Source organism: Pseudoxanthomonas sp. JC1303, assembly GCF_058448525.1.
Genome location: NZ_CP185958.1, coordinates 676,328 through 903,403, shown reverse-complemented (window position 1 = coordinate 903,403; position 227,076 = coordinate 676,328). Strand labels below are relative to the sequence as shown.

The window sequence follows — 227,076 nt, the reverse complement described above, 5'->3', positions numbered from 1 at the left end:
AGGGCTTCCAGCAGGGTGCTCTTGCCGCAACCGCTGGGGCCGGCCAGGGCCAGGCGCTGTCCGCACTGCAGGTCGAAGGACAGGTCCCGCAGCACCGCTGCGCTGGCCCCGGCGTACTGAAGGCTCAGGCCCGAGGCCCGGACCTGGACGCGCGCCGGCAGCGCGGCGCCGTCCTGTTGCGCGATGCGGGGCGAGGCGTCGGATTCCAGCGCCGCGTCGATCTGGGCGACGGCGGCCAGGGCGCCCGCGCGGTCGTGGTAGTGCGCGGCCAGGCGTCGCAAGGGCGCGTACACCTCCGGCGCCAGCAGCAGACAGAACAGCCCGGTGGCCAGGCTCAGCGGCGTGCCGCGCAGGTCGAGCATGCCCAGGTAGCTCAGCCCCAGGTACAGCGCGACCATCGCCACGCCCATCGAGGCGAAGAACTCCAGCACGGCCGAGGACAGGAAGGCGATGCGCAGCACCTTGAGGCTGCCTTCGCGCACGCCGTCGGCGGCCTCGCGCACGCCTTCCAGTTCCTGCGCGGCGCGGCCGTACAGGCGGATCAGGCCAAGCCCGCGCAGGCGGTCGCCGAAGCGCGCGCCCATCCGTGCCAGCGCCCCGAGCTGGCGATCACTGGCGGCCTGTGCGCCCCAGCCCACCAGCGCCATGAACACCGGAATCAGCGGCAGGGTGACCAACAACAGCGTGCCCACGATGCGATCGGCCCAGAAGGTGGCGGCGACCAACGCCAGCGGCACCCAGGTGATCTCGGTGCGTGCCAGGAGAAACCCGCCGACGTAGCCATCCAGGGCATCGACATGCGTGCCGGGCAGCTCGGCCAGTGCACCGGCGCGTTGGTGGCGCAGCCACAACGGCCCCTGCGCCTGCATGCGGCGGACCACGTCCATGCGCAAGGTGTGGCGCAGGGTCTCGACGGCTTCGTCGGCCTGGTGCCGGGCGAACCAGCCCAGCAAGGCCCGTGCACCGGCAACGCCGAGCAGTCCGGCCAGCAGCGGCAGCACCGTCTGCAGAGGGCGCTGGTCGACCAGCACGCGCTGCGCGGCGAGCCCGATCAGGGCCGCCTGCGCCGCCAACGCGATTCCCGAGATCACGGTGGCCGCGCCCGCCAGGCGCAGGCGACCGCGCACCGGCTTGGCCAGGGCCTGCAGTCGCTGGCCAGCATGCTTGGCAGGATCGGGCGGGGCGGCAGAATGACTCACGGCAGGTCGCGTCGTGCCCGGCACCGGGCGATGGCGAAAGTGTGCCGGAAAACGGCGGCCGGCCACCTTGATCCAGATCAAGGTCATTCCTCCGGGGCGGGGGCATCCTGGCGCCAATCCCACCAAGTCGATGCCGCCATGCCGGACATGATCGTCGCCGAACTCAGCAGACTGCAGTTCGCGCTCACCGCGCTCTACCACTTCCTGTTCGTCCCGCTGACGCTGGGACTGTCCTTCCTCATCGCCATCATGGAAAGCGTCTACGTGATGACCGGCCGCGATGTCTGGCGACGGATGACCCTGTTCTGGGGCACGTTGTTCGGCATCAACTTCGCCATGGGCGTGGCGACCGGCATCGTCATGGAGTTCCAGTTCGGCACCAACTGGTCCTACTACAGCCAGTACGTCGGCGACATCTTCGGTGCGCCGCTGGCCATCGAGGGGCTGATGGCCTTCTTCCTGGAGGCGACCTTCATCGGCCTGTTCTTCTTCGGCTGGGACAAGCTGAGCAAGGTGCAGCACCTGGTGGTGACCTGGCTGGTTGCGCTGGGCTCGAACCTGTCTGCGCTGTGGATCCTGATCGCCAACGGCTGGATGCAGTACCCGGTCGGGGCGAAGTTCAATCCGGACACCATGCGCATGGAAGTCACCGACTTCGCCGCGGTGTTGTTCAACCCGGTGGCGCAGGCCAAGTTCGTGCATACCGTCAGCGCGGGCTATGTCTGTGGCGCGGTGTTCGTGATGGCCATCAGCGCCTTCTACCTGCTGCGCGGGCGGCACCTGGAGTTCGCCAAGCGCTCAATGGCCGTGGCCGCCAGCTTCGGCCTGGCCGCCAGCTTGAGCGTGGTGGTGCTGGGTGACGAGAGCGGATATGTGGCCGGCGAGAACCAGAAGATGAAGCTGGCCGCCATCGAGGCCATGTGGGAGACCGAACCCGCACCGGCCGGCTTCAACGCCTTCGCCATTCCCAACCAGGACACGCGCACCAACGACTACGCCGTGCACATCCCCTGGGTGATGGGCCTGATCGGCACACGCTCGTTCAATACCGAGATGCCGGGCATCCTGCCGCTGGTGGACCGGGCGCGCGAGCGCATCCGCAGCGGCCAGCAGGCCTACGCGGCCCTGCAGACCCTGCGCGCGGATCGCAGCGACATGGACGCGCGCAAGACCTTCGACGCGCACTGGGACGATCTGGGCCATGCGCTGCTGCTCAAGCGCTATCGCGACGACATCCTCAATGCCAGCAACGAGGAGATCGACAAAGCCGCCTTCGACACCGTCCCGCGCGTGGCGCCGCTGTTCTGGCTGTTCCGTGCCATGGCCGGGCTGGGCTTCTACTTCATCGCCTTCTTCGCCGTGGCCTTCTGGCTGGCCAGCAAGCACACGCTGCACGAGAAGCGCTGGTTCCTGAAGCTGGCGTTCTGGAGCCTGGCCCTGCCGTGGGTGGCGATCGAGGCCGGCTGGATCGTGGCCGAGTATGGCCGCCAGCCCTGGATCATCGACGGGGTGCTGCCGACCTTCTTTGCCGCCTCCGGCCTGAAGCTGCACCAGATCCTGATCAGCCTGGGCGTGTTTGTCGGTCTCTATACGACCCTGGCGGTGATCGAGGTCTACCTGCTGCGCAAGACCATCCTCAAGGGCCCCACCGAGGTCTCCGGTGGACGCCAGCCTGATACCACCGGCGCCCCGCTCGCCGCCGTCAACGCCTGAAGGTCACCCCATGGATACGATTCCGCTTAACTACGAAACCCTGCGCTTCATCTGGTGGCTGCTGCTGGGCATCCTGCTGATCGGCTTTGCGATCATGGATGGCTTCGATCTGGGCGTGGCGACCTTGCTGCCCGGCGTGGCGCGCACCGACAACGAGCGCCGCCAGGTCATCAACGTGGTCGGCCCGGTGTGGGAAGGCAACCAGGTGTGGTTGATCCTCGGCGGCGGCGCGATCTTCGCCGCGTTCCCGGCGCTGTACGCGGTCAGCTTCTCCGGCTTCTACCTGGCGATGATCCTGATCCTGTTCGCGCTGATCCTGCGGCCGGTCGGCTTCAAGTTCCGCAGCAAGCTGGAAAATCCGACCTGGCGCGCGACGTGGGACTGGCTGCTGTTCGTCGCCGGGCTGGTGCCGGCGCTGGTGTTCGGCGTGGCCATGGGCAACGTGCTGGTCGGTGCGCCGTTCCGCTTCGACGACTCGCTGCGCACGATCTACGAAGGCGACCTGTTCGGCCTGCTGATGCCCTTCCCGGTGCTGTGCGGCCTGGTGAGCGTGGCGATGCTGGCCGCGCACGGGGCCGGCATGCTGGTGATCAAGACCAGCGGCGAGATCCAGGCCCGCGCGCGTCGCCTGGGCAGCGTGGCCGCACTGGCCGCGGCGGTGCTGTTCGCGCTTGCCGGCGTGTGGCTGGCGCTGGGCATCAAGGGCTACCAGTTGACCGGCGCACTCGACCATGCCGGGCCCTCCAATCCGCTGGCCAAGCAGGTGGAAGTGGTCGCCGGTGCCTGGATGAGCAACTACCACGCCCTGCCGTGGACCTGGGTCTTCCCGGTGGTGGGCGTGGTGGCCTTCCTGGCCTGCGCGGCGCTGCTGCGGGCCGGGCGCGAAATGCCTTCGTTCCTGGCGTCGGCCGTGGGTATCGCCGCGATCATCCTGACCGAGGGCGTGGCAGTGTTTCCCTTCATGCTGCCGTCCTCGCTGGATCCGCGTTCCAGCCTGACCCTGTGGGACGCCTCGTCCAGCCACATGACCCTGTTCATCATGCTGGTGGCGACGGCCGTGTTCCTGCCGATCATCCTGGCCTACACCACCTGGGTTTACCGCGTGCTGCGCGGCAAGGTCGGCGACGATGCCGTGGCCCGCAACCCCAACGCCTACTGACGGCGCCCAACCTTAGGAGCAACGACGATGTGGTACTTCTCATGGATCCTGGGCGTAAGCCTGGCCTGCTTCTTCGCCATCCTCAATGGCATGTGGTTCGAAATGCGCGAGGACGCGCGCAAGCGCTGACCCTCGGCGCCAGATGAAGCGAGGCCCGCCGTGAGGCGGGCTTTCTTTTTGGCCTCTCCTGATCGAAGCGTGGTAGCGCTTGGGTCTGCAGCTTCGGACGGGAATCGGTCCGGCGGGCGTGGGGCAGAGTGGACTGGATGTCGTGACGACGCGCGGGTGTGCGCGGGGTCATTGCGGACCGACGCAAATCCCGTGGGAGCTGCCATGGCGGCGATGGGGCTTTCCCGGTAGAGCCGCATCGCCGCCATTGGCCGAAAAGGCCGCAAGGGCGGCTGCCACCGAAACGCGAGCCTCGGTCAATTCCACGCATCGGCCGTGGAGGCTAGCCGAGGATCAGCGCCCGGCCGGGTCGAGGCTGGTGGGCGAAGTCCGCTCGCCGATCCGCGGCTCATGCCGTCAACTGATTCGCGTCCCGCACGCATGCCAAGCATCTGTTCTCTTGTCGGCCGCCGGCCGGACGTATGCGGCGCCGGACGCGTTCACTCGTGCGTGGACGGATCGGCCAGGAACACCGTGCTCCACAGCTGCGCGGCGTTGGACTCGTCCTCGTGTGCGCCCTGCGCGCCGAAGGGCTCGATCCGGTAGCGCCCCTGTTCCCAGCGCCAGGACCACAGTTCCGAGGTGCGCACCGCGCCGGCCGCCTTGATCAACTCTAGCAGCCGTGCCTGTGCCTGCTGCAGCTGCATGCGCACGGGCGCGGGCAGGTCATCGCGCGCCAGCTGGCGACGCAGCCCGGCCAGCATCACCGCCTGCTGCCAGGCCCACACCACAGTACCGTGGTAGGCCTGCGGCCCCAGGCGCGCCCAGGCGGCCTGGCCTGCGAAGACCGGGTTGGCGACCACCATGCCCACATCGGTGATCAGCCCAGCCGGGAAGGGGCGCATCACCGCGGCCACCTCGCGTGCCAGCGTGTCCGGATCGGGCCGGCCAAACAGCAGCCCAAAGCCAACATCCGAATGCAGCACTGGCACCGGTCGCCCGTCCGCGTCCAGCGACAGGGCCGGGAACGTCAGTCCATCGTCGCCAAGCGATGCCACGGCCGGCTCGACCGGTACGCCGAGTTGCCGCGCATAGACGCGCAGCGCGGCGTCGGCCTGCGTGGCATCCAGGCGCACGTCGAACAACGCGCGCGCCTGACGTTCCCATGCGTCCGCGCGTGCGGCCGCCGCGCGCAGGGCCTGCCGTTGCGCATCGTCGGCGACGCCATCCAGCAGGCCGCTGTCGACGAAGGCGCCGATCGCGCGCAGCGCCGCCGGCATCCAGACCACGTTGACGTCGAAGGGATAGCGTCCGCGGCCCAGGCCTTCCTCGCTGTCACGCCACTGGCCGGTCATGCGTCCGGGCTTGAGTGCCAGCAGGTGGTCGAAGGTCGGCGCGGCGGCGAAGGCCTCGCTGTTGCGCGCGACATGCAGCAGGTTGCGCAGCAGCGCCTGGCCATTGCTGCTGTGTTGCAGCTCGTTGCGGGCGGCGAGAAAGGCACGGGCGCGCGCCTGGCCGCGCGGATCCTCGACCAGCCAGGCCGCCATCACCGGCGCCAGCATGTAGTCGCCGTCGATCATGCCGTAGTCGTAGATCGGCGCATCCGAACGCGTACCGTCGCTGGCCAGATGACGCAGGATGGCGAACTCGCCGATGTCCTCCTCGTGCGCCACTTCGCCCTGCGGCGACAGGCGCGCGAGCACCGCGCCCAGCCCGGCCTCGACCGCCGCGGGCTGCAGCACGGGCATCAGCAGGCGCGTGGACATCAGCGTGTCGCGGCCGAAATAGGTATCGAAGCGCCACGAGCCGGCGAGGAACTTCTCGCGATAGCTCAGAAACTGCAGCGCATCGCGCATGCGCGGATCGGGCGCGGCCTTGGCGTTGAGCAACTCCCCACCGGCCAGCGGGGTCAACGGCGTCTCGCCGGTCGAGGCGAACAGGCGCAGGTGCACGGTGCCGTTGGGACGCTCCGGTTCCAGCGTGATCGTGCCCGCCTGGGACACGACCCGGCCCTGGGTGATCTCCAGGGCGACGCGGTAGCCGGGGGCGCCGTCGAGCCGGCGCCGTGCCCAGCTGATGCGTTGCGCCGCGACCTGTGCCTCGGTCTTCACCTGCGCGGGGATGGGCTGGCCCAGCTGCACATCGCGCAGCACGCGGATGCTGCCCAACGCCGCCTTGTCCAGGGTCAGCGGGCCACCGCGCAGTGCGAGTTCGGCCACGACGCCGTGCATCGCCGGATCGTCGCCCGGCGGCTGCGCCCGCACCGACTGCAGCGTCCACTGCACCGGTGCGGTGGTCGGTGCGAACCACACCGCCACGCCGCTGTTGCCGGCCGGAAACGCGACCAGCAGGCGCGGGCGCGTGCCGCTGGTGGCCAGCACGTGCGCGGCCACCGGCCCATCCCGGTAGAAGGCGTTGGTGGTGGCGCCCTCGTCGATGCGGAACTGCAGTGCTTGAGCGCCGGCCGTGGCGGGCGCGAGCGTGGTCAGCAGCGCGGCGAGGGCAAGCCGTCGCAGAGAGCGGCCGAGCGACGCCGGCAGGCGCGCACCGGTGGGAGTCAGGGTCTGGGTCATCCGATCGTTCCTTGTCCTGGTTCATCAACGACGACGCCCGGGACCTGCCCGGGCGTCGTCGTGCGTATTGCCTGTTGCCTGTTGCCTGTCGCGTCACGCGGCACTGCACCTGCGGTTCACCACAGGTACTTGGCCTGGAAGTTGACCTCGCGGCCTTCCAGCGGACGGGCCAGCAGCACGCCGCCGGCACTGGCCGCGTTGCCGAAGATGCGCGAATTCGACTCGGTCAGCCCCAGCTCGTTGGTCATGTTGGTGCCGCGCAGGTTCAACTGCCAGTGATCGCCGATGTTGCTGGTCACGCCGAAGTCCAGCGTGTGGTACGAGCCCAGTTGCTGCAGGCCCGACTGGTCCTGGGTGTGGTCGCCCACGTAGGTATAGGTGACGTACGGCAGGATGTCACCCCAGGCCATCACGAAACGGTAGCTGGGCGTGAACATGCCACGGAACTTCGGTTGGCGCTGCAGCTGCTTGCCTTCGATCGAAGCACAGGCCGTCTGGCCGTTGATGTCTGTGTACTGGAAGCAGGCGTCGTAGTCGGTGTATTCGCCGTCCAGGTAGTTGGCCACCACCTGCAGGCGCAGGTTCTCCACCGGGGTCAGCGCGCCGAGCAGGTTCACGCCGTTGGACTTGGAACCGTAGATCGAGCGGTCGCCCACCGGCGTGCCCAGGCCATTGGTCGGCTGGTACTGCAGACCGGTGAAGACCCGGTGGTAGGCGCTGAGATCCACATACAGCAGCGAGGACTGGTACTTGAAGCCGATCTCATAGTTGCGGATCTTCTGCAGCGGCGGGAAGTCGTCATTGGTGGTGCCGCGGATGCCGTTGTCGAAGTCCAGGAAATGCCCGCCGGTGTTGACCCGTCCGTAGGCCGAGGTGTGCTCGTTGAAGGTGTAGTTGGCGCCGGCCGTCCACGAGGGATGGGTCTTGTCGTAGTCGTTGTGCGCGTAGGTGCCGTTGCACACCGGCACGGCGTTGTCGTACAGCGTGCGCGGATTGCCGTCCAGGTCCTGGTTGGTCAGGTTGCACACGTCGCTCTCGGCGTCCTGGTTCTCAAGACGTCCGGACAGGTCCAGCAGCCAGTTGCCCACCCGCCACGAATCGGACAGATAGATCGCCTTGTTGGTGGCGCTGCCGCGCTGGACGATGTGGAAGCCACCAAAATCGGCGAAGCCCTGGTTATCGGTGCGGTAGGAGGTCTGCCCACCATCGAGGTAGGTGACCACGATCGGCGTGGCGTTGGGCGTGTTGGTCATCAGCATCTGGTTACCCAGCGACCACTTGTCGTCCATCGTGTAGTGCGCGTAGTACAGGCCGACGGTGAGCGTGTTGCCCTCGAACAGTTCGCGGCTCAGGCGGAAGTCGTTGTTGAAGCTCTTCAGGTGCTTGTGGATATGCCACCAGCCCTGCTGGATCACGCTCTGGTCCAGCGGCACCGCCCCGCCGGTGGTGTAGGTGGCGGTGGCCGATCCGGCCGGCAGTGCGAAGCCGCCCGGTGTGTCGGGGTTGTAGAGCATGTCCGCCAGGCTGGCCGGGTTGTTGCCCGAGAACAGCGCATTGGTGTCCATGTCGCCTTCATCGAACAGGAAGCGGTCGCTGATCGACCAGCCGTTGTCCAACTGATAGTCGAAGTTGCCGCCCAGGAAGAACATCTTGGCACCACGTCCATCGGCCAGGTCGGCGTTGGTGCCGCCGTTGGGATAGCTGGGCAGATACACGTGCTGCATGGCCTTGCTGTAGTACGTGTCCTTGAGCGGGTCGAAGCCTGGATAGGCGCTGAAGCTGTCGGTGCCGCGCTGGATCAGCGGGATCGGGGTGATGAACTGGTTCTTGTCGTTGAGGTAGCGGGTGTACAGGGTGAACTTGCCCGCGTCGGTCTCGTGCGACAGCGTGGCGGTCAGCTGGCCGCCCTTGTCGGCCTTGAACTGCGGATCGCGCACGCCGTCTGATTCGCGCCAGAAGCCGCCCACGCTGCCGTACCAGTTGTCGGCCAGCTTGAAGCCGGAGAATCCGTCCAGCCGCCACAATCCTTCGTCGCCGTAGGTCAGTCCGACGCTGCCGGTCGGCACGTCGGTGCCGGTCTTGAGGAAGAAGTTGGCCGACGCGCCCATCTGTCCATCGGCGAACACCACAGACGGGCCGCCCTGCAGGATCTCCACCGCTTCGACCGTGTCGTCCAGGCGGAACATCGAGGTGGTCTCGAAGAACGACAGCGTGGGCATGCCGTACAGCGGCGAACCCATCAGCAGCGTGGAGAAGTAGGGCGCATCGCCGCCGCCGGGGAAGCCGGCGATCTCGATGTTGGCGCCGGTCTGGCCGCCGCTGGTTTCTGGCCACATGCCCGGGGAGATCTTCAGCAGGTCGGCCGTGCTCTTGGGATTGGCCTGTTTGATCTGCTCGGCATTGGCCGTGACGATGTTGAAGCTGGCTTCCAGCTTCTTCACACCGCCGGCCTGCGCGGTGCCGGAGACCACGACGGTATCCAGCGTCGTGGCGTTGTCCTGGGACGCCGGTGCGCTGGGCGTTGGATCCTGTGGTGGAGCAGTCGCGGCTTCCTGCGCGAAGGCGGTGGCGTTCAAGCTGGCGGCGATCGCCGCCGACAGCGCATAGCGCGTCAACCAGGTGCGTTGCATGGTTCCCCTCCCGGACGATGTGGTTCCACGGCATTCAAAAGCAGCACGGACACGCATGTGGACGATGGTCCCATCCGCTGCCGGCACGCCCCCCGTAACCAGCAATCGCCATCGCGCATGCGATGCGCGGCACGGTAGGGAGGCGCTGACAAAGGTGTCAACTTGTCCGCAAGTGTCGCATCCGTACTGCGGTCATGTCCCGTGCGGTCGGGGGCAGGGAAGCATGAAATTCCCTTGTTTCTGACTGATATTGCTTTCGCTGCTATCGAAAGCGTCAACGACATCACGATGCGTGAGCGTTGCGACGCAGCACAGCGTGGCGCGGTCGGGACATGCGATGACGCCAAACCTGTCTGGCCGTGTCCGATGCATCCCCGCGACCAGGAACAGCGTGATGCGTTGCTTACGAGAAGCGTTGATCTGTGCACTCGCCGAGGCTGCCGCGTAGCGGCAGCCTGTCCTGTGGCACGAGCCGCATGCGCCGATGACTTGCGCGCCGCATCGTCGCCGCAAGCTGCCCGCCATCGATGACCCGCCCAAGAATGTCCTTGTAACCGCGAGCGGCATCGTCGGCACGACCACCTGGGCAAAGGCGCAACTGGGAGCCTGCGCCAGCACGAGGGCTGTGTGCGTGGCCCGTGGATGGGGCTGTTGGGCGATGCCGGGCGCTCGCCTGAAACCAGATTGTCGTCCTTGCCGATGGTGCAGCGGCATGCGTGAAGCGTGGGGCCGACTAGCCGTGCAAGCCATGACTGGGTAGACTGATGATCTTGATAATCATTCGCATTAAATACGTATGCCCCCTCACCGCATCACGCCCCTCATCCTGACCACCGCATTGTCTGTGGCGATGTTCCAAGCGCGGGCTCAGGCAGTAGATCCCGCTCCCGCATCTTCTGACAGTGAGGTCACCGAGCTGGATTCGGTCCAGGTCCGGGGCCGGGCGTTGACGCTTTACAAGACCGAGGACGCCGCGGTGGGCACGCGCACCGACACGCCGCTGGCGCTGGTGACGCAGTCGGTGCAGGTCATGCCGCGCGAGCTGATCGACGATCAGGCCGCGCGCCAGGTCACCGACCTGTACCGAAGCATCAGCGGCATCAGCTTCTTCAGCTATGCCGGTGTCACCCTGCGGGGCTTCCGTCAGGAGAACGTCTTGTACGACGGACTGCGCGGCGATCCATACGCGGGCTTCTCGGTGCCGCAACTGTTCAACATCGAGCGCGTGGAGGTCCTCAAGGGGCCGGCCGGAGCCCTGTATGGCGGTGGCGATGCCGGTGGCGTGATCAACTACGTCACGCGTAAACCGCAGGCCAAGGCGCAGCGCCGGGTTGAAGTCCAGGTCGGCAACGAGGACTTCGCGGCGGCTTCCGTGGAGGCCACAGGGCCGCTCACCTCGTCGGGCGACGTTCGCTACCGCCTTGGCGCCTATGCCGACGGCGAGGAAGGCGTGCGCTGGAATGCGGACAGCCAGAGCATGATCGGCGACGCCTCGGTCGCCTTCGACGTGGGCGAGACGGGCGAACTGACCCTGCAGTACACCGACATCACCCAGGACCTGGGCGGCAACCGGCTGCGTGGCGTGCCGGTGAATGACGATGGCCACTTCCTCACCAGTCGCCGCTGGAACCACAACGAGGCCAGCGACTTCCTCGACATGCGGGCCAAGGTGGTGTTGGCCCAGTACCGCTTCTCGCCGGCGCCGGCATGGGACGTGGATTTCGCCGCGCGCTGGTTCGAGAACAGCGAGCACCAGATCTATCACGAGCCGATGGGCCTGATCGACCGCGATGGCGACGGCACGGCCGAATGGATGACGCGCCAGCTGCGCAACCAGTACCGCGACAATGACGCCTTGGCCACCAATGCCAATGCCGTCTGGCGCTTCGCCACCGCAGGTATCGACCACAAGCTGCTGTTCGGCGCCGACTACTATCGCGGCGACTCGGATTTCCGGGCGCAGACCGCCAACAGCGCGGACTTGCCCCGCAACGCCGGTCCGGTGCCCGGCATCGACCTGTTCAATCCCGTCTACGGCGTGACCTCCTACCACGACTACAACCTGGCCGCGCTGCCCTGGCGCCAAACCCGCACGCGCGGGCTTCGCTACGGTGGCTATGTGCAGGACGAGCTGACCTTGACGCCTCGCTGGTACGTGCTGGCTGGCCTGCGCTGGGACGGATTCGAGGACGAGGACCGGTTGGCCGGCAATCGCGTGGTCGGCCATGACCTCAGCTGGCGCCTGGGCAGTACCTTCGTGCTGCGCCAGGGCATCAACGCATACGCCAGCGTCGCCAGCGGCTTCGTGCCCCAGGCGACCAGTGACCAGGACCCCGCAGCGGGCGGCCCCTTCGACGCCGAGCAGAGCAAGCAGTGGGAACTCGGGTTGAAGACCCTGCTCGGCAACGGCCGGGTGACGCTCAACACCGCGCTCTATCGCATCGAGCGCAGCAACATCGTGCAGGCGACCGGCGAGGCCGTCGATGGCGTCAACCAGCTGGCGGCCCTGGGGCTGGTCCGCAGCGAAGGCCTTGAGCTCGACGTGCTGGCGGATGTAACTGACCGTTGGGTGGTCAGCGTCGCCTACGCCTACAACGATGCTCGGGTGGTCGATGCAGGCAGTGACGGCATCACCAACGCCTCGGGCGATCGGTTCGCCAACGCGCCGCGCAACACGCTGGGTGTGTGGACCCGCTATGACCTTCCCGCCATCGCATCGGCCATTGGCTTCGGTGCCGACTACATGGATGAGCGCATCAGCCTGGACGGGCAGCGGGTCAAGCCCTATACGGTCTTCGACATGAGCTGGCAGACGCAATGGCAGGACTGGAAGTTCCAGGCCAACATCAAGAACCTGTTCGACAAGGTCTACGCGGCCAGCGGCTTCATCGAGCGCGATGGCCATTTCCCCGGTGAGCCGCGACGGCTCTATCTGCAGGCGGCGTACACGTTCTGAAGGGTTTCATGCGCCAGCCATTGCCAGCGACCGGAACTTCGTCCCCACTAACGCCGCCCGCCAAAGCGCGGGGGCGGCGACGTTGGTTCGATCTGCACAGCTGGCTCGGACTGAAGCTCTGTCTGTTCATGGGTTTCGTCTTCCTGACCGGCACGCTGGCGGTGTTCGCGCAGGAAATCGACTGGCTCGTGCATGCGGAAATGCGCGTGGAGCCCGGCGAGCAACGCGCCAGTTGGGGGCAACTGGTCGGTGCCGTGCAGCACGCCCATCCCACCTGGGTGCTGCAGGGACTAAGCGCCCCCCATGCGTCTCGTTTTGCCGCCCAGGCCCAGATGCGGACGGAAGAAGGAAGGCTGCGCTTTGTCTGGGTCGATCCCTACACCGCGCGCGTGACCGGCGATACGCACTGGTTCAACGTCCACCGGTTCCTGCGCAACACGCATCGCCACCTCATGCTGCCGGTCAAGTACGGCGTGCCGCTGGTGGCCGCGCTGTCGATCCCGTTGCTGCTTTCGCTGATCAGCAGTTTGTTCATCTACAAGCGCTGGTGGCGGGGCTTCTTCAAGTGGCCCAGAGGGGACCGGCCACGCCGCCTGTGGGGCGACATCCACCGGCTGTGCGGGGTCTGGAGTCTTTTGTTCGTCGCCCTCATCGCCGCGACTGGCGGGTGGTATCTCATCGAATCGCTGGGCGGCAAGGCGACGCCTCCCCCTAAGATTGCCTTGCCTGGCGATGGCAAGGATGAGCGGCCCGCGCCGGCCGATCCGGCCGCCATCGATCGTGCCGTGGAACAGCTGGAAAAGCGCTGGCCGGAACTGCGTGTCGCGGGCCTCCAGCCCAGCACCGCAGGTCAGGGCATTCTCATTGATGGACAGGCGCAGGCATGGCTGGTGCGTGATCGCGCCAACGTGGCGGGCTTCGATCTGCGCGATGGCCATCTGCAGGGGCTCCGGGACGGCCGCGACATGAGCCTTCACCAGCGTGTCGCGGAAATGGCCGACCCGCTCCATTTCGGCGCCTTCGGCGGGTGGCCGGTGCGGCTGTTGTGGTTCCTGTTTGGTGCCGCGCTCACCACGCTCAGTTTTACCGGCGTCTACCTGTACGGACTGCGGATCGCCGACACCCTGCGCCAGGCACGTCGACGGAGAGCGTCATGAGCCCTGGTCCCTGGCGACTGGCCTGGCGCGCCATGGGGCGCTGGCGCTGGGTATGGCTGTTGCTGGCGCTTATTTGGCTTGCGCTGATTCCGTTTGAAGTCATGAAGTAGCTCGCTCACCCGAGCGCAGAGGCGGGGCGGGTTTAAGCTCCCGAAGCCGACCTCAGCAACCCCGCACGGCCTTCCCGCAGCCAACAAAAAACCCGCCATCCGGCGGGTCTTCGTCAACGCGCTGATTTCCAAAGGAAACCTGGTGGCTATGGGTGGACTCGAACCACCGACCCCAGCATTATGAGTGCTGTGCTCTAACCGGCTGAGCTACATAGCCGCGCGTGAACCGGCAATTCTGAGCAGGTCCTGGCGTTCTGTCAACGGGTGATTGGTGCAGTTGAGTGGTCGGGCGGGGCGTGGCACATTCGGACCCAGTAGATTTTCAGGAGTCCGCGTCGTGATCGATCCGGACGGCTACCGACCCAACGTCGGCATCGTGTTGATGCATCCCGATGGGAAGGTCTTCTGGGCGCGCAGAGTGCGCCGGGACGGCTGGCAGTTCCCGCAGGGCGGCATGAACACCGACGAGACGCCGGTCGAGGCCATGTACCGCGAGCTGCGCGAGGAGACCGGCCTGCTGCCCGAGCACGTTGAAGTGCTGGGCGCCACGCCGGGCTGGCTACGCTATCGGCTTCCGCATCGTGCGATCCGGCGCAATGAGCGCCACGTCTGCATCGGCCAGAAGCAGGTCTGGTTCCTGCTGCGGCTGGTCGGGGAAGAGCGCCACGTGCGCCTGGACCTGACTGAAACACCGGAGTTCGACCACTGGCGTTGGGTGGATTTCTGGTATCCGATGGAGCACGTGGTGGTCTTCAAGCGCGGGGTCTATGCCCGCGCCCTTGGGCATCTGGCGCCGATGGCCCGGGTCGTGGCGGGGCTGGCGGCCGTGCCGCCGCCGCGCCTGGAGCGGCGGGGCCCGGACGTGCTGGTGCGCACCTCGCAGCGTCCGCGCAATCGCTCGGGCCGCCGGCGGGGGAACTCGGATCCGGCCTCCTCGGGAAATTGACAATCATTCGCATTCACGGTTGAATGCCATCGGGCCATTCGGGCCTGCAGCAGTCCCAAGCCATCGCCGTGTACGTCTGCATCTGCAATGGGGTCACTGACCACCAGATCCGTGAGGCCGCCGCCAACGGTTGCCGGACCACCTCCGAATTGACCATGCGCACCGGCGCAGGCAGCACGTGTGGCAGTTGCCTGGAGCTGGCTGCAGGCTTGCTCGCCGAGCATCACGGGTCGAGCTTTCCGCTGCCTGTCTTGAGAGCCGATCTGGCCAACGCGGCCTGAGCGAGCCCCGCGCGTGCGCACGGCACGTGATTGATCACGATTCGCGTTCCATCACGCCGCCTCGCGGCCCGGTATGCTGCCGCGCATCTTTCCTGCACGGGCCATGACGATGAAGGGCGACGCCAAGGTCATCGAATTCCTCAACAAGGTGCTCTACAACGAGCTGACCGCGATCAACCAGTACTTCCTGCACGCCAAGATGCTGAAGAACTGGGGCCTGAAAGAACTGGCCGAGCACGAGTACAAGGAATCCATCGACGAAATGAAGCATGCGGACAAGCTGGCCGACCGCATCCTGTTTCTCGAGGGGCTTCCCAATTTCCAGGCGCTGGGCAAGCTGCGCATCGGTGAAAATCCGCGCGAGATGCTCGAGTGCGACCTGGCGCTGGAGATGGATGCGCTGCCGGTGTTGCGCGAGGGCGTGGCCTACTGCGAGACCATCGGCGACTACGTCAGCCGCCAGCTGCTGGTGGACATCCTCGATTCGGAAGAGGAACACGTGGACTGGCTGGAGACCCAGTTGGACCTGATCGGCCGCATCGGCGAGCCGAACTATTTGTTGACCAAGCTCGACGACTGATCGGTGCCCGCGCCTTGCAGGCGCGCCAGGTAGGCCTGTAGCGCCACGCGCGCCCGGGCGAACTCCGCGATCACCAGCGCCACCGCCACCGCCGGGCGGTCCAGGCGCTGCTCGCGTGCACCCAGTTCGATGCGCTTGGCCGCGGCCGACAGGGCCAGGGCGCCCATGTTGGCGCTGGAGGACTTGAGGGAGTGCGCGGCCGCGCGCATGGCCTGCAGGTCGGGCACGGCCGAAGCGGCTTCCAGTTCGGAGATCAGGCGCGGGGCATCCTCCAGGAACACCTGGATGATGCGCGCGGTATCGGGGCCGGTGATCTCACTCAACTCGTCCAGCAGGCTGGTGTCCAGCGCGGCGATGGCGCTGGCAGCAGCAGAGCTCGCGGGTGGAGGCATCTCTTCGGGGGGCGTCGGGTGCGCCGGTGCTGCCGGTTCCGGTGAGGCCGTGGTCTGCGAAGCCACCTCGGATCGCGCGGGGTCGCCATGCTCATCGTCGGCCTGCGGCAACCAGCGCTTGAGGCAGGCGTCCAGCAGGTGGCGGGCCACCGGTTTGGCCAGGTAGTCGTCCATGCCGGCATCCAGACAGCGTTGTCGGTCGCCGGCCATCGCGTTGGCGGTCATCGCCACGATGGGCAAGCGCGCCTGGCCACGCTCGGCCTCCCGCTCGCGCCAGCGTCGGGTCGCGGTATAGCCGTCGAGCAGCGGCATCTGACAGTCCATCAGCACCAGCGGATAGCGGGTGCGCTCCATCTTCTCCAGCGCCACGACGCCGTTGACCGCGTGGTCGGCGGCAAACCCCAGCGATTCGAGCATCTTCTCGGCGACCGCCAGGTTGACCGGGTTGTCCTCGACCAACAGCAACCTGCGTCCATCCGTCTCCACCGGCGCAACCGTCGGCATGGCCGGCGTGGGCAGCGTCATCCCGGTGTAGGTCTCCGGCTCCGGTAGCGGCAGCTGCTGGATGGTCGGTGTGTGCTCGGTGCTCGTCGGTGCCGCCGGGATGAGGCTCAGCAGGGCCCGCAGATCCGACTCGTGCGCCTGGCGGGGGAGCAGGGTGGCACCGGGGCGCAGCTCCTCGGGCACCGGCTCGTCGCCGTAGAGCCAGACCAACTGCATTCCGTTCTGAGTGGTGGCCCGGCCGACCACGCGATGCAGCGCGCGTGCGCTGGTCCGCACGCTGGCCAGGTCGGCGACCAAGGTGGTGAAGCCATTGGAGGTCGCGCGCAGGCGTTCCAGGGCCTCCTGGGTCGTATCCACGCACTGCAGCGACAGGCCCCATTGCGTCATCAGGCTCGATAGCCGCGAGCGCAGGCGCCCGTCCGGGCTGACCAGCAGCACCCGGGCCTGGCCCGGCGCGGTGTCGGTGGGTGGCAGGTCGCCGATGGCCTTGAGCAGCGGGATCTCGAACCAGAACGTCGAGCCTCGCCCCCGCTCGGACACCACCGCGATCCGCCCGCCCATCAGATCGACGATGCGCTTGCAGATCGCCAGGCCCAGCCCGGTGCCGCCGAACAGGCGTGTGGTGGAGGCGTCGGCCTGGCTGAAGGAGTTGAACAGGCGCGTTTGGGCCTCGGGGTCGATGCCGATGCCGGTGTCGCGCACTTCGAAGCGCAACAGGTGCTGGGCGCCGGTCTCGCCCAGGCGGCGGGCCACCAGGGTGACCGAGCCGCGTTCGGTGAACTTGATCGCGTTGCCGATCAGGTTGGTCAATATCTGGCGCAGGCGCAGGGGATCGCCGCGCACCGGCAGGCGCACCGAGGGGTCGAGCTGCAAGCCGAGGCGCAGGCCACGTGTCTCGGCGGGGCGCTGCATCAGTTGCATGACCTGCTCGAGGACTTCGCGCAGGTTGAAGGGGGTGCTTTCCAGTTCGAGCTTGTTGGCCTCGAGCTTGGAGTAGTCGAGGATGTCGTCGACGATGCGCAGCAGTGCCTGCGACGAGCTGGTCGCGGTCTGCACCAGCTGATGCTGCTCCTGGGCCAGGGCCGAACGCGACAGCAGCTCCAGCATCGGCACGATGCCGTTGAGCGGCGTGCGGATCTCGTGACTCATCGTGGCCAGGAACTCGCCCTTGGCCAGGACCGCGGATTCAGCCGCCTGCTTGGCCTTGATCAGTTCGCCTTCCATGCGGCCCAGGCGCTCGACTTCGCGCTGGGTCATCTGACGCTCGGATTCGGCGATCGCCGCACGCGCATCGGCGGCCTCGGCGTGGCGTGCCACGCCATGCAGCATCACCAGCGTCGCCACGGTGGCCAGCAGGGCGGCAACGCCGGCCGAGAAGGCGACCAGCAGCCATGGGCCGGGAATCATCGACAGGTCGAGCCACAGCGCGACCAGCAGCAGGGCCGCCGCCGCGGCGGCAAGCCAGGACATCAGGGCCGCACGTCCCGGTGCGGACACGACTACAGGACCGCGTTATGGAAATCGAAGCCCAGGTCCTGGCCGACGCCCTGCACCAGGTTGCCCTGGATGAAGTCCACGCCCCCCATCCACATGGCGGCGGCGGCCTGCGGATCCTCGATCTGCTGGCCGATCACCAGCAAGTTCTGCCGGTGGGCCAAGTCGATGGTGGCGCGCAGCTGGCCTCGCAGGTTGGCGTCCTTGTGCGCGCCAGCAAAGCGGCTGGACACGCGCAGGTAGCTCAGCGGCAGCAGCGAGAGCATCGCTTCGGCCTCGGTGCCCGGTTCGAACTGGCTCAGGCAGAACTGCACGCCCGCCTGCATCGGGGCGTGGCAGAAGTCACGCAGGGACATGGTGTGGATCAGCGCGTCGGACAGGCGGATGTCGATCACTAGCGAGCTGGGTTCGATCCCGCGGCGCGAGATCTCCCCGAGCAGCCAGGTCGCGGCATCGTCGCGGGCCAGGGTCTGCGGGGACTGCGAAATGAATAGCCGCAGGCTGTTGCCTTCGACCTGGCGACGCGCGATCAGATCCAGCGCGCGGCCGACGATCTGGCGATCAAGGTCGACGATATCGCCGGACAGTTCCGCCGCCGGCACGACCTGGGCGGCCGGCAGCAGGCTGCCGTCGGCCTGACGCAGGCGCATGAGGACCTGGAACTGGGCCTGGTCCCCGCCGGCCACCGAGACGATCGGCTGGAACAGCAGCTCCAGCGTGGTGTCGGCCAACGCGGCGCGGGCCTTTTCGGTCGCGGTCGGCGCGGGCACATGGGCAGCCACATGACCGGGCAGGCCACGCGCCTCGACGGCGGCCTGCTCGGCCGCCTCGATCGCCGTGCCCTGGTTGGGAAATCCCAGGCCCAAGGCGGTATAGCCAATGATCGCGCGCAGTTGGATGGTCTCGGTGCCGCGTACCGGCAGGGACACCTTGGCCAACTGGTCGTGCAGCGAGCGAGCGAAGCCCTCCTGTGCTTCCTTGGGCAGGCCGCGGGCGATGGTCAGGAAGCTGTTGTCGTTCAGCCGGGCCAGCGGCTGCGGCGCGGCGAAGGCCGACAGCTGTTGGGCGGCCCGCATCATCAACTGTTCGTACTGGGCGTACCCGTAACGCTCGCGCAGGCCAAGTGCGCCGGCGATCTCGACGAAGAACAGCCCGCCCTCGGCGTGCTCTTCCAGCGCCGACTCCAGTTGCTGCAGGACATAGGACCGGGTGTGCAGGCCGGTATCGGGATTGAGATCCTGGGATTGGGTGACGGCCACGGCCGCCGGCGCCGCGGTGATCAGCTGGGCCGGGACGCGCTGGCGCATGCGCCGGATGCGGTTGGAGACCGCCGCGATCAGATGGCGTGGGCGGATCGGCTTGGTCAGGAAATCGTCGGCGCCGCTGTCCAGGGCGTCGTACTGGCGCTCCGGATCCGGGTCGCCGGTCAGGAACACGATGGGCAGGTCCAGGTACTCCTGACGCTCACGGATGGCTACGGTCAGGGCCATGCCGTCGCGCCCGGGCATGTGCAGATCCATCAGCAACAGATCCGGCACGAAGCGCTGGATGCTGTCGATGACCTTTTCCGCATCCATTTCCACCTCGGCCAGCATGCCCGCGCCATGCAATACGCTTTGCGCGAACAGGGCCTGCGGTCGATCGTCCTCCACGATCAGCACGCGGTACGGAGATTCCACCTGGCCGGTGGAAGCCGAGCTGGCTGGCGCGGGCGGCGCGCCGGGAGCGCCGGCATCGGGCGCGGCTGGCGCATCGTCGGCCGGCTCCGAGGATGCCTGCATGGTCGGTACATCGTCGGTCCAACGTCGCCAATAGTGCGGCGGCGGAATCTCCGCGCGCACCAACGAGGGGGCAGCAGCAGCGGGGAACGATGGGGCGGGCGATGGCGTTGCGGACATCGTGCTTCCTGGAAGACTGAGGCTGCATTATGCGACGGACCGCACCTGACGCTGTCAAGAACGCATTCAGGGGGGCGAGGCTGCCATGCGGGGACCGGGGCGCAGACGGCGCCAGACCGCGCGGGCGATCCACACCAGCAGACAGCCCACCGACACGCTCAGGATCACGACGACGGCCAGGGCCAGCCAGGGATGCAGCAGGGCCAAGGCCAGGCCGCCGGTGACCATGGCGTCTTCGGTCAGCGAGGCGGTCCAGTTGCTGACCGGTTCGGGCGAGGTGTTGAGCAGGGCGCGCGTGCCGGATTTCAGGACGTGGCTGGTGAGCGCCACGCCTGCGCCGGCCGCCAGCGCGCCAGTCCCCAACTGCCCATCCGGTGACAGCGTGGCCGCGGCCAAAAAAGCGCCGGCCGGGACGCGGGCCAGGGTCTGCAGCAGATCCCAGATCGAATCCACGCCGGGGATCTTGTCGGCGAAGAACTCCGTCAGCGCCAGGGCCCCTGACGTCCCCAGCACCCACCACGACTCGGTGGGCTGCAGGGCAGGGGGCAGATCCACCCAGCCCAGCAACCCCGCCAGGCCGATGCCAAACACGGTGAGATACACGCGGATGCCCGCCATCCAGGCCAGCAGGATCCCGATCACGAACAGGTGGGCTTCGGTCATGGCGCCAGATCCCCTAGACTTGGGTCGTGACGGGGGCGTGAATGCACAGGGGCCCGTCAGCTCGTCCCAAGTATAGGCCCCGCCGGGGTCGCGCCCGCGCGTGGGGTCCGGCCCGACCGGGCGCCCGATTCGTCCGTTTCACCTGCCTGCCGCCCATGAATTCCACCTTCCCGCAGTACCGCATCGTTACCGCGCAACCCCGACGCTCGAACTGGCGTCGCAGCGCCCTGGTGCTGGCCTGGCTGCTATCGCTGCTGGTCACCGGCGCGGCGGTGTGGTGGTGGGCCGATGCGGGGTCCACCGCCACCGCCTCCGCGGCAGCACCGGCGCCCGCCGTGGGCGCGCCTTCCCGCCAGGTGCAGGCCGAACTGGAACGGCTGCGTCGCCAGGTCGCGCTGCTGGAGCAGTCCGATCGGATCAGCCGGGCCGCCAATCTGGACCTGCAGGACACCCTGGCTCAGCGCGAGACCCAGATCGCCGATCTGCGCAGTGACGTGGCCTTCTACGCGCGCCTGGTCGGACCGACCGCCGAGCGCAAGGGGCTGGGGGCGTTTTCCACGCGCTTTTCCGATCACGGCGATGGCGCCTTCGGCTATCGCGTGGTGCTGACCCAGACCCTCAACCGGGGTGCGATCAGCAGCGGCAAGATGCAGTTCAGCGTGGAAGGCACCCGCGAGGGCAAGCGCGAGGTGCTGGACTGGGCGCAGTTGCACCCCGGCCACGCAGCGAGCCCGCAGGCGTTTTCGTTCCGCTACTTCCAGGAGCTGAGCGGCAACGTGGTATTGCCGGCCGGTTTCACCCCGCACCGGGTGCGGGTGTCCTTGTTGGTGCCCGAGCAGGCGCCCCTGCAGCGCGAATTCGACTGGACGACCGCTGACGCCTGAGCCGCAGGCGCGACCCACCCCGATCCCCGCTTGGAGATGTCATGTTGAAGAACAAAAAGAGCAGCTTTCACGATGGTCAGGCCGTGGACACCCTGATCGGCGCCCAGGTCGTGTTGCAAGGCGACCTGCAGTTCAGCGGCGGGCTGGTGGTGGAAGGCCGCATCCACGGGCGTGTCTTTGCTGCCCCGGGCCAGCCGGCCATGCTGACCCTGGCCGAGCAGGGCGTGATCGAAGGCCAGATCGATGTGCCGGTCGTGATCCTCAATGGGCGGGTCGAGGGCGACGTGCGCGCCGCCGAGCGGGTGGAGCTTGCGCCCAAGGCGCGGGTCAACGGCAACGTGCACTACAAGATCGTGGAAATGCGGGCGGGTGCCGTGCTCAGCGGCAACCTGGTCCACCTGCAGGACCAGGAGCAGGCGGCGCCCGGGGAGGAACGTCCCAATGCGTCGCCTTCGCTGGCGCTGGCCGCCAACGGCTGAACGCGTCCCGGCCCCTGCGCCGGGCATTCAGAACGCTCTCAAGCGGGGCTGGCTATGCTGCGGCCATGTCCCCGTCCGAACCCGTCGCGTCGTCGCCTAGCCCGGATGGGCCGCACCTGTTGCCGGTCAGCCGCGGCGCGCGTGTGCTGGTGATCGGTCTAGGCATTGCGGTGCTGGTCGCACTGACCTTCGGCGCATGGGGCGCGTGGATGGTGTTTTCGCCGGCGGCCAGTGCCCTGCCCACGCCGGCCGAGTGGCGCGCCGCGCAGGCGCACGCCCGCGATTTGGAGCAGCAGGTCGCCACGCTGTCGCGCTCGGACCAGATCAGCCGCGAGGCCAACCGGGACCTGCAGGACACCCTGGGGGAGCGCGATGAGCAGATCGCCGGCCTACGTGCGGACGTGGCCTTCTACGAGCGCTTCGTCGGTTCGACCGCCCAGCGCCGCGGGCTGGCGGTCCATCAGCTGACCCTGGTGCCGCAGACCGACCAGGCCTGGCATTTCACAGCGACACTGACCCAGAACCTCAACCGCGGTGCCGTCAACCGTGGGCGCCTGCAGCTGGTGGTCGAAGGGACCCACGACGGCAAGCTGGAAACGTTGGATTGGCCACGCCTGCGCCAGCAGCCAGGTGCCGATGGCATGGCGTACTCGTTCAAGTACTTCCAGCAGCTCGAGGGCGAAGTGGTGCTGCCGCCTGCGTTCAAGCCGCTGCGCGTGACCGCACGGTTGCAGCCCGATGACGGTGCCCGGGTGGACCAGTCCTTCACCTGGACCGAGGCCACCGAGCCCGGACCGGCCGATGTGCCCGAGCCGACGGCCGTGGCGGGTTGAACTGGCCCTGCGCTGGCCCCATCCTGCACCCATGAGCACGCTTGTCTCCCTGCCGACCACTGCGCCGACGCCGGACTACCAGTCCCTGGACCGGCCGTTGAACTTCACCCATGCCGCCGCCGCCAAGGTGCGCGAGCTGATCGCCGAGGAAGGCAATGCCGACCTCGCCTTGCGCGTCTATATCGAAGGGGGCGGGTGTTCGGGCTTCCAGTACGGCTTCGAGTTCGACGAGAACCGGGCCGAGGACGACCTGGCGCTGCAGACCGATGAGGTGACCTTGTTGGTGGATCCGCTGAGCCTGCAGTATCTGATGGGCGCGGAGGTGGACTACACCGAAAGCCTGCACGGGGCGCAGTTCGTGATCCGCAATCCCAACGCCAAGACCACCTGCGGTTGCGGCAGCAGCTTCAGCGTCTGATGCCGGCGCAGACAGGCCGCCCGCCCCGTCCTTTCCCGATCGAGACCGGACCGTTGTCCGGTTTTTCGTTCGTGGCCGAGCCGCTGGACCGCGCCGACGCGCTGCGTGACGACAGCAAGGCCCTGGCCGCGCTGTGGCCGCAGGCCCGGGTGCTGGTGATCGACGCCGATGGCCAGTGCTTCGCCGACGGGCATGGCAACCTGTTGGCGCCGACCGGTGAAGAAATCGGGGGCGGCCCGGGTCAGGCGATCTTCCTGGGCCTGCGCGGCAAGGTCGGTTGGTTCGCGATCTCCGCCGACCTGATCGCGTTGGACGTCACCGGGCGCATGGAGCTGCGCCAGGCCGCGGCCGAGTGGGCCCACGCCGATTCCACCGCGTTCGCCCAGGCCCGCGCGCTGCTGCACTGGCAGCGCCGAAATCGCTATTGCAGCGTCTGCGGTGGCCGGGTCGAGGTCCGCCGCGCCGGCTATACCGCGCGCTGCACCCAATGCCGGACCGAGCACTATCCGCGCGTCGATCCGGCGGTGATCGTGGCGGTCAGCGACGGGCAGCGCCTGCTGCTCGGGCGCCAGGCCGCCTGGCCCGCTGGCCGCTACTCGGTGGTGGCCGGCTTCGTCGAGCCCGGCGAAAGCCTGGAGCAGACCGTTGCGCGCGAGGTCCTGGAGGAAACCCAGGTGCGGGTGCGCGCGGCACGCTACCTGGGCGCGCAGCCGTGGCCGTTTCCGGGGGCGCTGATGCTGGGCTTCGAGGCCGATGCCGAGCCCGACCCGCCGGTGGTGAACGATGAACTCGAAGATGCGCGCTGGTGCACGGTCGAGCAGATCGGCGCGGCGATGCGAGGCGAGGGCGAACTGCTGCTGTCCCCGCCGTTGTCCATCGCCCGCGCGCTGATCGAGCACTGGTATCGGAAGATGACCGCATGAGGGCGCCGTGCCGCGCCGTCGCGGGCCTGTCCTAAACTCGCCCGCGGAGGAATCGATCATGTCCAATACCCTGGTGGCCGTCGTGGTGGCGGTGCTGTTGGGCCAGTTCGCCCCGCATGCCGTGTCGGCGTGGCGGCGTCACGACCTCTATGCGCGCTGGCTGATGTGGCTCGATGTCCACCTGCGCGCGCAGCCGCGCTGGGGCGGGGCCGCCGGGCTGGTGCTGGCCATGCTGCCCTGGCTGGCGATCGTCGGGCTGCTGCAGTGGTGGCTGCATGCGCCGCTGCTTGGCGTGCTGGGGTTTGTGTTCGGCATCGTGGTCCTGGTCTGGGCCTGGGGACCACGTGACCTGGATGCGGACGTCCGCGCCGTGCTGGATGCCGAGGACAGCGTCGAACAGCGCGTGGCGATCTCGCAGCTGTGGCCGGAACCCGGCGCTGCGCCGAGCGATCCAGGCCTGCTGGTCGAGGCGGTGTTCCGCAGCGCGCTGGCGCGCTGGTTTTCGGTGGTGTTCTGGTTTCTGGTCCTTGGCCCGTTCGGCGCGGTGCTGTACCGCCTGTGCGCGATCTCGGCCACCGGGGTGACGGCGCAATCGCTTCCCCCCGGGCATCGGGCCGCGGCCCAGCGCCTGTTGCTGATGATGGAGTGGCCGGTTGCCCAGCTGATGACGCTGTCGATGGCGCTGATGAGCCATTTCGATGCCGTCTACGCGGCCTGGCGCGCGGCCGACGGGGCCCGACTGCAGCTGCAGACCGGCTTTCTTGGCGCGGCGGCGCGGGCCAGCGTCCGCGCCGAACTGGCGGACGAAGCGCGCGACTACCTGGACGATGGTATTCCGCAACCGCCCCTGCGCGAGATGCCGGAGCTGCGCGATGCGATGAGCCTGGTGTGGCGCATCCTGCTGCTGTGGCTGGCGCTGATGGCGCTGTTCGTCATCGCCGGCTGGGTGAGCTGACCCGCGGAACGGCCGCGCGCGTCAGCGAACGCCCGGTGCCCGTAGAGCGGAGCTTGCTCCGCTGCGCGGTCCGGTCCGTATGCGGGGAAAGCTCCAGCGGACCAAGGTCCGCTCTACGGTGTAGCGCGGGTCGCCGTTGCGCGCGCAAGTCTCAGGGGTCTGTAGAGCGGAGCTTGCTCCGCTGCGCAGTCCGGTCCACATGCGGGGAAGCTCCAGCGGACCGAGGTCCGCTCTACGGTCCAGCGCGGGTCGCTGTTGTGCGCGCAGGTCTCAGGGGTCCGTAGAGCGGAGCTTGCTCCGCTGCGCGGTTCGGTCGACGTGCGGAGAAAGCCCCAGCGGACCGAGGTCCGCTCTACCGCAGGGCGGTGCGTCCTCAGGTGGGCGGCGCCATCCAGGTAAACGGGGGCCAGGGCAGATTGCGCAGCAACCAGTAGGCCGGGATCAGCACCAGCCATAGGCGTGGGTCCATCGCCCAGCGCATGAACGGACGCAGCCAGCGCGGCTGCCAGCCCCAGGACCACAGCAGCATCGCCGGCAGCACGGCGAGCATCACCACGCCCAGCGGATTCATGTGCAGGGCCTGGCCTGCATCACCATGGACCAGTGCATGGAGCGCGCGGGTCATGCCGCAGCCCGGGCACCACAAGCCGGTGAGCTCATGGAACAGGCATTTGGGAAGCAAATTGCCCGGCTGGTTCGGGTCGACATGCTGGAGCACCCAAGCGCCCGCGGCGGCCACCGGAGCGGTGGCCGCCAGCAGGGCAACGCGTGGGCGCGTCCAGGCGATCACCGGCCGGACTGCGCCTTGATCTGTTCCATCATCATCTGGTACTCGGCCATGCCGTGGCCCAGGGTCAGGCTGTAGACCGTCCACAGCAGGCCGATCGCGGCCAGGACGGTGGTGACGATGGCCCAGGTCTTGGCGTTCTTGGACGCGCGCAGCGCACCGTCGAAGTCGCCCGCGGCCAGCAGGCCATTGACCTTGGCGGCGAACACGATGGCCACGATGCCGGTGATCAGGCCCGGGATGCCACAGCACAGGCACAGGCTGAAGACCGTGGCGATGATCGCCCACACCAGGTGATTGGGAATCGGCCCCGGTGCGGCCGCCTGGGGCGGCGGGGTGTACGGCGGCGGCTGCTGCGGCGGCGGCTGCTGCGGCGGCGGCTGCTGCGGCGGTGGGCTGACCGGCGGCGGATCGTTCGGCGGCATCGGCGGGCCGGGTGGCGGCGGAATCGTGCTCATCCTCTTAACTCCCCAGTAAGTGAAGGTCCGAGTCTAGAGCAGCAGCCCGGGTTCGCCCACCCATTCAGCTTGACTCAGGCGCGATCCCCGCGCAGATCGCGCACCGCCGCTTCCAGTGATGCGGCATCGCTCTGGGCCGGCATCGGTGGCGCGGCGGCCACCTCGATGTGGGCGCGGAAGCGGCGCGGCACGCGCATGCGGCGCAGACGCGAGTCGCGCCGCGACCACATGCTGGTCCACATGCCGCGCAGGGCCATCGGCACCACCGGCACCGGCCGACGCTGCAGGATCTTCTCCACGCCGGACTTGAACGCGGCGATGTCGCCATCGCGGGTCAGGGCGCCCTCGGGGAAGATGCCGACCAGCTCGCCTTCGGCCAGCGCCGCGTCGATCTTCTCGAACGCCGCCCGCATCAGCTCGGGATCTTCATGCGCCCCAGCGATGGGGATGGCCTTGGCGTGGCGGAAGATCCAGTGCATGCCCGGGATGTTGAAGATCTTGTAGTACATGACGAAGTGGACAGGACGCGGAATCGCCGCCGAGAGGATCAGTGCGTCCATGTAGCTGACGTGGTTGCACACGATCACCGCCGGGCCTTCGTCCGGGACCTGGTCTTCGATGCCATGCAGCTCCAGGCGGTAGAGCGCGCGGACCATGACCCAGCTGAGGAACCGCATCAGGAACTCGGGCACGATCGAGAAGATCCATACCGCGACCACTGCGTTGGCGATGGCCAGGGCCAGGAACACCTGCGGGATCGACCAGCCCAGGAACCGCTGCAACGCAATGCCCAGCCCGGCGGCGATCACGATAAACAGCGAGTTCTGGATGTTGACCCCGGCGATCACGCGGGAGAGTTCCTCGCGCGGGGTGCGGCTCTGGATCAGCGCGAACAGCGGCACCACGAAGAACCCGGTGAACAGGCCGATGCCGACCAGGTCGATGCAGATGCGCCAGCTGCCCGGTGCCTGCAGGAAGTGCATCACCGTCAGCCCGCTCTGCGTGGCCGCGCCGGGACGAGCGAAGTACAGGTCCAGCAGGAACGCGCTGATGCCGAACGCGCCCAGCGGCACCAGGCCGATCTCCACGGTGCGCCCGGAGAGCTTCTCGCACAGCAGCGAGCCGGTGCCGGTGCCGATGGAGAACAGCGCCAGGGCGAAGATATACAGCGACGGCTGCCCGCCCAGATTCACTTCCGCATAGGTCGGCAGCTGCGCGGTCAGCACCGTGCCGATAAACCAGAACCACGACACGCCCAGGATCGCGTTGCGCACCGCCAGCTGCTTGCGCGCCAGGCGCATGATCGCCAGCGATTCGGACAGCAGGTTCCAGTTGGGCTTGAGCCCCGGCGCGCCGGCATCCACGTGCGGAATCTGGCGCGCGACCAGGTTGCCGGTCACCGCCAGGGCGATCACCGCGGTGGCCGCCGCGATCGGACCATGCGCGCCGGCCAGCTGGAAGATCAGCCCGCCGAAGATCATCCCGACCAGGATCGAGATGGAGGTGCCCATCTCCACCAGCCCGTTGCCACCGGTGAGTTCCTCGGGCTTGAGCACCGAGGGCAGGATCGAATACTTCACCGGACCGAACAGCGTGGACTGCAGTCCGGTGCAGAACAGCGCGATGAGCAGCACGACCATGTTCTGGCTCAAGAAGCCGACCGCGGCCAGCGACATGATCGCGATCTCCATCGTGGTGGTGATCACGATCAGGCGCTGCTTCTCCAGCTTCTCGGCGAACTGGCCGGCGATGGAGGAGAACAGGAAGTACGGCAGGATGAACAACGCCGGCGCCAGGTTGGTGTAAAGCGTGCGCTGGGCCGGGTCGATGCCCAGCCAGAACAGCAGGCCGATGATCGCCTGCCGATACACGTTGTCGTTGAGGGCGCCGAAGCACTGGACGGCGAAGAACGGCAGGAAGCGGCGCTGCCGGAGCAGCTGGAACTGGTTGTGGCCCGACGACATGCGCGATTCCGTGCGAAAGCTGGGCGCAGCCTAGGCCATCGCGGCGGCTTCGGCAAAGCCGCCGTGCGGCATCGGGCATCAGACGATATCGTCGACCACCCCGCCATCCACGCGCAGCGCCGCGCCGGAGGTGGCCGAGGCCTGCGGGGAACAGACGTAGACCACCATGTTGGCGACTTCCTCGACCGTCGCGGGGCGCTGGATGACCGAGGAGGGCCGGTGGGTCATGACGAACGCCTTGCCCACTTCCTCCAGCGACTTGCCGGTGCGCGCGACCTCGTCCTGCATCATCGCGGCAAAGCCATCGGACAGCGTCGGCCCGGGCAGCACCGCATTGACCGTCACCCCGCTGCCGGCCACGCGCTTGGCCAGGCCGCGCGAAAGCGAGAGCTGGGCGGTCTTGGACACCCCGTAATGGATCATGTCGGCCGGGATGTTGCGTCCCGACTCGGACGAGATGAACACCACCCGGCCCCAGCCGCGCTCGACCATGCCCGGCAGCAGTGCACGTGACAGGCGCACGCCGCTCATCACGTTGGTCTGCCAGTAGCGCTCCCACTCGGCGTCATCGGTGGCGAAGTAATCCATCTGCCCGAAGACCCCGGCGTTGTTGACCAGGATGTCCACCTGGGGCAACGCCTGGATCAAGGTCTCGGTCTGCGCGGCATCGGACAAATCGGCGGGCAGGCCGGTGAAACGCGCGGTGGGCAGCGCCTTGGCGAGCTTGTCCAGCGCGGCGTCCACGCTGGCCTGGCTGCGGCCGTTGACGATCACGTGGGCGCCCGACTCGGACAGGCCGTAGGCGATGGCATGGCCGATGCCTCCGGTGGAGGCGGTGACCAGCGCGGTCTTTCCGGAAAGATCGATGTTCATGGGGACTCCTTTGAGAGCGTGGGAAAGCAGGCGATGGCGCCGCCACCATCGACCAGGACGGCCCAGCCTGTCGCATCCGCGGTGGAGGCCAGGTACAGATCACGCGGGCGATGAGCTGAGGCCGGGCGGCTGTTCGTCGATCAGCTGGCGGTACAGCAGCACAACGCGCGGTGCTGGGATCGCAAGAACATTGCAGTTCTCGCCGAACACTCGAGCCCGCCTCGCCCAAAGCCGCAGGCGCAGCGGCGCGACCTCAGACCGTCCGATGATGCGCCGCGGCCGCCGACGCTTCAGGCCGTCGCGGCCCGTGGCGGGGTTTCAGGCTCGACGGCCGGGCCGGCAATCACCTCATCGGCGGCCGCGCGCAGCTTGGGCAGCAGGCGCAGCACCAGGGCCAACTGGGTGCGCAGCAGGCGCTGCTTGCCGTCGATGTCCTCGGGCATCTGTTCCAGCGTATCGGCCAGCTCGGACGTGCCTGCCTCCAGGTCCTGCGGCAGCGGGCGCCGCGCGGACAAGGCCTCGTGCAGGGTGACCAGGGCCAGGTGCAGGCGCTGGCCGGCCTGGTCGACCAGGGCATCGTCGGGATGCGGCGCCAGCGCGGCGCGATGTGCGCCCAGTGCCGACAGATAGCCCAGCAAGGTGTTGGACAGGGCCAGGAAGCGGAAGCCCGCCTCCAGGTTGCCGCGCAGGAAGCCTGGCTCCCGCACCATGTTGGCCAGCGCCGCGGACAGGGCGGCATCGGCGTTGTGCATGTCGCGCCGGGCGATGCGATAGCCCAGGTCGTCGCCGCCACGCCCGCGGTACTGGGCCAGCACTTCGTCCAGGTAGCGCTGACAGGCCTGGACCACGCTGCCCATCACCAGGTGCAGGCGCCGGCCCTGCCAGTCCGGCAGGATCAGCAGCGAGGCGGCCGCGGCGATGGCGCAACCGATCAGCGTGTCCAGCAGGCGCGGCCATAGCAGCAGGAAGCCGTTGCCCAGCAGGTTGAAGCACAACAGCGCCATGACGGTGATGGCGGCGGTGGCCACCATGTAGCGGTCGGTGCGGGTGACGAAGAACAGCAGCGCCGAGGCCAGGGCGATCAGCAGCTGCAGTTCGGTGTCCGGGAACAGCTGCATCATCGCCCAGGTGATCCCCAGGCCGACCAGCGTGCCGGCCACCCGCTGGACCAGGCGCAGACGCGTGGCTCCGTAGCTGGGCCGGCACACGAACGCGGTGGTCAGCAGGATCCAGTAGCCGTGTTCGGGATGCACCGCGCGCAGCACGCCATAGCCCACGGCCAGCGCGATGGCCATGCGCAAGCCATGGCGGAACAGCAGCGACTTGCGCGTGAACTGTGCCGCAAGGCGCGTGGCCATTTCGCGCAGCGTGTGCGGCGAGGAATCGCGCAGGCGGGTGTCGATGCCCTCGCTGGTGGTGTCGGCCAGCGCGGTCTCGGCCAGGCGCCGCTCGATGCTCTGCAGGTTGGTGCCCAGCAGTTCCAGCGAGCCGATCAGGCGGTTCCACTGCGGGTTGTGCTGGGCGCGCAGGAAGGCCAGCGACTCGCCCAGGTCGGCGGTGGCGATGCGCGTGCGCTCGCCGTATTCAAACGGGATGCGCATGCGGATGGCGGTGGCCAGCGCCGCGCAGGCCTTGCCCTGCAGCGCCAGCAGGCGTTGGCAGCGATACAGCACGTCGCTGTGGAAGAACGCCTCGGTCAGCGCCTCGTAGGGGTAATGCGAGGAGCTGGCGCGCTCGTGGAAGTCCTGGGCCATGTAATACAGGCGGAAATACAGTCCGGACTGCACACCCGGGCGGCCCGAGCGCCCGAAGCGGCTGAGGATCGCGGTCTTGGCCGCATTGAGCGCCTCGACCACCCTGGCGTTCTGCTGGGCCAGGGCCAGGCGACGCGCCTGCTGGTCGGCCTGGCGCACCGGCTCGAACAGGTCCGCCTTGAGCCGCAGGAACAGGCCCAGCTCGCGGAACAGCCGGGCCAGGCGCTCGCGCACCGGGCGGTTGGCGAACAGCGCGGCCCAGGCGATCGACAGCACGCCGTACCAGGCCGCGCCGATCATCAGCAGGACCGGGTTGCGCCACGAGGCCAGCGCACTTTCGCCCACCGGCGCGCCGTGGTCCATCACGATCATCGTGTAGATCGACAGGCTGACCGTGCCCACCGCGACCGAGGCATAGCGCTCGCCCAGCGCGCCCAGCAGGGTCAGCAGGAAGGTCGCCACCGCCATGCTGGACACGAAGGCCAGCGGGTAGGGCATGAGCAGCTTGACCGCGCTGGTGGCCAGGGCGAAGCACAACAGCGACAGCAGCACCGACTTGGTTCGCCCCCACCAGTTGTCGTCGGTCTCGGCCAGGGCGCTGGCGATGATGCCCAGGAACAGCGAGGGGATCGCCAGCAGCGTGCCGCGGCTCCAGCACACGGCCATGACCACGCCCAGGGCGATGAACACACGCAGGCCATAACTGGCCTTCTCGTGTGCCCACAGCTGGCTCAGGCGCGATTCGGTACGGGACATGCGGGCGGAAGCGACAAGGGAGTCGGCATTATCCCGGCACCGCGGCGCCCGCGTGAAGGCGCGTTCTGCCATCGGCGCTGCGCGCACCCGTGACCGCGCCGTAACCGGGCCGCAACTGACGCCGTGACCGGCGCTGTCGACACTGGCCATCCCCCACGCCAAGCCTGGACGGCCCATGTCCCTGGACGTCTCCCATCTGACCAAGCGTTATGCGGGCCGCGCGGTCGTCCACGACGTGAGCTTTCGCGTGGACGATGGTGAACTGGTCGCCCTGCTCGGGCCTTCGGGGAGCGGCAAGAGCACCATCTTGCGGGTGATCGCCGGGCTGGCTGGCGCCGAGAGCGGCACGGTGCGCGTGGACGGGCAGGATGTGACCACGCTGCCGCCGCGCGAGCGTGACCTGGGCTTCGTGTTCCAGCACTACGCCTTGTTCGAGCACCTCACCGTGGCCGACAACGTCGAGTTCGCCCTGCGCGTGCGCAAGGTCGACCGTCTCACCCGTCAGCGTCGCCGCGACGAACTGCTGGAGCTCGTGGGTCTGGGCGGCAGCGCGCGCAAGTATCCCGGCCAGCTCTCCGGCGGCCAGCGCCAGCGCACCGCACTGGCCAGGGCGCTGGCGCACCAGCCGCGCCTGCTGCTGCTGGACGAGCCCTTCGGCGCACTCGACGCACGCATCCGCCAGGACCTGCGCCAGGGCCTGCGCGAGGTGCTCAAGCGCATCGGCACCACGGCGGTGTTTGTCACCCATGACCAGGAAGAAGCGTTCTCGGTGGCCGACCGGATCATGGTCCTGCACCGCGGTCGCCTGTTGGAGCAGGGACTGCCGCAGCAGCTCTATCGCGCGCCACGCACCGAGTTCGTGGCCGGCTTCGTCGGGCGCGCCAACCTGTTGCCCGGCGAGCTGACCCCTGGCGGGGTGCGGGTGCGCCTGGAAGGCGACCGGCCGGCCGACGATGCGATCCCGCAGCGGGTCAAGGTGCTGTTGCGCCCGGAGGAACTGTGGCTGGACGAGCCGGACCGCGAGCCGGCTTCGGCGCCGGGGCGGTTCGTGCGCGAGGCGCTGGTCAAGCGCGCCGAGTACCTGGGCGCCAGCGAGCGGGTCTACCTGGAGCTGGATGCCATCGACCCGGTCCAGCCCGAGGCGGGCGGGCGCCGCTATCGCATCGAGGCCCTGCGCTCGATGGAGGAAGCGCGCCTGATGCCGGTGCAGCCGGGCGACCGGGTGTCGGTCTGCGCGCGCGCCCTGCACGCGGTGTCACAGCCGGATCTGCGCGTGCTGGTCCTGGCCGACGCGACCCGCGAGGGACGCGCGTTGGCCACCGCGTTGCTGCATTGGGGCGAGCGCCAGCACGCGCTGCTCACCGTGTTGGGCGGCGCGGTGAGCGATGCGCAGCTGCGGCAGCCGCTGGAACAGTTCCGCCAGTCCTTCGCCGGCGATCTGAAGCTGGTGGACACCGGCCCGACGGGGCTGGACCTGTGGCAGGCCGCGCGCGCCCACCTGGACGGCGAGCGCTATGACCTGGTGGTGCTGCCGGCCAGCCTGGCCCATGGCCCGCGCTTGTTGGATCTGCTGGCCGAACGCGACCTGCGCCATGTCCTGCTGGCCGGCGATGCGCCGGCGGCCTGGCCGGAAGGCGGGCACTGGTCGATGTTGCTGCGGGCGTTTTCCAGCGCCCAGCCGGAGCTGGAGCTGCCGGCCGAGATCGCCGAGCGCCTGGGCGCGCGGGTGGAGGTGCGCGACCTGGACGGGCACCTGCCGCCCCCGGCGGCGACTGCGCCGCCGCAGCGCTGGCGCGATGCCCTGACCCTGCGCCGGATTCCCTTCACCACCCTGGGCACCACGGCCACGGCCAAGGTCGATGCCGGCCCCGGCGCTGCCCTGGATCCGGCCGCTGCCTTGACCGTGCTGGACCTGGGACCGCGTGCCGGCCTGGGGCTGCGTCAGCAGACCTGGATCCAGGCGCTGGCCGGGCGCTGGACCTGGCTGATCGTGCAGCCCGACGAAGCCGACCTGGGGTTGGCCCCCACCAGCAGCGCGCTGCACGGGCGCACCGCTGTTCCTCTTGCCGCGCAGGCGGCGCTTGTCGACAGGAATACCCCATGACCTTCCCCCTGATCCGTCGCCTCTCCCTGGCCGCGCTTGGCGCCGGTCTGAGCCTCGTGCTGTCCGCCTGCGGCGGGGATGCGCCGGCCCCTGGCGAAGCGGCCAAGCCCGCCACCAAGGCGGCGGCCGACGTCACCCTGCTCAACGTCAGCTATGACCCCACCCGCGAGTTCTACGCGGCCTTCAACAAGGCCTTCATCCAGCATTACCAGGCTGAGCATGGCAGCGCGCCGACGCTGCGCATGTCCCACGGCGGCTCGGGCAAGCAGGCGCGTTCGGTGATCGACGGCCTGGAGGCCGACGTGGTCACCCTGGCGCTGGCCTCGGACGTGGATGCCCTGGTCGACCACGGCCTGGTCGATGCCAACTGGCAGTCCAGGCTGCCCGACAACAGTGCGCCGTACACCTCGACCGTGGTGTTTGTGGTGCGCCGGGGCAATCCCAAGCACATCCGTGACTGGACCGACCTGGGTCGCGACGGCGTCGCCGTGGTTACCCCCAATCCCAAGACCTCCGGTGGCGCGCGCTGGAACTACCTGGCCGCGTGGGGCTCGGTGCTCAAGCGCGGCGGCAGCCAGGCCGACGCGCAGGCTTACATGACCCGGCTGTTCAAGTCGGTGCCGGTGCTCGACACCGGCGCGCGCGGGGCGACGACGACGTTCGTCCAGCGCGGCATCGGCGATGTGCTGCTGGCCTGGGAGAACGAGGCGCTGCTGGTGCTGCAGGAATTCGGCAGCGACCAGTACGAGATCGTGCGGCCCAGCACCAGCATCCTGGCCGAGCCGAGCGTGGCGGTGGTGGACAAGGTCGCGCGCCAGCACGGCACCGAGGCGCTGGCGCGCGAGTACCTGCAATACCTCTACTCGCCGCAAGGGCAGGAGCTGGCCGCCGAGCACCACTTCCGTCCGCGCCAGGCCGACGTCCTGGCCCGGCACGCGGCCGAATTCCCGCAGATGGATCTGTTCACCGTCGATGAGATGTTTGGTGGCTGGAAGCGGGCCCAGGCCGAGCACTTCGCCGATGGCGGGCAGTTCGATCGCATCTTCGCCGCGCGCGCGCCCTAGGCGCGTGCTCTGCAGGTCGCCGCGCTCGCCATGAACATCACTGCCGTTTCCTCCGTCGTTCCTGGCGCCTCGCGCGCCGGTGGGCGAGGCGTGCACCGCGTGCATCCCGGCTTTGGCCTGACCCTGGGCCTGACCCTGGCCTGGCTGGGGCTGATCGTGGTGCTGCCCATCGCCGCGGCCCTGATCAAGGTGGCCGGGATTCCCTGGGCCGAGGTGTGGCGCATCGCCACCAGTGAGCGCGCGCTGGCCGCCTACAGGCTCAGCTTCGGCCTGGCGCTGGGCGCGGCGCTGGTCAACCTGGTGTTCGGCACGCTCACCGCCTGGGTGCTGGTGCGCTATCGCTTTCCCGGGCGCCGCCTGCTCGATGCGATGATCGACCTGCCGTTTGCCTTGCCCACCGCGGTGGCCGGCATCGCGCTGGCCACCCTGTATGCGCCTTCGGGCTGGCTGGGCGCGCCACTGGCCGCGATTGGGCTCGACGTGGCGTTCAAGCCGGCGGGCATCGCGCTGGCGCTGGTGTTCGTCGGCCTTCCGTTCGTGGTGCGCACCGTGCAGCCGGCATTGCAGGACCTGGACCCGGCGCTGGAAGAGGCCGCCGCCACGTTGGGCGCCAGTCGGGCCCAAGTGCTGCGCTGGGTGTTGATCCGTCAGCTGCTGCCGGCGGCCCTGACCGGCTTCACCCTGGCCTTCTCGCGCGCGATTGGCGAATACGGCTCGGTGATCTTCATCGCCGGCAACATTCCCATGGTCTCGGAGATCGCGCCGCTGCTGATCGTGGTGCACCTGGAGCAGTACGACTACGCCAGCGCCACCGTGCTGGCGGTGGCCATGCTGGTGATCTCGTTCCTGATGCTGCTGCTGATCAACCTGGCCCAGCGCTGGAGCGGGCGTCGGCGCAAGGGAGAGGGCTGACATGGCCGAGCTGGACCATGCCCCGGCCCGCAGCGACCCACCGTGGCTGCGCCGCAGCCTGATCTGCGTGGTGATGCTGTTCCTGGTGGTGTTCCTGGGCCTGCCGCTGGTGCTGGTGTTTCGCCAGGCGCTGGCCGGCGGCTGGGACACCTTCGTCGCCGCCCTGACCAATCCCGATGCGCGTGCGGCGATCCGGCTCACGCTTACCGTGGCCGCCATCGCGGTGCCGCTCAACGTGGTGTTCGGGGTGGTCGCCGGCTGGGCGCTGTCGCGCTTTGCCTTCCGCGGCAAGTCGCTGCTGGTGACGCTGATCGACCTGCCGTTCTCGGTCTCGCCGGTGGTGGCCGGCCTGCTGCTGGTGCTGTTGTTCGGCAGTCAGGGCTGGTTTACGCCGCTGCTGGCGGCCACGGGCTGGAAGGTGGTGTTCGCGGTGCCCGGCATCGTGCTGGCGACCTTGTTTGTGACCTTCCCGTTCGTGGCGCGCGAACTGGTCGCCTTCATGCAGGAGCAGGACACCGCCCCGGAGCTGGCCGCCTTCACCCTGGGCGCTGGAGGTTGGGCTACTTTCCGCCACGTGACCTTGCCTTCGATCCGCTGGAGCCTGCTGTACGGCGTACTGCTGTGCAATGCGCGGGCGATGGGCGAGTTCGGCGCGGTGTCGGTGGTATCCGGGCATATCCGTGGCCTGACCAATACCATTCCGCTGCACGTGGAGGTTCTGTACAACGAGTACGACTTCACCGCCGCCTTCGCCGTGGCCTCGCTACTGGCGATGCTGGGCCTGGTGACGCTGTTGGCCAAGACCTGGATCGAGCATCTGCAGGACCGTCGTCGTCCGCGCAACTGAGGAGCACGCGCGCATGCCCCGCCCCCGAAATCTCTCCCGCCTGCTCGTGCTCAGCCATGTCGGCCTGGCGCTGCTGCTGTGCGCGCTGCTGCTGGCCACCGGCGCGGGCACGCTGCGTGCGGTGCTGCGCGAGCGTGCCCAGGCGCAGGTCGCGCAGGCCAGCGCCGATGCGCTGGCGCGACTGGAGGACGCGCGCCGGGACCTGGCCGTGGTCGCGGTGCTGCTGTCCGAGCGCCCGACCTTGCACGCGGAAATGCAGAAGGGCCGGATGCAGGCGGTAGCGGATTTCCTGGAGGCCTTTCGCCAGACCGGGCGCGTGGATTACCTGCTGGCCATGCGTGGCGACGGCCTGCTCGCCCAGGTCGGGCAGGCGCCGCCGGACGGCATGGCCAGTGGACTGGTGGCCGACGGTGGCGGGCACCACTGGTTGGTACAGCGCCAGGCCATGGCACAGCTGGACCACGGCCAGGTCGTGGCGGCCCGGCGCCTGGACGCATCCGAACTGGCCGGGCATGGCGGCCAGCGCGAACGGGTGATGCTGCTGGACAAGGATAGCGACGCCAAGGCGGTGGCCCCGGCGGACCAGACCAACCTGCAGGCCTCGTGGCGGCACGTGCGCAATACCGGCATCGGCGAGACCCTGGCAGCGGACAGCCAGGGCGACGTCTCCCGGCTGGAGCCGGTGCGCGGCCCCAATGGCGACATTGAGTCGCTGCTGCTGGTGACCCTGCCGCGCGAGGTGGTGGCACGCGATGGCGTACGTTGGCTGACCGCCTTCGCCGTGGGCAGTCTGCTGCTGGCCTTGATTGCCGCCAGCATCGCGGTGTGGCTGGCGCGGCGCATCGCCTCGCCGTTCGGCCAGGTGGCGCGCGCGGCCGAGCGGTTGGGCGTGGGCGATCTGGAAACCCCGGTGGTGGTGCCGCCCACCGACCTGGCCGAGCCGGTGGCCCTGGCCCGCAGCCTGGATTCGATGCGCCTGCAGCTGCGGGCCTCCACCGAGCGCGAGCGCCGCCAGCGACAGGAGCTGGACGCCATCCTGGACGGGGTGGAGGACGGCATCATCGCGGTGGGTGTCGATCGCCGCATCCAGTACGCCAATCGCCGCTTCCTGGCCCTGGTCGGGCGCGAGGAGGACGAGGTCGTGGGCCAGCCCTACGAAGCGGTGCTGACCCCGGAGGCGGCCAGCGAGGCGGGTCCGACCCACGCGGCCGACCCGATGCACGACGCGCGCCGGCACGGCCTGGCCCAGGCCTCGGGTCGTTATCTGTTGCGTGGCCGCGTGCGCAACCTGGTGATCCGCTCCAGTGCGCCGCCGGACGGGCGCCAGGTGGCGATCGTGCGCGAGGAGACCAGCGCCGAGGCCGCGCGGGCCATGCGCGATGCCATCCTGGCCAACCTGTCCCATGAGTTCCAGACCCCGCTGGCCGCGCAAATCGCTTCGGTGGAGATGCTGCGCGAGCATGTCCACGCCGGTGGCGACACCACCGCGATCCGGCTGGTCGATGCGCAGTACCGTGGCGCGCTGCGGCTGTCGCAACTGGTGGACAACCTGCTGGACAGCGTGCGCCTGGAGAGCGGGCAGATGCGCCTGCGTCGGGAGGTCGTCGACCTGCCGGCGCTGGTGCGCGATGCGGTGGAACTGATGCGGCCCTTGACCGATCAGCGCGACCAGCATGTGATGGCGTCCCTGCCGCACAGCACGCGTCGCCTGATGGGCGATGCGCAGCGGTTGTCCCAAGTGGCCATCAACCTGCTCGCCAACGCCAACAAATTCGCGCCGGACCAGAGCACCATCTGGATCGAACTGGTCTGGGGCGAGGAGACGGTCTCACTGTGGGTGGAGGACGAAGGCCAGGGCCTGCCGCCGCTGCGCCACCGCGCCGACCTGTTCGCGCCGTTCCGGCGCGCGCCGGACCAGGAGCCCTCCCAGCGCGGGACCGGCCTGGGGCTGGCCATCGTGCGCGCCCTGGTCGAGCAGCATGGCGGCGAGGTGGTGCTGGCCGAGCCCCGTCATCGGCAGGGCGCGCGCTTTGGCGTGGTGCTGCCGCTGGAGCCTGCCTGATGCGCATCCTGGTGGTCGACGACGATGTCGAACTGGTCGGTCTGCTGCAGTTCGCGCTCAGCAGTGCCGGCTATGAGGTGGTGAGTGCGTTCGACGGCGAACACGCGCTGAGCCAGTTCGAGAAGCACGCCCCGGAGCTGGTGGTGCTGGACGTCAATCTGCCGCGCCGCGATGGGTTCTCGGTGCTGGAGGCCTTGCGTCGGCACAGCGAGGTGCCGGTGATGATGCTGACCGTGCGCGCCTCGGAGGAGGACGAAGTGCGCGGGCTGGACCTGGGCGCGGACGATTACCTGCGCAAGCCCTTCAGTCCGCGCGCGCTGCTGGCGCGCGTGCGTGCGCTGCTGCGCAGGGGCAGCGAAGGCGAGGGGGAAGTGCCCCTGCTCAGCAGTGGCGCGTTGACCCTGGATCCGGAGCGCAGCGAGATGCGCATCGAGCACGGCGAGGTGGCGCGGCTATCCACCCTGGAACTGCGCCTGCTGCGGCTGTTGATGAACCACCGTGGGCGCCCGGTCGACCCGGATCGGATCATCGGGTTTGTCTGGTCCGATCGCGACAGCGCCGACCGCGATGCACTCAAGCAGCTGGTGCACCGCCTGCGCCACAAGCTGATCCGCATTGGCGGCAGCGGGGACTGGATCGAGCACGTCCCCAATGCCGGTTACGCGCTGGCCAACGCGCGCGCGGACTGAGCGCGCGCCAGGCCACGACGCTCAGCGGCCCATCACCACGCCCCACGGCATCTGCCCCACGGGGATCTGCGCGATGGCCTTCATCGTGGCGGTGTCGATCACGCTGACGCTGTCCGAGCGCCCGTTGGCGACATAGAGCTTGGCGCCGTCGGGCGTGAGGGCGGGGTTCCACGGCCGCTGCCCGACCGGGATCTCCACCAGCAGTTTTCCGGTATCGCCATCGGTGACGGTCACGCTGCCAGCGCCGCCGTTGGAGGCGTAGATCCGGCTTCCGTCGGAGGCGACCACCACGCCGGCCGTGCGCAGGCCGGCCGGCAAGCTGCGGAGCTTCTTGCGCGCCGCCAGGTCGACCTCGTCCACCACGTTGGCCGACTCCTGCGCCACGTAGGCGCGCTTGCCATCGGCGGCGAAGGCGATGTCGCGCGGGTGGCCGCTGACCGCGATGCTGGCCACCGACTTGCCGGCGGCGACATCGATCACGTCCAGGTTGTCGGAGGCCTCGTTGCTGGTGATGACTTGGACGCCGTCGGGGGTCCATGCGCAGTGCTCGGGCGCCTTGCCCTGGGTGTCCACCCGCCCGGTGACCTTGAAGCTGGCGGTGTCGACGAACATCACCTGGTTCTGCTGCTCCACGCACACCGCGATCTGCCGGCCATCCGGCGACAGGTCCACGCCCTCGGCCCCTTCGCCGATGTCCAGCGTGCGCTGGACTGCGTCGCTGGCGATGTCCAGCTGCAGCAGGCGATGGTGCTCGGCATCGACCACGTACAGGGCCTTGCCATCGGGCCCCAGTGCGATCTGCTGCAGGCGGTTGCCCAGTGTGCCGCCCGCCGAAAGCGTGCGCGCCACGGTATCGCTGCCGGTGTCGATCACCGAAATCGTCCCGCTCTTCTGGTTGGGCACGTAGGCGTGCACGGCGCTTGCCGGCGGCGGGGCGGTGTCCGCGGTCGATGCAGGCGTGGATGCGACCGGGGCAGGTGCCGATGTCTCCGCCGCCGGCCGCTGGCAGCCGGCGAACAGGGCAAGCCCGGCCGCGGCCAGCAGGCCGGCCGGGCGTCGCAGGTCGACCCTCACGAGCCGCTGCCGGCAGCGGCCGGCGCCGCGGCCTCGCCCGCCGCTGTCGGCGTTTGGCCCTTGCCGGCGTCGGGGTTGATGGAGTGGATGAAGGCCATGATCTTGTTGATCTCCTCATCGCTCAGGATCGGCCCGAACGCGGGCATGATGCCGACCACGTTCTCGTGGCCCACGCGCTTGAGCCCGTGGGTGGTCTGCATGGCCTGGGAACCTTCCTTGATCAGCGCGTGCAGAGTGCTGTCGTCGCTGCCGTAGACCCAGACCTTGTTGGTCAGCGGCGGGCACATGCCGCCCCCGCCGGTGCCGCCGTGGCAGGCGTTGCAGCCTGCGGTGAAGAACAGCTTCTTGCCCTCGGCCACCAGCGTTGGATTGACCTGGATGTTGTCGATGTGCGGCACCGGCACGGGCGCGGCCGCTGGTGCGGCGGTCGCGGTGGCGTTGACCTCGGGCGCGGCCGGCGCCGAGGCCGCGGGTGCGGTCGTTGCAGGTGCGGCGGACGTCGAGGCCGCCGGCGTGGCGGCGGCCGGCTGGGCCTTTTCACCGCAGGCGGCCAGCGCCAGGACCATCGCCGGCACGACCAGCAGCGGTTTGAACGCATTGCGTGTTGCGTCGAACATGGAGATTCCTTTTCTGTTGCTGTTCGCTTGCGCAGGACGTGGGACAGGGATCAGTGGGGGATTTGCGCGGAGACCAGGGCCAGCAAGTCGGCATCGCCCGATTGGCGGGCCAGGCTGAGCGCGCTGTCGCCCTTTTCATCGCGGTGGTTGGGGTCGGCACCGGCGTCGATCAGCGTGCGCGCCAGGTCCTGGCGATGGGCGGCCACGGCCAGCATCAGGGCGGTGATGCCGGCCTGGTTGGCGTGGTCGACTGGCACCTTGGCCTCCAGCAGCCGCTGCACGGTGCCAGGCTGGTTTTCCACCGCGGCGAACATCAGCGGGGTGAAGCCCGCGGGATTGACCTGCGCCGGCGGCGCCCCGGCATCCAGCAGCTTGGCCACCAGGGCTTCATCGCCGTTGTGGATGGCCACCGACAGCGGGGTCCAGCCATCGGTGGACACCACATCGAGCCTGGGCCGCTTGCGCAGCAGCCAGTCGACGGTGTCGGCATCGCCGGTCCACAGTGCGGTCATCAAAGGCGTCCAGCCATCTCCGTCGCGTGCCTCCAGCTTGGCACCGCCGTCGAGCAGGGCATCGCCGACGGCCAGCTCGCGCAGGCGGATGGCGTGCTGCAGCGGCAGCCGGCCCTGATCGTCCAGGGCGTCGCCGTTGGCGCCATGGGCCAGCAGCCAGCGCACCCGGTCCGGATCGTTGGCGGCCACCGCCGCGCCCAACTCGGCCTCGGGCGAGGCGCCGGCACGGATGCGCGCCTGCATCTGCGCCAGGACCTGCGGATCGGAGACCGGCTGGTCCTGGAACGGCGGGGGCGGCGCGTAGGGCCCATGCGTGGGCACGTCGCCGGAAATCACGCAGTCGGCGCAGGCCACCAGCGGGACGTCGTACTCGGTGAGGATGGCGCGGATCGCATCGCGATTCTCGACCAGCGCCTGGTCCAGCCTGTCGCGCAGTGCCTTGTTGTCCTTGCTCACGGCCAGCGACATGGAATATTCGAGCACCGTATCGCTCATGCGATTGAGCGGCACCATGGTCAGCTGGTTGCGCTTGACGTAGTAGCCGGCCACCGGGCCCCAGGATTCGACGGCGTCCAGCTTGCCCTTGGCGACCTGTTCGACCAGGCGTGCGGGGTGTTCTTCCGGATTGCGGGCCGAGTCGTAGAACAGATACTGCACCTCGCCCTTGATGCCGTGGTCGTACAGCGCACCACGCGCGGGCGAACTCTGGAAGACGCCGATCCTGGCCTGCTTGAGGGCTGGATCATCCAGCGAGGTGGGCTTGAGCGGAGCGTCCCCGCTGCTGACCAGCACGTAGGTCGAGCGGAAGTAGGGCTTGGTGGTCAGGCCCATCTCGTAATCGGCCGGCATGTCCATCAGCACGTCGCACTTGCCGCTGTTGACGGTGCCGCGGGCCAGGCCGCGTTCGTAGTAGGTGCGCCAGTAGTACTTCACCGGCAGGCCCATGGACTTGCCCAGGACCTGGGCGATCTTGTTCTGGTAACCCTCGCCGGCCTGGTTGGACAGCGGCATGTTGCCGGGGTCGGCGCAGATGCGCAGGGCCGGGCCGCTGGTGTCGGCCTGGGCCAGGGCAGGCGAGGCGGCCGCTGCGGGGGCTTGCTTGGCGCCTGTCGAGGCGGCGTCGGAGGAAGAGGAGGAAGAGGAGGATGGCGAACAGGCGCCGAGCGCGAGCGCGCCGGCGGCCAGGATCAGATGGGGAGTACGCATGGTGCGAGCCTGGAACAATGGGGGGTGAAGCGGCGGCGCTTGGCCGCCGCTTCCGAACGATCCGTCGGTGCGGATCAGGAGGCGGGCGTGGCGCCCTTCGCGGCTTGGGTCGAGGCGGTGGCCTTGGACGCTGCACCGTCCGGCACGCCATCGGTGCCCAGGTGGAATACGTGGACCATGCCGCCGAGCGGGATCTTGTCGAACCCATTCTTGAAGGCCAGGCCCGCCGCGCCCAGGGCGCCATACGGGTCGCTGGGATCCAGACCGCCGGCGATGGGCAGGCCGATCCAGCCGCCGATGCCCGAGTAGACCGCCACGTACTGCTCGTTGCCGACTTTGTAGGCGATCGGGTTGCCGATGACGCCGCTGGGCAACTTGGTCTCCCACAGCTTCTTGCCGGTTTCCTCATCCACCGCGCGGAACCAGCCATCGAGCGTGCCGTAGAACACCAGCCCGCCATCGGTCACCAGGGTGCCGCTCCAGGTCGGGAACTTCTCCTCGATGCTCCACTTCTCCTTGCCGGTCAGCACGTCGAAGGCCTTGACGATGCCCAGCGCGCCGGGCTTGTGCGGCTTCATCGCCACGTTGGCGAACACGTACGGCATGCCCTGCATGGTGCGGCCGCGCTCCTGCGGGGTCAGCTCCATGTACCAGTTGTTGGTGCCGCAGAAGAAGATGTTCGGCTGCTTGGGATCGACCGAGCACGGCTGCTGGTCCTTGGTGCCCATCGCCGAGGGCGAGGCCGAGACCATCTTGCCCACCTCCAGCGGCGAATGCGCGGCGACCTTGACCGGGCGACCGGTCTTCATGTCGATGCGCTCGGCCCAGTCCACCGGGCCATAGGTATGGGCGCGCAGCAAGGTGCCGTCACGCCGGTCCAGGACGTAGGCGTGACCATTGCGGTTGAAGGTCACCAGCGAGGGCACCTGCTTGCCGTCGATGTCCATGTCCACCAGAATCGGCTCGTTGATGCCGTCGTAGTCCCACTGGTCGAACGGGGTCATCTGGTAGCCCCACACCGCCTCGCCGGTATCGACGTTGCGGGCGAAGATGGTCATCGACCACTTGTTGTCCCAGTCGCCGTTGTTGCAGGCCTCCTGGGTGACCGGCTTGGCGCCGCAGCGATAGCTCGGGCTCCACAGCCCGGGGTTGCCGGTGCCGATGTAGACCAGCTTCAGCTTGGGATCGTAGCTGTACCAGCCCCATGCCGCGCCGCCGCCGCGCTGCCATTCGTCGTCCGGATAGGTCTTGACCCCCAGATCGCCCAGCTGGCCGTATTCGGGGTGGGCCTTGTTGAAGTCCGGGCCCAGGCAGATGTCCTTGTCGGTGCCGGTGGCATGGCAGGTCCACACCGGCTTGCCGTCGGCCAGGTTGAGCGCCTCCACGCGGCCACGCACGCCGAACTCGTTGCCCGAGATGCCGGCGATCACCTTGCCGTCGGCGATGATCGGCGCCATGGTCATGGTCTCGCCCTTGCCCGGGTCGGCGCCCTTGTATTTCCAGGCCACCTTGCCGGTCTTGGCGTCCAGGGCGATGACCTCGCCGGACAGGCTGTTGAAGACGAACTTGCCATCGGCGTAGGAGCCGCCACGGTTGACCGTGTCGCAACAGGCGACGGCGACCGAGCGCTCGTCCTGGTCCGGGGTATAGCTCCACAGCTCCTTGTGCTCGCCCGGCTGGGAGACGTCGATGGCATGCACGATGTTGGGATAGGCACTGACGGTGTACATCACCCCGTCGATCACCAGCGGCTGGCCCTCGTGGCCGCGGGTCGCGCCGCTCTTCATCTCCCAGGACATCTTGAGGTTCTTGACGTTGTCGGTGTTGATGTCCGACAGCGGGCTATGGCGGGTCAATGCGAAGTCCCGCCCGATCCCGCCCCAGTTCTCGGGTTTGGCCGCATTGGCCTGGAACTCGGCATCGGTATCGACCACGGCGGCCGGCGGCGGACTGCTGGCCGGCGGCGCTGCCGTGGGGGTCTGTGCGGTGGATTGCTCGTCGTGTTTGCCGCAGGCGGCGAGGGAGAGTGCGGCGGCCGTCAGGATGAGCGGCGCGGCGATTCGAGACGCGTTGGAAAGCATGGACATACACCCCTCCGGTGATATGTGGACCAGCTAGTCGCCATGCATGGCGCGATGGCGTGGGGGCGAGCCTAGTCCCGTCAAACCGGTGTTGCCAACATAGTCGGGGGGAGTATCCGATCACATGGGGGAAGTAATTGAAAAAACCCTTTATTTCAGCGTTTTAGGGAAATTCGTGATGCACTGCGGCGTTGTGCATTTGCTGCACTGCAAAGCATCCGGCGCGCAAAAAACGGAATCGATCCTGCCGGACGGTCGGACCGAAGGGCATCTGATCCACCGCCCGGAAACGACGACGCGCCCGAAGGCGCGTCGTTCCACAAGCCAGCGGCGGGGGCGTGGCGCTCAGTGCGCCCGTTCGCGTGAGACCGCGCGCCAGCCAATGTCGGTGCGATGGAAGGCATGGGGCCAGGCAATGGCTGCGACACCGGCATACGCCGCGCGCTGCGCGTCGGACACGCTGTCGCCCAGCGCGGCCACGCACAGCACCCGGCCGCCGGCACTGATCACTTCGCCGTCCGCGTTCAAGGCGGTCCCGGCGTGGAAGACCTTGGCCGTGGCCGGCACGGTGTCCAGGCCGGTGATGATCTCGCCGGTCACCGGCGTTTCGGGGTAGGGCGCAGCGGCGATCACGACGCCCAGCGACGGACGCGGATCCCACTGCGCCTCGGTCACCTCCAGCTTGCCGTCGATGGCCGCGTCCACCAGGTCCACTAGGTCCGACTGCAGGCGCAGCATCACCGGCTGGGTTTCCGGGTCGCCGAAGCGCACGTTGAACTCGATGACTTTCGGCGCGCCGCTGGCATCGATCATCAGCCCGGCATAGAGGAAGCCGGTGAACGGCACGCCATCGGCGGCCATGCCGGCCACGGTCGGGTTGACCACCTCGCGCATGACGCGCGCGTGGACCTCGGGGGTGACCACCGGCGCGGGTGAGTACGCGCCCATGCCGCCGGTGTTGGGGCCGGTATCGCCATCGCCGACGCGCTTGTGGTCCTGGCTGGTTGCCATCGGCAGTGCGGTCACGCCATCGACCATGGAGATGAAGCTGGCTTCCTCGCCATCGAGGAATTCCTCGATCACCACCCGCGCGCCGGCATCGCCGAACGCATTGCCCGAGAGCATGTCGCGCACGGCGGCTTCGGCTTCCTCCAGGGTCATGGCCACCACCACCCCCTTGCCCGCGGCCAGGCCATCGGCCTTGATCACGATCGGCGCGCCCTTGTCGCGCACATAGGCCAGGGCCGCATCGACCTCGGTATGCACTTGGTAGAACGCGGTGGGGATGCCGTGGCGGGCGAGGAAGTCCTTGGCGAAGGCCTTGCTGCCTTCCAGCTGTGCGGCGGCGGCGGTCGGCCCGAAGATGCGCAAGCCCGCATCGCGGAAGGCGTCGACCACCCCGGCCACCAGCGGCACTTCCGGACCAACCACGGTCAGCCCCACGTTTTCGTCCTGGGCGAGCTTCAGCAAGCCAGCGATGTCGGTCACCTTGACCGGCACATTGCGGCAGCGATCTTCCGTAGCGGTGCCGGCGTTGCCAGGCGCGACCAGCACCTCACTGACACGAGGAGACTGGGCCAGCTTCCAGGCCAGGGCGTGTTCGCGGCCGCCGGAGCCGATGACGAGAACTTTCAAGGGGCGCTCGCTTGGGAACGAAGGGAGCGCGCGATTTTACGCGAGCCGACCGGCGCTCGCCCCGTCAGTCCTCGGCGCAGCCCTGGGCGCTCTGATCCTCCTTCGAGGGGGGCGCCCAGGCGTGGCCATCGAAGGGCAGGGTGAAGCGATGGTCGATCGCACGTTCGCCGCGCTTGCCCTTGGCGTGCAGGACCAGGGCAGGTGCCTGGCCAGCTTTCGCGAGGTCGGCAACTCGCAGCGTGCAGGTCATGTCCAGCGTCGGGCCTGCCTCGTAAGACGCCGTGTTGTCGAGCCGGGTGGCGATGTCCAACGCAGGTTCAAGCGTTCTGGACGTCGCGACCGGCAGGTAGAGCGTGGTCCGTTGGCGGAACCAGCCGCTCATTGCGTACGGCGAGTCAAGTTGGAATGCCAGCCTGCCGGGCGCGAGATGCAGTAGCCGCACGGGACCTGGGATGCCGAAACTGCCGCTACCCAGCCCACGCCGCTGTGCGGTCACAGTCCATCCGGCTCGCCCGTCGATGACGACGAACAGATCCACTTGCCCAGCTTCGACATGACTTACGTCGTGGATCCGGGAACACACCGCGATGAAATGGATGCCCTCGCTGTCCTGGGCGGCGCAGACGCTGCGTGTGGAAGTCTGCGGGTTGCCGTCGGATCCGCGCTGGGTGTCGCGCCAGGGCGTGGTGGCGCTGGCCGCGCCGCCATAGGTCTTTTGCAACCAGGACGACAGCGGACCGGGTGCAGTGGGGGTGTTCGCGCTGGAGGCGGCGGACAGCGCGCCAAGCAGCAATGTCAGGGGCGCGGCGAACATGGATGGATTCCGATGACGAGGACTTTCATCGCAATGTCTCCGAAAGTGGAGCCCCCTGAGTGAGGGGGCGATTCGCGCCTATGGCGCGAATGGGGGTGTGGAAACGCAAGGCCGGAGCCCGAAGTTTGCGCAGCGAACTTTGGGATTGATGCCGGCGCAGCCGGAATCAATGCCGGAAATGGCGCACGCCGGTGAACACCATCGCGATGCCATGCTCGTCGGCCGCGGCGATGACCTCGTTGTCGCGCATCGAACCACCGGGCTGGATCACCGCCTTGATGCCGGCTTCGGCGGCGGCGTCGATGCCGTCGCGGAACGGGAAGAACGCATCGGAAGCCATCACCGAGCCGGGCACGCCCAGCTTGGCGTCGGCGGCCTTGATCCCGGCGATGCGCGCCGAGTACACGCGGCTCATCTGCCCGGCACCCACGCCGATGGTGCGGTGGTCCTTGGCATAGACAATCGCGTTGGACTTGACGAACTTGGCCACCTTCCACGCGAACAGCAGGTCGGTGAACTGCGCCTCGGTCGGTGCCAGCCGGGTCACCAACTTGAGTTCGTCGCGGGTCACCACGCGGTCGTCGGCGGTCTGCATCAGCAGGCCCGAGCCGACGCGCTTGGTGTCGATGAAGTGCTGTGACGCCGGCGCCATCGGGATGCGCAGCACGCGCACGTTGGCCTTCTTCTTGGCGTATTCGAGCGCGCCTTCTTCATAGTCCGGCGCGATCAGGACTTCGACGAACTGGCGGTCCAGGATGACCTTGGCGGTAGCCGCATCCAGCTTGGTGTTGAAGGCGATGATGCCGCCGAAGGCGCTGGTCGGATCGGTGGCGTAGGCCAGCTCGTAGGCATCGCCGCAGGCCACGCCCACGGCCACGCCGCAGGGATTGGCGTGCTTGACGATGACGCAGGCCGGCGCGTCGAACTGTCGCACGCATTCCCAGGCCGCATCGCTGTCGGCGATGTTGTTGTAGCTCAGCTCCTTGCCCTGCAGCTGGGTGAAGGTCGCCAGCGAGCCCGGCGCCGGGTAGAGGTCGCGGTAGAACGCGGCCTGCTGGTGCGGGTTCTCGCCGTAGCGCAGGTCCATCACCTTTACGAAGCTGCCGTTGGCCTGCGCGGAGAACGCGCTGCGCGCCGGCACGTCTTGTGTCGTGTCGATCACGGTGGACAGATAGTTGCTGATCGCCGCGTCGTACTGGGCCACGCGGTTGAAGGCGGCCACCGACAGCGCGAAGCGCTTGGCGGCCGAGAGCTGCCCGTCATGGGCTTCGAGTTCGGCGAGCAGGTCGGCGTACTGGTCGGGCGAGGTCGCGACCGCGACCCGGGCGAAGTTCTTGGCCGCGCTGCGCAGCATCGCCGGGCCGCCGATGTCGATGTTTTCCACGGCGTCTTCGAGTCTGCAGTCGGCCTTGGCGGTGACCGCTTCGAACGGATACAGGTTGAGCACCAGCAGGTCGATGGCGCCGATGCCATGCTCGGCCATCACCGCGTCGTCGGTGCCGGCGCGACCGAGCAGGCCGCCATGCACCAGCGGGTGCAGGGTCTTGACCCGGCCATCCATCATTTCCGGAAAGCCGGTGACCTCCGAGACATCCTTGACCGGCAGGCCGGCCTCGCGGATCGCCTTGGCGGTGCCGCCAGTGGAGAGCAATTCGATGTTGCGGGCGGCCAGGGCCTTGGCCAACGCGACCAGACCGGTCTTGTCGGAGACGGACAACAGAGCCCGGCGCACGGGCAGGAAATCGGAAGACATGGGAGCGGAGGGTGACGGAGCGGCCGCATAGTGTAAGGCCCGTGCGAGCCGGGCCCGGCGAGGTGGCGCAGGCCCCGCCATGGCGGGAATGAGACGCAGGGCACGCGACGCGCACCGCGCCATGGCTTTTTGCGTGCGAAGCGCTAGGCTCGCGCGGAGTGGCGGCCGACCGGCCCGCTGCCAGGGGGAATGCGATGCCAGGACTCAACAAGCACAGCGCCGACCGGATCCAGGGGGCATCGTCTCAGGGTGCGCCATCGCCCCGGCCGGCGAGTCAATCGCTTGCCGTGCTGGCGTCCGCGCCGGCGCCTGCCGCCTCTCCCCAGGTCATGCTGGCCTGGCTGCGCTTGTCCGCACCGTTGCGCTCGCTGTCGGCGTTGCTGCTGGCCCTGGCCGCCGCGGCGCTGTTGTTGCCGTCGCTGGCCGGCGTGGCCACCTTGTCGGGGGCGGTGGGCTGGGCACTGGTGTTCAGCGCCGCGCTTGGGCTGATGCAGTTCGGCTGCGCGCTGGGGGTGCAGTTCGGGACCGACGTGGCCGGTGCCTTGTTTCGCGAAGCCATCCAGGCGCATGACGCGGTGGATGACGTGGCGCTGTCGGTGGACCTGATGCTGGCCGAGGTCGGCGGGACGCCTGAGCCCTTGCCGTTGCTGGTGGCGCCCTGGCCGCGTCTCAAGCGCTGGCTGTCCTGGCAGATGGCCTGTACCGGCCTGCAGGCGTTGTGCCTGGTGATGGCGTTGGTGCTGGTGGCAGGCGGCGCATAGCGGCCGATGCGCGATGCCCAAGGGCATTGCGACAGGGCTTCACGCCAGGCCGTAGTCCTTGAGCTTCTTGCGCAGAGTGGCGCGGTGGATGCCCAGCAGCGCGGCGGCGCGGCTCTGGTTGCCTTCGCAGTGATTGAGCACTTCGACGAACAGCGGGATTTCCATCTCGCGCAGGACGATCTCGTAGACATCGTCTGCATCGCAGCCGTTGAGGTCGCGCAGGTAACGACGCACCGACTGTGCAACGTGTTCGCGCAACGGCGACTTGGGCGTGCCACGACTGGAGTCCTGGCGGGTCGAAGCGGCGTTCAAGGCGTCCCCGGGATCTGGATGCAGCGGAGTGGAGGCCCGGCCAGCGATCGACGCTTGTGGCGGAACGCGGCGGGGGAGGGAGTCTAGCGCGTGGTCGCCCCACGCGCATCACCCAACTTCCAAATCTGTCGCATTCATTGAAAGTCGAACGCGAACGCGACGACGCCTCCGCGTGGTTCGTGCACCTGGACGGCGAGTTGGCCGCTCTGTCCTGGCGCAAGCGTTGTGCTTTGCTGATCCTTGTCCAGGTAATCATCGGGCACCAGGATCCGCGCGCCGGCCACGCGTCCATCGGCATCGGACAGGGACAGGCCGACCGATGGCCATTGCTGTGGCCATGCCGCGTCGTTGCGGAAGGTCGCACGGACCTGCAGGACGCCGGCACGCCCGGGCACGGGACGCACATCGCGCGCGAGCATCGTGTACGCCTGCGGGTCGTGCCAGGTGGGAAGCGTGCAGCGCAGCAGGCCACACATCGACGCCAACGCCGGTCGCCAACGTGCGTCCTGAGCCAGGCGCGAGGCGTTGGCGATCAACAGCTGCAGCCCCAGCAACAAGGTGAGCACGACCAGCGCGCCCCACTGCCACGCCGGCACGCGGCGCGGCGGCGGTCTGGTGCGTGCCCGGGTGAAGCTGGGCACGGTGGGCGCCGGTTCCGCCGTTGGCGGGGAAAGCGCCATCTCGTCGGTGCCTGCTTCAGGCGATGCCGTCGTGTGCGTCGCTGGCGCAGCTGGGTCCAGGGCAGGTGCGTTTTCGGTCGTGTCTTCGAAAGAAGCAGTTGGCACGGTCCCCCCGTGGTCGATGATGTTGGCCTGCGGCTCGGGGGAGGCCGCGGGTGGCGCCTGCACGCGCGGCGCAGGCACAGGTGAGGTGGCGTCGGTGTCTGGGCGCAGCAGGCTGGCCAGACTGGGACCACGGGCCGACTCGTGTGGAAGGGCATGCCCGCAGTGGGGGCAATGCGTTGGCGCCATGCCCGCTGTGGCAGCGAGCGGGTGCTGGCAGTGCGGGCAGAGGTCCGGCATCGGCGTATTCAACCATGGCCGCGCGCGTGGGCGACAGCCGGCTGACTCACGCGTCGCGACGCACGCCGTCGATCCGCATCCAGTCGTCCTGCCGGGTTGCACGCAAGTCGTCGAACCAGGCGGCGTAGCGCGTGAGCAGGGCGTCTTCCTGTCCGTGCAGGATGCCGCTCAAGGCGATGCGTCCGCCAGGCGCGACGCGCGCGGCCAGCGTCTCGGCCAGCGCATCCAGTGCCGAGGCCAGGATGTTGGCGACCACGACCGGATAGCGCTGCACCGGTTCGTCCTGCGGCAGGAACACCTGCAACCGGTCCTGGACGCCGTTGCGCTCGGCGTTGTCGTGCGTGGCCAGCAGTGCCTGCGGATCGTTGTCCACGCCGATGGCCTGGGCGGCGCCGAGTTTCAGCGCGGCCAGCGCCAGGATCCCCGAGCCGCAGCCGAAGTCGAGTACCGGCTGCCGCTCGAGCCGGCCCGCGGCGGCCAGCTCGTCCAGCCATGTCAGGCACAGCGCCGTGGTCGGGTGGGTGCCCGAGCCGAAGGCCAGACCGGGATCGAGCCGGACCACGGCGGCCGCCTGGTCCTGCGCCTCGTCCGGCAGTGCGTGGTTCCACGGCACGATGAAGGTCCGCGCGCCGAAGCGCATCGGCTGGAACTGGTCCAGCCAGGCGCGCTCCCAGTCCTGGTCTTCGACGGCGCGAAACGAGGCACCGGTCCAGTCCAGCCCGGGGTCGAAGGACTCCAGGGCCGCCAGCAGGACCAGGGCATCGGCCTCGGCGGGAAACAGCGCGGTGAGCACCAGCGCATTCCACAGCGGGGTCTCGCCCACGCCCGGCTCGAGGATCGCGCGCTCATTGCTGGTCTCGGCGTCGGCGTCGACCAGGGTCACCGACAGGGCGCCGACGTCCTCGAGTGCGTGCTCGTAACGGGGCTGCTGGGCCTCGGTGCAGGGGACGGAGAGTTCGAGGAAGGGCATGGCGCGGGTCGGTCGGCTTCGAGGAGCGGGCATCCTAGACGACTCGGCCATGGCGTGCCGGGTGTCGTGCAGCGCATCCCGGTCCAGCGCGAGCGCATCGACATGCGCGGCCGCGGGTGGCAGGCCCTGCGATAGAATGCCGCCTTCGCCATGGCGCGCCCTCGGGCCGGGCCGTGGCCACTTGGATCCCTCCGACCGCATGCCGCTCGCCCGCTCTCGTCTGCTGTGGTGGTTGTCGCTCCCGGCGCTCGCGCTGGCGGCGTTCGCGTGGCATGGGGGCGAGGGCCTGGGGGGGCGGGTCACGACACGCACTGCGCACCGCGATCCCCAGGTCGCAGACATCCCGGCAATGCGGGTGGGCGATGGATTCCTGACCGAGCGCAGCAATGCCTTGGCCGTGTCGACCAGTGCCTCGGGGTTCGACATCCAGCGCGATTTCTACCAGTACGCGCGCACCCTGGCCGGTGCCGCTGAACAGGGCGATGCACAGGCGGCCTGGACCCTCAGTCGCGTCTACGACTACTGCGCGGCCTATGCGCAGGATCCTTCGGGCTATGCGGCGGACAGCATGCGCCTGGAGGCCAGTACCGATGCCGGCGTGGCCGCCATGGTCCGCGCCCGGGCACGGGTAGCGCGACGCTGCGCCGGCTTCTCGCCCGCCGATGGACTGGGGGCGCAGGCGGTGCTGGACGAGCGCGTGCAGGCCGCGCGCGCGGGAAGTCTGGCCAGCGAGGCATCGCTGCTGGCGCTGGGCCGTCCGCTGCAGGACTCGGCCGACTATCGGCGTGGGCTGGTGCAGCGGGTACTGGCGTCGCGCGATCCGCAGGCTTTTGCCGCCATCGCGCCGGCGATGGGCGCGGCAGCCAACGGGGATGCGGCCTATCGCGGTTTCGTCGCTGGCGACCAGTTTGCGTTGTTGGCCTGGCAGCTTGCGGCATGCCGGCTTGGATTGGACTGTGGCGCGGACAGCGCGCTGATGACCGGCTACTGCGCCAATGCCGGGATCTGCTCGCGCGATGCCACGCAGAATTTTTCGAATTTCGTGTTCGATGCCGCCGTACCGGGGCAGGGAGCTGACAAGATGGATGAACTGGTGAACACCTTGATCCAGACCGAGGGGGAGACCTCATGAAGATCCGCCAGAGGTTGCACAAGGCGCGCCACTGGCTGTGGCCGGCATTGTTCGTGGCGTATTCGGCCACGGCGATCGGCGTGGTGGTCATCGATGCCTCGGACCTGCGCTATCAGCAGCTGTCGCAGGTGAAGCTGACCTCGGTGAAGCAGGAGCCGCAGGCGCGCCGCAATGGCGCCAGCCAGGTCGCCGCGGTGTACCGCGCGCAGAGCGGCATGCCGTTCTCCACGCTGCCGGCGGGCGCGACCTTCCAGATCGTGTGGCCCGATGGGTCGACCGAGACGATGATGATCGTCGACCCGACGTCCGTGGCCGGCACCGTGCCGGTGCCCGGGACCCAGCAGCCGGCGCCCGATCCGGCGCGGTAAGGGAATCCAACCGAGCAGGGCCGCGTCCGGGGAGGACGCGGCCCTGTCGTAAACCACCAGCGCCGAGGCGCCGATCAGGTCAGCGAGATCGACTTGGTCTTGCGTTCGGCCAGGCGCTTTTCCAGGTAGTGGATGTTCTGCCCACCGGCCTGGAAGCCCTTGTCGCGCATGATGCGCTGCTGCAGCGGGACGTTGGTCTTGATGCCTTCGACCACCGTCTCGTTGAGTGCCACCTGCATGCGTGCGATCGCGGTTGCGCGGTCCGGGCCGTGCACGATCAGCTTGCCGATCATCGAGTCGTAGTTCGGCGGCACGCGGTACCCCTCGTAGATATGGGTATCCACGCGCACGCCCGGGCCACCGGGCGGATGGAAGTGCTGGATCAGGCCCGGATGCGGCATGAAGGTTTCCGGATCTTCCGCATTGATGCGGCACTCGATGGCGTGACCGGTCAGCACCACGTCGCTCTGCTTGATCGACAGCTTCTGGCCGGCGGCGATCTTGAGCTGCTCGCATACCAGATCGATCCCGGTCACCAGCTCGGTCACCGGATGCTCGACCTGGATGCGGGTGTTCATCTCGATGAAGTAGAAGCGCCCGTCCTCGAACAGGAACTCGAAGGTGCCCGCGCCGCGGTAGCCGATGCGGATGCAGGCTTCCACGCACACCTTGCCGATCTGCTCGCGCAGTTCCGGCGTGATGCCCGGCGCGGGGGCTTCCTCGACCACCTTCTGGTGGCGGCGCTGCATCGAGCAATCGCGTTCGCCCAGGTGGATGGCGTTGCCCTGGCCGTCGGCCAGCACCTGGATCTCCACGTGGCGCGGATTCTCCAGGTACTTCTCCATGTAGACCTCGCCATTGCCGAAGGCCGCCTTGGCCTCGGCCTTGGTGGTCTCGATCGAGGACTTCAGCGCGGCTTCGGCATGGACCACGCGCATGCCGCGGCCGCCGCCGCCGCCGGAGGCCTTGATGATCACCGGGTAGCCGATCTCGCGGGCGATCTTGGTGTTGGCCACGATGTCATCGCCCAGCGGGCCGCCCGAGCCGGGCACGCACGGCACGCCGGCAGCCTTCATCGCGCGGATGGCTTCGACCTTGTCGCCCATCAGGCGGATGGTGTCGGCCTTGGGACCGATGAACACGAAGCCGGACTCCTCCACACGCTCGGCGAAGTCAGCGTTTTCCGACAGGAAGCCGTAGCCGGGGTGGATGGCCTGCGCGTCGGTGACCTCGGCCGCGGCGATCAGGGCCGGGACATTGAGGTAACTCTCGGTGGAGGGCGCCGGGCCGATGCAGACCGACTCGTCGGCCATGGCCACGTGCTTGAGGTTGCGGTCGACGGTGGAATGCACCGCGACCGTGCGGATGCCCAGGGTGTGACAGGCGCGCAGGATGCGCAGCGCGATCTCGCCCCGGTTGGCGATGACGACTTTATCCAGCATGGCCAGCGCCTTAGCCGATCACGAACAGCGGCTGGTCGAATTCGACCGGCTGGCCGCTCTCGCCCAGGATGGCGACCACGGTGCCCGACTGGTCGGCCTCGATCGGATTGAACATCTTCATCGCCTCGATGATGGCCAGGGTCTCGCCGGCCTTGACCTGCTGGCCGACGGTCACGAAGGCCGGCTTGTCCGGCGACGGGGAGGCATAGAAGGTGCCGACCATCGGCGAGCGCACTACATGGCCATCGGGCAGCCCGCTGGCGGCCTTGGCCGTGCCACCGGTGGAGGCCTCGGTGGGCGAGCTCATCGGCATCGGCTTGCCTTCGGCCTGCGCGGCGGCGGGGACGGCATAGGTCATCGGGGCCGCGGCCGGCGCAGCGAAGCTGCCCTGCGGGACGCGGGCCAGGCGGACGGATTCTTCGCCTTCCTTGATCTCGATTTCGGCGAGATTGGATTCTTCCAGCAGGTCGATGAGTTTCTTGATCTTGCGCAGGTCCATGAAAGGCCTCTGTGGTTATGCGTTGGTGCGAAAAATTGGAGCGACGGCGCGATGACCGGCGTGTGGAAACGGGCGTGTCCGGTCGGGTGCGGTGATGTCGGGGCGGCCGACGGTGCGGCGCGTGGGCAAGCGATGTGCTGCCGGAGGCATCGACCGGGACGGCGGGTGGATCATCAAGCGCTCCGCGAAGAAGGCGGCAGTCTGGAGGAAGCCGGCAATGCTGTCCAGTTCGCCGAACTTTTCAGTGATTTAATCGCGCGTTTGAATTTGCCCGGGCGATGTCGCCGTAGCGCCGACCCAGCTGGAAAGCGCACCGTCGGCGAACGGACCGACCTGCTGGTTGAGGATCCGGCCGTCGCGCCCGACCAGCACGCTGTAGGGCAGGACGCCGGCCCGGTTGCCCAGCCACACGCTTGCGTCGGCGGGGCCCGGCGTGTCTAGCACGATGGGGTAGCGCACCGCGACGCGCTCCAGGAACGCGCGCACCGCCTCGGGCCGGTCCAGGGCCAGGCCGACCACCTGAACACCGTGGGCGTCCTGGCTGCGGGCAAAACGGTCCAGTTCGGGCATTTCCTTGATGCACGGCGCGCACCAGCTGGCCCACACGTTGATCAGCAGCGGGCGGCCCGGTGCCAGCTCGCGCAGGTTGACGGGCCGGCCCTCCAGATCGGGCAGGCGCAGGGAAGGCATCGGGTCGCCGCGCCGCGCGGGCGTCACGCCCGGCGGTGGCGCCGGAGCGCTGGCGTCCAGTGCCGCCTGCAGGGCACGCTGACCGGTGTCGGTGCGATGCCAGCCGGCCTGTGTCCACACGCCAGCCGCGATGCCGGCCACGCCAGCGACCACCGCCACCATCAGCAAGCGGGCGCCGGGGCGGGCCATCAAGGGGCCGAAGCGCGCTTCAGGGCGTCCTGGACCAGGGCCGGGGTCAGCACGGTCGGCAGCACTTCGCCCTCGCCCCCGCCGCGCGGGAACACCACGTAGAGCGGGACGCCCACGGCGTGATGGGCCTGCAGGAAGGCGGTGATCTGCGGGTCGACATTGGTCCAGTCGCCACGCATCAACACGGCGTCGGCCTGCTGCATGGCCTGGCGGAAGGCGTCCCGATCGAGCACGGCTTTCTCATTGGCCTTGCAGGTCACGCACCAGTCGGCGGTCATGTCCACGAACACGACCTTGCCCTGCGTGCGCAGTTCGGCCAGCCGGTCCGGCGAGAAGGTCTCCACGCCATCGGCTGCGCCGGCGGTCTCCCGGGCCGGCGGCGCGACGCGGTGCAGCAGCGCCAGCGGCACGATCGAGGCCAGCACGATCGCCACCGCCAGCGTGCGGCGCAGCGGCGCGGTCTGGAAGCGCACGCGCTCAAACGCCCACAGGCCCAGCGCCAGCACCACCAGCCCGGCCAGCGCCAGTGCGACCGCATCCACGCCGCGCTGCTGGCCCAGGACCCACAGCATCCACACCGCGGTCAGGTACATGGGGAAGGCCAGGACCTGCTTGAGCGTTTCCATCCAGGCCCCTGGACGCGGCAGGCGTGCCGCGAGCGCCGGCACCAGGCCGATCAGCAGGAAGGGCAGCGCCATTCCCAGGCCCAGTGCGGCGAACACCGCCAGCGCCAGCGGCAGGGGCGCGGCGAAGGCAAAGGCCAGCGCTGTGCCCATGAACGGCGCCGTGCACGGGCTGGCCACGACCACGGCCAGCACGCCGGTGAAGAAATCCCCGCCCAGGCCGCCACGCTCGGTCAATCCGCGGCCGGTGCCGGCCAGGCCATAGCCCACCGCGAACACGCCCGACAGGCTCAGGCCCACGGCGAACATCACATAGACCAGCGCGCCAATCACCAGCGGCTGCTGCAGCTGGAAGCCCCAACCCAGGGCCTGTCCGGTGGCGCGCAGCCCCAGTGCAATACCGCCGATCAGCAGGAAGCTCAACATGACGCCAGCGGCGTAGCTCAGCGCGCTGGCCCGGGCGTGGGCGTGGCCGCGGCCGCCTTCGGCCAGCGACAGCGCCTTGAGCGACAGGACGGGCAGGACGCAAGGCATCACATTGAGGATCAGTCCGCCCAGCAACGCGGCCAGCAAGGCCAGCAGCCAGGTCGAGGCGCCGCCGCTTTGTTGGGCGCGCGCCAGCACGTCCGGTGGCGGCGTCGAGCGGGGGACTTCAGCCGGCGTCGCTGGGCCGGCATCGCCCTCGAGGGGGATGGGCGCGGCCTGCTGCAGGGCGGCGCGCTCGGCGGCAGGGGTGACCGCGCCGGCCGGGATCGACAGGTCCACCGAGCGGGTCATCGGTGGATAGCAGATGCCATTGGTCTGGCACCCCTGGAAGATGACGTGGAGCGTGGCCTTGGCAGCCTCGGGGCGCGTGCGCAGGACCGGCACGGGAACCTCGACCTGATCGAAGTACACCGTGACATCGCCAAAGTGCTCGTCGTGATGTGCCTGGCCGGCCGGCCAGGTCGGCCGGCCGAGCTCCAGCGCGTCGCTACCGGTCAGCGACAGCGAGGTGCGGTCGCGATACAGGTAATACCCCTTGGCCGGGGTGAAGCGCAGCAGCAGCTGATTGCCATCGTAGGCGATGGCTTCGAATCCGAAAGCCTGCGCCTCGGGCAGCGGCGCGGCATCGGTAGCGCCGGCGACGCCAGGCGTGGTGCCGAGCAGGGAGCTCGTGCGCTTTGCGCCCAGACCCAGGCCGCTGCCGGCATTGCCGGCGGCGGCATGCACCGGGACCTGCAGCGTGCGCGATTGCGGGGGGTAGCACACCCCGGCGTCGGCGCAGCCCTGGTAGCGCACCGTCAGCGCCACCGTGCCGTCGCTGGAGGCCTGACCGGGGAGCAGGGCGTCCAGTTGCGTGCGATAGGTCTCCACCGGGCCGAAGAACTCGTCGGTGTGCTTGTCACCGTCCGGCAGCTGCAGCGCGCCGGCCTGGAAGCCCGCGCCCTCGGCGGACACCGAGGTGCGGTGACGGTAGAGGTAGTAGCCCTTGGCGATCTTCCAATGGACGGCGATGCCCTGGTCGGTGGCATCGGCGCGGAGCACGAAGGCCTGATCGACGGGGAGCAGGCTGGCCGGATCGGCGGCTGTGGCGGACAGGGTCGGAAGCAGCAGGGCCAGCACGCCGGCCAGACGAAGGATCAGTGACATGGCGCGCAGCTTAGCGGAGCGGCGGCTCCGCGAGCGCCACCAGACGGGCAATGCGCTGTTGCATCCAGGCGCCTGTCGCCGCGCGCGAGGTCAGCTGCGCGATTCGCTCGTGCGGCCAGCGCCGCGCGGCCGCACCCGACCGGTGCGCTGCGAGGCCAGGGTTTCCATGACTTCCAGCAATGACAGGCGTGCTTTGAGCGGCGCTTCGCGGAAGGCGCGCACCAGGCGGAACTCCAATGGATCTTCCACCAGGATCGCCTCGGCGGTGGCGATCGAATCCAGTTCCACCTCGCGCGAAAGCGTCATGCCGCCGCGTCCGGTCGCCAGCCATTCGAACTGCGTGCCGGTCGCCAGGGCGACCTCGCGCAAGTGGGACACGCTGGGGCTCTTTCCCTTCGGTGACTCCCAGTGGCTGACTGCGCTTCGCTGCACCCCCACCGCTTCTGCCAACTGACTTTGCGAAAGTCCCGCAAGGCGACGTGCCATGCGGATTCGCTCGGGTGCATCCATCAAACCTCTCCGTGGCGATCGCCATCCAGAAACTTTTGTGACCATAGCCAAACGTTGAAAGGAGCGGAATGGAAATTGACAACAATACTAACGTGGTGACCAAAAATAGGCATACGTTGTCCGCTATTGGTCACCCTTTGCCTGCCAGTTCCAATCAGCACGGCGTGTGTAGGGATTCATGACCCCGCAGGTCACTAGTCAAGCCGGGTTTTGCGTGAGTTCAGGCTTTGCGCCGCGTGTCAGGGGTTGGTATCTCTATGTCCGTCGGCACGGAAGCCGGCACAGACAGGACGTCGGCGGGGGGAGTTGGCGCAAGTCAGGACTCGACGGATAGGAATCCCTTACCATTCCCTTGAAGAGCACGCATGCCGCACATGCGTGCTCTTCTTTTATGTGCGCCGTACGCGCAAGCCTCGCGTTTCTGCCTTGCTCGATTGAAAAAATCTGCGGCGCCGGCCTTGAAAGGGCGTCGCGACCGCCCAATCTGCCCAGTCAGCCCCTCGCATCCTTGCCGATGCCGGGTTTTTGTCGCCAGCGCTGCTGGCACTCGCTACGGCAGAGTGCTAACATCGCCGGCCATTTCCTAGTCCAATCAATCACTTAAGAGGATTGACATGAGCAACATCAAGCCGCTGTTCGACCGTGTGGTCATCAAGCGTATGGAAGAAGAAAAGCTGTCCGCGGGCGGCATCGTGATTCCGGACTCGGCCACCGAGAAGCCGATCAAGGGCGAAGTCGTCGCCGTCGGCGCCGGCAAGACCCTGGACAACGGCAGCGTGCGCGCGCCGCAGGTCAAGGTGGGCGACAAGGTCCTGTTCGGCAAGTACAGCGGCACGGAAGTGAAGCTGGACGGCACCGACTACCTGGTGGTGAAGGAAGACGACATCTTCGCGACCCTGGGCTGAGTCCGGCGCGTCATTCCCGTTTCCCAATCATTCGCATTAGACATCCGAGGTAATAGCAATGGCTGCCAAAGACATTCGTTTCGGTGAAGACGCTCGCTCGCGCATGGTGCGCGGCGTGAACGTGCTCGCCAATGCCGTCAAGGCCACCCTGGGCCCGAAGGGCCGCAACGTCGTGCTCGAGAAGAGCTACGGCGCCCCGACGATCACCAAGGACGGCGTGTCCGTCGCCAAGGAGATCGAACTGGCCGACAAGTTCGAGAACATGGGCGCGCAGATGGTCAAGGAAGTCGCTTCCAAGACCTCCGACAACGCCGGTGACGGCACCACCACCGCCACCGTGCTGGCCCAGGCTTTCATTCGCGAAGGCATGAAGGCCGTCGCCGCCGGCATGAACCCGATGGACCTCAAGCGCGGCATCGACAAGGCCGTGACCGCCGCCGTCGCCGAGCTGAAGAACATCTCCAAGCCCACCGCCGACGACAAGGCCATCGCCCAGGTCGGCACGATCTCGGCCAACTCGGACGAGTCGATCGGCAACATCATTGCCGAAGCCATGAAGAAGGTCGGCAAGGAAGGCGTGATCACCGTCGAGGAAGGCTCGGGCCTGGAGAACGAGCTGGACGTGGTCGAGGGCATGCAGTTCGATCGCGGCTACCTGTCGCCGTACTTCATCAACAACCAGCAGAGCCAGTCGGCCGACCTGGACGACCCGTTCATCCTGCTGCACGACAAGAAGATCTCCAACGTCCGTGACCTGCTGCCCGTGCTGGAAGGCGTGGCCAAGGCCGGCAAGCCGCTGCTGATCGTCGCCGAGGAAGTCGAAGGCGAGGCGCTGGCGACCCTGGTGGTCAACACCATCCGCGGCATCGTCAAGGTCGTGGCCGTCAAGGCCCCGGGCTTCGGCGACCGTCGCAAGGCGATGCTGGAAGACATGGCCGTGCTGACCGGCGGCACCGTGATCTCCGAGGAAGTGGGCCTGTCGCTGGAGAAGGCCACGATCAAGGATCTGGGCCGCGCCAAGAAGGTGCAGGTCACCAAGGAAAACAGCACCATCATCGACGGCGCTGGCGACACCTCGGCCATCGAGTCGCGCATCAAGCAGATCAAGGCGCAGATCGAGGAGACCTCCTCGGACTACGACCGCGAGAAGCTGCAGGAGCGCGTGGCCAAGCTGGCCGGCGGTGTGGCCGTGATCAAGGTCGGTGCCTCGACCGAGATCGAGATGAAGGAAAAGAAGGCGCGCGTCGAAGACGCCCTGCACGCCACGCGCGCTGCGGTGGAAGAAGGCGTGGTCCCGGGCGGTGGCGTCGCGCTGATCCGCGCCAAGGCCAACCTGGGCGAGATCAAGGGCATCAACGAAGACCAGAACCACGGCATCGAGATCGCCCTGCGCGCCATGGAAGCCCCACTGCGCGAGATCGTCACCAACGCCGGTGAAGAGCCCTCCGTGATCGTTAACAAGGTCAAGGAAGGTTCGGGCAACTTCGGCTACAACGCCGCCAACGGCGAGTTCGGCGACATGGTCGAGTTCGGCATCCTGGATCCGACCAAGGTGACCCGCACCGCGCTGCAGAACGCCGCTTCGATCGCCGGTCTGATGATCACCACCGAAGCGATGGTGGCCGATAGCCCGAAGAAGGAAGAGCCGGCGATGCCGCCGGGCGGTGGCATGGGCGACATGGGCGGCATGGGCTTCTAAGCCCGCCGCGCAGCCTGGCTGCTGCTGCATGAAAGAAGCCCCGCCTCGGCGGGGCTTCTTTTTTTGCGCAGGACCCGGTGAGTTGCCGATGAAACATTCGCACACGCTCAAAAGTCGTGTTATCAATGCTGCCCATGAACGCACACCGCGCCCGCTATTACTTTTGGTTTCCGACGCCCACGGCGGAGGAAGGAGCGCGTTCACCCTGAAGAGACCCTTCAGACGCATCCCGAAAGCCGCCAGCGACACTGGCGGCTTTTTTGTTGCCAGTCCGCTCCACCGCAATCCACGCCGTACCCGACACGAGATACCAAGATGGCCCCGCTCACTTCCGACCTGCGCATCCGCAAAATCGAGCCGTTGCATACGCCCGCCGAGCTGATCGCCGAATTCCCCTGCGACGACGTCGCCTCCGATACCGTGGCCGCCGCCCGCACCGCACTGCACGAGATCCTGCATGGGCGTGACGATCGCCTGGCGGTGGTGATCGGGCCATGCTCGATCCATGATCCGGCCGCTGCCCTGGAATATGCGCGTCGCCTGCGCCCGCTGCGCGATGCGCTGGGCGGCGAACTGGAAATCATCATGCGTGTGTATTTCGAGAAGCCGCGCACCACGGTGGGCTGGAAGGGTCTGATCAACGATCCGCGCCTGGATGGCAGCTTCCGCATCAACGAAGGCCTGGCCACCGCGCGCAATCTGCTGCGTCAGATCAACCTGTTGGGGTTGCCGGCCGGTTGCGAATACCTGGACGTGATTTCCCCGCAGTACATTTCCGACCTGGTGGCCTGGGGCGCGATCGGTGCGCGCACCACCGAAAGCCAGATCCACCGCGAGATGGCCAGCGGCCTGTCCTGCCCGGTGGGCTTCAAGAACGGCACCAGCGGCGATGTGAAGATCGCCGTGGACGCGGTGGGCGCGGCCTCGCATCCGCATCATTTCCTGGCCGTCACCAAGGACGGGCAGTCGGCGATCGCCTCGACCACCGGCAACCCGGATTGCCACGTCATTCTGCGCGGCGGCAAGGTGCCCAACTATGACGCGGCCAGCGTGCAGGCGGCCAGCGAGGTGCTGGAGAAGAACGGCCTGGCACCGCGGCTGATGGTCGATGCCAGCCACGCCAACAGCAGCAAGAAGCCGGAGAACCAGCCCAGGGTGATCGACGATATCGCCGGCCAGCTTGAGGCCGGTGAGCGCCGCATCGTCGGGGTGATGGTCGAAAGCCACCTGGTGGCCGGGCGTCAGGACCTGGTCGACGGACAGTCGCTGACCTACGGCCAGAGCATCACCGACGGCTGTATCGGCTGGGACGATTCGGTCGCCGTCCTCGAGCGCCTGGCCGTGGCGGTGAAGGCACGTCGCGCGCGCAAGGTCTCGCAGGCCGCCTGAGCGTTTGGCCGGGGCGCTGCGGGCGAGGACACGCAGTGCACAGGGGCATCGGGCATCCTGCACCCGATGGATCGTCCGATACAGGCGGCTTCGCACCGTCCCGTCCCGCGCTGGTTGCGCCGCATCGCCCTGGCGTTGCTGGCGCTGTACGTGCTCTACCTGCTCGCCGGCAACCTGTTCCTCAATACCGCCCTGGGCCCCTGGAGCGTCAACCGCAAGCCGGACAAATTCGCCATGCACTGGGGTCCGGCGCTGACCTGGTGGCCCGGTGAGGTGGTGCTGTGGAAGGTCTCCATGCGCGGCCACGTCGGCCGCACGGTGTGGTCGATCCAGGCCGCGCGTGCCAGCGGGCATGTGTCGCTGCTCAATCTGCTGCACAAGGAGGTCTATGTGCCGCGGGTGCGCGCCGATGAGGTGACCGGCCGGGTCGAACATGTCGCGCAGGAAATGCCGCCACCACCGGTGCGCCCGGGCGGCTGGCTGCTGAATTTCCCGGCGATCACCAGCGACAGCATCCGCGGCGGACAGGTGGGCGCGCTGGACGTTCAGGGGCAGGGCAGGGCAAAGGTCGGGTTCACCAAGCGCCTGCGCGGCGGTCCGGCCGAACTCCTCGCTTCCACCGCCCATTTCGAGCAACTGCGGCTGGCGCGTGACCAAGTGGCCTTGCTGCAGGACGCCTCCCTGAAGGCGGACTTCGGGATGACACCGGTCGCCCGCTCGCAGGCAAAAGGCGCGCAGAAGCTGCGCTACACGCGGATCGCGGTGACCGTGGAGGGCGCGACCCCGGCCCTATCCGCGCGCCAGACCGACACCGGGCGCCTGGCGCTCACCCTGCAGCCGGGACAGGGGCATGTGCAGGGCAGCCTTGCGCTGGAGCAAGCGGCGCTGGCTTCCGGTGGTGTCCTGTCCTGGCGCATGCCGGTGACCCTCATCGACCTCCAGGGAAAGTCGCATCGCAGCACCCTGGCCGCGCAGCTTTCGGTCGATCGCGACCTGCATCTGAAGGCGACGCTGCCGCCCCAGCCCGACGGTGTGCTGGCCATCGACGCGGACCTGCGCGCCGATGGGACCCAGATTCCCCTGGACAACTTCCGGACCTTGTTGCCGCGCACCTCGGGGCGGGTCACCGGCCAGTGGCAGTTCAGTTCGCTGAAGTGGATCACCGCCCTGTTTATCGACGTGCCGTGGCTGTCGCTGCAGGGCGCCGGGCGGGTGCAGGGCGATGTCACCCTGGATCACGGGGTGCTGGCCCCGGGCAGTCGGCTGGAGATTCCCCACATCGACGCGCGCACGGACGTGCTGGGGCAGCGGATCACCGGCACGGCCAGCGCCAAGGCGGCGCTGACCGAGGAGGCCGACGGGCGCAAGCGCTCGCGCGTGGATGTGCGCATGACCGAGTTCAGCGTGGCCGCCCTGGATGCCTTGTCGCGGCCCTACATCCGCGGCGACGACCTGCGCCTGCGGACCGAAAGCGACCCGGACCTGGCCAAGGCCCGGCAATCGCTCAAGGCGCGGCTGGACTTTACCGATGCGCGGGTGCCGGACCTGCGCGCGTACAACCGCTTTTTGCCCAACGATCACATGCGGTTCGATGACGGCGCCGGCACGCTGAGCGGGACCCTGGCGCTGGATGCTTCGGGCAACGCCGCAAGTGGCCGGGTGCGCGTGGCGGGCCGGCATGCTCAGGTCACGGCCGCCGGGCTGGCGCTGCGCGCCGACGTGGACGTCGACCTGCGCCTCAAGCGCGCCGACCTGGCGCGCCAGCGCTTCGAGGTCGATGGCAGCCAGGTGGCCCTGCGCAACGTCAGCTTCACCCAGCGCAGCAATGCCCGCGCCGGCTGGTGGGCACAGGTGGACCTGCCGCGCGCGCGGTTGGATGTCGATGATGGGCGGCTGTCGGTTGCAGGCCAGGTGCAGACCCGGATGAAGGACGTGGGCTTTCTGCTGGACCTGTTCTCGCAGGACCACGATTACCCCAAGTGGATGGTCAAGCTGGTCGATGCCGGCACGGTGCAGGCCAAGGCAAAAGTGCGGTGGCGGCGCGATGCGCTGGTCCTGGACCAGATCGATGCCAGCAACGATCGATTCGATCTGGTCGGCCGCTTCCGCCTGCGCGACCAGCGCCAGGCCGAAGGGGATCTCTACGCGCGCTGGGGCGTGCTGGGTACCGCCGTCGAACTGCGCGATGGGCAACACGAATTCCATGTGCTTGGCGCCAAGCGCTGGTACGAGGCCCAACCGGCCTACCTGCCATAGCGGGCGTTCAGTTTCAGCCGCAATTTGTTTTGCAGTGCAGCGTGCATTGTCCGAAAAGCGGGCGCAGGATTGACCCGCATCCCGACGTGGGGGAGGGAGCAGGCCCGCAACTGGTGAAAGCCATTGCGGGCTTTTTATTGCCCGTCGTTCGCCCGTTGCGGCCACGGCGGCCTGCCGCCGCGGTTCAAGCCCGCACCTCTGGCATCGCTGCGTTCCGCTCGACGGGACGCCGGCGGGCCCATCGCCAGAGGGCAGGCGATAGAATGACCGGATGGATACCACCACTCCCCGCCAGATCCCGCTGCAGGTCGTGACGGCCGCGCCGACCGCTCCGCTGGAAGCCGGCTCCAAGCAGCTCGGTGGCGACAAGATCGGCAGGTCGCCGGTCCAGTTCGCCGACGCGCCGGCGCTGCGCAAGCCCTCCTGGATCCGCGTCCGGATTCCCTCCGGCAACGCGGTCGCCAACCTCAAGGCCAAGCTGCGCGAGAACCGCCTGGTGACCGTCTGCGAGGAAGCCAGCTGCCCGAACATCCACGAGTGCTTCGGCCACGGCACGGCAACCTTCATGATCCTAGGCGAGGTCTGCACCCGGCGCTGCTCGTTCTGCGACGTGGCCCACGGCCGGCCCAAGCCGCCCGATGCCAATGAGCCGGCCAGCCTGGGCAATACCGTGGCCGACATGGGCCTGAAGTACGTCGTGGTCACCAGCGTGGACCGCGACGACCTGCGCGATGGCGGTGCCCAGCATTTCGTCGACTGCATCACCGCGATCCGCGAGCGCTCGCCGGGCACGCGCATCGAGGTCCTGACCCCGGATTTCCGCGGCAAGGGCCGGATGGAGCGCGCGCTGGAGATCCTGGCGCAGAACCCGCCGGACGTGTTCAACCACAACATCGAGACCGTCCCGGACCTGTATCGCAACGTGCGTCCCGGTGCCGACTACCAGTGGTCGCTGACGCTGTTGAAGAATTTCAAGGCGCAGCATCCGGACATCCCTACCAAGTCCGGCATCATGCTGGGCCTGGGCGAAACGTTCGAACAGATCCAGGCCACGATGCGCGATCTGCGCGCGCACGATGTGGACATGATCACCATCGGTCAGTATCTGCAGCCCACCGCGCACCACCATCCGGTCCTGCACTACTGGACGCCTGAGGACTACAAGGCGCTGGAGCGCTACGGCTACGAGCTGGGCTTCAGCCACGTCGCCTCCGGTCCGATGGTGCGCTCGTCCTACCACGCCGACCAGCAGGCCATGGGTGCGGGTGTCGCCGGCTGAGCGTGCCGATGTGCTCCCGCTGCGTGATCTTGACGCCGCCGGCCCCGAGGTCCGGCGGCGTTTTGGTTCGAGGCCCTTGCGCAGGTCTCGTTCACGTTTCGCTACCAATGCCCCGCTAGGCTGGAATCGCAGGTGACAGTGCGCGCAACTTTCGGCACTGTGACGTTGTCGATACGTCCAGCCACTCCCCATACACGTCACAGTCGGCGTCCGCGCCGCGAGTCCACTGAATGAAAGCCAAGCTCTCCTACACCCTGTTGGCCCTCGCCCTGACGGTTCCCGCCGTGCTCATCGCGCAGGCCGACACCGCCAAACCGGCAGCCCCCACCGACACCAGCGTGGTGCCGATGGGCCCCACGGCCGACCAGCAGACCACCTCCAAGCTGGTGTATGGACTGCTTTCGGACAGCCGCTACGCCTACCGGCCGCGGCAGCTGGACGATGCGCTCTCGGCGGACATCTACAAGCGCTATCTGGACGCGCTGGATGGCAGCAAGCAGTTCTTCACCGCGCAGGACATCCAGGGCTTCATGCCCTACGAGACCAAGCTGGACGACGCCATCAAGAGCGGCCAGCTGGCGCCGGCGTACGACATCTTCGCTGTGTACCGCAAGCGCGTCGCCGAGCGCGTCGCCTACGCGCGCAATCTGGTCAAGCACCAGAACTTTGATTTCAACACCGACGCGCGTTGGTACTACGACCGCGAGAAGGCGCCGTGGGCGGCCAACGGCAAGGAGCTGGATGACATCTGGTACAAGTCGGTGATGAACGACTGGCTTCGCCTGAAGCTGGCCGGCAAGAAGCCCGATGCCATCGCCCAGACCCTGGACAAGCGCTACGCCAACATCCAGCGCAGCGTGGACGAGCTGGATAGCGAGGACGTCTTCCAGTCTTTCATGAACGCCTATACCTCGGCGATCGACCCGCATACCGATTACTTCACGCCCAAGACCGCCGAGAACTTCAACCAGCAGATGTCGCTGTCCCTGGAGGGCATCGGCGCGGTGCTACAGCGCCAGGACGACACCGTGGTGATCCGCGAAATCGTCCCCGGCGGCCCGGCCGACCTGTCCAAGAAGCTGCAGCCTGGCTCGCGCATCGTCGGCGTGGGGCAGGGCAGCGATGGTGCGATCACCGACGTGATCGGCTGGCGCACCGACGACGTGGTCGACCTGATCCGCGGCAAGAAGGGCACTCGCGTGCGCCTGGAGTTCATCCCGCCCGAGGGCGGCCTGGACGGCGCACACAGCATGGTCACCATCGTGCGCGACAAGGTGAAGCTGGCCGAGCAGGCCGCCAAGAGCGAGATCATGACCCTGCCGGCCAGCGGCGATGAGCCCGAGCGCCGCATCGGCGTGGTCAAGCTGCCGGCGTTCTATCAGGACTTCGAGGGGCGTCGTCGCGATCCGAATAACTACACCTCGGCCACGCGCGACGTGCGCAAGCTGCTGGATGGCTTCAAGAAGCAGCACCTCGACGGCGTGGTGATGGACCTGCGCAACAACGGCGGCGGTTCGCTGGACGAGGCGGTCGACCTGACCGGCCTGTTCATCGACCAGGGCCCGGTGGTCCAGGTGCGTGAATCCGGCGGCCGGGTCTCGGTCAGCGGCGATACCACCCCGGGCGTGTCCTGGGATGGTCCGCTGGCGGTGCTGATCAACCGTGGGTCGGCCTCGGCCTCGGAAATCTTCGCCGGCGCCATCCAGGACTACGGTCGTGGCCTGGTGATTGGCGAGACCAGCTTCGGCAAGGGCACCGTGCAGAACCTGATCGACCTGGACCGGTGGCCGGCCAATGAAGGCGGGCAGCGCTTCGGCCAGCTGAAGTTGACCATCGCCCAGTTCTTCCGGGTGGCCGGTGGCAGCACCCAGCACAAGGGCGTGGTGCCGGACATCGCCTTCCCGGTGACGGTGGATGCGACCGAATACGGCGAGGACACCTACGACAACGCTTTGCCGTGGACCAAGATCGCCCCGGTCCAGCACACCCAGTACGGCAATTTCGCGCCGATCCTGCCCAAGCTGGAAGCCATGCACGACACCCGGGTCAAGACCGACAAGGAGTACCAGTGGTGGTCCGAGGACGTGGCGACCTTCCGCGCCGAGGCAGCCAAGAAGTACGTTTCGCTCAACGAGGCCGATCGCCGTGGCGAGCGCGACAAGCAGCAGACCCAGCGCAAGGAGCGCCAGGAAGAGCGCAAGAAGCTTGGCCTGCCGCTGGACCCGCTGGCCGGCGACCTGGCCGATGACGGCTTGGGTGCCAGCGAGCGCGACATCGTCAAGGATGCCCAGCGCGAGAAGCTGGCCGATGAGCGTCCGGACCCGCTGCTGCATGAGTCGGCTGCGATCCTGGGAGACGCCATCCAGGTCCTGGATCAGGACCAGAAGCTGTCGGCCGTGGTCCTGCCCGAGTCCACTGCGCCGGGCAGCTGGGCCGACTGAGCCTCGCATACCGCAAGCACGTCACGACGGGCGCCTGAGGGCGCCCGTCGTGCGTTGGGGTTCCCGAAGTGGTGGTGCAGTCGTGCAACGCCACTTTCCAGCTGTCCTGGCCTTGCGCGCCGGTCAAGGGGCCTGCGGCTCCCCTAGACTGTGCGGCCCCCACGCCGGCCGCCCCCATGTCGCCCCCCGCTTCCAGCACCGCCCCGTCCCCTCGAGCCGGTCTTGCCGTGCTGACGGCGTTGTTGCTGGTGTACGTGGTCTGGGGGTCGACCTACCTGGGGATCCGGGTGGCGCTGGAGCACCACATGCCGCCGCTGCTGGTGACCTCGGGGCTGCGCTTCGTGGTCGCCGGCAGCCTGATGTTCGCGGTCCTGCGCTGGCGTGGCGTGGCTGGGCCGACCCGGGCGCAGTGGCGCAACGTGGCGATCATGGGCGCGCTGCTGCTGGGCATGGGCAACGGCCTGGTGGTGCTGGCCGAAACCACGGTCTCTTCCGGGCTGGCGGCCGTGGCGGTGGCCTCGATGCCGGTGTGGATGGGACTGTTCGGCATGCTGCGCGGGCAGCGCGCGACGCGGGCCGAATGGATTGGCATCGTGCTCGGCTTTGCCGGCGTGGTCTGGCTCAACGCAGGGGGCACGCTCACCGGCAGTCCGATGGGGCTGCTGTGCCTGTTGGTCGCGCCGGCGGCCTGGGCGTTCGGCTCGGTGTGGTCGCGCGGGCGCGACCTGCCGACGCCGGTGATGACCGCCGCCGCGCAGATGCTCTGTGGCGGGCTCCTGCTGATGCTGGTCGGCGCGTTGCGCGGCGAGGGGTTCCAGCATTGGCCGCCGCCGCTGCAGGGCGTGCTGGCCGTGGGCTATCTGGCCGTGTTCGGTTCGATCGTGGCCTTCACCGCTTATGTATGGCTGCTGCACCACGTGCGTCCGGCATTGGCCGGCAGCTACGCCTACGTCAATCCGGTGATCGCGGTGGCGTTGGGGGCCTGGCTGCTGGGCGAGCGCTTCACCGCGCATGACCTGGGGGCGATGGTGGTGATCCTGGCCGGCGTGGTGGTGATCAGCCTGGCCAAGGTGCGCAGGAAGTGACGGTGGTCGCGGCCGTGGACCGGCGCGGCGTCGCGGCGACGGTCGCTGCGTTCGTCGCTTGGGGCCTGTTTCCGCTGTACTGGCACCTGCTGCGCGAGGTGCCGGCACTGCAGATCATCGCCCACCGGGTGGTGTGGAGCGCCGTGCTGGTGGTCGGATGGCTGATGCTGCGCCAAGGGGGTGGGTGGCTGCGGCGGATCGCCGCCCAGCCGCGTGCGCTGCCCACGCTGGCGGCCAGCAGCGTGTTGATCAGCTTCAACTGGGGGCTGTACATCTGGGCGGTGAACAACGGTCATGTGGTGGAAAGCAGCCTGGGTTACTTCATCAATCCGCTGGTGAGCGTGCTGCTGGGGGTGCTGGTGCTGGGCGAGCGGCTGACCCGGCTGCAATGGGTGTCGGTGGTGCTGGCCGGGCTGGGCGTGGCATGGCTGACCTGGCAGACCGGACGGGCACCGTGGATCGCGATCGGCCTGGCGACCTCCTTTGGTGCCTACGGCCTGCTGCGCAAGCTGGTGCAGGTGGACGCGGTGCCGGGCCTGGGCCTGGAAAGCCTGTACCTGCTGCTGCCGGCGCTCGGGCTGGTGGCCTGGGGCGAGGCCGGGCACGGGGGTGGTTTCCATGCCGGCTGGGGCCTGGGCACGGACCTGCTGCTGGTCCTGGGGGGCGTGATCACGGCCGGGCCGCTGGTCGGCTTCGCCTACGGTGTGCGACGCATTCCGTTGTCATTGGTGGGGCTGTTGCAGTACATCGCGCCGACGTTGCAACTGCTGCTTGGGGTGGTGGTGTTCGGGGAGCCCTTCGGCGCGGCGCGGGCCATCGGCTTCGTCCTGATCTGGATCGGGCTGGTGGCGTTCATCGGCGATACCCTGCTGCGGGCCCGTCGTGTGCGGACCTGAGACTGGCAGCGTCACAGCGCCCTGAGGTTCGGGCGGGCACCATGCGGACCATGAAGGATGACGTGATTCCCATCGCCCCCCCGGTGGCCGACGTACATCGCACCGTGATGGAAGCGGCCGCGTCGGCCGACGATGCCCACGCGGCGCTGGCCTTGGTGGTGGACACCGAGGGCTCGACCTATGTGCGGGCCGGGGCGATGGCACTGTTCGACGGGCAGGGCGGTCAGGTGGGCTGGCTGAGCGGCGGCTGCCTGGAACCGGAGATCGAGACCAGAGCACTGGCCGCTGCACAGGCCGGTCAAGTGGACTGGATGGAACTGGACACCCGCGCGGATGAGGATCTGCTCTCCGGCTCGGCGGTGGGGTGTCGTGGGCGGTTGCTGCTGGCGCTGCTGCCGCTGGCCTGGCTACCGGGCTGGACGCGCGCGGTGGCGGCGTGGCGCGACGGGACGGACCTGGAGCTGACCCTGCGCGGCGTCGGCGAGCAGCGCATCGCGCTGGGGCTGGGCCAGACCGACTGGCGTCTCCCAAGTACACCGGTGCCGGACCAGGTTCAGGCCGGCGTGCGTCTGTTGCTCAAGGCGCCCCCGCGCATGGTGCTGTTCGGCGCCGGGCCGGAGACCCCCTGGCTGTTGCCGTTGCTGCGCGACGCCGGCTGGGTCGTCACCCTGGTCGAGCGTCGTCCGCGTTGGTCCCCGGACACCGGCGTCACCCCGATGCCCGATCACTGGGAAGCCAGGACACCTGCGGCCGGCGTGATGCAGCCATCGGTCGCCGGCGCCGATGCGGCGCTGGTGATGCACCACAATTTCGAACTGGATCGCGAGGCGCTGGAGGCGCTGGCGGCGTCCGATATTCCCTTCATCGGCCTGCTCGGTCCGCGCCGTCGCCGGGACGACCTGTTCCGGCTGCTGCCAGCCGCGGCGGTGTCGGCCCTGGGCAAGCGCCTGCGCTCGCCGGTCGGCATGGACCTGGGGGGGCGTGGGGCACAGGCCATCGCCCTGAGCATCGCCGCGCAGCTGCAGGCCTGGCACCACGGGCGCGTGGCGTGAGCGGTCATGTCGCCATCGTGCTCGCAGCCGGTGGCAGCCGCCGCCTGGGACGTCCCAAGCAGTTGATCCGACGTGACGGCGAAACGCTGGTGAACCGCGCGCTGCGCCTGGCGCGGGCCACCTCACCCCGGCGCCTGCTGCTGGTGGTCGGCGCACGCGCCGCCGAGATCGTCGGCCTGGTCCGGGCCGACGATGTGCAGGTGGTGGTCAACCCGCGCTGGCGCGATGGCCTGTCCAGCAGCGTCCTGGCCGCGCGTGCCGCCCTGGCCGAAGAACAGGACCCGGCCACCGGCTGCCTGCTGCTGGCCTGCGATCAGCCCGCACTGGAGGTCGACCATTTGACCGCGCTCCTGCATGCCGCCGCGCAGGCGCCGGCGGGCTGTGCCGGCATCGTCCACGGCGCGCGGATCGGCATCCCCGCCGTGGTGTCCCTGGCGCAGCTGCGCCAGGCCGATCCCCAGGGCGATGCCGGACTGCGCGAACTCCTCAACGCCATGCCGCCCGCGTGCGCCGGCATGGTCGTGGCGCCGCAGCTGTGCATGGACCTGGATACGCCCCCCGATCTGGACCTGGCCGCGCAACGGGGCTTGATCGACCGCGCCAGCGTCTAGCCACCGCGCCGCGCTCGCGACACGGCCTGGACGGTGGTCAGTGCGCGGCGCGCGCCACCAGGCCGGAGGCAGGCGAGGGCAGCGTGGTGCCTGCGCGCGGGCATTGCGACGGCGCATCGGCGGTCTGCGCGAACCACGCATCCACCGTGGGCGCCAGGCGATCCAGGCGCATCGGCAGACTCAGATGGGTTTCACCCGGGACCTCGATGTAACGGTCACGCGGCGCGGCCTCGGCAAGCGTGCGGCCATGCGCGACCGGGATGTGGTGGTCGTTGCGCCCGTGGATGAGCAACACGCAGGCCGGGGTGGCGCGCAGGGCCGTGGCCACGTCCACGCTGTCCAGATCCAGGTTGAGTTGTGCATCGGCCGCGGCGATCACTGCGTCCAGATCCTGGCGGCCGTAGGTGGCCTGCGCGACCAGGGTCGCGGCGGCCGTCTTCCAGGTGTCCGGGCGCGCGCTGAGCATGTGCGGGACCATGTCGCGGATACCGCGTCCGGCGTTGGCGAAGGATTCCATCGCCACCACGCCCGCCACCTGATGGCCCAGGTCGTGCGCGGCGAAGATCGCCGTGGCCGCACCGTAAGACACACCGAACAGATACAGCGGCCCGCTGATCTCGCCGCGCGCGCGCAGCTCGCCGACCACCTTGGCCACGTCCTCGCCCTCGCGCGTGCCGTAGCCGGTCGGCCCGCGGCCGGAGCGACCGTGGTTGCGCAGATCCAGAGTGATGGTGCGATACCCGGCCTGGGCCAGCTGCAGCGCCCAGGGCATCAGCGAGTCGCCATCCATCATCCAGCCGTGCAGCAGGACCACGGTGCCGCGCGGCGGCGGGTGGCTGCCAGGGGTCTTGAAGCCGATGCCGAAGGCCACCTGCTGCAGCGCCGTGCCATCGGGATTGCCCGTGTAGCGGTAGTCCAGCGCGTAGTCGCCCGGATCCAGCGCCCGCCAGAAGATCGGGACATCGCCCGCGCCGGCCAGCCGGCCGCTGCGGGTGGGCAGCCGCGCCATCAGGCTTTCCACGCGTGCGCCATCCAGCAGTGGCGACACGCCGCCGGGGGCGACGAGGCGTTCACTCAGTGAGGTGGATGTGGGCGGGATGCAGGCGGCCAGCACGATGCAGCAGACGCAGACCAGCAGGAACAGGCGGGACATCGGCGTGGAGACGACAGGATGGCCCGGCAGGCTAGCGGTGTGCCGGTGATGGCGCTATCGCACCGGCATGACAATGTCATGACACCTGCAACCTGCGCCGACCGGTGGCGCCTGCCAGCGCGTGTGCCTGGCAGGCGCGCGGCGAGGGTGGCTCAGACCTCGCGCAGGGCCACGGTGATCGGCTGACGCGCGGCGCGCAGGGCGGGGAACAGACCGCCGACGAAGCCGATCGCCAGCGCCCACTTGATGCCGGTCCACAGCACCGCTGGAGACACGTCGAAGGCGAAGGTCAGCTGGCCTACGCCGCCGGCCAGAGTGGAGGCGGTGAAGCCGTTGAAGATCACCCAGGCCAGCACGCCGCCGAGCACGCCGCCGAGCAGGGCCAGCAGCATGGTCTCCAGCATCACCGCCACCACCACCGGCAGGCCGCGGAAGCCGATGGCGCGCAGGGTGGCGATTTCGCGGGCGCGCGCGGCGACGGTGGCGAACATGGTGTTGAGCGCGCCGAACACCGCGCCGACGCCCATGATCGCGCCCACCACCATGCCGATGATGCGGATGATGGTGGTCATCTGCTGGGACTGCTTGCTGTAGTAGTCCAGCGTGGTGTCGGCCTCCACGTCCAGCTGCGGGTTGGCGGCCAGTGCCGCCTTGAACCCGGCGAAGGCCTGCGGGCTGGTCAGCTTGGCGGTGACCGAGGCCCGGGTGCTGCCGCGGCGGTAAGTGGTGGCCACCACTTCGGCATCGGCCCACAGTTCCGAGTCGCTGGCATCGCCGGCGCGGAAGATGCCGGTCACCGTCCACAGCTGGCTGCCCAGGCGGATCTGCTTGCCCGGTTCCAGCCCCTTGAACTGGCGCTGGGCACCGACGCCGGCCATCAGCTCGCGCCGCCCGGGCGTGAACTTGCCGCCCTCCACGACCTTGACGTTGGGGCGCACGGTCCAGGCGGCCGGGCCGACGCCGCGCAACTGCACGCTGCCGGTTTCGTCCGGCCCTCCCTTGCGCAGTGGCAGGTTGGCCGCGACCACCAGTTCGGGCGAGACCAGCGGCTGGTTGTCGGCACTGCGCGCCACGCCCGGTGCCTGCGCAATCTGGTTGACCGCATCATGCGAGAGCGTGGACATCACCTCGGCCGAGGACGCGCCGCGCAGCACGATCGCCGTGTCCTCGCTGCCGCTGGCGCGCAGCGTGGCGCGATAGCCCTCGGCCATGGCCAGCAGCGCCACCAGCACCGCGACCACGCCGGCGATGCCGACCACGATCACCGCCGAGGAGCCGATGCGCTCGCGCAGCGTGCTCAGCCCGACTTGGGTGACCGAGCCGGCCTGGCGGCCGCGTCGGGTCAGCAGCATCCACGCGGCGAACACCACCGCCAGCGCCAGCAGCACGAACCACGGCAGGCCCAGCCAGGCCGCCAGGCCGACAAGAACGACGACGAACAGCCCCACGCCGCGAGCAAAGGATTTCAGGAAGCGCATGTCAGGTCTCCTCAGCGCCCGGCCAGGGCATCGACGATGTTCAAACGCCCGGCGCGCAGCGCGGGCAGCAGGCCGACCAGCAGGCCGATGCCCACCATCAGCGACAGGCCCAGCGCCCAGCTGTGCAGGCCGACTGGCGGCAGGTTGAGCATCCCGCCGCTGCCGGCAGTCAGGATCGGGCCCAGCACGGCGGCGATGCCCAGTCCGATCACCCCGCCCAGCACCACCTGCAGCACCGACTCGGCCAGCACCAGGGCCAGCACCGCACCATCGCGGAAACCGAGCACCTTGAGCACGGCCAACTCGGCGGTGCGCTCGCGCACGGCCAGGGCCATGGTGTTGCCGGTCAGCAGGAGCAGGGTGAAGAACACCGCGCCCATGATCGAGCCGACGATCAGGCCGATGTCGGCGGTCTGCTTCATCCACGAGGCCATCGCCGCCGACTCGGTCTGGGTCTTGGTCTCGTGGTCGGAGTTGACCGACAGCGCGTCGATGGCCTTGGCCACGCGATCGGCCTGGTTGGGATCGGCCACGCCGGCCACGTACCAGCCCACGTCGCCGTCGACGTAGGGCGAGGACTCCTCGAAGTACTTGTAGTGCATCAGGATCATCTGGTCGTCCCAGCCCGAGGTGCTGCTCTCGGCGCCGCGCATGACGCCGACAATGTCGAACGCCCAGTTCTTGCTGCCGTCACTGTTGGGGAAGATGGTCGAGATCAGCGGGATCTTCTGCCCGACCTTCCAGTTGAAGCGCTTCATCAACGCCTGCCCGACCAGGATGCCGGTGCGGGTGTTGGCGAAAGCCTCGCGCTGGGCCGGATCGACCTCGATCTCCGGATACAGGTCCAGGTAGTTGGGGGCCACCGCAAAGCTGAAGATCTGGTTGCGCGCGTCCTGGTAGGCGCCGCCGAACCAGTTGGCGTAGGTCACCTTGGTCACCCCGTCGACCCGCGCGATGCGGTCGTTGAGCGACAGCGGCAAGGTATCGATGAAGGACAGGCGCGAACCGGTCTGCAGGCGCTTGGCGCCCAGCGCGCTCTGGCCGGCCTGGGCGAAGCTCTCGCGCACGCCGTTGAGCAGGCCGAACAGCAGGAACGCCGCCAGGATCGAGACCAGCGTGAGGATCGTGCGGGTCTTGCGCCGCAGCAGCGCGGCCCAGACCAGGTGCAGGTATTTCATGGCCGGCTCCTTACGCGTGGGTGGGCTGTTCGACCAGCACGCCCTTGTCCAGGTGCAGGGTGTGGCTGGCGTACTCGGCCGCCTTGGGGTCGTGGGTGACCATCACGATGGTTTTGCCGTGCTCGCGGTTGAGCATCTGCAGCAGGCCCAGGATCTCCTCGGCGCTGTTGCGGTCCAGGTCGCCGGTGGGCTCGTCGCAGATCAGCAGAGTGGGGTCGGAGACGATGGCGCGGGCGATGGCCACGCGCTGCTGCTGGCCGCCGGACAATTCGTTGGGCTTGTGCGACTTGCGGTCGGCCAGGCCCACCAGGGTGAGCGCGATTTCGGCGTTGCGCTTGCGCTGGGCGCCGGACAGATGGGTGAGCAGCAGCGGCAGCTCGACGTTCTTCTGCGCGGTCAGCATCGGCATCAGGTTGTAGAACTGGAACACGAAGCCGACGTGGTCGCTGCGCCACTGCGCCAGTTGCCCGGCGGACATGGATTCCAGATGCTGGCCGTCGATCTCGATCTGGCCATCGCTGGCCGTGTCCAGCCCGCCGATCAGGTTGAGCAGGGTGGTCTTGCCCGAGCCGGAAGGCCCCATCAGCGCGACGAAGTCGCCGGCGGCGATGTCCAGATCCAGCCCATGCAGCACGTGCACCTTTTCCGGGCCACGCTGGTAGGTCTTGGTGAGGTTGCGGATGGAAACCAGGGACGTCATGGCGTTGCCTCGTGCGGTCTGCTCGGGTGGACGGGCCCGATCGGAAGGACGGCATGCGCACGGAAGGTCCGACTCCGGCGCGACTGCTGCGTTACGAACGACGGTCGAACATGCGGCGCCTCGACATCCTGGCGCCGCGCAATGGCGCGATGGTTACGTGTCGGCGCCGGCGGTGGTGTCCACCGCGTCGCCGTCCTTGAGTGTCGGCGGTGGGTCCAGGACCACGGTTTCGCCCGCCTGCAGGCCGCCGAGGATCTGGCGGTCGTTGGCGAGCGTGGCGCCCGCCTTGAGCGTGCGCTGCTCCACCTTGTCTGCGTTCACCACGAATGCGGCCGGCGCGCCATCGCGCTCGGTGACCGCGGCGGCCGGCACGCGCACGCCCTGCGGGACGGCGTCCTGCTGCTTTGGCGCGGCTTCCAGGAAGCTCACGTTCACGCCCATCTCCGGGACGATGCGCGGGTCCTTCACCTTCAGGGCGATGCGCACCTTGACCGTGGCCTTGCCGCGGTCGGCGGTGGGGATCACCGCGATGACCTCGGCCGGGATCTTCCAGTCCGGGTAAGCGTTGAGCGTGGCTTCCACCGGCATCTTGGGCTGCACGCGGCCGATGTAGGCCTCGCCGACGTCCACTTCGACCTCCAGCGAGTCCATGTCCACGATGGTGCCGATGCCGGTGCGGGTGAAGCCGCCGCCGGCCGACAGCGGCGAGACGATCTCGCCAGGTTGGGCGGCCTTGGCGGTGATCACCCCGGAGAACGGCGCGCGCACCACGGTGTAGTCCTTGCCGATGTCGGAGATCTTCAGCTGGTCACGCGCGACCTGCACGTTGCGGCGCGCGGTTTCCAGCTGGGCGCGTAGCGCATCGCGCGTGGCGACCTGCTGGTCGTACTGCGAGCGCGAGACCAACTGCTGCTTGACCAGCGACTGCAGGCGTCCGGCCTCGGCCTGGGCCTGGGTGAGCTGGGCCTGCACGTTCTGCACCTGGCTCTGCGCCGAGGCCATCTGCGAACGCGCCAGGCGCTGCTCGGCGTCCGCGTTGATAGGGTCCAGGCGGGCCAGGACCTGGCCTTCCTCCACGTGCTGGCCTTCCTCGATCATCACCTCTTCCACGCGGCCGGTGATCTGCGCCGAGACCGTGGCGATGCGCCGCGCCACCACATAGCCGGTGGCATCGAGCACCGAGGCGGACTGCGACCCGCCGCTGCCCATGGCCACCACCGTTGCGGTGCGCACCGGGACCGGCTTGGCCCGGCCCAGCATCCACCAGGCGATGGCCGCCAGCAGCGCCAGCACCACCAGGACCACGAGCGTGATCCACAGCCCCTTGCGCGAGGGCGGGGGCGGCGCCTTGCCGCGGTCGATGCGTAGCTCTTTCAACAGTTCGGCGGAAGCGTTCATAGGTCCATGGATGACGTCGTCGAAGCAGGAATGTGACCGACCGGATGGTTCGCACCAAGTTGCCGGAAGTCACAACATGTCGGGCATCAGGATGCGCAGCGGCCCGTGCGCGGGCCAGTGACAGCTGTCATCTCGATTGGATGATGGCCTGCACTGATGTCACCCCTTCCCCGGGGCGCAGGCTACCCGCATCGTCCGGTAACCGCAGATACGTCCATGTCCCCGATCGAGATGACCGCTTCACCGGCCCGCCTGTCCGCGGTGCACAAGCGCTACGGCGCGCAGCTGGCGCTCGACGGGCTGGACCTGGCGTTGGAACCCGGGCGCGTGCTCGCGCTGTTGGGCCCCAACGGCGCGGGCAAGAGCACGGCGGTGTCCCTGCTGTTGGGCCTGCAACAGCCAGATGCCGGGCAGGCGTGCCTGTGCGGCCGGCCCCCCGATCAACTGGCCGCGCGTCGGGCGGTCGGGGTGATGCTGCAGCAGGCCGCGCTGCCCGACACCCTGTGCGTGGGCGAACTGCTCGCCCAGGTGCGCGGCTACTACGCCGCCCCGCTGAGCGTGGCCGACTGCGTGGGCATGGCCGGGCTCGATGGCCTGCTGCGGCGTCGCTACGGCCAACTCTCCGGAGGGCAGCAGCGGCGGGTGCAGTTCGCCCTGGCCATCTGTGGCCGGCCGCAGGTGCTGTTTCTCGACGAGCCCACGACGGGCCTGGACATCGAGGCGCGGCAGCAGCTGTGGGCCGCCATCCGCACCCTGGCCACTGCGGGTTGCGCGGTGCTGCTGACCACCCACTACCTGGAGGAAGCCGAGGCCCTGGCCGACGAAGTGGTCGTCCTGCAAGCCGGGCGCATCGTGGCCCAGGGCAGCGTGGCCCAGATCCGTGCCCGGGTGCTGCAGCGCTGCATCCGCGCGCAGACGGACATCAACCCCGAAGCGGTGTTGCACTGGCCCGGCGTGCGCGCCGCGCGCCGCGACGGCGCGGTGCTGGAGATCCACGCCGAACCGGCCGAAGCGGTGGTCGCCCGCCTGCTGCACGACGATCCACAGCTGTGCGACCTGGAAATCCAACGCGCCGGCCTGGCCGACGCATTTCTCGCCATCACCCGGGAGGCCGCATGAACGCCATCGTCCCCAACGTATCCTCCACGCTGCGCCTATACCTGCACGAGGCGCGCTACGAATGCCTGCGCCTGCTGCGCACGCCCTCGTTCGCGCTGCCGACGCTGATCTTTCCGCTGATGTTCTACCTGCTGTTCGGCGTGCTGCTCAATCGCGCCAACCCCGACGCCAGCCGCTACCTGATGGCCAGCTACAGCGTGTTCGGGGTGATGGGGCCGGGGCTGTTCGGCTTCGGCGTCAGCCTGGCGCTGGATCGCGAACGCGGCCTGCTGAGCCTCAAGCGCGCATTGCCGGTCCCGGCCGGTGCGCCGCTGGCCGCCAAGATGGTCATGGCGATGTTGTTTGCCACCTGCATCGGCGTGTTGCTGATGCTGGCCGGGCGCATGTTGGGCGGCGTGCAGTTGTCGCTGGCGCAGATGGCCACGTTGCTGGCGATCGACGTGCTGGGCGTGCTGCCGTTCTGCGCGATGGGTCTGCTGATCGGCACGCTGGTCAGCGGCAGTGGCGCACCGGCGGTGGTCAATCTGGTCTACCTGCCGCTGGCGCTGCTGTCGGGCCTGTGGCTGCCGCTGTCGGTGTTGCCGCCCTTCTTCGGCCAGATCGCACCGCTCTGGCCGGCCTGGCATCTGGGCCAGCTGGCGTTGAAAGTGGTGGGCCAGGACGGGGGGCACCCGGCCTGGCTACATGTGCTGGTGCTGATCGTGGTGACCGCTGCCTGCTTAGGCCTGGCCCGGCGCCGGCTGCAGCGCGCATGAGCGCCGCGCGCGCGTGGCCTGCATCTGGGTGGCAAGATCGGCGCATGCCCGTGCGTCCTTCGCCATGATTCCTCGCCCGCTGCTCGCCTGGTTCACCCCGGACGCCGACTCCGATGCCGCCGAGCGCATGCGCCAGGGCAAGTCGCCCTGGACCGAGGCGGTGCACCTGCTGTGGTCGGCCTGGGTGTTCGTGGTGCCGCTGTTCGGAAATGGCGGCTATAACCTGTCCTGGGCAGGGTGGACGTTGCTGTCCTATCCCACGTTCCTGTTCCTGTATGCGATGACCCTGCTGCGTTCGCGGCGCACCAGCAATCGCTATGCGCTGGCGATGATCGTGATGAGCGTCGCCCTGCTGCCGGTGTATCCCTCGGGCATCAGCTACTTCGTGTTCGGCTGCCTGAGCTTGTCCATCGACGGGCCGCATTCGCTGCGCCGCTACCTCGGCCTGCTGATCCTGCTCAACCTGGCATTCCTGGCCTGTGCCTTGTGGCTGGGGTATCCGTGGCAGATGCTGGTGTGGTTGCCGATTTCGGTCCTGGGGACTGGTGCGGTGATCGGCGTGCAACAGCTCAACCGGCACAAGGACGCCGCCCTGCGCCTGAGCCACGAGGAGGTGCGGCGCCTGGCCGCGGTGGCCGAGCGCGAGCGCATCGGCCGCGACCTGCACGATCTGCTCGGCCACACGCTCTCGCTGGTGGCGTTGAAGTCCGACCTGGCCGTGCGCCTGGTCGAGCGCGATCCGGACGCCGCACGGCGCGAGATGCTTGAGGTCAGCGGTGTTTCGCGCGAGGCACTGGCCCAGGTGCGGCGCGCGGTCAGCGGCATCCGGTCGGCCGAGCTGGCGGCCGAGCTGGCTTCAGCCCGGCTGCTGCTGGAATCCTGTGGCGTGGTGTTGCGCTACCACGTCGACGACGTGCCGCTACCGCCCGCGGTGGAAACCGCCTTCGCCCTGGTCCTGCGCGAGGCGGTGACCAACGTGCAGCGACACGCACAGGCGCGTGCGGTGCAGATCGCCGTGGCGGGCGACGACGCGGCCCTGTCGCTGCGCATCCACGACGACGGCCGCGGAGGTGACATGGTGCCGGGCAACGGCCTGGACGGCATGCGCGCCCGCGTGCAGGCGCTGGGCGGCACGCTGCAGGTCGAAGGTGCGCGCGGCAGCGGCACCACGGTCCTCGCGCGGGTGCCACGGCCGGCACCGGTTGCCGCAAACCATGCCGTGGGCGCCGCCATGGCGGCGATGAAGCTACCCGGCTAAAGCTCATCGTCGCCATGGCGACTCCCACAGAAGCCTCAAGCCGCGCATTCGCGCTCTAGAATCCTGACCATGCCGCCGACCCAAAACACCCCGTGATCCGCGTCCTGCTGGCCGAGGACCAAGCCATGGTCCGCGGCGCACTGGCTGCACTGTTGGGCCTGGAAGCAGACATCGACGTGCTGGGGGCGGCGGCCGATGGCGAGGCGGCCTGGCGTGAGCTGCAGCGTCTGCGGCCAGACGTGCTGGTCACCGACATCGAGATGCCGGGGCTGTCCGGCCTGGAGCTGGCCCAGCGGGTGCAGCGCCATGCACTGCCCACCCGCGTGGTGATCGTCACCACCTTCGCCCGGCCCGGCTTCCTGCGCCGCGCGCTGGATGCCGGCGTGGCCGGCTACCTGCTCAAGGACGCGCCGCCCGAGCACCTGGCCGATGCGCTGCGCAGCGTGCATCGCGGCGGCCGTGCCATCGCCCCGGAACTCGCGCTGGAAGCCTGGTCGGAAACCGATCCCTTGAGCGAACGCGAGCGCCAGGCCCTGCGCCTGGCCGGCGAGGGCCTGACCGCCGCGGAGATCGCCATCCGCCTGCACCTCTCGCACGGCACCGTGCGCAACTACCTGTCCGAAGCGATCAGCAAGCTGGGGGTCGGCAATCGCATCGAGGCCTATCGCCTGGCCCGGCAGAAGGGCTGGCTCTGAAAGCGTTTTTCTGCGGAAACAGTGATGCAGCGCCGGTTTGTTCCGAGCCCAGCGCGCCGGCGCCGCCCTAAAATTGGCACACGCTTTGCAAAGACGTTTTCATGATCTCTCTTCGTCGTATCACCAATCAGGTTGGCCCGCTGCTGGCCACGGCCATCTTCGTGGTCGTCGGTCTGGGCATCCTGCGTGGCACCGAGCGCTTCGCCGAGGATGCCCGGTGGGTGTCGCACACCAACGAAGTGATTGCACGGATCGACGAAATCGAAGCGCGACTGCGCGATGCCGAGTCGGCCCAGCGTGGCTTCCTGCTGACCGGGCAGGTGGACTACTTGGCGAGCTATCGGCTGGGGAAAAGCCAGCTGCCGGATCAGTTCGCCGAACTTGAACGGCTGATCCGGGACAATCCCGAGCAACTTGGGCGGGTCCGCGATCTGCGCGCCCTGATCGATCAGCGCCTGCGCCAGACCGACCAGGTGCTGGACGTCTATCAGACCCAGGGACAGACCGCCGCACAGCAGGCCATCGGGGCCAACGCCCAGGCCACCTCCGACGCCATCCGTGTCCAGATGCGAACGGCCCGCCAGGCCGAGCGCGAGCTGTTGCGGGGACGTGCGGCTTCCAGTGACCGTAGCGCGATGCTGCTCAGGGCCTTGGCCCTGGCGGGGATTCCTGCCGGCATCGCGGTGATCGCGATGGTGTATGTCCTGATGCTGCGCGAGATCCGCGGCCGCGACCAGGCCGAACGCGAAACCATCGCCAGCAACGCGCGCCTGATCAGCACGGTGGAGGAGCTGGAGCACACCGGCGCCGACCTGCGTGAACTGAGTCATTTCGCCAGCATGCTGCAAAGCTGCGTGCGGCCCGAAGAAGCCCTGGACCTGACCATCCAGCTGATGACGCGGCTGCTGCCCGGCACCGGCGGCACGATCTACCGCATCCGCGCCTCGCAGGATTACGCCGAAGCCATGGCGCAATGGGGCGAGCATGTGGTGCCCAGCGCGCAGATGCTGCCACACGAGCACTGCTGGGCCTTGCGTCGCGGCCAGTCGCAGTTGGCTCACGGTCCAGCCGATACGGTGCGCTGCAAGCACATCGAATCCACCGAAGGAGCCACCGCCTGCATCCCGCTCAATGCACAGGGCAATCAGTTGGGCTTCCTGTATGTATCGGCAAACGACAGCGAGTTTCTGGGCCGCGTCCAGCTGATCGAAACCGTCGCCGAACAGCTGGCCATGGCGCTATCCAACCTGCAGTTGCAGGACCGCCTGCGCATCCAGTCCATCCGTGAACCGCTGACCGGCTTGTTCAATCGTCGCTATCTGGAGGAATCGTTGTCGCGTGAGCTGGCCCGCTGCGAGCGCCGCAACTTGCCGCTGGCGGTGATGATGCTGGATGTGGACCACTTCAAGCGCTTCAACGACACCCATGGCCATCCGGGCGGCGACGCGCTGCTGGCCGGTTTCGGTCAACTCCTGCAGACGCTCTCGCGCCAGGAAGACATCGCCTGCCGTTACGGTGGCGAAGAGTTCACCCTGATCTTGCCCGAAGCCTCACCGCAGGCGGCCCTGGAGCGGGCAGAGCAGATTCGCGAGGCCGTGCATGCCTTGCGCGTCCAGCACCTGGGCAAGGATCTGCCGGCGGTGACGGTGTCCATCGGCTTGGCCTGTTTCCCGGCTGATGGTGGCGACCCGGAGAGCTTGGTCAGCCACGCCGACCGGGCCTTGTACCGAGCCAAGGCGCGTGGCCGTAACCGGGTTGAGAGCGGTCATTCGGTCCACACCCTGGTGACTCCTTCCAGTAGCACGGGCGCCAGCTGAGTCCGATCGCGCCGTTCCCGAATGCCCTGCCGGGGGCGGCTGAGCTTTCCAAAAATCCTTGCGCATCGCCGTGGACGATCAGCCCGCGTAACGGGCGCGCAGCATCTCGAAGGCCGCACGCAGGGCCATGGCCTCGCCGCCGGCCGGGCGGCCCGGGCGATCGCCGTCGTTCCATGCATACACGTCCAGATGCGCCCACGGCGTCCCGGCCGGGACGAAGCGCTCCAGGTACAGCGCCGCGGTCACCGCGCCGGCCATGCGCGAGCCGGCATTGGCCAGGTCGGCCACATGGCTGGTGAGGTAGCGCAGGTAAGGACGCCATAGCGGCAGGCGCCACAGCGGATCGCGGGTCTGCTCGCCCGCCGCCAGCCAGGCGTTGGCCAGCGCATCGTCGTTGGAGAACAACACCGGCAGCTCCGGCCCCAGCGCGATGCGCGCCGCGCCGGTGAGCGTGGCGAAGTCCAGCAGCAGCTCGGGCTGGTCCTCGCCGGCATAGGCCAGCGCATCGCACAGGATCACCCGGCCTTCGGCGTCGGTATTGTCGATCTCCACGCTGATGCCGGCGCGGGTGGCGATCACCTCGCCGGGACGGAAGGCGTCCGGGCCGATGGCGTTCTCCACCGCCGGCACCAGCAGGGTCAGCCGCACCGGCAACTGCTGGTCCATGACCAGCTCGGCCAGCGCGATCGCATGCGCCGCGCCGCCCATGTCCTTCTTCATGTTGCGCATGCCGTCGGCCGGCTTGATGTCCAGCCCGCCGGTGTCGAAGCACACGCCCTTGCCGACCAGGGTGACCTTGGGCGCGTCTTCGGTGCCCCAGCGCAGCGCGATCAGGCGCGGCGCGCGATGCGAGGCGCGGCCGACCGCGTGGATGGCGGGGAAGTTGCGCGCCAGCAGATCGGCGCCTTCGATCACCTCCACCTGCGCGGCGTGGTCGGCGCCGATCTGGCGGACCACCGCTTCCAGGTCGGCCGGGCCCATATCTTCGGTGGGCGTGTTGACCAGGTCGCGCACCCGCAGGCACGCGGCCAGCAGCGCCCGGGTGCGGCTTGCGCCAGCGGCGACCTGCAGCAGCGCCGGTGCGCGCAGCGGGGTCTTGTAGCGATCGAAGCGATACGCGCCCAGGCCCCAGCCCAGTTCAAGCGCCGCGCGCGCTTCGTCGGAGAGCACGCTCCCCTCGACCCGCCAGCAGCTGCCCGGCGGCAGCCCCATCGGCGCATGGCCATAGGACAGCGGATCGGCGGCATCGCCGATGGCCAGCACCGCGCCGGCCAGGCCATCCGCGCCGGGCAGCAGGGCCAGCGTGCCCGGGGCCGCGTTGAAGCCCTGCGCCTGCAGCCAGGCCACGGTCGCGCCGGGCTGGGTCGCGCACCAGTCCTGGAACTGCTCGCGCTGCAGCACGTGCAGCGGCAGGCAGGCGGTGGCGGTGTCCTCGATGAAGGCGGTCTGGCTCATGCGGCAGCGGTGTCCTTGGTATCCAGGTGGGCGTCGAGCCAGTCGGCCAGCGCGGTGAGGGTGGTGAACTCCAGGTCCGGCTGCACGTCATCGATGCTCCACTGTGCGCCGATGCGGTTGAGCCAGCACGCGCGCAGGCCCGCGCGCGCCGCGCCGGCCACGTCCATCAGCATGTGGTCGCCCACGTGCAGCACCTGCTCTGGTGGCAATGCCAGCTGCGTGCAGGCCGCATGGAAGATGCTGGCCTCCGGCTTGGCCGCGCCATGCTCGCGTGCGCCCAGCTGGAACACGAAGTGTTGGTCCAGCCCGCAGCGCGCCAGGTCGGCATTGCCGTTGGTCAGCGCCGCCACCGGCAGCCGCGCGGCGATGCGTTCCAGGGCGTGTACCGCATCGGGGTAGCACTCCACACGATTGCGTTCGGCATAGAACACCTCGTAGGCGGGGTCCAGCAGGGCCAGGTCGGCACCGCTCTCGCGCAGCGCGTGTTCCAGGGTGAGCCGGCGCATGGCCGACAGGTCGTGCAGCAGGTGCGGATTGTCGGCAAACACCCGTTCGCGGACCTCGCGCATCACCTCGATGGGAAACTGCGCGGCGGTGGCCGGGCTATGGGTTTCGAGCCAGGCATGCAGGGCCTGCTCGATGCGCGCCCCGATCGGCGCGAACGGCCACAGGGTGTCGTCCAGGTCCAGGGTGACGGCGCGGATATCGAAATTCATCCCGCTATTTTAGCCTGCCGGGCGCAGGCGGGTTTTGCGGCTGCTTTTTGCGTTTGCTTGCGCTGTTGCTGTTGCTGTTGCTGTTGCATTGCCCTTGCTTTTGCTTCACCTGACCGAGCCGTAAAGCGCGCCGAGCACCGCAGCCAAGCAGGGCCGAAGAGGCGCCCTTGTTTGAGCGAAGCGAGTTTGGGCGCCGTGCCCTGCTTGGCGAGGAGCGCAGGGGACCGATGCGCAGCATCGGCGCGCGTCCGGCGAGAAGCGGTTTTGCCTTCTTTTGCCGCGACAAAAGAAGGTCGCGCCCGAAGGGCGTGAAAGCTCTTGATCCTGCTTCCACCTTCAGCTTGGGCAGCGAGATGCGCTTGATCTAGCGAAAGGGTCGAGACGAAAGGCATCGCGCCAACGGCGCGACAAGTGCAAGGCTTTCGCGCTTGCAGCGCGAGTAACTTTTGTCGCGGCAAAAGTCACCAAAACCGCTACTCGCCGGACACTCGCCACCGCTGCGCGGCGGTCCCCTGCGCTTCTCGGAACACGCGGCACGTCGCCCAAACTCGCTGCGCTCAGACAGGGCGACTCTTCGGCCGCGCGTTCCTGCGATGCTCGGCTCGCTTTACGGCTCAGACAAAGATCAAATGCCGACGGCAACAGCAACAGCAACAGCAACAGCAACGGTAACGGCAACAGCAACAGCAACAGCAACAGCAACAGCAACAGCAACAGCAACAGCAACAGCAACAGCAACAGCAACGGTAACGGCAACAGCAGCAGCAGCAGCAGCAGCAAAAGATCGAGCGCCAACACGGCGCGGTCTCTGCCCCAGTGGCAGCGCGTCACTCCATCAACCGCGCCCAACCCTCCAACCCCTGCACCTGCGCCAGCACCAACTTGATGCACACCAACATCGGCACCGCCAGCAGCAGACCGATGATCCCCCACAGCGAGCCAAATACCATCAGCGCCAAGATCAGGATCAAGGGAGACAGACGCATCTGCCGGCCCAGGATGATCGGGGTGACCAACTGGCCTTCCAGCGTGTGCAGGCCCAGGTAGATTGCCGCTGGCAGCAGCGAGGTCCAAGCATCGTCGAAGGTGGTCAGGCCCACCACCAGCATCATCACCATGCCGGCCAGCGGACCCACGTAGGGGGCGAAGTTGAGGATGGCCACCAGCGTGCCCCACAACAGCGCGTCGGCGATGGGGAATTCCAGCAGGTACAGCGCCCCGGCGAACAGCAGTCCGACCACCGCGTTGATGATGGTGATGGTCAGGACGTAGCGCGAGACCGAACGCTCGATCGATTGCAGGATGCCCACGGTGAGCTTCTGCTGCTGGCGCTTGGGGAGCAGTGCGATGGCGTGCCGCTGCAGGTTCTCGCCGTAGACCATGAAAAAGAACGTCAGCAGCACCACCGCCAGCACCGAGGCCAGCATGCGCGGGGTGGTGGTCAGCTTGCGAAAGGGATCTTCGGCCGTGCGCATCACCTGCGGGCGGCGCCCGGTGTCGCCGGCGGCGGCGCGGGCGAAGTTCTCGGCGGCCTCGTTGGCGTCGTAGACCGGCTTGGTCAGCGCACGCAGCTTGGGCGCCAGTTGGCGCAGTTCACGTGGCGCGGCCTTGGCCCAGGCGGCGGCGGGCGGCACCAGCTGGTAGGCCAGCGCGCCGGCCGCCGCCAGGCCGAGCACCAATACCAGGACCGCCCCGACGAAGCGGGGCAGATACAGCCGCTGCAGGCCGCGGATCATCGGATTGCCCACCAGCGCCAGGAAGCACGCCAGCAGCACCGGCAGGATCACCGCCTGCGCCACCCACAGGGTGAAGCCGCAGGCCAGGAACGCCAGGATCACCAGTGACAAAGGACCGCGCGGGCGGGGCGGGGGCGGCGCGGGCGCCGGGTCGGCCTCGGGGGCCGCCAGATCTGCGTCCAGGGCGTTCACCGCTCGGAGAGGTGGGTGGCGGCTTCCGCCGGCTGCGGCGGATGGGCGGTCCAGCGTTCGGTTTCCCCGTGCTCGTCCACAGGCGGGGCATAGCCCGGCCCTTGCGCGGCGCGGTGTGGGACGTCGCGTGCCGGGCCCGCGCCAGTGCTGGCGGCGTGGCGGGCGGCCTGCGCGGCGGCGACACCGGCAGCGGCTTGGGTGTTCTGGGTCGCCTGCGCGGCGTCCTGGGCGCTGTCGGCGGCCTCGTCGGCCTTGTCCGCGGCCTGGTCGGCCTGCCAGGCGGCCATCGACGCCTGCAGCGTGGTGAACATGCCAGACACCATGCTCACCACGCGCAGCCATTTGGTCGCGCCCATGACCCGCGAAGGGTGCGAGCTGCCGGTCAAATAGCCGACGCCCAGACCCACCAGGACGATGCGCCAGGGCGTCCAACTGCGCTTCCAGTGGCTCAACAGCGCGCCGGCATTGTCGATGGTCTGCTGGCGCCGGCCCTCGACCAGGGTTTCGGCGCGGACCACGCGATGCTTCAGCTTGGCGAACTTCATGGGCGGCCTCCCTCGGCCACGCCGGCCGGCGCGGGTGCGGCCGCCTGCGGGACTGGCGTGCCGCTCACACCAGGGGTGTCTTCGTCTTCATCCTCGTCATCATCGCCAATCCCCATCGCCTTGAGCTGGCGGCGGGTGGCTTCCATGCGAGTGAACTCGAAGTAGCGCAAGGTCTGCACCACGCCGAGGATCGTCATAAACAGGCTCAACCCTGCGGCGATGGACACCGAGGCCAGCCATGAAAACCCGTTGTGCTGGAGCAGGGCGATCAACACGCCCATCAGCAGCAACCAGCTGCACACACCGAAGACCGCGGCCACCGACATCCACACCATCGCGCGGGCCAGGGCCACGCGCGCCAGTGCGAAGTCGGCCAGGGCCAGCTTGCGCAGCGCACGGGCAGTGTCCAGCGCCGAAGTCAGCCCCGCCTTTCCGGAGCGGCCGACTTGGCGCAGGCTGTCTTCCAGCGATGGCGTCGCCCCACCCGGGGCTTGTTCTTGATGCTCGGTGTCGCTCACGCGTTCCCCTCGCGTCGGCGTCGGATCAGTCGCCGCGACGACCCAGCTTGGCGATCACCCAACCGGTGGCCAGGGCCACGCCGAAGGCAGTCAGCGGACGCTCGCGAATCACTTCGGCGGCGCTGTCGATCAGGTCGCGGCCCTTGTCCATCAGCGCGTCCATCTGCTCGCGCGCGGCTTCGCCGCCAAATTCCGCGGCGCTGATGCCGGCCAGGGCACTGTCGGACAGCTCGGATTTCAGCTGCGCCTTGCCCAGCTTGAGTTCGTCACCGGCCACGCCGGCGGCGCCGCGCAGGGCTTCGCTGGCTGCCGTGGCCGCGGACTTCAGGTGCGAACCCGCCTCGCCCAGGTTGGTCTTCATCTGATCGGCGGCGGTGGAGGCGGCGGCGCTGTGGGCAGCGGTGCCGAGGGTGGGGTTGGGATCGCTCATGGTGGTCTTCTCCGTGTCTGTGGATGCAACGGTACGTTTTGAATCTACCGCACGACCGCATGAACGCCCTGTTAGTTCGGCCGCGCCTACAAGGGCGCGGCCGCAGCTTCAGCGCATCAGCAACTGGCCGTCTTCGCCATTACGCAGCACTCGCAACACCAGCTGGCGCGGCGTGTCGCGCAAGCTCGCGCGGAAGCCCGCCAGGTCGCTGAAGTTGCCGCCACTGCCGGCGAACACGATGTCGCCCTGGCGCAGTCCGTTGTTCCACGCGCGGCTGCGCGGCTGCACCTGGCTGACCTGCACCCCGCCGTTGGCGCCCATGCCGCGCAACTGCTGGCGGGTGGCTTCGTCCAGTTCGTCGAAGGTCGCCCCGGCCAGACGCGCATCCAGGTCCGCGCCATTGGCTTCGCGCAGCTGTTCCTTGAGCGTGGCGGTCAGGGTGAGCGGCTTGCCGTCGCGACGCAGGCTCAGGGTCACCTTGCTGCCCACGCCCTGCAGGCCCTCGAAGTTGTGCAGGGCCCCACCGTTGTCGATGCGCTGGCCGTTGGCCTGCAGCACCACATCGCCGGGCTGCACGCCCGCGGCGGCGGCGGCCGAATCGGGATAGATGCCGGTCACCAGTGCGCCACGCGGCGCATCCATGCCCAGCGCGTCGGCCAGCTTCTGGGTCACGTCCTGGGTGGTCACGCCCAGCGTGCCGCGCTTGACCACGCCCTTGTTGGTGTAGAGCTGCTCGGCAATGTTGCGGGCCAGGTCGATCGGGATGGCGAACCCCAGGCCGATGTTGCCGGCCATCGAGCCTGAAGGATTGAAGCTGGCGGTATTGATGCCCACCAGCTGGCCTTTCAGGTTGACCAGCGCGCCGCCGGAATTGCCCGGGTTGATCGACGCGTCGGTCTGGATGAAGTTTTGGAAGCCGGCCACCGGGATGCCGCTGCGGCCCACCGCCGAGACGATGCCCGAGGTCACCGTCTGCCCCAGCCCGTACGGGTTGCCCACCGCCACCACGAAATCGCCGACCTGCAGCTGGTCGCTGTCGCCCAGCGGGATCTGGGTCAGGTCCTTGGGCGGGATGCGGATCAGGGCCACGTCGGTGTCCGGGTCCGAGCCCAGGAACTCGGCCTCCACCGTGCGCCCGTCGTTGAGGGTGACCGACACGCCGTCGGCGTTTTCCACCACGTGGTGGTTGGTGAGGATCAGGCCGCGCTTGGCATCGATGATCACGCCCGAACCCAACGCGCGCTGCACCCGCTCGCGCGGGATGTCCGGAATCCCGAACAACTGGCCGAACGGCCCCAGCGGACTGGCCACGCGCACGGTCTGGCGGCTGTACACGCTGACCACCGCCGGGGTGACCCGCTTGAGCATCGGCGCCAGCGAGGGCATCGGCTCGCCATCCACGGCCGATGGCAGGGCGGCCCCGGCCGCGGCCGGCAGTACCGAGCTGGTCGGCGGGGCGTCTTCGCGGGCCTGGGCGGGTTGTTCGACGGTCTGGTACAGGCCGAGGGCGACAAAGCCGCCAAAGGCGGCGGCAGCGGTCAGGGCGAGCAGGGTCGGAAAGGGACGCATGGCGTGGCTTGGAAGTGGATGGAGTCGAAGGCGCCGCATCGTGGCCCGCCCATGGCGCGCCGCCGCATGGGCGAACCTGAACGAGTGTGATGTCCAGCCCTTAAATCCTCAATGAAAACGCCCGATCCCACCCCTTTCGGGGGTCATGGAACCGGGTTTTGACGGTTCCACGCAGAACCGCTTTTTCGCGGTTGACACGCCCCCGTGGCAGGGCTAACTTCCTCGGCCTGCGGCCCCAAGATGTAGCGAAGGGGTCGCGTGACGGCCCCAAGCGGTAGGGTTTTGCTTGGGAACCCCAGCGCCACAGGGGAGACGGCGCATGCAGCAGGTGGTGGTCGCGGGGTTCCAGCCCGCCAACACAATCGACATCACCTGCACATGCCCGCCCCTGAGGCACGGCACGCCGCCCTGCAGCCGCGGTCCACGCCCCGGCACCACCATCAACACGCCTCCCGTGCGTCCCACGCGCGGCGGCATCATTTTCACTAGGGAGAGCTCCAACCCATGAGCACGGTGCGCCTTGAGGCGGTCAAGAAAGAACACGCGGCCCGCGTTATCCCGATGCAGCCCGCGTCCCAGGACATCTGGGACAAGAAGTACCGCCTGAAGAGCAAGGCCGGCGTGGCCATCGATGCCGACATCGACGGCACCTACCAGCGCGTGGCCCGCGCCCTGGCCGATGCCGAGCCCACGGTCGAAAAGCGCACCTACTGGTACGAGCGCTTCCTGTGGGCGCTGCGCCGCGGCGCCATCCCCGCCGGCCGCATCACCTCCAACGCCGGCGCGCTGGAACACAAGCCGGCCACCAGCACCATCAACTGCACCGTGTCGGGCACCATCACCGACTCGATGGACGGCATCCTGGAGAAGGTCCACGAGGCCGGCCTCACCCTGAAGGCCGGCTGCGGCATCGGCTACGAGTTTTCCACCCTGCGGCCCAAGGGCGCCTTCGTCGCCGGCGCCGGCGCCTACACCTCCGGGCCGATGTCCTTCATGGATATCTTCGACAAGATGTGCTTCACCGTGTCCAGCGCCGGTGGCCGTCGCGGCGCGCAGATGGGCACCTTCGATGTGTCCCACCCGGACGTGAAGGACTTCATCCGCGCCAAGCGCGAGGACGGGCGCCTGCGCCAGTTCAACCTCTCGCTGCTGATCACCGATGGCTTCATGCAGGCCGTCGAGCAGGACACCGACTGGCCGCTGGTGTTCCCGGTCAACAAGAAGGAAGAGGCCGACATCGACCTGACCAACGCCGAGCAGGTGGTCTGGCGCGAGTGGCCCAACGCCGAGACCTACGTCACCCGCGACGACGGTCTGGTGGCCTGCAAGGTGTACGGGCAGATCCGCGCCCGCCATCTGTGGGACATGATCATGGTCTCCACCTACGACTACGCCGAGCCGGGCTTCATCCTGATCGACAAGGTCAACGAGATGAACAACAACTGGTGGTGCGAGAACATCCGCGCCACCAACCCTTGCGGCGAGCAGCCGCTGCCGCCGTACGGCGCCTGCCTGCTGGGCTCGATCAACCTCACCGGCTTCGTGCGCGACCCGTTCACCGACCAGGCGCGTTTCGACTGGGAGGAATACAAGGAAGTCGTGCGCGTGTTCACCCGCATGCTCGACAACGTGGTGGAGGTCAACGGCCTGCCGCTGGAGCAGCAGCGCCAGGAGATCATGCGCAAGCGCCGCCACGGCATGGGTTTCCTCGGCCTGGGCTCCACCCTGACCATGCTGCGCATGAAGTACGGCAGCGCCGAGTCCTGCGAGTTCACTGAAGCAATCGCCCGCGACATGGCCGTGGCCGGCTGGGAAACCGGCCTGTCCCTGGCCAAGGAAAAGGGCGCCGCCCCGATCATGGAAGAGCGCTTCCAGGTCACCGCCGCCATGCTGCGCCAGCGCCCGGAAATGGCCCAGGACGGCTGGAAGGTCGGCCAGGAGATCGAAGGCAAGGTGCTGCACGCCAAGTACAGCCGCTACATGCAGCGCATCGCCAGCGTGGCCCCGGAACTGGTGGACGAGCTGGCCGATGTCGGCGCGCGCTTCACCCACCACAGCTCCATCGCCCCGACCGGCACCATCTCCCTGAGCCTGGCCAACAACGCCTCCAACGGCATCGAGCCCTCCTTCGCCCATCACTACAGCCGCAACGTGATCCGCGAGGGCAAGAAGTCCAAGGAGAAGGTGGACGTGTTCTCCTTCGAGCTGCTGGCCTACCGCGAGCTGATCAACGCCAAGGCCATGCCGTTCTCCGAGGAGGCCGAGGCCAAGCTGCCCGACTACTTCATCGCCGCCGACGACATCCATCCCAAGGAACACGTGGACGTCCAGGCCGCCGCGCAGAAGTGGGTGGACAGCTCCATCTCCAAGACCGCCAACGTCCCCACCGACTACCCCTACGAGTCGTTCAAGGACATCTACCGCTACGCCTACCAGCAGGGCCTGAAGGGCTGCACCACCTTCCGCTTCAACCCGGCCGCCTTCCAGGGCGTGCTGGTCAAGGAAGCCGACCTGGAAAACACCACCTACCGCTTCGAGCTGGAAGACGGCTCCATCGTGGAGGTCAAGGGCAACGAGCAGATCGAGTACGACGGCGAGATGCACACCGCCGCCAACCTGTTCGACGCGCTGAAAGAAGGGTATTACGGCAAGTTTTAACAAGGGTCACGGCAAGTTCTGAGGTCCCTCGTGTCCCGCCCCTCGCGCAGCGCTGGGGCCGGGGCGGGCACCGCCCGCGCTTCACTGTCGCTGCACTAGCATCGTGGTCGTCATCAACTTCCAGCCCTTTGGAGGGCACATGAGCAAGGGAACGGATATCACCGCCACGCTGTCCGACGCCGCCGGCAGCGTAAAGGGCAAGACCACCGAACTGGCCACCACCGTGGCCGACTCGGCCAGCGCGACCGCCGACAAGCTCGCCAAGCGCGCGGCCAAGGCCAGCAAGACCGTCAGCCACAAGCTCGCCCTGGCCAAGAAGGCCGTCAACAAGCGCACCGCCAAGGCCTCCAAGGCGGTCAAGAAGACCGTGGCCACCACCAAGGAAAAGCTGACCGTCGCCAGCGCATCGGCCAAGGCCGAGGCCGCCGCCCTTAAGGCCAAGGGCGTGGGCGCCAAGCGCGTGCCCGCCAAGAAGACCCCCGCCAAGGTCGCCAAGGCCCCGGTCAAGAAGGCCGCTGCGACCCAGGCCGTGGCCAAGCCGGCCGTCAAGAAGGCCCCGGCCAAGCCAGCACCGGCCAAGAAGGCCCCGGCCAAGCCGGCCCCCGCCAAGAAGACGGCCAAGAAAACCGTCTGATCCACCCCAAGGTCCGCCGCGCGCGGCGGGCCCTTCCACGCCGCATCGGGTGCGCCCGGCGCGGTGCGGTGTCCCTCCCGCATCCCACATTCGCAATTCAGGACCGAAGGCCATGGCCGTCAAGATCGACAAGAAAATCAAGGGCTACAGCGTGCTCACCCCGGAAGACAAGGCGCGCGACGCCGCTCCGGCCGGGCCCGCCGCATCCGTCAGCCGCGCCAGCGCCGAGGCCGAACTGCCGGTGGCCGAAGTCATCCAGATGCACGAGCGCATCGAGCGCCCGGACGTGCTGATCGGCAGCACCTACAAGATCAAGTCGCCCATGGTGGAGCACGCCTTCTACGTGACCATCAACGACATCGTGCTCAACGCCGGCACCGAGCACGAGCACCGCCGCCCGTTCGAGATCTTCATCAACTCCAAGTCGATGGAGCACTTCCAGTGGATCGTCGCGCTGACCCGCATCATGTCGGCCGTGTTCCGCAAGGGCGGTGACGTGACCTTCGTGGTCGACGAGATGAAGGCCGTGTTCGACCCGCGCGGTGGCTACTTCAAGGCCGGTGGCGTCTACATGCCGTCCCTGGTGGCCGAGCTGGGCGCCATCGTGGAAGAACACATGAAGTCCATCGGCCTGCTGCACGACCCGGAAATGTCCGAGCACCAGAAGGCCCTGCTGGCCGAAAAGCGCAAGCAGTACGAGGACCGCTCAAAAAAAAACACTGACGTCGTAGCCGCCCCGGCCGCCGCCGCGCCGATCCCCACCAGCACCGCCGACCACGTCGAGGACGTGGAGGTCACCGGCGACGGCGCCAGCTTCCCGCCCAGCGCCAGCATGTGCCACAAGTGCAGCACCAAGGCGATGGTGATTATGGATGGGTGTCAGACGTGTTTGAATTGTGGGTATAGCAAGTGCGGCTGATGCCGTAAGAAATTAGAACGGGTCAGGCATCTCACCTGGCCCTTTTTATTGCATGGAAGAAGACCAGATGCGAGTTGACTCCATTCGAGTACGCAAGTTCAAGGCGATCGACGATCTGACGCTTCCGCTGAAGCGAATCAACGTCATTGCTGGCGGCAATAACGCTGGCAAGAGCTGCGCACTCCAAGCCATACACGTTGCGGTCGCACTTGCCCAAACTGCTAAAGCGGAAGCTGCGGCAAACTTCTCTCCGGAGAAGTTGCGGTACGCGCCGACGGATTTGTTTTTGGACCTCAAGCACAAGGAGACGCTTTCCGAAGGAGGCGCTCCCGTGTCCATCGAATTCAATGCCACGAATGGCGCTGAAGAGCAGTCTTTCGCCGTTACACTCCGGCGCGGACGGAACAGCACTATCAGTACGGTCAATCCGCGTGATCTGGCTTATGGCCTAGGGGCTTCACTTGCGAGTTCAGAGCGGCCGTTCAGTGTCTATGTCCCCGGCCTAGCCGGCATCCCAAGTCGTGAAACATATCAGGGCCGATTGGTTGTTGATCGTGGCGCAGTAAGAGGTGATGCAAATCTCTATCTGAGAAATGTGCTTTATCGCCTATTCAAGGATCCAGTAAAGAAAGCGAAGTTTGAGGAACGCATCGAGCGTCTCTTCCCCGGTCTGAAGCTATTCGCTGATGGATTTGACGAGAACAAGCACGAATATATAGTTGTTGAGTACATGCGAAGCGGCGTCAGACGCCCTCTGGATATGGTCGGAACGGGGACTCTTCAAGCTATTCAAATTCTTGGATACGCTAGCTTTTATCAGCCGGTCTTGCTGCTGCTTGACGAGCCGGATGCCCATCTCCATCCCGACAATCAAATCAAGTTGATCGAGGCATTGGACTTGCTTTCTAAAGAGGAGAATCTTCAAATCCTTCTCGCAACGCATTCACGTCATCTTCTCCAAGCAGTTAGTTCGCTAAGTGACGTTGCAAGTTTCCATCTGAAGACCGGGGCACTCGTCGGGACCGACCCGGATTTGTCCGCACTCTTGGTGGACTTGGGTGCGGTTGACAAGTACGAAGCGCTCGGTCTTAGCGGAAAAGATTGGCTCGTGCTAGGTGAAGATAAGCTTGCCGAAACTGATGCCAACCATCCCTTAAAAATACTGCTTCGGAAACATGGGATTACAGACGATTCATCGCTTGTTATGAGCTTCCGGGGTTGTACGGAAATGCGTTCTATAGCGCTTCTGGCGAGCTTTTGTTCGGCGCATCATCCTGCTGTCCGAATACTTGTGCATCGCGATCGAGATTTCTTGACTGACGCCGAAATAAATGAATTGATAGTCAAACCGCTTTCAGTTTTAAGCAACGTTTCGGTGTATGTGACAGACGGCTGTGATCTTGAGTCTTCATTTCTCGAGCCTGCTCACATTGCCGAGATTTGTGGGGCTGATTCGGCAGCTATGGCTTCGATTGTTGAGGCGGTCGCCACGGAAGCCCATAATGCAATCGTGAGTCGGTTCAATGACAAGCGTCAAGCACTTCATAAGCAGTTTCGATCTCCCCATTTGGCCTCTACAGAGAGCCTTCGGTCTTCTGCTATTCCGCTTCCAGCTGATCAACGTGTCGGGAAAGATCTGCTGCCGCTAGTGGAGGAGGCGTTGAGGAGCGCAGGCCATCTGTCTGAAGGTTCCACATTGGTGAAGCCATCAAGTTCACTAACCTCTGATCGACTGGCCGCGGCTGTCGTCTAGAAGTATCGAAATCGGAAGTTACGGAATCAGGTTTGCTTCTCAGCCCTAGAAGCGTAAGCAAAGGCTTTCGCACGCGATGCGCGCGAGCTACTTTTGTCTTGGCAAAAGTAGCCAAAACCGCAAGCGCCTGACGCGCGCCGATGCTGCGCATCGGTCCCCTCCGCTCCTCGGCTGGCGGGGCACGGCGCCCAAACTCGCTACGCTCAAACAAGGGCGCCTCTCTGGCCCCGCCATCCTCCGGTGCTCGGCGCGCTTTAAGGCGCTGAAGATCAAGATCAACATCTGAACAACAGCAACAGCAAGAATGAAGCCAGGTCTATTCCATGGCTGGCGAGTGGCTAGGTGGACATCACGAACATGCGCAGATGGATCGTCTTGAGGTGGGTAATCATGCTGGTGTCAGCGGCTGGCGCGCTGTTCACGCCCCTTCGCCCGCAGGCGTCGCCCCCAATCGAATGGGGCGCGTTGCTGGTGATATTCGTATTCTGCACCGTGGGCATGGCGGCGATGTTCATGGTTCATCTTGTTGCTCTGGGTTCTGCAAAGAAATCGGCGCGCCCCTCATGGCGACTCAATCCTTTCGATTTTCGCCAGCCGCTTCAATTTTTCCACCTGGGTGCCTACGTATGCTTGGCCTCGGGCTCGGTGGTGTTGTCGCGTCTCGCCGTCTTGCAGGTCCCGTTCTATGTCGAGGCGCTCGTGCCTTTCGCGATGGCTTTCGGGGTGCTTCTCGCTATCCAACTCGCCACATCGCTATTTCGTTCGAAGATTCTGCACAGTGCCTAGCAGCTAAGGAGGGAGGGGGTATTAAGTTCGTACTCGGTCGAGATCTAATGGCAAGCGAAACGGTGGTCGGTGTGCGCTTTTATGGTTGGCTCATTAGCAATTGAGGTTGGGATTATTTCCTGTAACCTATAAAGCGTGCAATATAAAAAGCGAGGGTGTCCATGGTGCGAATATTCGTCCCGCCAGAAAATATATATAACGCCGTAGATGCAGTGGTAGCCGACGGCTACGCGGCTGTCGAAGGTACAAAGTCTATTGCAGTCCCTTACTGCGGAAGGATCATTGACGCACTGGAGCCATACGAAGACGTCACGGCCGTCATGTCCTACCAGAACGTGCCAAACAGTGGGTATCTGTATCTTGTCGTGGACACCCAGAGGTACTCGCCAAGGGGGCCCCAGTTGCTCGATCTGATCGAAAAGCTTGATCGCAATGATCAGGGATCGAGCTGAAGGAGATGGGGGTGATTGATTTCGTCAATGTCGCTTTTACAGGCAAGAGCTTTCGCACGCGATGCGTGAGTAACGGGGTCGGGCTGAATTCTGGGCTTTCTGAACGAAGCAAGAGCTTTCGCACGCGGTGCGCACGAGCTACTTTTGTCTTGGCAAAAGGAGCCAAAACCGCAAGCGCCTGACGCGCGCCGATGCTGCGCATCGATGCCCTCCGCTCCTCGGCTGGCGGGGCACGGCGCCCAAACTCGCTGCGCTCAAACAGGGGCGCCTCTCCAGCCCCGCCATCCTCCGGTGCTCGGCGCGCTTTAAGGCGCATTAGATCAAGATTTGAGCAACAGCAACAGCAACAGCAACAGCAACAGCAACCGCAACCGCAACCGCAACCGCAACCGCAACCGCAACCGCAACCGCAACAGCAACAGCAACAGCAACAGCAACAGCAACAGCAACAGCAACCGCAACCGCAACCGCAACCGCAACCGCAACCGCAACCGGGAGGGTGGGGTCAGATAGATTTATTTCTAAATTATAATTCAGATAATTCAGCCCCGCGAAGAGCTTATGACTTCTCTGCACAAAAAACGGTTTGATGAATTGCAAGCCCAGGCTGCTGAAATTAAAGCTACGCAGCAGCGCAAATACAGCGAATACAGTGGTTCCTACGAAGAGGTCGATCCCGAACGATTGCTCGGATGGACTGTCAAAGTAAAAAATCTTTTGGGGAAGGCGTGCGGCCCGGATTCGGAACACTATCGCGCCTTTGTCGACGCTGATGAGCCACACCCCTACGAGCACAATGTTGCGAGATTCTCAAGAATCCACTCGATTTTCCTGGCGGCAAAAGAAGACTTCGAGGGTGGCTATCTTTCCTCCGTGCGCACCTTAGTACAAGCGGAGGTGTTCAGCACCGAACTGGACCAAGCTCGAGAGCTTTTGCTAGCTGGCTATGCTTCTGCGGCAGCAGTAATCAGCGGGGTCGTTCTCGAGACTAGTCTTCGCGAGCTCTGCGCACGCTACGATGTTGCGGTCGGAAAGATCGAACGAATGAATGCTGATTTGGTCAAAGCCGGGGCATACAACGTGCTCGTTCAGAAGAAGATCACTGCGCTTGCCGCAATCCGAAATAGTGCGGCGCATGGAAATTTTGCGGATTTTAAGGCTGCTGATGTAGAGGGTATGGTGGCGGATATCGAGCGCCTTCTTGAGGGTTGGTTGCAGTAACCGGAACGGGTCAAAGGGAGATTGAGATCAGAGTGCACCTTTCTGTTTTATGTCAGCTTTAAAGACCAAAAGCTTACGCATGCGAGCGGGAGTGCCTTTTTTCCCCTGGCAGAAGTAGCCAAAACCGTAAGCGCCGACGCTGCGCATCGGTTCCCTCCGATCCTCGGCTGGCGGGGCATTTATCCCTCTTCGGGACGGCGCCCAAACTCGCTGCGCTCAAACGAGGGCGCCTCTTCGGCCCCGCCATCCTACGGTGCTCGGCGCGCTCTAAGGCGCTGAAGATCAAGATCTGAGCAAAAGCAAAAGCAAAAGCAAAAAGCAAAAGCAAGAAGAAGAGCGGCTCCGGGATTGGGTCGGCGTAAATTCTAGCTTCTTTCCAAAATATTTAGGACCGAAAAATGAACCAGGACGTGCTTCAGAAGGTTGCGATTGCGATTTTTTCTGCTGTTTTTGGCTGGGTAATTGCGCAGCTTACGACCACTGTTCGAGCTTTACTCTATCGACGCAAGATCATAAGGCTGTTGCACGAAGAGCTTAATGACTTGGATAGAGAAGCGGCACGCTTGCTCTATTATCACGCAAGAAACTTGCAATTGTATGGAGCGCAAGGCATTGGCGAAGCTGGCATGATAGGCCTGTCAAACCCAATCTACGTTAACTATTACAAGGATGCGCTGTTGTCCCTTAATCAAAGCCAGAGAATATCTTTGCAATTGATACATGGCTTGGTTTCTGCTCAAAATGCAATTCTAACTGAGATCGAAGAAGTTAATAATTCAGTGCGAAGGGACCATAGGGAGAACGGTCTCAATGACCTCACTGTGAAAGGCGGTGAGAATCTGGCTGAGCTTACGAAGCGTGGCTACAGCAATTGCGCCATAATAAGGTGGCATATTGATTTTCATCTCAAGCGAAAGTCTGATCCTGATCTTTCCCCTAACACCGAGGATCACGAGATGTACTTGAGGTACCTAGACTCGGTTGTCAAGGATATACAAAAGACGATCGATTCAGGGAAAAAAATTCCAAAGGAAAAATTTGAAGAAATTTACTCTGAGAGCCAGTTCAAGCCTCGGCCTTAAGAGCTAAAATGGGGGGTAATTAAGTTAATATTAAATCGATCTATAAAAGCACGAGCTTTGCGCGCGCGCCGATGCTGTGCATCGCTCCCCTTTGCTCCTCGGCTGGCGGGGCGCGGCGCCCAAACTCGCTACGCTAAGGCGAGGGCGCCTCTTGCCCCGCCATCTTCCGGTGCTCGGCGCGCTTTAAGGCGCATAAGATCAAGATCTGAGCAACAGCAACAGCAACAGCAACAGCAACAGCAACAGCAACAGCAACAGCAACAGCAACAGCAACAGCAACAGCAACAGCAACAGCAACAGCAACAGCAACAGCATGTGTAAGCGAGCTACTATCGCTTCTTCACAGCTGGGATCAAGGATGAAAGATGCCTGCAATATTCGGAGCGCTGCTGTCGCTGATAGGTGGGTTGATCGGTGCCGCAGTCGGTCATTCGCTAGCCGAACGTAAAAGTCGGAACGATGAGTGGGCGCGAATGCGTTTAGATGCTTATAGCGACTTTCTCAGGGCAACCTCGCATCTGGTCGCTGCCCGCCGGATCGGAAGAACGATAGATGAGTTAACTGAGCTTGGGGTCCTAAACGACGCCAAAGCGAGGATCTGTGTGTGTGGCGATGCCGAGGTGTTGGAGGCCTTGGAGCGCTTTTGGCTGCAGGGCGGCACGTTAGAGAAGGAACAGGAAGTCCTTGCTTACGCAAACCTCTGTCGAGCCATGCGCTCTAGCCTGCGGAAGGATCGCATCCCGTTCGAAACCCGGCTTTCGGACATTTTGTTTAAGGTGGAACCGTCGAGTTATTCATTTCGCGCTTCGAGAAGAAACGAGTAGCGCCATCCGTGTGTAAGGACGTGAAACATCGGTGGCAAGCGCGCGTAGGCATGGGGGACGCGTTTGGCGCTCATTTCTGGAGACAAGCACCATGCCTTGGAGTATTGAGAGCCGAGGCCAGAGTACACTTTCCCTTCGCGCGTCGATCGTCACTTCTCTCCTGGACTTGCGCTGACATGGCAATGACGGCAGTCAGATCTAGCAAGCGGCGGCCGATTAGCGGGGTCGGGTTTACTTCCTGGCTCCCGAAGCCGAAGCAAGAGCTTTCGCACGCGATGCGCGCGAGCTACTTTTTGTCTTGGCAAAAGCAGCCAAAACCGCAAGCGCCTGACGCGCGCCGATGCTGCGTATCGGTCCCCTCCGCTCCTCGGCTGGCGGGGCATTTATCCCTCTTCGGGACGGCGCCCAAACTCGCTACGCTCAAACAAGGGCGCCTCTCCGGCCCTGCCATCCTCCGGTGCTCGGCGCGCTTTAGGGCGCTGAGGATCAAGATCTAAGCAACAGCAACAGCAACAGCAACAGCAACAGCAACAGCAACGATGATGCGGAAGGCGGGCTTAAGGGAGTAGACGATGCCGTTTTCGATTGCGTCACATGAGGAAGTGGTCCTGGCCTTCTGCTTGGTTGCACTAGCCTGGCTGGGGACCTGTGCGCATTTTGCTTATCTCTCCCGCCGCGACCTCTCCGCGTACGTACGCTATGGGGTGACTCTGTTCGGCGCGATCCTGCTCGTGGGGGTCGCGTGGCTTTCGCCGCGCCAGCTCTTCATGGCCGCGACGAGCGCCACGCTGGCGCTCTGGATCGTGCGGGCCGTGCGTCTGCCCGCTGCAGCGAATCCACTCTGGCGACTTGCCGCCATCCTGATCGGTGCGCTCTGGTGCCTGCCGATTTGGGTGGCGTGGGTGCTGGTCTCGATGCCGAGGTAGCACGGCACGAAGGCGGCCAGATTGGGAGCCATTCGATGGTGGGACACACGAACACGCCGCATGCAGGATGTGTCTAGCCGTTAGTCGGTCGCGTCGCGCATGCATGCCGTGAGTGGTTGACACCGGCGTCGAGGGCTAGCAATCTCCATTGCACGGAGCCTAGAAACTCCTCGAGTAGCGGTACCCACCTCCGACAAACCGGTGGGTTTTTTGTGCCTGCGAGCTTGCAGGGACAACCGACGCGATGCCTGCGTCGGGAGGGCGGCTAATACAACACCCGCAAGGGGAATACGCCCGCCGTCTACTCGCGGTTTCTAGCCTCCCGACTTCCCGTCCGCCGTTCATGGCGGGCGGTCACTTCGTGGTGAAAGGAGAAGCGGCGATGACGGAACAGACGTTTGATGATCAGGACACCGGCTACTTCCTGCCGGAGGACAGCCAGCTGTTGCTGACGCAGGTCAGGAATCACATCCACTTTCTGGCGCGACTGGCGCAGCCGCGCGTTGCGGACGAGGCGAAGGAGTGGGCGCCGGCCGTGGGCATGGCGGAGTTGATGTTCTGCCTGGATCAGCTGGCCGAACAGTTGGATTTGGTGTTGAAGGAGGTGACGTGGCCGGCACACCAGGGCGCGTCGGACACGAAGCCCGAGGCGGCCGACACCGCGCAGCAGGCTCCGGCCAAAATGCGCCTGGAAGATCCGGCACCGCTCGGCGATGCGCCGGACGCGGAACAGCTGGAAGAGGAAGAGGAAGAGGAAGAGGAAGAGGAAGAGGAAGAGGAAGAGGAAGAGCCGGAAGTCCACCAAGCCGGGCAGTCCCGGCCCGACGCGGGCCGCTACGTCTTCGGTGTGACCACCGAGCAGATCGATGAACTCAATCTGCTGGTCGACCGCATCATGGCCTATGGCGATGCGGTGTCCGCCGACGACATGGCGGACTTCGCGCCCGGCACCCTGGCGACGCTGGGGCACACGATCTTCGACCGCGCCAACGAGCTGGACGAACTGGTCACGGCCATCAACGCACAGACGCTGGACCCACGCCCCGGCACCGGTTTCTCGGTGGAAGAGCCGCGACCTGCCTATGGCGTCCCGGCGACATCCGAGGCGGATCACGGACCACACGCGGCGCCGGCGCTGTCCTCGCCATTGCAGGCTTACGCGCCAAGCCGAGGCGGGCTGCGCTTGCATTGAGGAGTCCCGTAGCGATGGAATAACGGGTCAGGAATACTTTCTGGCTCTGAAGCGGAAGCAAGAGCTTTCGCACGCGATGTGCGCGAGCCACTGTTGTCTCGGAGAAGCAGCCAGGACCGCAGACACCATTCCGAGGGAGAACTTGCCAGCACCGGTCCAGCCGGTGCTCCCGCTTCAGGTGTCCGATCACCGGTTCCACTGCCAGATTCCCGCCAGTCTGCGGCGCTAACGCCGCCCCAAACCGGTCCCGCTCAACGCGTGGGTCGGGTCTTTGGCCGAGCACTTGCGCAACTTGGAGTGATACTCTAGTGTCACTCCATGCGCACCGAACTCGTCACAACGCTCAAGCGACAGGCCACCGAACTCCTCGCTGACATTGAGCGGGACAAGGAGCCCATCCTCATCACCCAGCATGGACTTCCAAGCGCATATCTCCTGGACGTTGAGACTTATCAGCTCATGCAACAGCGGATGGCGATCCTTGAAGGCATCGCGCGTGGAGAGCAGGCCCTCGCTGAGGGGCGTGCGACGACACACGCGCAAGCCAGGAAACGCCTTGCCAGATGGCTGAAATAGTCTGGTCCGAGCCGGCATTGTCGGATTTGGACGCCATTGCCGACTACATCGCACTGGAAAGCCCGGTCGCCGCCTCGGAACTGGTCAAACGCATTTTCGGTCATGTCGAGCAGCTTGCAGACCATCCCGAAAGTGGCAGTCGGCCGCCAGAACTTGGGAAGTCGCGTTATCGCCAGATAGTGGAGCCGCCATGCCGGGTCTTCTATCGTGATGACGGCCACAAGGTCTTTGTCCTGCATGTCATGCGTTTCGAGCGCCTGCTCCGCAAGGAGCCGCTTGCTGCTCGCTCAAAGCAGGCAGGGATCTGACGATCCGTTCAAGCAGCCGGATGTCTACGAGCGAGATCATCGGGTCGCCCCATTGCGCTGACGCGACGTCACGAGGGGTTCTTTTGTCTCGCCCGTGTCCGGCTCGCAGCAGCGTAGGGGACGCAGTGGACTTGCCTGTCTTCAGCCGCTCAATACGCCGGTTTCATGGGCTCGTGGGAGCACGCTCGCGCTGTTGGAGAGGCTAAGATCTGAACTCGTACAGAGTTGGATGCACGAATGATCGATCGTCGTACCTTTCTTGCCGCAGGGGCTGTGGCCGTCGCCGCAGGTTTTAGCGCATCGGCCGCTCAGGTCGTGGCTGCGCCGCGCCCCAAGGGGCCTTCGCCTTGGGGTGCCGTGCCGAGCGCGCGACAGCTGCGATGGCATCGGCGGGAGCAATACGCCTTCGTGCATTTTGCGATGAACACCTTCACCGACAAGGAATGGGGCTACGGCGACGAAGATCCGCGCAAATTCGATCCCAGCGATTTCTCCGCGGATCAAATTGTCGCCGCTGCCAAGGCCGGCAATCTGAAAGGGATTATTTTCACGGCCAAGCACCACGATGGGTTCTGTCTTTGGCCCACGCGCCTGACCGAGCATTGCATCCGCAATTCGCCCTACAAGAACGGCAAGGGCGACATCGTCGGCGAAATGGCCGCGGCATGTCGTCGCGCTGGCCTGGCTTTCGGCATCTACCTGTCCCCTTGGGATCGCAACCACGCCGAGTACGGTCGCCCGGGCTATCTCGACTATTTCCGCAAGCAGATCGTCGAGCTGTGCACCGGCTATGGCGACCTGTTCGAGTTCTGGTTCGACGGCGCCAATGGCGGCGATGGCTACTACGGCGGCGCGCGCGAAACGCGCAAGATCGATGCGCCCGCCTACTACAACTGGCCGCGGATGATCGCGCTGGTCCACCAGCACCAGCCGATGGCCTGCACCTTCGATCCGCTCGGCGCCGACATCCGTTGGGTGGGCAACGAGGACGGCATCGCGGGCGATCCATGCTGGCCGACCATGCCCAATGCCCCTTACACCCAGGAAAACGGCAATGCCGGCGTGCGTGGGGCGGCCCTGTGGTGGCCGGCCGAGACCAACACCTCGATCCGCCCGGGCTGGTTCTACCATGCCGATGAAGACGGCAAGGTGCGCAGCCCGGAGAATCTGGTGCGCTATTTCGACACCTCGGTCGCGCGCGGCACCAACATGAACCTCAATCTGCCGCCCGACCGACGCGGCCGCATCGCCGACCACGACGTGGCGGTGCTGCAGAGTTTTGGCGATGCGATCCGCGCCAGCTTCGCCCTCGATCTGGCCAAGGGCGCCAAGGCCAGTGCCAGCGCGTCGCGTGGTCCTGGATTCGATCCGGCGCGCGTGCTCGATGGCCAGCGAGACAGCTACTGGTCCACCCCGGACGATGTCACCACGCCGACGCTGACGCTGGAACTGTCGGCGGCGCGCAGCTTCGACCTGATCCGGCTGCGGGAATACCTGCCGCTGGGCGTGCGCGTCACCCGCTTTGCGATTGAAGCCGAGGTCGATGGGCAATGGCAGCGCTTGGCCGAAGCCGAATGCATCGGTGCGCAGCGGATCGTGCGGCTCGACCGCCCGCTCACCGCGCGACGTGTGCGGCTGGTCGTGCTTGAGGCGCCGGTCTGCCCGGCGATCAGCGAATTTGCGCTGTTCCGCGCTGTTGCGCCGGTTGCGGTTGCGCGGCCGACGGAGAACGCGCCGGACGTGTTGTCCGCCGCGGGGTGGCGCATTGTCGAGGCCAGCGCACCGGGCGCGGAAAAGCTGCTTGACGATGACGCCAGCACGATCTGGATCGTGCCCGCGCCCACGCCAGGCCATCCCGCGCGGGTGACCATCGACCTGGGCGCGCTGCGTCAGGTCGCCGGCTTCAGTCTCACGCCCTCGCGTGCGGTGTTGAATGGCGCGGCGCCACCGAAGGGCTATCGCGCCGAAAGCAGCGAGGATGGCCAGCACTGGCAACCGGCCGGTGCCGGCGAGCTGTCCAACATCGCCTATGCGCTCTCGACCCAGCGTCTGAATTTCCCCGAGGTCCGCCAGATCCGCTACCTGCGCCTGTCGTTCGCCGAAACGGCGGTGCCCGCCGAGCGGCTGGCGATCGCCGGGATTGGTGCGTTCTCGCGCTTGCGCTGACGGCTCGGGGCAAAGGCTGCAGGTTCACTGCGTGAGCGTTGGGGCCAGAAGCAAGCAGTGCCTGCGAGCCAGGTTTGCCTTGGCAAAAAAGTAGCCACTGCACGGCAGGCGCCGTGCAGAACGGCGAGGCACAGGGAGGTGCCAAGTCACGCCGCTGGCGCCGGTCCACAAGATGGGATTGAAGAACACGCGCCGGTGGCGCGCTTCGGTTGACCGAGGCCGCCCAGCGGATTGGAGCGCGCGGACGGGCTTTCGCCGCGCGCTCCGGCCCTCGCAGGTAAACAACATGGTTGAGCACGCTTGGCAGGGAAGCCAAGGGGCGGTGCGCGGTTTCAATGAAAGGCCGCGCACCCGTCACTGCGCGCTGGCACTGCTTGGCGAGTAAACCCGACCGCGCGCTTGCCGCCCTATACTCGCAGGCTCGCAGACCACGTCCTGAAGGGTGGATCATGACCGATCGCACGCGCCGTGACCTCATCGTTGCCGCGACCGCCTTGGCTGCCAGCGTGGCCGCCCCTGGCTCCCGCGCGGCCATGCCTGCCGACAAGGCAGCGTTCCCGCCGATCGTGCACCACGTGTTCTTCTGGCTGAAGCATCCGGATTCCGAGGAGGACCTCGCCAAGCTGCTCACCGGTTTGCGAACGTTGGCCGGTATCGACAGCGTGCGAGGCATCCACATCGGCGTGCCGGCGGAGACCGAGCAACGCGGCGTCGTCGATGCCAGCTACAGCGCCTCGGAACTCCTGTTTTTCGATGATGTCGCCGGACAGAACGCCTATCAGGTCCACCCCATCCACAAGCAGTTCGTCGCCGATTGCGAGCACTTGTGGCAACGCGTCGTCGTGTATGACGTCAAGGCCGCCGCACCGTAGCTTGTTTGCGCCGGGTCAGGCCTGCTGCATCACCTGTGGCATAGATCTAGCAGGGAGTCCCGCCCACATGGAGACCGCCCAATCCGGGCCCAAAAGCCTGGGCAGCTTTACTTCCTGGTCCTCAAGGCCGAAGCAAAATCTTTCGCACGCGCTGTGTGCGAGCTACTTTTGTCTGGGCGAAGGCCAAAGCCACAAGCGCCGTCCCAAGGAAGAGATGGAAAACGCAAACTTCTTTGAGAGCACAAATCGCTCTGAATGGAGGAACGTAGAGCGGAGCTTGCTCCGCTGGGCTTTGCCAACAGGCTGATCGAAGTGCAGCGGAGCAAGCTCCGCTCTACCGGGACCATCCTCTTATCGTCAGTCAGGTCCTTGAGCTATTTGGAAAGTCGAGGCCGGGCGCGGACGGCGAGTGGACGTGAGTTTTCACTTCGGTGAGAGGTGAGGGCCGCCTGATCTTGATGTTCATTCCCGGTCAACAAGGGCCAACGGCAATGCTCTTGCCTTGGACAGCCCTGGCCCCGTTCTTCACGCATATTTGGCCACACCAATTGCGAGTGATTCGCAATTCGTGAGCTGCGTCACATTGTGACACCGCGCGGCGAATGCGTGTCTGTTCATCTGCCGTGCCGCGCTGTCGTCGCGGTCTTCACCAGATCTTCATGTCGTCAATTTGCCGCCGGCGAAAGCTGGCACGAATAGTGCTTAGGCCATCCCCGTTGCACCTTTCGCCCGTTTGGGCACTTACCTGGGGATCTCGCTTTGAATCGCATTTTTCGCATCGTGTGGAACCACGCGCTCTCGCAGCCGGTGGTGACCTCTGAACTGGCGCATGGAACGCACGGGGGCTCGGGATCCTCGCGCTCGCCGCTGCGCGCGCTCGCCCTGTCCGCGCTGAGCGCGGCGATGTTCGCAGCCTTGCCTGCGCTGGCCGCGGACCTGCCCTCGGGCGCGATCCTCGACATGAACAACGGCTCGGCCGGCAACAGTGCTTCCAACGTGGCCGGGCAGTTCCAGACCTACACGGTGGATTTCACCGCCACCTCTGCCGGCAACAACTACGTCCTGTTCGCCTTCCGCCAGGATCCGGCGTACTGGACGTTCGGCAACGTGTATCTCTACGCCGCCGGCGATACCACCACCAACCTGTTCACCAACCCGTTGTTCCTGCAGGGTGGTGAGGTGCAGGGCGCCGGCGTCCAGGCGCCCGCCAACTGGGGCGTGGTCTATCAGACCGGGACTGTGCCGCGTGCCGCGGGCACGTGGTACAGCGGCCCGAATGCCGACCTGGGCGGCGGTGGATCGTGGTACGACGGCGCGGTCGGCAGCTTCGACGGCATCTACCAGGGCGTGTCCCTGCTGGCCGGGACGACCTATACGATCGGCTTTACCGCGATGTCCGACGATGCGACCAACAGCAGCAGCATCCGCATGGGCGTGTTCGCTGGCGAGTGTGTCTCGCTGACCGGCCCGGTGGCCGAGTGCACGCCGAACAATCCCGACTTCACCGTGCTCGCCACGCCCGATGAAGCGGCCGATGCCGGTGGTCCGACCACGGTGGTCATCGACACCACCAAGACCAGCACCGATGTCGGGACCGCGGACGGCGCCTTCGAAGGCGGCACGCTGCTCGTTGATCAGCCGACGGTGACGCTGGAAGGCGACTTCACCGTGGATGATCAGGGCGGCACCATCGATCAGGCCGGTCACGAGGCGACCTTCACCGGCACGATCAGCGACGCTGACGGTGCGTCCGGCGACCTGCATGTCGCCAACGGCGGCTCCGGTGGCGGCGTCACCCTCACCGGCACCAACACCTACACCGGCCAGACCACCATTGATGCCGGCGCGAAGCTGGCGCTGGGCCAGGGCGGTTCCATCGCCACCTCCAGCGGTGTGGTGACCAACGGCACGTTCGATGTGAGCGACGCGGGCGGCGATACGACCGTCGGCTCGCTCGGCGGCGCGGGCGCGGTCCAGCTCGGCACCCATGACCTCATCATCGCCGACGGCCACGACACGTTCTCCGGCACGATCGCCGGCACCGGCGGCGTTGCGCTTAACGGTGGCCACGAGCGCTTCACCGGCTCCAACACCTATACCGGCGGGACCTCGGTCACCGGCGGTTCCACCCTGTCGATCAGCCGTGGGGACGCACTGGGCACCGGCACGTTGAATCTCAACGCGTCCACGCTCGAGATCACCAACAATGCGACGCTGAGCAACAGCATCGGCCTGACGGGTGCATCGACGATCGACACCGATGCCAACTTCGCGAGCACCGGCACCGTCAGCGGCTCGGGCAAGCTCATCAAGGATGGTGCGGGCACTGCCGACTTCCAGGGGGTCTTGAGCCACACCGGCGGCACCGAGGTCCGCGAGGGCACGCTGGTGCTCGAAGGCAACAACACCTACACCGGTGGCACCGTGATCAACGGAGGTGAGTTGCAGGTAAGCAGCGATGCCAACCTTGGCCATGCTGGCGACAGCCTGGTGCTCAACGGTGGCGTGCTGCACACCACCGGCCAGGTCGACACCGGGCGCACGCTCACGCTCAACGGCGGCAGCATCGCGGTCGATGCGAACACCGCCCTCACCAGCAGCGCAGGCACCAACGGCACCGGCGGCTTGGTCAAGAACGGCGAAGGCACGCTGTTCGTCGCCGGCAGTGCGACCCACGCGGGCGGCACGACCGTCAATCAGGGCGTGCTGGTGCTCGGTGGCAACAACACCTACACCGGCGGCACCGTAATCAACGGCGGCGAGCTCCAGGTGGGCAGCGATGCCAACCTGGGTGACCGGTCCAACGGCCTGGTGCTCAACGGCGGCACCCTGCACACCACCACCGACCTGCAGACGGCCCGCAACATCACCGTCGGACAGGGTGCGTTGGCGGTGGACGCCGGCACGACGCTGCGTAGCACCGGTGCGGTGACTGGCAACGGCACCTTGATCAAGAACGGCGCAGGCGTCGCGGCTTTCACGGGCAATCTTTCGCACGTCGGCGGCACCGTGGTGAACGAAGGCAACCTGATCCTGTCCGGTGCCAACACCTACACCGGCGGCAACGTGCTCAATGGCGGCACGCTGACCGTGTCCAAGGACAACAACCTGGGCGCCGCCGCCAATACGCTGACCTTCAACGGCGGTACGTTGGCGACGACGACGAGCTTCAGCACGCAGCGCACGATGGTGCTCAACGCCGGCGGAGGCGCCATCGACACCGCCCAGGGCACCACGCTGTCCCAGCAGGGCAGCATCGTCGGCACGGGCGGCCTGGTAAAGCGCGGCGGCGGCACCCTGGTGGTGAGCGGCGCGAACTCGTTTACCGGCGGTACGCTCATCGACGGCGGCACGGTGCGCATCGACTCCGGCTCGTCGCTGGGCACGGGCGCCATCGTCCTGCGCGGCGGCATGCTCGAAAGCTATGCCAGCCTGGGGACCGGTCAGCAAGTCCTGGTCAGCGGCGACTCCGGCATCGATGTGCTGGCGGGCACGAGCACCGTGCTGTCCGGCGACATCGTCGCCGCTTCGGACTCCGGCTGCTTCGTCAAGACCGGCGCTGGCAGCCTGAGCCTGACCGGGCATGCCAGCCTTGGAAAGGGCACGTGCGTGCAGGACGGCACGCTGCGCGCCAACGGCATGCTCGACAGCAGCTTCGTGTCGGTCGACCGCATCGGCACCCTGCGCGGCATCGGCGCGATCAGTGGCCCGGTGACGGTGCAGGGTCGCCTGGCCCCGGGCAATTCCCCGGGCACCCTGGCCGTCAACGGTACGGTGACGATGCTGGACGGCAGCACGTTCGAAGCAGACATCGACGGGCTCGGCACCGGCACTGGCCGAGGCAGCTACTCGCGGCTGCTGATTGTGGGCGCAGGCCATCAGTTCGTGGCCGACGGTTCGCTTGAGCCGCTGCTGCGCGATATCACGGGCGATGCGAGCAACACGTACGTGCCCGCGCTGGGCGACAACTACCGCATCGTGTCGGCCGAGGGTGGCATCGTCGGTCGCTTCGACACTGTCGTGCAGCCCCTGGGGCTGGCCGCCAACACCCGCTTCGTGGCGTTCTACGATCTGGGCGGCAGCCAGAGCATCGATCTGCGCGTGGTCCCGACCGCGTACAGCGCCTTCCTGCCGTCCGACGCCAGCCGCAACACGCAGGCGCTCGCCGGTGCGCTGGATGGCGCGATCAACGCTCAGGTGGCCGGTACGGCCGACGCCTACGCCGCGTCGCTGGGCGCCATCGCCGCGATCAACACCGACGCGCTGCCCGGCACGCTCAAGGCCCTGGCCGGTGAAGTCCATGCCGACCAGGCCGCTTCCGCGCGCGGAATGGGGTTGGCGGTGTCGCGTGACGCCATCGATCACCTCGGCACCGATACGGCCAACCCGGCCAACCATGCCTGGGCGAACCTGACCCAGGATGGTCAGCGTGCGGACGCGGACAAGCAAGGCAGCGGCTTCGACACCAGCAACAACCATTTCACCGCGGGCGTGGATGTGTGGGCCACGGACAGCACGGTGATCGGCGTCGGTGCTTCGCATGGCGACAGCGACGTCAACGCCAGCGGCGGCCATGGCACCATCCGTAGCAATGCGGGCCTGGTCTACGCGCAGCAGAAGGTGGGCAGCGTGCTCGTCGATGGCGTGGTCGCCCATGGTTCGGACGACTGGTCGACCCGTCGCAGCGATCCGTTCGGCATGGGCATGCTCGAGTCCCACGCCGACGGCAGCTCCACGACGGCCAGCGTCACCGCGCGTCTGCCGATGGCAATGGAAAGCGCGCGTATCGAACCCTATGTCGGCGTGGTGTGGCAGCAGGTCAAGCGCGATGCCGTGCAGGAAACCGGCGCTTCGCCGGCGGCGCTCTCGCTCGAGCGCCTCTCGGTCACGGGAACGCGTGGCTTGGTAGGTGTGAACGCAGGCTCCAAGGCGAGCGATCCGCTGGCGGCCGAGCAGACCTGGCGCCTCGGCGCGGCGGTGGGCGTGGACAGCCGTGGGCTGCTCGATCCGACCGTCCGTGCCGAGCTGGCCGGACAGACGTTCGAAACGCAGGCACCCGATGCCGGCCGTGGCTTTGTCCAGGTCAACGCCAGCGGCACCGTACGTCTGAGTCAGAGCACCTACCTCTACGGCAGCCTCAATGCCGAGCAGGGGTCGGGTCGGTCGGCGTATGGCTTGACCGCCGGCCTGCGCGTCGCGTTCTGATCGCAGTGTCGACACATCAGGGGCACCTTCGGCTGCCCCTGATGCTTTCCGGCGCGGGCGGACGGGATTCCCATTGGTCCACGCGAAGACAGTGCTGCATGGAATTTGGAACTAAAGGGAACGGAGTGGATCGCCCCGCTGTTCACTCACAGGGCCTGACGACCCTGTCTGTGAAAAGGGGGGCAATCCACTCCGTCCCTGTCTCGATAGCCGAAAGTACAGGGGCGTACGCTCTTTGAGCGGACCGGCGAGCTGGACGAGCTGGTCACGGTCATCAACGAAAAGACGTTGGCCCCGCGCACCGAAGCCGGCTTCTCGGTGGAGGAGGTGTCGCCTGTTTACTACGTCAACATGCCCCCAAGGCGAGTCGGATGCCGACCACCACGGCCGTGTTGGTGAATTCGCAGACGGCTTACAGCCCGTGTCCGTGCGGGCTGCGCCTGCACTGAGCCCGGGGAATGAGGGCCAGAGATCTTCTGCACTTGCAACAGAGCCTGACGGCACCGTTGTGGCATGGAATCGACTCTTTCCCCGTTTTGTCTGCTTCCCAAGGAAAGGTGGGATCAATTTCCTCCGGCGCGCCTGATGAGAAAGCGACGGCCGGAGGAGGATTGCCGTGCTGGTGCCGTCGGTCGGTGCCTTACGCCGACTTAGACGAGCCCTGAAGTAGAGGCTTGACGGCCTGTCTAGTCATGTTCGACTTGGGTGAGAACAGAACCTCTTGCTTGACGGCGGAAGCGCAGTCGACCGTATTGCAGTGGTTCTCGATCCGCACGCATTCTGGATCGTTAGGCCCGTGCGCCACGACGCACTGCAAAAGCGCCATCTGGCATGAGTTACAAGGCGGATTGGGGGATGCGGCTGACGCTGTGCCGACCAGTCCAGTGAAGAGCAATCCGATTAAAGCAGTCCTAAGAATCATTCTTGTTTCTCCATTTGACCTCAACAGCGAAGCCGAAGCCTTTATAGCAGCGGCGAAAGCGAGTTGCGGGATGGCTGTTCCATTTCAACCAAGCAGTGAGCTGCACCTGATGTTCTTCCGCCCCAGTACCCCTCGACGGACAAAGCATCTGCACTGCCGTAGTACTGACGGACATCTATTGTTCGCCGGCGGCCTTAGAAGCTCCTTTGGCTCCTGCTGGGGCTGCTCTCGCCGCTTCGTCTGCCGTATCTCGAGCTTGGGGTGGGCGTTCCTCGCACGCTTTGCGGTACGCCTCATTAGCAGACTTTGATGATCCATGCGGTAGCAGGCTGCCTCTAGCCGGTTCTGCTTTCAAATCTCGCCGCATCTTCCTTCATGTTTGGACGGAAGGGGAGTTCTTCGCTGTCACCCGACGACGCGAGTTGCGATTCTTTAGGGGTAAACCGTGTGGACGCGGGCGCCGGCTTGCTCACTGCGCTGCCAATGTTCGACATGCTGGAGCGACACCGGGCGCGGCGAGACAACGAGCAGGGCTTGGTGCCGATCAATCGAGAGAGGCCGTCCCTGGGCGATTACCGGGCGAGGTCTTCAATTGACTAGACTGATAAGGCGTTCGAAAATCGCGTTGCCGCCAAGACGGCGGCTTCTGGGGATTCTCGCAATGGAGATTGCAAAGAAATGGATCGCCGTTCTTTTGGTGGGAGTGAGTTTGCTGTCGAGCGCTTCCGCTGCAGAAATTGGAGGCTGGGAGGCGGCTTCTGCGATCCAACAAGAACGATTGCTGGCTTCCATGGGCGCGCAGCTTCGCGTGATGTTGGGTAATAAGCCACTACATGGTCAAGTCTTTCCAGCAGCGATCCGGGTGGCCGTCTCTGGCACCGATGTAAGCGTTGAGTTGGGGATGGGATTTATCCCGATCGGTTCGAAGGACTTTACACCTGAACTTCAGAGGCAGCTGCAGGAGCTAAATGAGGGGGTGATGTATCAGGCCGAAAGCATTGGTCTGCACATGACATCTATCCGCTACACGTTCGATGGCAAGAAGATCTCTGAAATATTCCCGGATGATTTTGCGGGGCTGAGGTCTGGGCCAACGCGGTAAAGAGATTTGCCATTGGAGGGGCAGACGTGGCGGCAGGACGGGGCTGAAGGCTGGGTCTAGGGCACGCGGTCTATGGCGGTCTGACATCGCGCCCTGTCCCTGGCTCGCCCTGGAGTCACGCGCCGAAGGCGCCATCGATGGTGTGCATCGCACCGGTGACGAAGCTGGCATCGGGGCCGGCCAGCCAGGCCACCATGGACGCGACTTCCTCCGGTCGGCCGTGGCGCTTGATGGCCATGAAGCTGTGCATCAGGTCCTTCATCGGACCGTCGGCAGGATTGGCATCGGTGTCGATCGGACCGGGCTGCACGACGTTGATGGTGATTCCACGCGGTCCGAAATCGCGGGCCAGGCCGCGCGCCAGTCCCTGCAGCGCCGATTTGCTCAACGCGTAGGACGCCATGCCGGGGAGGGGCATGCGGTCGCCGTTGACCGAGCCGATGATGATGATGCGCCCGCCCTGCGGCATCTGCCGCGCCGCTTCCACTGCGGCGTGATAGGGCGCATGGACGTTGATCCGGAACAGGCGATCGATGGCATCGGGATCCTGCTCCAGCGCGTCGCCGAAGATCGCGATGCCGGCGTTGACCACCAGGATGTCCAGGGGGCCGCTGTCGCGCACGCGGGCGATCACCGCATCCCGGTCCGCGCTGTCGGTCTGTACCGTCGTGGTTTGGGTCTGCGCCGCCAGCTGCTCGGCGGCCTGCGGGGAGCCGGAATAAGTGAAGGTGACCTTGGCCCCATCGGCCGCAAAGCGCTTGACGATGGCCGCGCCGATGCCGCGGCTGCCACCCAGGACGAGGACGGACTTGTCTTGAAAAGTGGGCATCTCAGTTCCTGGTTGATTAATATAGGAGTCATTACATAAGTGGCCCTGGCGCTTGTCAAGGAATTTATAGCGATGACTACAAAAACAGCGCGCCAGCGCGGGCGGCCGCGCCAGTTCGATCCGGAGGAGGCGGTGGCCAAGGCGCAGGCGCTGTTCCATGCGCGCGGATACGACGCGGTAACGGTGGCGGACGTCACCAATGTCCTGGGCATCACCCCGCCCAGCTTCTACGCGGCGTTTGGCAGCAAGGCCGGTCTTTACGCGCGGGTCCTGGACCGGTGGGCGCACACCGGGGCGATCCCGCTTGCCGATCTGTTGCGGCCCGACCGGGACGTGGCGCAGGCGCTGACCAACGTTCTCGAAGACGCCGCGCGGCGCTATGCGGCGCAGGTGACGGGAAGGGGCTGCCTCGTGCTGGAAGGGACGCGCTGCCAGGACCGCGACGCGCGCGAGGCCGCGTGTGGATTCAGCCGCGCCGCCGAGGGCGTGATCCACGACTACATCGCGGCGCGCCACCCGGCGATGGCCCGCCAGGTCACCGACTTCATGGTCGTGATGATGTCCGGTCTGTCGGCCGCCTCGCGTAGTGGGCATGGCGTGGAGCAACTGCTGGCATCGGCCCGGCTGGCCGGTTCCGCACTGGCCCTGGCCATCCCTGCTGAGCAGGGAGACCGCTAGCGGGAAAGACCGCGAATCCTGACGGAGTAAGGTAAGCAGGTTAATCCGTGGTGAGACCCGTGGCTTGTCAGGAGCAGTTCGATGCGCACGCACGGCACGCTGACGAAATGGAACGATGACCGGGGCTACGGCTTCATTGCCCCTGCCCAGGGCGAGCAGGAGATCTTCGTCCACATCTCCGCGTTTCCGAGGGACGGTGAGCGCCCTCGGATCAACGAACTGATTTCTTTTGAAGTCGAGGCCGGGCCGAATGGCAAGCTGCGCGCGGTCCGGATCATGCGTCCTGGACAGCGCCCCGCATCGGCCCGGCCGCCAGCGAAGCGCAAGCCAGATTCACCGTCCCTTGGCGTTGGCGCGGTGGTCGCGCTGCTGGCGTTTGTCGGCTTGGGCGTTTACGGATACTCGCGCTTTGCGCCCACGCCGCCCGAACCGGCTTCGGCGCAGGCCCCGCGTATCTCGGCTGCGCCGCCGACCTTCGCCTGCGACGGCCGCACGATGTGTTCCCAGATGAGCTCCTGCGCAGAGGCGCGATACTTCCTCCAGCATTGCCCCGGCACCAAGATGGATGGCGACCACGATGGCGTGCCGTGTGAGCAGCAATGGTGCAATTGAGCGGTGAAGGATTCCTGGAGCCATGGCGGGACGCTTCGGAGCGCACGCGCCTTGTGACAAATCGCCGTTGTCGTGAGGCGCAGTCCGGGCGATCAGTGCACCCAAAGCAAAATCGTGGCCAGCAGCGGCAGGACGATTGCGCCTGGCTTGATCCAGTGCGGGCGGTACGGCAGCAGGCCGAAGGTGATCGCGCTTCCGGCGATGGTCATCGCCGCCAACCATCGCACCACGCCCACGCCCCAGCCGCCTGCGCTAACCGCGCAGGCGAGGGCTGCGGCGATCAGTGCCCATCCCAGCCAGCGCAGGCCGCGCAGCCCTGGCCCATCGTTGCGTGCGGAGGGCAGGACCGCCTGATACCGCTCCATCGACATGCACAGCGCGACGAAGCCGCTGAAACACAGGGCGAGGATCAGCAGATTCATGCGGCGCCGCTCTCGAACTGGGACCGGGGTGGTGCCTGGCGACGCCGCTTTTCCGCCGCGGACACCGGCGGTTGCCAGCGCTGCATTCGCCAGCCGCAGTACCCCAGCACCAGACCGATGCCACACGTGACCAAGTCGACCCCGGCCAAGGCCCAGTCGCCCTGGGGCAGGGTGACACCCAGGTGCACATGCGTGGTCAAGGCATTGAGCAGCGGGATCAGCGTGAACAGCCCGGCGGCCATGTACAGCAGCCAGGCCCAGGTCTGGCGGCGCGGTCGTATGAAGCCCGCCACGATGGCGAAGGCCCAGGCGAGGAAGAACACACGGGCCTCCATGTCCGGCCGGGCCTCGATATGCAGCGGCACCAGCCGGTTGGCCCAGAAATAGCTGGCGAAGGCGAGCGGCAGGCCGCCGACCGCGCCGATGTTCAACGCATCGACCAGGCGTAGCCCAACGCCGATCCTGCCGGACTTGAGGTGCTTGGCGCGTTCCTTGATTCCCCACAGGACCGCGCCGCTGGCCACCATCAGGCAGCCGAGCAGGCCGGAGGCGAACAGCAGCAGGCGCAGGACCGGGTCGGCAAAGCGCGCGATGTGCAGGCCATACAGCACGCCGCGTGTCTCCGACGCCGCGCCTGCGCGACCGCTGTGCGCGATGATCTGGCCGGTCGCAGCGTTCAGGCGCACGCCCGGCGTTTCGTAGGACAGCCGGCGCCCGTCGCGCTGGTACACGCTGACCGTCTCAGCGGCGTCGCCGGGATGGTCGATGCGGAAGCTTTCCACCGCCTTGCCCTCCCAGGCCAGGCGCGCACTGGCCAGTAGTTCGGCGATCGGCTTGGGCGTGCCTGGACTGCCTGCGGCGTCGCCGGCCGGTGGCAGATCGCTGAAGGATTCATCGTAGAAGGCCTGCGGGCCTTCCGGATAGGCGGCTTTGATGCCAAGCGGCAGGTACATCACCATCAGTGTGACGATGCCGGTGTAGGTGATGACCAGGTGGTAGGGCAGGGCCATGACCGCGCTGACGTTGTGGAAGTCCAGCCAGGAGCGTTGCCCCTTGCGCGGCCGAAACGTGAAGAAGTCCTTGAAGATCTTCTTGTGGGTGATGACGCCGGTGATGATGGCGACCAGCATGAACATCGCACAGAAGCCGACGATGTAGCGCGCCCACAGCACCGGGATCGCATACAGGTCGAAGTGCAGGCGATAGAAGAAGTCGCCACCGCGGGTTTCGCGCACCTGCGAGTGCTCGCCGGTGGACGCGTCGATCGTCGCCTGACCGAAGCGCGCGCGACGCGAGGCGCGATCGTTGGAGGCGCCTTCCCTGGCCGGGTTCATCCAGTACATGTCCAGTGCCGGATTGCGCGCATCGGGAAGGGTGACGTTCCAGTACGTCGCGTCGGGGGCCTCGCGCTGCAGGTAGCGCAGCGCGTTGGTCGCCGCCACGTCCGGCGCGACCACCGTGCGCGGCAATTCCGGGCGCATCCAGCGATTGAGTTCCTCGCGGTAGTAGCTGGCCGTGCCCCCCATGAAGATCAGCAGCAGTAACCAACTGACCAGCAAGCCGGTCCAGGTATGCAGCCAGGCCATGGACTGGCGAAAGCTCTGCTTCATGACCCGCCCCGCAGAAGTGAGGTCGCCAGCGCCATCAGTGCTGCGGGGATGGCCAGGCCGGCCCAGGCCTTCCACGCATTGCGGGAGGCAAACGCCCACAACGCAGCGCACGCGCCTGCGACGATCGCCACCAGCATGCCCGTCAGCACGGCCTGACTGCGCGCGATGGGCAGCGCCACGGCAAGCAATGCCCCGGTGCTGGCAGCGAATGCATAGCCACCTAGCATCGCCGCCAGGCTGCGCGAAAGGATGCCAGGCCAGGCACGGCCGGACCGGCGTGCCGCAGGCGCGGGCTGTGGCGTCCTCATGGGAGATCGAAGGCGCTGGTCATCCGCCAGGCGATGCCTTGCATCTGGCCGGAAGGCACGGGCTTTTTCGAGATCGAAATCCCGGTGTTGATGGTCGGCATGGTGATGGCGGGTTATCGGGTGGGGGGGCAACCGAGGGCTCCGAGGCTTGCCCTGGAGGCCGATCAAGGCGGGTCGACGGACGGACCGCACGCCCTATGAATGAGAATTGTTATCGTTTAACGGGTCGCCGTCAACGCTCGAGCCGTGGATCGTGGGAGGCGATGGCCACGTATCCGGGAAAGAACATCGTCGACCGAGATGCGGACGTGCCGTCCACGACAGCTGCTGCCGGCAGCCTCACCTGGGGCGATGACGGGGCGGACGGTTGGCTGGGTTGCCGCCCGTCAGAGGATTGTCTGCATCCCCGAAATTCCCCTGCAGATCGCGCACGCGCGGCTGATGCCGATGCCGATGCACGGCGTCGTACTCTGTACTGCGGCCATCAGGGATGCAGACCATGGCGGGAGGGCTTGCGGGTCGCGGCTGGCAATACGGCACGAGGCCGCGATCATTGACAGGAGGGACTCATGCACGTCGTCACGTTGCCGGTGTGGTTGTCGCACTGGCGCTTGCCAGCCTCGGCGCAAGTGCGCGCGAAGCGCAGGACATCCACGCCGCTTCATCGCCGGCAGCGATCGCCACGCCGGTTGGAACGCCTTCTGCCGCGCATGCCATGCACTGGGACGACCAGGGCCCGGTGGGCCGACTCATCGGGGTGAGGTGGAGGACGATTACGCCGATTGCAATTCGGCCTGCCTGGAGGTGTCCGCGATCAGCATCAGATCTGTAGAAGACCATCTCCCTGTTGAGCGTCAGCGCGGTCACTGTCCAGCTGCTGCGACGCTGGCGTCGGTGGGCGTGATGGTGACCTTGGTGAACTGCACGTCGCGCGCGCGGTCCTCGGTCGCGGTGAAGCCTGTGCAATCGGCCTGCGCGGCGCACGCGAAGCGCACCAGGCCGAACGGCCAGGGACCGATGTAGCTGTCCTTGTCGAAGGGAGCGAGCGCGATGTCGCCGCGTGGCGAGCCGAGAACCAACTCGCCGTCCTTGAAGGTGACGGTGTAAAGCATCCGCAGCTCATCGCTGTGGTAGGTGCCCTCCAATGCTTGCACCTCGCGCTCGCCGGGCTGCGGGCGGGTGATGCGTGTGGCGCGGATGGCGCGCGTCCCGCGGTGCCAGGTGCCACTTGGGACGATGCCATCCGCATTCGGCGGGTCGAAGCTGAAACGGGCGTTGCGAAGCTTGACGAAGAACTCCCGCTCGCCGGATGGATAGAACGGCATCTTGTCGTCGCCCGCCGTCCAGCCCACCAGGTGGCCTTGTTCCTTGGCGAAGGTGATGGCCGAGCCGTTGGCCAGAGCGTAGGTGCCCACCAGGGCATCCAGTCGCGACGGATCGAGCGGGACTTCGGTGCTGGCCGAGTCGTCGGGAACCGGCGCGGGCAACGGGTCGAGCTGGCCGGCGAGATAGATGTCGGCGATGCGCTGCCCCAGGCGGCTGGCCTGCACGTCCGCGCCGTTGGCAAGGACGATGATCGCCAGGTGCTGTTCGGGGAAACGCAGCACGTCGCTGCGGAAGCCCGCCTCGGCGCCATCGTGGTCGATGCTGGCCAGACCGCGATAGCGGTCGATGAACAGTCCGTCGCCGTAATCGAGCGCGGTGCCGTCGTCGAGCTTGCCGGGTGTCTGCATCCGCGCGATCAGCGCTTTTCCGCCGATGTGGCCATCGTCGAAATTGTCTTCCCAGCGCGCCAGGTCGTCGGCGGTGGTGAGCAAGCCGGTGGAGCCGACGGTGGAGTCGGACAGCCGAACCGCTTCGTAACCGCCGCCCAGGGCCGGCTGGTAGGACTGCGCGCGACCGGGCACCAGAGCGTTGTGCTGCGACTGGAAGCCGGTGTGATGCATGCCAAGCGGATCGAAGATGCGCTGTTTGGTGAAGGCGGCCAGCGATTCGCCCGACACCCGTTGGACGATCATGCCGAGCAGCATGTAGCCGGTATTGCTGTATTCGAAGTCGGTGCCGGGCGCGAAGTTCAGCGCACGCTGGCGACGGACCAGGCGCATCACGTCCTGCTCGGTGATCACATCCTCCATGCGCCAGCCGGCCATGGACAGCAGGTTGAGTTCGTCGCGCAGCCCGCTGGTGTGGTGAAGCAGATGCCGGATGCGGATGGGCTTGCCGAAATCCGGCAACTCCGGGAGGTAGCGACGCACGTCGTCGTCTAGCGACAACTTGCCGTCCTGGGCGAGCAGCAGGATCGCGAAGGCGGTGAATTGCTTGGACACCGAGGCGACGTAGAGGGGCGTGGTTGGGATGATCGGGCGGCCCTGCTCGATGTCGGCCATGCCGAACGTCTTGCGATACACCACCTGGCCGTCCCTGCGCACTTCCACCGCGGCACCGGGGGTGTCGCGCCTGTTCCATCTGGCGAACAGGGCATCGACCTGTCGTGAACTGTCGGCGTCGTGGGTGGCGGCCCGTGTCGGGATCCCCGCCAAGCCGGAGCCGTGTGCCAGCAGCAGCGCCGTGGCCAGGCTGAGCGTGTGGGTGTGCTTCATGTTTCCTGCTCCCGTGTCGAGGCATGCGTGATCGCGCCCCCGATGGGCAATGTGCGCGACCGCCGATCCGCTTCGCCAATGCGCTTTTGCCTATTGCGGCGCTGCTCGTTAGCTGGTATAGCGTGCTGGTTCACTACATCACTAATTTCTGAGGCCATGCGTCGTCCGCGCGCGCTCGGTCTTGGCGCAAACTTTGGGATTCGCCATCAGGCGCAGCCCATCCAACAGGAGCGACCGCGTGCCCAGGACCATCACCATCAGCCTGCCCGTGACGGATCTGGATCGGTCCAGGGCGTTCTACTTGGCGCTCGGCTTCGTGCCCAATCCGGAGATGACCTTCCCCAGCGCGGCGATGATGGGATGGAGCGAGCACATCAGCGTCATGCTGCTCACCCACGCGCGCTGGCGCACGTTCACCACCCGGCCCATCCCGCCGAACACCTCCAGCGAGGTCGCCTTGAACCTCTCGTGCGCGTCGCGCCAGCAAGTGGATGAGATGGCCGAAGCGGCGGGCCGGCACGGCGGGACAACCGATATCAACCCGGTCGAAGAGCACGGCACCATGTACGGCCGCGACTTCTGCGACCCGGATGGCCACGTGTGGGGTGCGATGTGGATGGATGCGGGGGCTGCGTCAGATGCCTGAAAATGCGCCGGAAACCAACCTGCCGGGCCCGACGGGGGCGGCATCTGAAATCACACAAGAGGGGAGCATGATGCGTATGTGGAAGTCCTTGCCCGTTGCGCTGCTGTCTGCGGCGCTTGCCATCGGCTACGCCCAGGCCAAGGAGCCGCAGCTGCCCCCGCAGCAGGCCAGCCTGCTCGACGCCATTTCCGCCGACGCGATGCGCGGGGACCTGTCGTTCCTGGCGTCCGATGCGCTGGAGGGCCGTGGTACCCCCTCGCGCGGACTGGATATCGCGGCCGAATACATCGCCGCCCAGTTCCGTGGCGCCGGGCTGGAACCGCTGGGCGATGACGGCTATTTCCAGACCGCCGACTGGCGCGAGATCGCGCCGGAGAAGGAGCGCGCCAAGTTTGCCGACGCGCCGGCACCGTTGCCGGTGCGCAATGTCGTCGGCGTGTTGCGCGGCTCGGACCCGACGCTGAGCAAGACCTACGTGCTGGTCACGGCGCACTACGACCACCTGGGGATTCGCAAGGACAAGGGCGATGATCCGATCTTCAACGGCGCCAATGACGACGGCAGCGGCACGGTCTCGGTGATCGCGCTGGCACGCGCGTTCGCCGCCCAGAAAGTGCGGCCCAAGCGCAGCATCGTGTTCATGACCGTGTTCGGTGAGGAGCACGGGCTGGTGGGCTCGCGCTACTACGGCGCGCATCCGCTGGTGCCGGTGGCCGACACCGTGGCCGACATCAATCTTGAGCAGGTCGGTCGTACCGACGACAGCGAAGGCCTGCAGGTGCGCGCCGCGGCGATCACCGGCGCCGACTATTCCGAGGTGGCCGACGTGCTGCGCAAGGCGGGTGAACAGACCGGCATCCGCATGACCAAGCATCCGGTCAACAGCGACCGCTATTTCGCCTTTAGCGACAACCAGGCCCTGGCCGACCTGGGCGTGCCGGCGCATACCATCAGCGTGGCCTATGACTTCGCGGACTACCACGGCGCGGCCGACACCTGGGACAAGATCGACTACGCCAACATGGCCGCGGTGGATCGCGCGGTGGCCCTGGCCGTCTGGACCATCGCCGACCATCCGGTCGCCCCGCGCTGGAACACCAGTAACCCCAAAACCGCCAAGTACGTGGAGGCGGCGCGCCGTTTGCATGGAGAGTGACGCAGGGCCGCAGGCGCGGCGATGTCACGGCGAAATCCATCGCCGTGACGCACTCGATCACCGGGACGGTGTGCCTGCTTCCACAGGCATGGGAGCAGGGCCGGGTTGACCGGCACGCCCCGCTGTCACTGGGAACGCCTATCATCCCCCCGACCCACAACTGCAGGAGCGTGCGATGAGCGATGACCAGGGCAAGGCGTTGAGCAGTGACGAGATGGTGGTGACCGTCGAGGGACAGAGCGTCGACTGGTACCTGCAGAGTCTGGTCACCACGGTCAACAGTACCGACGTGCAGTTCGGGATCACGCTGTTTGTCGAAGGCGCGATCGTGTCGGGCCTGCTGGTGGGCGGCAAGCGCTATTTCGAGACCTTCGCCGAGGAGTTCGCGGCCGCCTTCCCGGGCGACGCGGAGGGCAAGGAGGAAATCCGTCGCTCCTTTGCCAGCTATGCGGAGATCTACACTTCCGAGGAAGGGAAGGATCCGCCGCCGCCGCAGTTCATCCACTTGATCGACTCGCGCTGCTTTTCGCCGGGCGGGCAGCCGCTGCCGGGCAACCGCGGCGTGCTGTGGCGCGGCAAGATCAATGCGGTCTCCGGCTTCAGCCTGGGCCTGCTGTCGGAAGAGGGCGCCTAGGCGCGCGTGGTGTGGCGGGCGCGGTGTCGCCGTGTGCCCCCCGCGCTTAAGCGCCCACTGACCCCAGGGTGGCGCATCCCAAAGCCAGGCGAGCGCGCCTGGCCCTCGCTACTGTCGGTGTGCGCGAAGGTCTCGCCGAATCCGTAAGATCGACGCGAACGCGTCCACGCGGCACCCGGGCCGACCGACAGGACACCTTGATGCGCGATCCCTACACGCCGCCTGCTGCGCCCGCTCGCCGCGAGGCGGCACGTCAGTCCATCGTCCGTCCGCTGGTGGCCTTCCTGTCTGGCCTGCTGGTGGTGCCGGCGGCATTGTTCATCCTCTTCAGCCTGCTGTTCCCCAACGAAGTCCTGGCCTACGGCAATGCCAGCTTCTGGTGCGCAGTGCTGGTCGGCAGCGTGGCCGCTGCGGCACTGGCGATGGCCGTGCGGCGCATCCCACTGTGGCTGCTCATCCTGCTCGGGCCGGTGCTGGTGTTCACCTGCGTGGGGCTGTGGATCGTGTGGATGATGATGGCGGCCTGAAGCGGGGCGGAGTTCTGCGCCGTGGCACACGCACGTGGGTGCGCCGGCGCGCGGCGATCATGGGATGATCGCGGCATGAACTTCCATGTCCGCTTATGGTCCCGCTTGGCCTTGCTGGCCTGCGTCGTGTTGTCCGCCGGTGCGGCGCAGGCAGCGCTGCCCGTGCAAGGCGTCACCGTGGTCAAGACCTATCCACACGACACCTCTGCCTACACCGAGGGATTGTTCTATCTGGAGGGTGCGCTCTACGAGAGTACCGGGCAGATCGGGGCGTCGGGCATCCGCAAGGTCGCGCTGGACAGCGGGCAGGTCCTGCAGCGCGCCGAACTGGCCCCGCCGTATTACGGCGAGGGCATCGTGGCCGCCGGAGACCGGCTGATCCAGCTCACCTGGCGCAGCGGGCAGGGCTTCGTCTACGACCTCAAGACCTTCCAGCCGCAGACGCGCTTCGCCTATCGCGGTGAGGGCTGGGCGCTGACCAGCGATGGGCACAGTCTGTACATGAGCGATGGCACCGCGCAGATCCGGCGGCTGGACCCGCAGACCCTGCAGCAGACCGGCACCATCGAGGTCACCGCCGATGGCGAGCCCCTGCACAACCTCAACGAGTTGGAGTGGATCAAGGGCGAGCTCTGGGCGAACGTGTGGCTGACCACGCGCATCGCCCGCATCGATCCGGCCACGGGCAAGGTGCTGGGCTGGGTCGAGCTGGCGCCGCTGGTGCCGCCGCGCGACACGCTGGAGGACCCGATCAACGACGTGGCCAACGGCATCGCCTACGACGCCGCGCGCGACCGCATCTTCGTCACCGGCAAGCAGTGGCCCGCGCTATACGAGATCAGGCTGGCGCCGGCCCAGTAGGACGCGACGCGACGCGAGGCCGCAGGCGTTGCGCCGTTGGCGCGCCACGGGCGCCAGCGGGATGCCCTCAGTCGCTGACCACGCGGTTGCGGCCGTCGCGCTTGGCGGTATAGAGCGCCTTGTCGGCGCTGGTCAGCAGGGCTTCGATGCTGGGGAAGGCATGGGCGCCGTCCTGGGTGGCGACGCCTGCCGAGAAGGTCACGTGCAGCGGCTGCTGGTCGATGATGGTCATCGGCAGGCGGCCGACCTCGGCCAGGATGCGCCGCACCACGTTGGCCGAGGTGGCCGCGTCGATGCCGGGCAGCACGATCATGAATTCCTCGCCGCCGTAGCGAGCCACGATGTCGCTGCCGCGCAGGTAGACCTGCAGGGCCTGGGCGAAATTGCGCAGCACCTCGTCGCCGACCAGGTGGCCCCAGCGGTCATTGACCTGCTTGAAGTCGTCCAGGTCGATGAAGGCGACCGACAGCGGCCAACCGTGGCGCTGGGCGGCCTCGAATTCCTTGCCGAGCACGTGTTCGAGCTGGGCGCGGTTGAAAATGCCGGTGAGCGGATCGCGGCGGGCCTCCTCGGTGAGGCGACGGGCGCGGCCTTCGAATTCCTCTGCGGCTTCCCGCGCGCGCGCAGCCTCCTGCAGGTCGCGCATCGCGCGCAGCTGGGCCAGCTCCCGGGCATCGTCCAGGATGGCCCGCAACTGCGAGGGGCTGGAGATATGCACCTCGAAGACCTCGCAGACATCGGCCAGCATCGTGCGCACATCCTCCACGACGCCGTTGAACGTGTCCGGGCCCAGCGACAGATGGGTCATGCAGGAGGCCTGGGCTTCCAGGTGCGCCTGTTCGGTGTCCTGGCCCATCCAGATGTCGGCGATCAGGCCGGACACCCGCACGCAGGCCTGGAAGGGCGGTAGCTGTACCTGCGCCAGCGCTTCGCTTTGTCCGATGGCGTCGGTCAGCAGCTCGGGCAGGTTCCAGTGTCGGGCCAGCAGGGCGCCGATCTCGGCGTGGTCCGCGCCGTAGGTCTCGCGTTCGCTCAGCAGCAGGTTGGTATTGTCCAGCGCCTGTTCGAGCAGGGCCTGGTATTCGCCGGGGAACAGCTGGCACAGCGCCAGCACCCCGATGTCCTGCAGCAGGCCGGCCAGCATCAGTTCTTCCAGCTGGCGCAAGCCGACACGCTCGCCGAGCAGGCGGGCGGCCAGCGCGGCGACCACGCAGCGCTTCCAGACGCGCTCGCGCGGGCAGTTGCTCTCCGGCTGGGACATCTGCCGCGACAGGGTGAAGCCCAGGGCCAAGGTCAGGGTGGCATTGAGTCCCAGCAGCGACAAGGCCTGAGTGAGATTTTCCACACGCTGGCGGGCGGCGTAGAGCGGTGAGTTGGCCACGCGCAGCATGCGCGCGCTCAGCGCAGGGTCCTTGCCGATCAGGTTCGAAGCCGTTGCCATCATCGCGTCCGGGTCCTGCGCCAGCCGCAGCAACTGCAGTGCCACGCCTGGAGGACTGGGCAGCCCTCGGCAGTGCTGCAGTTCGCGTTGGAGGTCGGTACGCATGTCGGGGCGCGGAGCGTTCTCTCGGGGGACGAGCTGGGGCGCCGAATCGTGCGGCGCCAAGATGATGCGTCAAGAATAGCGGCGCGTGGAGCTAAAACTTTAGATCGGGTGCGGTGGTTATCCTTGTCGGTCGACTGCTTTCCCTAAAGGGTGTCTCCATGGATGACGGTCACGGCGTCCGTATCGAAGCGCGCACGATCCCCGTGCCGACCTCGATCAGCGCGCATGCACGCGAGTACCTGCGTGACAAGGTCGCGGCCGACGGGGTGCCGCACAACGCCAGGATCGCCGTGCCGGCAGCGGACGACTCCGAGGGATGGATCCGCATGCAGGCGGCGGTGGAGCAGCACTATGCCCATGCGCTGGCCGCGGCCGCCGGGCGCGTGCGTGCCCAGGCGCGGACCCTGCAGATGGGCACGGCGACCGTGCACCTGGCCACGCCCATCGAGCCGCAGGACCCGGATGCGGCACTGATCGAGTTGCACGGCGGGGCGTTGGTGTTCGGTGGCGGCCAGGCATGCAGGATCGGCGCCTGTGTCCAGGCCGACCTGCACGGGCTGGCCTGCTACGGCGTGGATTACCGGGTGCCGCCGGCGCATCCCTATCCAGCCGCGCTGGATGACTGCCTGGCGGTCTACCGCGCGGTCCTGGCGCGACACGACGCCGCGCGCGTGGTCATCAGCGGACGCTCGGCGGGCGGCAACTTGGGCGTGGCGATGCTCCAGCGCGCTCGCGACGAGGGCCTGCCGCTGCCGGCCGGCCTGGTGCTGCTTTCGCCCGAGGTGGACCTGACCGAGTCGGGTGACAGCTTCCAGGTCAACCGCACGGTGGATGTGGTGCTGCCCGGCTCGCTGATGACGCAGAACCTGCTCTATGCGGGTGGGGCGGACCTGGCCGACCCGCGGCTGTCGCCGTTGTTCGGCCGCTTCGACGGGTTCCCGCCGACCTTCCTGCAGAGTGGGACGCGCGATCTGTTCCTGTCCAACACCGCGCGCCTGCACCGCGCGCTGCGCCGGGCGGATGTCGACGCACAGCTGCATGTGTTCGAGGCGATGCCGCATGGCGGCTTCAATGGCGCGCCGGAGGACGAGGAGCTGGCCCAGGAAGTGGCGGCATTCGTGCGCCGGGTGCTGGGCCGGGCACCGGCTTGACGGGAATTTGGCCGATGGCCTGGCCAGTCCCGCTGAGGACGCCTGTACCCTGATCGACCCTCCCGCTCATGTTCTTGCCCGTCATGTCCGCACCGCGTCCCAGCTTCAGCTACCGCCTCGCCTTCCGCCCGCTCGACGCGCAGATGAGTTCGGCGGAGCTGGCCAGCACAGTGCAACGTGCATTGCTGGCGCTGGGCGATCCCCGGCACCGGGTGTCCATCGTCAAGATCCATCGCCCCCCGCGGCAGGACGGCGAGGGCCTGTATGTGGAAGCGGTGGCCGCCGGCCCGGAGCGCTGGTACCTGGAAGCCGACGACGCGCTGCAGGCCCAGGGGCTGCGGACCGAACTGCTGTACTGAGCGCACGGCCACGCGCAGCCTGTTAGTACGCATACCCCTGTAACGCCACGGCTGTTCGCCCAGGCCGGGTGGGCGGATAAAGCACGCTGACTTCAGACAGGTGCTGCTGCCATGCGTGTTTTCCTCACCGGTGCGACCGGTTTCATCGGCTCCCACGTCATCCCCGAACTCCTCGCCGCAGGCCACCAGGTGCTGGGCCTGACCCGCTCCGAGTCCGGCGCCCAGGCCCTGCGTGCCGCCGGTGCCGAGCCGCTCCTGGGCACCCTGGAAGCCCCGGACACCCTGGTCGCCGGGGTGGAGCAGGCCGATGCGGTGATCCATACCGCCTTCGACCATGACTTCGCCAACTTCGTCGCCAACTGCGAGAAGGACCGTCGCGTGATCCTGGCGATGGGCGAGGCGCTCAAGGGATCGAATCGGCCCCTGCTGATCACCTCCGGGGTGGGCATGGGGGCGCTGCAACCCACCGATGTCGCCCGGGAGGATGTCTTCGATGCCGATTCCCACCATCCGCGCGCGGCCTCGGAGCTGGCCGGCGAGGCGCTGCTGCAGCAGGGGGTCAACGTCTCGGTGGTGCGCCTGCCGCAGGTGCACGACACCCGCAAGCAGGGGCTGATCACGCCCTACATCGCGATCGCCCGGGCCAAGGAGCAGGTCGCCTACGTGGGCGAGGGCGGCAGCCGCTGGTCGGCCGCGCATGTGAGCGATGTGGCGCGCCTGTACGCCCTGGCGCTGGATCGGGCCCAGCCCGGCCTGCGCCACCATGCGGTGGCCGAGGAGGGCGTGCCGCTCTACCAGATCGCCGGCACCGTGTCCGCCGGCCTGGGCCTGCCGCTGGTGTCGCTGCGCGGCGATCAGGAGGTGGCCGACTACTTCGGCTGGATGGCGATGTTCGCCCGCACGGCCATGGTGGCCTCCAGTGCCATCACCCGACAACGCCTGGACTGGACGCCGACTGGGCCGGACCTGATCACCGATCTGGCCGCGATGGACTACACCGCCATCGACTGACGCGGCGTTCGCCCTGCCTGCGCTAGGGTCTGCCCCGGCTTTTGACAGCAGGACGGACAGTGATGCGCACGATGACGGGCAAGGTGCAGGCGGCGGGCCTGTTCGGCTGGATCGTGGTGGTCTTCATCGCGGCGGCCATCGGCGCGGCGGCCTCGGTGCAGGCCGCCGCGTTCTACGGCCAGTTGGCGCAGCCCGCTTGGGCGCCGCCTGCGTCAGTCTTTGGCCCGGTGTGGACCGTGCTGTATGCCTGCATGGGTGTGGCGGCCTGGCGGGTGTGGCGGCACGGCGGTTTCGCCGCGCAGCGTCGTGCGCTGTGGGTGTTCCTGCTGCAACTGGCGCTCAACGCGCTGTGGAGCTGGTTGTTCTTCGGCTGGCATCAGGGCGCGCTGGCGCTGCTGGACATCGTGCTGCTGTGGATGCTGATCGTGGTCACGATCATGCTGTTCTGGCGGACCAGTCGGGTGGCCGGCGCGCTGCTGCTGCCCTACCTGGCTTGGGTGAGCTTCGCTGCCGCGCTCAACTACGCGGTGTGGCAGCTCAATCCGCAGGCATTGGGGTAGCGCACATTCGTCTGCGATCGCCGCGCCGGAGGGTCTCGGCGCGGGCGATCTGCATCGGCAGGGCCGCCCCGTGTGCCCGGATGCGGATCAGGACCGGGCCGCAGGCGCCGCGTTGAATTCATATCCTGCGATGGCCCGCAGACGGCCCGTGAGCCTTGCTCCATCCAACGCTTCGAACGGATCGTGGCGGGGCGCGGCTCACTCGCCCGGATAGACCAGCCCGATCTGTGCGCGCATCTGGTCGAGCACCCGCATGATCTGTACGCTCTGCGTCGGCGGCATCCGCTGCGACTCGCGGCCGGCGCGAACCAGGGCTTCCAGCTCGATGGCCTGGTATTGCATGCCGTGGCCGGGCACGGCCTGTTCGAAGCGCTCGACGCACCCGCCGCTTGCGTCGTACACGCTGAAGCTGGTCGGCGTGAACCAGAGTGGATCGATCACGATGCGCCCCCGCGTGCCATGCACGGTGGCGCTGTTCGCGCCGGCCGCGTCCAGGGCCGAGACGCTCGTGGACAGCGCGCCATGGGCGTGACGCATGATCGTGGCGATCTCCGCGTCCACGCCGGTGGCGCTCATGCGCGCGCGGGCGGTGATCTCCACTGGCTCGCCCAGCAGATCCACGGCGAAGGACACTGGATAGACGCCCAGGTCCAGCAACGCCCCGCCACCCAGGGCCGGCGCGTTGGCCCGGTGCGCCGGATCGGTCGGCATCTGCTGGCGATGCTCGGCGACCACTGAGCGCAGCGCGCCGATGGTGCCGGCGGCGATCACCTCGCGCAGGCGCACCATGTGCGGCAGGAAGCGGGTCCACATGGCTTCCATCACGATCACCCCGCGTGCGCGGGCGCGCGCGACGACCTGCGCGGCTTGGCCGGCGTTGAGGGTGAAGGGCTTTTCCAGCAACACGTGTTTGCCTGCCTCGATCGCCAGCAGCGCGGCGTCGGCATGCTGTGGGTGTGGGGTGGCGATATAGACCAGGTCCACCTGCCGATCGGCGACCAGCGCGGCGTAGCTGCCGTGCGCGGTGGGAACGCCCAAGCGCGCGGCGAAGGCCTGGGCCGAGTCCTGTGTCCGCGAACCGACCGCCTGCACGTGCAGGCCGGCGATCTGCAGGTCGCGGGTGAAGGTCTGGGCGATCCCGCCGGTGGCGAGAATGCCCCAGCGCAGTGGCTTGTCCAAAACAGGCTCCTTTTTGGCCTGGAAACACGTGATTTGGCGCGCGGCACTCCGCCGCGCCTGCCAGGATAAGCGACCCGGGAGGACAGGGCGCCGCGGCGCCTGCGCCGGGCGACGCGATGCGTCACTTTATGGCGCTTGCCTGGGCGCGCGGGTTGCGCGTGTCAAGGGCGTCACAGATCGACACATGACGTCTCAAGTCACCGCCGCGCCAGCCGACCTTGGATGTGTCTTTCCAAGGAATCGCATGAGCGCCCTGCTGCCCTATCTGATCGTTGCGCTCGTGTCGCTCTGGGCCGTGGTGGCCACCGCGCTGGCGGTGCTGCGCGGGCGCACGGCCGAGGAAGCGCTGCAGGCGCACGCGGGCAGCGAGGCCAGGATCGAGCGTTATCGCGCCGCTTTGCTGCAGCTCAAGAGCCAGGCCGAAACCTTGCGGCGCGAGCTGGATCGTCTGCAGCGCGACTATGCCGAGCTGCAGGCCGCCGCCGAGTCGCAGGAAGCGTCGGCGCCGAGCGAGGAGCGGACCCTGCCGATGCTCATGCTCGATCACCTGGACCTGTCGGCCGAGGTCGGGACGCTGCTGGAACACGTCGCGCGCGTGGCCGTGGCGGTCCGCAACTACAGCGCCTATACCCGCGGCCACCAGGGCAGCGAGCAGGCCAGGGCGCGCTACGACCTGCTGTGGTTGGCTGACTGCCTGCATAGCTTCGACCAGTTGGGACGCGCGCTGGCCGCAGGCAGTCCGCGCGCGCTGGCCCGGGCCTGCGAGGACCTGGTGGCCATGTACGACCGCTACCTGAAGGACAACAGCGGCTACAACAGTCGCGATACCTTCCAGCGCCTGGCCGGGGAAGTCCCGCTGGGCGAGGCCAGCGAGGCCATCAAATCCATCCTGGCCAAGACCGCGCAGACGCGCATGGATCCGCTGGCCGCCGCCAAGCGTGATCACGAAGTCGACCAGATCGTGTCCAGCGTGCTGCACTGACGTTCTCGGTCGAGGCTTCTCCGCGGGCCTGTCCGGGACCGCTGGGCTAGCATTCTCTCCGCACCGCACGCGCCGACCGCACAACGACGATGTCGCTTGATCTCACCACCCTAGGATTTGCCGCATTTTTGACCAGCGTCGGCATCGCGATCGGGTTCAGCCTGATCCTGCTGATCCTGCGCGGTGAACCGGTCCTGCGTCTGTGGACCGGCGGGCTGTGGTGCATCTGCGCGGGCACCCTGCTGGTGGGCTTGCGCGGGCACATCCCGGATCCGCTCTCCATCCACGTCGGCAATGCCCTGCTCAGCCTGTCCAGCGCGATGCTGCTCGTTGGCGTGGCGCGCTTCGTGGGGGTGCGGATGTCGTGGGGCTGGCCGCTGGCCTTGGTGGGCGCCCTGACGGCGGGAATCACGATCTTCACCTGGTTCCCCAATCTTTACGTGCGCATGACCTTGTTTTCGGTGCACATGCTGGTCTGGGACCTGTGGTCGGTCTGGCTGCTGCTCGCACGGGGGCGGGCGGACTTGCGATTGAGCCGGCGTCTGGCGGCGGGGTTCTTCCTCGCCGATGCGCTTGGTTACGTGGCGCGCATGGCGATGCTCTCGCCACGCGATACCGCGAGCCAGGATCTGAGCTCTCGCCACGCGATACCGCGAGCCAGGATCTGATTCAGACCGGGCTGGCCACCAGTGCAACGATGGTGGCGGGGTTCGCGCTGACGCTGGCGCAGTGCTTCTCCCTTCTGCTGCTGATCATCCAACGGCAGATGGTGGATCTGCGCAATGCGGCGCGGACCGATGCGTTGACCGGGTTGCGCAACCGGCGCGCATTGACCGCCGATGGCACCCAGGCCCTGGCGCGCTGCCGCCGCGCCGCGCAGCCCTTCGCGCTGCTGCTGTTGGATCTGGATCATTTCAAGCGCATCAATGACCGGCATGGTCACGATGCAGGCGATGCGGTGCTGCGACAGGCCGCGCGGCGGTTGCACAGCCAACTTCCCCGCGAGGCACTATTGGGGCGCTATGGCGGAGAGGAGTTCCTGGTGTTATTGCCCGGCGTGACGGCGGCGCGCGCGCAGGTGTTGGCCGAACTGCTGCGCGTGGCGTTGAGCGAGCGCCCGGTCCTGCATGCCGGGACGCGCATGGTCATGACCACCAGCATCGGCGGCAGCGGCATCCAAGCTGCCGCCGAGCCGTTTTCGCTGGGTCAGCTCATTGCGCAGGCCGATCGCGCGCTTTACGAGGCCAAGGACGCGGGACGAGATCGGGTCTGCTGGTACGACGCGACACGCGGCATGCCAACCAGGCTCGCGCGCGCGGAGCGGACCTCGGTGAGGCCCGCAAGCGACGCTTGAGGCACCGCATGGCGCGCAAGGATGGGGTGCCGGCCGATCGAGACCGGCACAGGGCTTACCCGCGGCGTCCGCCGTCGAACGGCTCATCGGTGGTGTAGGCATCGCGCACCGCGCTGCGTGCATGCTCCCAGTCCAGCGGCGACGGGCCGCGCGCCTGATCCCATTCGCGGCGCAGGTCGTCCTCGACCGTGTCGTCCCACATCCGGCCGCCATAGGTCTCGCTGTAGCGCGCGCGGGTGCCGTAACGATAGGCCGGAGCATAGTCGTCGTAACCCGCGTCCGGGCGACGATAGGACGCTTGCTCGAACCGTTCGCGGAAATGCGCGTCGCTGCGGGTATAGGCATCAAGGCTGCGGTCCGCACGCTCCCAAGCATCGCGCGCAGCCGGGCGCGCCTGTTCCCACTCCAGCGTGGAATCGCCCCGGCGCTCGGGCCAGGTGCGCGCCAGTTCGGCCTCGTGCTCTTCCCAACGACGTTCCGGTTCGGCTTCGCGCGCCTGCAGTCCGAACCCATAGACCGTGGCGTAGTCGCGATCGAAGTCCTTGGACGGGTCGTAGTACGGACGATGCTTGTGCGCGGCGCGCCAGTAATCGGCTTCGACGGTGGGATCGAGTTTTTCGGCCACGCCCTTGCCTGCGGCGCCACCGATCACCACGCCGACGGCGGCACCGATCAACGTGCCGATCGGGCCGAGCACGGTGCCAGCCGCGGCACCGGCCGCCGCACCGCCCACCACGCCACCGACGCCCACCCCGACCGGATGAGCGCCTCGCGCGCCGCTGATCGGGTCGCGATTGGGGTTGGGGTGGACCTGTTCTTCGGAGACGGCTCTCTCGTGGTCCTGCAGGTCGTGTTCGCGCTTGATGTCGCTCATGCTCATGCTCCAGTCGGGGGCCCGGAAGGGATGGGGTGGGCCATCGGGGTGTGGAACGACTGTGCGAAGTGCGCCGTTAATGGCACGTGCCACGCGCGTGAGGGCGGGACGCTCGCGGCGGTCGGCGTTGGGACTTGTGAAGGTGCCCAGGTGCGCCCGCTGTCGGTCAATCGCGCGACGCGTCGCGATGGGGATCGCGCGCGGCGCCGACCTGGTCTTCGGGCAGTGCGTCCAGCTCGGCCTGCACGGTCCGCTCGGCCAGGGCAAAGGCGTCGTCGGCCGAGTCGGCCCGCAGTTCACCATCGCCATAGGTCGTGGGCGGGAACTCGCCGACCTGGATCGCGCGGACCATGGCCTTGCCGTCTTCGCCACTCCAGATCTCGACCCGGATTGCGGTGTCGGCCACGCGGCCGGAGCGCCAGTGCTTGCGTGTGGTGTCCATGGAGGTTTCCAGGCATGTGGGGGAATCGTCGAGGGTGAACGCACGGATGTAACGCGGCGATCAGGACTTTGCTCAGGCCGCTGTCATCACCCTGCCGCGTGCGATGCCCAAGCTGCGCGCCAGGCGGATCAGCCGGGAGTGCCGCCACGATCAAAACCCCGGCAGCGGGTGGGTGGTTCTTTGCCGCATGGCGCCCCGGACCGCCTGAACCCTCCGCATCCCCGGCCCGCTGCCGGGGATGTTGTCTTGTGGGCGACCGATCGCTCAGGCCGCGTGGGCCGTGTCGCGCGCGTAGCGGGCCGGGGGCTGGCCGACGTGGCGGGTAAAGGCCACGGTGAAGGTGCTGGCCGAGCTATAACCCACGCGCTGGGCGACCTCGGCCACGCCCAGGCCCTGGTGGCGCAGCAGGTCGCGGGCCAGGGCCATGCGCCAGGACAACAGGTACTCCATCGGTGCCACCCCCACCGCGCGCTGGAAGCGCTCGAAGAACGCAGAACGCGACAGCGCGGCGGTCCGGGCCAGTTCGGTCACGCTCCACGGATGCCCGGGGGCGGCGTGCAGTCCGCGCAGGGCCTGGGCCAGGCGCGGGTCGGCCAGCCCGCGCAGCAGGCCCGGCGAGGCGCCGGTGTCGGCGCTGGCGCGCAGGGCTTCGATCAGCAGTACCTCCAGCAGCCGGGCCAGGATCACCTCGCGCGCGGGGCGTTGGGCGCGCGATTCCTCGCGGACCAGCGCGACCAGCGTCGCCAGCCGGGGCTGGTCGCGCACATGCACCTGCTGCGGCAGCAGCGAGACCAGCAGCCGGGCATCGGGCGAGCCGAAGGCGCAATAGCCCAGCAGGGTCCGCGCGTTGGGCGTCGCCTGCGGGTCGCCCACGTGCAGCAGCCCGTCGCGCAGGACGAAGTGCGCCGGGTCGCTGTCCTCCAGCGGCTCCGGGGACACCGAGGACATCGTGAACTGCTGCGCAGCCGGCAGCAGCACGAAATCGCCGCGTTCCAGCAGCAGCGGCGGCTGGCCCTGCGCCTCCAGCAGGGCGCTGCCGTCCAGGATCACGCAGTAGAAGGGCTGCCCGACCTCGGTGCGGCGCACCCGCCAGGCGCCGGCGGCCACGACCTGTTTGGACAGGGCTGCCGAAGGCTTGAGCAGGCCGACGACCTCGGTCAGTGGATCGGACATATCGGACTCTCGCGGAAGAATCAAGGACTTTCTAGTGTATTTCGTCCTGATCCGGGCGCCTATCTTGAGGCTCGTCTTTCTTGCAGAGGAGTTTCACCATGAAAACCGTCCTGATCACCGGCTGTTCCTCCGGCTTCGGCCTGGAGACTGCGCGCCACTTCCTGGCCCATGACTGGCAGGTCGTGGCCACCATGCGCACGCCGCAGGCCGACCTGTTGCCGGCCTCGCCGCGGCTGCGGGTGCTGCCGCTGGATGTGACCGATGCCGAGAGCATCGCCGCCTGCGTGCAGGCGGCCGGGCCCGTCGATGTGCTGGTCAACAACGCCGGCATCGGCGTGCTCACCCCGCTGGAAGCGACCTCCGCCGAGGCGGCGCGCGAGGTGTTCGAGACCAACACCTTGGGGACCATCGCCATGACGCGCGCGGTGCTCCCGCAGATGCGCGAGCGCGGGCAGGGCGTGGTGGTCAACGTGACCTCCACCGTCACCGTGCGCCCGCTGCCGTTGCTGTCGGTCTACACGGCCAGCAAGGCGGCGGTGAACGCGTTCACCGAATCGCTGGCGGTGGAAGTCGCACCGTTCGGCGTGCGCGCCACGCTGGTGCTGCCCGGAGCCGCGCCCAGCACCCAGTTCGGGCGCAACGCCGCCCCGCGCATGCAGGGCGCCATCCCCGACGCCTACGCGCCGATGGTGCAGGAGGCCTTCGACAGCCTGCGCGCGGCGGACCGGCCGATCACCCATGCCACCGACGTGGCCGAGGCGGTCCTGCGCGCGGCCACCGATCCGGACTGCCCCAGGCGCCTGCCGGCCGGGACCGATGCCTGGCAGTGGGCCACCGAGGCCGGGATCGTCTGATCCGGAGGGCGGCCTCAGGCCGCCAGGGCCGCGCTGGGGGTGGCGCGCGTGGAGGCCGGCGCCGCGTCCAGCAGGGCCTGGATGCGCGCCGCGTCCTCGGCGGTGCTGGGCATGTACACCAGCATGGACAGATCGGCACGGCCCTCGACGACGAAGGAGGAAAACTCCAGCGACAGCGGCCCGTGCTCGGGGTGGTGCAACTGCTTGCGACCCCCGCCGAATTGGCGCACGTCGGTGGTTGCCCACAGCCGGGCGAAGTCCGCGCTGCCGCGCAGCAGTTCGTCGATCAGCGGCTGCGCGCGTTCGGTCGCGCCGGCTCGGGTGATGTCCGCGCGGAAGGTCTCCACCACAAAGCGCGCCACGCTTTCCCAGTCGCGCTGCGCATTGCGCACCCGCCCATCCAGGAACATCAGGCGCAGGATGTTGCGCTGCTCGGGCGGCAAGCGGCCGTAGTCGGTGAGCACGACGGCGGCCGGACGGTTCCAGGCGGCCACATCCCAGGTCAGGGTCTTGAGCAGGGCCGGGTTGGGCGCCAGGGCGTCCAACACCCGCTGCAGGCGCGGGCTGATCGCCTCGTGCGAGGGGTAGCGCGGGCCGGGGCGCTGGCCGAGGCCGAGCAGGAACAGATGCTCGCGCTCGACATCGGTCAGCAGCAGGGCTTGGGCCAGGCGTTCGAGCACCTCGGCCGAGGGGGCCCCGCCACGTCCCTGCTCCAGCCAGGTGTACCAGGTCGGACTGATGCTGGCGCGCTGGGCGACCTCTTCGCGGCGCAGGCCGGGCGTGCGCCGACGGGCCGAGGCAAAGCCCAGCGCGGCCGGGTCCAGGCGCGCGCGGCGGTCTTTCAGGTATTGGCCGAGGCGGGGATCGTTGGCCATGGCGGGTGTCCTGGCTGCATCGCGTTACTAGGATGGGACGCAGCTTTTACCACGATGGGCCTGGCCGGCCGTGCAGGCCCTGGAATGCGCGGTGGCTTACTCCAGGCGCAGCTCGGCATCGCCAGAGAAGGTCTCCAGGGTGACCTCGCCCTCGCCACTGCCGTAGCGGGCGTCCAGCGAACTCCCGGGGCCATGGCGCGGGCGTTCGATCGTGGCATCGGGCGCGCGCAGCGTGCCGCTGAAGCTCTCGGCGGTGACGTGCGCGGAGACCGCGCGCGGCAGCACCACCAGCAGGCCACCGCTGACGCTGGACAGCGACAGCTTGCCGTTGCGCGCCAGCGCCGTGGACACCCGGGTGTCGCCACTGACGCTGTTGGTCGACAGGTCGCGCAAGGCCTGGTCCTTCACCGCCACGCGGATGCTGCCGGAGACGGTCTCGGCCTCGACCTTGCCGTCCAGGCGCCCGCGCAGGTCGACCCCGCCGCTCACCGTGTTGATGCTGACCTCCGGGCTGTTGGCGGTCACGGTGACATCGCCGCTGACGCTCTCCACCGACAGCGTTCCGGGCGCGGCGGCCACGGTGACCTGGCCGCTGACACTCTCGATGGACAGGCTGTCGGGGGCCACGCCGGACACGTCCACATCGGCCGAGACCGCGTGCAGATCCAGCGAGGCGCGCAGCGGCACCATCAGCAGCAGGTCGCTGGGCTCGCTGGACTTTCCACCCCAGCCGCCATTGCGCGGATAGCGCACCTTGATCTCCAGGCTGCCACGGTCGCCGTCGATCTCCAGCTTCTCCACCCCCTCGCCCAGGGAGCCGCGGATCTGCACTTCCGGCCGGTCCCAGGCGCGGACCTGGATGCGGCCCTTGACGTTCTGCACCTCGACCTTGCCGCGCGGATCCAGGGGGCGGGTCTGGTCGATGGGCGTGGACGCCTGTGCGGCGGTGGCGAGGAGAAACAGCAGGGACAGGGCGATCGGGCGCATGGGTCGGGTCTCTTTCAGCTCAGGGCCGCGCGGCGGGTCAGTGCCAGGCGACGGTCGTAGGTGTAGCGCAGGGTCTGCAGCAGTTGCGGCGAGCGTGGGTCGCGGTCGATGGCGTGCAGGATCTGGTCGGCGCTGCGGTCCAGCTCCTGCACGGTCGGGGCCAGCGCCAGCGGCATGTCCACGCCCTGCATGCGGGCCAGGGCGACCTGGTAGTCGCGGGTCATGCGCACGGCTTCGGCGCGCAGCGGCATATGCGATGGCGCGGCGGGCGCCGGGGCATCCAGCACGGCCTTCATGCGCACGCCGACCAGCGCCACCAGGGCGACCGAGGCGGCCAGGGCCAGGGGTTGCCAGCGCCGGCGCCAGCGGTGGGCCCGGCGCGGCGCGGGTGCGGCCGCTTCGGCCTCCAGGCGCGCAGCGATGCCCGGCCACAGGTCGCGCCCGGGTTCGATGTCCTGGCGCAGGCCGCGCAGGGCGAAGCGCAGGTCGTTGTCGTCGGTGTTCATGCGTGTGCCTCCAAACGGGTCCGCAACAGCTGGCGGGCGCGATGCAGTTGGGCCTTTGAGCTGCCCACCGCCATGCCCAACTGGGCGGAAATCTCTTCGTGTTTCCAGCCTTCCACATCGTGCAGGACCAGCACCGCGCGTGCACGCGGCGGCAGGGTGGCCACCGCGCGCTCCAGGTCCATGCGCAGCGCAGGTCCCTGCGCGCGTGGGTCGACCATGACCGCATCGTCGTGGTCGGCTTCCTCTTCCCAGCGCGGTCCGCCGCGGCGGCTGCGCAGTTCCATCAGCGCGGTGTTGACCGCCAGCCGGTGCAGCCAGGTCGACAGCGCGCTCTCGAACCGGAACTCCGGCAGCGCCCGCCAGGCCCGCACGAAGGTTTCCTGGGTCAGGTCCTCGGCGCGCGCGCCATGCCCGCCCACCAAGCGTACGATCACCCCGTGCACGCGGCCGGCATGCCGCCGGTAGAGCTGCTCGAAGGCCTGGGTGTCGCCACGCGCGGCGGCGCGCGCCTGCGGCGCATCCACGTCCTCCTGGGCAATGTCGGGTACGTCCATGGGAATCGTGGCGGCCGTGGTCAGCATGCCCAGTGTGATGCAGCGATTGGCCAAAGGGTTTAAAACGGCCTTCGCGCGGCCTGTTCGCCAGCCCGCGGCGCCCCCCGGGGCCGGCCTGTCGCGCCAGGCTCAACCCGGGGCCACCGCGGCCGATAGTGCTCCAAGGATGTAGGGAGAAGCTCATGTCGTCGTCTCCGCCGCCGGCGCAGTCCGCCGGAACCACGCTCGATACCCTGCCGGAGGTGCCGGTGGCCCTGCTTCGGCTCTCGGCCGAGGGCCTGATCACCGCCGGCAACCGCATGGCCCTGGATGTGCTGGGCTGCAGCGCCGAGCAACTGGCCGGCGCGCCGGCCGCGCAGCTGTGGGGGCTCGACCCGGCCGTGCTGGGCACCGAGGGGGTGTGGGTCGCGCCAGGCGATGACCCCGCGCGCCGGGTGCGCTACCAGCGCGAGGCCCAGGCCGGCGGCTGGCTGCTGTCGTTGCCGCATGTGGAAACCGCTGCCCTGCTGCGCGATGCGCGCGCACTGTCCACCACCACCACTGCCACGCCGATGGCGGTCTCCACCCCGATGCAGCCGCTGGTGCAGCGCCTGGCCCAGGCCGCCGGCGATCGCCAGCTGCTGCTGCAGGCCGGGCAGGCGCTGGCGGCCTGCGAGCTGACCCCGCCGACGATGCCCACCGACGTGGAAGGCGAGGTCGGCGGCAAGCTGCGCGCGGGCTTCGGCAACCTGGCCGAGGCGATCCGCCAGGCCGTGGCGCTGTCGGTCCAGATTGCCAGCCAGGTCCCGCACCTGGTGGCCGAGAACGACGAACTCGCACGTCAGACGCAGGCGCAGGGCGAGGCCCTGGAAGAGGTCATGGAGGCGACCCGCCGCCTGACCGAGCGCCTGCAGGGCGTGGGCGAGGAACTGCGCCAGGTCATGGACGTGGCCGCCAGTGCCGATGAACGCGCACGCCAGGGTCGGGAGGCCGCCAGTGGGCTCAACGCGGCCATGCTGGAGGTCGAACGCCGCGCGGCGCGTGCCAGCGAGGTGATCGAGGTCATCGACTCGGTCGCCTTCCAGACCAACATCCTGTCCATCAATGCCAGCATCGAGGCGGCCCACGCGGGCCCGGCCGGCAAGGGCTTTGCCGTGGTGGCCGGAGAGATCCGGCGCCTGGCCGAACGTGCAGCCAGCGGCGCGCGCGACGTGCGGGTGATCATCGATGAGACCAGCGCCGCGGTGGGCGAGGGTGCCCAGTCCGCCCGCCGGACCGAGGAGGTGCTGGAAGGGATCGGCGCATTGATGGGGCGGGCCAGCGGGGCGATGGCCACCGTGGCCGAACGGCTGGGCGCACAGGGGGGCGAGATCCGGGCGATCGAATCCTCGGTCGATGCGGTGGTCGCACTGGGCCGCTCCAACCTGGAGCACGCCGAGCAGGTCGCCCGCCGCAGCGAGGCGCTGGGGGCTGGCACCGAGACCTTGCGCGACTGCGTGGGCCTGTTCCGCCTGCCCGAGGATCCGATGCGCGAGCCGCGTCATGCCACGGTGCGCGCCCTGGCCGAGGAGGCCGCGCGCAGGATCGGCATGGCCCTGCAGCAGGCGCTGGACCAGCACCGGATCGAGCCGGCCGCACTGTTCGGCCGTGATTACACGCCCATCCCGGGGACCTCGCCGGAAAAGTACACCAGCGGCTTCGACCGGCTGTGCGACCAGGTGCTACCGGCCTTCCAGGAGCCGGTGCTCGACGCCCAGCCGTGGATCGTTTTCGCCATCTGCGCCAATCCGGACGGCTATGTGCCCACCCACAACCTGCGCTTCACCCAGCCGCTGACCGGGGACCCGGCGGTCGATCTGGTCGGCAACCGCACCAAGCGCATCTTCACCGACCGAGTCGGTCGCAGCGTGGGCGCGCATACCGACCCCTATCGCCTGCAGGTCTATCGCCGCGACACCGGGCAGATCATGTTCGACCTGTCGGTGCCGGTGATGGTCGGCCGCCGCCACTGGGGCGGCTTCCGCGTGGGCTATACGCTGGAGTGAAAAGGGGCCGCGCGGCGTTGCCGCGTGTCGCACCGGCCGACATGCCCGCGCCTTGACCCGCCACCGGACAGGGAACGTCCAGGGGGCTGCTCGACGTCCTCCTGCGCGCCGCCGACGGGGTCGCGGCGGTCGTCGGCGACTGCCGTACTGCCCGCCAGGTGATGCTGGCTGTGGCGCGCATGCTGTGCCCCAGCCGCGCTGGAGCCCTTCGTCCAGGGTGTGAGACACGGTGAGGAGACCTCCAGCGGCCACTGGCGCTGAGCCGGACGGTCTTACGCCGGGCCTGGCGCCGATGGCGTAGGCTTGCGTTTCCTTCGGCTCCCGGGAATCTCCCCCCATGCGGACCCTGACGACGTTGCTGCTCTGGTGCCTGCTGGCCGTGCTGTGCTGGCCGCTGGCGCTCCTGGCCCTGGTGGCCTGGCCGTTCGTGTGGCTGCTATCGCTGCCGTTCCGCTTGGTCGGGGTGACCTTCGGCGCGGTCTTCGCGCTGCTGCGGGCCGCGCTGCTGCTGCCAGCCAGGCTGCTCGGCGGCGGCCACCGGCTGGCCAGCGCGAGCTGATCGCGCTGGCCGCCTCGGGCGGCCAGCGCAACGCGCCCCGTTCCGCCCGACGCTGATCGCGGCGGGCGGCGGGCGGGCGTCAGTCCTTCAGTTCGGCGGGGACCTTGCCGCCGTTCTCGGCCAACTTGCGCATGACCGCCTTATGCAGGGCGATGTTCTGCTCGGCGCTGCCATGGGCGCCGGCGCGCACGTCCAGTTCCTCGGCCAACTGCTTGCGCGCCTCCAGGCTGGAATCCAGGTCCAGCAGCTTGAGCAGGTCGACGATGGAATGCTTCCAGTCGCTCTTGCCGCCCTTGGCCGCGGCCATGTCGGTGAGCACGGCTTCCACATCCACCGGCGCGGCGGCAGCGGCCGGGGCCGGGTTGCGTGCCGGCGGGGCGATGTCGGCGGTGGCCTCGGAACCATCGACGATGGTCACCTGCGGGCCGGGCGCGGCAGCCGGCGTCGCCGGCGCGGCCGGCTGGGCATGGCCAAAGATCTTGTTGACGATGTTGGAGAACAGGCTCATCTCGGGTCTCGCTTGAGGGGACAGGGGCGCCGACCTTAACGCGCAGCAGTGCCAGCGCGGATGAAACGGCGGTGAGTGTCCGCTTCAGCCGGCCACCGTCGGCACGGCTGGCCGTGTCGACGCCCGCCTGTCCCGACATCGTGTGGCCCAAGGCGCGGTGTCCGCTGCCACGCGGCCGAGTCTTTCATCGCCACCTGCGCGCAGGTCTGGCGCTCAGTCGGCGCTCAGGACGCGGTTCTTGCCGGCCTTCTTGGCCTCGTACATGGCGCGGTCGGCACGCTTGAGCAGCACGTCCTGGGCCTCGTCCGGTTTGCGCAGAGCCACGCCGGCGCTGAAGGTGACGAACACGCGCATGTCCTCGTGCAGGAACGAATGCTGGGCCAGCGCGCGCTGCAGGCGGGTGACCGCGGCGCTGCCCTCGAAGATGGTTGCGTCCGGCAGCAGCAGCACGAATTCCTCGCCGCCGAAGCGGGCGATGGCGTCGGTGGCGCGCAGGGTGGCGCGGGCGATCTCCACGACGTGACGCAGGGCCGCATCGCCGCCGGCATGGCCGTGGGTCTCGTTGAGCTTGCGGAAATCGTCCAGGTCCAGCATCGCCACGCACAGCGGGGCGCTGCTGCGCTGGGTACGCGCCACTTCGCGCTCGAACAGTTCCTCGAAGCCGCGCCGATTGAGCGCGCCGGTCAGCTGGTCCTCGCGCACCAGCCCGGCCACGTCCTTGAGCTCCTGCTCCAGTGCCTGGATGCGCGCTTCGGCGGCTTGTACCTGCTGTTGGGCGTTGAGCAGCACATCGCGTGCCGAAGCCGCTTCTGCCTGCATGCCGGCGGTATCGTCCAGCACCTCCTGCAACAGGCGGTTGAGCTCGGCGATGCTGTTGGCGTCGCCGATGGCCTGGGTATAGCCAGCGACGCGGTCGTGGTATTCGCCGGTGCTGGTGGCCATGCCGCCCAGGCGGTCGACGAAGGACACCATCATCTCGCGCATGGCCTGCTTGGACTCGGCGATGCCCTGCTTGAGCAGGCCCTGCTTGTAGATGACCTCGCGCAGCGTGCCGCGCGCCTGCTCGATGGCCGGGGCGTCCATCGGCCCGGCGATCAGCTGGCGGACCATGCCGATCTGGCCTTGCAGCCAGCTGCGTTCGTCGATCAGCTCGCCGACGTTCTCCAGCAACAGGTCGAACAGGCCCAGCAGCAGGTTCTGCTGCTCGTTGGCATCGTCGGCGCGCAACCCGATCTGGTGGGTGAGTTCACGCAGGCGGGTCTCCATGGCGCCCAGGTCCTGGCCCGGGCGCCAGTGGCGCAGCGCAGTGCCCAGCGACTGGGCTTCCTCGACCAGGTCCGGGGTGCGCTGGAGCAGCGTGGCCAGGGCATTGCCCAGGGCATGGCGCAGCAGGTCGCGCAGGTATTCGGCCTGGGTGCGTCCGGCGGCCAGCGGGTCGGCCACGTCGATGGTGCGGATGTACTTGTCGATCAACTGGCGCAGGGCGCGGCCATAGCCGGGCCAGTCGCCGACATCGTAGGCCACGCGCAGACGCCGGCCCATGTCGCCTAGCTCGCCATGCAGGCTGGCCATGCCGCTGGCGAAGGCATCCAGCAGTTCCTCCGGCCGATGGGCATGGGAGAACAGGCGCATGAGCGCGGCGGTGGCGGCCGCCGCATCGACTGGCGGAGCGGCAACCTCGACTGCCGAGGGCGTGCTCGCGGACACGCGTCGATGGGTGGTCGTCAGCACCGCCTTGCCGGGCTTGGCGGTGTCCTCACCGCGCTCGCCCAGCTTGGACAGGAGTCGGCGCAGCCCTCCCTTCGGCGGTGGCGGATCGGGCAGTTGAGGCATCGCGCAGGACCTGGGCGTGGAGTCGGGGAACGGACGACCCAAGCATCCGCGTCACAGCGAATATCGACCAGACGGGCGTCGGCTTGAGGGGCCGGGCTGGATGCGTGTTCAGAAAAAACTGGTCAAGGCTGTCAGCGACCCGCCGATATCGCTTATGCCAATGCTGATTGGAATCCGGAGCGCCTCATGAACCCGCTTGTCTCGTTACGTCGCCATATCGCCAACCTGCCGCTGACACGCAAGTTCGTGCTGCTCTGTGCTTTGATCACGGTCGGTGTGGTCATCCTGTCGGTCGCTGCGGCACGGTTGCAGTATCTCGACCTGGTGGCGGCCCGCAAGGCCAGCGTCAAGACGCAGGTGGACATGGGCTTGTCGGTGCTGGAGCACTACGCCAAGCGCGAGGCCAGTGGCGCGCTGACACACGCCCAGGCCCAGGAGCAGGCCAAGGCGGCGCTCGCGGACATGCGCACCAACGGCGGCGTGGACTATTTCTTCGTCGCCGACCCGCAGATGCGCATCGTCATGCATCCCAAGCGCAAGCCCGGGACCGACATGAGCGACTACAAGAGCGATGCCGGCGAGTACGTCTATCGCGACATCCAGAAGGCCGTCAGCCAGGGTGATGGCTTCAGCAACTACAGCGCGCCCAAGCCGGGCAGCAAGAAACAGTTGCCCAAGATCAGCTACGCGGCCGCCTTCCCCCAGTGGAACTGGATCGTGGCGATGGGCGTGTATGCCGAGGACATCCAGGCCGAGGCCTGGAAGTTCACCCGCACCCTGACCCTGATCGGCGCCGGCTTGATCGCCATCGTGGTCGGTCTGTGCTGGCTGATCGCCGCGGCCATCGGGACGCCGCTGCGCGCGGCCACGCGCGCCGCCGAGGCCATCGCGGCCGGCCGCTTCGATACCCAGATCAAGGTCGAGTCGCGCGACGAGGCCGGGCAGCTGATGACCAGCATGGGCCAGATGCAGCAGGTGCTGCAGCGCTTCAACGGCGAGATGCAGACCCTGACACGTCTGCAGCAGGGCGAGGACATCGCCCACCGGATGCCCGAGGACTTCCCGGGTGACTACGGGACCCTGGCCAGTGGCGTGAACCGGGTGCTGTTCGAGCATCTGGACGCGATCATCGAGGCGATGCAGATCATGGGCGAATACGGCCGCGGTGACCTGCGCCGCGACATGCGCCGCCTGCCCGGGCAGCGTGCCGCCCTGCACGAGGCGCTGGATGCGGTGAAGGGCAACCTGTCGGCGATCAACGGCGACATCGCCCGCCTGGCCGACGCGGCTGCGCGTGGCGACTTCTCGGCACGTGGCGAGCAGGCGCGCTACCAGCATGCCTTCGCCGACATGATTGGCGCGCTCAACCTGCTCATGGAGCAGGCCGATACGGGGCTGTCGGACGTGGGCCGGATCATGGGCGCGATCGCCGATGGTGACCTGTCCCAGCGCGTGGAGGCCCATTACGAAGGTGCGTTCGGCCTGTTGGCCGCGGCCGCCAACCGGACCGCCGAGCAGCTGACCACCATCGTTCAGGGCATCCAGCGCTCGGTCGAACAGATCAACACCGCCGCCGGCGAGATCGCCACCGGCAATGGTGACCTGTCGGTCCGCACCGAACAGCAGGCCGCCAACCTGGAAGAAACCGCCGCGTCCATGGAAGAGCTGACCTCCACGGTCAAGCAGAACGCCGACAGTGCACGCCAGGCCAACCAGCTGGTGCTCGGCGCGGGCGAGGTGGCCCAGACCGGCGGCCAGGTGGTCGAGGACGTGGTGACGACCATGGCGTCGATCAGCGCGGCTTCGGCCCGCATCGGCGACATCATCAGCGTGATCGACGGCATCGCCTTCCAGACCAACATCCTGGCGCTCAACGCGGCGGTGGAAGCCGCGCGCGCCGGCGAGCAGGGCCGCGGCTTCGCCGTCGTGGCCTCCGAGGTACGCTCGCTGGCCCAGCGCTCGGCCGATGCGGCCAAGGAGATCAAGACCCTGATCACCGATTCGGTGCAGGAGGTCGAGCAGGGCTCGGTGCTGGTGGCGCGCGCCGGCAGCACCATGGCCGAGGTGGTGACCTCGGTGAAGCGGGTGACCGACATCATGGCCGAGATCTCCGCGGCCAGCGCCGAACAAAGTTCGGGCATCGAGCAGGTCAGCCGCACGGTCATGCAGCTGGACGAGAGCACCCAGCAGAACGCGGCGCTGGTGGAAGAAGCCACCGCCGCAGCGCGCAGCCTGGAAGACCAGGCGGCCGAGCTGAGCCGGGCGGTGGCGGTGTTCCGCTTCGGTGGAACCAAGCCGGGCAAGGGCGCCGTCAAGCGCGCGCAGGCAGGGGCGCCCTCGTCGGCGGCACGCGGACCGCTCGCCATCCCGGCCTGACCCACCGATTGCCGGAGAGGACAAAAAAGCCCGCACCATGTGCGGGCTTTTTCTTTAGTGCATGGCCGTTTGGCCGTCAGTAAGGTGGCGGGCGGCGCTGGCGCTGGGCGCGCGCCGCCTCGGTCCACCAGCCCAGGTCATCGGCGAAGCGGACAAAGCTGCGTTCCAGCGACTGGCCTGCGGCCTCGATGGGCTGGCCCTCGGCGTCCAGGGTCTTGCCGATCGGCCCGACCGTGACCGTGCTGGAGATCACCACCATGCCCATCTCCGACAGCGTGCCGTGCCAGGCCACCGCGGCATGCGCACCGGACAGGCGCCCGGCCGAGTAGCTCACGATGCCGGCCGGGCGCCAGAACCATTCCTCCAGGAAATGGTCGGTGAGGTTCTTCAGGCCCGGCTGCTGGCCCCAGTTGTATTCGCCGGTGACGAACACGAAGCCGTCGGCCTTGCGCAGCTTCTCGGCCAGCGCTTCCATCGCCGGCGGCGCTTCGCCCTTGGGGTATTCCTTGTACATGCGGTCCAGCATCGGCAGGTCGACCGCCTTGGCATCGATCAGCTCGGCCTGGGCACCGCGCGCGTTGAGCGTGCGCACCACGTACTGGGCCAGGCGGATGCCCATGCGATCGCGGCGGTAGGAGCCGTAGAAGACCAGGATGTTGTCGGACATGACGGAAGGTTCCGAAGGCGGGACCGGCATGATCGCCGAATGTCGATGACGATGCCGCCCACGCTGCAGGCCGGTGCATGCGCGCTGCGTTGATTGCCTGGCGGCTGTTTGTGCGGGCGGCTGCGCAATCGGGAAACATGGATTGCGCAGCCACGGCGGCGCGCGTGACAGCCAGGGCATGCGTGGACACCACGCGACCGGCCTTGCAGCCGCGCATGCATCCCTGCCGTCTCCAGGGCCGAACGGAACGTGGCCGCAGACGATCTATCGGGCACCACGGCCGTGCCCCGTCCCATGTCGTTGACGGAGACGCAACATGCCATCGACGCTCGCCTCATCGCGCGATGCCTAGCATGGGAGGCCCGCGCTGGAGTTTGCATCCCATGGCCCACCCCACCGTCGCCCGCATCGTCGTGGACACCCTTGAACAGGCCGGCGTCCAGCACTGCTACGGCATCGTCGGCGACACCCTCAACCACGTCACCGACGCCATCGCCGACAGTGGCATCCAATGGGTGCATGTGCGCCACGAGGAAGCCGGTGCCTTCGCCGCCGGCGCCGAGGCGCTCATCGCCAAGCGGCTTACCGCCTGCGCTGGCTCGTGCGGGCCCGGCGGCCTGCACTTTATCAACGGCCTGTTCGAGGCCAACCGCAACCGCGCCCCGGTGGTGCTGATCGCCAGCCAGATCGTCACCGCAGAACTGGGCATGGAGTTTCCGCAGGAAGTGGATTTCGCCGCGGTCTATAAAAGCTGCAGCGTGTTCTGCGAGCAGGTGCACAGCGCTGAGCAGGCTCATCGCGTGGTCGCGCTGGCCTGCCAGGCGGCAATCAGCCGGCGCGGCGTGGCGGTGGTGATCCTGCCGTCGGACATCTCCACGATGGAGGTCAAGCATGACGTGCCGTTCGGCGTGCACTTCACCGCGCCGGTGTTGCGCCCATCCGACGCCGAGCTGCAGGAGCTGGCCGACAAACTCAATACCGGTGGCAAGGTGGCCATCTATGCCGGCGCCGGCTGCGAGACCGCCCACCCCTGGCTGCTGCAGGTGGCCGAGACGCTCAAGGCGCCCATCGCCCACACCTCGCGCGGCAAGGATTTCGTCGAGCACGACAACCCCTTCAACATGGGCATGACCGGCATCTTCGGGGTGGAGAGCGGCTACCACGCGCTGATGTCGTGCGACACGCTACTGCTGCTGGGCGCGGACTTCGCCTGGGCGCAGTACTACCCGGACAAGGCCACCTTGCTGCAGGTCGATCGGGATGGCTCGCACCTGGGGCGTCGGCATCCGGTGGACCTGGGCCTGGTCGGCGACATCGCCCCGACCATGCAGGCGCTGCTGCCGCTGCTGACCCCACGCAGCGACCGCGCCTACCTGGACGAATGCCTGGAGCATCGCAAGGCCGCGCTGGACACCCTGGCCGAGGAAGAACAGCCGGGCGAGGGCGAGCTGATCCATCCCCAGCACCTGACCGCGCTGATCGATCGCCACGCCACCGACGATGCCTTGTTCACGGCCGATGGCGGCTCACCGATGGTGTGGCTGCTGCGCCATATCCGCGGCAACGGCCGGCGCCGCACGCTGACCAGCCTGCTGCACGGCACGATGGCCAACGCCATGCCGCAGGCGCTCGGCCTGCAGAAGGCCTTCCCCGGGCGGCAGGTGATCTCGCTGTCGGGTGATGGCGGCCTGGCCATGTTGCTGGGCGATCTGCTGACCGCCGTGCAGGAGCAACTGCCGATCAAGGTGATCGTCTACAACAACAGTTCGCTGAACTTCGTCGAGCTCGAGCAGAAGGTCGAGGGTCTGCTGGACAACTACACCGACCTGAGGAACCCCGATTTCGGCCGCCTGGCCGAGGTGATCGGGCTCTACGGTCGTACCGTGACCCGCAGTGAAGACCTGGAGCAGGCCGTGCGCGACGTGCTGGCCCATCCCGGGCCGGCGCTGCTGGACGTTCACACCAGCCCGACCGAACTGGTGATGCCACCCAAAGTGGAGTTCGCCCAGGTCGCCGGCACCGCGTTGTACGGCGCCAAGGCCGTGTTGAAGGGCCGCGGGCAGGAGGTCAAGTCGCTGTTGAAGGACAACTTCGTCGAGCGGCTCAAGTCGCGCAGGTCGCGCAAGTCCGACGACTAGCGCAACGCCACCGGCGCGCCCGCCAGGCGCGCCGGTAGGTCTCGACGGTGGCTCTACTGGCCTGGCGCCTTGGTCCGTGCCTGACCGGGCCGGGCCACCGCGTACATCTCCCAGGCGATCTTCTTCAGCAGCGCGCTGTCGTCGTCGCCCTGCTTGTACAGATCGAAATGTGTGCGATCGGGCAGGAAGCGGAAGTCGCTCTTCGCGCCCAGCTTGTCCAGCACCGCCTTGAAGCGGTGCGCCGCCCCGTCCAGGTAGAACGTATCGGCCGTGCCCACGATCAGGTGGATCTTGCCATCCAGGTCAGGCTTGAGCTGCGGCCAGTGCGCGGCCACGCGCGCGGCGATGTCGTAGTGCGCATGCCAATAGGCCACGACCTTGGGATCGACCTTGCCGGTGTCGCGGTCGAACATCGGTAGCGGCGCGCCATCCTGCCCGCGCGGGGAGAACACCCAGTCGAACGAACCCATTTGCCCACCGTACGGGCCGAGCACGCGTTCGAGCCGGGCGAAGGTCTCCATGTTGGCGATGACCTTGCCGTGGTCGCGGATCAGCGGCACCGGGCTGCCGTCGGCGCGCGTGTACAGGTTGGCGTCGGGCGCGTACAGGTCCACGCCGGTGAAGTCGTGGAAGTCGCTGGGGTCCGGCGAGGTCGACCAGGTGCCGCCGAAGATCTTCGGGTAGCGGGTCTGCAGCCACAGCGTGGCCCAGCCGCCGGAGGAGTGGCCGTTGAGAAACCGTCCGCTGGGCTTGGCGTCCATGCGGTACTCACGCTCCAGCGCGGGGATGACCTCCTCGGTCAGCGCCGTGCCCCACGGGCCGTTGTTCACCGAGTCGGCGAACTCATGGGTGCCGGTCGGCGTGGACTCGTCCAGGAACACCCAGATCATCTTCGGCATCTGCCCGCTGGCCATGGCCTGCCACACCGTGGCGATGTTGCCGGCCAGACGGTCGTAGTTGCCGGTGAAGCCATGGGTGAAATACACCGTGGGGTAGCGTGTGGCCGCCTTGGCGTCGTAGCCGGGCGGGATCAGCACCCGCGCGCGCACCTGGATCGGCCGGCCCCAGAACGCGCTCAGCGCCGGGCTGACCATGGAGGCGTCGTGGGTCTGCGCCTTGGCCTGCGGCAGCGCATCGCGCACCGCTTGCGGAGCACGGGAGGACAGCCGCCATGGGTCATCGTGCACCGGCAGGCGCTTGACCAGCGACAGGTTCGGCAGCGCCTCGCCCGCCGCCAACGGGCCTTCGGTCACCGCGCTGACCAGGTCGCCACCGTCGCGGCCCAGGTAGTTGTAGCTGTGATCGGGGTCCAGCACCGCCTGAAACACGTAGTCGCCGGCCGGCAGCGTCGAGAAGCCTGACGGGAAGGCCACATCGTCCAGGTCGACCATCACGCTGGCGCCGGGCGTGAGCCCGCTCACCTCGCGCCCGGCCACGGCCACGGCGGTCGGGTCGAACGGGTTGGTGTCCACCTCCTCGACCTTGCCGTCCTTGGACTCGGCCCGGGCGGCCTGAGCCTGGGCAGCGAAGACCAGCAGGCGCCCGGAGACAGGCTGGTCGCTGGCCCCATCCAACGTGACGCGGATGAAGTGGTGGGGCGCGGGGGGCTCGGCGGCCTGCAGGCCGCAGGCGCACAGCAGGCCCAGGGTAAGCCCCAGCAGCGGGACAAGGCGGCGCGGTGTCATCGGATCAATCCCTCGGGAACAGTGTCAGCAAAAGGCCGGGCATCGCCGACCGTTCCGGGGACATTAGCCGCTGCGCATGCGCCGCGCATGTCGCATAAGTCATCCGCACTGGGTCTGCCACCCGCACCCCGGCGCGCGTGAGCGCGTCGGGGCGGCAGGCCCGCAAGCCGCGTTACGGGCTCTGGTAGACCACCTCGTCGATGGCGAAATCCACATCGCTCGCAGGTGCATCGGAGACCAGCATGAAGGGCTGGCGCACCGACTTGAGGTCCAGGTCGTAGAAGGCGCTGAAGGGGATGGTGACCTGGTGCCACTGCCCGTCGCGGACCAGGCCGTAGTTGTTGCCGCCGTTGACGAAGTCCACCCAGCTGTCGCCGAAGGAGGTGTTGATGCCGATCTTGAAGGTCGAGGTGGTGGTGGTCTTCATCTGGAACTTCAGCGACCCGCCGGCGTAATTGGCGAAGTTGTGATAGCCGGTGGCGATGCCCAGGCCGTACCAGTTGCCGGCCGCCGCGTGGTAGCCCATGACCTGGCTGCCGGCGTAGGGCGCACTGCCGTTGGCGCTCAGGTTGTTCCAGAGGTACAGGTTCGCGTCGTTGCTGTAATCCAGCTGCCCGGCGAGTCCGGCCTGCTCTGAGAACAGCCCGAAGGTGCCGGCCGGCGCGGCGTGGTCGGCGCCGACGTACAGCTCGGCGCCAGGGGTGTCCTGGTAGAGGCGGATGTAGTCCACCTCCATCTGGCCGGGGATCGGCGCGGTGATGCCGGCCACGTCATGGATGCCCGGATAGTTGCCACCCACGGCCAGGTTGAGCAGCAGGAACTGCTGCTGGTGGAACTCTTGCAGCGAGGCGCCTTCGATGTCCGAGATCGCAAACTCGAAGTACTGCTGCCCGTCGATGGACATGCGGATGTAGTTGGCGTCCCAGGTCAGTCGATAGGTGTGGAAGTCGTTCTGCAGGTCCACCGGGCTGTTGTAGTCGCTGCCGTAGTCGGCCTGGGAGCCGTTGTAGTCCCAGTGCACGGCCGCGCCGACCCGGCGGTTGGCCATGCCGTCGGCAATGGCCTGGGCCGAGCCGGCCTCCAGCATGTCGATCTCCCCGCGCGCCGGCCACACGCCGATGGCGCCCAGCATCCAGTACGCCGGCCACAGCCCGTTGCCGACCTCGGGCGTCTTGATGCGGGCCTCCAGCGTGCCGTACTTGAAGTGCATGCGGCCCTCGGTCTTCAGCCGCGCCGAGGTGAAGGGCATGCCGCCGAAGTCCTCGCGCCGGGCCTCGATGATCAAGTGGCCGTTCTCGATGCGGGCGTTCTCGGGGCGGCTGGTGTAGTACTCCAGCTCGGCATTGCCCCAGCCGCAGTTGCCGATCTGGCAGCCGGTGCCGACGTCGTATTGCCACTTGTCGCCGTCGATGCTCGGGCCGTCGAAGTTGTCCTGCCAGACCAAAGTCTGGGCGTGCGTGGCGGGGGCCAGGGTCGCCAGACCGGTGCCGAGCAGCGCGGCGACGGTCAGGGCCAGGGGGGAACGGATCTGCATGGGAAGCTCCTGTCGGGTGGTGGTGGTCCGTGGGGCCGGCCGCACCCTCGGCACCCATGACAGCGCTGTCAAACGCCGCGCGCGCCGACATCGCGTTTGGAGGGGTCCGTCACAGGCGCATGTTCAACCCAGATGAAATCCGTCGGCACCCATGTCGATACGTGTTGCGGCACAGCAGGTTCGTGCGCCGACAACCGATTGATCGGAAAACGGTTTCCGTGTGCGCCCTGGGCGACGCCGGTGTGGTCATCGCCACGCGCGTCTTTCTGCATGCAGCAAGACGCGGGCAGACACGGCGCGCGAGGCGCTCAACTTCCTGAGCGCGTGCTTTATCGGGGACCGTCATGCCCTGCTGCAGAAGCGCCACAGTGGGTTAGCGTGTGCGGCCCGGCCGGCGCGCGCCGGCCGCCCCCACTGACAAGGAACTTCTTTGCGATCCCGACTCCGTCCCGACGTGCTGGACGCCTGGTGGCGCGGCGCCGTCGTCTACCAGGTCTATCCGCGCAGCTTTTCCGACAGCAATGGCGATGGCGTGGGCGACCTGCCCGGCATCACCGCGCACCTGGAGCACATCGCCGAGCTGGGCTGCGACGCGGTGTGGATTTCGCCGTTCTTCCAGTCGCCGATGCGCGATTTCGGCTACGACATTTCCGACTATCGCGCGGTGGATCCGCTGTTCGGCACGCTGGAGGACTTCGACGCCCTGGTCGATCGCGCCCACGCGCTGGACCTGCGGGTGCTGATCGACCAGGTGATCTCGCACACCTCCGACCTGCATCCCTGGTTCACCGAGAGCCGCAGCAGCCGCGACAACCCCAAGGCCGACTGGTACGTGTGGGCCGATCCTGCCCCGGACGGTGGCCCGCCCAACAACTGGCTGGCGATGTTCGGCGGCGGTGCCTGGCAGTGGGAGTCGCGGCGCCAGCAGTATTACTTCCACGGCTTTCTCACCAGCCAGCCGGACCTGAACTTCCACAGCCCGCAGGTGCAGGCCGCGGTGCTGGAAGAGGTGCGGTTCTGGTGCGAGCGCGGAGTGGACGGGTTCCGCTTCGACGCCTGCAACAACTTCTTCCACGACGCCACGCTGACCGACAACCCGCCCTCCACGCCGGCCCAGCGCGCGGCCACCAGCACGGTCAAGCGCGACAACCCCTTCAGCCTGCAGTGGCATGTGCACGACAAGAGCCGGCCGGAGAACCTGCCGTTCCTGGAACGCCTGCGCGGGCTGCTGGACGAGTACGGCGCGGCCAGCGTGGGTGAGATCGGCGATGAGAACGCGCCGCCGCTGATGGCCGACTACACCGCGGCCGGCAAGCGCCTGCACATGGCCTACAGTTTCCAGCTGCTGCAGGGCGATGGCTCGGCCGCGCGCATCCGCCACGAGGTGGAGTCGCTGGAGCGCGAACTGGCCCGCACCGGCGGCTGGGGCTGCTGGGCGCTGTCCAACCACGACGTCATGCGCGTGGCCTCGCGCTGGGCGCCGCAGGGCGTGGTCGACGACAACTTCAGCCGCCTGCTGATGACCCTGCTGGTGTGCCTGCGCGGCAGCGTGTGCCTGTACCAGGGTGAGGAACTGGGCCTGCCGGAGGTGGAGGTGCCCTTCGAGCGGCTGCAGGACCCTTACGGCATCGCCTTCTGGCCCGAGTTCAAGGGCCGCGACGGTTGTCGCACGCCGATGCCGTGGATCGCTGATGCGGTGCAGTGCGGCTTCACCGTCAACATCCCCTGGCTGCCGCTGAGCGGCTCGCATGCCGAACGCGCGGTGGATCGCCAGCGCGAGGATCCCTACAGCACGCTCAACCACACCAAGCGCCTGCTGGCCTGGCGCCGGGCCGAGCCACGCCTGCGCGTGGACGACATCCGCTTCCACGACGCGCCCGACGGGGTGCTGTTGTTCGAACGCGGCGCCCTGCCGCACAGCCCGACCGAGCGCGCGCCCGGCAGCCTGGTGGTGATGATCAATCTCACCGGCCAGCCGGTGGTGATCCCGCGCCCGGCGCTGCTAGAGGGCGCAGTGCCGATCATCGGCGCCACGGTCGACCCGACGCGCTGCGTGGACGACAGCCAGGCGCCGGATGCGGACTGGGTGCTGGGCCCGTGGAGCGCGGCGATGGGCGAACTGCCGGCCTGAGGGTCGGCCGCAACGGGCCGGGATGCTGCATCGCAAGACCGAGGTGGCGCACCGAGCGGCTAGGCTGGCAGGGTTTGACCTGACCGAGCCCAATGCGAATGAAGCCTTCCCGCCTCGCCTGCCTGCTACTGGCGGTGTCCCTGAGCGGTACCGCCGCCGCCCAGCAAGCGCCCGCGCCCGATTACCTGCATGCCCAAGGCACGCGCATCGTCGATGGCCAAGGCCGTGACGTGCTGCTGCGCGGGTTCGGCCTGGGGGGCTGGATGCTGCAGGAAGGCTACATGCTGGAGCTGCCCCAGTTCGGGACCCAGCGGGTGATCCGCGCCAACATCAAGCAGTTGATCGGCGAGGCGAAGACCAAAGCGTTCTACACCGCCTGGCTGGACCACCACACCACCAAGGCCGACATCGATGCGCTGGGCGCCTGGGGGTTCAATTCCGTGCGCCTGCCGATGCATTACGCGCTGTATACGCTGCCGGTGGAGGACGAGCCGGTGCCGGGGCGGCAGACCTGGCGCAAGGACGGGTTCGCGCGCACCGATGCGCTGATCGGCTGGGCCAAGGCCAACGACATGCGGGTGATCCTGGACATGCACGCCGCGCCGGGCGGGCAGGGCAACGACGTCAATATCGCCGATCGCGATCCCTCCCGGCCCTCGCTGTGGGACGACCCGGCCGCGCAGGACAAGCTGGTCGCCTTGTGGGTGGAACTGGCCAAGCGCTACCGCGACGAGCCGGCCGTGGCCGCCTACGACCTGCTCAATGAGCCCAACTGGGGCTTCGCCGACGCCGGCGACCTGCATGGTTGCCAGGAAGCGGACAATGCCCCGCTGCGCGCACTGCTGGTGCGCATCACCCGGGCCATCCGCCAGGTCGACCCGCACCACATGCTCGTGATCGAGGGCAATTGCTGGGGCAACAACTATCGCGGCATGCTCGAAGACGGCCTGTGGGACGACAACCTGGTCCTGAGCTTCCACAAGTACTGGAATCCGGCCACGCGCCAGAGCATCGCCGACATCCTGACCTTGCGCGACCGCTACCAGGTGCCGCTGTGGCTGGGCGAAACCGGCGAGAACTCCAACGACTGGTACACGCGCACGGTGGCGCTGGCCGAAGGCGAGGGCATCGGCTGGAGCTGGTGGCCGCTGAAGAAGATCCGCTACAACAATCCGCTGCAGGTGGTGCCCAATCCCGGGTATCGCGCGCTGTTGGCCTACTGGCATGGCGAGGGGCCAAAGCCTTCGCCCGAGCAGGCCGAAGCGGCGCTGATGCAGTTGGCGACCCACGATGTGGCGTTCGCCCACAACCTGCAGCACCCGGATGTGGTCGATGCCTTGTTGCGCGCCCCGCATTCGGATCGCGCGATGCCGTTCAAGCAGCACCTGATCGGTGCCGATGGCGGGCGCATCGCGGCGGTGGACTTCGACCTGGGGCCCGATGGCGTGGCCTACCACGATCTGACGGCCGCCAATGAGTCCACCAAGGCCGGCGGGGTGACCTGGAACCCGGCCATGGCCTATCGCAACGATGGCGTGGACGTGGCGCGCGATCCGGATGGGCGACTGTGGGTGGCGCAGCTGCAGCGGGGCGAATGGGTGCGGTACACCTTCCAGGTTGCGCGTGGCGGACGCTACGACCTGGCGTTGGAAACGCGAGGTGCGGGTGCAGCCCAGGCGACGGTGCTGCTCAATGGTGATCCGGTGGCTGCCACCTCGGCCGGCCTGGCGGCGCTGGCCCTGCAACCGGGCACCAACACCCTGGTGCTGCGCGCCGATGCGGCGCCGTTCGATCTGGGGGCACTGCGCTTCACGCCGGCACGCTGAGCCGCATGCGCCGCCTGGCCTGACCGAGCGTGCGTCCGCCAGCCTGCTGGTGATCCCGCCGACGGCACAGCTTGTCGGGCGTGCGCTCGGCTCAGCGCGCAGGCACCCCGTCGCGCCACTGCGGCCAGTGGTCGACGATGTGGTCGACCACGCGCGCGCCGACCGTTTCGATGTTGTGCACGGTCTCGGGGAAGCCGCCCGCGGTTTGCCCCGGCGCCGGGTCCAGGTGCTGCAGCGTGGTTTCGTGCGGATTGCCCTGGTCGAAGTTGACCGCTCCACGCAGGCTCAGTACCCGGTCGGTGCCGTGGGTGCGCTGGATGACCAGGGTTACCGCGGTGGCTTCCATCTCGGTGATGACGTAGTCGTCGGCACCGTACAGCTTGGCGATGTCCTGGGCCTGCCTGGACAGCCCCGGGCCATGGAAGAAGGTATCGCCGGTCACATGGGTGCCGGTGCCGACGAAGGGCGCGCGACGCGCGGCCGCCTCTGGATAGCGCAGGCGATAGGCGCGCGCGGCCGCGGAGTCCTGCAGCGGCACGCCTTGCGATAGCTGCATCGCCCAGGCCACCAGCGCCGGATTGAGACGGAACACGCGATAGGCCTCGTAGCCCTTGCGCGGCATGAAGGTCGGCGCGCCGGGCGTGTTCTCCTCCGGTGCCCAGCGATGGCCCAGGTCATAGTCCACCAGCCAGCTGGCCCAGTTGACCTCGCCGATGGTGCCGCGCTGCGGCGGGGTCCCGCCCACGCCGGAGAGCAGGTAATAGCTGTGCGAGAAGTCGAAGGCCGGGTCGAGCAGGATGGCCTGCATGGAGGCCGAGCTGTTGACCTTGCCCATGCCCAGCACCGCGCCGCAGACCCCGTCGGCGTTGCAGTACACCGGATGCAGGGCGCCGCGCACCGTGATGGGGGTGGCGTCCTGCCAGTAGCGCTCGTACCAGTGCTGGAATTCGCCAGCCCGGTCGCCCGTGTTGGCGCCGATCTCGAACATCGCCGCGACAAACACCTTCACCTGGATCGGTGCGCGGGGAGTGGGTGCGGTAGCGCAGCCGGCGAGCAGGCACGCGCACAGCAAGGCCAGGAAACGGGGACGAAACAGGGAGGGCATGGCCGAGCTCGGGCGCAAACCCCGCAGTGTAGGGCCGGGATAGTCCTGCGCCGCTGCGCTCAAGCCCCGCCGCGGCGGCGCGAGGTCGGGCGCGGCTGCAGCGCGTCCAGGGCTTCGCTGTTGCTCCGCGCCCAGTCGTAGATCAGTTCGATCGGCTCGACCAAACGCGTGCCCAGCGGCGTCAGCGCGTACTCCACCGCCGGCGGCACGGTGGGATGCACGGTGCGGGTGACGATGCCGGCATGCTCCATCTCGCGCAGGGTCTGGGTCAGCATCTTCTGCGAGATCGCCGGCAGGCTGCGGTGCAGGGCCGCGCTGCGCGCGCAGCCATCGTGGCGTGCCCACAGCGTGTGCAGGACCATCGAGGTCCACTTGGTGCTGAACAGTTCCAGCACGCGGCGTGGCGCGCAGTCCTCGCGCCACTGTTCTTCGGGACTGCCGGGTTTCATGAGGGGGTGACCATTTGGTGCCTTCTTCCACACGCGGGCGTGCCTGCCTAAGGTACCCGCCCTGACGTAGAGCATAAGGAGCAGCGTGTGACCCAACGTGCATTGGTGGTCGGTGCGACCGGCATCATCGGCAGCACCCTGACCCGGACCTTGCTGGAGGCCGGCTGGGACGTGCACGGCCTGGCCCGGCGCCCGCAGGCGCTGGTGGCCGGCGTGCAGCCCATCTCGGCCGACCTGACCGACGCGGCCGCCACGCGCGTGGCGCTGGCGGACCTGGCGCCCAGCCATGTGTTCATCACCACCTGGTCGCGGCAGGCCAACGAGGCCGAGAACATCCGCGTCAACAGCGCCATGGTGCGGCACCTGCTCGACGCGCTGGGGCCGCAAGGCAGCCTGCGCCATGTCGCCCTGGTGACCGGGCTCAAGCATTACCTGGGGCCGTTCGAGGCCTATGCGCAGGGCCGCATGCCGGCCACGCCGTTCCGCGAGGAACAGCCGCGCCTGGACGTGGAGAACTTCTACTACGCGCAGGAAGACGAGGTCTTCGCCGCCGCCGCGCGCGATGGCTTCCACTGGAGCGTACACCGGCCGCACACTGTGATCGGCATGGCCGTGGGCAATGCGATGAACATGGGCACCACGCTGGCGGTGTATGCCTCGCTGTGCAAGGCCAGCGGCCGACCGTTCTACTTCCCCGGCTCGGCCGCGCAGTGGAACGGGCTGACCGACATGACCGATGCGCGCCAGCTGGCCCGCCAGCTGCTGTGGGCCACCCAGACCCCGGCCGCGGCCGACCAGGCCTTCAACATCGTCAATGGCGATGTGTTCCGCTGGAGCTGGATGTGGTCGCGTATCGCGCAATGGTTCGAGCTCGAGCCGGCGCCGTTCGACGGGCAGGTCAGGCCGCTGGAGCAGCAGATGGCCGATGACGCGCCGCGCTGGGCCGAGCTGGCCGCCGCCCACGACCTGGCCGAGGCCGACATCAGCCGCCTGGTCTCACCCTGGCATACCGATGCCGACCTGGGCCGGCCGCTGGAAGTGGTGACCGACATGGCCAAGAGCCGACGCCTGGGCTTCCTGGATTACCAGCCCAGCGACGACGCGTTCTTCGATCTGTTCGCCCAGCTGCGTGCCGCGCGCTTGATCCCGTAGAGCCGCTGCGCGCGCCGGCCCTGCCCGGTGGGGACGCCACCAGGCGGGGCAGGCCTGCTCACGCGCCGCGCAGGCGCGTGGTCAGTCCCTTGAGGAAGGCGCGCAGCAACTGGTCGCCGCAGGGACGGTAGTTCTTGTGGTCCGGCTGGCGGAACAGCGCCGACAGCTCCGGCTTGGAGACCGGAAAGCCGGCGCTGGCGAACACCGCGTGCATGTCCACGTCCTTGAGCTGGAAGGCCACGCGCAGCTTCTTGAGCACGATGTTGTTGGTGACGCGGGTTTCGACCGGGCGCAGCGGCAGGCTCTCATCACGACCCCGGCAATGGACGATCAGGCCATCCAGTACGTGGGCCAGCAGCGCATCGCTGCACGGGGCATAGCCGTCTTCGTCCTCGCGCTTGAGCGCGGCCTGCACGTCGCCGCGGTCCACAGTGAAGGCCGGGTCGGCCAGCTGTGCGATCTCGATCAGGCGCGGTTCGCTCAGGTCGAGCATGTAGCGCACGCTGCGCAGGACATCGTTGGTGATCATGGTGTTGCTCGTGTCGGACGCCGCGTGTGCGGCAATCGGACATGTTACGCGGTCCGGTTGGTCTGCCTGGCCCGGATCAGGTGTGGGAGGATGCGGGCCATGTTCAATCCGCATCCGAAAATTCAACAGATCGCGCTCCCCGGTCGCGCGCCGGTCGTGGTGCTCGACGATGCCCTGCTCGATCCCGAGGGCCTGCGTGCCTACGCGCTGTCGCATCGGGAGGCCTTCAGCTGGCCGGCGCACAATGCCTATCCCGGACGCGAGCTGCGCATGCCCGATGCGTTCTCCGCGCAGCTGGATGACGCCTTCCGCCTGCACGCGCGCGCCGCGCTGGGCGCGCGCCGCACGCTGGCCATGTACAGCCGGTTGTCGATGGTGACCCTGCGCCCGGATCAGCTGCAGCCAGGCCAGTCGATCTGTCACCAGGACCGGCTTCTGGTACAGGGCGGTGATCGGGTGCGGGGCCACGAACTGGTCGCCGCCTCGGTGCTGTACCTGTTCGAGGATCCACGCCTGGGCGGGACCAGCTTCTTCGCCCCCACGCGTGCGCCGGCCGAGGTGGCCCGGCTGATGGCCGACACCGGTCGTCTGGATCCTGAGGCCTTCGAGCGCCAGTACGGCATCGCGCAGGCGTACATGACCAGATCGAACGCGTATTTCCAGCGACTGGCCACCGTGCCGGCACGTTTCAACCGCTTGATCTTCTACGATGCCAGCGTCTTCCACAGCGGCCATATCGATCATCCCGCGCTGCTGAGCGAGGATCTCGCCCAGGGGCGGCTGACGCTCAATGGCTTTTTCACCTGCAGCCGCGCCGCCCAGTGAGTCGGCGTTGTTGCGCCGCCTGATGGCAGCGTGTGGCCGGTCCGCTAGGCTGCAGGCCTTCCGGACCGCGAGGATGACCGATGCGCAAGCGATGGGTTGGGATGGCCGGCGTCTGCCTGGCCTGGGCGCTGCTGACGACCGTGCCGATCGCATGCGCGGCGTCTGAGCCGTTCGCCTGGCCGGAGGGCAAGCGCGCCGCGGTCAGCCTGGCCTACGACGATGCGCTGGATTCGCAGTTGGACCACGCCATCCCCGCGCTGGACCGGTATGGCTTCAAGGGCAGCTTCTACCTGCAGCTCTCGCGCGAGCCGGTCCTCAAGCGCCTGCCGGAATGGCGGGCGGCGGCGGCCGAAGGCCACGAGCTGGGCAACCACACCCTGTTCCACCAGTGCCAGGCCTCGCTGCCGGACCGCGCCTGGGTCGAGCCGCAGCGCAACCTGGACACCACCACCAAGGCACAGATGGCCGATCAGGTGGTGCTGGCCAACACCATGCTTCATGCCATCGACGGCAAGACCCGGCGCACGCTGACCGTGCCCTGCGGTGATCACCAGGCACGCGATGGCGATTACCTGCCGCTGGTGCGCGACCAGTTCGTCGGCATCAAGGTCGGGGAGGGGGGGGTGATTCCCGACATGGACACGCTGGATCCGCTGGCAGTGCCGGTCGAGGCGCCGGTGGGGTTGAGTGGCGCACAGCTGATCGCCCAGGTGGAAGAGGCGGCGCGACGCGGCACGATGATCAACTTCACCTTCCACGGCGTGGGCGGCGATTACCTGACCACCTCCAGCCAGGCACATGCCGAGCTGCTGGCGTACCTGGCCGCGCATCGCGACGTGTACTGGGTGGACACCTTCCTCAACGTGATGACCTACGTGCGCAGCCAGCAAGATCAAGCGGCGACAGGGGGCCGGTGAGACGCGCTCAGTCGCTGGCCAGGGGGCGGGCGATGACGCAGTTGCGCCCGGCGCTCTTGGCCTCGTACAGCGCCGCGTCGGTCTGTGCGAGCAGGGCATCGGGACTGTCCTGGCGGGCCGATGCGGCGGTGCCCACGCCGATGCTCACGGTCACCCAGGGCTGCGGTGCGGCCGCCGGCAGCTGCAGATCCAGCACGGCCGCACGCATGTGTTCGGCCAGTGCCAGGGCGGCCGGGGCGTCGGTGGCGGGCAGGATCACCGCGAACTCCTCGCCCCCGTAGCGGGCCACCAGGTCCAGCGCCCGGGGGCTGCCGGCGGCCAGTGCGCCGGCCACTGCACGCAGGCGGACATCGCCGGTCTGGTGGCCGAAGGCGTCGTTGAGTCGCTTGAAGTGATCCACGTCGATCATCAGCAGGGAAAGCGGCTCGCCGGTACGACGCGCACGCTGCCATTCGCGCTGCAGCACGTCGTCGAACTGGCGCCGGTTGGCCAGGCCGGTGAGCGTATCCACCCGGGCCAGGGCGTCGAGCTGATCGCGTTCGACCTGGGTGCGCAACTGGATCAGCACGCTGCGCACGCCGTAGCCCAGCGTGGCGATGGCAAAGCCGGCGATGGCCAGCGACAGATGCGTGCTGGACAGCAGGGCGGACATGACCAGCAGGCTCATCGGCAGCAGCAAGGGGCAGCATGCCTGGACCAGCAGGGACAGGGCCGGCGAGACACAGGTCGGGGGCGCGGTCCGGCGCGGACGCAGGCACAGACCGGTCAGCAGCAGGAACGGCAGGTCGATGAGCAGGTCGCTGAAACCGCCGAAGTCCGTGTCGGCCGGCTCGCCATGGTTGATGTAGGTGGCCACGGCCAGATACACCCATGCGAACAGGGTCTGGGTGCGATAGAACTGCCGGCGTGCCGGGCTCTGGCTGGCCAGGTAACGGATCAGCGAGAACACCGCGATGAGGCCATTCTCGATGTCGAGCATCAGCAGCAGCTGGTCCAGGCCGGCCGCGCTGGTGGTTCGCGTGGTGGAGAAGGAAAACGTGTGGACGAAGAACAGCGCGCCCAGCACCAGGGCCAGCACCAGATCGATCGCACGCACCTGCCAGCGCTCGCGCGCCGGACTGGACAGGGCGAAGATCAACGGCACCCCATAGAGCACGTAGAGCAGGATGCTGACACCGGCCGTGACATCGGCGTTGTGCATCCACACCGTCTGCACCATGTTCACCGCCATGCCGCCGGCCCACAGCAGCAGGGCCACCGCCAGGGCGATCCAGGCCGGGGCCACCTCGTCGCGGCGGCTGCGCCACAGGCAGGCCGCGCCCGCCATCAGCGGGGCCACGGTGAGAAAGCCGAACGAGGCCGCCTGCGCATGCGATGAGAAGGCCAGGGCCAGCGTGTGGCCTGCCAGATACAACAACGGCAGCAGCAGCGACACGCCCACCTCCGGGTCGCGAGTGATGGACGACCATACGCGGCGGCACGCGCCGGCCACAACCGGGAACCCGCATCACGCGCCCGTCAAGAACGACAGGCGTGACACCGTTCGCGTCTGCGATGGGGTGGCGATGCGTCAGGTTCACCCGGCTGGTCCTAGCATGCCCCCTTCCCGACACTGAAGTCCGTCCATGTCCGAAACCCTGATGACCGCCATCGCCGTTGCCGACGGCCAGACCGACGCCCAGGCCCTGCATCCGGTCCAGGTGGCGCGTCCGCAGACGCGCCAGGGCGAGGTCCTCATCCGTGTCCGCGCCGCCGGCATCAACCGTCCCGATCTGCTGCAGCGTCAGGGCCACTATCCACCTCCGGCCGGCGCTCCGCAGACGCTGGGCCTGGAAGTCGCCGGCGAGGTGGTCGTGCCCGCAGGCCGCTGGGAGGCCGGTGATCGCGTCTGTGCCCTGCTCGCCGGTGGCGGCTATGCGCAATACGTGGCGGTCGACGCGCGCCAGGTGCTGCCGCTGCCGGAGGGCTACGACTTCGTCCAGGCCGCGGCGCTGCCCGAAACGATGTTTACCGTGTACGCCAATGTGTTCGAACACGGCCTGCTCAAGGCCGGCGAACGATTGCTGGTGCACGGCGCGACCTCCGGCATCGGCGTGATGGCGATCCAGATGGCCAAGGCCGCCGGCGCCCAGGTCCTGGCCACTGCGCGTGGGGCCGACAAGGCCGCCCAGGCGCGCGCGCTGGGCGCCGATATCGCGGTGGATACCTCCGCGGGCGGTTTTGCAGAGGCCGCACGGGAGGCCGGCGGCATCGATGTCGCCTTGGACATGGTCGGCGCTAGCGTGTTCGCCGATACCTTGTCGGTCCTCAACCCCGGCGGCCGCATCGTCTACATCGCCGCGCTCGGTGGTGGCACGCTGGAAGTCCCGGTGTTCGAGCTGATGCGCCGGCAGGCCGTGTTGACCGGCTCCACGCTGCGGCCACGCCCGGCCGATGAAAAGGCCCGGCTCGCCGCCGAGATCGAACGGGTGGTGTGGCCCTGGCTGGCCCAGGGCAAGGTGCGCGCGCACGTGGACCGGACCTTCCCGCTGGACCAGGCGGCCGCCGCGCACGCGCATCTGGAAGCGGGCCAGCACCTTGGCAAGGTGGTGCTGACGGTCGACTAGCCCTCAGGCGGGCAGCGGGGCGTCCGGTCGCATGGCGCCGGGCAGGCGCAGGATGAACCGCGTGCCGCGCCCGGGGCGCGAGCGCACCGTGATGCCGATATCCAGGGCGGTGGCGATGCGATGGACGATCCACAGCCCCAGCCCCAGCCCATCGCGACTGCGCGTGGTCTGACGGAACGCGCCATACATGTGCGCGATCTTGTCCGGGGCGATGCCCGGGCCGTTGTCCACCACCTCGATATCCAGCGCGCCTTCGCGGCGCCGGCAGCCCACCAGCACCCGGCCACCGGCCGGCGTGTACTTGATCGCATTGGCGACCAGGTTGCCCAGCAGGGTCTCCAGCTGGCGCCCGTCACTGGGTGCGATCTGCGTGGTTCCGACGACCGTCAGGCGCACGGTCTGGCGTCTTGCAGTCCAGTCATGCGCCTGGCTGACCCGGTCGAGCACCTCGCCGATGGAGGTGGGCGCCAGATCGTTGAGCTCGAAGGTGTTCTGGCCACTCGCGCTGGACAGCATGCGCGTCAGCCCGCTTTCCACATTGGCCAGGGCCGCCCGGCCGATGTCCAGGATGCGCGGTAGCCGCTCCGCGCTAGCGCGGTGGGCCATGTCCAGCGCGAGGTTGACGGTCGTCATGGGCGTGCGGAAATCATGCCCGGCCGATGCCAGCAGCCCGGCGCGGTATTGGCTGGTGCGTTCACTGGTCGCCAGCAGGCGGCGGAGCTCCAACTGGGTCATGACCTGACGTGCCAGCCCGCGCAGCATCTGGCCCTGTGCCTCGGTCAGCGTGCCCGGCTTGGTATCCAGCACGCACACCGTGCCCAGGGGCAGGCCGTCGGGCGTGCGCAGCTGGGCCCCCGCATAGAAGCGCAGGTGGGGGGCGCCCAGCACCAGCGGACTGCCACGGAACCGCGCGTCACGATGGGTATCGGGTACGACCATCAGCGCGTCCTGCAGCAACGCATGCGCGCAGATGGAACCTTCGATCGGCGTCTCGTGTTCGTTCAGCCCATAAGCGGACTTGAACCACTGCCGATGGGCTTCGACCAGGCTGATCAACGCCATCGGGGTGCCGCAGAAGAGCGCGGCGATCTGCGTGATGTCGTCGAACGCCGCTTCCGGTGCCGTATCCAGCACGTCGTAGCGATACAACGCATCCAGCCGGCGCCGTTCGAGGGCGGCCGGCAACTTGGGAGCCGGGCGGTGATGCATGGCGGGGGATCTGAGACCAATGGCGAGCCTGCCAGCTTGGGTGTCCCCGCAAGGTGAACCCATGCCGGACATGGCATGATCCCCTTCCCCCCACACAGACCGCACCACCGGATCCGGTGGTGCGTGCGCACACGTGGAGTGATGCATGTTCAAGCGATGGGGGCTGGCGACGATGCTGCTGGCGGTGGCGGCCTTGGCCCAAGGTCAGACGCCAGTGGTCTCGGCGGCCAGCCAGGGGCCTGCACGGGTGCGGATCGCGCACCAGGGCAGCAGCTACCAGTTGCTGGTTAACGATCAGACGTTCCGGATCAAGGGGGCGGGTCTGTCGGGAGGCGGCGACCAGGAGGCCCTGGCCGCCCGGGGCGGCAATTCGTTCCGCACCTGGCGCGTGGAATCCGATCCGGCGGCCATGCGGGCCATGCTCGACCGCGCCCAGCGCAATGGGCTCATGGTCGCGGTCGGCATCGAGGTCGCGCGCGAGCGCCATGGCTTCGACTATGGCGATGCCCGGGCCGTCCAGGCCCAGCAGGCGCGGATCCAGGCCGAGATCCTGGCCTACAAGGACCATCCCGCCGTGCTGATGTGGGTGGTGGGCAACGAGTTGAACCTGGAGTCGACCGACCCCCGGGTCTGGAACGCCGTCGGCCAGCTGGCCGACATGATCCATCGGATCGATCCCAACCATCCGGTGATGACCACCCTGGCGGGCTTCGACAAGCCGCTGATCGATGCGATCAAGTCACGTGCGCCACAGCTGGACCTGATCGGCATCCAGCTTTACGGCGATATCGTCAGCCTGCCCGACAAGCTGGTGAGCAGCGGCTGGACCGGGCCCTACGTGGTGACCGAGTGGGGGCCGACCGGACACTGGGAGAGCCCGCTGACCGCTTGGCAGGCGCCCATCGAGGACACCGCCACGCGCAAGGCCGACCTGCTGCGCGAGCGTTACACCCGCTATATCGACAGCGATCAGGTGCAAGGACTGGGCTCCTATGTGTTTCTGTGGGGGCACAAGCAGGAGCGCACCCCGACCTGGTACGGCTTGTTTCTGCCTGATGGGCAGTCCACGCCCGGCGTGGACGCGATGCAGTTCCTGTGGACCGGTCGCTGGCCCGATAACCGCGCCCCGTCGATCGCGCCCTTGACCGTGGACGGGCAGGAGGCGCTGGCCAGCATCACGCTTGCACCCGGCAGTCCGCACCGGGCGCAGGCGACGGCGCAGGATCCGGAAGGCGATGCGCTGGACTATCACTGGCGCGTACTGCGCGAGAGCGAAGCGACCAGTGTGGGCGGCGACCCCGAGGCGATCCCGGCACAGGTGCCGATGAACTTCGGCAAGACCGTCGGCGGATCGGTGCGCTTCAAGGCGCCCACAGCACCCGGTCACTACCGGCTGTTCGTCCAGGTCGGCGACGGCAAGGGCCATGCGGCCTACGCCAATCTGCCGTTCCGTGTGGAAGGCGTGGGCAAGTGATCCGCGCCGCGCGCTTGGCCGCGTCAGGTTGGGCGCAGGACGGGGTGAGGAAGCGGTCGTGCCGCGTGACGAAATGAATCGCGCGACCGCGGTCTACCGCCCGCTGCATGCGATCGATCCAAGGTGGCGCTCGATGCTTGTGCGCGTGGCCTGTGGTTCGCGGTGCTTGCGATATCGGGCATGCGGATCTCACTCGTAGAACGCGTCCGCCGCGTCGATGGCCAGACCATGCGTACGGGCGAAGGCCACAGCGGCGCGGCAGGCCGCCAGGGCGAGCGGGTTGTCTTCCAGATGCGAAACCGGGGCGCACCGCATCAACAGGAGATCTGCGTATCCGACCTCGACCTGACCGTCGGGGGTCACGCTGATGGTGTCGTCACCGGAGGTGACAAAATAGAGCCGGTCGGTCGTGCGGCCATAGATCGTGAAGCAGGGCGGAGTGGGATGGTTCATGGCGTTTCTCCTTGTGGGAGCGCTGCGATGTCCACCTTACAGAGTCGCCATCGGCCAACCTGTCCGCCCGGGTCACGAACCCGTCTGCATACAAAACCTTCGCACCACGTTCGCGTGACCTGAAGGTTTCCGCGCGTCATCCGTTACGCGATGCGCGTTGGGGTCGGCGCTCATGTCATGGCCGCTGCCTCTTGTCGGGGCGCGTCCGGGTGGTAAAAGGGAGCGCCCCGTTGGTTGCGATGCCGCCATGCGCAAGCTCTATCCTCCGATCACGCCCTATGCCACCCACCGGCTGGCCGTGGATGGGCGGCACACGCTCCACGTGGAAGAGTGCGGTCAGCCTGATGGCCTGCCGGTGGTGTTCCTGCATGGCGGTCCCGGCGGTGGGCTGATCCCCGAGCATCGCTGTTTCTTCGACCCGGCGCGCTGGCGCATCGTGCTGTTCGACCAGCGCGGCTGCGGCGGCTCCACCCCGACGGCGGACGTGGAGGACAACACCACCGCGCATCTGGTGTCCGATATCGAGGCGATCCGTCTGTTGCTCGGGATCGAGCGTTGGGCGGTGTTCGGTGGCTCGTGGGGATCGACGCTGGCCCTGGCCTATGCCCAGGCCCATCCGGCGCAAGTGACCGGGCTGATCGTGCGCGGCGTCTTTCTGGGGCGACGCGAGGAACTGCACTGGTTCAACGGGGCCGACGGTGGGGCGCGGATGGTCTTTCCCGAGGGCTGGGCGCGTTACGTGGCGCATATCCCGCCAGCTGAGCGCGACGCGCTGGTCGAGGCGTACTGGCGCCGCCTGGACAGCGACGATCCGCAGGTTCGCCTCGCCGCCGCGCGCGCCTGGAACGCCTGGGAAGATGGTGCCTCGACCCTGCTGCACGATCCGCTGGTGCCTCCCGCGCCGGAGCCCGATGCCGCCGCCCTGGCGGTCGCACGGATCGAAGCGCATTACTTCCGCCACGATGTCTTCCTGGCGCCGGACCAGCTGCTGCGCGACATCGGGCGTATCCGCCACCTGCCCGGGGTGATCGTGCAGGGGCGTTACGACATGCTGTGCCCGGCCAAGGCCGCCTGCGACCTGGCGGCGGCGTGGCCCGAGGCGCGCCTGGAGATGGTGCTGGCCGGACACAGCGCCTTCGATCCGGCCATCACCCACGCGCTGGTCCGCGCCACCGATGCGTTGGCCGACCGGCTGGACAGCTGATGTCCGGCACGGCGCGGGCCTGCTAGATTCGCCACTCGATCCACGGAACCGGAGCCGACGTCCATGACGGACCCCTACAACAGCAGCGATTCCGACCGGGACCGGACGCGTGCCCTGCATGGGCATGTGTTGCGGCCCATGCCCCGCGACGCGAGACCGGTCTCGCGTCATCTGGCGCGCCCGCGCGCAAGGCCGCCCGCGCCCTCGCTGGGCTGGCGCCGCCTCGCCGGCTGGGTCGTGTTCCTGGTGTGCGCGGCGGCGCTGGGGGGCATGCTAATCCGGTTGGGCTAGGGCCCGTCGTTCCGCTCCGCACCCCGGGCGCGCGCGGCAATGGCGCGGGCCGCTCCGCATTGATCACCCGCGCTAGGGCGCGACTTCGACCCGGTCGCGGCCACCGTGCTTGGCCGCGTACATGGCGGCGTCGGCGCGTTGCAGCAGGGCGCTCGCATCGGTCTCGCCGGCCCGCCGTGCGGCGACCCCGGCACTCACGGTGACGTGCAGATCGCTGCGATCCAGCGCCGCGGCGATGCCGCTGAGCAGCGGGGCCAGGGATTGGATGCGTTGGGCCGCGTGACGGGGCTCGACGCCCGGAAGCAAGACCAGGAATTCCTCGCCGCCCATGCGCGCCACGTAGTCCTGATCGCGAAACACCGTGCGCAGCGCGCGTGCGAAATGCTGCAGCACCTGGTCTCCGGTCTCGTGGCCGAAGCGGTCGTTGATCGACTTGAAGTGGTCGATGTCCAGGAAGCCCACGGTCAGCGCGTGGTCCTGGCGCTGGGCCTGGTTGACCGCCTCGGCAAGCGTCTCCATGGCCGCACGCCGGTTATGCAGCCCGGTCAGTGCATCGGTCTGGGCCAGTGCGCGCATCTCGTCGCGCTGCCGGCGCAGGCTGCCCATGCGTAGGGTCAGGGACATGCTCGAGGTGATGGCCAGCCAGCACCCGCACAGCATCATGGCCTCCACCTTCCAGATCGCCAGTGCCTGCGGCGCGCACAACTCCCACACGCCCAGCAGGACGAAGGGCACCACGCAGGCCACGGTGGTGATTCCGCCACGTTCCCCGCGCCAGACGATGAATGAGGCGAGCAGCGTCAGCAGCAGGCAAAGCGCGTAGAAGCTCGCCTCGTCCAGCATGGACATGGAAGGGATCCAGGCTTCGGGGGAAAACAGTGCGGTGGCTGCCAATGCGAACAGCAGCCACATCAGCCACTTGGCCGCGTGGCGCAGCGGTCGGGCCAGTGCCGCCGGCGCCGACTGATGGACGAGCATGCGCACGGTCATGCCGATCAGCGCCGTGGGCAGGGCCACCACCAGGCGCAGGGACGCCTCGCCGAGCGGCAGCCAGGGGCGCGGGTAGGCCCACAATCCGGACAGCAGCGCCATCCACAGCGCAAACAGTGCCGAGCTGACCGCATAGGACAGGAACGCGCGCTCGCGCGTGCTCAGGAAGGTCAGCATCGAGGACATGACCAGGGCCAGCATCACCGCCACCGAGGCCACGCGCATCGAGAAGCGGAAGGTGTCCTGCCGCTGCACTGTTGCCGGCTGGCCCAGCCGGACCAGCGGCCGCCACAGCGGCAGGGGGCTTGGGTCGAACTCGACCTGGATCGGACTCAGATCGCCCTTGGCCGGCACCAGCACCATGCCCATCCCCGACATGAAGCGTGAGTCCAGGGTGCGCGCGTCCTGCAGGGTGCCGCAACGCTCACGGGTGTCGTGGCGGATCTCCACTTCGCCCTGGAACACGTTCATCACCACCACCGCCTGGGGAACACCAGGCCATCCCCCCGGCGGGGGCTGCAGCGTCACCAGGGTGCGGTCCGGCCGGTGCCGGTGCCGGCACTGGGGCGGCGTTTCCTGGTCTGTGGCCGCATGTCCGGTGACCACGTAGGCCTCCGGACGCGAGGCGGGCGCACAGGCCACCAGCCCCTGGAGCAGCAGCAGCGCGAGGAACAGCCTGACCAGGCGCTTCACTGCGTGGGACGTCATTGCCTTATGCGTGTTAAGCCCGCCGAAGGAGCGGAGTCTTGAACCGGGATAGCGACCAGTCTCGACTCAACTTGAGGCGCGCGCCGGGAAAATCGGGGCCGCCGGATCGTGATCGTCGTGTTGCGCTAGTGGTCCTGAGCAGGCGGGCGCTTCAGGTCGAACACCGCCACGACCGGGAAATGGTCCGAAGGATAGCGCGCGCCCTGGTGGAAGGTGATCGCTTCGACCGAGCGGAGTTCCAGCCCACGTGACAGGATCCAGTCGATCCGACGCCCTGGCGTGCCGGTGAAATCGTGGAAGGTTCCTTCCGGGCCCGTTCGCTTCGGGGCAGCCGTCCATGCATCCTGCAACGTGGCTATCAGCGCGGCATGGGCCTGGCTGTCCGGCGTGGTGTTGAAATCCCCGGTCAGGATCACCGGTTCGTCCTTTGGCAGCGCCTCCAGGCGCGCGGCGATCAAACGCGCGCCCTTGAGGCGGGCGGCCTCGTCCTCATCGCGATAGGGCAGATGGGTGTCGTAGAGGGTGAACGTCGCACCGTCGGCAATCCGCTGGAAGCGTGCCCAGGTGACCATGCGCGGAAGCGGATGCCCCCAACTGATGCTGCCCGGCACCTGCGGGGTATCGGACAGCCAGAAATCGCCGGACTGGAGCACGCGCAGGCGATCGGTGCGGTAGAACACGCCCATGTGCTCATCATCTTCTCCGCCGCGTCGGCCTTGGCCGAACCAGGCGTACTGCGGCAGGCGGGCGATCAGGTCATCGGCCTGCCGCTTGACCAACTCCTGGGTGCCGATCACGTCCGGTGCCTGCGTGCGCAGCACCGTGGCCATCACATCGCGGCGGTTCTCCCAGCGGTTGTCATCGGTGTCGACCGGCGTGCGGACATTGAATGTCATGACCTTCAACGTCGTGGGCGATGCCAGGACCGAGGCCGCTGGCAGCGCGGCCAGGACCAGCAGCAGCAGGCGCAGGCGGCGTCGACGCGTCTGCGAGGTCAATAAGCGAAGCAACAGGGACATCGTGGTTCCGGCGTGAATACATTTGCTGAATGCAATGTTCAGGCAAATGTCGTCAGACCGAAACACAACATTGGTCGCACGCCAGACGTGATTGGGCGCCAGAACCGGCCAAATATGTGATTTGAATCACACCTTTGGCCGGTGCCCAGGCGATCAGTTCCAATCGGCGTGGAAGCTGCCTTCGGCATCGGTGCGCTCGAAGGTGTGCGCACCGAAGAAGTCCCGCTGGGCCTGCAGCAGGTTGGCCGGCAGGCGCGCGCTGCGGTAGCTGTCGTAGTAGGCGATGGCCGAGGCGAAGCAGGGCACGGCGATACCCAGCTTCACTGCGGTGCCCACCACCTCGCGCAAGGCGCGCTGGTAATCGGCGGCGATCTTCTGGAAGTACGGGTCCAGCAGCAGGTTGGCCAGCTTGTCGTCGCGGGCATAGGCCTCGGTGATCTTCTGCAGGAAGCGCGCGCGGATGATGCAGCCGGCGCGGAAGATCTTGGCGATCTCGCCGTACTGCAGGTTCCAGTCGTACTCGTCCGAGGCCGCGCGCATCTGCGCGAAGCCCTGCGCGTAGGACACGATCTTGCTCAGGTACAGCGCCTTGCGCACCGCTTCGATGAAGACGGCCTTGTCGCCGTCGAACGCAGGCGCGTCCGGTCCGGCCAGGACCTTGGCCGCCGCCACACGTTCGTCCTTGAGCGAGGACACGATGCGGGCGAACACCGATTCGGTGATCAGCGGCAGGGGAATGCCTAAGTCCAGCGCGCTCTGGCTGGTCCACTTGCCGGTGCCCTTCTGCGCGGCGCGGTCCAGGACCATGTCGACCAGGTCGGCATCGGTCCTGTCATCGCGCTTGCGGAAGATCTTGGAGGTGATCTCGATCAGGTAGCTGTCCAGCTCGCCTTCGTTCCACTGGGTATAGATGTCGGCCAGCTCGGCATTGGACAGGCCCAGCGCCTGCTTGAGCACCGCATAGCTCTCCGAGATCAGCTGCATGTCGCCGTACTCGATGCCGTTGTGGACCATCTTGACGTAGTGGCCGGCGCCATCGGGACCGACGTAGGTCACACACGGCGTGCCGTCCTCGGCCTTGGCCGCGATCTCGGTCAGGATCGGCGCGACCAGCTCATAGGCGTCCTTGGGACCGCCCGGCATGATCGATGGCCCCTTGAGCGCGCCTTCCTCGCCGCCGGACACGCCGGTGCCGATGAAGTGGAAGCCGGCGTCGGCCAGTTCCTGGTTGCGGCGGCGGGTGTCCTGGAAGAAGGTGTTGCCGCCGTCGATCAGCACGTCGCCCTTGGACAGCAGCGGCTTCAGCTCCTCGATCACCGCGTCGGTGCCGGCACCGGCCTTGACCATCAGCAGGATGCGGCGCGGGGTTTCCAGCGAGTCGACGAATTCCTGCAGGGTGTAGGTGGGTACCAGCCCGGCGTCGGGGCTGTCGGCCATGACCTCCTCGGTCTTCTCGCGGCTGCGGTTGTAGATGGAGACCTTATGCCCTCGGCTGGCGATATTGAGGGCCAGGTTGCGGCCCATGACCGCCATGCCGACCACGCCGATAGGTTGCTTGCTCATGTCTGCTCCAGGTGCCTTGCGACCATGCCGCGAGAGGTGGGCGCGCATGATAGCGAGGCCGCCGGTGCCGTGACGTCAGCCGGTCCCGTGCCCGGCGGGACGCTGCGTCCGACAGGGCGGCGATTGCCGGTGCGGAGCGCGGGGACGGATGCCTTGATCCGTACAGACCGGTGGTTGAGGCTGGCGCGACCATTCGTCGGATGTAACGCCAGGCGCTCGCCTCTTGAACGCGGCACTGACGACCCGCATGTCATTGTCAGGCAGCTCGCTGGAGCCGGTCGTATCGGCCAAATGATTGATTCGAAATGAAATTTGGATTGGTCTTGCGTCGTATTTCCAAAAGTGAATGCAATACAACAAATTCCAGGAAGATTGTCCTTTTGGTAGAACGAAGGGAACCATTCCAGGCCTTAGCAGTCGAACCTCCACATTGCTAATATCGCTGCCATGAACCAGACCTCCGCAGCCACCGCCATGGTGGCCAACAACCTCCCGATTCCCAGCCCGCTTGGCTCGCTGGACGCCTACATCGGCGCCGTGCACCAGATCCCGGTACTCACGGTCGATGAGGAGCAGGAGCTGGCGCACCGCTTCCGCGACGACAACGACCTCGATGCCGCCCGTGAACTGGTGCACTCGCATCTGCGCTTCGTCGTGCACGTGGCCCGTGGCTACAGCGGCTACGGCCTGCAGCTGGGCGACCTCATCCAGGAAGGCAACATCGGCCTGATGAAGGCCGTCAAGCGCTTCGACCCGGACATGGGCGTGCGCCTGGTGTCCTTCGCGGTGCACTGGATCCGCGCCGAAATGCACGAGTTCATCCTCAAGAACTGGCGCATCGTCAAGGTCGCCACGACCAAGGCCCAGCGCAAGCTGTTCTTCAACCTGCGCAAGTCCAAGACCCGCCTGGGCTGGATGAACGCGGCCGAAGTCAGCGCCGTGGCCAAGGACCTCAACGTCTCCGAGCGCGAAGTGGTCGAGATGGAGTCGCGCCTGTCCGGTCGCGATATCGGTTTCGACGCTCCGGCCGACGAGGACGAGGAGCGCTCTGCGCCGCCGTCGCCTGCCCACTACCTGGTGGCGGGTGAGGAAGATCCGTCGCAGGCCTATGAGCGCGCCGACAGCGAGGGCAGCCAGCTCGAACTGTTGCGCGAGGGCATGGCCAACCTGGATCAGCGTTCGCGCGACATCGTCGCCCGCCGCTGGCTGGACGATGACAACAAGGTCACCCTGCAGGAACTGGCAGACGAGTACGGCGTCTCCGCCGAGCGCATTCGCCAGATCGAGGCCAACGCGCTCAAGAAGATGAAGGCGCTGTTCGCGGCCTGATTCCGGCAGCCCGGAAAGTACGTACAAGAACCCCGCTCAGGCGGGGTTTTTTGTTGGTCTCGCGCATCCTGGCCCTGAACGTGCCGGAGTGCCCGATCCATGCCTTGTCGGTGCGGTGCGGCGATGGAGAGCGGCCGAGGCCGCCATAAGAGAACAAAGGCGCACGCGCTGCCCTGCGCGCGGTTGCGTGATCCCGACACGGCCGGCCGGGTCAGCCTGCGGCGCGGCGCTGTTCGGCGACGGGATCCTGGGCGCCATGGTCGTCGGGCACCTTTTCCTTCGGCGCGCTGCCGAAGATGATGCGCGCGGCGCGCTGGTAACTGATGTAGGCCATGGCCCAGTTGACCAGGACCACGAAGCGGTTGCGGAAGCCGATCAGGAAGTACACGTGGGCGGCCAGCCAGAACCACCAGGCCAGCGGGCCCGACAGCTTGAACCTACCCAGGTGCACGATGGCGGCCATGCGGCCGATGGTGGCCAGGTTGCCGAAGTCGCTGTACTTGAACGGCGTCGCGGGCTTGCCGGCCAGCCGCTGGCGCAGCGTCTTGGCGATGTGCTTGCCCATCTGCTTGGCGGCTGGCGCCACGCCGGGCACCGGCTTGCCGTTGGCCTGCTGGATCGCTGCCAGGTCGCCACCGACGAAGATGTCCGGGTAGCCCGGCACGCTCAGGTCCGGCTGCACCAGCACGCGGCCGGCCCGGTCCAGCGGAACGCCCAGGCAGCGTGCCAGCGGTGAGGCCGCCACGCCCGCCGCCCACACCACGGTGCGCGCGGCGAAGAACGTCTCACCGAGCTTGTAGCCGTGCTCGTCGATGTGCGTGACCGGCGTGCCGGTACAGACGTCCACGCCCAGCTTTTCCAGCTGCGCGTGCGCCTTGTCGGTGAGGTCCTCGGGGAAGGAGGGCAGCACGCGCGGACCGGCCTCGATCAGGCGCACGTGCGCATCGCGCGGGTCGATGTGGCGGAACTCGTCCTTCAGCGTGTGACGCGCGATCTCGGCCAGGGTGCCGGCCAGCTCAACGCCGGTCGGGCCACCGCCGACGATGGCGAAGTGCAGCCAGGCCGCGCGCTTGACCGGGTCGGTCTCCGCCTCGGCACGCTCGAAGGCGACCAGCATCTCGCGGCGCAGGCGCAGGGCATCGTCCAGGGTCTTCAGGCCGGGCGCGTGCTCGGCCCACTGGTCATTGCCGAAATACGCGTGGCCCGCGCCGGTGGCCAGGATCAGCGTGTCGTAGCCGATCACGGTGCCATCGGACAGTTCCACCGTGCGCGCCTCGGGAACGACATGGGTGACCTCGCCCAGTTGGACCTCGATGTTGCGCTGGGCGCTGAGGATGTGGCGCAGCGGCGCGGCGATATCCGGCGCGGACAAGCCGGCGGTGGCGACCTGGTATAGCAGCGGCTGGAACAGGTGGTGGTTGTGGCGGTCGATCAGGGTGATGCGCACGGGTGCGTTGTCGAGCGCGCGCGCGGCCCACAGGCCGGCGAAACCGCCGCCGACAATGACCAGATGGTGTGTGGAAGCTGACATGGGAGGGAGGGCTGCAGTTGGAAAAGCATTGGCGGCGCCGGGCGTGTGCTCAGCCTGTCGCGCGATACCCAGGATTCTGTCATGCCTCACCCGCGCGAGCCGTCACGTCAATTCGACTTTTTGATGAGATCCCCTCATCGGCGTGTCCGCCGCGGATTCAGTACAAGTCCGTGGGGTCTACGTCCAACGACCAGCGCACGCGCCGCGCCTCGGGTAGCGCGTCGATCACCGGCAGGGCCGCCTGCAGCGCCGCATGCAGGCGCGGGCGCTGCGCTGTGGACAGCAGCAATTGCATGCGTTGGAAGCCCGCCCGGCGCGGCATGGGCGCCGGCATCGGGCCGTGCAGCTCGACGCTGGCGTCGGCGCTGGCCAGCGCGGCGCGGGCCACGCGCAGGAACGCCTGCACGTGCTCGACCTGTTTTGCTTCGGCGCGGAACATCGCCAGGTGAGCGAACGGCGGAAACCCGGCCGCCTGGCGGTCCAGCAGCTCGGCGTCGGCCAGCGCGCGGTAGCCGCCGGACAGAAGGGTTTCCAGCAGCGGATGGCCCGGATGGTGGGTCTGCAGCCAGACCTGCCCGGGGCGCGCGGCGCGACCGGCGCGGCCAGCGACCTGGATCAGCAACTGCGCCAGCTTCTCCCCCGCGCGGAAGTCGGCCGAGAACAGGCCTTCGTCCACGCCCACCACCACCACCAGGGTCAGCAGCGGCAGGTCGTGGCCCTTGGCCAGGATCTGGGTGCCGACCAGGATGCCTGGCCCGTCGCCCAGCGTGGCGAACGCTTGCTCCAGCGCGTCCTTGCGTGCAGTGGTGGAGCGGTCGATGCGTAGCACCGGCACCTGGGGGAAGCTGTCGGCGAGCAGTTCCTCCAGGCGCTCGGTACCCACGCCCTGCGGCTGCAGCGCCAACCCGCCGCAGTCAGGACAGGCCGGCGGTGCCGCCTGGCGGTGGCCGCAGTGATGACACTGCAGACGCCGGCCGGCCGCATGCACGGTCATCGGGGCGTCGCAGCGATGACAGTGCGCGGTCCAGCCGCAGTCGTGGCACAGCAGCACCGGCGCGTAGCCGCGGCGGTTCTTGAACACCAGCACCTGGCCGCCGGCCTGCAGCTGGGCGGCGATCGCTCCCAGGGTCTCGGGGGAGAGTCCGGCCGCCAGCGGGCGCTTGCGCACGTCGATCACGCGCACGCTGGGGGCCTTGGCATCGCCGGCACGCGTGGTCAGGCGCAGGTGCGCGTAGCGCCCGGCCTGGGCGTTGTGCAGCGTCTCCAGGGAGGGCGTGGCACTGCCCAGCACCACGGGGATGTCCAAGGCCTTGCCGCGCACCAGGGCGAAATCGCGTGCGTGGTAGCGGATGCCGTCCAGCTGCTTGTAGCTGCCGTCGTGTTCCTCGTCGATCACGATCAGCCCGGCCTCGGGCAGCGGTACGAACACCGCCGAGCGAGTGCCCACCACCACCCGCGCCTCGCCGCGCAGACAGGCGGCCCAGGTCAGGGCGCGCTCGCCATCGGCCAGCCCGGAGTGCAGTGCATATACCTCCACACCCAGGCGTGCGCGAAAGCGGGCCAGGGTCTGCGGCGTGAGGCCGATTTCCGGCACCAGGACCAGGGCCTGGCGGCCGCAGGCCAGGCAGGCGGCGATGGCCTGCAGATAGACCTCGGTCTTGCCCGAGCCGGTGACCCCTTCGAGCAGGATCGGGGCGAACCCCTGCGCCGGAATGGCCGCCACCGCGGCCTGCTGCTCGGGGTTGAGCGCCGGGCCAGGCTGGGCCGGCTGGGCGTGCCCCCGCGGGGCCTCGGCGATGCGCTCGGCGAACGCGCGCTGGGCCAGGCTGCGTGCGGCGATGCGCCAGCCCGGGTGCAGGTCGTCCAGCTGCCATTCGGCCACGCCGTCACCGCCCAGGGCCTCGGCCAGCAGGCGCGGTTTGCTGCCTGCGCGCAGGCGGTCGCGGGCCGTCACGCCGGCTTCGGTCAGGCGCCAGCGCCAGGCTTCGCGAGTCGGCAGGGCCTCGCCGTGGCGCAGGGGGCCGGGCAGGGCGGTGGCCAGCACCTCGCCCAGGGGGGCGTGGGTGTAGCTGGCCAGCCACTGCAGCGAGCGGCGCAGTTCGCCGGCCAGCAGCGGGTCTGCGTCGAGGATCTGCAGGGCGCTGCGCAGGGCACCTGCCGCGGGATCCGCGGGGGCGACCGCGACCACGATCCCGACCAGCTCGCGATGGCCGAAGGGGACGCGCACGCGGCAACCGATGTCGCCCGGACCGGCCGCGTGGCCGTCGGGAGGCAGGTAGTCGAAGGCCTGCCGCAGGGGGACGGGCAGCGCGATGCGGAGGACGAGAGCGGCGGACATCGGCGGCAAGTGTAGGTCACCGCTTGCGCCCGAGCCGGGCCATGTGCGTTTGCGTCAGAAAGCTGACATTTCACTGACAAACCACGCGCAACCCCCGGTCGCCATTGGGAAAACCCCCTTATCCACATCGGCTGTGGATAAGCCTGTGCATGGCGTGGGTGCTCCACGCGTAAATTCGCGTGGTCGTTAGGCATCCGTCACATTGGTGAAAAAAACGCCAAGCCGGTTTTTTCCATATAGAACAACAAGTTGTGCGTGGAACCCTGGGGTTTGGGAGCCGCCGTGCTCGCCTGCGCGGGGCTTGGTGAACGAAAAATGATTGCTGTGCACAACCGCTTTGAAGTCAAGCCCCGTCGAATCCCGGGAAATTTGAATGTTTGGCGAATGTCAAGGCGTTTGTCGACAAACCCAACCCGCGTCGGCACGCCTATCATGACGCCCGTATTCCGCCTTGCCGATCCGATCCTGCCCTTGAACACAACCGACGACGTCCCCGCCGCGCTCTCAGCCTTCCTGCGCGGGGTCGAACGACGCGGCGTGGTCCTGGCCGAGCTCCAGTGCGGCCGCCGCGACACCGGCGAGATCGCCCTGGCCGCCGCGCTGCGGGCCTTCCGCCAGTACGCCAGCGAGCAGCCGATGGCCGCCTGGCCACGCGGCTTCTGGTCGCTGCTGGTCGCCGCACCCCCTTTGCGCCAGGCGCACCCGGAGGCGCGCTGGCCCGACGCCCTGGATCACCTGGCCGATCTGGCCGATGACGACCGCCTGGCCTTGCTGCTGCGCCTGGTTGCAGGACTGGACGAAGAGGATGCCGGCGCGGTGCTCGGCGTGGACCAGGCCGGCTATCGTCAGGCGCTGGCCCGGGCCTGTCCGCGTGATGCGGAAGGCCAACCCGATGCCGATGCCTGGCGCGCTCTGGCCGAGGCGATCCAGCAGCACCTGCGGGCGCTTCCGCCAGAGCGGCTGGCGCACCTGTCGCGTCTGCGCGAGTCCTTGGTGCAAGGTCAGACATCCCGCCCGGCCCCGCCGACGCAGGCCCCGGCTGCGACCCCGGCACCCGCACCCGCACCCGGGCAGCCCACGCGTCCGCGTCCGGCAGCGCGTCCCCGGCGCGCGCGCGGCGATGCACGCCCGTTTCCCTGGGGCTGGGTGCTGGGAGGACTGGTCGCCCTGTGCGCCCTGGCGGCCGCGGGCTGGTGGTTCACCCATGGAGGTCGTCTTGCCGCGCCTGCCACTGCGGGCGCGCCGTCCGGCGACCGGGGCCAACAGGGCTTGCAGGACGCCGCCCAGGTCCAGGTCGATACCCTTTCCGGAGACGACGAGGCCGGTGTCCACTACGACGATCCGCAGGTGCTGCTCTCGCACCCGGATTTTGATCTGTTGATGGACCCGGACGGCCTGGCGCTGGCGCGCCGGAGCGGGATGCTGTCCTGGTACGCCGCCGCGCCGCAAGACCGGCAGCGTGAAGCCGCCGAGGCCATGGCCGGCACCGCCCAGGAGCGCGACGATGCGACCCCGTAGCGCGCTGGCCCTGATCGCCGGCGCACTGGCGGTGGTGACGATGACCCTGGTCGCGCAGGCTGGCGACGAGGGGGCGAATCTGAGCGCCCTCCAGGCCCAGCGCGCCGCGCGCCTGGCCGCGTTGGACGAGGCCGGCCGCGCGGCGTTCGCCCGCCGGATGGTGGCCTGGGATGCATTGCCGCCCCTGGAGCGTGCGCGTCAGCGAGCCGCCTACGCCGACTGGATGGCGCTGGACGCGCAGACCCGCGCCCGTCTGAGCCAGGCCGCCGCCATCCTGTCCACCCTGCCGCCGGCGCAGCGGCAGGCGATGCAGGCGCGCTTTGACGCGCTCGACCAGACCGATCAGGCGGGCTGGCGGCTGGGACCGGACCTGGGCGCCGATTACGCCAAGCTGCATCCGCTGCTGGCCTTCATGCCCGAGGCCGAACGCCAGCCGCTGTTGGCGGCACTGCGCCAGATGACCGCGCCGCAGCGTGCGGACCTGGCCGTGCTGGCCCAGCGCACCCCGCCCCAGGAGCGCGACGCGCTGCGCCAGGACCTGATCGCCACCACCGCGCAGGACCGCGACCGCTGGTTGCAGGAGCGGTTGAGGCGCTGAGGCCTCAGTGCGTCATGCTGTTGAAGCCGACCATGAGCGTGGCCACGCCGACCAGCACGAAATACAGGTTGCCGATCACGACGTACTTGATCGTGGTCAGCCACCAGGGTTCGCCATAGGCGCGGTATTGCGTGAGCCACAGGTAGACCGGCACCCACAGCAGCAACAATACGCGCAGGGTGGCGAGGATCCACGACATCCAGCCAGCGCTGGCCGGGAGCGCGCCGTCGAGCAGCATCAGGACGAAGACGGCCAACAGCGACAGCACCATGTAGGTGTGGCTGTACAGGCCCACGACCAGGTGCTCCAGGTAGCCGCGGCCGCTGCCCAGGTAGAAGACTTTCAGCAACAGTGCGAACACCGGCACCAGCACGAACAGCGCGCTGGGAATCGCGGCGATGAACACATGCAGGCCTTCGCCGGGATCATCGCTGTAGCGGCGCAGGTTGATCTGCGCGCGCGCCAGCTTCTTGTTGATCCAGCGATTGGCGAAGCCGGGCAGGGCATCGATGTGGACCGGGTTCCTGGCCGGATCGAAATGGCCCAGCAGGTCGTCGTCCGCGTCAGGCGTGTCGGGCGCTGCGTTCGAAGCATCGGTCGACGCTGCGAGCGTGGCCGGCTGGTTCGGATCCAACTGGTGGATGCGGGCCTGCGCATCGATGCGGATCTTGCGCATGCCCAACTGCGTCACCCGTGCCAGGCCTGGCACGCCGGCGACCTGGCGGTTGGCCTGGACGAGGTCGGCGAGTTTGGCGTCGCGCTCGGCCTCCACCGCTGCCACCGTGGTCTGTTCGGCGAACTCCCCTGGGTTGGGTGGCAGGTTGGCCCCGGCGGGATCGAGCGTGGCAACCGCCGGCATCGAGACGTTCGCGCCTTCCCAGTGGAACGCGTACTGCGCCACGAAGAACGTCAGCACGCTCATCACCACGAACAGACGCAGCGGCGGCACGTACGGCGCGCGATGCCCGCGCAGGAAGCGCACCGCCAGCCGGCCCGGGAACAGGAGGTCGCGCAAGGTGCGCACGATGCGTCCGTCCAGGTGCCAGAACGACTCGAGCACGTCCTCCATCGCGTGGGCGAAGCTGCGCAGCGGGTTGTGCGCATGCTGGCCGCAGTGGGAGCAATACTCGCCGGTCAACGGCGTGGCGCAGTTGTCACAGGCGGCAGGAGCGGCATGGTCGCCGGCCGGCGTGTTCATGCCCAGGTCCTTTCCAGCGGGCTGCAGATGCAATGGCGACAGCTCGGGTTGCCTGGTCCAGTTGGCTGGGGTGCGAGCGTGGTCCGAGCGCCAAATACGGCAACCCGAAGAGCTGCTCCGGCACGCACGCGGCGCTGCGTCATCACGCAGTGGCTGATCGACATGGACTTCCTCGTTATTCCCGCAAGAGACGCGCGTTGGCTAGGCGTGGCCTTTCCCCATTGCATCAGTGGGCCGCCGCGAGCGGTAAGATAGCCGTCCTTTCCGGCCCGATGCCAGCGCCCATCCCGCGCGCGATCGCAGCCGATGCGTCTGGTTTTTCTCATGTCCGCCCAATCCTTGCCCACGCCGGGCCTTGCGCAGGAAGTGCGCACCACCGGCCGGCTCGCCTTGCCGCTCGTCATCGGCCATGTCTCGGCCGGCCTGGTCGGCTTTGTCGACAACATCATTGCCGGCCACCACGCCACCGCCACGCTGGCGGCGGTGACCACCGGCACGGCGTTGATGTGGCTACCGCTGATGGTACCGATGGGCACCCTGGTGGCGCTGGCCGCCTCGGTGTCGCACCACGATGGCGCCGGCGAGCATGACCGCATCGGACCGCTGTTCCGCCAGGCGTTGTGGCTGGCGGCCGGGCTGGGGCTGGCGATGTTCGCTTTCCTGAGCCTGGCGCCGTATGCGCTGGCGCCGATGGGCATCGCGCCTGAGATCGTCCCGGGCGCGCGCGACTTCCTGCACGGCATCCGCTGGGGGCTGCCGGCGATGGCGCTGTACCTGTGCATGCGCAACCTCAGCGAAGGCATGCACTGGACGTTGCCGACGATGGTGCTGGGCTTCGGCGGGCTGTTCGTGCTGGCGCCGGTGGGCTATGTGCTGGCGTTCGGCGTCGGCGGATTCCCGGAACTGGGCGCAGGCGGGCTGGGCATCGCCTCGGCGGTAACGATGTGGATCCAAGCCGTGCTGTTCGCCACCTATCTGGCGAGGTCGCGGCGCTTCGCGCCGTTGGGACTGTTCGCGCACCTGGAGCCGCCGCGCTGGTCGCAGATCGCCGGCCTGCTGCGCACCGGCTTGCCGATCGGGGTGACGGTGCTGATGGAGGGCGGCCTGTTCATCACCACCGCGCTGTTGATCGCACGGCTGGGGGCGACGCCGGCGGCCGCGCACCAGATCGCGATCAATATCTCGGCAATCTGCTTCATGGTTCCGATGGGCTTGGCCGAGGCGACCACCGTGCGCGTAGGCCACGCCCTGGGGCGCCGCGATGGGGCCGGGGTGCTGCGCGCGGTGCGGGCCGGCTACACCATCGTGCTGGGCACCCAGGCGGTCGCCGCGATCGCCCTGGCGCTGTTCCACCAGCAGATCGCCGGCATCTATACCGACGATCTGGCGGTCGCCGGCCTGGCCGGCAGCCTGTTGGTGCTGGCCGCGGTGTTCCAGTTTCCCGATGGGCTGCAGGTGATGTCCGCCGGGGCGCTGCGCGGGCTCAAGGACACCCGCGTGCCGATGCTGCTGGCGGCGGTGTCCTACTGGGGCATTGGCATGCCCCTGGGTGCTGGCCTGGGACTGGGCCTGGGCTATGGCCCGCGCGGCATGTGGATCGGACTGACCGTGGGGCTGACCGCCGCCGCGGTGCTGATGGGCTGGCGCCTGCACCACAGCCGGCGCCGACTGGCGTGGATGACCTGATTGCCATCGGCGCGCATGACGTGTGGGGCATGCCGGTGTGGCGCCGCAGCGGCTAAGCTGGCGGCCAGCTTCCCGTAGAGAGCGCGTTGCCGCCCATGAACCAGCCCGTCCGCCGCGATCCCGTCAGCCGATTCTTCATCGGTCTGTGGGACGTGATGAATTTCACCCGCCGCCTGATCTTCAACCTGGTCTTCTTCGGCCTGCTGTTCCTGATCGCGGTGCTGGTCATCATCGCCCTGGCCAAGGGCAGTGGCGGTCCCCGGCCGCTGCTGGACCGCACCACCCTGGTCATCGCTCCGGATGCGGCGCTGGTGGAACAGTACAGCTCCGACCCGGCCAGCCGCGCGCTGTCCAAGGCCTTCGGCCAGGAGGGCAACGAGCTCCAGCTGCGCGACCTGCTGCGCGCGATCGAGGCGGCCAAGGACGACAAGAAGATCGAGCGGGTCCTGGTCGATTTCGACAAGCTGCAGGCCAGCGGCTACGCCTCGCTGCGTGAGGTGGCTGCCGCGCTGGCCGACCTGCGCGCCTCGGGCAAGCAGATCGTGGCCTTCGGCGAGAACATCAGCCAGGGCCAGTACCTGCTGGCCGCGCAGGCCAACGAGGTCTACCTGGATCCGATGGGCAGCGTGGTGATGGAGGGCCTGGGCCGCTACCGCCAGTACTTCCGCGAAGGCCTGCAGGACAAGCTGGGCGTGGACGTGCACCTGTTCCGCGTGGGTGAGTACAAGTCCGCCGCCGAGCCCTACATCCTGGATGCGGCTTCCGAGGACGCCAAGGAAGCGGACCTGTACTGGATGAACGACATCTGGGGCCGCTACCTGGCCGACGTGGGCAAGGCCCGCAAACTGGACCCGCAGGCCATCGCCGCCGGCATCGACAACCTGCCGGCCGAGGTCACCGCCGCCGGTGGCGACCTGGCCAAGCTGGCCCTGCAGCAGAAGCTGGTCGACGGACTCAAGACCCAGCGCGAGGTCGACGAACTGCTGACCAAGCGCGGCGTGGCCGACGATGACGACAAGGACGATCTGGGCTTCCGCCACATCGGCCTGGACGCCTACCTGGCCCAGCTGGACAAGCGTCCGCTGGCCCTGGACGAGCGCGCGCAGGTGGCCGTGGTCGTGGCCGCCGGTGAGATCAGCGGCGGCGACCAGCCGGCCGGTCGCATCGGCGGGGAGAGCACCTCGGCGCTGCTGCGCCAGGCGCTGGACGATGACAAGGTCAAGGCCGTGGTGATGCGCGTGGATTCACCCGGTGGCGAGGTGTTCGCCTCCGAGCAGATCCGGCGCGAGGTCGTCGCCCTGCAGCAGGCCGGCAAGCCGGTGGTGGTGTCCATGGGCGACCTGGCCGCGTCCGGCGGCTACTGGATCAGCATGAACGCCGATCGGATCTATGCCGACCCGTCCACCATCAGTGGCTCGATCGGCATCTTTGGCCTGATCCCGAACTTCGCCCGTGCGCTGGACAAGATCGGCGTGCATACCGATGGCGTGGGCACCACGCGCTTTGCCGGTGCGTTCGACCCGACCAAGCCGATGGACCCGGCCGTGGGCGAGGTGATCCAGGCGGTGATCAACAAGGGCTATGCCGACTTCACCGGTCGGGTGGCCGCCGCCCGGCACAAGACCGTCGAGCAGGTCAACGAGATCGGCCGTGGCCGCGTGTGGAGCGGCCAGCAGGCGATGGAGCGTGGGCTGGTCGACCAGATGGGCGGCCTGAAGGACGCCATCGCCGATGCCGCCGCGCGCGCCAAGCTGGGCAAGGCCGGCGATTACCGCGTGCGCTATGTGGAGAAGGAACTGTCGCCCTTCGAGCAGTTCATCGCCAATGCCGCTGGCAACCCGGTGGGCAAGGCGCTGTTTGGACACTCGGATTTTGCCCAGGCGATGCTGCTCAAGGCCATGCCGCAGACCGCCCAGCAGCTGCAGTTCGTGCAGGATGCGATGGCGCGCAAGCCCGGCGCCAAGCCGGTGACCGAGCTGGCGTACTGCTTCTGCGGGCTGTAACCGCACCGCAGGCAGGATGAAAGAAAGCGGGCCACTGGCCCGCTTTTTTTGATCCGATCGGCGTGTCGGAAAATGCCGTGCCGCCGTTACTGGGTGTCGGCCTCGATCTGCCGATCCTGCGCGGCCTTGGCTTGTTGCACCTGTCCCTCTACCGCCTTGGCGCGATCCAGTGGATCGTGCAGGGCACGCGCGGCGGCGGTCTGCGGCTGCGGCGGCGTTTCCGGCTGTGGCGTGCTGGGTGGGCTGCAGGCGGCCAGCGCCAGACAGCCCAGACACGACAAAGCGATGGCGATGCGCAATGCAGGCATGGCAGAGGTCTCACGTTGGATGCACGGCTATCCTACGCCGGTGCGCGGCAGGTGCTGGAGGACAGGGAATGTCGAAAGGGAAGGCAGCGGCCAGCGCAGTGCCGTGGTCTGCGCGCACGGGCTACGCATTCGCAGGCGCATTGCTGTTTGCGCCGTCGATGGCCGGGTTGGCCTTTGGCCTGTGGCGGCTGAGCCAGCCCGCCCAGGTCGTCTGGGTCTTTCATGGTGCTGGGCTGGCGGTGTTCTGGTTGGGCCTGTGCGCCGTCGTGGCCGCGCTGGTGACGCCGTTGCGGGGCTTGTCGCGCACGCGCTGCGCATTGGCCGGCGCGGTGCTCGCGCCGGTGCTCGGCATGTTGTGGGTCGTGGTGTACAACGCGCGTTGACCCAGCTGCTGCCAGCGCACGCGCATGCATGATCCGTTGTCATCTCGATACACCCTGCTCGAGCAGCCGCCTTCCATCGCGGTCTACCGTCATCTGCGCGCTGCCGCGGGACTGAGCCCCAAATCGGAAGCCGCTGCCGCTGCCGGGCTGCCCAACTCCTGCTTCGCAGTGCAGGTGTTGTGCGCGGGCGAGCCCGTCGGGATGGGGCGGGTGATCGGGGACGGGGGGTGCTTCTACCAGGTCGTGGACATCGCCGTGCTGCCCGCGCACCAGGGACGCGGCCTGGGCAAGCGGATCATGGGCGCGATCGGCGCTTACCTGCAGGACCATGTCCCGCCCGGTGCGTATGTCAGTCTGATCGCGGACGGTCATGCACATCGGCTGTATGCGCAGTATGGTTTCAGGCCCACCGCGCCAGCCTCGATCGGCATGGCGTGGGTGCGCTGACTTTTCACGGGAGTTGCTCGATGTCCAATCTCCGCTGGCGTCTGGATGGACAGCTGGCCCTGGTCACCGGCGCCAGTGCCGGCATCGGCCTGGCCACGGCGCGCGAGCTGCTGTCGCTGGGCTGCGATGTGCTGCTGGCCGCGCGCGATGCCGACACCCTGGAAGCGGCCCGCGATGAGCTGACCGACCAGTTCCCAGAGCGCCTGATCGAAGGCTTCGCCGCCGACGTGAGCATCGACGAGGAGCGGCGTGCGCTGCTGGACTGGGTGGAGGACCAGGGCGAGGGCCTGCACATCCTGGTCAATGCCGTGGGCGCGACGCTGACCGGCGAGACCCTGGAACTGGGCGAGGACGAGTGGCGGGACGTATTCGAGACCAGCCTGTTCTCGGCCTTTGAGCTGTGTCGCTACGCGCAGCCGCTGCTGGCCGGGCACCCGGCGACCAGCATCGTCAACGTCGGTGCGGTCAGCGGCCTGGCATCGATACGGGGCGCCACGGTCGAGGGGATGGCCAAGGCCGCGCTGCATCAGATGACCCGCAGCCTGGCGGCCGAATGGGCCGAGGCCGGCATCCGGGTCAATGCGGTCGCGCCCTGGGCCATCCTCACCCCGCGCACCGCGGCCGCGCTGGCCGACACCGACCACTACGAGCAGGTCCTGGCGCGCACGCCGCTGCAGCGCATCGGCGAGCCGGAAGAAGTGGCCGCGGCGATTGCCTTCCTGTGCCTGCCGGCGGCCAGCTACATCACCGGGGAATGCATCGCCGTGGACGGCGGGTTCGGGCGCTTCGGGTTCTGAAGTCCGCGCGGTTGGCCCGCCTCACCGACGCGCGTGCAGAACACGGTGCAGGCCCATGCCGCCGAGCATGGCCAGGGCGAACAGCACGAACGGCCAGCGCCCGGTCACCAGCGCGGCCACGGCCGGCCCGGGGCACAGACCGACCAGGCCCCAGCCGATGCCGAACAGCACCGCCCCGATGACCAGGGGCGCGTCGGGACGACCGCCAACGGGCAGCTGGCCCTGCGCTTCGAGCAGCGGCCGCTGGCGGCGCAGATAGAGGCGATAGGCCAGCGTCGAGGGCACCAGCGCGGCGCCCATGACCAGGATCAGCGACGGATCCCATGCGCCGGCCACGTCCAGGAACGCCAGCACGCGGGCTGGATTGGCCATGTCCGAGATCACCAGGCCAAGGCCGAAGAGCAGCCCGCAGGCCAGCGCGGCGAGCCCCTTCATGCCGCACCCCCGAGCAGGTGGCGCACCACCCAGACCGTGGCCACCCCGCAGGCCATGAACACCCCGGTGGCGGCCATCGAGCGCGGCGACAGGCGCGCCAGCCCGCACACCCCGTGGCCGCTGGTGCAGCCCGAGCCCAGCCGGGTCCCATAGCCCACCAGCAGGCCACCGGCCACCAGCAGCGGCCAGCTGCCGGTGACCTGCAGGTCCGGCATGCCGCGCAGCCTCATCGCGACGGCGCTGCCGCACAGCAGCCCGATGAGGAACCACGCCGCCAGTCCCCGGGCGGCGTTGCGGGCCAGGCCGGTCGCCGCGGCGATCAACCCGGAGATGCCAGCGACGCGCCCGAGCAGCAGCAGGTAGCCGCCGGCCGCCAGCCCGATCAGGGCTCCGCCCATGACCGGCCAATACCACGCGATGGCCGCCGGCGCGCTCACAGCAGGTCCAGGGGCAGCTTCAGGTAACGGGTGCCGTTGTCTTCCGGCTCGGGCAGGTGTCCGCCGCGCATGTTCACCTGCACCGAGGGCAGGATCAGGCGCGGCATGGACAGGGTGGCATCGCGCTGTTCGCGCATCTGCACGAAGGCTTCCTCGTCCACACCTTCGTGCAGGTGGATGTTGCCGCTGCGCTCGGCCTCGATGGTGGTCTCCCACGCGTAGTCGTCGCGGCCCGGGGCCTTGTAGTCGTGGCACAGGAACACGCGCGCCTGCCCGGGCAGGGACAGCAGGCGGCGGATCGACCGGTACAGCGTGCGCGCGCTGCCGCCGGGAAAGTCGCAGCGCGCGGTGCCGTAGTCGGGCATGAACAGCGTGTCGCCCGGGAACACCGCGTCGCCGATCACGTAGGCCATGCACGCCGGGGTGTGGCCGGGCACGTGCAGGGCGGTGGCCTGCAGCCCGCCGATGCGGAAGGTCTCGCCGTCGGCGATCAACCGGTCGAACTGGCTGCCGTCGCGGGCGAATCGGGCGTCGGCGTTGAAGACCGCGCCGAAGGTCTCCTGCACGGTGGTGATGTGGCGGCCGATGGCCAGGCGCCCGCCCAGGCGTTCCTGCAGCAGCGGGGCGGCGGAGAGGTGGTCGGCGTGGGCGTGGGTTTCCAGCAGCCACTCCACGCGCAGCCCCGCATCGCGCACAAAGTCCAGCAGCAGCTGGGCTGAATGCTTGGCGGTGCGGCCACTGGCCATGTCGAAGTCCAGCACGCTGTCGATGATCGCGCAGGCATCGCTGCCGGGATCGCGCACAACGTGGCTGGCGGTAAAGGTGGCCTGGTCGAAGAACGTCGTCACCTGCGGGCGCGGGGCGCGGCCCTGCAGCGCGTCATCGACCGTGGCGCAGGCCAGGGCGAGGTTTGGATCGGAACCGGCGGTGCGCATGGGCAGGCCCTGGCTGAGAATGGCTAATACTTACGTTATTTATTAAAGTATGCAAGTATCTCGTTTCGCCGGGGCGTCGGTGCCGTTCGCCGCTGGCGGCTCTTAGACTGTGCGGCGCCCCGCTGCCGCGTTCGACCAAGGATCTGCATGTTGTTTGCCCCCCCTGCCATGGCGGGTTTCCCGTCGGCGCCCCGCGCGCGCGTCGTCCGTGTCGTGGCCAGATCGGCGGGAAGGCGGCAGCCGTGCCGCGCCGTCAGGAATCCGGCATGAGCGGCGGCGAGCGTGCCGAACTGGCGGCCATGAAGGCCAAGGTGCCCGAAGTGGCCGAGCTGCTGCGCCTGGTGGCCACGCCCTCGCGCCTGTTGGTGCTGTGCCAGCTCTCGCAGGGCGAGCTGTCGGTCGGGGCGCTGGAGCAGGCCACCGGTATCCGCCAGCCTGGGCTGTCCCAGCAACTGGCCGAACTGCGTCAGGCCGGGCTGGTCGCCACGCGCCGCCAGTCGCGCTCGATCTTCTATCGCATCGCCGATGCACGGGTGGAGCAGTTGCTGACCGCGATGTACGCGATCTTCTGCGGCGACGGTCTGGTGCCCACGACGGACTTGAACGCCACCGCGGCCGGCCGCTGAGGCAGGGTGCGAAGTGCCACGCCCCAGGGCGTGATGGCGCGCCTGCGTGCGGCCGTGCGCGCTGGCGAGGCTCAGCCTTCGGCGGTGTTCCAACGCGCCGCCAGGTCGGCCGACAGCTGGGCCAAGCGCTGGCGGTAGGCCTGCAGATCGGCGATCGGGCGGGTGGCCACGCCGCTGTCCATGGCCGCCTTGGCGACGGCGGCGGGCAGCTCGACCAGCAGGCGCGGGTCCAGCGGATGCGGAATCAGGCGCTCGCGGCCGAACACCACGTGGCCCTCGGCATCGGTCTGGCTCAGGGCGAGCCGGGCCAGGGCCTGTACGCAGGCCACCTTCATCCCGGTATCGATCTGCGTGGCGCCGACGTCCAGCGCGCCGCGGAACAGATAGGGGAAGCACAGCACGTTATTGATCTGGTTCGGGAAGTCCGAGCGCCCGGTGCCGACGATCACATCGCTGCGCACGGCCTTGGCCTGGGCCGGGAGGATTTCCGGATACGGGTTGGCCAGCGCCAGCACGATCGGATCGGCGGCCATCGTGGCTAGCATCTCGGCGGTCAGCGTGCCCGGGCCGGACAGGCCCAGGAACAGGTCCGCGCCCACCAGCGCATCGGCCAGCGTGCGTGCCTCGGTGTCGCGCGCGTAGGCCGCCTTGCTCGCGTCCAGGTTGCCGCGGCCGCTGTGGATCACCCCGCTGCGGTCCACCGCCAGGATGTTGCCGCGCTGCAGGCCCAGCGAGACCAGCATGTCCACGCAGGCCACGCCGGCCGCGCCCATGCCGCACACCACCAGGCGGATGTCCTCGATGCGCTTGCCGACCAGGCCCAGCGCATTGGTCACCGCCGCGCCCACCACGATCGCGGTGCCGTGCTGGTCGTCGTGGAAGACCGGGATGTTCATGCGCCCGGCCAGGGTGCGTTCGATGGCGAAGCACTCCGGGGCCTTGATGTCTTCCAGGTTGATGCCGCCGAAGGTCGGCTCCATCGCCGCGACGATCTCGATTAGCTTGTCCGGGTCGTTGGCGTCCAGTTCGATGTCGAACGCGTCCACGCCGGCGAAGCGCTTGAACAGGATGCTCTTGCCTTCCATCACCGGCTTGCCGGCCAGTGGGCCGATGTTGCCCAGCCCCAGCACGGCGGTGCCGTTGGTGATCACGCCCACCAGGTTGCCGCGTCCGGTCATGAAGTGCGCCTGGCCCGCGTCGGCGACGATGGCCTCACAGGCATAGCCCACGCCCGGCGAGTAGGCCAGGGCCAGGTCCTGTTGGGTGCGCACCGACTTGGTCGGCACCACTTCCAGCTTGCCCGGCTGCGGCCAGCGGTGATAGTCCAGCGCCGCCTGGTGCGGGTGTGGCGCCTGCGCGGCGGCGGGATGCTTGGTGTCTGCAGTCATAGGGCGAGGGGCATCTTGAAAGAATGGAGTCGGCGGCGCGCTCGTGCGAAACCGGCGCGGCCATGTCAGGCGCGTGACCTGTCCGGGGACGGGATCAGACCAGAATTGACGCCATGCGGACAATTGCGTGGCGACGGGCATTCCCGCTGATTGGGACATCGCCCGCGGCGGTTACCTCTGCAACCATGGGCCCCAAGATTTGGGCGTAATTTCTGGCGAAATCACGTCGTTTGGCCCCATGCGCAACCGGGCTGCCTGTCATGTCGCAGCCGCGGGTGCCGCCATGCGCCTGCCGCGCTTGGCCCTCTGCGAAGGGGAGCGCGGTGTCATCCGGCAGTTCCACTGCCTCTTCCGCACGCCATGCATCTGGGAGAGACTCCGGGGTTTGACCTCGGGGATACCTCCATGCTGATCCGTCGGCGCGCCACCTTGCTCGGCGCGGCACTCATGTCCTGCGGACTGACCTTGCTGGGGGCGACGCCGGCGTTCGCCCAGCGCAACGCAGATCCCGATGCCGAGTTGATCGCCAAGCGCAACGCGCTGGAGGCCGAGCTGGAACAGATCGCCGTGATCGACCGCAAGGTCATGGTCAAGATGCGCGATGGCAAGCTGATGGCGGCCGATGTCTATCGTCCCAAGGGCGAGGGCAAGTTTCCGATCATCTTTTCGCGCACGCCGTACAACTTCAATTTCTGGGACGTGAAGCTGGGCGCGCCGCGCGACATGAGCCAGCAGATCGCCGCGGTCAAGCATGGCTATGCGTTCGTGCAGATGCAGGAGCGTGGGCATTTCTTCTCCCAGGGCAACTACGACATCCTCGGCATGCCGCTGAGCGATGCCACCGACGAGCTGAAGTGGATGTCCTCGCAGCCCTGGGCCAGCGGCAAGGTCGGCACCACAGGCTGCTCCTCTACGGCCGAATGGCAACTGGCGGTGGTGGCACAGGGCAACCCGGCGCTGACCACCTTCAACGTGCAGGGCTTCGGTGCCGGCGTGGGCAAGGTCGGTCCCTACTACGAGCAGGGCAACTGGTATCGCGGCGGCGCGATGCAGATGCTGTTCGTGTCATGGATCTACGACTACGGCATCCAGAACCAGGTGCGGCCGATGTTTCCGGCCGGCACCACGCAGGACGAGCTCATCAACGCTTCGCATTTCTTCGACCTGGCCCCGCAGATGCCCAAGGTCGACTGGGACAAGGCGTTCTGGCATCTGCCGAGCAAGGACATCATCAAGGCCGTCGGCGGTCCGCCCGGCATCTACGACACGGTCATGCCCGTGGCCACCGGCGGCAACATGGTCGCGCGCACGCCCAACAGCCCGGCCTGGTACAAGGGCGGGCTGTGGCACGAGGACCAGAAGATCAACAAGCCGGGCCTGTGGTTCATGAGCTGGTTCGATGTGTCGGTCTCGCCCAACCTGGCCGCCTACAACCAGGTGCGCAAGACCGCCGACAAGGCCATCGCCGAGCAGCAGTACGCGGTGATCGCCCCGGTGCTGCATTGCGCCTACAAGCGTTCCAGCGAGCACACCATGGTGGGCGACATGGACATGGGCGATGCCCGCTTCGACTACGACGCCCTGGTTTACGGCTGGTTCGACCAGTACCTCAAGGGCGAGGACAGCCCGGTGGTCGCCAAGCAGCCCAAGGTCATGTACTACGTGATGGGTGCCAACCGCTGGAAGAATGCGCAGACCTGGCCGCCGGCGGGGGTGACCACGCAGGACCTGTACTTCGGCAGCGAGGGCCAGGCCAACACGCTGTACGGCAACGGCGTGCTGAGCGCCACGCTGCCCACGACCGCGCAATCGGACAAGTTCACCTATGACCCGACCAATCCGGTGCCCACGCTGGGCGGCGGCGGGTGCTGCCAGGGCGCGACCAAGTTCGGCTCCTTCGACCAGCGTCAGCAGGAAACCCGCAACGACATCCTGGTCTACGACACCAAGCCTTTCGAAAAGGGCATGGAAGTCAGCGGCCCGGTGACCGTCACGCTGTACGTGTCCTCCGATGCCAAGGACACCGACTTCACCTTCAAGCTGATCGACGTCTTCCCGGACGGCCGCGCGATGAACATCACCGAGAACATCCAGCGTATGCGCTACCGCAACGGCTATGACAAGCCGCTGGCGTGGATGGAAAAGGGCCAGGTGGTGCCGGTCACCTTCCAGCCGATCGATACCGCGTACTACTTCAAACCCGGGCACACGCTGCGCGTGGACGTGTCCAGCAGCAACTTCCCGCGCTTCGACCGCAACCTCAACACCGGCGGCAACAACGTCGACGAGGACCACGGCGTGATCGCCCACAACGTGGTGCACCACGGCCCGCAGTACCCATCGAAGATCACCCTGACGGTGATGCCCGCGGCCGAGTCCGCCGCGACGAACCAGGAGGCCGCGGCGAACTGAGCCGTGGCCCACAGGCCCCCGGCGTGCCACGTGGGGTAGAACACGCCGGGGCCGCTCGGCAAGAGACGGTCGGCCCCCGGGCCAGCCGACCGAGCGGGGGTAACATGGCGCGGTGAACATGCCTCGGGCTAGGCCGGTATCGCGGGACTGGATCGCGCTCCGCAGGGATCGCGAGACCGGCATCGAGACGGTGCAGGCCCACTTCGGCGGCCACGCCTACGATCCGCACGATCACGACGAACTGCTGGTGGGCTTCACCCAGCAAGGCGTCCAGCAGTTCCGTTGTCGGCGCGCAGTCCATGTCAGCACGCCAGGGCGCGCCATCCTGATCGAGCCGGGCGAAGTCCACGACGGGCGCGCGCCGGAGCGGGAGGGCTTCACCTACGCCATGCTGTACATCCCGCAGCCCGTACTGGTGCAATGGGCGGAGCGGCTCGGGCAGGATGAAGCACGCGCAGACCGCGCCGCCTCTAAGCACATCCTGCAGCACGATCCCGAGCTGGTGTCGGTCATCAGTGGAGCGTTCAGTGCGCTCCATGCCTGCGAAGGCCGGCTCGCGCGCGACCAGACGCTGGACGCACTCCTGCGTGCGCTGCACAGGCATCGCTCCCGGCACGGCCCGGCGAGCCGGCCAGTGGACGCGGCCATCGTGCGCGTCCGTGAGGCGCTGCATGCGCACCTGGCGCAGGACATCGGACTCGATGACCTGTCGAAGATGACCGGGATGGATCGCTTCAGGCTCACCCGGCAGTTCACCCAGGCCTATGGGTTGTCCCCGCATGCCTACCTGATCCGGCTGCGTCTGCGCGCGGCGCGCGCGCTGTTGGCCGGTGGCATGCAGCCGGCCAGCGTGGCGCCCGAGACGGGTTTCGCCGACCAGAGCCACCTCGGCCGCTGGTTCCGGCGTGCGTACCGACTGACGCCGGCGGCCTACCGACGCAGCTGCACAAACGTTCCAGACCTGATGCCCTGAGCTGACCCAGGCTTGCGGGCATCCTCACCGGAACCCGCCCCATGTTCGATACCAAAGTCGCGCTCATCGTGCGTCTTGACCTGGCCGTCTGGCAGCGCCTGAATGTCGTGGCCTTCCTGTCCACCGGCATCGCGGCGGCCGCGCCAGAGGCCTTGGGCGAGCCTTACGTGGATGCGGCGCAGCGCGTCTACGGACGCATGCTCATCCAGCCGGTGATGGTCTTCCAGGCGGACCTGGCCCAACTGCAGGCGGTGCACGCCGGTGCGCTGAAGTGTGAGCTGGTCCGGCTCGCCTTTGTCCAGGCCATGTTCTCCACCGGACACGATGCGGCCAATCGCGCCGCGTTCGCCGCTGAGGATCCAGAGCACATGAATCTGGTCGGTTACGCCATCCGCGGCGGCAAAAAGGCGGTGGACAAGACCATCAAGGGCCTGGCCCTGCATCCCTGAGCGCGGCCGGACACGGCTAGCGCTGGCAGCCGGTTGCCGGCATCCCGATACCCGGTTGGACCGAGCGACCGGCCCGGTTTGCCGCCCGCCCGCCGAACGCCGAGAATGGCGGCCCGTTTCCCGTCAGGGCAAGAAATCCGCATGAGTTCCCCCAATACGCCGAACCTGGCCTCCATCGCCGAGGCCAAGGCCCGGCTCGCCGACGAACTGCGCAAGCTGGAAGAACAGGAAGTCGAGCTGCGCGGCCAGCAGTGCAGCGAAGCCTTCGACCAGATCGTGGCCCTGCTGAAGGATTATGCCGAGCAGTTCAATGCCCGCCAGAAGTCCGAGATCGCCGGTTTTGTCATCAGCGGCGCCAAGCCGAAGAAGGCCGCCGCCCCGGCCAAGCAGACCGTCGCCCCCAAGTACTGGCTGCCGCACACCGGCGAGACCTGGACCGGCCGTGGCCGCACCCCGCGCGCTTTCGCCGCCTGGGAAGGCACCGCCGCCTTCAACGAGTGGAAGAAGAACCACCCCAACGAGAAATTCCCGAAGTTTCCGGGGTGAATGAACAGGCCGGGGAAACCCGGCCCGCGTCAGCCGGGCGGTGGGAGGATCAGGGGCAAGGCAGATGGCTCACACCGCCTGTTTCCGCCATTGAACCAGCCGCCCGTGACCGAACCTGCGCTCCGACCCCGCTTCCGGACCGAAGCGCGGTCGGGCGTGTGGCCTCGCGACCAGCAAGCGTTGCAGGACCCGCCCAAGGCAGCCAAACGCGAATCGCCTGCGCAAAATGGCGGGCCATGCCGCAAGGCTGGCGAAAGCCTACTTTGCGATCATCAGGAGCAGCGAGCGTGCCTGCAGGCCGTAGTGCGTGTTCTCGCCGCCAACGAGCGTCTCGCTGCCGGGCGAGGCGACGGTGTTGCCACCCTCGTTCCAGATCGCCGTGTCGGTGACGCGGTACCACTGCTTGCCTGTGCCCGGCCAAGGCAGGGTGAAGTCGACGTCGCCGGACCAGCCGTTGTAGGCGACGTAGATCGCCGGCGACGGATCGCCGAATTCGCTGCCGTCGATACGCCAGGCCAGCGCATGGTTGCTGGCGTTTTCGAAGTACGCCGCATCGGCCACGCTGCCGTCGGGCTTGAACCAGCGCAACTGTTCCATCACGTTGCCGTTGCCATCGCTGCCGGAATAGAAGTTCGCCGGGCGCAGCGCGGGGTGCGCCTTGCGGAACGCCAGCAGGCGCCGGGTGAAGGTTTCGAAGTCCGACTCGACCTGTAGCCGTGTCCAGTCCAGCCAGTTTGCGGGCGAGTCCAGGTTGTAGGCGTTGTTGTTGCCGTACTGCGTGCGCAATGCCTCATCACCGCCAGTCAGCATCGGCACGCCGGCGCTGAGCAGGGACAGCGCCATGCCCGTCCGCGCCGCGCGCCGCTGCGCCTGCGCGTTGCCGCCCTGGTCCCAACTGTTGTTGCTACCTCGCCGCCGTCGGACGGGCCGTACGGCCACGGCTGCGCATTCTGCTTGCTGTTGAACGCGTACAGATCGTTGAGCGTGAAGCCGTCATGCGCGACCAGGAAGTTCACCGAATGCCACGGCTTACGTCCATCGTCGCCGTAAAGGTCCGAGGAGCCGGCCACGCGCGCGGCCAGTGTGCCCAGCGTCACCGTCTCCACGCCGAGTTTGTTCTGCAGCTTGCGCACGGTGTCCCGGTACTGGCCGTTCCATTCCGCCCAGCCTGCCGGGAAACCCCCGACCTGATACGAATTGCCGCCGATGGCCCATGGCTCGGCGATCAGGTCCACGCCGCTCCCACCGCCAGCTGCGCGCGGAGGCAGTTCGGCAACGATGCGGTTGAGTGCGTTGCCGCCGTCATTTTTGTCGAAGTTGAAGCAGCCATGCTGGCAGCTGTTGCCTAGCACGGAGGCCAGGTCGAAGCGGAAGCCGTCCACACCCAGCGTGTCGCGCCAGTACGCCAGCGAGTCCACGATCTGATTCTGGGCGATGAGGTTGCGCGTGTTGTAGTTGCCGCCGACGCCGGTGTTGTCCCACGGATGCTGGCGGTCGCTGGTGAGCGCGTAGTAGGTCGGGTTATCTAACCCGCGCCACGAGAGCACGTTGTAGGTGCTGACGCCGTCACCGCCGCCCCACGGCCCACCTTCGCCGGTGTGGTTGTAGACCACATCGACGTAGACCTTGATGCCGGCGTCGTGGAAGGCATTGACCATGGCCTTGACCTCTTTCGTCGGCCCGCCCGGGGTCTGGTCGCTGGCGTAGCGACGGTCGGGCGCGAACCAGTTCAACGTCATGTAACCCCAGTAGTTGTCGCCGCTGTCCGAGTTGGGGTCGATGTCGTTCTGGTCGTTCTGGGTCTCCTGCAACGGCAGGAACTCCACCGCCGTGACGCCCAGGGCGGCAAGCGCCGGGGCCTTGAGCGCCGCGCCGGCGTAGGTGCCGCGTTTGGCGGCGGGGATCGTGGTGTCGTTCTTGGTCAGTCCGCGCAGGTGCACCTCGTACACCACCTCATCCTTGAACGCGCGCGTGGGCTTGCTGCCGGTGGAGGTGGTGTCGCCCGTCAGCACGATCCCCTTGGGCGCACACGCGGCGCTGTCGAGCGTGCGGTAGCCAGGGCCGCTGGCGTAGAGCGTCCCGTCCTGGCAGGTCGTGGTGATCGGGTCGTGGCTGACTTCGCGTGCGTACGGGTCCAACAGCAGCTTGTTGGGGTTGAAGCGATTGCCCGCGGCATCCACGTCGGCCACGAAACCGGTGGAGGTGCCGGGCATCCACGATGCCGAATAAGTCCAGTTCGGACCCCAGGCGCGGTAGCCGTAGTACACCGGGCCGCTGACGCCGGCCGCGCGCAGTGTGGAAACCGGGATGCTGCCGGACCACACGTGGGTCGTCGTGTTGTTCGATAGCGCGTATCGGGCATTCTCGGTGGCGCCGGTGGCACTGGCGTAGACCCAGACCTCGATGTGGGTTGCCGTGGACGAGTAGACGCGAAAGGTGACGTTGGTGGCGCTGGCATCGAAGCGCCCGCCCAGCAGGTTCGCATCGATCGCCGCCCGTGCGCGGCAGGGCAGCAGCAGGATCACGCCCACGGCGCATGCAAGCGCCAGCCTTACCATCCGTTCCGCCATAGAAGTCGCCATCGCCGTGCCCCTCCGCCCGTTGTGGCGAGCGATCATGGCGCGTGTGCGATCGCACAACAGCCGTCTGGTCGATGCATACGTATGCGGCATGTCGGGCGGCCCGCTCGCTCCAGGAGCGGAGCCAGAGAAAGGCAGTGAGTCTGGAACATCGCTGCGCAGCCGCCGGTCTGTTTGGTCGTGCGGCCGTCGACAGAATGTTGGAGCCGCCCCCCTGCGGCCTCCGGCATCCGACGCATCTTGGATGGAGCACTTGGAACTTGGGCGAGCCGTCAATCCGTGAACCGCCAAGCTCCAGCAAATCCGCCCAAGGCAACAAACGTGTCGCACCGCCAAGCGAAACTGCCAATGCGACCGCCGAAGACGCGCGTTCGGGAAAGTTGATCCTGTCGCAACTCCGCAGCTCGCGAGAAGTCAATCCGACCCCGTTCTGAGGAGCCTCGCCGGTCTAGGCGCCGCGTCCGGCCGGTCCAAACGCCAGGCTGGCGGCCTCGATGAAGGTGCGCAGCCTGGCGGTCTTTTGGCGGTTGGCATCGAAGATCAGGTGCAGGGGGCGCGACGGTCCTTCGTAGTCCGGCAGTACGCGGATTAGGCGTCCTTGCTGCAGTGCCTGTTCCACCAGCATCTCTGGCGCGAGGACCACGCCATGTCCGGCGAGTGCCGAGGAAAGCAGGGCCGAACCCTCGTTGACACGGAGGCGTCCACGCGTCTTGACCTTGTGGATCCGAGCGTCGCGGGCGAATTGCCATTCTCGCTCGAAGGGCGAGCGGGCATAGATGAAGTTGATGCAGGCATGCCCGGTCAGCGCCTCGGGCGTGTCGGGGACGCCATGTCGATCCAGGTAGCGCGGTGAAGCGCAGGCGATCAGGCGATAGGGTTCCAGCGCTCGGGCGGCCAAGCTGGAATCGGGCAGATCGCCGAGCCGGAAGACGGCTTCAAACCCTTCTTCGGTTAGATCGACAAGGCGGTCGGTTAGGACGAGGTCGACTTCGATATCAGGATGCGCGGTCATGAAGTCGGCGAGGAACTGCACGACGCGATATGTGCCGAATGTTATCGGCGCGCTGATTCTCAATACACCGCGTGGCACCACTGTCAATGTCTGCGCCAGTGCGTCGGCTGACAGCACCTCCTCCAGGATCAATCGGCAGCGTTGGTGATACGCATGGCCCAACTCGGTCAGCGCCTGCTTGCGCGTGGTGCGATTGAGTAATCGTGCGCCCAAGCGCCGTTCCAACGCAGCGACGTGCTTGGCCACCATCTGTGGCGATACATCCAACGCGCGCGCGGCGGCTGCGAACGAGCCGGTCTCTACCGCTTTGACGAAGGCTTCCATCGCAGCGAGGTTGAAGTCCATTCGAGACATCGAGTTGTTGATCCAGCTACCAGATCGTCATTTATCCACAGTGAAGCGTGAATCACCATGCCTGCCCCCCACATCATGGAAATACGCATGAATATTGGATTCATCGGCGCGGGCTTGCAGAGCCGCGGCATCGCGCATCTGGCGCTTGCCGCGGGCCAACAGGTACGACTGGCTAGTTCGCGCAGGCCGGAGCACATGGGTGAGGTCTCGCGCCAATTGCCGGGTGCCCAGGTCGGAATGATCGAAGAAGTCATCGTCTTCGCCGATCTCATCGTGATCGCCATTCCCCTTCCTGCCGTTGTATCGCTCCCGACGGCATCTCTGGCGAACAAGCTCATCGTCGACGCCAACAACTACTACCCGGACCGGGACGGCCGCATCGCGCGCTTTGACACCCATCGCATCACGACCAGTGAGTGGGTTGCGCAGTGCCTTCCTCGATCCACCGTGGTCAAGGCATTCAGCGCCGTTCTTGCACGCGACCTGTATACAGATGCGTCGCTTTCCGGCACGCCTGGACGGCGCGCGCTACCCGTCGCCGGTGATGATCCCGTTGCAGTGAAGCGAGTCGTTGATTGGACCGACGCACTTGGTTTCGATGCGGTGGATGCCGGACCTCTGCGAGACAGTTGGCGCTTTGAACGGGCCAAGCCGGCCTACTGCGTGCCATTCGACCGCGCCGGCTTGATCCAGGCGCTGGCCGCGGCGGAACGCAACGTAGAGTTGCCACATGGATCGTGGCGCCGGTGATGGTCGCCTGGACCTGGGATGTTGCGCGCGTGCACCAGGCTCACCGCACCACCGCCCCCAACCGCGGCAGCGCCGGAAACGCGCGCTGCAAACAATCACTCCACTCACACGTCCGGCAGCCCGGGCCGATGGGCACGGCGCTTTCGGCGCGCAGGTCGATGCCGCGGGCGTAGACCAGGCGTTCGGCATGGCGCAGGTCGCAGCCCAAGGTGACGGCGAAGGTCTTGCGCGGTTGGCCGTAGCCGACCGGGCCGCTGCTGACCTGGCGGGCCAGCCAGAAGTGGCGGCGGCCATCGGGCAGGCGCGCGACCTGGGTCAGCACGCGGCCGGGCTGGTTGAAGGCTTCGTAGACGATCCACAGCGGGCACGAGCCGCCGACCTGCGAAAAGTGGAAGTCGGTGGAGGAGTGGCGCTTGGACACGTTGCCGGCGCGGTCCACGCGCATGAAGAAGATCGGCAGTCCGGGCGCGCCTTCGCGCTGCAGGGTGGAGAGGCGGTGGCACACCGCCTCGAAGCCCACGCCGAAGCGGTGCGCAAGCCATTCGATGTCGTAGCGGCTGTCCTCGGCGCTGCGCAGGAACTCGCCGTACGGCATCACCAGCGCGCCGGCGAAGTAGTTGGACAGGCCGATGCGGGAGAGCGCGATGCGCTCGGGGTCGTCGAAGCCGGCACGCGCGGTCAACGCGGCGATCAGGTCGGCATGCTCCAGCAGCACCAGCTGCGCGGCCATCTGGAAAGCCTGTTGGCCGGGTCGCAGGTAGCCGGGCAGGTGCAGCACGCGCGTGGCGGCATCGAAGCGGCGCTTCTCGTGGCCGCCGGCGGCGTGCACCTCGACCAGCACGCCGTGGCGGTCGGCCAGCAGCTGGCGCAGGCGCGGCGCGGTGTGGCCGACTACCAGGCCGAGTTCGGCGAAGCGGTGCTCGGCCAGATCGTCCAGCTCGGGCAGGTGGTTGCCCAGGCGATTGAAGTAATCGCGCACCTGGTCGCCGGGCGACAGCAGCGCTGGCGTGCCGACGCCGGGATCGCCGACCTGCAGTTCCAGGGCGGTGGCGCGGTCGCGCAGGGCGCGGTGCTCGCGGTGCAGGTCCAGCAGGGCGTGGGCGACCTGGGGCAGGTTGCCGGCCAGGGTGCGCAGTTCGGTCATGCTCACGCCGGGCTGGCCCAGCGCGACCAGCGTGTCGTGCAGCGGGTCGACCAGGGCGAACGGGTCGTCGGTGTCGAACAGCCGGGCGGTGTCGCCCAGCACCTCACGCAGGCGCGCCTGCACGGCCGGGGTCAGTGGGCGCTTGTTGCGCTCGATCTGGTTGAGATAGCTGGGGGACAGCCCCAGCGCCTGCGCCAGCTGGGCCTGGGTGAGGCCGTGTTGCTGGCGCAGGCGCTGCAGGCGCAGGCCGAACTGGCGTCGGGTATTGGGCATGTTCGCAATATTCGCAGCGATCTCGATGGATTTCACCAGATTAAGCAAAAAACAGGCTGAAAGTGAGGCCTGCATTGCGAACAATGCGAATCCTTTCTTCTAGATCGCTCTGGGCCGCCCATGAACGCCGAACTCCCGCGCATGTCCTTGTTGATCGACGGAGCCTTCGTCGACTCCACCACGACCACCTGGAAGGACATCGTCAATCCGGCCACGCAGGAGGTGCTGGGGCAGGTGCCATTCGCCACCGTCGAGGAGGTGGACCGCGCCGTGGCCGCCGCCAAGGCCGCCTTCAAGACCTGGCGCAAGACGCCGATCGGCACCCGGGCGCGCATCTTCCTCAAGTACCAGCAGCTGATCCGCGAGCACATGGGCGAGCTGGCGGCCATCCTCACCGCCGAGCAGGGCAAGACCCTGCCCGATGCCGAGGGCGATGTGTTCCGCGGGCTGGAGGTGGTGGAGCACGCCGCGGCCATCGGCAACCTGCAGCTGGGCGAGCTGGCCAACAACGTGGCCGGCGGCGTGGACACCTACACGCTGATGCAGCCGCTGGGCGTGTGCGCCGGCATCACCCCGTTCAACTTCCCGGCGATGATCCCGCTGTGGATGTTCCCGATGGCCATCGCCACCGGCAACACCTTCCTGCTCAAGCCGTCCGAGCAGGACCCGATGGTGACCATGCGCCTGGTCGAACTGGCGCTGGAGGCCGGTATCCCCAAGGGCGTGCTCAACGTGGTCCACGGCGGCGAGGAGGTGGTCAACGCGATCTGCGACCACCCGGACATCAAGGCGGTGTCGTTCGTCGGTTCGACCAAGGTGGGCACGCATGTCTACCACCGCGCCTCGCTGGCCGGCAAGCGCGTGCAGTGCATGATGGGCGCCAAGAACCACGCCGTCGTGTTGCCCGATGCCAACAAGGAGCAGACGCTCAACGCGATGGCCGGTGCGGCGTTCGGTGCGGCCGGACAGCGCTGCATGGCGGCCTCCACGCTGGTCCTGGTCGGCGCGGCGCGCGAGTGGATTCCGGAGCTGGTCGAAAAGGCCAAGACGCTGAAGGTCGGCCCCGGCCACGCCAAGGACACCGACGTCGGTCCGCTGATCTCGCCGGCCGCCTGTACCCGCGTGCAGGACCTGATCGAATCGGGCATCGCCCAAGGCGCCAAGCTCGAACTGGATGGCCGCAAGCCCCAGGTGGATGGCCACGCGCAGGGCAACTTCGTCGGCCCAACCATCTTCTCCGGGGTCAAGCCGGGCATGCGGATCTACGACGAGGAAATCTTTGGGCCGGTGCTGGTGATCGTGGAGGTCGACTCGCTCGATGCGGCCATCGACTTCGTCAACGCCAACCCCAACGGCAACGGCACGGCGGTGTTCACCCAGTCTGGCGCCGCCGCGCGCAAGTTCCAGGAGGACATCGACGTGGGCCAGGTCGGCATCAACGTGCCGATCCCGGTGCCGGTGCCACTGTTCTCCTTCACCGGCTCGCGCGCTTCCAAGCTCGGTGACTTGGGCCCTTACGGCAAGCAGGTGGTGATGTTCTACACCCAGACCAAGACGGTCACCGCGCGCTGGTTCGACGACGAGACGCTGGGCCATGGCGTCAACACCACCATCAGCCTGAAGTAAGCCGCCGGAGCGCCATGCCATGAATGCAGTGATGAAACTCCCGGTCGACGCGGCCGAACTGACCGAAGAGCAGCAGGCCTTCCGCGAGGCCGCGCGCGACTTCGCCGACAAGGAATTCGCCCCGCACGCCGCGCGCTGGGATGCCGAATGCATCTTCCCGCGCGAGGCCATCGCCAAGGCCGGCGAACTGGGCTTCTGCGGGCTGTACTCGCCAGAGGACGTCGGCGGCCTGGGCCTGTCGCGGCTGGATGCGGCGGTGGTGTTCGAGGAACTGGCCAGCGTCGATCCCTCGACCGCGGCCTTCATCACCATCCACAACATGGCCACTTGGCTGATCGCCAGCCACGCCACGCCGGCCGTGCGCGAGGCCTGGTGCCCGGGACTGGTCACCGGCGAGAAGCTGGCCTCGTACTGCCTCACCGAACCCGGCGCGGGTTCGGATGCGGCTTCGCTCAAGACCCGCGCCGTGCGCGATGGCGATGACTACGTGCTCGACGGCGCCAAGGCCTTCATTTCCGGCGCCGGCGCCACCGATGTGCTGGTGGTGATGGCGCGCACCGGCGAGCCCGGCGCGCGCGGCATCAGCGCCTTCGTCGTGCCGGCCGATGCCAAGGGCATCACCTACGGCCGCAAGGAAGAGAAGATGGGCTGGAACAGCCAGCCCACGCGCGGGATCAGCTTCGAAGGCGTGCGCATCCCGGCGGCCAATCTGCTGGGCACGGAAGGCGACGGCTTTCGCATGGCGATGAAGGCGCTGGACGGCGGCCGCATCAACATCGGCGCGTGCTCCCTGGGCGCCGCACAGGGCGCGCTGGATGCGGCGCGACGCTACCTGGGCGAGCGCAGCCAGTTCGGCAAGAAGCTCGGCGAGTTCCAGGCGCTGCAGTTCAAGCTGGCCGACATGGCGACCGAACTGGTGGCCGCACGGCAGATGGTGCACACCGCCGCGCGCAAGCTCGATGCCGGCGCCGCAGACGCCACGGTCTGGTGCGCGATGGCCAAGCGCTTCGCCACCGATGCGGGGTTCACGGTCTGCAACGACGCCCTGCAGCTGCATGGCGGCTACGGCTATATCCGCGAGTACCCGGTCGAGCGCCTGCTGCGCGACTGCCGCGTGCACCAGATCCTGGAGGGCACCAACGAGATCATGCGGGTGATCATCTCGCGGCACCTGCTCAGCAGCGACGAGGCGCTGCGATGAGCTGGCGCACCGCATCGCACACCGGTCTGAAGGCCGAGGCCGACGGCCACGTCGCCATCGTCACCTTGTCCAATCCGCCGGCCAACACCTGGACCGTGCACAGCCTGGCCGCGCTGCGTGACCTGGTCGCCGCCCTCAACGCCGATCGCGGGATCTACGCGCTGGTCGTCACCGGCGAGGGCGAGAAATTCTTCTCGGCCGGGGCGGACCTCAAGCAGTTCGCCAATGGCGACAAGGCCCATGCACGCGAAGCGGCGCGCCGCTTCGGCGAGGCCTTCGAGGCGCTGTCTGCCTTCCGCGGCGTGTCCATCGCCGCGATCAACGGCTACGCCATGGGCGGCGGTCTGGAATGCGCGCTGGCCTGTGATCTGCGCATCGCCGAGGACCATGCACAACTGGCCCTGCCCGAAGCGGCCGTCGGCCTGCTGCCGTGTGCGGGAGGCACACAGGCGCTGCCGCGGCTGGTCGGGGAGGGTTGGGCCAAGCGCATGATCCTGCTGGGTGAGCGCGTCGATGCGGCCACCGCGCTGCGTATCGGGCTGGTCGAGGACGTGGTGCCGAAGAGAGAGGGCCTGGCGCGCGCGCTCGCATGGGCGCATCGGGCGGGCAAACAAAGCCCGACCAGCGTGGCCGCGTGCAAGACGCTGGTGCAGGCCACGCGCAGCGGTAGCTTCGCCGCAGCATTGGTGGCCGAGCGCGAGGCCTTCGTCGACCTGTTCGATACCGCCGACCAGGTCGAAGGCGTGTCCGCCTTTCTGGAAAAGCGCGCGCCGCAGTGGAGCAACGCATGAACATGGCGCAGACCCCGCTCGAAGTCCCAGTGCTGTTCGAAGAACGCAGCGGCGTGGACGGCAAGCGCATCGGCATCGCCACGCTCAACGTCCCCAAGACGCTCAACGGCCTGTCGCTGGAGATGACCCGCCTGCTGGACGCGCGGCTGCGCGCCTGGGCCGACGATGCGGCCATCGCCTGCGTGGTGTTGCAGGGCGCGGGCGGCAAGGCGTTCTGCGCCGGTGGTGACCTGCATGGGCTGTATCGCAGCATGCGTGCGTATCGCGACAGCGGCAGCGACGACATCACCGCCAACACGTACGCGAGTGCGTTCTTCGAGGAGGAGTACCGCCTCGACTATTTCATCCATACCTATCCCAAGCCGCTGCTGTGTTGGGGCCATGGCATCGTCATGGGCGGCGGCATCGGCCTGATGTCCGGCGCCAGCCATCGCGTGGTCACCGAGCGCTCCAAGCTGGCGATGCCGGAGATCACCGTGGGTCTGTTCCCCGATGTCGGCGGGAGCTGGCTGCTGTCGCGCGTGCCGCGCGGCGCGGGACTGTTCCTGGCGCTCACCGGCGCACCGCTCAATGCCAGCGATGCCATCTATGCGGGCCTGGCCGATGTCTGTCTCGAGAGCAGCCAGCATGACGCGCTACTGGAAGCGCTGGCGGCCCTGCCTTGGCGTGGTGAGGCGCAGGCCGATCGCGACGCGCTGTCCGCCCTGCTCAAGGGCATGGCGATGAAGACCGCGGGCGGTCCGCTGCAGACGCACGCGACCCTGATCGAAGGCCTTGTCGCGGGGCCGACGCTGGAGGCCGTCGTCGAGGCGATCAACGCCGCGCAGAGTGACGATGATCCGTGGCTGCAGACCGCGCAGGCCACGCTGGCCGCTGGCGCGCCGGGGTCGACCCGGTTGGCGTGGGAACTGCAGCGCCGCGCGGCCTCGCTGTCGCTGGCCGACACCTTTCGCCTGGAATGCATCGTCGCGTTGCATGTGGCCGCGCATGGCGACTTCGTCGAAGGCATCCGCGCGCTGCTGATCGATAAGGATCGCAAGCCGCGTTGGACGCCGGCGACGCTGGCGCATGCCGATGCGCGCTGGGTGGAGGCCTTTTTCGTCTCGCCGTGGCCGGCCGATGCCCATCCGCTCGCCGACCTGGCTTGAACAGTCGGCGCGCCTTGGTTACGCGGCAGGAGCTGTCGCAGGGAATCCACCGTAGAGCCGAGCTTGCTCGGCTGATGCTCTCCCGGTGAAGCCCGAGCCGAGCGAGCTCGGCTCTACACAGGCCGGGAAAGCTCCAGCCGAGCGAGCTCGGCTCTACGACAAACTCCGGCCGAGCGAGCTCGGCGCTAGAACAATCAATCGCGACTGCCCTGGGAGGGCCGAACCATGAGTCACATCGCCTTTATCGGTCTGGGCAACATGGGCGGGCCGATGGCCGCCAACCTGGTCAAGGCCGGCCACGCGCTGCGCGTGTTCGACCTGGTGCCCGCTGCGCTGGAAGCCGCCGTGGCCGCCGGTGCGCATGCCGGGACCTCAGCCATCGACACCCTGGAAGGCGCCGAGGTGGTGATCTCGATGCTCCCTGCCAGCCGTCACGTCGAGGGCCTGTACCTGGGCGAGGACGGGATCCTCGACAAGATCCCCGCCGGCGCGCTGGTGATCGACTGCAGCACGATCGCGCCGGCCACCGCACGCACGGTGGGCCAGGCCGCCGCCGCGCGTGGGCTGGCGATGCTCGATGCCCCGGTCTCCGGCGGGACCGCCGGGGCGCAGGCCGGCACGCTGACCTTCATCGTCGGCGGCGAGGCCGATGCGCTGGCGCGCGCCCGGGACGTGCTGCAGGCCATGGGCAAGAACATCTTCCACGTCGGTGCCAGTGGCGCCGGCCAGGTCGCCAAGCTGTGCAACAACATGGCCCTGGGCGTGATCATGGCGGTCACCGGCGAGGCCATCGGCCTGGGCGTGGCCCATGGGCTGGACCCGAAGGTGCTCTCGCAGATGATGGCGGTCAGCACCGGGCGCAGTTGGGCCACCGAGGTGTGCAACCCCTGGCCGGGCGTGCTGGAGAATGCCCCGGCTTCGCGCGGCTACAGCGGCGGCTTCGGCAACGACCTGATGCTCAAGGACCTGGGCTTGGCCGTGGAGGCGGCGATGGGCGTGGGCGCGACCATCCCGCTGGGCGAGCTGGCGCGCAACCTCTATGCGATGAACAAGCAGGCCGGGCGCGGCGGGCTGGACTTCTCCAGCGTGGTGCAGTTGGTCAGCGACAGGGCCGTCTGACGCGCCGCGCGCGCCTAGGGCTTGCAGGTTTCCTGCACGATGCGGCGGACCCGATCGTAGTCGGCCTTGCGGCTGGCCTGGTCCTGTGGCCGGGCATAGCGCCAGGCGACCTCGGCCTCGCCCAGGCGCTTTTTCCAGGCCGGACACAGTGCCTGGTCGGTCACCCGCGCGCACACGTCGTGGATGACCTCGCACGCCTTGCCGGAACCGGCGAACGCGTTGCCATCCAGGCCCACTGTCTTGAGCGGCGCGCAGCGTGACTGCGGTTCGGCCTGCTCGGTGAGATAAGTCCCGCGGTCGTAGGTGGTGCACTTGAACAGAATCGGCGGGGGGAGCGCATCGGTTGCCGGCGCGCCGTCGTCATCGTTGCCGCTGCTGGAAGGACCACGCCCGGCAAGGGCGTCGGCCGCCGCATCGTCCTTGTGCAGGCTGGGATCCTCGATCAGGGTCATGCCGTTGATGGTCTGGATGGTCTGCACCGGCGCATCGTCCGCGGCGGGCACGGCGGCGGAGGGCGACGCATCGGCCGGCGGCGGCACAGGACGGGCGCTGGCGGACGGGGGCGCGGGGCGGCCGGGCGAGGGCAGGGGCATGGCCGCCACGCCCTGGACGGCGCGTTTGTCGCTCTTGCTGCCGGCCGGGCAGGGGCTGTTCTGCACGGTCGTGGCGCCCTGGGGATCGGTGCAGCGGTAGATCACGGTCGCCGGCCCGCTAGGCGCAGGCGGCGCGGCGGGCGTGGGATCGTCCGCGCTCAGGTGCAAGGGCGGTGGCGGCGTGCTGGGCACGGGTGCGGGATCTTTTGCCGGCGTGGCCTGCCTGGGTGCGGGCGCACTCAGCGCCGGAGGCAGGGGCTGGGTCGCGACATCCTTCACCTCGCGCTTGTCCTGCCGGCTGCCGTCCGGACACGGCGTGTTCTGGATGGTCAGCTCGCCCTTTGCGTCGGTGCACTTGTAGATCGTCGTCTGTGCAAACGCGCCACCGGCGCACGACAGGCTGGCCAGCAGCAGGGTGGCCGTGGCCCAGGGCTTGAACAGCATCAGTCAGCTCCGCAATCGTTGTCCAGGCGTGCGTCCAGCCCGCGTTGTTCCTTGTCCAGGGCGTGGCGCTCGCTCTGCAATGCACTGTGGTACGCGCGCTGGATCTCGTAGCGACGGTCGCGCAGGCGCGCGCAGACCTCGGCCTGCGGCAGCTGATGGCAGCTGTCGTGGATCCAGGTATTGCCGATCGGCACCAGGCCGCCGCGTGAGTGCCGGTCGCGATAGCCCAGCGACCACAGCGGCACCAGGCGCGGATTGCCGTCGCCGTTGTCGCTGGTGTAGGTCTTGCCTTCTTCGGTGGTGCATTCGTACATCGGGCGCGGCGGCGTGCGATAGACCACCACCTCGCGAGGCGGCGGCGGGGCAGGCGCCGCCGACGTCGGTGCCGGCGCGGTGGCGCCAGGTGGCGGCGCAGGCGGATCGGTGGGGCGCGTCATCTCGATCACCTCCTGACGCTGCCCCGGCTTGCAGGGCGTGTCGCGCAGCGCCACCGCGCCGTCGGCGCCCTGGCAGCGATAGACCTTGACCTGATCGGCGAGGGCAGGCGCTGACGACAGCGCGCAAGCCAGGGCGAACGACAGGGGCAGGAGGAGGTGTTGCTTCATGCGCGCATCTTGCGCGCCGACGGGCAGAGGCGAAAGGGTCACCGTGCCGGGATTCAGGCCCGCAGCACGTGCCCGCTGACCGCGTCACGGATGACACTGGGTCGGGTCAGGCCACCGGTCGCCCCAGGCAGGACGCCATCCAGGCGCGGCAACAGCTCGGGGTCCAGGTCTTCGAACGTCGTCACCGATGGGCGTCCGCTCAGGTTGGCGCTGGTGGAGACCAGGGGCCCGCCGAACGCGTCGCACAGCGCGATGACCAAGGGATGGTTGGTGACGCGGACGGCGATGCCGGCGTGGGCGCCGGTCACCCACGCCGGGGCCTGGGCCGAGGCCGGCACGATCCAGGTATTGGGGCCCGGCCAGCTCGCCATGACCTCGGCGATGCGCGGCTGGGGCAGCGCGCTCCAGTCCAGGACCGGGGCCAGTTGGGCAGCTTCGCCAGCAATCAGGATCAGGCCCTTGTCGACCGGTCGCGCCTTGATCGCCAGCAGCTTGTCGACCGCCGCCTGCGACATCGGGTCGCAGCCCAGGCCCCAGACGCCCTCGGTCGGATAGGCCAGCACGCCGCCGTGGTGCAGCAGCGTGACGGCATCCTGGAGCGACAGGGTCGGGGCGCTCACCGCATGGCCTCTTAGAACGGCGCCGGGCCTTGGGCGGCGTCCTTCTTGGAGGCCGTCTTTTTGGCTGCGGTCTTCTTGGCGGCCGCCTTTTTCACCGTCTTCTTGGCGGCTTTCTTGGTCGCCTTCTTCGCCGCCGGCTTCTTCTCGGCCGAATCGGCCTTGGCGGTCGTCTTCTTGGCCGCAGTCTTCTTCGCGCCGAAACCCTTGCGCACCGGCTTGCCGGTCTCTTCCAGCAGCTTGACCACTTCGTCCAGGGTCAGCGAGGCCGGCTCGCGGTCCTTGGGGATCTTGCCGTTGAGCTTGCCGTCGGAGATGTACGGGCCGAAGCGGCCGTTGAGCACCTGGATGTCGCTGCCGTCGAACTCCTTGATGATCCGGTTGCGCGCGATCTCTTCCTTCTCTTCAATCAGGAACACCGCGCGGGCCAGGTCGATCGTGTAGGGGTCGTCTTCCTTCTTCAGCGAGGCATAGGTGCTGCCGCGCTTGGCGAACGGGCCGAAGCGGCCGATGCCCACGCTGACCGCCTCGCCCTTGTCCTCGCCCAACGCGCGCGGCATCAGGAACAGCTCCAGCGCCTGCTCCAGGGTGATGGTGTGCATCGACTGGCCCGGACGCAGCGAGGCGAACTTGGGCTTCTCCTCGGCGTCCTCGGCGGTGCTGCCGATGGCCGCGTACGGCCCGAAGCGGCCCAGGCGCACGCTGACCGGCTTGCCAGTCTTGGGATCGGTGCCCAGCTCGCGGGCGCCGGTGGCTTCGGAGCGGTCGACCGACTCCTTCTTTTCTTCCACCAGCTTGTTGAACGGGCCCCAGAACTTCTCCATCAGCGGGATCCAGTCCTCCTCGCCGCGGGACACCGCGTCCAGGTCGTCCTCCAGCTTGGCGGTGAAGTCGTAGTCCACGTACTGGGTGAAGTGCCCGGACAGGAACTTGCTGACCGCACGCCCCACGTCGGACGGGCGGAAGCTGCGGCCTTCCATCTCCACGTACTTGCGGAAGATCAGGGTCTGGATGATCGAAGCGTAGGTGGAGGGACGGCCGATGCCGTATTCCTCCAGCGCCTTGACCAGCGCCGCTTCGGTGAAGCGCGGCGGCGGCTGGGTGAAGTGCTGCTCGGCGTTGATCCGGTCCAGTGCGATGCGGTCGCCCGGCGCCATCTTGGGCAGCTTGCGGCCTTCGTCCTCGTCCTCGGCGCTCTTGGTGTCCTTGCCTTCCTCGTACACGGCCAAAAAGCCCGGGACCACCACGGTGGTGCCGCTGGCGCGGAAGGCGTGATCGGCGCCGGCGGCCAGCTCGACACTGACGGTGTTGAGCGTGGCCGGAATCATCTGGCAGGCCACCGCGCGCTTCCAGATCAGTTCGTACAGGCGGCGCTCGTCATCGGACAGGAACTTGCTCACCTGCGCCGGCGTGCGCAGGGCCGAGGTGGGACGCACGGCTTCGTGCGCTTCCTGGGCGTTCTTGGACTTGGTCTGGTAGGTGTTGGGCTTGTCCGGCAGCGAGGCGGTGCCGTAGTCGCGGGCGATGACGTCGCGGATCTCGTCCAGCGCGTCCTGCGACAGGTTCACCGAGTCGGTACGCATATAGCTGATCAGGCCGACCGTGCCCTCGTCGCCGATGGCCACGCCTTCGTACAGCTTCTGCGCGACCTGCATGGTCTTGCGCGTGGTGAAGCCGAGCTTGCGCGAGGCTTCCTGCTGCAGGGTGGAGGTGGTGAACGGCGGGGCCGGGCGGCGCTTGCGTTCCTTGCTGGCGACGTCGGTGACGTGCAGCGCGCCCTGCGCGGCCTGCTGGATGCGCAGGCGCGCGGCCTCGGCGGTGTCGCCATCGGTGACGGTGAACTGCTCGAACTTCTGCCCGTCCAGCTTCACCAGCTTGGCGCTGAAGTGCTGCGCCGGATGCGCGCACTCGGCGGCGATGGACCAGTATTCGCGGGCAATGAAGGCTTCGATCTCCTCCTCGCGCTCGACGATCATGCGCAGGGCCGGGCTCTGCACGCGGCCGGCGGACAGGCCGCGCTGGACCTTGCGCCACAGCACCGGCGAGAGATTGAAGCCCACCAGGTAATCCAGCGCGCGGCGCGCCTGCTGCGCATCGACCAGGTCGCCGGCAATGCTGCGCGGCTTGGTCATGGCCTCCTTGATCGCGCGCGGCGTGATCTCGGTGAACACCACCCGGTGCATGGGCTTGTCACCGACCAGGTTGCGCTCTTTCAGGATCTCGGCGATGTGCCAGCTGATCGCCTCGCCCTCGCGGTCCGGGTCGGTGGCCAGGAAGATGTCGTCGGCGGACTTGGCGGCCTTGGCGATGGCGTCGACGTGTTTCTCGTTCTTCTCGATCAGGTCGTAGCGCATGGCGAACCCGTTGTCCGGGTCGACGGCGCCTTCCTTGGGGACCAGATCACGCACGTGCCCGTACGAGGCCAGGACGGTGAAGTCCTTGCCGAGGTATTTGTTGATCGTCTTGGCCTTGGCCGGGGACTCGACGATGAGCAGGTGCTTGGGCATCAGTTGGGGTTCGATTCAGTACGGGCCGCGCGGGGCGGCGAGTGTGCGCCAGATTGGAGAGAGGAAGAAGGCGACGCCCGGTCCTTGCGGCCCCGGGCGTTCAGCTTCGTTCTATTTATAGTGGAATCACGGCCGTGGTCCGCCTGTCAAGCCGGCCGGTGGCCCGGGATGCGTCAGTGGTTGCTCATGGCGCCCGCGATTCCGGCGAAGACGATGATGGCCGCGTAGCCCAGGACGGCCAGCGCGGCCAGGACCAGCATGGCGATGGTCACCCCGCCCAGTTCGCGGCGCTGACGCTCCGGATGCGCGGTAAAGGCCCAGCGGTCCACCACCAGGGTGTCGCACATCATGTCGTGGACGCCCTGCTTGCGCTCGGTGACCCCGGCCATGACCGCCGAGGCGATCAGGGTGATGTTGCAGGTCACCGCGCCCAGCATGAACAGCGCGGCGAAGCGGCCCAGGCTGCGCAGGATGGACAGACGCTCGCCGTTGGCTCGGACCACCTTGATCCCCACGGCCATCTTGCCCAGCGTGGCCTGGCTGCCGGAGGCGTGCATCAGGGTGTAGTAGGCGCCCTGCACGGCGAACGGCACCAGGTAGAACAGCAGCACGAAGGTCACGCCCATCGCCCCGCCCAGCGGCGAGCGGCCCCGCTCCAGGTCGGAGAACAGGCTGCCGCCCACGCCCATGATCAGCACGACGACGAACAGCACGACCAGCATCGCCGCGCCGATGATCAGGCCATCGAGCGTCGAGGCGGCCAGGCGCTTGAGGAAGCCGGCATACACAATCTCTCCCCCGGCGACGGGGGCGGCTTGCATGCTGAGCGTGGACGCCGGCGCCGCGTACGGGGAGGCCTCGGCGGCGGGAGCGGAGCTCCAGGCGTCGGGTAGTGGGCGCTGGCTCGCCTGCGGTGCCGTGTCGGCCAGCAGGCCCAGTTCGCCGGCCAGTTCGCTTAGCGGCCGCCAGTGGGCGAGGCCGTCGCGCCAGACCAGCGCATCCAGGCCCACGTGGCCATCGCGGAAGGCCTGGGTCAGCTCGGGCGCGCTCATGGGCCCGTGACGCTGGCGGTCACGGTCTGCGTAGTACCAGTTGGACATCGTTTCCCCGTGGTTCTCGGAATTTCCCCGGGCGCGACCTTAACCGACCGGCGCCGGCAGGCCTAGACCAAGCCGGGGTCTAGGTGGAATCGGTACACCCGCGCGTGCTGGCGTCGTGGGCCGAATGCGGCGTGGGGCGTGTACGCGCCAGGCCCATGTCCGCGGGGCACGCGGGCTATGGGGAACCGGCAGCCGCCGATCCGCTGGAACGGCATTGGCGGGGCAGCACCTTGTCGGGCAGCTCCGAGCTGCACGTCCAGGTCTCGCCTGCGCGTTCCAGCCAGATCCGCTTGCCATCCAGTTTTTTCTGCTCGGGCCGATGCAGGACCAGCTCCATCCCGCAGGCGCCCGTCTCGAAGCGGCCGATGGTGATGCTGGACAGGGACGCGCCGGCGTAGTCGGTGGCTGCGCGCAGGGGCGGCTGGCCGTTCTCGGGGCACTGCCCGCCGGGCGTGTGCGCGATGGCGGTCTGAACCTGGGCCTGGACCGGGGCGGCTTCGAGCAGCGCCTGGGCCACCGCGGCACGGGTCACATAGTCCTGATAGGCGGGGATGGCGATAGCGGCCAGGATCGCCAGGACAGGCACCGCGCAGGCAACGGCGATGATCGCCGCGATCGCGCAGCCGGACAGGCCGCGACGTGCCTTGCTTGGTGCGACCGGGGCGGGGGCGCCAGGAAGCGGCGGTGGTGCCGGTGGCCGAGCCGGGCCAAGCCCGAGTTCCGGCCGCACCGTGCCCAGGGTCTGCCATTGGGCCAGACCCTCGCGCCAGAGCAGGGTGTCATCGTTGACGGCGCCCATCTGCAGCAGGCGGGCGAGTTCTTGTGCGGACACCGGACCTTCAGGTCGCGCGTCACGCTGGTAGTGCCACTGCGCCAAGGTGTTCCCCTCTTGCATCCCTGCGCCGCCGGGCCGGCCCGGCGGCGGATCGTCAGTGCACCGGCTCCGGTTCGTCGGCGAACATCTGCGTTTCCATCCAGGCGTAGGCCGCCTCAGAGCCTGGCTGGTTGAACAGCACCATCAGGACCACCCATTTCAGGTCGTCCAGGTCCAGCTCGTCCTGATCAAGGGCCATGGCCCGATCCAGCACCAGCTCGCGCTGGTCGCTGTCCAGGATGCCGTGCTGCTCGAGGAACATCAGGAAGCCACGGCCTTCCACGTCGAGCTTTTCAAGCTCGGGGCCGTAGAACACCCGGGTCGGCCCGTCGACACGGGGCTCGGTGCTGGCCGGCCGCTGTTCGGCCAGCGCATCGAGCCAGTCGAAGGCCTTGTTGATCTCGGTGGGGCTGAAACCGGCCTGGATCAGGCCGTTCTGAAGGGAGTCGCGGTCGCGGACCGGGTCGGCGTCTTCGGTGAAATAGTGTTCAAACAGATACAGCAGGACGTCCAGGATGCTCTCTTTCATTGCCCTCGGCCTGTGCTTCCAAAGCACTGTGGAGGTGGGAAAACTACGATCTGCGTGAGTAGCGCCCGTGTTCGACCGCTACCTGCCCATCCAGTTCCATGACCAGCAGCATGGAGGACAGTGTGGCGGCCGTCAATCCAGTTCGCTCGACCAGCGCATCCATACCGGTAGGGTCGTGGCCCAGTGCGTTCCACAAGCTCTGGTAGTCAGGGTCCTGTGGTGCCCTGGGCTGAACGGCCCCCTCGCGGGGGCCGTGTGCCACCGGCATTTGGCTCTCATGCAAGCCTTGGGCCAGCTGTCCGAGCAGGGGCGCCAGGGCGGCGATCACCTCTTCGGGATCCTCGACCAGCAGGGCGCCGTCACGGATGAGGCGGTGACAGCCGCGGGCCATGGGGTTGTCGATCGAGCCGGGCAGGGCGAAGACCTCGCGTCCGGCCTCGGCCGCAAGCCGGGCGGTAATCAAGGCGCCGGAGCGTTCGGCCGCCTCGATCACCAGGGTGCCCAGCGCTAGCCCCGCCAGCACGCGGTTGCGACTGGGGAAGTGCGGCGCTCGGGCCTGGGTGCCCGGCGGGAATTCACTGGCGACCGCGCCGGCCTCGACCAGGCGCTTGCGCAGAGGGGCATGCCGGGCCGGATAGGCCAGGTCCGTGCCGGTCCCGACGATGGCCACGGTCCTGCCATTGGCGGCCAGCGCCGCCTGATGCGCAGCCGCATCCACCCCTGCGGCCATGCCGCTCATGACGGTGAAGCCCGCCGCGGCCAGCGCCTGGGCGAAACGGCGCGCGTGGTCGGCGCCGCCAGCGGTGGGCTGACGGCTGCCGACCACGGCCACCCCGGGGTGGCACAGCAGGCTGGCATCGCCTTCGACGAACAGCGCCAGCGGGGGCGAGGCGATCTGTCGCAGCAGCGACGGATAATCGCCGTGGCGCCAATGCAGCAGCGTGTGCCCGGGCGCTTCCAGCCAGTGGGCGCATCGCGCCAACGCGGCCTCGTTCGGAGTCTTGAGGCGTTCGCATCGCCGTTCGTCCAGGCCAGCCGCGCGCCAGGCGCCGACGCCTTCGGCCAGGGCGGCGGCGGCGCTGGGGTGCGTGTCCAGGAGTCGCCGTCTCGGGGCGGTCGCGCCACCGGCCAGGATCAGGCGCAGCAGGGCGTGAAGTTCCTCGTCCATGGCGCCAGCGTGGCGTCCAGACGAGGACGGCGCCCTCAGGCGCCGTCCTCGATCCGCGTAGGAAAACTCCGCTCAGTCCAGGCTGGCGGTCGCGGTGGTCGGCTGGCCGGCGTCCGGATCACGCAGGAAGTAGCCCACGCGCGACGGCGCCGAGCCTTCCATGATCAGGCCGTAGCTGACCTTGTCGAAGGTGCGGAAGATCATCACGTGCGCGGCGTACTGGTCGGGCAATTTGTTGCGGCCCTGGCCGGATTGCTTGGTCTCGGCGATGCGCGAGGTGTTGCCCTTGAAGGGGTCCAGCTTGTAGCTGCCCGGGCGCCACACCGACAGCACGGTGCCGTTGTCCAGGCCCTCGCGGGCGCCGCCGGAGAGGGCGACCACGTCGTGTGCACCACCGTAGGACATCGTATCGGCCACGGACATGATGCGCACCTTGCCGTCTTCCAGCGCGGTCTTGGGCGGATGCGGGAAGAATTGCAGGTCATAAGGCTGGGCCTGGACCGGCAGGATCCGGTCACCGGCGCGGACTTCCCGGCCGTTGCCTTCCAGCTTGATCGTGGCGGTCTCGCCGTCAGCGTCCACCGCCGTGACGGTGCCCACGCTCATCTGCTCCAGTTCGTAACCAAGGAAGTCGCTGTGCTCGTTGGGAACCTCGACCTGCTTCCACAGGCTGCCTTCGCCCTTGATGTAGTCGCCCTGCCTGTCCAGGTCGTAGCTGGGCTTGGGTTCGTCGTAGAGCTTGGTCGGGCGCACCACCGCATAGCGCTGGCCCACCTGGGCCGCGTCCAGGCCGACCACGTAGACGTCCTGGTCGCCGAACGCACGCAGGCGGTCGTCCTGCAGGCCGGCCACGTAGGGCAGGTCCTCAAAATCGTCGACCACGCGCATGTTGCGCAGGAACGGCTCGATATCCGACAGGGGCAGGCCGTTGATCGGTGCGTCCTGGCGCGGGCCGGGCTGCACGCTCGCCACCCGGTCCAGGTAGGCCAGCGAGATCACATCGCCCGGATAGATCAGGTGCGGGTTGGCGATCTGCGGGTTGGCCTGCCAGATCTCCGGCCACAGCCAGGGCTTCTTGAGGAAGCGCGCGGAGATGTCCCACAGGGTGTCGCCCTTCTTCACCACATAGGTGTCAGGGTGGTCGCCGACCATTTCCTGCGCGGTCGCGTAGGCGGCAAGGGTCAGGAACGCGACAGCCGCAGCTGTACGAAAGTGTTTGAACATGGCGGTATGTACCTGATTCCCCAACAGGCGGTCGGCACTATAGTCCAGAAATTACAGGCCGGCGCAAGCGCTGCGTCGGCAGGCGCTGCGCTAGAATGACCGATGACTTGCCAGATCCACGCTGGCGCCCCATGTAGGTCCCACCATGGCACAGCTCCCCATCCTTGAATTTCCCGACCCCCGCCTGCGCACGCGCGCGGTGCCGGTCGCGCCCGAAGAGGTCGGTACCCCGGCTTTCCAGACGTTGCTCGACGACATGTTCGAGACCATGTACGACGCGCCGGGCATCGGCCTGGCCGCCAGCCAGGTGGATGTCCACAAGCGCTTCATGGTGATCGACGTCAGTGAAGAGAAGGGCGACCCGCGGGTGTTCATCAACCCCGAAATCGTCGACAAGGCCGGCGAACAGGTCTATCAGGAAGGCTGCCTGTCCGTCCCGGGCATCTTCGCCGATGTCACCCGCGCCGATGAGATCACCGTCCGCTTCCTGGATCGCACCGGGACCGCGCAGGAGTTGCACGTCGACGGTCTGCTGGCGGTGTGCATCCAGCACGAGATGGACCACTTGGACGGCAAGCTCTTCGTGGATTACCTCTCCCCGCTCAAGCGCGAGATGGTCAAGAAGAAGCTGGCCAAGGCGCGCCGCAACGCCGCTTGAGGTGAGCCTGCCGGGCGTTCCCGCGGGAGCCCGGCTCCACGCTCCGCGTAGGCGGGGCGCTTTTGTATTTCAGGATCAGGGCCGTCACCCATGAAAATCGTCTTCGCCGGCACGCCGGACTTCGCCGTGCCGTCGCTGCGTGCGGCCGCCCGCCACAATGAAGTGATCGCGGTCTACACCCAGCCTGATCGCCCCGCCGGGCGCGGTCGCGGGCTGGCGGCCTCGCCGGTCAAGCTGGAGGCGGTCAAGCGCGGCATCCCGGTGCTGCAGCCAGAGACCCTGAAGCATCCAGACAGCCAGGCGGCACTGCGGCAGATGGCCCCGGACATCATGATCGTGGTCGCTTACGGGTTGATCCTGCCCCGTGCGGTGCTGGAGATTCCCCGCTTCGGCTGCTGGAACGTGCATGCCTCGCTGCTGCCGCGTTGGCGCGGCGCCGCGCCGATCCAGCGCGCGATCGAGGCCGGCGATGCCGAAAGCGGCGTGTGTCTGATGCAGATGGAGGCCGGACTGGACACCGGGCCGGTGCTCCTGCGCCAGGCCACGCCGATCGCCGACACCGACACCGGTGGCCAGCTGCATGATCGACTGGCCGAGTTGGGCGCACAGGTGCTGTCCGACGGCCTGGGCCTGCTGCGCGCCGGCATGCGACCGGTGCCGACCCCGCAGCCGGCAGGCGGGGTGACCTACGCCCACAAGCTGGACAAGGCCGAGGCGCGGCTGGACTGGCAGCAGCCGGCCGAGGTGCTGGCGCGCAAGGTCCGAGCCTTCGTGCCCTGGCCGATCGCCGAAGGCGTCGTGGCCGGTGAGCGCCTGCGCATCCATGGCGCCGTGGCGCTGGAGCTGCGTCATCAGGCCGCCCCGGGGACCTTGCTGATGGCGTCCAGGCAGGGCCTGGACATCGCCTGCGGGCAGGGCGCGCTGCGCCTGCGGACCGTCCAGCGCGAGGGCGGCAAGGCCATTACTGCCGCCGATTATCTCAACGCACGACGCGACCTGATCAGCGCATGAGCACCCAGGCCGGCGTCGTGGTGCGGGTGATGGCGGCCCGCGTGCTGGATGCCGTCCTGCACCGCGGCCGCTCGCTCAAGGCGGAGCTGGCGACATCGCTGCCCCGGTTGGAGGACACCCGCGATCGCGCCCTGCTGGAGGCGATCTGCTTCGCCGCGCTGCGCGGGCGGGCAGGGTACGACGCGGCACTGGCCGCCTGGATGCCACGTCCGCTGCAGGCGCGCGACAACGAACTGCGCGCGTTGCTGCTGGCGGGCATGGCGCAGTTGGATTCCCTGGGCCTGCCGGCCCATGCCGCCCTGTCGGCCACGGTCGAGGCGGCACGGACCCTGGGCCGCCCGCACCAGGCGGGGATGGTCAACGCGCTGCTGCGCAGAACCCAGCGCGAGGGCGTCCCGCAGGTTGATGCCTCGGCCGCCTGGCCACGCTGGCTGGCGCAGCAGGTGCGGGCCGACTGGCCGGGTCACGCGGACGGGATCTTCGCGGCCAGCGCACAGGCCGCGCCGCTGTGGCTGCGCGCCAACCGGCGCCTGGCGGACCGGGATGCCAGGCGCGCCACGCTCGCCGAGGCGGGGTTCGAGACCGAGATCTTTGAGACTCTGCCCGATGCGCTACGCCTGCCCGGGTCGGTGGCCGTGGCGGGCCTGCCCGGCTTCGCCGACGGCGCACTGTCGGTTCAGGACGGCTCGGCGCAGCAGGTGGCGGATCTGTTCACCCTGGAGGACCAGGCCCGGGTCCTGGATGCCTGCGCCGCGCCCGGTGGCAAGGCCGCGCACCTGCTGGAGCGCCAGCCGGGGCTGCGGCTGACCGCACTGGACGTCGATGCCCGGCGCCTGCGCCGCGTGGCCCAGACGCTCGAACGCGTCGGGGTGCTGGCGGACCTGAAGGCGGCGGACGCCAGCGTGCCGGACGCGTGGTGGGACGGAGTGCCCTTCGATGCGGTGCTGCTGGACGCGCCGTGTTCGGCCACCGGTATCGTGCGTCGCCAGCCCGACGTGCTGCTGCATCGCCGGGACACCGATATCGTCGCGCTCACCGCGCTGCAGGCCCGGCTGCTCGAGGCGGCCTGGCAGGTGCTGGCCCCGGGCGGGACGCTGGTCTACGCCACCTGTTCGCTATTGGCCGCCGAGAACGCCGACCAGGTCGATGCCTTCTTGCAGCGGCATCCCGAGGCCGTGGTGGACGATCCGGGCGCGGCGTTCGGCCATGCCTGTGGCCAGCAGGCCGCCTTCCGCCAGCGTCTGACCGGCGAAGCGGGAATGGATGGCTTTTTCTACGCTCGCCTGCGCAAGGCCAGCGCGCCACCTGCTTGAAGCCATCAGGCGCCAACGCCCTTCCGACAGCCCCCGTTTATCATTCCGCGACATGCGTCAGATGACCTTCGCCAAGACCCGTTCCCTCGACACCTGGCTGCTCTTCATCACCGCCCTGCTGGTCATCGGCGCCGGCATCGGCCTACGCGATCCGTGGCCGGCCGACGAGCCGCGTTTTGCGCTGGTTGCCAAGCAGATGGTGGAAAGCGGCAACTGGCTGTTCCCGCATCGCGGCGTGGAGCTGTATCCGGACAAGCCGCCGATGCTGATGTGGCTGGAAGGGCTGTTCTTCCTGATCACGGGCAACTGGCGGGTTGCGTTCCTGATGCCCTCACTGATCGCCACGATGGGCGCGATCTGGTGCGTGAAGGACCTGGGCCAGCGGCTGTGGACCCGCAAGGTCGGCCTCTATGCGGGCTGGGCGCTGCTGTTCGCCTTCCAGTTCACCTACCAGGCCAAGCGCGCGCAGATCGATGCGCTGGTGCTGGGCATGATCACCCTGGCCAACTACGGCCTGCTGCGGCACCTGCTGAAGGGCCCGGACTGGAAGATGTGGGTGCTGGGCTGGTTCTTCGCCGGTCTGGGCACGATCACCAAGGGCGTGGGTTTCCTGGCGCTGCTCAGCATCGTCCCGGCGGCGGTGGCCTCGGTTCGCGGCTGGCCGAGCGTCAAGGTGGGCGCGGGCGACCGCCGCTTCTGGCTGGGGCCGCTGGCGTTCTTGGTCGCCGTTTCGGTCTGGCTGGTGCCCATGGTCTCCACGGTGCTGTTGTCCGGTGATCCCGAGCACCGCGCCTATCTCAACGACATCCTGTTCCGCCAGACCGCCAAGCGTTACGCCAATTCCTGGGACCACCCGCAGCCGGCGTGGTACTTCCTGGAAGTCATGTTCATGTGGGCGCCGACGATCCTGGCGCTGCCGTGGGCGATCCGGCCATGGGCGCGGCGCCTGCGCCTGCGGCACGATCCGCGCTACCTGGTGCCCATTGCGTGGTGGCTGATCGTGCTGGTGTTTTTCTCCATTCCGCATGGCAAGCGCGACGTCTACATCATGCCCGCCCTGCCCATGGTCTGTCTGGCGCTAGCGCCCTTGCTGCCGGGCTTGCTGCGCAAGCCGGGTCCACAATGGCTGGCCCGTGGATTCGCCCTGGTGCTGGCCCTGGCCACGCTGGGCATGGGCATTGCCATGCTGACCGGCGACCCCTCCTTCGAGCGCAAGCTGCATACCGATCGCGGCATGAGCGAGGTGGTCACCGCGACCCTGGCCTACGTGCTGGTGGCTATGGGTACCTGGGGCATGGGCAGCGTGCTGCTGTTCCGGCGTCGACCGGTGGTGGGGTTGTTGTCCACCCTGGGCGCGATCTGGGTGCTGTATGGCATCGCCCTGGCACCCTTGGTCAACGACTCCAGTTCGGCGCGGGGCGTGATGATGGCCACCGCCCGCCGGATCGGTCCGGATGCCGAACTCGGCCTGGTGGCCTGGAAGGAGCAGAACCTGCTCATGACCCAGTCCAGGACGACCAATTTCGGCTTCCGGATGCCGTGGAAGGAGCAGTTGCGGCTCGGCCTGGCCTGGCAGGCGGAGAAACCGACCACGCGCTGGCTGCTGATCCAGGACGTGTCTCTCCCGGCCTGTGTCGACCGTGCCTTGGCTGACGATATCGGCGACTCCAATCGTCGGGGTTGGTGGCTGGTGCCGATGACGGCGCGGGCACACTGCCCGGCTTCGCCTGAGATACCCTTCGACGATGCCGCGCGCGCTGCGCGGATCGAAGCGGGCGATGAGTGAGCCCGCGTTCGGGCTTGATCGCGTAGAACGAGGCGATGCGGGCACATCCTGACCGAGCGTTGTGGTTCGACCAGCCATTTCCCGATGGCTTGCGCCTGCGCGCCGCGCGCGGGCTATACGCGCTTGCCTTGGTCCTGATGCCCGCCTGTCTGATTGCCACGCCCTGGGGCCTGACGCCTGCAGCCTGCTGCACCCTGGCGGCGGTCTTGCTGGCGCCAGACCGGCTGTGGGCCGCGCGCCGCGCCGCCGGCTGGCCGGTGCTGGGCATGCTCTTGGTGGCGCTTTGCGTCGTTGGCGTCGTGAGCTTTTCCGTCCTGGTGCATCAAGACAGCTGGAGCGAAGCCGGCACTCGGGGACGGGTGCTGGTGATCCCCTTGGCCAGTCTGCTGGTCCTGGGCCTATCGCCCCCGCGCGCGGCGCTCTGGAGCGGCGCGGTGATCGGACTGATCGGCGCCTGTGTCGTCGCGTTGGTCCAGACCTTACACGGCCTGGACCGGGCCGATGGCTGGAACAACGCGATCACCTTCGGCGACATGGCGGTGCTGCTGCTGGTGCTGGTCGTGTTCCTGCGTCCTTCGGGGCGGTTTGTCTTGACCGTGGTGGCGACCGCCGCAGGCCTGGTGGCGATCGGACTGAGCGGAACGCGCGGGGCCTGGCCGGCTGCGGCCCTGGTGGTGGCCATCGCCTTGTTTGCCCGCGGCAGCAGCGGCGGAGCGCACCGGCTCGAGGCCTGGGTGCTGGCCGTGCTGGCGCTGGCCGCGGTGGCTGCGGTGTCACCCCAGGTGCAGCAGCGTGTCGATGCACTCCAGATCGACATGCTGCGCTATGCGTCCGGTGATTCGGATACCTCCGCCGGAGCGCGTCTGCAATTGATGGGCCTGGCTGGCGAGGAGCTCGAAGCCGATCCCTGGGTGGGCGTGGGCGTGGGCCGTTTCGAGCGGGTGCTGGCCGCCGCACCGGCCTGCCAGGTCGCCGTGCCGGATGCCTGGTGCCAACTGGGGCATGCGCACAGCGATTTCCCCGAGTGGGGCGCGACGATGGGCATTCCGGGTCTGGTGGCACTGGCCTTGTTGTACGGGGTGCCGGCGTGGTTGTTCCTCCGGCGCCTGAACGTCAGGCCGTTTCCGCGGCGATCGCGCAGTGCGGCACTGGCGGGGCTGGTGGTGGTGGTCAGCTTCGTGCTGTGCGGGCTGAGCCAGTCGATGTGGGCGCACCAACTCAGCGGCGGAACCTATCTGACCCTGGTGGGGATCCTGCTGGGCTTCAGCCTGCGCGAGGACCCGCGCAAGGCCTGAGACTCAGTCGCGCGGCGGATCGTTGACTGGTTGCCCGTGCTGGAGCAGCCACAACATGATCGCCTTCTGGCGCACGTAGTTGGCGCGCACGTAGGCATAGACCAGCCCGCGCCAGCCATCCAGGAATCCCACTCGGAACACGTACCCGCGCCAGAAGCGCCACGCGGGCGACACCACCAGCTTGCCCCAGGACGCCCGCTTGCCGCGCGCGAACTCGTGCTCGGCCATCATCTGCGCATAGCGCTGGGTCTTGATCAGTTGCTGGGCGAGCGAGCGGTAGGGGTAATGGATCAGGTCGCCGGTCAGGAGCCGCACCGGCCCATCCACACTGGCGGCCTCGTGGATCTCGCGCTTGCCCCGCCAGCCGCCCTGGCGACGGTCGAACAGGCGCAGCACGCGGTCCGGATACGCGTTGCCATGGCGCAGGAAGCGGCCGAAGTAGTCCGAGAGCCGATTGAAGCGGTAGCCCGCCGCGCCCGCGAACCCGGCTTCGCGCGCCGCCAGGATCGCCGCCCGCAATGGGGTGTCCACGCGTTCGTCCGCGTCCAGGCACAGCACCCAGTCGTAGGTGGCCTGCTGCACGGCGAAGTCCTTCTGGCTGCGGTAGCCATCGAAGTCGCGCCGCAGGACACGCGCGCCACGTGCTTGCGCGATCTGCGCGGTCGCATCGGTAGACCCCGAATCCACCACCACGCATTCATCGCAGAACGCCAGCGAGTCCAGGCAGGCGCCGATGCGGTCGGCTTCGTTGAACGTGATAATGCAGGCCGAGATGCGCGGCCGTTCGCCGTGTGCGGATGTGGAGGACATGGCTTGAGCGACTACCTGCTGTTTGCGACCGAACGGTACGCGCTGCCTATTCTCGCGCCTCTGGCCCAGGCCCTGCACGCCTCCGGCCAGCAGGTCAGTGCGTGGTTCGAGGGCAATGCGCGCGGACTGGAAGGCCAGGTCGCCCCCTTCGTGCGCAAGGTCGGCCTGAAACAGGCCGTGGCCCTGCGCCCGCGCGCGGTGTTCAGCGCGGCCAACTGGGTGCCGACGTTCCTGTCCGGGGCCAAGGTGCAGCTGTTCCACGGCTTCAACGTGGAGAAGCGCGCCGACACGCGCGGGCACTTCCGCGTGCGTGGGTTGTTCGACCTGTATTGCACCCAGGGCCCGGCCACGACCGTGCCGTTTCGCGCACTGGCCGAGCGCGAGGGCCACTTCGCCGTGGCCCAGACCGGCTGGCCCAAGCTCGATCCGCTGTTCCGCGACGACGGTGGGGCCAGCGCCGCGTTGCGCGCGCGGGCCGGTGGCCGGCCGGTGATCCTGTTCGGCTCCACCTTCACCGAGCGCCTGAGCGCCGCGCCGCTGTTGATCGATCAGATCGCCGCCGACATCGCGCGCGGTGAACACTATTGGCTGCTGACCCTGCACCCCAAATGTCCGCCGGCGCTGTTCTACCGCTATCGCGCGCTGGCCGGCCCGAACGCGGCCTTCATCGAGCCCGAACAGGTCATGGCCGCCCAGCGCGCCGCCGATGTCCTGGTCTCCGATACCTCCTCGATCGTTTCGGAGTTCATCGTCCAGCACAAACCGGTGGTGACCCTGCGCAACCGGGCGCCCAAACCGCACATGCTGGATTTCGACGACCCGGCACAGTTGCCGGCCCAGCTCGAAAGCGCGCTGCACCCTTCGGCCACGCTGATGGACGCCATCGTGCGCTACGCCGATGCGATCCATCCTGACCGCGATGGTCATGCCTCCGAGCGGGTGATCACCGCGACCGAGGACTTCATCGACGGCGAGTTGGGCACGCTCCGGTCCAAGCCGTTCGGCGCCCGCCTGCGTGCCCTGCAGATCCGTCGGGAGCTGCGCTACTGGGGACGCGGCGCGCGCTAGCAGGCGTCATTGCGCCCAGCGCCTGGCGGGTTCACCAGCGCAGGCGCCGGCGGGCCAGTGTGGCGACGAGCTGCGCGTGCAGCGCGCGGGCCTGGTCGACCGGGAGATAGCGCAACCGCAGGCGTGGACTCTCCCCGGAGGCACCTGCGGTATCCAGCAGCAGCGAGGCCGTCCCGCAGCACCGGTCCAGCGGCGAACGCGCAAGCTTGAGCGCCTGGAGTTTGTCGAGCTCGGCCAGACGCCACCAGCGCGTCCACCACCCGCCGCGCACCGCGACCAGATCGGCGTCCACGCTCCAGCCCATCCGCCGCATCTGTCGGTAGGCCTTGAAGGCCGACCATGGCAGCCAGGCCAGGAGCAGCAGGCTCCATCCCTCCGTCATCATCCACAGCGCCGCCACGCCGCAGGCCAGCCAGAATGCCGGCCACAGGCACAGCCGCCACCATTGTCCCGCCGGGACTGGATGCCACTGCGCGGGTGGCCACTGCGCATGGGGCAGCACATGGCGCACCAGCTCGTCGCAGCGCTCCGGCGTGGCCAGGGGTACCAGTTCGCGGATGGCGCGGCCCTGTTCGCCCTGGGCGCCGGCCACGGCCGTGTCGATGCCCAGGCTGCGGCGCTTGAAGCAGCGATGCAGCACGCTTTCATGCAGCGTCCAGGACTGGATGCGCCGGCGCGCGGCGCTGCTGCGAATGCGTGCCAGCAGGCCGCGTTCCACCGTCAGTCGACGCTCCGATTCGCTCAGGCGAAAGCCGTGGTACTGCACGACCGCCAAGGCAATGGAGAGCAGCCGCAGGCCGACCAGCGCCCACGCCAGCAGGCTGATCACCGTGATCAGCCCGGACATCCAGCCCATGTGCAGGTGGCTGGCGAAGCCGAAGACCTGGCCGCCATAGTCCTCGACGGCGTCGGCCACCAGCTTTTGCGGCAGGGTCTGGTAGAGCGCGCCAAACGTGGCCGCCATGACGATCATGCCGCGGTTGGAAATCAGCCCGAGGCGGACGATCTCGCTGGCGGGCAGGGCCAGCAGCGTGGTCGAGGCCTCCGGCGGCGCATCAACTACAGGCGCCTGGCCGCGGTGGCGGACCAACTGTTCCAGCGCCAAGGCCTGATCCATGCGCAGCACCCGCATCTGCGCCTCGGGCTTGGTCCCACCGGCCGATTCCAGGCGCAGTTCGGCCACGC

196 protein-coding genes, 1 tRNA gene and 1 pseudogene (2 of these 198 only partly in view) are annotated in these 227,076 nt (G+C 67.9%); 107 read left to right on the top strand and 91 right to left on the bottom strand.

The window, feature by feature from the left end:
• Positions 1-1,199, bottom strand: partial view of a thiol reductant ABC exporter subunit CydD gene (gene cydD, locus ACORQU_RS04075; RefSeq protein ID WP_491643596.1) — the 5' portion only. Its footprint begins 490 nt before the window's first position; the window shows 1,199 of its 1,689 coding nt (coding positions 1-1,199); its start codon is at positions 1,197-1,199; its stop codon lies off the left edge, out of view.
• A gap of 138 nt (positions 1,200-1,337) precedes the next feature.
• On the opposite strand from cydD, the gene ACORQU_RS04070 reads away from it, so the two are divergent.
• Genes ACORQU_RS04070 through cydX form a run of 3 tightly spaced genes read left to right on the top strand, consistent with a single transcriptional unit; the run spans position 1,338 to position 4,200 of the window.
• Positions 1,338-2,912, top strand: coding sequence for a cytochrome ubiquinol oxidase subunit I (locus ACORQU_RS04070; RefSeq protein WP_491643595.1), 1,575 nt, complete (start codon positions 1,338-1,340; stop codon positions 2,910-2,912).
• A gap of 10 nt (positions 2,913-2,922) precedes the next feature.
• Positions 2,923-4,071 carry a cytochrome d ubiquinol oxidase subunit II gene (gene cydB / locus ACORQU_RS04065; RefSeq protein ID WP_491643594.1) on the top strand — a complete coding sequence of 383 codons (1,149 nt, stop codon included), beginning with the start codon at positions 2,923-2,925 and terminating at the stop codon, positions 4,069-4,071.
• Between the two features lie 27 nt (positions 4,072-4,098).
• Positions 4,099-4,200, top strand: a complete 102-nt coding sequence (gene cydX, locus ACORQU_RS04060) for a cytochrome bd-I oxidase subunit CydX (protein WP_130516512.1) — start codon at positions 4,099-4,101, stop codon at positions 4,198-4,200.
• Between the two features lie 479 nt (positions 4,201-4,679).
• Here cydX and ACORQU_RS04055 read toward each other — a convergent pair whose 3' ends face one another.
• Both ACORQU_RS04055 and ACORQU_RS04050 read right to left on the bottom strand, forming a co-directional pair.
• Positions 4,680-6,752 carry a hypothetical protein gene (locus ACORQU_RS04055; RefSeq protein ID WP_491643593.1) on the bottom strand — a complete coding sequence of 691 codons (2,073 nt, stop codon included), beginning with the start codon at positions 6,750-6,752 and terminating at the stop codon, positions 4,680-4,682.
• A gap of 116 nt (positions 6,753-6,868) precedes the next feature.
• Positions 6,869-9,382 carry a TonB-dependent receptor gene (locus tag ACORQU_RS04050; RefSeq protein WP_491643592.1) on the bottom strand — a complete coding sequence of 838 codons (2,514 nt, stop codon included), beginning with the start codon at positions 9,380-9,382 and terminating at the stop codon, positions 6,869-6,871.
• Positions 9,383-10,178: 796 nt separating this feature from the next.
• Between ACORQU_RS04050 and ACORQU_RS04045 the strand changes: the two genes are divergently transcribed.
• Positions 10,179-12,338 (top strand): TonB-dependent siderophore receptor, encoded by a 2,160-nt coding sequence (locus tag ACORQU_RS04045; RefSeq protein ID WP_491643591.1) that lies wholly within the window; start codon positions 10,179-10,181, stop codon positions 12,336-12,338.
• Positions 12,339-12,346: 8 nt separating this feature from the next.
• A complete protein-coding gene (locus ACORQU_RS04040) occupies positions 12,347-13,495 on the top strand; it encodes a PepSY-associated TM helix domain-containing protein (protein WP_491643590.1) in 1,149 nt (382 codons plus the stop codon).
• Positions 13,496-13,745: 250 nt separating this feature from the next.
• Here ACORQU_RS04040 and ACORQU_RS04035 read toward each other — a convergent pair.
• Positions 13,746-13,822, bottom strand: a tRNA-Met gene (locus ACORQU_RS04035).
• Between the two features lie 120 nt (positions 13,823-13,942).
• Here ACORQU_RS04035 and ACORQU_RS04030 point away from each other — a divergent pair.
• The 3 genes from ACORQU_RS04030 (at position 13,943) to bfr (ending at position 15,412) form a co-directional block, all read left to right on the top strand.
• The gene (locus tag ACORQU_RS04030) at positions 13,943-14,551 is read left to right on the top strand and encodes an RNA pyrophosphohydrolase (RefSeq protein ID WP_271644683.1); all 609 of its coding nucleotides are present in this window, start codon (positions 13,943-13,945) and stop codon (positions 14,549-14,551) included.
• Between the two features lie 68 nt (positions 14,552-14,619).
• Complete coding sequence (locus tag ACORQU_RS04025; protein WP_491643589.1) at positions 14,620-14,832, top strand: (2Fe-2S)-binding protein; 213 nt, start codon at positions 14,620-14,622, stop codon at positions 14,830-14,832.
• Between the two features lie 109 nt (positions 14,833-14,941).
• Positions 14,942-15,412 carry a bacterioferritin gene (gene bfr / locus ACORQU_RS04020; RefSeq protein ID WP_271648604.1) on the top strand — a complete coding sequence of 157 codons (471 nt, stop codon included), beginning with the start codon at positions 14,942-14,944 and terminating at the stop codon, positions 15,410-15,412.
• Here the strand turns inward: bfr and ACORQU_RS04015 are convergent.
• The 3 genes from ACORQU_RS04015 to ACORQU_RS04005 all read right to left on the bottom strand — a co-directional run bounded on the left by ACORQU_RS04015 (position 15,385) and on the right by ACORQU_RS04005 (position 20,363).
• Positions 15,385-17,778, bottom strand: coding sequence for a hybrid sensor histidine kinase/response regulator (locus tag ACORQU_RS04015; protein WP_491643588.1), 2,394 nt, complete (start codon positions 17,776-17,778; stop codon positions 15,385-15,387). The two genes, bfr and ACORQU_RS04015, sit on opposite strands and share 28 nt — an antisense overlap.
• A 29-nt stretch (positions 17,779-17,807) precedes the next feature.
• Complete coding sequence (locus ACORQU_RS04010) at positions 17,808-19,700, bottom strand: EAL domain-containing protein (protein WP_491643587.1); 1,893 nt, start codon at positions 19,698-19,700, stop codon at positions 17,808-17,810.
• A 66-nt stretch (positions 19,701-19,766) separates the two neighbouring features.
• A complete protein-coding gene (locus tag ACORQU_RS04005; protein ID WP_271644686.1) occupies positions 19,767-20,363 on the bottom strand; it encodes a DUF4126 domain-containing protein in 597 nt (198 codons plus the stop codon).
• Positions 20,364-20,518: 155 nt separating this feature from the next.
• On the opposite strand from ACORQU_RS04005, the gene ACORQU_RS04000 reads away from it, so the two are divergent.
• The 6 genes from ACORQU_RS04000 (at position 20,519) to ACORQU_RS03975 (ending at position 24,855) form a co-directional block, all read left to right on the top strand.
• Positions 20,519-21,247 carry a DUF6776 family protein gene (locus tag ACORQU_RS04000; protein WP_491643586.1) on the top strand — a complete coding sequence of 243 codons (729 nt, stop codon included), beginning with the start codon at positions 20,519-20,521 and terminating at the stop codon, positions 21,245-21,247.
• Positions 21,248-21,288: 41 nt separating this feature from the next.
• Complete coding sequence (locus ACORQU_RS03995) at positions 21,289-21,726, top strand: bactofilin family protein (RefSeq protein ID WP_491643585.1); 438 nt, start codon at positions 21,289-21,291, stop codon at positions 21,724-21,726.
• A gap of 65 nt (positions 21,727-21,791) precedes the next feature.
• Positions 21,792-22,559, top strand: a complete 768-nt coding sequence (locus ACORQU_RS03990) for a DUF6776 family protein (RefSeq protein WP_491643584.1) — start codon at positions 21,792-21,794, stop codon at positions 22,557-22,559.
• Between the two features lie 31 nt (positions 22,560-22,590).
• Complete coding sequence (gene erpA, locus ACORQU_RS03985; RefSeq protein ID WP_491643583.1) at positions 22,591-22,977, top strand: iron-sulfur cluster insertion protein ErpA; 387 nt, start codon at positions 22,591-22,593, stop codon at positions 22,975-22,977.
• Positions 22,977-23,900 (top strand): NAD(+) diphosphatase, encoded by a 924-nt coding sequence (gene nudC, locus ACORQU_RS03980; protein WP_491643582.1) that lies wholly within the window; start codon positions 22,977-22,979, stop codon positions 23,898-23,900. Before erpA ends, nudC begins: the two co-directional genes overlap by 1 nt.
• Positions 23,901-23,958: 58 nt before the next feature.
• On the top strand, positions 23,959-24,855 hold the full coding sequence (locus ACORQU_RS03975; protein WP_491643581.1) for a hypothetical protein: 897 nt from the start codon (positions 23,959-23,961) through the stop codon (positions 24,853-24,855).
• 373 nt (positions 24,856-25,228) lie between these two features.
• Here the strand turns inward: ACORQU_RS03975 and ACORQU_RS03970 are convergent, their stop codons facing one another.
• The 5 genes from ACORQU_RS03970 to yccS all read right to left on the bottom strand — a co-directional run bounded on the left by ACORQU_RS03970 (position 25,229) and on the right by yccS (position 31,447).
• The gene (locus tag ACORQU_RS03970; protein ID WP_491643580.1) at positions 25,229-25,645 is read right to left on the bottom strand and encodes a DUF2752 domain-containing protein; all 417 of its coding nucleotides are present in this window, start codon (positions 25,643-25,645) and stop codon (positions 25,229-25,231) included.
• Positions 25,642-25,947, bottom strand: coding sequence for a CD225/dispanin family protein (locus ACORQU_RS03965; protein WP_491644948.1), 306 nt, complete (start codon positions 25,945-25,947; stop codon positions 25,642-25,644). The genes ACORQU_RS03970 and ACORQU_RS03965 overlap by 4 nt, the downstream gene beginning before the upstream one ends.
• A 227-nt stretch (positions 25,948-26,174) precedes the next feature.
• Positions 26,175-28,064, bottom strand: coding sequence for an MFS transporter (locus ACORQU_RS03960; RefSeq protein WP_491643579.1), 1,890 nt, complete (start codon positions 28,062-28,064; stop codon positions 26,175-26,177).
• Positions 28,065-28,142: 78 nt separating this feature from the next.
• Positions 28,143-28,937, bottom strand: a complete 795-nt coding sequence (locus tag ACORQU_RS03955) for an SDR family NAD(P)-dependent oxidoreductase (protein WP_491643578.1) — start codon at positions 28,935-28,937, stop codon at positions 28,143-28,145.
• 290 nt (positions 28,938-29,227) lie between these two features.
• Positions 29,228-31,447 (bottom strand): YccS family putative transporter, encoded by a 2,220-nt coding sequence (gene yccS / locus ACORQU_RS03950; protein WP_491643577.1) that lies wholly within the window; start codon positions 31,445-31,447, stop codon positions 29,228-29,230.
• Positions 31,448-31,622: 175 nt separating this feature from the next.
• On the opposite strand from yccS, the gene ACORQU_RS03945 reads away from it, so the two are divergent.
• Genes ACORQU_RS03945 through ACORQU_RS03920 form a run of 6 tightly spaced genes read left to right on the top strand, consistent with a single transcriptional unit; the run spans position 31,623 to position 39,125 of the window.
• Positions 31,623-33,551: an ABC transporter ATP-binding protein gene (locus ACORQU_RS03945; protein ID WP_491643576.1), complete on the top strand. Its 1,929-nt coding sequence runs from the start codon at positions 31,623-31,625 to the stop codon at positions 33,549-33,551.
• Positions 33,548-34,615 (top strand): sulfate ABC transporter substrate-binding protein, encoded by a 1,068-nt coding sequence (locus tag ACORQU_RS03940; protein WP_491643575.1) that lies wholly within the window; start codon positions 33,548-33,550, stop codon positions 34,613-34,615. The genes ACORQU_RS03945 and ACORQU_RS03940 overlap by 4 nt, the downstream gene beginning before the upstream one ends.
• Before the next feature lie 30 nt (positions 34,616-34,645).
• Complete coding sequence (gene cysT, locus ACORQU_RS03935; protein ID WP_491643574.1) at positions 34,646-35,527, top strand: sulfate ABC transporter permease subunit CysT; 882 nt, start codon at positions 34,646-34,648, stop codon at positions 35,525-35,527.
• Between the two features lies 1 nt (position 35,528).
• Positions 35,529-36,374, top strand: coding sequence for a sulfate ABC transporter permease subunit CysW (gene cysW / locus ACORQU_RS03930; protein WP_491643573.1), 846 nt, complete (start codon positions 35,529-35,531; stop codon positions 36,372-36,374).
• A gap of 13 nt (positions 36,375-36,387) precedes the next feature.
• Positions 36,388-38,436, top strand: a complete 2,049-nt coding sequence (locus tag ACORQU_RS03925) for a sensor histidine kinase (protein WP_491643572.1) — start codon at positions 36,388-36,390, stop codon at positions 38,434-38,436.
• The gene (locus tag ACORQU_RS03920) at positions 38,436-39,125 is read left to right on the top strand and encodes a response regulator transcription factor (RefSeq protein WP_271647070.1); all 690 of its coding nucleotides are present in this window, start codon (positions 38,436-38,438) and stop codon (positions 39,123-39,125) included. Before ACORQU_RS03925 ends, ACORQU_RS03920 begins: the two co-directional genes overlap by 1 nt.
• 21 nt (positions 39,126-39,146) lie before the next feature.
• Here the strand turns inward: ACORQU_RS03920 and ACORQU_RS03915 are convergent, their stop codons facing one another.
• From ACORQU_RS03915 to purH, 7 genes are all read right to left on the bottom strand, one after another.
• On the bottom strand, positions 39,147-40,199 hold the full coding sequence (locus tag ACORQU_RS03915; protein ID WP_491643571.1) for a beta-propeller fold lactonase family protein: 1,053 nt from the start codon (positions 40,197-40,199) through the stop codon (positions 39,147-39,149).
• Positions 40,196-40,816, bottom strand: a complete 621-nt coding sequence (locus ACORQU_RS03910) for a c-type cytochrome (RefSeq protein WP_491643570.1) — start codon at positions 40,814-40,816, stop codon at positions 40,196-40,198. The genes ACORQU_RS03915 and ACORQU_RS03910 overlap by 4 nt, the downstream gene beginning before the upstream one ends.
• Positions 40,817-40,866: 50 nt before the next feature.
• Positions 40,867-42,534, bottom strand: coding sequence for a quinoprotein dehydrogenase-associated putative ABC transporter substrate-binding protein (locus ACORQU_RS03905; protein ID WP_491643569.1), 1,668 nt, complete (start codon positions 42,532-42,534; stop codon positions 40,867-40,869).
• Between the two features lie 74 nt (positions 42,535-42,608).
• Complete coding sequence (locus ACORQU_RS03900) at positions 42,609-44,621, bottom strand: methanol/ethanol family PQQ-dependent dehydrogenase (RefSeq protein WP_491643568.1); 2,013 nt, start codon at positions 44,619-44,621, stop codon at positions 42,609-42,611.
• Positions 44,622-44,960: 339 nt separating this feature from the next.
• Entirely contained in the window at positions 44,961-46,250 is a 1,290-nt protein-coding gene (gene purD, locus ACORQU_RS03895) for a phosphoribosylamine--glycine ligase (RefSeq protein ID WP_491643567.1), read from the bottom strand.
• Positions 46,251-46,314: 64 nt separating this feature from the next.
• On the bottom strand, positions 46,315-47,064 hold the full coding sequence (locus ACORQU_RS03890) for a hypothetical protein (RefSeq protein WP_491643566.1): 750 nt from the start codon (positions 47,062-47,064) through the stop codon (positions 46,315-46,317).
• 166 nt (positions 47,065-47,230) lie between these two features.
• A complete protein-coding gene (gene purH / locus ACORQU_RS03885; RefSeq protein WP_491643565.1) occupies positions 47,231-48,817 on the bottom strand; it encodes a bifunctional phosphoribosylaminoimidazolecarboxamide formyltransferase/IMP cyclohydrolase in 1,587 nt (528 codons plus the stop codon).
• Between the two features lie 287 nt (positions 48,818-49,104).
• On the opposite strand from purH, the gene ACORQU_RS03880 reads away from it, so the two are divergent.
• The gene (locus ACORQU_RS03880; RefSeq protein WP_491643564.1) at positions 49,105-49,578 is read left to right on the top strand and encodes a hypothetical protein; all 474 of its coding nucleotides are present in this window, start codon (positions 49,105-49,107) and stop codon (positions 49,576-49,578) included.
• A gap of 39 nt (positions 49,579-49,617) precedes the next feature.
• Here ACORQU_RS03880 and fis read toward each other — a convergent pair whose 3' ends face one another.
• From fis to prmA, 3 genes are all read right to left on the bottom strand, one after another.
• Positions 49,618-49,890 (bottom strand): DNA-binding transcriptional regulator Fis, encoded by a 273-nt coding sequence (gene fis / locus ACORQU_RS03875; protein ID WP_271647063.1) that lies wholly within the window; start codon positions 49,888-49,890, stop codon positions 49,618-49,620.
• A 134-nt stretch (positions 49,891-50,024) separates the two neighbouring features.
• Entirely contained in the window at positions 50,025-50,570 is a 546-nt protein-coding gene (locus ACORQU_RS03870; protein ID WP_491643563.1) for a DUF3426 domain-containing protein, read from the bottom strand.
• A gap of 388 nt (positions 50,571-50,958) precedes the next feature.
• Entirely contained in the window at positions 50,959-51,882 is a 924-nt protein-coding gene (gene prmA, locus ACORQU_RS03865) for a 50S ribosomal protein L11 methyltransferase (protein ID WP_491643562.1), read from the bottom strand.
• A gap of 199 nt (positions 51,883-52,081) precedes the next feature.
• Here prmA and ACORQU_RS03860 point away from each other — a divergent pair, with 199 nt between their 5' ends.
• A complete protein-coding gene (locus tag ACORQU_RS03860; RefSeq protein WP_491643561.1) occupies positions 52,082-53,014 on the top strand; it encodes a hypothetical protein in 933 nt (310 codons plus the stop codon).
• On the top strand, positions 53,011-53,382 hold the full coding sequence (locus tag ACORQU_RS03855; RefSeq protein WP_491643560.1) for a hypothetical protein: 372 nt from the start codon (positions 53,011-53,013) through the stop codon (positions 53,380-53,382). Before ACORQU_RS03860 ends, ACORQU_RS03855 begins: the two co-directional genes overlap by 4 nt.
• Positions 53,383-53,456: 74 nt before the next feature.
• Here ACORQU_RS03855 and accC read toward each other — a convergent pair whose 3' ends face one another.
• From accC to ACORQU_RS03830, 5 genes are all read right to left on the bottom strand, one after another.
• A complete protein-coding gene (gene accC / locus ACORQU_RS03850) occupies positions 53,457-54,824 on the bottom strand; it encodes an acetyl-CoA carboxylase biotin carboxylase subunit (RefSeq protein WP_271647058.1) in 1,368 nt (455 codons plus the stop codon).
• 10 nt (positions 54,825-54,834) lie between these two features.
• Entirely contained in the window at positions 54,835-55,323 is a 489-nt protein-coding gene (accB, locus tag ACORQU_RS03845; protein ID WP_491643559.1) for an acetyl-CoA carboxylase biotin carboxyl carrier protein, read from the bottom strand.
• A 249-nt stretch (positions 55,324-55,572) separates the two neighbouring features.
• A complete protein-coding gene (locus ACORQU_RS03840) occupies positions 55,573-56,202 on the bottom strand; it encodes a TlpA family protein disulfide reductase (protein ID WP_491643558.1) in 630 nt (209 codons plus the stop codon).
• Positions 56,202-58,457, bottom strand: a complete 2,256-nt coding sequence (locus ACORQU_RS03835) for a protein-disulfide reductase DsbD family protein (protein ID WP_491643557.1) — start codon at positions 58,455-58,457, stop codon at positions 56,202-56,204. The genes ACORQU_RS03840 and ACORQU_RS03835 overlap by 1 nt, the downstream gene beginning before the upstream one ends.
• Before the next feature lie 90 nt (positions 58,458-58,547).
• Positions 58,548-58,967: a helix-turn-helix transcriptional regulator gene (locus ACORQU_RS03830; RefSeq protein ID WP_491643556.1), complete on the bottom strand. Its 420-nt coding sequence runs from the start codon at positions 58,965-58,967 to the stop codon at positions 58,548-58,550.
• 614 nt (positions 58,968-59,581) lie between these two features.
• On the opposite strand from ACORQU_RS03830, the gene groES reads away from it, so the two are divergent.
• The 10 genes from groES (at position 59,582) to ACORQU_RS03780 (ending at position 72,580) form a co-directional block, all read left to right on the top strand.
• On the top strand, positions 59,582-59,872 hold the full coding sequence (gene groES, locus ACORQU_RS03825; RefSeq protein WP_271647053.1) for a co-chaperone GroES: 291 nt from the start codon (positions 59,582-59,584) through the stop codon (positions 59,870-59,872).
• Positions 59,873-59,930: 58 nt separating this feature from the next.
• The gene (gene groL, locus ACORQU_RS03820) at positions 59,931-61,571 is read left to right on the top strand and encodes a chaperonin GroEL (RefSeq protein WP_271647052.1); all 1,641 of its coding nucleotides are present in this window, start codon (positions 59,931-59,933) and stop codon (positions 61,569-61,571) included.
• A 315-nt stretch (positions 61,572-61,886) separates the two neighbouring features.
• Positions 61,887-62,960, top strand: coding sequence for a 3-deoxy-7-phosphoheptulonate synthase (locus ACORQU_RS03815; protein ID WP_491643555.1), 1,074 nt, complete (start codon positions 61,887-61,889; stop codon positions 62,958-62,960).
• 66 nt (positions 62,961-63,026) lie between these two features.
• Complete coding sequence (locus ACORQU_RS03810) at positions 63,027-65,216, top strand: translocation/assembly module TamB domain-containing protein (protein ID WP_491643554.1); 2,190 nt, start codon at positions 63,027-63,029, stop codon at positions 65,214-65,216.
• A gap of 271 nt (positions 65,217-65,487) precedes the next feature.
• Positions 65,488-66,495, top strand: a complete 1,008-nt coding sequence (lipA, locus tag ACORQU_RS03805; protein WP_491643553.1) for a lipoyl synthase — start codon at positions 65,488-65,490, stop codon at positions 66,493-66,495.
• Between the two features lie 230 nt (positions 66,496-66,725).
• Positions 66,726-68,936, top strand: a complete 2,211-nt coding sequence (locus tag ACORQU_RS03800; RefSeq protein WP_491643552.1) for a carboxy terminal-processing peptidase — start codon at positions 66,726-66,728, stop codon at positions 68,934-68,936.
• A gap of 176 nt (positions 68,937-69,112) precedes the next feature.
• Positions 69,113-70,021, top strand: coding sequence for a drug/metabolite exporter YedA (gene yedA / locus ACORQU_RS03795; protein ID WP_491643551.1), 909 nt, complete (start codon positions 69,113-69,115; stop codon positions 70,019-70,021).
• Entirely contained in the window at positions 70,018-70,917 is a 900-nt protein-coding gene (gene rarD, locus ACORQU_RS03790) for an EamA family transporter RarD (RefSeq protein ID WP_491643550.1), read from the top strand. Before yedA ends, rarD begins: the two co-directional genes overlap by 4 nt.
• 50 nt (positions 70,918-70,967) lie before the next feature.
• Positions 70,968-71,969: an XdhC family protein gene (locus tag ACORQU_RS03785; RefSeq protein ID WP_491643549.1), complete on the top strand. Its 1,002-nt coding sequence runs from the start codon at positions 70,968-70,970 to the stop codon at positions 71,967-71,969.
• A complete protein-coding gene (locus tag ACORQU_RS03780) occupies positions 71,966-72,580 on the top strand; it encodes a nucleotidyltransferase family protein (protein WP_491643548.1) in 615 nt (204 codons plus the stop codon). Before ACORQU_RS03785 ends, ACORQU_RS03780 begins: the two co-directional genes overlap by 4 nt.
• 37 nt (positions 72,581-72,617) lie before the next feature.
• Here the strand turns inward: ACORQU_RS03780 and ACORQU_RS03775 are convergent, their stop codons facing one another.
• The 5 genes from ACORQU_RS03775 to ACORQU_RS03755 form a co-directional block, all read right to left on the bottom strand.
• Entirely contained in the window at positions 72,618-73,733 is a 1,116-nt protein-coding gene (locus ACORQU_RS03775; RefSeq protein ID WP_491643547.1) for an alpha/beta hydrolase, read from the bottom strand.
• A gap of 152 nt (positions 73,734-73,885) precedes the next feature.
• Positions 73,886-75,211: an ABC transporter permease gene (locus ACORQU_RS03770; RefSeq protein ID WP_491643546.1), complete on the bottom strand. Its 1,326-nt coding sequence runs from the start codon at positions 75,209-75,211 to the stop codon at positions 73,886-73,888.
• Positions 75,212-75,222: 11 nt separating this feature from the next.
• The gene (locus ACORQU_RS03765) at positions 75,223-76,389 is read right to left on the bottom strand and encodes an ABC transporter permease (protein WP_491643545.1); all 1,167 of its coding nucleotides are present in this window, start codon (positions 76,387-76,389) and stop codon (positions 75,223-75,225) included.
• A gap of 10 nt (positions 76,390-76,399) precedes the next feature.
• Positions 76,400-77,089 (bottom strand): ABC transporter ATP-binding protein, encoded by a 690-nt coding sequence (locus tag ACORQU_RS03760; protein ID WP_491643544.1) that lies wholly within the window; start codon positions 77,087-77,089, stop codon positions 76,400-76,402.
• Between the two features lie 153 nt (positions 77,090-77,242).
• Complete coding sequence (locus ACORQU_RS03755; RefSeq protein ID WP_491643543.1) at positions 77,243-78,487, bottom strand: efflux RND transporter periplasmic adaptor subunit; 1,245 nt, start codon at positions 78,485-78,487, stop codon at positions 77,243-77,245.
• 216 nt (positions 78,488-78,703) lie between these two features.
• Between ACORQU_RS03755 and ACORQU_RS03750 the strand changes: the two genes are divergently transcribed.
• The 5 genes from ACORQU_RS03750 (at position 78,704) to ACORQU_RS03730 (ending at position 84,131) form a co-directional block, all read left to right on the top strand.
• The gene (locus ACORQU_RS03750) at positions 78,704-79,606 is read left to right on the top strand and encodes an ABC transporter ATP-binding protein (RefSeq protein ID WP_491643542.1); all 903 of its coding nucleotides are present in this window, start codon (positions 78,704-78,706) and stop codon (positions 79,604-79,606) included.
• Positions 79,603-80,361 carry an ABC transporter permease gene (locus ACORQU_RS03745; RefSeq protein ID WP_491643541.1) on the top strand — a complete coding sequence of 253 codons (759 nt, stop codon included), beginning with the start codon at positions 79,603-79,605 and terminating at the stop codon, positions 80,359-80,361. Before ACORQU_RS03750 ends, ACORQU_RS03745 begins: the two co-directional genes overlap by 4 nt.
• Before the next feature lie 64 nt (positions 80,362-80,425).
• Complete coding sequence (locus ACORQU_RS03740) at positions 80,426-81,619, top strand: sensor histidine kinase (protein ID WP_491643540.1); 1,194 nt, start codon at positions 80,426-80,428, stop codon at positions 81,617-81,619.
• A 92-nt stretch (positions 81,620-81,711) separates the two neighbouring features.
• Positions 81,712-82,314 (top strand): response regulator transcription factor, encoded by a 603-nt coding sequence (locus ACORQU_RS03735; RefSeq protein WP_491643539.1) that lies wholly within the window; start codon positions 81,712-81,714, stop codon positions 82,312-82,314.
• Between the two features lie 101 nt (positions 82,315-82,415).
• The gene (locus ACORQU_RS03730) at positions 82,416-84,131 is read left to right on the top strand and encodes a diguanylate cyclase (protein ID WP_491643538.1); all 1,716 of its coding nucleotides are present in this window, start codon (positions 82,416-82,418) and stop codon (positions 84,129-84,131) included.
• A gap of 78 nt (positions 84,132-84,209) precedes the next feature.
• Here the strand turns inward: ACORQU_RS03730 and ACORQU_RS03725 are convergent, their stop codons facing one another.
• The 8 genes from ACORQU_RS03725 to ACORQU_RS03690 form a co-directional block, all read right to left on the bottom strand.
• Positions 84,210-85,586: a leucyl aminopeptidase family protein gene (locus ACORQU_RS03725; RefSeq protein ID WP_491643537.1), complete on the bottom strand. Its 1,377-nt coding sequence runs from the start codon at positions 85,584-85,586 to the stop codon at positions 84,210-84,212.
• A complete protein-coding gene (locus tag ACORQU_RS03720) occupies positions 85,583-86,302 on the bottom strand; it encodes an HAD-IA family hydrolase (RefSeq protein ID WP_491643536.1) in 720 nt (239 codons plus the stop codon). Before ACORQU_RS03720 ends, ACORQU_RS03725 begins: the two co-directional genes overlap by 4 nt.
• Before the next feature lie 336 nt (positions 86,303-86,638).
• The gene (locus ACORQU_RS03715) at positions 86,639-87,100 is read right to left on the bottom strand and encodes a hypothetical protein (RefSeq protein WP_491643535.1); all 462 of its coding nucleotides are present in this window, start codon (positions 87,098-87,100) and stop codon (positions 86,639-86,641) included.
• 29 nt (positions 87,101-87,129) lie between these two features.
• On the bottom strand, positions 87,130-88,230 hold the full coding sequence (locus ACORQU_RS03710; RefSeq protein WP_491643534.1) for an AI-2E family transporter: 1,101 nt from the start codon (positions 88,228-88,230) through the stop codon (positions 87,130-87,132).
• Positions 88,227-88,775: a protein sip-5 gene (locus tag ACORQU_RS03705; protein ID WP_491643533.1), complete on the bottom strand. Its 549-nt coding sequence runs from the start codon at positions 88,773-88,775 to the stop codon at positions 88,227-88,229. Before ACORQU_RS03705 ends, ACORQU_RS03710 begins: the two co-directional genes overlap by 4 nt.
• Positions 88,772-89,293, bottom strand: coding sequence for a phage holin family protein (locus ACORQU_RS03700; protein WP_491643532.1), 522 nt, complete (start codon positions 89,291-89,293; stop codon positions 88,772-88,774). Before ACORQU_RS03700 ends, ACORQU_RS03705 begins: the two co-directional genes overlap by 4 nt.
• Positions 89,294-89,318: 25 nt before the next feature.
• Positions 89,319-89,654 carry a hypothetical protein gene (locus ACORQU_RS03695; RefSeq protein ID WP_271648499.1) on the bottom strand — a complete coding sequence of 112 codons (336 nt, stop codon included), beginning with the start codon at positions 89,652-89,654 and terminating at the stop codon, positions 89,319-89,321.
• A 177-nt stretch (positions 89,655-89,831) separates the two neighbouring features.
• Positions 89,832-91,292 (bottom strand): Do family serine endopeptidase, encoded by a 1,461-nt coding sequence (locus ACORQU_RS03690; RefSeq protein ID WP_491643531.1) that lies wholly within the window; start codon positions 91,290-91,292, stop codon positions 89,832-89,834.
• Between the two features lie 504 nt (positions 91,293-91,796).
• Here ACORQU_RS03690 and ACORQU_RS03685 point away from each other — a divergent pair.
• The 17 genes from ACORQU_RS03685 to ACORQU_RS03605 all read left to right on the top strand — a co-directional run bounded on the left by ACORQU_RS03685 (position 91,797) and on the right by ACORQU_RS03605 (position 114,890).
• A complete protein-coding gene (locus ACORQU_RS03685; protein WP_491643530.1) occupies positions 91,797-93,950 on the top strand; it encodes an adenosylcobalamin-dependent ribonucleoside-diphosphate reductase in 2,154 nt (717 codons plus the stop codon).
• Between the two features lie 139 nt (positions 93,951-94,089).
• Positions 94,090-94,584 carry a hypothetical protein gene (locus ACORQU_RS03680; protein ID WP_491643529.1) on the top strand — a complete coding sequence of 165 codons (495 nt, stop codon included), beginning with the start codon at positions 94,090-94,092 and terminating at the stop codon, positions 94,582-94,584.
• 112 nt (positions 94,585-94,696) lie between these two features.
• Positions 94,697-95,503, top strand: coding sequence for a TSCPD domain-containing protein (locus ACORQU_RS03675; protein WP_491643528.1), 807 nt, complete (start codon positions 94,697-94,699; stop codon positions 95,501-95,503).
• Positions 95,504-95,555: 52 nt separating this feature from the next.
• Positions 95,556-97,256 carry an ATP-dependent nuclease gene (locus ACORQU_RS03670; RefSeq protein WP_491643527.1) on the top strand — a complete coding sequence of 567 codons (1,701 nt, stop codon included), beginning with the start codon at positions 95,556-95,558 and terminating at the stop codon, positions 97,254-97,256.
• 342 nt (positions 97,257-97,598) lie between these two features.
• Positions 97,599-98,042: a hypothetical protein gene (locus ACORQU_RS03665; RefSeq protein ID WP_491643526.1), complete on the top strand. Its 444-nt coding sequence runs from the start codon at positions 97,599-97,601 to the stop codon at positions 98,040-98,042.
• 779 nt (positions 98,043-98,821) lie between these two features.
• A complete protein-coding gene (locus ACORQU_RS03660; RefSeq protein ID WP_491643525.1) occupies positions 98,822-99,007 on the top strand; it encodes a hypothetical protein in 186 nt (61 codons plus the stop codon).
• Between the two features lie 48 nt (positions 99,008-99,055).
• Positions 99,056-99,715, top strand: a complete 660-nt coding sequence (locus ACORQU_RS03655) for a hypothetical protein (protein WP_491643524.1) — start codon at positions 99,056-99,058, stop codon at positions 99,713-99,715.
• 398 nt (positions 99,716-100,113) lie between these two features.
• Positions 100,114-100,797, top strand: a complete 684-nt coding sequence (locus ACORQU_RS03650; RefSeq protein ID WP_491643523.1) for a hypothetical protein — start codon at positions 100,114-100,116, stop codon at positions 100,795-100,797.
• Between the two features lie 365 nt (positions 100,798-101,162).
• Positions 101,163-101,621 carry a hypothetical protein gene (locus ACORQU_RS03645; RefSeq protein ID WP_271647027.1) on the top strand — a complete coding sequence of 153 codons (459 nt, stop codon included), beginning with the start codon at positions 101,163-101,165 and terminating at the stop codon, positions 101,619-101,621.
• 572 nt (positions 101,622-102,193) lie between these two features.
• Positions 102,194-102,547 carry a hypothetical protein gene (locus tag ACORQU_RS03640; protein WP_491643522.1) on the top strand — a complete coding sequence of 118 codons (354 nt, stop codon included), beginning with the start codon at positions 102,194-102,196 and terminating at the stop codon, positions 102,545-102,547.
• A gap of 382 nt (positions 102,548-102,929) precedes the next feature.
• Positions 102,930-103,739 carry an XAC0095 family protein gene (locus ACORQU_RS03635; RefSeq protein WP_491643521.1) on the top strand — a complete coding sequence of 270 codons (810 nt, stop codon included), beginning with the start codon at positions 102,930-102,932 and terminating at the stop codon, positions 103,737-103,739.
• A gap of 318 nt (positions 103,740-104,057) precedes the next feature.
• Positions 104,058-104,315, top strand: coding sequence for a type II toxin-antitoxin system Phd/YefM family antitoxin (locus ACORQU_RS03630; RefSeq protein ID WP_271647018.1), 258 nt, complete (start codon positions 104,058-104,060; stop codon positions 104,313-104,315).
• Positions 104,303-104,623, top strand: coding sequence for a type II toxin-antitoxin system RelE/ParE family toxin (locus tag ACORQU_RS03625; protein WP_491643520.1), 321 nt, complete (start codon positions 104,303-104,305; stop codon positions 104,621-104,623). Before ACORQU_RS03630 ends, ACORQU_RS03625 begins: the two co-directional genes overlap by 13 nt.
• A 237-nt stretch (positions 104,624-104,860) precedes the next feature.
• Positions 104,861-106,789, top strand: coding sequence for an alpha-L-fucosidase (locus ACORQU_RS03620; RefSeq protein ID WP_491643519.1), 1,929 nt, complete (start codon positions 104,861-104,863; stop codon positions 106,787-106,789).
• A gap of 449 nt (positions 106,790-107,238) precedes the next feature.
• Positions 107,239-107,661 (top strand): Dabb family protein, encoded by a 423-nt coding sequence (locus ACORQU_RS03615; protein ID WP_491643518.1) that lies wholly within the window; start codon positions 107,239-107,241, stop codon positions 107,659-107,661.
• 759 nt (positions 107,662-108,420) lie between these two features.
• The gene (locus ACORQU_RS03610) at positions 108,421-112,866 is read left to right on the top strand and encodes an autotransporter-associated beta strand repeat-containing protein (RefSeq protein WP_491643517.1); all 4,446 of its coding nucleotides are present in this window, start codon (positions 108,421-108,423) and stop codon (positions 112,864-112,866) included.
• Positions 112,867-114,449: 1,583 nt separating this feature from the next.
• Positions 114,450-114,890: a hypothetical protein gene (locus ACORQU_RS03605; RefSeq protein ID WP_491643516.1), complete on the top strand. Its 441-nt coding sequence runs from the start codon at positions 114,450-114,452 to the stop codon at positions 114,888-114,890.
• A 115-nt stretch (positions 114,891-115,005) separates the two neighbouring features.
• On the opposite strand, the gene bdcA is transcribed toward ACORQU_RS03605, so the two are convergent.
• Positions 115,006-115,719: an SDR family oxidoreductase gene (gene bdcA, locus ACORQU_RS03600; RefSeq protein ID WP_491643515.1), complete on the bottom strand. Its 714-nt coding sequence runs from the start codon at positions 115,717-115,719 to the stop codon at positions 115,006-115,008.
• A 72-nt stretch (positions 115,720-115,791) separates the two neighbouring features.
• Here bdcA and ACORQU_RS03595 point away from each other — a divergent pair, with 72 nt between their 5' ends.
• Entirely contained in the window at positions 115,792-116,397 is a 606-nt protein-coding gene (locus ACORQU_RS03595; RefSeq protein WP_491644946.1) for a TetR/AcrR family transcriptional regulator, read from the top strand.
• Positions 116,398-116,478: 81 nt separating this feature from the next.
• Positions 116,479-117,009 carry a cold shock domain-containing protein gene (locus tag ACORQU_RS03590; protein ID WP_491643514.1) on the top strand — a complete coding sequence of 177 codons (531 nt, stop codon included), beginning with the start codon at positions 116,479-116,481 and terminating at the stop codon, positions 117,007-117,009.
• A 92-nt stretch (positions 117,010-117,101) separates the two neighbouring features.
• Here ACORQU_RS03590 and ACORQU_RS03585 read toward each other — a convergent pair whose 3' ends face one another.
• From ACORQU_RS03585 to ACORQU_RS03570, 4 genes are all read right to left on the bottom strand, one after another.
• Positions 117,102-117,431 (bottom strand): DUF3325 domain-containing protein, encoded by a 330-nt coding sequence (locus ACORQU_RS03585; protein WP_491643513.1) that lies wholly within the window; start codon positions 117,429-117,431, stop codon positions 117,102-117,104.
• Positions 117,428-119,041, bottom strand: a complete 1,614-nt coding sequence (locus ACORQU_RS03580; RefSeq protein ID WP_491643512.1) for a PepSY-associated TM helix domain-containing protein — start codon at positions 119,039-119,041, stop codon at positions 117,428-117,430. The genes ACORQU_RS03585 and ACORQU_RS03580 overlap by 4 nt, the downstream gene beginning before the upstream one ends.
• A complete protein-coding gene (locus ACORQU_RS03575; RefSeq protein ID WP_491643511.1) occupies positions 119,038-119,220 on the bottom strand; it encodes a DUF3649 domain-containing protein in 183 nt (60 codons plus the stop codon). The genes ACORQU_RS03580 and ACORQU_RS03575 overlap by 4 nt, the downstream gene beginning before the upstream one ends.
• Positions 119,221-120,212: 992 nt before the next feature.
• Positions 120,213-121,949, bottom strand: a complete 1,737-nt coding sequence (locus ACORQU_RS03570; RefSeq protein WP_491643510.1) for a serine hydrolase — start codon at positions 121,947-121,949, stop codon at positions 120,213-120,215.
• Positions 121,950-122,187: 238 nt separating this feature from the next.
• Between ACORQU_RS03570 and ACORQU_RS03565 the strand changes: the two genes are divergently transcribed.
• The 5 genes from ACORQU_RS03565 (at position 122,188) to ACORQU_RS03545 (ending at position 125,773) form a co-directional block, all read left to right on the top strand.
• Entirely contained in the window at positions 122,188-122,595 is a 408-nt protein-coding gene (locus tag ACORQU_RS03565; protein WP_491643509.1) for a VOC family protein, read from the top strand.
• Positions 122,596-122,662: 67 nt separating this feature from the next.
• Entirely contained in the window at positions 122,663-123,751 is a 1,089-nt protein-coding gene (locus tag ACORQU_RS03560) for a M28 family peptidase (protein ID WP_491643508.1), read from the top strand.
• A gap of 175 nt (positions 123,752-123,926) precedes the next feature.
• A complete protein-coding gene (gvpU, locus tag ACORQU_RS03555; RefSeq protein ID WP_271647005.1) occupies positions 123,927-124,385 on the top strand; it encodes a gas vesicle accessory protein GvpU in 459 nt (152 codons plus the stop codon).
• Positions 124,386-124,585: 200 nt separating this feature from the next.
• A complete protein-coding gene (locus ACORQU_RS03550; RefSeq protein ID WP_491643507.1) occupies positions 124,586-124,912 on the top strand; it encodes a hypothetical protein in 327 nt (108 codons plus the stop codon).
• 75 nt (positions 124,913-124,987) lie between these two features.
• Positions 124,988-125,773, top strand: a complete 786-nt coding sequence (locus ACORQU_RS03545; RefSeq protein ID WP_491643506.1) for a glutaminyl-peptide cyclotransferase — start codon at positions 124,988-124,990, stop codon at positions 125,771-125,773.
• A 67-nt stretch (positions 125,774-125,840) separates the two neighbouring features.
• Here the strand turns inward: ACORQU_RS03545 and ACORQU_RS03540 are convergent, their stop codons facing one another.
• Complete coding sequence (locus tag ACORQU_RS03540; RefSeq protein ID WP_491643505.1) at positions 125,841-127,319, bottom strand: HDOD domain-containing protein; 1,479 nt, start codon at positions 127,317-127,319, stop codon at positions 125,841-125,843.
• Positions 127,320-127,477: 158 nt separating this feature from the next.
• On the opposite strand from ACORQU_RS03540, the gene ACORQU_RS03535 reads away from it, so the two are divergent.
• From ACORQU_RS03535 to ACORQU_RS03520, 4 genes are all read left to right on the top strand, one after another.
• A complete protein-coding gene (locus tag ACORQU_RS03535; RefSeq protein ID WP_491643503.1) occupies positions 127,478-128,470 on the top strand; it encodes an alpha/beta hydrolase in 993 nt (330 codons plus the stop codon).
• Between the two features lie 83 nt (positions 128,471-128,553).
• A complete protein-coding gene (locus ACORQU_RS03530) occupies positions 128,554-128,829 on the top strand; it encodes a hypothetical protein (protein ID WP_271647000.1) in 276 nt (91 codons plus the stop codon).
• A 111-nt stretch (positions 128,830-128,940) separates the two neighbouring features.
• The gene (locus ACORQU_RS03525; protein WP_491643501.1) at positions 128,941-129,840 is read left to right on the top strand and encodes an SDR family oxidoreductase; all 900 of its coding nucleotides are present in this window, start codon (positions 128,941-128,943) and stop codon (positions 129,838-129,840) included.
• Between the two features lie 71 nt (positions 129,841-129,911).
• Positions 129,912-130,400, top strand: coding sequence for a TspO/MBR family protein (locus ACORQU_RS03520; RefSeq protein WP_491644944.1), 489 nt, complete (start codon positions 129,912-129,914; stop codon positions 130,398-130,400).
• A 198-nt stretch (positions 130,401-130,598) separates the two neighbouring features.
• Here ACORQU_RS03520 and ACORQU_RS03515 read toward each other — a convergent pair whose 3' ends face one another.
• Entirely contained in the window at positions 130,599-131,579 is a 981-nt protein-coding gene (locus ACORQU_RS03515; protein WP_491643500.1) for a Gfo/Idh/MocA family protein, read from the bottom strand.
• Positions 131,580-131,823: 244 nt separating this feature from the next.
• Between ACORQU_RS03515 and ACORQU_RS03510 the strand changes: the two genes are divergently transcribed.
• The 3 genes from ACORQU_RS03510 to ACORQU_RS03500 all read left to right on the top strand — a co-directional run bounded on the left by ACORQU_RS03510 (position 131,824) and on the right by ACORQU_RS03500 (position 133,915).
• On the top strand, positions 131,824-132,561 hold the full coding sequence (locus ACORQU_RS03510) for a PspA/IM30 family protein (protein WP_491643498.1): 738 nt from the start codon (positions 131,824-131,826) through the stop codon (positions 132,559-132,561).
• 89 nt (positions 132,562-132,650) lie between these two features.
• Complete coding sequence (locus tag ACORQU_RS03505) at positions 132,651-133,229, top strand: hypothetical protein (protein ID WP_491643496.1); 579 nt, start codon at positions 132,651-132,653, stop codon at positions 133,227-133,229.
• A gap of 29 nt (positions 133,230-133,258) precedes the next feature.
• A complete protein-coding gene (locus tag ACORQU_RS03500) occupies positions 133,259-133,915 on the top strand; it encodes a GGDEF domain-containing protein (RefSeq protein ID WP_491643494.1) in 657 nt (218 codons plus the stop codon).
• A 55-nt stretch (positions 133,916-133,970) separates the two neighbouring features.
• Here the strand turns inward: ACORQU_RS03500 and ACORQU_RS03495 are convergent, their stop codons facing one another.
• The 3 genes from ACORQU_RS03495 to ACORQU_RS03485 form a co-directional block, all read right to left on the bottom strand.
• The gene (locus ACORQU_RS03495; RefSeq protein WP_491643493.1) at positions 133,971-134,789 is read right to left on the bottom strand and encodes a glycine zipper family protein; all 819 of its coding nucleotides are present in this window, start codon (positions 134,787-134,789) and stop codon (positions 133,971-133,973) included.
• A gap of 166 nt (positions 134,790-134,955) precedes the next feature.
• Positions 134,956-135,231, bottom strand: coding sequence for a hypothetical protein (locus tag ACORQU_RS03490; RefSeq protein ID WP_491643492.1), 276 nt, complete (start codon positions 135,229-135,231; stop codon positions 134,956-134,958).
• 264 nt (positions 135,232-135,495) lie between these two features.
• Positions 135,496-136,404, bottom strand: coding sequence for an AraC family transcriptional regulator (locus tag ACORQU_RS03485; protein ID WP_491643490.1), 909 nt, complete (start codon positions 136,402-136,404; stop codon positions 135,496-135,498).
• A 98-nt stretch (positions 136,405-136,502) separates the two neighbouring features.
• Here ACORQU_RS03485 and ACORQU_RS03480 point away from each other — a divergent pair, with 98 nt between their 5' ends.
• Positions 136,503-137,258, top strand: coding sequence for an SDR family oxidoreductase (locus ACORQU_RS03480; protein WP_491643488.1), 756 nt, complete (start codon positions 136,503-136,505; stop codon positions 137,256-137,258).
• A 14-nt stretch (positions 137,259-137,272) separates the two neighbouring features.
• On the opposite strand, the gene ACORQU_RS03475 is transcribed toward ACORQU_RS03480, so the two are convergent.
• The 4 genes from ACORQU_RS03475 to ACORQU_RS03460 form a co-directional block, all read right to left on the bottom strand.
• Entirely contained in the window at positions 137,273-138,133 is an 861-nt protein-coding gene (locus ACORQU_RS03475) for a helix-turn-helix transcriptional regulator (protein ID WP_491643486.1), read from the bottom strand.
• A gap of 96 nt (positions 138,134-138,229) precedes the next feature.
• Complete coding sequence (locus ACORQU_RS03470) at positions 138,230-139,120, bottom strand: DUF4097 family beta strand repeat-containing protein (protein ID WP_491643484.1); 891 nt, start codon at positions 139,118-139,120, stop codon at positions 138,230-138,232.
• Between the two features lie 14 nt (positions 139,121-139,134).
• Positions 139,135-139,626 carry a hypothetical protein gene (locus ACORQU_RS03465; RefSeq protein WP_491643483.1) on the bottom strand — a complete coding sequence of 164 codons (492 nt, stop codon included), beginning with the start codon at positions 139,624-139,626 and terminating at the stop codon, positions 139,135-139,137.
• The gene (locus ACORQU_RS03460; protein WP_491643481.1) at positions 139,623-140,207 is read right to left on the bottom strand and encodes an RNA polymerase sigma factor; all 585 of its coding nucleotides are present in this window, start codon (positions 140,205-140,207) and stop codon (positions 139,623-139,625) included. The genes ACORQU_RS03465 and ACORQU_RS03460 overlap by 4 nt, the downstream gene beginning before the upstream one ends.
• A 155-nt stretch (positions 140,208-140,362) precedes the next feature.
• Here ACORQU_RS03460 and ACORQU_RS03455 point away from each other — a divergent pair, with 155 nt between their 5' ends.
• Both ACORQU_RS03455 and ACORQU_RS03450 read left to right on the top strand, forming a co-directional pair.
• Positions 140,363-142,204 carry a methyl-accepting chemotaxis protein gene (locus tag ACORQU_RS03455; RefSeq protein WP_491643480.1) on the top strand — a complete coding sequence of 614 codons (1,842 nt, stop codon included), beginning with the start codon at positions 140,363-140,365 and terminating at the stop codon, positions 142,202-142,204.
• A gap of 337 nt (positions 142,205-142,541) precedes the next feature.
• Positions 142,542-142,763: a hypothetical protein gene (locus tag ACORQU_RS03450; RefSeq protein ID WP_491643478.1), complete on the top strand. Its 222-nt coding sequence runs from the start codon at positions 142,542-142,544 to the stop codon at positions 142,761-142,763.
• A gap of 79 nt (positions 142,764-142,842) precedes the next feature.
• Here the strand turns inward: ACORQU_RS03450 and ACORQU_RS03445 are convergent, their stop codons facing one another.
• On the bottom strand, positions 142,843-143,271 hold the full coding sequence (locus tag ACORQU_RS03445; protein ID WP_491643476.1) for a DUF3597 domain-containing protein: 429 nt from the start codon (positions 143,269-143,271) through the stop codon (positions 142,843-142,845).
• A gap of 213 nt (positions 143,272-143,484) precedes the next feature.
• A complete protein-coding gene (locus tag ACORQU_RS03440; protein WP_491643474.1) occupies positions 143,485-145,104 on the bottom strand; it encodes a GGDEF domain-containing protein in 1,620 nt (539 codons plus the stop codon).
• Positions 145,105-145,290: 186 nt separating this feature from the next.
• Between ACORQU_RS03440 and ACORQU_RS03435 the strand changes: the two genes are divergently transcribed.
• Positions 145,291-147,480 (top strand): methyl-accepting chemotaxis protein, encoded by a 2,190-nt coding sequence (locus ACORQU_RS03435; protein ID WP_491643472.1) that lies wholly within the window; start codon positions 145,291-145,293, stop codon positions 147,478-147,480.
• A gap of 76 nt (positions 147,481-147,556) precedes the next feature.
• Here ACORQU_RS03435 and ACORQU_RS03430 read toward each other — a convergent pair whose 3' ends face one another.
• The gene (locus ACORQU_RS03430; RefSeq protein WP_491643470.1) at positions 147,557-148,147 is read right to left on the bottom strand and encodes an NADPH-dependent FMN reductase; all 591 of its coding nucleotides are present in this window, start codon (positions 148,145-148,147) and stop codon (positions 147,557-147,559) included.
• A 383-nt stretch (positions 148,148-148,530) separates the two neighbouring features.
• On the opposite strand from ACORQU_RS03430, the gene ACORQU_RS03425 reads away from it, so the two are divergent.
• On the top strand, positions 148,531-150,285 hold the full coding sequence (locus ACORQU_RS03425; protein WP_491643468.1) for a thiamine pyrophosphate-dependent enzyme: 1,755 nt from the start codon (positions 148,531-148,533) through the stop codon (positions 150,283-150,285).
• A gap of 53 nt (positions 150,286-150,338) precedes the next feature.
• On the opposite strand, the gene ACORQU_RS03420 is transcribed toward ACORQU_RS03425, so the two are convergent.
• Entirely contained in the window at positions 150,339-151,970 is a 1,632-nt protein-coding gene (locus ACORQU_RS03420) for an alpha/beta hydrolase (RefSeq protein WP_491643466.1), read from the bottom strand.
• 172 nt (positions 151,971-152,142) lie between these two features.
• Positions 152,143-153,504 carry a glycoside hydrolase family 16 protein gene (locus ACORQU_RS03415; RefSeq protein WP_491643464.1) on the bottom strand — a complete coding sequence of 454 codons (1,362 nt, stop codon included), beginning with the start codon at positions 153,502-153,504 and terminating at the stop codon, positions 152,143-152,145.
• A 430-nt stretch (positions 153,505-153,934) separates the two neighbouring features.
• Between ACORQU_RS03415 and ACORQU_RS03410 the strand changes: the two genes are divergently transcribed.
• Together ACORQU_RS03410 and ACORQU_RS03405 are read left to right on the top strand one after the other, a co-directional pair.
• Positions 153,935-155,635 (top strand): alpha-amylase family glycosyl hydrolase, encoded by a 1,701-nt coding sequence (locus ACORQU_RS03410; RefSeq protein ID WP_491643462.1) that lies wholly within the window; start codon positions 153,935-153,937, stop codon positions 155,633-155,635.
• Between the two features lie 98 nt (positions 155,636-155,733).
• Positions 155,734-157,461, top strand: coding sequence for a cellulase family glycosylhydrolase (locus ACORQU_RS03405; RefSeq protein WP_491643460.1), 1,728 nt, complete (start codon positions 155,734-155,736; stop codon positions 157,459-157,461).
• Positions 157,462-157,552: 91 nt separating this feature from the next.
• Here ACORQU_RS03405 and ACORQU_RS03400 read toward each other — a convergent pair whose 3' ends face one another.
• Together ACORQU_RS03400 and ACORQU_RS03395 are read right to left on the bottom strand one after the other, a co-directional pair.
• Positions 157,553-158,566 carry a purine-nucleoside phosphorylase gene (locus tag ACORQU_RS03400; RefSeq protein ID WP_491643458.1) on the bottom strand — a complete coding sequence of 338 codons (1,014 nt, stop codon included), beginning with the start codon at positions 158,564-158,566 and terminating at the stop codon, positions 157,553-157,555.
• A 59-nt stretch (positions 158,567-158,625) separates the two neighbouring features.
• Positions 158,626-159,015, bottom strand: coding sequence for a winged helix-turn-helix transcriptional regulator (locus ACORQU_RS03395; protein ID WP_491643456.1), 390 nt, complete (start codon positions 159,013-159,015; stop codon positions 158,626-158,628).
• Positions 159,016-159,102: 87 nt separating this feature from the next.
• Here ACORQU_RS03395 and ACORQU_RS03390 point away from each other — a divergent pair, with 87 nt between their 5' ends.
• Positions 159,103-160,167 carry an SDR family oxidoreductase gene (locus ACORQU_RS03390; RefSeq protein ID WP_491643454.1) on the top strand — a complete coding sequence of 355 codons (1,065 nt, stop codon included), beginning with the start codon at positions 159,103-159,105 and terminating at the stop codon, positions 160,165-160,167.
• A gap of 58 nt (positions 160,168-160,225) precedes the next feature.
• Here the strand turns inward: ACORQU_RS03390 and ACORQU_RS03385 are convergent, their stop codons facing one another.
• A complete protein-coding gene (locus ACORQU_RS03385; RefSeq protein WP_491643452.1) occupies positions 160,226-160,696 on the bottom strand; it encodes a YehS family protein in 471 nt (156 codons plus the stop codon).
• A 99-nt stretch (positions 160,697-160,795) separates the two neighbouring features.
• Between ACORQU_RS03385 and ACORQU_RS03380 the strand changes: the two genes are divergently transcribed.
• Positions 160,796-161,521, top strand: coding sequence for a DUF6445 family protein (locus ACORQU_RS03380; protein WP_491643450.1), 726 nt, complete (start codon positions 160,796-160,798; stop codon positions 161,519-161,521).
• An 80-nt stretch (positions 161,522-161,601) separates the two neighbouring features.
• Positions 161,602-162,438 carry a polysaccharide deacetylase family protein gene (locus ACORQU_RS03375; RefSeq protein WP_491643448.1) on the top strand — a complete coding sequence of 279 codons (837 nt, stop codon included), beginning with the start codon at positions 161,602-161,604 and terminating at the stop codon, positions 162,436-162,438.
• Positions 162,439-162,445: 7 nt separating this feature from the next.
• On the opposite strand, the gene ACORQU_RS03370 is transcribed toward ACORQU_RS03375, so the two are convergent.
• Complete coding sequence (locus ACORQU_RS03370) at positions 162,446-163,873, bottom strand: GGDEF domain-containing protein (RefSeq protein WP_491643446.1); 1,428 nt, start codon at positions 163,871-163,873, stop codon at positions 162,446-162,448.
• A gap of 190 nt (positions 163,874-164,063) precedes the next feature.
• On the opposite strand from ACORQU_RS03370, the gene ACORQU_RS03365 reads away from it, so the two are divergent.
• The gene (locus ACORQU_RS03365) at positions 164,064-165,044 is read left to right on the top strand and encodes an NAD(P)H-quinone oxidoreductase (protein ID WP_491643444.1); all 981 of its coding nucleotides are present in this window, start codon (positions 164,064-164,066) and stop codon (positions 165,042-165,044) included.
• 3 nt (positions 165,045-165,047) lie between these two features.
• On the opposite strand, the gene ACORQU_RS03360 is transcribed toward ACORQU_RS03365, so the two are convergent.
• Complete coding sequence (locus ACORQU_RS03360) at positions 165,048-166,253, bottom strand: sensor histidine kinase (RefSeq protein WP_491643442.1); 1,206 nt, start codon at positions 166,251-166,253, stop codon at positions 165,048-165,050.
• A 145-nt stretch (positions 166,254-166,398) separates the two neighbouring features.
• Between ACORQU_RS03360 and ACORQU_RS03355 the strand changes: the two genes are divergently transcribed.
• Positions 166,399-167,727, top strand: a complete 1,329-nt coding sequence (locus ACORQU_RS03355; protein ID WP_491643440.1) for a glycoside hydrolase family 2 TIM barrel-domain containing protein — start codon at positions 166,399-166,401, stop codon at positions 167,725-167,727.
• A 189-nt stretch (positions 167,728-167,916) separates the two neighbouring features.
• Here the strand turns inward: ACORQU_RS03355 and ACORQU_RS03350 are convergent, their stop codons facing one another.
• Positions 167,917-168,180, bottom strand: a complete 264-nt coding sequence (locus ACORQU_RS03350; RefSeq protein WP_491643438.1) for a hypothetical protein — start codon at positions 168,178-168,180, stop codon at positions 167,917-167,919.
• A 247-nt stretch (positions 168,181-168,427) separates the two neighbouring features.
• On the opposite strand from ACORQU_RS03350, the gene pip reads away from it, so the two are divergent.
• Entirely contained in the window at positions 168,428-169,384 is a 957-nt protein-coding gene (gene pip, locus ACORQU_RS03345) for a prolyl aminopeptidase (RefSeq protein ID WP_491643436.1), read from the top strand.
• A 363-nt stretch (positions 169,385-169,747) separates the two neighbouring features.
• Here the strand turns inward: pip and ACORQU_RS03340 are convergent, their stop codons facing one another.
• From ACORQU_RS03340 to gnd, 3 genes are all read right to left on the bottom strand, one after another.
• A complete protein-coding gene (locus ACORQU_RS03340; RefSeq protein WP_491643434.1) occupies positions 169,748-171,373 on the bottom strand; it encodes a sensor domain-containing diguanylate cyclase in 1,626 nt (541 codons plus the stop codon).
• 125 nt (positions 171,374-171,498) lie between these two features.
• Positions 171,499-172,392 (bottom strand): endonuclease/exonuclease/phosphatase family protein, encoded by an 894-nt coding sequence (locus ACORQU_RS03335; RefSeq protein ID WP_491643432.1) that lies wholly within the window; start codon positions 172,390-172,392, stop codon positions 171,499-171,501.
• Between the two features lie 153 nt (positions 172,393-172,545).
• Entirely contained in the window at positions 172,546-173,955 is a 1,410-nt protein-coding gene (gnd, locus tag ACORQU_RS03330; protein ID WP_491643430.1) for an NADP-dependent phosphogluconate dehydrogenase, read from the bottom strand.
• Between the two features lie 447 nt (positions 173,956-174,402).
• Here gnd and rpoH point away from each other — a divergent pair, with 447 nt between their 5' ends.
• Positions 174,403-175,284, top strand: coding sequence for an RNA polymerase sigma factor RpoH (rpoH, locus tag ACORQU_RS03325; RefSeq protein WP_271646956.1), 882 nt, complete (start codon positions 174,403-174,405; stop codon positions 175,282-175,284).
• A 211-nt stretch (positions 175,285-175,495) separates the two neighbouring features.
• Here the strand turns inward: rpoH and ACORQU_RS03320 are convergent, their stop codons facing one another.
• Complete coding sequence (locus ACORQU_RS03320; protein ID WP_491643428.1) at positions 175,496-176,815, bottom strand: NAD(P)/FAD-dependent oxidoreductase; 1,320 nt, start codon at positions 176,813-176,815, stop codon at positions 175,496-175,498.
• A 157-nt stretch (positions 176,816-176,972) separates the two neighbouring features.
• Positions 176,973-179,153 carry a primosomal protein N' gene (locus ACORQU_RS03315; RefSeq protein ID WP_491643426.1) on the bottom strand — a complete coding sequence of 727 codons (2,181 nt, stop codon included), beginning with the start codon at positions 179,151-179,153 and terminating at the stop codon, positions 176,973-176,975.
• 432 nt (positions 179,154-179,585) lie between these two features.
• On the opposite strand from ACORQU_RS03315, the gene ACORQU_RS03310 reads away from it, so the two are divergent.
• Positions 179,586-180,671, top strand: a complete 1,086-nt coding sequence (locus tag ACORQU_RS03310) for a hypothetical protein (protein ID WP_491643424.1) — start codon at positions 179,586-179,588, stop codon at positions 180,669-180,671.
• A complete protein-coding gene (locus ACORQU_RS03305; RefSeq protein ID WP_491643422.1) occupies positions 180,658-181,269 on the top strand; it encodes a DUF3106 domain-containing protein in 612 nt (203 codons plus the stop codon). The genes ACORQU_RS03310 and ACORQU_RS03305 overlap by 14 nt, the downstream gene beginning before the upstream one ends.
• Before the next feature lie 4 nt (positions 181,270-181,273).
• On the opposite strand, the gene ACORQU_RS03300 is transcribed toward ACORQU_RS03305, so the two are convergent.
• Positions 181,274-182,467, bottom strand: a complete 1,194-nt coding sequence (locus ACORQU_RS03300) for a DUF3667 domain-containing protein (RefSeq protein WP_491643420.1) — start codon at positions 182,465-182,467, stop codon at positions 181,274-181,276.
• A 324-nt stretch (positions 182,468-182,791) separates the two neighbouring features.
• On the opposite strand from ACORQU_RS03300, the gene ACORQU_RS03295 reads away from it, so the two are divergent.
• Together ACORQU_RS03295 and sppA are read left to right on the top strand one after the other, a co-directional pair.
• On the top strand, positions 182,792-184,153 hold the full coding sequence (locus tag ACORQU_RS03295; protein ID WP_491643419.1) for an MATE family efflux transporter: 1,362 nt from the start codon (positions 182,792-182,794) through the stop codon (positions 184,151-184,153).
• A 95-nt stretch (positions 184,154-184,248) separates the two neighbouring features.
• Positions 184,249-186,156 (top strand): signal peptide peptidase SppA, encoded by a 1,908-nt coding sequence (gene sppA, locus ACORQU_RS03290; protein WP_491643417.1) that lies wholly within the window; start codon positions 184,249-184,251, stop codon positions 186,154-186,156.
• A gap of 86 nt (positions 186,157-186,242) precedes the next feature.
• Here the strand turns inward: sppA and ACORQU_RS03285 are convergent, their stop codons facing one another.
• The gene (locus tag ACORQU_RS03285; protein WP_491643415.1) at positions 186,243-186,464 is read right to left on the bottom strand and encodes a hypothetical protein; all 222 of its coding nucleotides are present in this window, start codon (positions 186,462-186,464) and stop codon (positions 186,243-186,245) included.
• A 68-nt stretch (positions 186,465-186,532) separates the two neighbouring features.
• Here ACORQU_RS03285 and ACORQU_RS03280 point away from each other — a divergent pair, with 68 nt between their 5' ends.
• From ACORQU_RS03280 to ACORQU_RS03270, 3 genes are read left to right on the top strand one after another with little or no spacing between them, the layout of a single operon-like run.
• On the top strand, positions 186,533-186,847 hold the full coding sequence (locus ACORQU_RS03280; protein ID WP_491643414.1) for a hypothetical protein: 315 nt from the start codon (positions 186,533-186,535) through the stop codon (positions 186,845-186,847).
• Positions 186,848-186,871: 24 nt separating this feature from the next.
• Positions 186,872-187,294 (top strand): GNAT family N-acetyltransferase, encoded by a 423-nt coding sequence (locus ACORQU_RS03275; protein ID WP_491643412.1) that lies wholly within the window; start codon positions 186,872-186,874, stop codon positions 187,292-187,294.
• Between the two features lie 20 nt (positions 187,295-187,314).
• Positions 187,315-188,091 carry an SDR family oxidoreductase gene (locus tag ACORQU_RS03270; protein WP_491643410.1) on the top strand — a complete coding sequence of 259 codons (777 nt, stop codon included), beginning with the start codon at positions 187,315-187,317 and terminating at the stop codon, positions 188,089-188,091.
• A gap of 21 nt (positions 188,092-188,112) precedes the next feature.
• On the opposite strand, the gene ACORQU_RS03265 is transcribed toward ACORQU_RS03270, so the two are convergent.
• The 3 genes from ACORQU_RS03265 to ACORQU_RS03255 are packed head-to-tail and all read right to left on the bottom strand — an operon-like array spanning position 188,113 to position 189,898.
• The gene (locus tag ACORQU_RS03265; protein WP_491643409.1) at positions 188,113-188,526 is read right to left on the bottom strand and encodes a DUF6691 family protein; all 414 of its coding nucleotides are present in this window, start codon (positions 188,524-188,526) and stop codon (positions 188,113-188,115) included.
• The gene (locus ACORQU_RS03260; protein ID WP_491644942.1) at positions 188,523-188,945 is read right to left on the bottom strand and encodes a YeeE/YedE family protein; all 423 of its coding nucleotides are present in this window, start codon (positions 188,943-188,945) and stop codon (positions 188,523-188,525) included. Before ACORQU_RS03260 ends, ACORQU_RS03265 begins: the two co-directional genes overlap by 4 nt.
• Before the next feature lie 14 nt (positions 188,946-188,959).
• On the bottom strand, positions 188,960-189,898 hold the full coding sequence (locus ACORQU_RS03255) for an MBL fold metallo-hydrolase (protein WP_491643407.1): 939 nt from the start codon (positions 189,896-189,898) through the stop codon (positions 188,960-188,962).
• A gap of 299 nt (positions 189,899-190,197) precedes the next feature.
• On the opposite strand from ACORQU_RS03255, the gene ACORQU_RS03250 reads away from it, so the two are divergent.
• On the top strand, positions 190,198-190,524 hold the full coding sequence (locus ACORQU_RS03250; RefSeq protein ID WP_271648489.1) for an ArsR/SmtB family transcription factor: 327 nt from the start codon (positions 190,198-190,200) through the stop codon (positions 190,522-190,524).
• 116 nt (positions 190,525-190,640) lie between these two features.
• On the opposite strand, the pseudogene ACORQU_RS03245 reads toward ACORQU_RS03250, so the two are convergent.
• Positions 190,641-191,912: pseudogene (locus ACORQU_RS03245) on the bottom strand (malic enzyme-like NAD(P)-binding protein); the annotation flags it as partial.
• Positions 191,913-192,317: 405 nt separating this feature from the next.
• Between ACORQU_RS03245 and ACORQU_RS03240 the strand changes: the two are divergent.
• The 4 genes from ACORQU_RS03240 to ACORQU_RS03225 all read left to right on the top strand — a co-directional run bounded on the left by ACORQU_RS03240 (position 192,318) and on the right by ACORQU_RS03225 (position 196,292).
• Positions 192,318-194,324, top strand: coding sequence for a CocE/NonD family hydrolase (locus ACORQU_RS03240; RefSeq protein ID WP_491643405.1), 2,007 nt, complete (start codon positions 192,318-192,320; stop codon positions 194,322-194,324).
• Positions 194,325-194,442: 118 nt separating this feature from the next.
• Complete coding sequence (locus ACORQU_RS03235) at positions 194,443-195,297, top strand: AraC family transcriptional regulator (RefSeq protein WP_491643404.1); 855 nt, start codon at positions 194,443-194,445, stop codon at positions 195,295-195,297.
• A 41-nt stretch (positions 195,298-195,338) separates the two neighbouring features.
• Positions 195,339-195,746: a DUF2000 family protein gene (locus ACORQU_RS03230; protein ID WP_491643402.1), complete on the top strand. Its 408-nt coding sequence runs from the start codon at positions 195,339-195,341 to the stop codon at positions 195,744-195,746.
• A 141-nt stretch (positions 195,747-195,887) separates the two neighbouring features.
• Complete coding sequence (locus tag ACORQU_RS03225; RefSeq protein WP_271646940.1) at positions 195,888-196,292, top strand: H-NS histone family protein; 405 nt, start codon at positions 195,888-195,890, stop codon at positions 196,290-196,292.
• Between the two features lie 258 nt (positions 196,293-196,550).
• Here the strand turns inward: ACORQU_RS03225 and ACORQU_RS03220 are convergent, their stop codons facing one another.
• The 3 genes from ACORQU_RS03220 to ACORQU_RS03210 form a co-directional block, all read right to left on the bottom strand.
• On the bottom strand, positions 196,551-197,135 hold the full coding sequence (locus ACORQU_RS03220; protein WP_491643400.1) for a hypothetical protein: 585 nt from the start codon (positions 197,133-197,135) through the stop codon (positions 196,551-196,553).
• On the bottom strand, positions 197,096-198,823 hold the full coding sequence (locus ACORQU_RS03215) for an alpha-amylase family glycosyl hydrolase (protein WP_491643398.1): 1,728 nt from the start codon (positions 198,821-198,823) through the stop codon (positions 197,096-197,098). The genes ACORQU_RS03220 and ACORQU_RS03215 overlap by 40 nt, the downstream gene beginning before the upstream one ends.
• Before the next feature lie 496 nt (positions 198,824-199,319).
• Positions 199,320-200,228, bottom strand: a complete 909-nt coding sequence (locus tag ACORQU_RS03210; protein ID WP_271646937.1) for a LysR family transcriptional regulator — start codon at positions 200,226-200,228, stop codon at positions 199,320-199,322.
• Between the two features lie 96 nt (positions 200,229-200,324).
• Here ACORQU_RS03210 and ACORQU_RS03205 point away from each other — a divergent pair, with 96 nt between their 5' ends.
• On the top strand, positions 200,325-200,987 hold the full coding sequence (locus ACORQU_RS03205; RefSeq protein ID WP_271646936.1) for an NADPH-dependent F420 reductase: 663 nt from the start codon (positions 200,325-200,327) through the stop codon (positions 200,985-200,987).
• Positions 200,988-201,027: 40 nt separating this feature from the next.
• Here the strand turns inward: ACORQU_RS03205 and ACORQU_RS03200 are convergent, their stop codons facing one another.
• Positions 201,028-202,404 carry a helix-turn-helix domain-containing protein gene (locus ACORQU_RS03200; RefSeq protein WP_271646935.1) on the bottom strand — a complete coding sequence of 459 codons (1,377 nt, stop codon included), beginning with the start codon at positions 202,402-202,404 and terminating at the stop codon, positions 201,028-201,030.
• A gap of 120 nt (positions 202,405-202,524) precedes the next feature.
• On the opposite strand from ACORQU_RS03200, the gene ACORQU_RS03195 reads away from it, so the two are divergent.
• The 5 genes from ACORQU_RS03195 to mmsB all read left to right on the top strand — a co-directional run bounded on the left by ACORQU_RS03195 (position 202,525) and on the right by mmsB (position 208,289).
• Complete coding sequence (locus ACORQU_RS03195; RefSeq protein WP_491643395.1) at positions 202,525-204,030, top strand: CoA-acylating methylmalonate-semialdehyde dehydrogenase; 1,506 nt, start codon at positions 202,525-202,527, stop codon at positions 204,028-204,030.
• Positions 204,031-204,049: 19 nt separating this feature from the next.
• On the top strand, positions 204,050-205,231 hold the full coding sequence (locus tag ACORQU_RS03190) for an acyl-CoA dehydrogenase family protein (protein ID WP_491643393.1): 1,182 nt from the start codon (positions 204,050-204,052) through the stop codon (positions 205,229-205,231).
• Positions 205,228-206,022, top strand: a complete 795-nt coding sequence (locus ACORQU_RS03185; RefSeq protein ID WP_491643391.1) for an enoyl-CoA hydratase — start codon at positions 205,228-205,230, stop codon at positions 206,020-206,022. The genes ACORQU_RS03190 and ACORQU_RS03185 overlap by 4 nt, the downstream gene beginning before the upstream one ends.
• Positions 206,019-207,170: an enoyl-CoA hydratase/isomerase family protein gene (locus tag ACORQU_RS03180; RefSeq protein WP_491643389.1), complete on the top strand. Its 1,152-nt coding sequence runs from the start codon at positions 206,019-206,021 to the stop codon at positions 207,168-207,170. The genes ACORQU_RS03185 and ACORQU_RS03180 overlap by 4 nt, the downstream gene beginning before the upstream one ends.
• 225 nt (positions 207,171-207,395) lie before the next feature.
• Entirely contained in the window at positions 207,396-208,289 is an 894-nt protein-coding gene (mmsB, locus tag ACORQU_RS03175; RefSeq protein ID WP_491643387.1) for a 3-hydroxyisobutyrate dehydrogenase, read from the top strand.
• A 14-nt stretch (positions 208,290-208,303) separates the two neighbouring features.
• Here mmsB and ACORQU_RS03170 read toward each other — a convergent pair whose 3' ends face one another.
• The 9 genes from ACORQU_RS03170 to ACORQU_RS03130 all read right to left on the bottom strand — a co-directional run bounded on the left by ACORQU_RS03170 (position 208,304) and on the right by ACORQU_RS03130 (position 217,950).
• Positions 208,304-209,326 carry a hypothetical protein gene (locus tag ACORQU_RS03170; protein ID WP_491643385.1) on the bottom strand — a complete coding sequence of 341 codons (1,023 nt, stop codon included), beginning with the start codon at positions 209,324-209,326 and terminating at the stop codon, positions 208,304-208,306.
• The gene (locus tag ACORQU_RS03165; protein WP_491643383.1) at positions 209,326-209,931 is read right to left on the bottom strand and encodes a DUF4124 domain-containing protein; all 606 of its coding nucleotides are present in this window, start codon (positions 209,929-209,931) and stop codon (positions 209,326-209,328) included. The genes ACORQU_RS03170 and ACORQU_RS03165 overlap by 1 nt, the downstream gene beginning before the upstream one ends.
• 53 nt (positions 209,932-209,984) lie before the next feature.
• Positions 209,985-210,551 (bottom strand): L-threonylcarbamoyladenylate synthase type 1 TsaC, encoded by a 567-nt coding sequence (tsaC, locus tag ACORQU_RS03160; RefSeq protein ID WP_491643381.1) that lies wholly within the window; start codon positions 210,549-210,551, stop codon positions 209,985-209,987.
• 11 nt (positions 210,552-210,562) lie between these two features.
• Positions 210,563-213,055: a DNA topoisomerase I gene (locus ACORQU_RS03155; protein WP_491643379.1), complete on the bottom strand. Its 2,493-nt coding sequence runs from the start codon at positions 213,053-213,055 to the stop codon at positions 210,563-210,565.
• Positions 213,056-213,228: 173 nt separating this feature from the next.
• Positions 213,229-214,155 (bottom strand): RDD family protein, encoded by a 927-nt coding sequence (locus tag ACORQU_RS03150; protein ID WP_491643377.1) that lies wholly within the window; start codon positions 214,153-214,155, stop codon positions 213,229-213,231.
• 175 nt (positions 214,156-214,330) lie between these two features.
• Positions 214,331-215,050, bottom strand: coding sequence for a GYF domain-containing protein (locus ACORQU_RS03145; RefSeq protein WP_491643376.1), 720 nt, complete (start codon positions 215,048-215,050; stop codon positions 214,331-214,333).
• A gap of 34 nt (positions 215,051-215,084) precedes the next feature.
• Positions 215,085-215,558, bottom strand: a complete 474-nt coding sequence (locus ACORQU_RS03140) for a DUF494 family protein (protein ID WP_271646921.1) — start codon at positions 215,556-215,558, stop codon at positions 215,085-215,087.
• 43 nt (positions 215,559-215,601) lie between these two features.
• Positions 215,602-216,726 carry a DNA-processing protein DprA gene (gene dprA, locus ACORQU_RS03135; protein WP_491643374.1) on the bottom strand — a complete coding sequence of 375 codons (1,125 nt, stop codon included), beginning with the start codon at positions 216,724-216,726 and terminating at the stop codon, positions 215,602-215,604.
• A 72-nt stretch (positions 216,727-216,798) separates the two neighbouring features.
• A complete protein-coding gene (locus ACORQU_RS03130) occupies positions 216,799-217,950 on the bottom strand; it encodes a LysM peptidoglycan-binding domain-containing protein (RefSeq protein WP_491643372.1) in 1,152 nt (383 codons plus the stop codon).
• 145 nt (positions 217,951-218,095) lie between these two features.
• On the opposite strand from ACORQU_RS03130, the gene def reads away from it, so the two are divergent.
• From def to ACORQU_RS03105, 5 genes are all read left to right on the top strand, one after another.
• Positions 218,096-218,608, top strand: coding sequence for a peptide deformylase (gene def / locus ACORQU_RS03125; protein ID WP_491643370.1), 513 nt, complete (start codon positions 218,096-218,098; stop codon positions 218,606-218,608).
• 90 nt (positions 218,609-218,698) lie between these two features.
• The gene (gene fmt, locus ACORQU_RS03120; RefSeq protein ID WP_491643368.1) at positions 218,699-219,619 is read left to right on the top strand and encodes a methionyl-tRNA formyltransferase; all 921 of its coding nucleotides are present in this window, start codon (positions 218,699-218,701) and stop codon (positions 219,617-219,619) included.
• Complete coding sequence (rsmB, locus tag ACORQU_RS03115) at positions 219,616-220,932, top strand: 16S rRNA (cytosine(967)-C(5))-methyltransferase RsmB (RefSeq protein ID WP_491643366.1); 1,317 nt, start codon at positions 219,616-219,618, stop codon at positions 220,930-220,932. Before fmt ends, rsmB begins: the two co-directional genes overlap by 4 nt.
• Positions 220,933-220,993: 61 nt before the next feature.
• Complete coding sequence (locus ACORQU_RS03110; protein WP_491644939.1) at positions 220,994-222,718, top strand: ArnT family glycosyltransferase; 1,725 nt, start codon at positions 220,994-220,996, stop codon at positions 222,716-222,718.
• 35 nt (positions 222,719-222,753) lie between these two features.
• Positions 222,754-224,013: an O-antigen ligase family protein gene (locus ACORQU_RS03105; RefSeq protein WP_491643364.1), complete on the top strand. Its 1,260-nt coding sequence runs from the start codon at positions 222,754-222,756 to the stop codon at positions 224,011-224,013.
• A 3-nt stretch (positions 224,014-224,016) separates the two neighbouring features.
• On the opposite strand, the gene ACORQU_RS03100 is transcribed toward ACORQU_RS03105, so the two are convergent.
• Complete coding sequence (locus ACORQU_RS03100) at positions 224,017-224,823, bottom strand: glycosyltransferase family 2 protein (RefSeq protein ID WP_491643362.1); 807 nt, start codon at positions 224,821-224,823, stop codon at positions 224,017-224,019.
• Between the two features lie 3 nt (positions 224,824-224,826).
• Here ACORQU_RS03100 and ACORQU_RS03095 point away from each other — a divergent pair, with 3 nt between their 5' ends.
• Positions 224,827-225,891, top strand: coding sequence for a CDP-glycerol glycerophosphotransferase family protein (locus ACORQU_RS03095; protein WP_491643361.1), 1,065 nt, complete (start codon positions 224,827-224,829; stop codon positions 225,889-225,891).
• Positions 225,892-225,922: 31 nt separating this feature from the next.
• Here ACORQU_RS03095 and ACORQU_RS03090 read toward each other — a convergent pair whose 3' ends face one another.
• Positions 225,923-227,076, bottom strand: the 3' portion of a protein-coding gene (locus ACORQU_RS03090) for a PH domain-containing protein (RefSeq protein ID WP_491643359.1). The gene runs 358 nt beyond the window's last position; only the last 1,154 of its 1,512 coding nucleotides appear in the window; its start codon lies beyond the right edge, outside the window — the gene reads right to left on this strand; it ends in the stop codon at positions 225,923-225,925.

What these genes read in the sequence shown, in the direction of transcription:
- ACORQU_RS03785 (WP_491643549.1), top strand. Translation starts at nt 70,968, where the DNA reads ATGAAGGATGACGTGATTCCCATCGCCCCCCCGGTGGCCGACGTACAT.
- ACORQU_RS03210 (WP_271646937.1), bottom strand. Translation starts at nt 200,228, where the DNA reads ATGGACTTCAACCTCGCTGCGATGGAAGCCTTCGTCAAAGCGGTAGAG.
- bfr (WP_271648604.1), top strand. Translation starts at nt 14,942, where the DNA reads ATGAAGGGCGACGCCAAGGTCATCGAATTCCTCAACAAGGTGCTCTAC.
- mmsB (WP_491643387.1), top strand. Translation starts at nt 207,396, where the DNA reads ATGAGTCACATCGCCTTTATCGGTCTGGGCAACATGGGCGGGCCGATG.
- ACORQU_RS03770 (WP_491643546.1), bottom strand. Translation starts at nt 75,211, where the DNA reads ATGCGCTTCCTGAAATCCTTTGCTCGCGGCGTGGGGCTGTTCGTCGTC.
- sppA (WP_491643417.1), top strand. Translation starts at nt 184,249, where the DNA reads ATGAACCAGCCCGTCCGCCGCGATCCCGTCAGCCGATTCTTCATCGGT.
- ACORQU_RS03435 (WP_491643472.1), top strand. Translation starts at nt 145,291, where the DNA reads ATGAACCCGCTTGTCTCGTTACGTCGCCATATCGCCAACCTGCCGCTG.
- gnd (WP_491643430.1), bottom strand. Translation starts at nt 173,955, where the DNA reads ATGAGCAAGCAACCTATCGGCGTGGTCGGCATGGCGGTCATGGGCCGC.
- yccS (WP_491643577.1), bottom strand. Translation starts at nt 31,447, where the DNA reads ATGTCCCGTACCGAATCGCGCCTGAGCCAGCTGTGGGCACACGAGAAG.
- ACORQU_RS03395 (WP_491643456.1), bottom strand. Translation starts at nt 159,015, where the DNA reads ATGAAACCCGGCAGTCCCGAAGAACAGTGGCGCGAGGACTGCGCGCCA.
- ACORQU_RS03440 (WP_491643474.1), bottom strand. Translation starts at nt 145,104, where the DNA reads ATGCCTCAACTGCCCGATCCGCCACCGCCGAAGGGAGGGCTGCGCCGA.
- ACORQU_RS03475 (WP_491643486.1), bottom strand. Translation starts at nt 138,133, where the DNA reads ATGGCCAACGATCCCCGCCTCGGCCAATACCTGAAAGACCGCCGCGCG.
- ACORQU_RS03220 (WP_491643400.1), bottom strand. Translation starts at nt 197,135, where the DNA reads ATGGCGCTGTCCCTGCTCAGCGCCGGCGTGCCGATGCTGACTGGCGGT.
- ACORQU_RS03520 (WP_491644944.1), top strand. Translation starts at nt 129,912, where the DNA reads ATGACGGGCAAGGTGCAGGCGGCGGGCCTGTTCGGCTGGATCGTGGTG.
- ACORQU_RS03320 (WP_491643428.1), bottom strand. Translation starts at nt 176,815, where the DNA reads ATGTCAGCTTCCACACACCATCTGGTCATTGTCGGCGGCGGTTTCGCC.
- ACORQU_RS03550 (WP_491643507.1), top strand. Translation starts at nt 124,586, where the DNA reads ATGCGCGATCCCTACACGCCGCCTGCTGCGCCCGCTCGCCGCGAGGCG.
- ACORQU_RS03640 (WP_491643522.1), top strand. Translation starts at nt 102,194, where the DNA reads ATGCCGTTTTCGATTGCGTCACATGAGGAAGTGGTCCTGGCCTTCTGC.
- ACORQU_RS03505 (WP_491643496.1), top strand. Translation starts at nt 132,651, where the DNA reads ATGTCGCTTGATCTCACCACCCTAGGATTTGCCGCATTTTTGACCAGC.
- ACORQU_RS03590 (WP_491643514.1), top strand. Translation starts at nt 116,479, where the DNA reads ATGCGCACGCACGGCACGCTGACGAAATGGAACGATGACCGGGGCTAC.
- ACORQU_RS03955 (WP_491643578.1), bottom strand. Translation starts at nt 28,937, where the DNA reads ATGAACATCGATCTTTCCGGAAAGACCGCGCTGGTCACCGCCTCCACC.
- ACORQU_RS04055 (WP_491643593.1), bottom strand. Translation starts at nt 6,752, where the DNA reads ATGACCCAGACCCTGACTCCCACCGGTGCGCGCCTGCCGGCGTCGCTC.
- ACORQU_RS03420 (WP_491643466.1), bottom strand. Translation starts at nt 151,970, where the DNA reads ATGACACCGCGCCGCCTTGTCCCGCTGCTGGGGCTTACCCTGGGCCTG.
- ACORQU_RS03355 (WP_491643440.1), top strand. Translation starts at nt 166,399, where the DNA reads ATGTTCAAGCGATGGGGGCTGGCGACGATGCTGCTGGCGGTGGCGGCC.
- ACORQU_RS03485 (WP_491643490.1), bottom strand. Translation starts at nt 136,404, where the DNA reads ATGTCCGATCCACTGACCGAGGTCGTCGGCCTGCTCAAGCCTTCGGCA.
- gvpU (WP_271647005.1), top strand. Translation starts at nt 123,927, where the DNA reads ATGAGCGATGACCAGGGCAAGGCGTTGAGCAGTGACGAGATGGTGGTG.
- bdcA (WP_491643515.1), bottom strand. Translation starts at nt 115,719, where the DNA reads ATGCCCACTTTTCAAGACAAGTCCGTCCTCGTCCTGGGTGGCAGCCGC.
- ACORQU_RS03725 (WP_491643537.1), bottom strand. Translation starts at nt 85,586, where the DNA reads ATGAGCCAGACCGCCTTCATCGAGGACACCGCCACCGCCTGCCTGCCG.
- yedA (WP_491643551.1), top strand. Translation starts at nt 69,113, where the DNA reads ATGTCGCCCCCCGCTTCCAGCACCGCCCCGTCCCCTCGAGCCGGTCTT.
- ACORQU_RS03580 (WP_491643512.1), bottom strand. Translation starts at nt 119,041, where the DNA reads ATGAAGCAGAGCTTTCGCCAGTCCATGGCCTGGCTGCATACCTGGACC.
- ACORQU_RS03310 (WP_491643424.1), top strand. Translation starts at nt 179,586, where the DNA reads ATGACGCCCGTATTCCGCCTTGCCGATCCGATCCTGCCCTTGAACACA.
- ACORQU_RS03525 (WP_491643501.1), top strand. Translation starts at nt 128,941, where the DNA reads ATGCGTGTTTTCCTCACCGGTGCGACCGGTTTCATCGGCTCCCACGTC.
- ACORQU_RS03430 (WP_491643470.1), bottom strand. Translation starts at nt 148,147, where the DNA reads ATGTCCGACAACATCCTGGTCTTCTACGGCTCCTACCGCCGCGATCGC.
- ACORQU_RS03510 (WP_491643498.1), top strand. Translation starts at nt 131,824, where the DNA reads ATGAGCGCCCTGCTGCCCTATCTGATCGTTGCGCTCGTGTCGCTCTGG.
- ACORQU_RS03920 (WP_271647070.1), top strand. Translation starts at nt 38,436, where the DNA reads ATGCGCATCCTGGTGGTCGACGACGATGTCGAACTGGTCGGTCTGCTG.
- ACORQU_RS03540 (WP_491643505.1), bottom strand. Translation starts at nt 127,319, where the DNA reads ATGCGTACCGACCTCCAACGCGAACTGCAGCACTGCCGAGGGCTGCCC.
- ACORQU_RS03365 (WP_491643444.1), top strand. Translation starts at nt 164,064, where the DNA reads ATGTCCGAAACCCTGATGACCGCCATCGCCGTTGCCGACGGCCAGACC.
- ACORQU_RS03140 (WP_271646921.1), bottom strand. Translation starts at nt 215,558, where the DNA reads ATGAAAGAGAGCATCCTGGACGTCCTGCTGTATCTGTTTGAACACTAT.
- ACORQU_RS03740 (WP_491643540.1), top strand. Translation starts at nt 80,426, where the DNA reads ATGATTCCTCGCCCGCTGCTCGCCTGGTTCACCCCGGACGCCGACTCC.
- ACORQU_RS03445 (WP_491643476.1), bottom strand. Translation starts at nt 143,271, where the DNA reads ATGAGCCTGTTCTCCAACATCGTCAACAAGATCTTTGGCCATGCCCAG.
- erpA (WP_491643583.1), top strand. Translation starts at nt 22,591, where the DNA reads ATGAGCACGCTTGTCTCCCTGCCGACCACTGCGCCGACGCCGGACTAC.
- ACORQU_RS03165 (WP_491643383.1), bottom strand. Translation starts at nt 209,931, where the DNA reads ATGAAGCAACACCTCCTCCTGCCCCTGTCGTTCGCCCTGGCTTGCGCG.
- ACORQU_RS03650 (WP_491643523.1), top strand. Translation starts at nt 100,114, where the DNA reads ATGAACCAGGACGTGCTTCAGAAGGTTGCGATTGCGATTTTTTCTGCT.
- ACORQU_RS03155 (WP_491643379.1), bottom strand. Translation starts at nt 213,055, where the DNA reads ATGCCCAAGCACCTGCTCATCGTCGAGTCCCCGGCCAAGGCCAAGACG.
- cysW (WP_491643573.1), top strand. Translation starts at nt 35,529, where the DNA reads ATGGCCGAGCTGGACCATGCCCCGGCCCGCAGCGACCCACCGTGGCTG.
- ACORQU_RS03535 (WP_491643503.1), top strand. Translation starts at nt 127,478, where the DNA reads ATGGATGACGGTCACGGCGTCCGTATCGAAGCGCGCACGATCCCCGTG.
- ACORQU_RS03145 (WP_491643376.1), bottom strand. Translation starts at nt 215,050, where the DNA reads ATGCAAGAGGGGAACACCTTGGCGCAGTGGCACTACCAGCGTGACGCG.
- ACORQU_RS03570 (WP_491643510.1), bottom strand. Translation starts at nt 121,949, where the DNA reads ATGAAGCACACCCACACGCTCAGCCTGGCCACGGCGCTGCTGCTGGCA.
- ACORQU_RS03960 (WP_491643579.1), bottom strand. Translation starts at nt 28,064, where the DNA reads ATGTCGTCGGGCCACAACCAGTTCCAGCTGCTCCGGCAGCGCCGCTTC.
- ACORQU_RS03860 (WP_491643561.1), top strand. Translation starts at nt 52,082, where the DNA reads ATGCCGCTCGCCCGCTCTCGTCTGCTGTGGTGGTTGTCGCTCCCGGCG.
- ACORQU_RS03755 (WP_491643543.1), bottom strand. Translation starts at nt 78,487, where the DNA reads ATGAACGCTTCCGCCGAACTGTTGAAAGAGCTACGCATCGACCGCGGC.
- cydX (WP_130516512.1), top strand. Translation starts at nt 4,099, where the DNA reads ATGTGGTACTTCTCATGGATCCTGGGCGTAAGCCTGGCCTGCTTCTTC.
- ACORQU_RS03685 (WP_491643530.1), top strand. Translation starts at nt 91,797, where the DNA reads ATGAGCACGGTGCGCCTTGAGGCGGTCAAGAAAGAACACGCGGCCCGC.
- ACORQU_RS03925 (WP_491643572.1), top strand. Translation starts at nt 36,388, where the DNA reads ATGCCCCGCCCCCGAAATCTCTCCCGCCTGCTCGTGCTCAGCCATGTC.
- accB (WP_491643559.1), bottom strand. Translation starts at nt 55,323, where the DNA reads ATGGACCTGCGCAAGATCAAGAAACTCATCGACCTGCTGGAAGAATCC.
- ACORQU_RS04040 (WP_491643590.1), top strand. Translation starts at nt 12,347, where the DNA reads ATGCGCCAGCCATTGCCAGCGACCGGAACTTCGTCCCCACTAACGCCG.
- ACORQU_RS03855 (WP_491643560.1), top strand. Translation starts at nt 53,011, where the DNA reads ATGAAGATCCGCCAGAGGTTGCACAAGGCGCGCCACTGGCTGTGGCCG.
- ACORQU_RS03240 (WP_491643405.1), top strand. Translation starts at nt 192,318, where the DNA reads ATGCTGATCCGTCGGCGCGCCACCTTGCTCGGCGCGGCACTCATGTCC.
- ACORQU_RS03730 (WP_491643538.1), top strand. Translation starts at nt 82,416, where the DNA reads ATGATCTCTCTTCGTCGTATCACCAATCAGGTTGGCCCGCTGCTGGCC.
- ACORQU_RS03490 (WP_491643492.1), bottom strand. Translation starts at nt 135,231, where the DNA reads ATGGACACCACACGCAAGCACTGGCGCTCCGGCCGCGTGGCCGACACC.
- purH (WP_491643565.1), bottom strand. Translation starts at nt 48,817, where the DNA reads ATGTCTTCCGATTTCCTGCCCGTGCGCCGGGCTCTGTTGTCCGTCTCC.
- ACORQU_RS03205 (WP_271646936.1), top strand. Translation starts at nt 200,325, where the DNA reads ATGAATATTGGATTCATCGGCGCGGGCTTGCAGAGCCGCGGCATCGCG.
- ACORQU_RS03340 (WP_491643434.1), bottom strand. Translation starts at nt 171,373, where the DNA reads ATGACGTCCCACGCAGTGAAGCGCCTGGTCAGGCTGTTCCTCGCGCTG.
- ACORQU_RS03810 (WP_491643554.1), top strand. Translation starts at nt 63,027, where the DNA reads ATGGATCGTCCGATACAGGCGGCTTCGCACCGTCCCGTCCCGCGCTGG.
- ACORQU_RS03265 (WP_491643409.1), bottom strand. Translation starts at nt 188,526, where the DNA reads ATGAAGGGGCTCGCCGCGCTGGCCTGCGGGCTGCTCTTCGGCCTTGGC.
- prmA (WP_491643562.1), bottom strand. Translation starts at nt 51,882, where the DNA reads ATGCCCTTCCTCGAACTCTCCGTCCCCTGCACCGAGGCCCAGCAGCCC.
- lipA (WP_491643553.1), top strand. Translation starts at nt 65,488, where the DNA reads ATGGATACCACCACTCCCCGCCAGATCCCGCTGCAGGTCGTGACGGCC.
- ACORQU_RS03745 (WP_491643541.1), top strand. Translation starts at nt 79,603, where the DNA reads ATGAACGCCATCGTCCCCAACGTATCCTCCACGCTGCGCCTATACCTG.
- ACORQU_RS03620 (WP_491643519.1), top strand. Translation starts at nt 104,861, where the DNA reads ATGATCGATCGTCGTACCTTTCTTGCCGCAGGGGCTGTGGCCGTCGCC.
- ACORQU_RS03870 (WP_491643563.1), bottom strand. Translation starts at nt 50,570, where the DNA reads ATGGCGCTTTCCCCGCCAACGGCGGAACCGGCGCCCACCGTGCCCAGC.
- def (WP_491643370.1), top strand. Translation starts at nt 218,096, where the DNA reads ATGGCACAGCTCCCCATCCTTGAATTTCCCGACCCCCGCCTGCGCACG.
- ACORQU_RS03150 (WP_491643377.1), bottom strand. Translation starts at nt 214,155, where the DNA reads ATGTCCAACTGGTACTACGCAGACCGTGACCGCCAGCGTCACGGGCCC.
- fmt (WP_491643368.1), top strand. Translation starts at nt 218,699, where the DNA reads ATGAAAATCGTCTTCGCCGGCACGCCGGACTTCGCCGTGCCGTCGCTG.
- ACORQU_RS03910 (WP_491643570.1), bottom strand. Translation starts at nt 40,816, where the DNA reads ATGTTCGACGCAACACGCAATGCGTTCAAACCGCTGCTGGTCGTGCCG.
- ACORQU_RS03235 (WP_491643404.1), top strand. Translation starts at nt 194,443, where the DNA reads ATGCCTCGGGCTAGGCCGGTATCGCGGGACTGGATCGCGCTCCGCAGG.
- ACORQU_RS04000 (WP_491643586.1), top strand. Translation starts at nt 20,519, where the DNA reads ATGAATTCCACCTTCCCGCAGTACCGCATCGTTACCGCGCAACCCCGA.
- ACORQU_RS03720 (WP_491643536.1), bottom strand. Translation starts at nt 86,302, where the DNA reads ATGAATTTCGATATCCGCGCCGTCACCCTGGACCTGGACGACACCCTG.
- ACORQU_RS04005 (WP_271644686.1), bottom strand. Translation starts at nt 20,363, where the DNA reads ATGACCGAAGCCCACCTGTTCGTGATCGGGATCCTGCTGGCCTGGATG.
- ACORQU_RS03455 (WP_491643480.1), top strand. Translation starts at nt 140,363, where the DNA reads ATGTCGTCGTCTCCGCCGCCGGCGCAGTCCGCCGGAACCACGCTCGAT.
- ACORQU_RS03585 (WP_491643513.1), bottom strand. Translation starts at nt 117,431, where the DNA reads ATGAATCTGCTGATCCTCGCCCTGTGTTTCAGCGGCTTCGTCGCGCTG.
- ACORQU_RS03645 (WP_271647027.1), top strand. Translation starts at nt 101,163, where the DNA reads ATGCCTGCAATATTCGGAGCGCTGCTGTCGCTGATAGGTGGGTTGATC.
- ACORQU_RS04010 (WP_491643587.1), bottom strand. Translation starts at nt 19,700, where the DNA reads ATGTCCGCAACGCCATCGCCCGCCCCATCGTTCCCCGCTGCTGCTGCC.
- ACORQU_RS03285 (WP_491643415.1), bottom strand. Translation starts at nt 186,464, where the DNA reads ATGCCTGCATTGCGCATCGCCATCGCTTTGTCGTGTCTGGGCTGTCTG.
- ACORQU_RS03655 (WP_491643524.1), top strand. Translation starts at nt 99,056, where the DNA reads ATGACTTCTCTGCACAAAAAACGGTTTGATGAATTGCAAGCCCAGGCT.
- ACORQU_RS03630 (WP_271647018.1), top strand. Translation starts at nt 104,058, where the DNA reads ATGCGCACCGAACTCGTCACAACGCTCAAGCGACAGGCCACCGAACTC.
- ACORQU_RS03750 (WP_491643542.1), top strand. Translation starts at nt 78,704, where the DNA reads ATGTCCCCGATCGAGATGACCGCTTCACCGGCCCGCCTGTCCGCGGTG.
- ACORQU_RS03170 (WP_491643385.1), bottom strand. Translation starts at nt 209,326, where the DNA reads ATGCTGTTCAAGCCCTGGGCCACGGCCACCCTGCTGCTGGCCAGCCTG.
- nudC (WP_491643582.1), top strand. Translation starts at nt 22,977, where the DNA reads ATGCCGGCGCAGACAGGCCGCCCGCCCCGTCCTTTCCCGATCGAGACC.
- ACORQU_RS03360 (WP_491643442.1), bottom strand. Translation starts at nt 166,253, where the DNA reads ATGCATCACCGCCCGGCTCCCAAGTTGCCGGCCGCCCTCGAACGGCGC.
- ACORQU_RS03180 (WP_491643389.1), top strand. Translation starts at nt 206,019, where the DNA reads ATGAACATGGCGCAGACCCCGCTCGAAGTCCCAGTGCTGTTCGAAGAA.
- ACORQU_RS03295 (WP_491643419.1), top strand. Translation starts at nt 182,792, where the DNA reads ATGTCCGCCCAATCCTTGCCCACGCCGGGCCTTGCGCAGGAAGTGCGC.
- ACORQU_RS03280 (WP_491643414.1), top strand. Translation starts at nt 186,533, where the DNA reads ATGTCGAAAGGGAAGGCAGCGGCCAGCGCAGTGCCGTGGTCTGCGCGC.
- ACORQU_RS04070 (WP_491643595.1), top strand. Translation starts at nt 1,338, where the DNA reads ATGCCGGACATGATCGTCGCCGAACTCAGCAGACTGCAGTTCGCGCTC.
- ACORQU_RS03975 (WP_491643581.1), top strand. Translation starts at nt 23,959, where the DNA reads ATGTCCAATACCCTGGTGGCCGTCGTGGTGGCGGTGCTGTTGGGCCAG.
- ACORQU_RS03830 (WP_491643556.1), bottom strand. Translation starts at nt 58,967, where the DNA reads ATGGATGCACCCGAGCGAATCCGCATGGCACGTCGCCTTGCGGGACTT.
- ACORQU_RS03385 (WP_491643452.1), bottom strand. Translation starts at nt 160,696, where the DNA reads ATGATCACCAACGATGTCCTGCGCAGCGTGCGCTACATGCTCGACCTG.
- ACORQU_RS03675 (WP_491643528.1), top strand. Translation starts at nt 94,697, where the DNA reads ATGGCCGTCAAGATCGACAAGAAAATCAAGGGCTACAGCGTGCTCACC.
- ACORQU_RS03405 (WP_491643460.1), top strand. Translation starts at nt 155,734, where the DNA reads ATGAAGCCTTCCCGCCTCGCCTGCCTGCTACTGGCGGTGTCCCTGAGC.
- ACORQU_RS04045 (WP_491643591.1), top strand. Translation starts at nt 10,179, where the DNA reads ATGCCCCCTCACCGCATCACGCCCCTCATCCTGACCACCGCATTGTCT.
- ACORQU_RS03470 (WP_491643484.1), bottom strand. Translation starts at nt 139,120, where the DNA reads ATGCGCCCGATCGCCCTGTCCCTGCTGTTTCTCCTCGCCACCGCCGCA.
- pip (WP_491643436.1), top strand. Translation starts at nt 168,428, where the DNA reads ATGCGCAAGCTCTATCCTCCGATCACGCCCTATGCCACCCACCGGCTG.
- ACORQU_RS03530 (WP_271647000.1), top strand. Translation starts at nt 128,554, where the DNA reads ATGTCCGCACCGCGTCCCAGCTTCAGCTACCGCCTCGCCTTCCGCCCG.
- ACORQU_RS03460 (WP_491643481.1), bottom strand. Translation starts at nt 140,207, where the DNA reads ATGCTGACCACGGCCGCCACGATTCCCATGGACGTACCCGACATTGCC.
- ACORQU_RS03605 (WP_491643516.1), top strand. Translation starts at nt 114,450, where the DNA reads ATGGAGATTGCAAAGAAATGGATCGCCGTTCTTTTGGTGGGAGTGAGT.
- ACORQU_RS03625 (WP_491643520.1), top strand. Translation starts at nt 104,303, where the DNA reads ATGGCTGAAATAGTCTGGTCCGAGCCGGCATTGTCGGATTTGGACGCC.
- ACORQU_RS03225 (WP_271646940.1), top strand. Translation starts at nt 195,888, where the DNA reads ATGAGTTCCCCCAATACGCCGAACCTGGCCTCCATCGCCGAGGCCAAG.
- ACORQU_RS03760 (WP_491643544.1), bottom strand. Translation starts at nt 77,089, where the DNA reads ATGACGTCCCTGGTTTCCATCCGCAACCTCACCAAGACCTACCAGCGT.
- ACORQU_RS03705 (WP_491643533.1), bottom strand. Translation starts at nt 88,775, where the DNA reads ATGAAGTTCGCCAAGCTGAAGCATCGCGTGGTCCGCGCCGAAACCCTG.
- ACORQU_RS03270 (WP_491643410.1), top strand. Translation starts at nt 187,315, where the DNA reads ATGTCCAATCTCCGCTGGCGTCTGGATGGACAGCTGGCCCTGGTCACC.
- ACORQU_RS03200 (WP_271646935.1), bottom strand. Translation starts at nt 202,404, where the DNA reads ATGCCCAATACCCGACGCCAGTTCGGCCTGCGCCTGCAGCGCCTGCGC.
- ACORQU_RS03190 (WP_491643393.1), top strand. Translation starts at nt 204,050, where the DNA reads ATGAATGCAGTGATGAAACTCCCGGTCGACGCGGCCGAACTGACCGAA.
- groES (WP_271647053.1), top strand. Translation starts at nt 59,582, where the DNA reads ATGAGCAACATCAAGCCGCTGTTCGACCGTGTGGTCATCAAGCGTATG.
- ACORQU_RS03495 (WP_491643493.1), bottom strand. Translation starts at nt 134,789, where the DNA reads ATGAGCGACATCAAGCGCGAACACGACCTGCAGGACCACGAGAGAGCC.
- ACORQU_RS03335 (WP_491643432.1), bottom strand. Translation starts at nt 172,392, where the DNA reads ATGTCCCTGTTGCTTCGCTTATTGACCTCGCAGACGCGTCGACGCCGC.
- ACORQU_RS03305 (WP_491643422.1), top strand. Translation starts at nt 180,658, where the DNA reads ATGCGACCCCGTAGCGCGCTGGCCCTGATCGCCGGCGCACTGGCGGTG.
- ACORQU_RS03615 (WP_491643518.1), top strand. Translation starts at nt 107,239, where the DNA reads ATGACCGATCGCACGCGCCGTGACCTCATCGTTGCCGCGACCGCCTTG.
- ACORQU_RS03195 (WP_491643395.1), top strand. Translation starts at nt 202,525, where the DNA reads ATGAACGCCGAACTCCCGCGCATGTCCTTGTTGATCGACGGAGCCTTC.
- ACORQU_RS03680 (WP_491643529.1), top strand. Translation starts at nt 94,090, where the DNA reads ATGAGCAAGGGAACGGATATCACCGCCACGCTGTCCGACGCCGCCGGC.
- ACORQU_RS03545 (WP_491643506.1), top strand. Translation starts at nt 124,988, where the DNA reads ATGAACTTCCATGTCCGCTTATGGTCCCGCTTGGCCTTGCTGGCCTGC.
- ACORQU_RS03765 (WP_491643545.1), bottom strand. Translation starts at nt 76,389, where the DNA reads ATGAAATACCTGCACCTGGTCTGGGCCGCGCTGCTGCGGCGCAAGACC.
- ACORQU_RS03110 (WP_491644939.1), top strand. Translation starts at nt 220,994, where the DNA reads ATGACCTTCGCCAAGACCCGTTCCCTCGACACCTGGCTGCTCTTCATC.
- ACORQU_RS03905 (WP_491643569.1), bottom strand. Translation starts at nt 42,534, where the DNA reads ATGCGTACTCCCCATCTGATCCTGGCCGCCGGCGCGCTCGCGCTCGGC.
- ACORQU_RS04015 (WP_491643588.1), bottom strand. Translation starts at nt 17,778, where the DNA reads ATGTCCTGGCTTGCCGCCGCGGCGGCGGCCCTGCTGCTGGTCGCGCTG.
- ACORQU_RS03450 (WP_491643478.1), top strand. Translation starts at nt 142,542, where the DNA reads ATGCGGACCCTGACGACGTTGCTGCTCTGGTGCCTGCTGGCCGTGCTG.
- ACORQU_RS03840 (WP_491643558.1), bottom strand. Translation starts at nt 56,202, where the DNA reads ATGGCCCGCCCCGGCGCCCGCTTGCTGATGGTGGCGGTGGTCGCTGGC.
- ACORQU_RS03380 (WP_491643450.1), top strand. Translation starts at nt 160,796, where the DNA reads ATGTTCAATCCGCATCCGAAAATTCAACAGATCGCGCTCCCCGGTCGC.
- groL (WP_271647052.1), top strand. Translation starts at nt 59,931, where the DNA reads ATGGCTGCCAAAGACATTCGTTTCGGTGAAGACGCTCGCTCGCGCATG.
- ACORQU_RS03595 (WP_491644946.1), top strand. Translation starts at nt 115,792, where the DNA reads ATGACTACAAAAACAGCGCGCCAGCGCGGGCGGCCGCGCCAGTTCGAT.
- ACORQU_RS03480 (WP_491643488.1), top strand. Translation starts at nt 136,503, where the DNA reads ATGAAAACCGTCCTGATCACCGGCTGTTCCTCCGGCTTCGGCCTGGAG.
- ACORQU_RS03835 (WP_491643557.1), bottom strand. Translation starts at nt 58,457, where the DNA reads ATGTCACTGATCCTTCGTCTGGCCGGCGTGCTGGCCCTGCTGCTTCCG.
- ACORQU_RS03400 (WP_491643458.1), bottom strand. Translation starts at nt 158,566, where the DNA reads ATGCCCTCCCTGTTTCGTCCCCGTTTCCTGGCCTTGCTGTGCGCGTGC.
- ACORQU_RS03635 (WP_491643521.1), top strand. Translation starts at nt 102,930, where the DNA reads ATGACGGAACAGACGTTTGATGATCAGGACACCGGCTACTTCCTGCCG.
- ACORQU_RS03315 (WP_491643426.1), bottom strand. Translation starts at nt 179,153, where the DNA reads ATGTCCGCCGCTCTCGTCCTCCGCATCGCGCTGCCCGTCCCCCTGCGG.
- ACORQU_RS03815 (WP_491643555.1), top strand. Translation starts at nt 61,887, where the DNA reads ATGGCCCCGCTCACTTCCGACCTGCGCATCCGCAAAATCGAGCCGTTG.
- ACORQU_RS03350 (WP_491643438.1), bottom strand. Translation starts at nt 168,180, where the DNA reads ATGAACCATCCCACTCCGCCCTGCTTCACGATCTATGGCCGCACGACC.
- cydB (WP_491643594.1), top strand. Translation starts at nt 2,923, where the DNA reads ATGGATACGATTCCGCTTAACTACGAAACCCTGCGCTTCATCTGGTGG.
- ACORQU_RS03230 (WP_491643402.1), top strand. Translation starts at nt 195,339, where the DNA reads ATGTTCGATACCAAAGTCGCGCTCATCGTGCGTCTTGACCTGGCCGTC.
- accC (WP_271647058.1), bottom strand. Translation starts at nt 54,824, where the DNA reads ATGCTGGATAAAGTCGTCATCGCCAACCGGGGCGAGATCGCGCTGCGC.
- ACORQU_RS03100 (WP_491643362.1), bottom strand. Translation starts at nt 224,823, where the DNA reads ATGTCCTCCACATCCGCACACGGCGAACGGCCGCGCATCTCGGCCTGC.
- ACORQU_RS03255 (WP_491643407.1), bottom strand. Translation starts at nt 189,898, where the DNA reads ATGCGCACCGCCGGTTCCGATCCAAACCTCGCCCTGGCCTGCGCCACG.
- dprA (WP_491643374.1), bottom strand. Translation starts at nt 216,726, where the DNA reads ATGGACGAGGAACTTCACGCCCTGCTGCGCCTGATCCTGGCCGGTGGC.
- ACORQU_RS03185 (WP_491643391.1), top strand. Translation starts at nt 205,228, where the DNA reads ATGAGCTGGCGCACCGCATCGCACACCGGTCTGAAGGCCGAGGCCGAC.
- ACORQU_RS03670 (WP_491643527.1), top strand. Translation starts at nt 95,556, where the DNA reads ATGGAAGAAGACCAGATGCGAGTTGACTCCATTCGAGTACGCAAGTTC.
- cysT (WP_491643574.1), top strand. Translation starts at nt 34,646, where the DNA reads ATGAACATCACTGCCGTTTCCTCCGTCGTTCCTGGCGCCTCGCGCGCC.
- ACORQU_RS03465 (WP_491643483.1), bottom strand. Translation starts at nt 139,626, where the DNA reads ATGAACACCGACGACAACGACCTGCGCTTCGCCCTGCGCGGCCTGCGC.
- ACORQU_RS03995 (WP_491643585.1), top strand. Translation starts at nt 21,289, where the DNA reads ATGTTGAAGAACAAAAAGAGCAGCTTTCACGATGGTCAGGCCGTGGAC.
- ACORQU_RS03775 (WP_491643547.1), bottom strand. Translation starts at nt 73,733, where the DNA reads ATGTCCCGCCTGTTCCTGCTGGTCTGCGTCTGCTGCATCGTGCTGGCC.
- ACORQU_RS03415 (WP_491643464.1), bottom strand. Translation starts at nt 153,504, where the DNA reads ATGCAGATCCGTTCCCCCCTGGCCCTGACCGTCGCCGCGCTGCTCGGC.
- ACORQU_RS03425 (WP_491643468.1), top strand. Translation starts at nt 148,531, where the DNA reads ATGGCCCACCCCACCGTCGCCCGCATCGTCGTGGACACCCTTGAACAG.
- ACORQU_RS03900 (WP_491643568.1), bottom strand. Translation starts at nt 44,621, where the DNA reads ATGTCCATGCTTTCCAACGCGTCTCGAATCGCCGCGCCGCTCATCCTG.
- ACORQU_RS03275 (WP_491643412.1), top strand. Translation starts at nt 186,872, where the DNA reads ATGCATGATCCGTTGTCATCTCGATACACCCTGCTCGAGCAGCCGCCT.
- ACORQU_RS03890 (WP_491643566.1), bottom strand. Translation starts at nt 47,064, where the DNA reads ATGTTCGCCGCGCCCCTGACATTGCTGCTTGGCGCGCTGTCCGCCGCC.
- ACORQU_RS03250 (WP_271648489.1), top strand. Translation starts at nt 190,198, where the DNA reads ATGAAGGCCAAGGTGCCCGAAGTGGCCGAGCTGCTGCGCCTGGTGGCC.
- ACORQU_RS03990 (WP_491643584.1), top strand. Translation starts at nt 21,792, where the DNA reads ATGTCCCCGTCCGAACCCGTCGCGTCGTCGCCTAGCCCGGATGGGCCG.
- ACORQU_RS03300 (WP_491643420.1), bottom strand. Translation starts at nt 182,467, where the DNA reads ATGAACACGCCGGCCGGCGACCATGCCGCTCCTGCCGCCTGTGACAAC.
- ACORQU_RS03560 (WP_491643508.1), top strand. Translation starts at nt 122,663, where the DNA reads ATGATGCGTATGTGGAAGTCCTTGCCCGTTGCGCTGCTGTCTGCGGCG.
- ACORQU_RS04050 (WP_491643592.1), bottom strand. Translation starts at nt 9,382, where the DNA reads ATGCAACGCACCTGGTTGACGCGCTATGCGCTGTCGGCGGCGATCGCC.
- rpoH (WP_271646956.1), top strand. Translation starts at nt 174,403, where the DNA reads ATGAACCAGACCTCCGCAGCCACCGCCATGGTGGCCAACAACCTCCCG.
- ACORQU_RS03695 (WP_271648499.1), bottom strand. Translation starts at nt 89,654, where the DNA reads ATGAAGACCAACCTGGGCGAGGCGGGTTCGCACCTGAAGTCCGCGGCC.
- ACORQU_RS03130 (WP_491643372.1), bottom strand. Translation starts at nt 217,950, where the DNA reads ATGTTCAAACACTTTCGTACAGCTGCGGCTGTCGCGTTCCTGACCCTT.
- rsmB (WP_491643366.1), top strand. Translation starts at nt 219,616, where the DNA reads ATGAGCACCCAGGCCGGCGTCGTGGTGCGGGTGATGGCGGCCCGCGTG.
- ACORQU_RS03940 (WP_491643575.1), top strand. Translation starts at nt 33,548, where the DNA reads ATGACCTTCCCCCTGATCCGTCGCCTCTCCCTGGCCGCGCTTGGCGCC.
- ACORQU_RS03945 (WP_491643576.1), top strand. Translation starts at nt 31,623, where the DNA reads ATGTCCCTGGACGTCTCCCATCTGACCAAGCGTTATGCGGGCCGCGCG.
- ACORQU_RS03375 (WP_491643448.1), top strand. Translation starts at nt 161,602, where the DNA reads ATGCGCAAGCGATGGGTTGGGATGGCCGGCGTCTGCCTGGCCTGGGCG.
- ACORQU_RS03800 (WP_491643552.1), top strand. Translation starts at nt 66,726, where the DNA reads ATGAAAGCCAAGCTCTCCTACACCCTGTTGGCCCTCGCCCTGACGGTT.
- ACORQU_RS03105 (WP_491643364.1), top strand. Translation starts at nt 222,754, where the DNA reads ATGCGGGCACATCCTGACCGAGCGTTGTGGTTCGACCAGCCATTTCCC.
- ACORQU_RS03500 (WP_491643494.1), top strand. Translation starts at nt 133,259, where the DNA reads ATGGTGGCGGGGTTCGCGCTGACGCTGGCGCAGTGCTTCTCCCTTCTG.
- ACORQU_RS03690 (WP_491643531.1), bottom strand. Translation starts at nt 91,292, where the DNA reads ATGCGTCCCTTTCCGACCCTGCTCGCCCTGACCGCTGCCGCCGCCTTT.